This is a genomic window from Brevundimonas sp. NPDC007368 (genome assembly GCF_042869015.1).
Classification (GTDB): Bacteria; Pseudomonadota; Alphaproteobacteria; order Caulobacterales; family Caulobacteraceae; genus Brevundimonas.
Window position 1 is genome coordinate 224149 of sequence record NZ_JBIAFA010000002.1, and the last position, 222778, is coordinate 446926.

Below are 222778 nucleotides of genomic sequence, written 5' to 3' on the forward strand. Positions count from 1 at the left end.
TTGACGATGCGGCCGTTCTCCAGAACCCCGTCGTGGCCGTGGTCGGTGTAGCAGTCGAGGGCGACGTCGGTCATGACGCCGATCTCGGGCGCGGCGTCCTTGATGGCCTTGATGCAGTCGGGGATCAGGCCGTCCGGGTCGCTTGCGGCCGTGCCGACGTTGTCCTTCAGGCTGTCATTCACGTTCGGGAAGAGGGCGATCATGGGGATGCCCAGATCGCGCGCCTCGACCGCGGCCTTGGCGGCTTCCTTCGGCGACAGGCGGAAGACGCCGGGCATGGAGGCGACCGGAACGCGGTCCTCGGCGCCGTCATGGACGATGATCGGCCAGATCAGGTCGGCGGGCGTCAGGGTCGTCTCGGCGACCAGACGGCGCACCCAGGGCTGCGAGCGCAGGCGACGCGGGCGGGCGTAGGGGAAGGCGGCGGGCTGGAACGGCATGGTCATGCAGGGCTCATAGTCCGGTAGGCGGGGCAGGGAAACGACCTTGGAGGTCGCATATCGGACCCAGGGTCGGAAAAAACAGAGTCCAATTCGTCTGAATCGTCTGAAATCGCGGCGTCGAGAGGCAGAGACTAGCGCTTGTCTGCGTCATTGGCGGGCGCAAGATGCGGCGCGGGGCGCTGGCGGGGTGACGTTTCTCAACCGCTTGGATAAAAGCAGCATGAACGCCCCGTCAGAGGGCAGACCACAGTCGGGAGTATTGATCATGGACTTCGCCCTCAACGACGACCAGCGCGCGATTCAGGACGCCGCGCGGGCTTTCGCCGACGCCGAACTGGCGCCGAACTCGGCGAAGTGGGACGAGGACAAGCACTTCCCCGTCGATGTCATGCGTCATGCGGCCGAGATGGGTTTCTGCGGCATCTATACGGGCGAAGAGCACGGCGGAATCGCCCTGGGCCGCGTTGAGGCGGCGGTGATCTTCGAGGAACTGTCGCGCGGCGACGTGGCGACGGCGGCCTTCATCTCGATCCACAACATGGCGACCTGGATGATCGACAAGTTCGGGTCTGACGACCTGCGCTCGCGCTTCGTGCCGTCGCTGACGACGATGGACAAGATCGCCAGCTACTGCCTGACCGAGCCGGGTTCGGGCTCGGACGCGGCGGCGCTGCGGACCACGGCGGTGCGCGACGGCGATCATCTGGTGCTGAACGGGTCCAAGATCTTCATCTCGGGCGCCGGGACGTCGGATGTCTACGTCGTCATGGTCCGCACCGGCGGCGAAGGCGCCAAGGGCGTCAGCGCCGTGGTGGTCGAGGCCGGAACGCCCGGCCTGTCGTTCGGCGCGCAGGAACGCAAGATGGGCTGGAACGCCCAGCCGACGGCCGTGGTCCAGTTCGACGACTGTCGCATTCCGATCGCCAATCTGCTGGGTCAGGAAGGCGCCGGCTTTAAATACGCCATGGCCGGTCTGGACGGCGGGCGTCTGAACATCGCCGCCTGTTCGCTGGGCGGAGCGCGGCTGGCGCTGGAAACGGCCCAGGCCTACGTCGCCACGCGCAAGCAGTTCGGCAAGGCGATTGGCGACTTCCAGGCCCTGCAGTTCCGTCTGGCCGACATGGCGACGGACCTGGAGGCGGCGCGCCTGATGGTGCTGCGCGGGGCCTGGGCCATCGACAACGACCACCCGGAAAAGACCAAGTGGTGCGCCATGGCCAAGCGCCTGGCCACCGACGCCTGCTTCCACATCGCCGACGAGGCGCTGCAGATCCACGGCGGCTACGGCTATCTGAAGGACTATCCGCTGGAACGGATCGTGCGCGACCTGCGCGTCCACCGCATCCTGGAAGGCACGAACGAGATCATGCGGGTGATCATCGCGCGGGAGCTGGCCCGATGAGCGATCAGATGAGCGAAGCTGAAGTCATCACCCGCGTCGAGAACGGCGTCGGCCGCATCACGCTGAACCGGCCCAAGGCGATCCATGCCCTGAACCGGGGCATGTGCGAGGCGATGATCGAGGCGTTGCTGGCCTGGCGCGGCGATGAGGCCGTGAAGTCGGTGCTGATCGACCATGCGGGCGAGCGCGGCTTCTGCGCCGGGGGCGACATCCGCATGATCGCCGAAAGCGGGGCAGGGGATGCGTCGGAGGCCCAGGCCTTCTTCAAGACCGAGTATCAGCTGAACCATCTGATGTTCGAATACCCCAAGCCGATCACGGCCGTCATCGACGGCATCGTCATGGGCGGCGGCGTGGGCATCAGCGAACCGGCCGATGTTCGCATCGCCACCGAGCGCACCACCTACGCCATGCCGGAGACGGGCATCGGCCTGTTCCCCGACGTGGGCGGGGGCTGGTTCCTGCCGCGCCTGCCGGGGCAGACGGGGGTCTGGCTGGCGCTGACGGGTGCGCGGCTGAAGGCGGCCGATACGGTGGCCCTGGGCATCCACACCCATTTCGTCGAGAGCGGGGCGGCGGCGGCCTTGAAGGACGAACTTCTCGCCAATCCGTCTGATCCCAAGGCCGTGGCTGACCGCGTGTCGGGCGAGGCAGGGCCGGCGCCGCTGGACGCGCACCGCGAGGCTATCGACCGGCTGTTCGCATTCGACACGGTCGAGGAGATCTTCGCCGCGCTGGAAGCTGAGGGCTCGGACTGGGCGCTGAAGCAGCTTGAGACGCTGAAGACCAAGTCGCCGCAGTCGCTGAAGGTCAGCCTGCGCCAGATCCGCACCGGCGCGACGCTGGCCTCCTTCGCTGAGAACATGGCGATGGAGTATGCGCTGGGCGGTCGGGTGGTGCGCACTCACGACTTCCAGGAAGGCGTGCGCGCGGTCATCGTCGACAAGGACAACGCCCCGAAGTGGTCGCCCGCTGAGCTTTCGAGAGTCAGCGACGCGACGCTGGACGCCCTGTTCGCGCCTCTGCCCGCCGACGAGGCCTGGTCGCCGCTCTGAAAAGGTCGCTGCGGCGCAACATTTGTTGTTCCTAGACGCCTGTAGGGCTATCTAGGCGGCATGAGTAAGCGCTGGACCCCTGAATCCTGGAGAAACAAGCCCGTCGTGCATATGCCGACGGACTATCCTGACATGGCCGAACTGGCCCGTGTCGAAGACGAGCTGCGGGCCATGCCGCCCCTGGTGTTTGCCGGCGAGGCCCGCAAACTGACCCAGCATCTCGCACAGGTTGAGGCGGGCAACGCCTTCCTGCTTCAGGGCGGCGACTGCGCCGAGAGCTTCAAGGAGTTCTCGACCGACAACATCCGCGACACCTTCCGCCTGATCCTGCAGATGGCGGTGGTCTTGACCTTCGCCGGGCGCAAGCCGGTGGTGAAGGTCGGCCGCATCGCCGGTCAGTTCGCCAAGCCGCGCTCGTCCCCGCTGGAAGAGATCGGCGGCGTCGAGCTGCCCTCCTATCGCGGCGACATCATCAACGGCATGGGCTTCACCGCTGAAGAGCGCGTGCCCGATCCGCAGCGCCTGCTGAAGGCCTACAACCAGTCGGCCTCGACGCTGAACCTGCTGCGCGCCTTCGCCGGCGGCGGCTATGCCGACCTGTACAACATCCACCGCTGGACCCTGGGCTTCGCCGACAACGGCGCGGGCGCGGCCTACCGCGAACTGGCTGACAAGATCACCGAGGCCCTGGCCTTCATGGAAGCGGTCGGCGTCACGCCCGAGACCCATCCTGATCTGTCGCGCGTCGAGGTCTTCACCAGCCACGAGGCCCTGCTGCTGAACGTCGAGAGCGCCCTGACGCGCCTGGAAGGGTCGTCGGGCGAGTGGTTCGACACGTCGGCCCACATGCTGTGGATCGGCGAGCGCACGCGTCAGCTGGACGGCGCGCATATCGAGTTCATGCGCGGCATCTCGAACCCGATCGGCGTCAAGTGCGGCCCGACCATGACGGCGGAAGACATCCTGCCGCTGATCGACGCCCTCAACCCGAACAATATTCCGGGCCGTCTGACCCTGATCGGCCGCTTTGGTCACGACAAGGTCGGCGATCGCCTGCCGGCCCTGATGCGGGCGGTGAAGGCCGAGGGCAAGCGCGTCATCTGGTCGATCGACCCGATGCACGGCAATACGCTGAAGGCCGCCAACGGCTACAAGACCCGGCCGTTCGACCGCGTCATGGGCGAGGTTCGCGCCTTCATTGATGTGGCGGAGGCCGAGGGCGTCCACCCCGGCGGCGTCCACCTGGAGATGACCGGCCAGAACGTCACCGAATGCCTGGGCGGCGCCCTGGCGGTGACCGAGGACGACCTGTCGAGCCGCTATCACACCCACTGCGATCCGCGCCTCAACGCGGATCAGGCGCTGGAGCTGGCCTTCCTGGTCGCCGAGCGCCTCAAGGCCGGGCGTCAGGCCCGCGCCGAGGCCGCGTGACCACTCCGACCGAAGACGAAGGACCGGGCCGCGTCGCCTATCAGGGCGCGCCCGGCGCCTTCAGCCATGAAGCCTGCCTCGACCTGCGCCCGTGGGACGAGGCGGTCGGCTTTGAGACCTTCGGCGGGGCCATCGAGGCCCTGCTGTCGGGCGACTGCCAGTCGGCGCTGATCCCGGTCGAGAACTCGACCATCGGCGTGGTCGAGCCCGCCGCCACCCTCGTGCGCGAGGCGGGACTGACGGTGGTCAGCGAGGCCTGGCGGCCGATCCGGCTGGCTCTGCTGGGCCTGCCGGACGCTCGACTGTCGGACATCAGGACGGCGGAGAGCCATCCGGTCGCCCTGCAACAATGCTCCAAGGCTCTTGGGGAGATGCGGATCACCCCGGTCGAGGTGTTCGACACGGGGGGGGCGGCCGCCGCCGTGGCCGAGGCCGAGGACCTGACCCGCGCCGCCGTGGCGCCTGCCCGTGCCGCCGAGGTTTACGGCCTGACGGTCCTGCGCAACGATCTGCAGGATTTCAGCGACAACCGGACGCGATTTGTCCTGTTCACGGCCCCTCAAGCCTGATCGGCGAAACAGGCTTTCGGATAATTCTGGCGCGAATATCCGGGTTCGAATGTGAAAACATTCGAACCGATTTCGCTCTGAAGGTTGACCGCGCACGAAGTTTGCGTCTTTAAGGTCTGATCGGATCGACCCTGATCCTGAAACCGGACCGGATTCATGTCCTCGCTGCGCGCACAACTGACCCTTGAAACCACCATGCGCGCGGTGGCCGGCTTCTATTTTGGCTACGGCTATTACGGCTTTCGATACGCCGGCTGAGGCGTCGGGCTTCTAACCAACCCTGACAGTCTCGCTGGCGACCGCTTCTCCCGAGCGGCCCCTGCACGCGTCCCTGCCTGATGTTCGGCGGACGCGATCTCCCATCGAAATCCCATGCCGAAAGCCTGATCCCATGCCGCAATCCAACATCCAGCAAGTCTGGCCCGCTGAAACCGCCGACCTGAGCCCCGAGCAGAAGGCGCTGGCCGCCCTGCGGGCCGAGATCGACAGCCTGGACGACCAGATCCTTCAACTGTTTGAGCGCCGTCTGGCCGTCGCCGCCCAGGTCGGCAAGGCCAAGGACGCCCCGACCGGTCCCCACACCAAGCTGCGTCCCGACCGCGAACAGGCCGTTCAGGCCCGCGTCCTGAAGCAGTGCGAACCCGAGAACCGCGAGGCGGTCGAGCACCTGTGGCGCGAGATCGTCGGCTGGGGGCTGGCCCGTCAGGGCCGGCTGCAGGTCCACGTCTGGGCCCCCATCGACCCGTCCAAGGCCGTGGACGGCGCCCGTCTGCGCTTCGGCGCCGCCGCCGACATCAAGCTGGTGCGCGATCCTCAGGCCGCGCTGGCCCACGCCGCCGAAGGTCATGGCGTGTCGGTGCTGTCCATCAACACCGAGGACGCCTGGTGGATGGGTCTGCGTCGCGAATGGTCGATGCTGAGCGTCTTCGACGGCTACGGCGGCGAGACGCCGACCTCGCTGGCCGTGGGTAAGATTGATCCGCCGGCCCTGCCGACGGGCCGCCGCGTGGTGGTGACGGTCGGCGGCGACGCCGGCGACGGCTCGGGCGCGCGGCGCTGGGGCCTGAACACCAACCACGGCTGGACCCTGGCCCTGACCGACGCCGACGTGGCGCCGGGCGACGTCGAAGGCTGCGTCGGCGCCATCGGCTGATGAAGGTGTGAACGGGCGTTAAGCCTGTTCCTCAACCCTGTCTCAAAAGACTGGGTTCAGCATGACGGCATGAACGCTTCCGTCATCCTGCGGTTCGGATCGGTCGGCGCCCTTGCGGCGCTGCTGGCCGGCTGCGGTATGGCGGAGGCTGATCCCCATCGGTTCGAGGGCGTGGCCAAGGACATCGCGGCCATTCCTCTGTCGTCCCGCGACGCCGAACCTCGACGTGAACCGTCGGGGCCGCGCAACGCCGAAGAGGCGGGGCTGAGGCCGTTGAAAGTCGAACTGCTGACCCCGCATCAACTCTGGGACGCCCGCGACGGGCTGACCGCCAAGGCTGCGGCGGTCTTGCCCGCCATGCCGGCTGTCTTCCACGACCCCGAGGCTCCGGCGGACGTGCAGGCCGCACAGCGAGCTGAGGCCCGGCCGTCGCGGCCCGTCGCAGTCGCCGCCTCGGCCGCGCCCGCCGTCCTGATCCAGTTGGGCGCCTACGCCAGTCAGGCTTCGGCCCAGGCGGCGTGGGAGCGGCTGGGGCAGGGGCGCAAGGGCCTGAACCCGGTCTTCGAGCCGGTCGAGGTCAACGGTCGGCGTCTGGTCCGGTTGAAGGTTCGCGCCGGATCGGCTCAGGCCAAGGCGCTTTGTGAGCGCGCGGCGGCGTCCGATCCGTGGTGCGTTCGGGCCGCAGAGGCGGCGTCGTCCACAGGCGCGGCTTAAGGTTTCGTTGACGACTGACGCCCTTGGCCCGATCTAGGGCGTCTTGGATGGGGTTCGCACGATTGAGTCGCACCCATCGAAACATCGGGGTCCAACATGGCGCAGCCTCAGGTCATCGTCATCGGCAATGAAAAGGGCGGGGCCGGCAAGTCCACCCTGGCCATTCACATCGTCACCGGTCTGCTGCACGCGGGCAAGAAGGTCGCCATCATCGATCTGGACCTGCGCCAGCGGTCGATGGAGCGCTTCTTCTCGAACCGCGCCGCCTGGACGGCGGCCAACGGCCATGACCTGCCCCTGCCGATCGTGCCCGACATGGGCGACGGCAAGGCTTTGGCCAAGGCCGATGAGGCCGAGCAACTGGCGCGTTTCGACGCGGCCTATGCCGAGGCGCAGGTTGTCGCCGACATCATCCTGATCGACACGCCCGGCGGCGACACGGCCCTGTCGCGCGCCGCGCATGGCCGCGCCGACCAGATCGTGACGCCGATGAACGACAGCTTCGTCGACTTCGACCTGCTGGGCGAGGTCGATCCGGTGACGCTGGAGCTGAAGAAGCCCTCCATCTATTCCGAGAGCGTCTGGGAGGCGCGCAAGCATCGCGCCATCACCGAGGGGCGTCAGGTGACCATCGACTGGATCGTGGTCACCAACCGTCTGGCCGTGGCCGAGGCGCGCAACCGTCGCCGTCTGGAAGAACGGATGATGAAGCTGGCCAAGCGCGTCGGCTTCCGGGTCGGTCCGGGTCTGCGCGACCGGGTCATCTATCGCGAGTTGTTCCCGTTCGGCCTGACGGTGGCTGACCTGTCGAACGACATCCGCCCCGTGTCGGTGTCGCTGGCTCACGTCGCCGCGCGTCAGGAAATGCGCAATCTGATGCAGGCCATGGGTCTGGACGACGCGGCGGGCGGATCGCTGGCTCCGCTGGACGCGGCGGCGGCCTGATTTCGCCATGGGCCTGATCTGGCTGGGGCTGGCCGCCGTGGCGGTCTGGGCGCTGGTCCGGCTGGGCCGTCAGACCGAGCGCGCGCGGCGCGGCCACTGGCGCATTTCCGCGACCATCCTCAGCACGGCCCTGTTCGGAGGCGCGGTTCTGGCTGCGTCACGCGGGGTCTGGTTGGCGGCGATCGGCATGGCGGGGGCCGGGCTTTGGCTGGCGGTTCAGTCGCGCATTCGCCCCGCGCCGCCGCGCGCGCCTGTGGCTGAACGGCTGTCTGAGGCCGAGGCGCGGGCCATTCTGGGCGTGTCCGCCGAGGCGACGCCGCAAGAGGTTCAGGCCGCCTGGCGCCGCCTGATGGCGCGGGCCCATCCCGACCAAGGCGGGACGGAGGGGCTGGCCGCGCGCGTCAACGCCGCACGCGACCGCCTGTTGAAAAGCCGAACCTGATCCTCCCCTGCGCAGCGGGGGAGGGGGACCATGCGAAGCATGGTGGAGGGGGCGAGCGCCACGCGCTTCGCTTCGAGGTTAGGCTGCGGGTGGTTCGAGAGGCGAGGGCGGTGTCTGGTTCCCCCTCCACCGCCTGCGGCGGTCCCCCTCCCCCGTAAACGGGGGAGGATTGCTAGGTTAAACGTCCAGATCCGCCATGGCGAAGCGGGCGTTGTCCTGGATGAACTGATAGCGGGCCTCGGCCTTGCGGCCCATCAGGCGTTCGACCAGATCCTCGATCTCTTCCTCGCTCTCGGGCAGGGAGACGCGGGCCAGGGTCCGCTTCTTCGGATCCATGGTGGTCTCCTTCAGCTGGGAGGCCATCATCTCGCCCAGGCCCTTGAAGCGCCCGATCTCGACCTTCTTGCCCTTGAAGACGGTGGCCATCAGTTCGTCGCGGTGGGCGTCGTCGCGGGCGTATTCGCTGAGCGGACCCGCCGAAATTCGATAGAGCGGCGGCAGGGCCATGAAGAGGCGGCCCTGACGGATGGTCTCGGGCATGGAGCGATAGAAGAAGGTGATCAGCAGGGCCGCGATGTGGGCGCCGTCGACGTCAGCGTCGGTCATGATGACGATGCGCTCGTAGCGCAGGTCTTCAATGTTGAACCGGCTGCCGGGCTGGACGCCGAGGGCCAGGGCCAGGTCGGACAGTTCGACGTTGGCGCGCAGCTTGTCGGCGGTGGCCGAGGCGACGTTCAGGATCTTGCCGCGCAGGGGCAGGATGGCCTGGGTGGTGCGGTCGCGGGCCTGCTTGGCCGAGCCGCCGGCCGAGTCGCCCTCGACGATGAACAGTTCGGTGCCCTCGGCGGCCTGACGGCTGCAGTCCGACAGCTTGCCGGGCAGGCGCAGCTTGCGGGTGGCGGCGGCGCGCTGGACTTCCTTGTCCTTGCGGCGGCGCAGGCGGTCCTCGGCGCGGTCGATGACGAAGCCGAGCAGGGCGTTGGCCTGCTTGGGGCTTTCGGTCAGCCAGTGGTCGAAGGGGTCGCGCAGCAGTTGCTCGGCCAGCTTCTGACCCTCGGGCGAGGACAGGCGGTCCTTGGTCTGGCCCTGGAATTCCGGGTTGCGGATGAAGATGGAGATCAGGGCGCCGGCGTTGGCGATGACGTCCTCGGCCGTGATCTGGGCCGCGCGCTTCTCGTTGGTCAGCTCGCCATAGGCCTTGAGGCCCTTGACCAGGGCGGCGCGGAAGCCAGCTTCGTGCGTGCCGCCGTCGGGGGTCGAGACGGTGTTGCAGTAGGAGCCGATGAAGCTGTCGGCGTCGCCGAAGCCGATGGGCGACCAGGTGACGGCCCATTCCAGCGCGCCCGCCTCGCCCTTGCGCTCGGCGCGGCCGGCGAAGACGGGGGTGACGGTCTCCAGCTCGCCCACGCGCTCGGCCAGGGCGTCGGCCAGGCCGCCGGGGAAGTGGAGCAGGGCCTGTTCAGGCGTGGCGTCGGTGATGCGGTCCGCCGCGCAGGTCCATTTGATCTCAACGCCGCGGAACAGATAGGCCTTGGCGCGAGCCATACGGAACAGGCGCGCAGGCTTGAAGGCCGCGCCGACGCCGAAGATCTGCTCGTCCGGCTTGAAGCGGATCAGGGTGCCCTTCTTCTTTGACGGGCCTACCTGCTGGATGGGGCCGAGGACGTGGCCGCGGCTGAAGGACTGACGCCATTCGAAGCCGTCGCGCCAGACGGTGACGTCCAGCTGTTCGGCCAGGGCGTTGACCACCGAGACGCCGACGCCGTGCAGGCCGCCCGAGGTCTCATAGGCCTTGCCCGAGAACTTGCCGCCCGAGTGCAGCACGGTCATGACCACTTCCAGCGCGGACTTGCCGGGGTGCTTGGGATGAGGGTCGACGGGGATGCCGCGGCCGTCGTCGCGGACCGACAGGAAGCCGTCGGCGTCCAGATCGACGGTGATCAGCTTGGCGTGTTTGGCGACGGCCTCGTCCATCGCATTGTCGAGGACTTCGGCGAAGAGGTGATGCAGGGCGCGTTCGTCGGTGCCGCCGATGTACATGCCGGGGCGTTTGCGGACAGGCTCCAGCCCCTCCAGCACCTCGATCGAGGAGGCGGAATAGCCGGTGGCGGCCGCTGTCGCCGTACTGGCGTGGCTGGCCAGTTCGACCTTGGGCTCGTGCGCGACGGGGGCCGGCGCGGGCGCTGCGACCGGCGCAGGAGCGGGCGCTTTTTCAGGAACGCTCGGTTGGGTGGGTTCAGCGTCGTCGAGCGTGGAGAAAAGGTCAGCCATCTACGCAGTCTGCGATGATTCGGGGACCGGACAGGTAGGCCCCGCGCCACGCGGGAGCAAGCTTTGCGACCTTTTACACCCGCTATCCACTGATTGGCTGGACGCAAAGGACCGCTGGTCGCAAGCTTGATGAAAACCAGACCTCGGAGCGGATCATGAACGCCAGCCTGATGCGCGCCCGCGGGGCGGGTGAACACGCCAAGGTCGGCTTCGTCGAGTTGTTCTTCGATCTGGTCTTCGTCTTCGCCATCACCCAGGTCAGTCACCTGTTACTGGCGCATCTGACGCCGCTGGGGGCGCTGGAGGCGGCGATCCTGCTGGCGGCAGTGTGGTGGGTGTGGATCGACACCAGCTGGATCACCAACTGGCTGGACCCTGAGGGCGGGCCGGTGCGGCTGATGCTGTTCGGCCTGATGGCGGCGGGCCTGGTCATGTCGACCTCGCTGCCGTTGGCGTTCGGCGACAAGGGGCTGGCCTTCGCCTGCGCCTTCGCGGCCATTCAGGTGGGGCGCAGCCTGTTCACCCTGTGGGCTGTGCGCGGCTCGCCGGTGCAGAAGGCGAATTTCCTGCGAATTTCAGCCTGGTCGCTGCTGGGCGCCATCTTCTGGATCGGCGGCGGGCTGGCGGAGGGACAGACGCGGCTGCTGATCTGGCTGGTCGCCTTGCTGCTGGAGTTCACCGCGCCGGCGGTCGGCTATGTCGTGCCGGGGCTGGGGCGCTCCAACACAACCGAATGGGATGTCGAGGGTGCGCATCTGGCCGAGCGGGTCGGGCTGTTCGTCATTATCTGCCTGGGCGAGTCGATCGTCGTCACCGGGGCGACGTTCGCGGGCCTGACATGGACGGCGCCGGTCGTTGTCGCCTTCGCCTCGGCTCTGGTCACGGCCATCACCATGTGGTGGCTGTTCTTCAACAAGGCCCATGAGGCGGCGGCAGAGACCTTTGTTCACGCCTCAGATCCCGGCGCGATCGCGCGTCGGGTCTATACCTATTGTCCGATTATCGTAGTGGCGGGGATCGTGGTGACGGCGGTCGGCGACGAACTGGCGCTGGCGCACCCGCTGGGGGCCACGACCATGGCGACAACTGCGGTGCTGCTCGGCGGACCGCTGCTGTTCCTGCTGGGGACCAGTCTGTCGATTCTGGCGATCTGGGGCAGGATCGCCTGGCCGCGCGTGGCGGGCATAGGTTTGCTGGCGGCGGCGGCTGGGTTCTCTCCGCTGCTGCAACCCCTGGTTCTGACTTTGGTGTCGACGGTCGTTCTGGTGCTTGCTGCGATCTGGGAGTCTGTCGAGGGCCGCGAAAAGAAGGCTTAGGAAGCTTTCTCTACGAAGCTGTCGATGACCTTTTTCTCGCCTGCCTTGTCGAAGGCGACGACCAGCTTGTTGCCCTCGATCGCGCGAACGGCGCCATAGCCGAACTTCTGATGGAAGACGCGGTCACCGCGCGACCAGTTGGAGCCGGCTTTGGGGACGGCGGTGGCGATCAGGCGGCCGTCGCCCTCGATGATCGCCTTGCGGGCGGGCGTCGAGGCGGAACGCGCCGGCTGGCCGGAGGTGAAGCTCTGGGCGCGCTTCCAGCCGGGGCTGGAGTAACCGCTGCCGAAGGAGGGGGCGTCGTCCCAGCGGCTCTTGGCCTCCTTCATGCCGGTCGAGGCGCCGTAGTAGCCGGTGTCCGACTGGGGTTCGACGTGGGCCAGAGGCAGTTCGTCGACGAAGCGGCTGGGCAGCTGCGAGGTCCAGCGGCCATAGACCAGACGGTTGGCGGCAAAGCTGATGCGCGCGTCGCGCTTGGCGCGGGTGACTCCGACGTAGGCCAGTCGGCGTTCCTCCTCGAGGCCCTTCATGCCCTTCTCGTCGATGCTGCGCTGACTGGGGAAGACGCCTTCCTCCCAGCCAGGCAGGAAGACCAGCGGGAACTCCAGCCCCTTGGCGCCGTGCAGGGTCATGATCTGTACAGCGCCGCTTTCGGATTCAGGCGCGGCCCGGTCGAGGTCCATGACCAGTGAGACATGCTCCAGATAGGCCTGCAGCGTGTCGAACGCCTGCATGGCCTGGGTCAGTTCCTTAAGGTTGTCCAGGCGCGTCTGGCCGCTGGTGCGGTCGGCCTTCTGCATCTCGGTGTAGCCACTCTCGTCCAGCAGGGTTTCCGTCACCTGCCAGTGGGGCGTGCCCATGCTTGCCAGATCGCGCCAGCGGTCGAGGTCGCGCACGAAGTTGGCCAGGGGCGTGCGGGTGCGGGCCTGAAGCTCGTCCGTGGTGATCAGATGGCGGACCGCCTGCATGGCCGAGACGCCGTTCTCGCGCGCGATATGCAGGATCTTCTGAACGCTGGTGTCGCCTATGCCGCGCTTGGGCACGTTGACGATGCGCTCAAAGGCCAGATCGTCGTCCTCGGACTGGATCAGGCGCAGATAGGCGTGGGCGTCGCGGATTTCGGCGCGCTCGAAGAAGCGGGGGCCGCCGATGACCTGATACGGGACGGCCAGCATGACGAAGCGCTCTTCGAAGGCTCGCATCTGGAAGGAGGCGCGGACCAGAACGGCCATGTCCCTGTACTTCATGCCCTGTTTGCGAGCGGTTTCGATCTCGTCGGCGATCAGGCGGGCCTCGGCCTCACCGTCCCAGACGCCGCGCACGCGCACCTTGTCGCCGCTGTCGTCCTCGGTCCACAGGGTCTTTCCCAGACGGTCCTGATTGGTCGAGATCAGGGCCGAGGCGGCCCCCAGAATGTGCCTGGTCGAGCGGTAGTTGCGCTCCAGCTTGACGATCTTGGCGCCGGGAAAGTCGCGCTCGAAGCGCAGGATATTGTCCACCTCGGCCCCGCGCCAGCCGTAGATCGACTGATCGTCGTCGCCGACGCAGCAGACATTGCCGGTCGAGGAGGTCAGCAGCCGCAGCCACAGGTACTGGGCGACGTTGGTGTCCTGATACTCGTCCACCAGGATGTAGCGGAAGCGACGCCGATATTCCTCAGCCAGATCAGCATGCTGCGACAAGATGGTGAGGTTGTGCAGCAGCAGGTCGCCAAAGTCGCAGGCGTTCAGCGTGACCAACCGCTTCTGATAGGCGGCGTAGAGAGCATGGCCCTTGCCGTTGGCGAAGTCCTCGCCCGCCGGCAGCTTCTCGGGCGTCCAGCCGCGGTTCTTCCAGTGGTCGATCAGGTGGGCCAGCGACTTGGGCGTGTGCTTCTTGGTGTCGATGTTGGCGGCTTCGAGCAACTGTTTCAGCAGCCGCTCCTGGTCGTCGGTATCGAGGATGGTGAAGCTCGACTTCAGCCCGACTAGCTCCGAGTGCCGACGCAGGATCTGGGCCGCGACCGAGTGGAAGGTGCCGAGCCAGCGCAGGCCCTCGGCCGAGGGACCGATCAGGTGGGTGATGCGCTCGCGCATCTCGCGCGCAGCCTTGTTGGTGAAGGTGACGACCAGCAGTTCCCATGGCTTGGCCCGGCCCGTCGCCAGGATATGGGCCAGACGGGTGGTCAGGACGCGGGTCTTGCCCGTGCCGGCGCCCGCCAGAACCAGGACCGGCCCCTCGGTCGTTTCGACCGCCAGCCTCTGTTCGGGGTTCAGACCGGACAGATAGTCGGCCGCGCCTTGCGGCGACAGGCCGCGCGCGAGGTCGGAGATGCGGGGAGAAGGCTGGTCGGTCACGAGATAAGCGGCTCACGCAAGGCGGATTCGGAGGAGAACATAAGCAGCACAGCGGCCAAAGTCAGGCCCCGATGGAAAATGGTCTGCGGGAACCGCCAAGCCTGACCGCCGTTCATTCGGCCTTAGCGAAGCGATGAGGAGCCTGCGAATGACGGATCCCAATGTCCCGCCGCCGGAACGCGTCGTGCATCAGACGACGATCAACACCGCGAGCCCTGAACGAAAGGGCGGAGGCGGGCTGCTTGCTTTCATTATCGGGGTGCTGGTCGTGGCTGTCGCAGTGATCGGCTGGTTCCTCTACTCGGGCGGGAACCCGCCCGCCGCGCCGGCGCCAGAGGTCAACCTGGACATCAATGTCCCGGCGCCCAAGCTGCCGGAAGCGCCGCGCCTGCCGGATGTGCCGCGACCGGCCGAGCCGCCGACCGTGACCGCGCCGAGCAGCCCGGAACCGCAGGGGTGACGTGCCCGCCGGCCTAGTCATCCTGAAACGGGCCTATGAAGCCGCCTCGCCTGACGACGGGCGGCGCGTGCTGGTCGATCGCCTGTGGCCGTGCGGCGTCAGCAAGGAGAGGTCGCGCCCAGCACAGCCCTGCGCCAATGGTTCGGCCATGATCCCAAGCGGTGGGACGAGTTCCGGCGGCGCTATCGCGCCGAACTGGACGCCAACGACGAAGCGGTCGCGCAACTGAGGGACGTGATCCGCAAGGGCAGGACCACTCTGGTCTATGGCGCGCGGGACGAGGCGCACAATGACGCCGTGGTGCTGGCGGACTATCTGGCCGGGGTTATTTCAGCCGATAGCTGATGGTGGTGACGACGCGGACCTTCTTGTTCAGCGAGGTCGCTTCGTCGCCGAAACCGTCGCGGGGCAGGATTTCGAACGAGCCTTGACCGGCCGACTTGATTGGACCCAAGGGCGCGCCGGAATCCTTGGCGAACTGGACGGCGCCGGTGCGGGCGGCGGCGGTGGCCTCGGCGATCATGGCGGGGCGCACGTCGTTCAGCTTGGTGAAGATGTAGGACGGCCCCTGGAAGTCCTGCAGCACCACGCCCTGACGCACCAGGTCGTTCAGATTGCGGGTGGTGGTCTGAACGCGGTCCACGTCATTGGTACGCACGATCACCGTCTGGGTCAGGATGAAGCGCGGGCCGCCGGTCTGGCTGGCGTATTCGCGTGAGCGGGTGTCGGCGACGCCCAACTGGCCCAGATCGATCGAGGCCTCGGGATAGCCCTGGGCCTTGAGGAACTGGCGCACGATAGCCAGGTCGCCGTCGATACGAGCCTGGACCTCGGACAGGACATCGCCCGAGGCGGTGAAGCGGATCGGCAGGACGGCCAGATCGGCCTTCACGTCCTTTTCCGCCAAACCGCGCACGGTGACGGAGCGGTCGCCGGCGCGGGCGTTGACCACGCCCTGACCGATCAGGGCGCCGCCGCCGATCAGGCCGATAGCTAGAAGGCCGCCGAAGACGGCGGCGGGGATCAGGCGGCTGTCCGAGGTCATGCGTCTTCTCCGGCGAAACTGCGGTCGCCGCCGGCCCACTGCAAGGCCAGAACCCGGCAGGCCGAGGCGAGGGGGCGACGACCGCGCCAGGCGTCGATACGGATCAACAGGGCGGCGCGGCCCAGATTCAACTCAGCCCCGATGGCGTCCAGCACGGTCCAGAACTCCGGCTCCAGCGCCACCGAGGTGGCGTGGCCGGACAGCAGGACGGATCGCTTGGCGAGGCTGCTCACGGTTAGCGGACGCCGACCATGATGATGTCCACCTTGTTCGGCGCGCCTTGTGTCAGGACGGAATGGCGGGTGTCGGTGGTGAAGCGCAGGGCCCCGGCCGGGTCGCGGATCTCGGCGCGAACGGCATAGGTGTGACGGGCGTCAATCTGGCTGTTCGGCACCGTCAGGGTGACGGCGTAGGGCGGGCCGCGACCATCCAGCGGCTGGCTGGTCTGGGCCAGAACGCGGGCGGGTGCGTCCATCAGGCTGACATCCTCGACCTTGACCGTCAGCACATGGCCGGGCGGCAGCATGATGCGCTCGCGATAGGCGGCGGTGACATCGACCTGGGTGGAGGCGGCCTCGCCGCCCGGCATGCTGGAGCAGGCGGCGACCACAAGGGCAAGCGGGGCGATCAGCGAAAGGAAGCGCATGGCGGGAGTCCTGTGAGGGGGATAGCTTAGCAGAAACGCGCGAGCGTCACATAAGGCTGCAAGACGTGAGGCGCAGCGGTCGCGATCCGATGCTAACGGAGGTTCCGCTTTCGTTTTCATTGAGTCGACTTGAGGCCCCGCCCGTGACCGAGCCCGCGTCCAAGCCCCTGATGTCCCCGGCCGCCCTGGCTCTGGGCGGGATCGGCGTCTGCGCCCTGATCTGGGGCACGACCTGGTACGCCATCACCTTTCAACTCGGCGCGGTCGATCCGGTGGTGTCGGTGGTGCTGCGCTTCGCCATCGCGGCGGCGGTGCTGGCCCTGGTGGTCAAGGCGACGGGCGGGCGGCTGGCCATGACGCGGCCGCAGCATCTGATGGCCATGGGGCAGGGGCTGTTCTCGTTCGCGATCAGCTACGCCTTTGTCTATGCCTCGGAGGAGAGGATCGCCTCGGCCGTGGTGGCGGTGATCTTCGCGGCCCTGGCCTTCCTCAACCTGATCCTGTTCCGGGTGGCCTCCAAGCAGAAGGCGGCGCCGGCGGCCTGGCTGGGGGCCGGCATGGGGGTGATCGGGGTGGCGGTCCTGTCGGGCGGCGAGGTCATGGGCGCGGGCCTGGGCCTGCACGCGGTCGAGGGCGTGACCTTCGCCGTCATCGCCGTGGTGGCTTCGGCCTTCGGCAACTGGTTCGCCTGGAAGGGGCAGCAGGTGGGGGCGCAAGTCCTTCCCGGCACGGCCTGGGCCATGGCCTACGGCACGGGCGCGCTGGCGCTCTATGGCCTGGTGACCGGGGTGTCGTGGTCGGTGTCGTGGAGCCCGGCCTATGTGATCTCGCTGCTGTATCTGTCGCTGTTCGGCTCGGTGATCGCCTTTGGCCTGTATTTCACTATCGCACGGGCGCGCGGCTATGCGCTGGCCAGCTATATCTCGGCCCTGACGCCGCCGATCGCCATGCTGGTGTCGGTGCTGTTCGAGGGGGCCAGGTTCGGCCTGATCGCCTTTGTCGGGCTGGCCCTGGTGCTGGCGGGCCAGTTGTTCCTGATCCGGGCGCCGAAGCGGTCGGCGGCCTAGGCGAAGCGTCATCCCGGAAGCCCATGGGGGCTATCCGGGCCGCATCAAGCGCGGCGTCTGCGGCGGTCCCGGCTCTCCGCTCGCTACGGCCGGGATGATGGGGGGAGAGGGTCTACTCCGGCTCGTCCAGCTTGTGGCCGTCCAGGCGCGCGGCGTCGCGGTCGCGCTCCTTTTGCGTCACCTGGCGTTCGGACTTGGTGCGGCCGAAGGTCAGGCGGTTGGCTTCTGCCGCGCGCTTGGCGTCAGCCTTGTCTCGGGCCTTGCGCGCCTTGTTCAGATTGACGACCTCGCCCATCAGACGTGGCCCTCGGGGCTGTCCTTGGCCCAGGCGCGCTTGAGGGCCGGACGACCGCCGATGCGCTGGGCATAGGCGTCATAGGGTTCTCCCGGCGGCATGGCGCCCCGGAACCACTGCAGCAGGCTGCCGAACAGGATGTCGAGCGCCGAGAAGTCGCCCAAGATGTAGCCGCCGTCCTTGATGGCGGCGCGCCAGCGGTGGTCCAGCGTCGCGTAGCCGGCCTTTCTCAGATCATTCCAGCTATCGGGCGCGCCGGAGGTCAGGACGCTTTCCAGCACATTGTTGTAAAGGCCCAGCCACGACAGATACTCGGCGCGGCGGGGATCATCGGGGCCGGGCGCCATCTTCGCCTCGGGGAAGCGGTCGGTGAGGAAGAGGAAGATCAGCACCGACTCGATCAGCAACTGGCCGTCGACGCTGACGGCGGGCGCCTGCTTCAGCGGGTGGGGGTTGGTCGGATCGGCGTGGCCGTGGCCGCCCTGTCGCTCGATGTCGACGTAGTGGATGTCATAGTCGGCGCCCAATTCCTCCAGCAGCCAGAGCAGGCGCGTGGAGCGGGACTGGGGCGCGTGATGGATGGTCAGCGACATCGTGAACTCCCTTGGACGGCGATTGTGATGAACCCGTTCGTGGCGCGGGCCGTTTCACCCTGACCTCGAACAGCAATGGAGAGCGTCATGATAGACACCTCGATGATCAAGGAACATCTGGAAGTCGTCGGTTCGGACGGCAAGCACGTCGGTCGTGTGGACCATGTGATGGGCGATCAGATCGAGCTGGCCAAGATGGACCTCGGCTCCGGCCTGAAGCACCACATGATCCCGGTCAGCTGGGTCGATCATGTCGATGAGCATGTTCACCTGAACATGACGAAGGACGAGGCCAAGGCGCGCTGGGTCGTGAAGCACTAGGCTTCGCCTTACCGCGAATTCACCCAGGCCCCGCTGTCATAGGCGGGGCCTTTCGCCATATCAGGTACGTTACGCCGTGTGGCGCATGGGGACACGACCTTGATCCGACTGATCCTGAACCTGCTGTGGTTCGTCCTGGGCGGCTTCGCCTCGGGTTTGGCCTGGTTGTTCGGCGGGCTGTTGCTGGCCCTGACGGTGGTCGGCCTGCCGTGGGCGTTTTCGGCATGGCGGATCGCCAGCTATTCCTTCTGGCCGTTCGGGCGAGAAATCGTCTGGCGCGAGCCCAATCCCGCCGATCTGGGGGCGGGCTGCCTCGGCCTGGGGCTGAATGTGATCTGGGTGGTTCTGGCCGGCTGGTACATCGCCCTGGCTCACATCCTCATCGCCGTGCCGCAGTTCGTCAGCCTGATCGGCATCCCGTTCGCGCTGAAGAACGTCGAACTGGCCAAGCTGTCGCTGGCGCCGGTGGGGCGGACGATCAGGGACAAGTAGCCGCGGCTACTGCGTGATCCAGACCTCTTTGACCTTGCAGTCGCGGACACCGATCGTGGCGTGAGCCGTGCCGCCGGGCATCACCTGGGGCAGCGGGTAGAAGGCGATGATAACGTCCCGATACTGAGCGGAAGCCAGCTTTCCGGGCGGGACGAACCACGGATAGCGTTCCTTAATGGCCGCAACAGCGATCTGATCATAATCGCAGGTATCTCGCAGCATCTGCCACGGCGTTTGGTCGTCTTGCGATTGCCACGCCCCCTCGCAACCAGCCAAGCCAATGGCGGCGACAGTTGCGACAAGGACGTGGCGCATGCTCATGATCCTCAGCCCGGCGAGATCATCTTCTCGGGGCGGACGGCTTCGTCGAACTCGGCGTCGGTCAGGTAGCCGCCGCCGACGGTTTCCTGGCGCAGGGTGGTGCCGTTCTTGTGGGCGGTCTTGGCGATCTTGGCGCAGGTGTCGTAGCCCAGCTTGCCGTTCAGGGCGGTGACCAGCATCAGCGAGTTGTTCAGGCCGCGCTCGATGTTGTCCTCGCGCGCTTCGATGCCGACGACGCAGTTGTCGGTGAAGCTGATGGCGGCGTCGGCGACCAGGCGGACCGACTGCAGGAAGTTGTAGGCCATGACCGGGTTGTAGACGTTCAGCTCGAAGTGGCCTTGCGAGCCGGCGAACGACAGGGCGGCGTTGTTGCCGAACACCTGGGCGCAGACCTGGGTCAGGGCTTCGCACTGGGTCGGGTTGACCTTGCCCGGCATGATCGACGAACCCGGCTCGTTTTCCGGCAACGCCAGTTCGCCCAGACCCGAACGCGGGCCGGAGCCCAGGAAGCGGATGTCGTTGGCGATCTTGAACAGCGAGGCAGCGACCGTGTTGATCGCGCCGTGGCTGAAGACCATGGCGTCGTGGGCGGCCAGGGCCTCGAACTTGTTCGGGGCGGTGGTGAAGGGCAGACCGGTGATGGCGGCGATCTGCTCGGCGACCTTTTCAGCGAAGCCGACGGGGGCGTTCAGGCCGGTGCCGACGGCGGTGCCGCCCTGGGCCAGCTCCATCAGCTTGGGCAGGGTCTGCTCGATGCGCTCGATGCCGTTGGCGACCTGTTGCGCATAGCCGCCGAACTCCTGACCCAGGGTCAGGGGCGTGGCGTCCTGGGTATGGGTGCGGCCGATCTTGATGATGTGGGCCCAGGCCTTGGACTTGGCGTCCAGGGCGGCGTGCAGGTGCTTCAGCGCGGGCAGCAGGTCGTTGACCACCTGCTCGGCGCAGGCGACGTGCATGGCCGTCGGATAGGTGTCGTTGGACGACTGGCTCATGTTGACGTGGTCGTTGGGGTGGACCGGCTTCTTGGAGCCCATCTCGCCGCCCAGCATCTCGATGGCGCGGTTCGAGATGACCTCGTTGGCGTTCATGTTCGACTGGGTGCCCGAACCCGTCTGCCAGACGACCAGCGGGAAGTGGTCGTTCAGCTTGCCTTCGATCACTTCATTGGCGGCGGCGATGATGGCGTCGGCCAGCTTGGCGTCCAGCTTGCCCAGATCGCGGTTGGTCTCGGCGGCGGCGCGCTTGACGACGCCCAGGGCGCGGACGACCGGCAGGGGCTGCTTTTCCCAGCCGATCTTGAAGTTGCCGAGCGAGCGCTGGGCCTGTGCGCCCCAATAGCGATCAGCGGCGACCTCGATGGGGCCGAAGGTGTCGGTTTCAATGCGGACGTTGCTCATCGCGGGCTCGTTCTCAGACGTGGCGGGAAGATGCCGGGCGGTGTAGCACGCGGACACGACGGGGCAAGGCGGCCCGACCATTGGCTAAGGGAGCAAGGCGCGCGTGGAAGGCTGGATCGGCACGGGAAAGGTGCGCGGACGCGAGGTCGGCGACACGGTGGAAATCACCATCGACGGCCTGACCACCCAGGCCAAATACTACAAGCCGCTGGCCTATGAGTTCTTCCGCAAGGAATGGAGCGCCCGCCCGGCGTGGGGTGATTATGTCGTCGAGATCACCATGGAGCACGTCGGGGACGCGCCGTGGATGGACCTGGACAACCTGGCCAAGGCCCTGCTGGACGCCATCAAGGGCTATCTGTTCCACGATGACAGCCAGGTCGCGCGCCTGCTGGTCGAGCGCCATGAAGGCGAGCGGGAGCGCATCATGATCCGGGTGTTTCCGAGGCGGTGATCGCGGGACCGCTTTCGACCCATTGCAGCCATTCGAACAGTCGGTTTTCCTGCTATCAAATCCTTGCAGCTTGACGGGTAACGGAAATGGTCTGGCTTGAGCCTTGGGTCTTGATTGAAGACCTCGATTGGGACGCCCAGAAAAAGCGTGATTACTGCATCGCTTGGGAAGGTCAGCTCAAACGAGAGGTAGGACCTCAGCACACGCTTTTCGGCAAGGAAGCGTCGTTAATCGCTAGGCGTTTCGACCGAGATGACGCGCTTTTTCAGCTAGGGGGGCCGGAAGTCGCCGAGGTTCATTTGACTTGGACGCGCGGCATGGAGCCAGATCCAATGTGGCCTAACGCCGCGATTTTCGCCTCTCTTGAGAGCTGGCAGACTGAGAGCATGACGGCTCAGCACCGTGAGTGGAATTTCGAAGAGTAACTAAGGTTCGCTGCCCACCCTTAGCGGACGCGCAATACGTCCGGTTAAGGGCGGTCTCTGACGGCCTACTTCTTCCGGAACTGGTCCAGCGAGACGACCTTGGGGCCGTCGTCGTCGCCCGAGGGGGGCGGGGCGGCGTTCGGATCGCGGGCCGGGGGCGTCAGGGGCGCGATCTCGGCCTCGACGATTTCCGGCTCTTCGAACTGCAACAGGAACTGGACGCTGGGGTCGTAGAAGCGGGTCACGGCCGAATAGGGCATGGCCAGGACCTTGGGCATGCCGCCGAACTTCAGCATCACCGAGAAGCGATCGTGCTGGACCTCAAGGTCCCAATATTGGTGCTGCAGGACGATGGTCATCTCGTCCGGGTATTTGGCCAGGACGTCCGGCGGCACCGAGACGCCCGGCGCGCGAGTCTTGAACGTGATGTAGAAGTGGTGCGCACCGGGAATGCCGGCCGGCTGGGCCGCGCGTTCCAGCGCGGAACGGATCACGCCGCGCAGGGCGTCCTGGGCGAGTTGCTCATAGTGCATCTCGTCGACCGGGGGAGATTGATCCGTCATCAGGGGCCTCGAAACTGGGAACGGGCGACTGTTACCCGCGACAGGCGAGTGACGGAAGATACCGATTGAGGAAAGCGCCGGGATTCTGGCGCCAGGCTCCCGCAATGTCTCTGAGGAAGTGGAGGGCTTCTGTTGCCAGGCGCCCTCCGGGCCCCGCCTGAGGATCTGAACCCCCAGGACTTAAGTGTTCGAAATCAACCGAACCGCATTACGCGGCGAGGCGGACTTCTCCAGCGAAGTTATCGTTCGCAGTTACAATATGGCCCGATACGGTGGGCCAGGACGAGCGAAAGCATCTTCTTTACACGTCCGTCGATGCTAGTCGGCCCCATGCTGCCTCCGCCGATAACGCGGGGAAGAAGTTGGTGGAGCCGCCGGGAATCGCACCCGGGTCCGGTCCGCTTATTACAAGCGCGTTTATCGCCATAGTCCGGGCGAACCCGAACAGCTTCGATATAGGGCCTCTTGCGGCCGTATCCAAGAGGGATGGCGGCGGAGTGTCTGGATTCCCAGTCGAAATGTCGCTGGCCACGTCGATTGACACCGGTAGACATGACCGTGAGCATGGAGCGCGGGAGGATGACGCATGGGTGAGATCACACGCAGACGATTGGGGCTTGGCCTGGGCGTCGGACTGGGCGCAGGTCTGGCGACGACGGCTGTCGCCGCCGGGGAGAAGGCGCGCGAAGAGCCGCTCACTGTGGTCCACTCGAGCTTCATCTATGATCAGGCGCCCTATCCGCAGTGTCATGCCTCGACCATCGTTGAGACCACGGACGGCGTCATGGCGGCGGCCTGGTTCGGCGGCACGCATGAGAAGCACCCTGACGTCTGCATCTGGTTCGCGCGCTTTGAGAACGGCGTCTGGAGCGAGGGCATTCAGGTCGCCGATGGCGTGCAACCGGACGGCTCGCGACATCCGACCTGGAACCCCGTCCTGTTCCAGCCGGCGCAGGGTGATCTGATCCTGTTCTACAAGGTCGGTCCCGACCCGTTCAGCTGGTGGGGCATGGTGATGACCTCGCCGGACGGAGGCCGCACATGGTCGTCGCCGCGTCGTTTGCCTGACGGCGTGCTCGGACCGATCAAGAACAAACCGGTCGTGCTGGCCGATGGAACCTGGTTGTCTCCGTCGAGCACCGAGGCGGGCGAAGGCATGGGCGCCGCGGCCGGCGCGGGCTGGCGGCTGCACTTCGAAATCAGCACGGATCAGGGACGTCGCTGGACCCTGACCGATCCGGTCGCCTCGCCGTTGAACATCGACGCCATACAGCCCAGCATCCTGATCCATCCGGACGGCGCGTTGCAGGCCGTGGCGCGCGCGCGTCAGGGGGCGCTGGCGTCCAGCTGGTCACGCGACGGCGGACGGACGTGGAGCGCCATAGGGGCTGTTGATCTGCCCAATCCCAATTCGGGAACGGACGCCTCGACCCTCAAGGATGGGCGTCATCTGATGATCTACAATCACGCGGGGCACGAGCCGGATCGACCGGGGCGAGGGCCGCGGTATCCGCTGAATGTCGGTCTGTCGACCGACGGCCTGTCATGGCGAAACGTGCTGACGCTGGAGAGCGAGCCCCTGACGCACGGTTACGCCTATCCGGCGGTGGTTCAGGCGTCAGACGGGCTGGTGCATGTCACCTATACGCACGACCGGACCCGCATCCGGCACGTAGTTCTCGACCCGTCGCGACTGGCCTAGGCGCGCGCCCAGTCAGGCGTCTGGTTGCGGAACCAGGTCAGTTGGCGCTTGGCGTAGTTGCGGGTGGCCTGGCGCGTCTGCTCCATGGCCCGTTTCAGGGAGGTCTCGCCGCCTAGGTGGGCCATCAGTTCCCGCACTCCGACCGCCTTCATGGCGGGAAGGTCCGGATCGAGACGACGGTCGGCGAGAGCCTTCACTTCGTCCAGCGCGCCCTGTTCGATCATCTGGGCGACCCTGAGATCGCATGAGGCGTAGAGCCGGTTGCGATCCGGCTCCAGCACCAGGCCCTTCCAGTCGCCGGGCGCCAGCAGGGGTTTGGTGTCGGCCTTCCAGGCGCTTAGCGAACGGCCGGTCGCCTGGGCCACGGCCAGGGCGCGGATCAGACGCTGGCGGTCGCCGGGGGTGATGGCGGCGGCGGATGCGGGATCGACCTCGGCCAGACGGCGGCGGAAGGCCACTTCGCCTTCAGCGTCATAGTCGGCCTGGACCGCGTCGCGCACGACCTCAGGCATGGCGGGAATGTCGGCCAGGCCGCGTGTCAGGGCGTTGAAATAGAGGCCGGTTCCGCCGACCAGCAGGGCCGGGCGCTCCTGCGCCGCCAGTTCCTCCAGCAGCGGCATGACGGCGCGGGTCCAGCGGCCGACCGACCAGGATTCGGCCGCGTCGGCCACGCCGTAAAGGCGGTGCTCGGCGCGAGCCTCGTCCTCAAGCGACGGACGGGCGCTGAGGACGCGCAGGTCGGCATAGAGCTGCTGGCTGTCGGCGTTGATGACGACGGCGCCCGTTTTCTCGGCCATTTCCAGCGCCAGACGCGACTTGCCCGAGGCGGTGGGGCCAGCGATCAGGGTGAGACGGGGCGTTTTGGTCAAAGGAACAGGCTCGCGAACAGGACCGGACGGCGATAGAACGCCGGCGACCGGCCCGGCAAGGGCCAAGGAGCAAAGCCTTGATCGACCGCACCGCCGTAATCGCCGCCCTCGACGCCATTGTGGACCCGAAATCGGGACAGGGGCTGCTCGCCGCCGGTCTGGTTCAGGGACTGACCGTGGCCGAGGATCGCGCGGGTTTCGTCATGGAGGTCCCGGCAGGCGAGACGGCGATCTACGCCCCGGTGCGCGACGCAGCCGAGGCGGCGCTGAAGGCGATGCCGGGCATGGCGCGGGTCTCGGTTGTACTGACCGCCGAGGCGACGCCGGCCGCCGCGCCGCGTCGCACGGCGGGCCTGTCGAAGGCCGCGACCGATCAGGGCCGGGCCAAGGCGCCGGTGCCGACCGAGCGTCCGGCTCATGTGAAGCGTGTCCTGGCGGTGGCCAGCGGCAAGGGCGGGGTCGGCAAGTCGACGGTGGCGGTGAACCTGGCAGCGGCGCTGGCGGCGCGCGGGCTGTCGGTCGGGGTGCTGGACGCCGACGTCTATGGCCCGTCGCTGCCGACCATGCTGGGGCTGTCGGGCCAGCCGGACTATGTGGACGGGGCTATTGTTCCGCACGTTGCGCACGACCTGAAGGCCATGTCGGTCGGCCTGCTGACCAAGGCCGACGACGCCATGATCTGGCGCGGACCGATGGCGTCGCAGGCCATCACCCAGATGCTGACCCAGACGCGCTGGGGCACGGAGGAAGCGCCGCTGGACGTTCTGGTGGTCGACCTGCCGCCCGGCACCAGCGACGTGCAACTGACTCTGATCCAGAAAACGCCGCTGGACGGCGCAGTCATCGTCTCGACCCCGCAGGAGGTGGCGCTGGCCGATGCGCGGCGGGCTCACACCTTGTTCCAGCGCGTCAATGTCCCGACCCTGGGCCTGATCGAGAACATGAGCGGCCCGGTCTTCGGTCAGGGCGGGGCCGAGGCCGAAGCTGAGCGTCTGAACGTGGCCTTCCTCGGCGACCTGCCCCTGGACGCGGCCCTGCGTCAGGCGGGGGACGCCGGGCGGCCGCTGGTTTCGGCTGGACCGGACGGCGAGGTCGCGCAGCGCTTCGCCGCGGTGGCGGCGAAGGTGGCTGAAGGGCTGGGCCTCTAGGCCGGTTCGACCACGACGGCGGTTCCGTAGGCCAGAACCTCGGTCACGCCGGGCATGATCTCGTTGGCGTCGTACCGCATGGCCAGGATGGCGTTGGCGCCCATGTCGCGCGCATGGGCGACCAGTTCGTCATAGGCTTCCTGCCGCGCGGCCTCGGCCAGTTTCACATAGGCGCCGACGCGTCCGCCGATCATCGACTGCACCCCGCCGATGGCGTCGGAAACGACATTGCGCGAGCGCACGGTGACGCCGCGCACCATGCCGATATGGCGGACGATGCGGTGACCGGGCAGGTCGTTGGTGGTCGTGACGAGCATGGTCATGTCTCCGAATTAGCGACGGTCCAGGGTGCGGAAGGTGAAGGCGTGGTCGTCCTTCTCGCCCGCCGGATGAGGTTCCGACAGGGTCTCGACGAAGGCGGCCTCGTCAAAGGCAGGGAAATGAGCGTCGCCCTCGGGCTCGGCCTCGACCTCGGTGATGTAGAGGCGCTGGGCGCGCGGCAGGATCGCTTCGAACAGGGCGGTGCCGCCGATGACGCAGACCTCGTCCACGCCGTCCTCCACGGCGGTTTCGCGCGCGATGGACAGGGCCTCGCTCAAGTTCGAGCAGACCAGGGCGCCCTTGGCCATGCCTTCGGATTCATAGGAGCCGTCCTTGGTCAGCACGATGTTCAGGCGACCGGGCAGAGGTTTGAGCGGCAGGCTTTCCCAGGTCTTGCGGCCCATGATGCAGGGCTTGCCGACGGTGACGGCCTTGAAGCGTTGCAGGTCGGAGCGCAGCCGCCAGGGCAGGTCGCCGTCGCGTCCGATGACGCCGTTGCGGGCGCGGGCGACGACGAGAGCGATCTTTGGGCCGATTGGGGGAACAGACACTGGCGAACTCCGGCAGACGGGGGCGACGCGACGCCGCCCCCTTGATGCCGACTTAGGCCTCTGGCTCGAGCAGTTTCAAGCGGAAGAAAAGCGCGCCGATGATTGCGCCGATGGCCGGAGCGACGAAGAAGACCCAGACCTGGCTCAGGGCCTGGCCGCCGACCAGCAGGGCCGGGCCGAAGCTGCGGGCCGGATTGACCGAGACGCCCGTCACCTGAATGCCGACGATGTGGATGACGGCCAGGGTGATGCCGATGGCGACGCCGGCGAAGGCGCCGTGCCCCTTGGCCCCGGTCACGCCCAGAATGGCGATGATGAAGATGGCGGCGGCGATGATCTCGAAGATCAGGGCGGCGTGCAGGCCGTAGCCGCCGGGCGATCCGGCGTCGAAGCCGTTCTGGCCCAGGCTTGCGAAGCCGGTTTTGGCGATCATGCCGAGGATGGCCGCGCCGATGATGGCCCCGATGAACTGGGCGATCCAGTAGACGATCATGTCCCTGGCGCTCATCCGTCCCGCGACGAAGACGCCCAGACTGACCGCCGGATTGACGTGACAACCCGACACCGGACCGATGCCATAGGCCATGGCGATGATGGCGAAGCCGAAGGCCAGGGCGATGCCCAACTGGCCCACATGGTCGAACCCGCCCAGCACGGCCGCCCCGCACCCGAACAGCACCAGCACCATCGTCCCGACCAGTTCGGCCGCGAACTTCTTCAACATGACAACCCTCCCGTTTCATGCGCCCGCATCGACGCGGATCAGGGAAGGGTGCGCCGAGTCTCTGACGCTCACCATACGGCGATACGGGAGTTTACCATCAGGCGGCTTCTTCGTTTTCTTCGTCCAGTTGGGCCGCTTTTCGGGCAGCGCGCTGGGCTTTTTGCGCTGCCTTCTTAAGACGGTCCCGCGCTTCGTTGGCCTTGTCTCCGTCGACGAGTTCGCGCTTCACGACGTGCAGCCGGACCATTTCCTCTACGGCTTCAGGCTCGATCTTGAGTTCGGGGAAAGCCCGGCGCAGTTCGCGGCGAATTGCCGTCACGACCGGGTCGGACATGGCGGTCTGGGCGACGGTGAAGGCATTGAACAACTGCCCTTGCTGATGGAAAGCGCTGATGGCATCGGCGGCCAAGCCCTCGCGCGCCAGCAGGAACAGCTTCTGCAGATCGTCCTCCGAGCGGGTGGTGATCTCAGGCAGGTTGATACTGACGACCTCATCCCAGCCGATCGGCTGGGCGAACCGTACACGATAGAAGCGCCACTCGACGGCATTGGTCAGGACGATCCACTCGATCCCCTTGTGGGCGCCGTAGTTCACGGCCTGTCGAAGGTGCGCCTCGCTGAGGGTGGAGCCTGCGGATTTGACCTCGATCAGGAACCGTATCGCGCCATCCGTCTGGACCGCGAGATCGCAGAAGGTCCCGCGGATCTGATGCTCGCTGGTCAGTTCAGAATATTTGTCATAGCCGAACACCTCGGCGAGGATGTCCTTCACCAAGGTGACGGTGTCGGCTTCCGACACGTCGCGTGCCCTTTGGGCGACGGCGATTCCTTGGAAGTGCTTGAGACGAGACCGCACGCGGTCCGTGAACTTCTTGGGCAGCTTGGCCATATCTTCCCCCGAAACATACCGACGTTATGTCGGCCATGGATCGGGGTAAAGGTCAAGCTAGGCGGCAGGCTCCAGCCACTTCAGCCATTTGCGCTGCATCGCGGCTTCCAGATCGATGCCGGCGCGGTCGCAGTAGATGAGCAGCATCCCCAGCACGTCCGCCGCCTCGTCGCCGAGGGCGATCGGGTCGGGCGCGCCACGCGCGCGGCCGGTGAGGTTCAGGTGTTCCTTGGTCAGTTCGCCCAGCTCCTCCTGCAGTTTCAGCAGGGCCCAGTCGCGGTCGCGGTCGATGGCGTGCTCGCGGGCATAGATGTCGGAGATGCGGAGGACGTCCGCCTTGAGGTCAGCGATCTTCATGACGGTCAGACCGCGACGGCGGCCTTGATGTGCGGCCAGGACTGGTAGTCGTTCAGCACGAAGTCCGACATCTCGAACCCGAACAGGTCGGTCTTGTCCGCCACCGTCAGCGTCGGCAGGGGCAAGGGGGCGCGGCTCAGTTGAAGCTCGGCCTGCTCGAGATGGTTGAGATACAGGTGGGCGTCGCCGAAGGTGTGGACGAAGTCGCCGGGCTCCAGCCCGACCACCTGGGCCAGCATCATGGTCAGCAGGGCGTAGGAGGCGATGTTGAACGGCACGCCCAGGAAGACGTCGGCGCTGCGCTGGTACAGCTGGCAGCTCAGCCTTCCATCCGCGACGAAGAACTGGAACAGGCAGTGGCAGGGCGGCAGGGCCATGTCGTCCACGTCGGCCGGATTCCAGGCGCTGACGATGTGGCGACGGCTGTTGGGGTTGGTCTTCAGACCGTGAACCAGCTTCTGGATCTGGTCGATGCTCGCGCCGTTCGGGGCGGCCCAGGAGCGCCACTGCTTGCCGTAAACGGGGCCCAGGTCGCCCTCGGCGTCGGCCCATTCGTCCCAGATGCTGACGCCGTTATCCTTGAGCCAGGCGATATTGGTCTCGCCGCGCAGGAACCACAGCAGCTCGATGAAGATCGAGCGCGTGTGCAGCTTCTTCGTCGTCAGCAGAGGGAAGCCCTTGGACAGGTCGAAGCGGATCTGGCGGCCGAAAACGCCCAGGGTGCCGGTGCCGGTGCGGTCGTCGCGGCGGACGCCGTTGTCGAGGATGTCCCGCAGCAGATTGAGATACTGCCATTCGGGATGGTCGGCGGGGACGGCTCCGCTGCGGGCTTCCAGATCGGCGAGGGCGGCGTGAGCGTTCATGGGATGGAAAGATGAGGCCGAATCGGTCGCGGCGTCACCCTCGGACGAATCATTGCCCACAGAAACGCTCTCAGAAATGAAAACGCCCGCCGAACGGATCGGCGGGCGCTTCAGGCTATGACTGTGTCAAGATCAGCGACCGGGCGCGAGGCGCTCGTTCTGGACCCAGCCCAGGTTGTCGTTGTCGTCCATGACCTCCCACCAGACGCCCTCACGGTTACCGGTCGGGTAGAGGCGCAGGCCTGCGGGCAGGGCGCGCACGACCGAGCCGCCGTTGGGGCGCGAGCGAAGCGTGGCGGCCTGCTGAACCGTATAGGTCTGGATCGGCGCTTCCTGGGCCGCCGAACCGCCTTCCAGTCCGCCCATCTGCATGACCATGTCGGTGTAGGCCTGGATGAAGGACTGGGCCACGATGCGGCCGATCTCGGTGTTTTCGTAGCTGCCGCCGCCCAGCGCGCCCGCGCCGAAGCCGCCGGCGCCCAGGCCCCAGCTCATGTCGCGCTTGGAGGCGTAGCCTTCGGTGACCAACTGGGTCTCCGAGGTGCGGACATTGGTCAGCGACAGGACGGTGTTGGCTTCCATGTTGCGCGTGCGAATGCCGCCCACGATGGCGCCGGCGCGACCGCCGAGAGCGGCGCCGGCCAGACCGGCCAGGGCATTGCCGCCCGAGTTGGCGTTCTGGCTGGCGACTTCGCCGACCAGGACGAAGTCGGCGGCGCGGATCTGGCCGCCGCCGACGTTGGAGCCGCGTTGCAGGTCTCCGCCGGACGCCAGTTCACGCTCGCGCTGGGCGACGCTCATGCCCGTGCCGCGGTCCACCAGGGTGAAGCAGCCCGAACGCTGGATCACCACGCGCAGCAGGCTTTGCGGCGGCGACAGCTGAAGCTCGCGCCAGAAGTCCGACTGGCCGTCGGCCAGGGTAACCGAGCCCAGGCTGCGGCTGCAGCGCGGGATCTGGGCCATCTGGGCGTCCTGGGTACGCTGGGCGCCACTGCGGCGGGCCTGGGCTTCTGCGGGCGCGGCGGCGGCCAGAGTGGTGGAAGCCGCGACGGCGACCGCGATGAGGTTGGCGATTTTCACGAGACAGATCCCCCTTCGGATAAGCTGAAGGGGGTCTGCCTAACCCAGCTTTGCAATAAGCCCAAGACGATGGGCCGATTCAGCCCTTGAATCCGTCCCCTGCTAGGAAGTCGGATTCGTCCGCCGTGGTCTCGCGACCAAGGCAGGCGTTGCGGTGCGGGTATCGCCCGAAGCGGGCGATGATGTCGCGGTGGATCACGGCGAACTTGTAGGTGTTGGGCTGATCGGCTTCGTCCAGCAGGGTCAGAAGCGTCTCCTGATCCGCCAGGGATTCGGAGTGCATCAGCGGCATCAGGACGAAGGGGCGCAGGTCATGAGCCACCTGTCGGTCGTCACCGCGCGCGATGGCGGCCTTGGCGAACATCAGGGCCAGGGAATCGGTGGCGAACATATGCGCGGTGTCGCGGAAGGCGTTTCGCGGCAGCTGATCCAGCAGGATGATCAGGGCCAGAGCGCCCTCGGCCGTCTCGGTCCAAGCGTCCAGTTCGCGACGTGCGGCGGCGAAATGGGTTTCGCGACACAGTTCGGTGAAGGCCGCGTCGAAAGCGGCGTCCTTGGCGAACCATTTCTCGGGGCCGGCTTCGATCCAGAAGGCGACGACCTGGGCGGGGGTAAGCAGCGTGTTCATGCTGAAAAGCTTAGCTCGCGCGCGTGCAAATGCACCTGCCCCGCGAGGGGAAAATCATCTGACGATGTAAGGAAAAATGGTCGGAGTGAGAGGATTCGAACCTCCGACCCCTGCGTCCCGAACGCAGTGCTCTACCAGACTGAGCCACACTCCGACATTTTTCTCGGCGCGGGCCAGAGGCCGTCGTTGCGTCGAGGAGGGGGCTTATAGCCACCCGTTTCGGACCTCGCAAGCGGGGAATTTGCGGTTTTTAGAAAGTCGCTGCTCGATGAAAATTCTTTTGTTTTCAGTGTTGCATCCCCGAAAAGCTTGGCGTATCTCACCGCTCCTCGCCGCAACGAACTGCGGCGGCGCACTGGTCCTGCTGGGGAATGGTGTAATGGTAACACTACGGTTTTTGGTACCGTCATTCTAGGTTCGAGTCCTAGTTCCCCAGCCACCGCCCTTTTGGGTTCGAGTATCGACCGGCTCAAGCTTCTCCTTCATCTGTACAGTATAGTGCGCCAGTCGGGCTGGCTGTTCGCCATCGCTGTTGTGTCGCGACGGAAATCACCACGTCAAAAGCAAAAGGCCGCTGGATTGCTCCGGCGGCCTTTGACGTTTCTGGTCGGCGCCAAGGGGGGCGGGCGTGTCCAATGGGCGGTAAAGTGCTGCCGAGGGTGGCGGTGGGCGTGTCGGCGCCTGGAAGCGCAATGCGGATTGGCCAGGTCGCTTCCACTGCGCAAAGCGGAGCGATCGCTGAGCGGCGCCTGATTCATAATGTATGAAAGAAAGGGGGGGGGCGGTGTGCGCCATTCCTTTCGCTGAAAGGAATGGCGCGAGTGACGGGGCTCGAACCCGCGACCTCCGGCGTGACAGGCCGGCACTCTAACCAACTGAGCTACACCCGCGTTTCCCGAACCGAAGCGCTGTGCGCCGCGGCGAGGGGCGTCGTTTAGGCGGGGCCGCCGCGCCCGTCAAGCGGCCCTGCTGTGGATAAGCGAAAATATCGCAAGACCTCCGTTACTTGGCGGCTGCGGCGGCTTGCGGCGGGGCGACGGGACCGGCGATTCCGCCGTCCGCCGGCAGGTGCGAGGCGACGGCGGGCGGGGGCGGTTCATAATGAACGCCCACGCCCGGTCCCAGCGGCAGGTCCAGGGCCACCCAGGCCGCCACCATGACGAGGCCCGCGACCAGGAAGGCCCCGGCGTAGGGCAGCATGGTGGCCATCAGGGAGCCGAGACCGAAGCGCGGGTCCCAGCGCTGGGCGAAGGTCAGGATCAGGGGGAAGTAGCTCATCAGCGGGGTGGCGATGTTGGTGACGCTGTCGCCCATGCGATAGGCGGCGGTCGTCATCTCGGGGCTGATGCCCAGCAGCATGAACATGGGCACGACGATGGGGGCCAGGGCCGACCACTTGGCCGAGGCCGAGCCGATGAAGAGGTCGAAGACGCAGGACACCAGCACCACCACGATCAGCAGCAGGGGCGTGGGCAGGGCCAGTTCGCGCAGGGAGGCGGCGGCGTTGACCGCGAGGATGGGGCCCAGGCCCGACCAGTTGAACATGGCGACGAAGTGAGCGGCGAAGAAGGCCAGGACGATATAGGGAGCCAGCTGGCTGATTCCCTCGCGCATCATGCGCACCAGGTCGTGGTGGCTCTTGATCGAGCCGGAGCCGACGCCAAACGCCGCGCCCGCGCCGAAGAAGGTCAGGGCGAAGAAGGCGACCAGCGAGCGATACAGCGGGTTGAAGCGCTGGGCGGGCTCGGCGTCTGCATCGACGAAGGGCGAGCCGGGCAGGAGGGTGATCAGGGTCCAGGTGGCGATCATGGCCAGAATGGTCAGGCCCGCGAACAGCAGGCCGCGCTTTTCGGCGCTGGACAGGGGCGTCTTTTCTTCCGCCGTGGCGGGCGCGGCCGAGGACGGGATCCAGGGCCCGAGGCGGGGCTCGATGACCCGGTCGGTCAGGAACCAGACAATGGGGGTGAAGACGATGACGACCCCGACGATGAAGAACCAGTTGCCGGCGATGCTGACGGCGTAGGACGGGTCGATCAGGTGGGCGGCGGGTTCGGTGATGCCCAAAATCAGCGCGTCGCTGGCGCCGGGGAAGAGGTTGCCCGCATAGCCGCCCGAGACGGCGGCGAAACCGGCGGCCAGACCGGCTAGCGGGTGACGGCCCGCCGCGGCGAAGATGACGGCGGCCAGAGGAATCACCACGACGTAGGAGGCGTCAGAGGCGTGGTGGGACACCATGCCGGTCACCACCACGATCGGCGTCAGGATGAATCGCGGCGCGTTCAGCAGGGCGCCGCGAATGGCGGTGGAGAACATTCCTGTCCGCTCGGCGACCGAGGCGCCGTAAATAATTGTGATCACGATCCCCAAGGGCGGAAAATCGGCCAGGGTGCGCGGCATGCCGATGAACAGCCGCTCCAGATTGGCCGGCGACAACAGGCTCTCGGCCTGCAGCACGTCGCCGGTCACCGGGTTGACCGCCGACCAGCCCAGACCGGCGCCGACCAGGCTGAGCACGATCAGGCCCAAGATCAGCCAGAGAAAGAGAAATACGGGATCGGGCAGGCGATTGCCGACGCGTTCGATGGTGTTCAGCAAGCGGGCTGCCAGGCTCATGCTGCGACCTTGATTACAGAGGTATGGGAAAGCCTCCATTTACGCGTATCGTTGGTGCGGCTGGCAACGGCGCGGCCTGCGGCAAAACGCGCGCGGCCTTGCGAACCATTCTCAACAAAAAACCTTTGCCGACATGGGTTTGAACCTGTCGATGGTTGGGTCTAAGAAGCCCCGAATCCGCCCCCTCCCTCGGCGGGCGAGGCAGCTCGAATGAACGCATTTCTTCTAGAATACCTCCCGATCGTCGTTTTCCTGGCGATCGCCGCCGTCCTGGGGCTCGGCTTCATGCTGGCCGCCTGGGCTCTGGCGCCGAAAAACCCCGACACTGAAAAGCTGTCGGCCTATGAGTGCGGCTTCAACGCCTTTGACGACGCACGCATGAAGTTCGACGTCCGCTTCTATCTGGTGTCGATCCTCTTCATCATCTTCGACCTTGAAGTGGCCTTCCTGTTCCCGTGGGCGGTGTCGATGTTCGACCTGTCAACCGGCGGCATGGTCTTCGCCTTCTGGTCGATGATGGTCTTCCTCGGCGTCCTGACGGTCGGCTTTATCTACGAATGGAAGAAGGGAGCGCTGGAATGGCAATAATCGCGCCATCGTCGCCTTTGGCGTCGCCCCTGGTCCCCGCCGGCTCGGCCGCGCGCTCGACCGTCGAGGGTTACGATCCCAAGATTCACGACAAGTTCTTCGAGGCGGTGAACACCGAACTCGGCGAGCAGGGCTTCCTGACGACGTCGCTGGACGACGTCATCAACTGGGCCCGCACCGGCTCGCTGATGTGGATGTCGTTCGGCCTGGCCTGCTGCGCCGTGGAAATGATCCACCTGTCGATGCCGCGCTTCGACCTGGAGCGCTTCGGCACCGCGCCGCGCGGTTCGCCGCGCCAGTCGGACCTGATGATCGTCGCCGGCACCCTGACCAACAAGATGGCTCCGGCCCTGCGCAAGGTCTATGACCAGATGCCGGACCCGCGCTACGTCATTTCGATGGGCAGCTGCGCAAACGGCGGCGGTTATTATCACTACAGCTACAGCGTCGTGCGCGGCTGCGACCGCGTGGTGCCGGTGGACGTCTATGTCCCGGGCTGCCCGCCGACCGCCGAGGCCCTGCTGTACGGCATCCTGCAGCTGCAGAAGAAGATCCGCCGCACGGGGACGATCGAGCGATGAGCGAACTGGTGCGCGTCGCGGAGCGCGAATCCGCCCTGACCCCGCTGGGGACCGAAATGGTGGCGGCTCTCGGTGTCGAGGCCGTCGTCGCCTTTGGCGAGCTGACCCTGATCGCCCCGCGCGAGAACATCGTCGCCGTCATGACGGCTCTGCGCGACCAATTCGGCTTCCAGCTGCTGATGGACGCCTGCGGCGCCGACTATCCTGACCGCGCCGAGCGCTTCGAGGTGGTCTATCACCTGCTGTCACTGACCCGCGCCGCGCGGGTGCGCGTCAAGGTCTCGACCGACGAGGTGAAGCCGGTGCCCAGCGTGGTTTCGGTCTATCCGTCGGCGGGCTGGTTCGAGCGCGAAGCCTTCGACATGTACGGCATGATCTTCTCGGATCACCCCGACATGCGCCGCATCCTGACCGACTACGGTTTCCAGGGGCACCCGCTGCGCAAGGACTTCCCGATGACGGGCTATGTCGAGGTCCGCTACGACGAAGAGCAGAAGCGCGTGGTCTATGAGCCGGTGAAGCTGGCCCAGGAATATCGCAACTTCGACTTCCTCTCTCCGTGGGAAGGCGCTGAATATCCGACCGTCCTGCCGGGCGACGAGAAGGCGGGAGCCAAGTAATGGCTGACGGCAACAACACCCCCGCGACGGCCGCCCCCAAGGCGGTCGACCCGTTCGAGGACTATGAAGACGGTCTGACCCCGCACGCGCGGGCGATGGACGACCGCAAGTTCACCATCAACTTCGGCCCGCAACACCCGGCCGCGCACGGCGTGCTGCGTCTGGTGCTGGAGCTGGACGGCGAGCTGGTGACCCGCGTCGACCCGCACATCGGCCTGCTGCACCGCGGGACCGAGAAGCTGATGGAGTCGCGCACCTATCTGCAGAACATCCCCTACCTGGACCGGCTGGACTATGTCTCGCCGATGAACCAGGAGCACGCCTTCTGCCTGGCCATCGAGCGTCTGCTGGAAGTCGACGTGCCGTATCGCGGCCAGCTGATCCGGGTCCTGTACTCGGAAATGGGCCGCATCCTGAACCACCTGCTGAACACGACCATGCAAGCCATGGACGTGGGCGCCCTGACCCCGCCGCTGTGGGGTCACGAAGAGCGCGAGAAGCTGATGGTCTTCTACGAGCGCGCCTGCGGCGCCCGTCTGCACGCCAACTACTTCCGTCCCGGCGGCGTCCATCAGGACCTGACGCCCGAGCTGGTCGACGACATCGGCCGCTGGTGCGCCGAGTTCCCGGCCAAGCTGGCGGATATCGAGAGCCTGGTCACCGAGAACCGCATCTTCAAGCAGCGCAACGTCGACATCGGCGTGGTGTCCAAGGAAGAGGCCCTGGCCTGGGGCTTCTCGGGCGTCATGCTGCGCGGCTCGGACATCGCCTGGGACCTGCGCAAGGCCACGCCCTACGACTGCTACGCCGACCTCGAGTTCGACATCGCCGTCGGCAAGAACGGCGACTGCTGGGACCGCTACCTCTGCCGCGTCGAAGAGATGAAGCAGTCAGTGCGCATCATGGAGCAGTGCATCCACAAGCTGCGCAACTGCCCCGGCGAACCTGTCCTGGCCGAAGATCACAAGATCACCCCGCCGCGTCGCGGTGAGATGAAGCGTTCGATGGAAGCGCTGATCCACCACTTCAAGCTCTACACCGAGGGCTTCAAGACGCCCGAGGGTGAGGTCTATGCGGCCGTCGAAGCGCCCAAGGGCGAGTTCGGCGTCTATCTGGTGTCGGACGGCACCAACAAACCCTACCGCGTCAAGCTGTCGGCCCCTGGGTTCCGCCACCTGCAGGCGATGGACTGGATGAACACTGGCCACATGCTGGCGGACGTGTCGGCCATCCTCGGCTCGCTCGACATGGTGTTCGGAGAAGTGGACCGATGAGCGTTCGTCGCCTCGCCAAGGAACAGCCTGAATCCTTCGCCTTTTCAAAGGACACGCAGGCCAAGGCCGAGTGGTGGATCAAGAAGTACCCTGAGAACCGCCGTCAGTCGGCGGTGATCCCGATCCTGTGGCTGGTCCAGAAACAGGAAGGCTGGGTCTCGGAACCCTCCATCCGCGCCATCGGCGAATTGCTGGGCATGCCTTTCATCCGGGTGCTGGAGGTCGCGACCTTCTACACCATGTTCCAGCTGGAGCCGGTGGGCAAAGCCGCCCTGATCCAGGTCTGCGGCACCACGCCGTGCATGCTGCGCGGCGCCAATGAGCTGATGCGCGTCTGCAAGGAGAAGATCGGGCCCAAGGACGAGCTGTCCGCCGACGGCCGCTTCACCTGGCAGGAAGTCGAGTGCCTGGGCGCCTGCGCCAATGCGCCGATGGCCCAGATCAACGACTACTACTACGAAGACCTGACGCCCGAGACGATGGCCCAGATCATCGACGACTTCGCCGCCGGCAAGTCGCCGAAGCCGGGTTCGCGCGTCGGTCGTCACACCTCCGAGCCCGAAGGCGGCGCCAAGGTTCTGACGGACCCGACGCTGTACGACGGCTCGCGCGCCAAGAAGATCAAGTCGCTGCCGAACTCCAAGCCGGCGGCTGAGAAGGCTCCGGCCTGATGACGCGACCGAACCTGGACACGGATGAGGGCAGGGCGGCTTACCGGGCCGAGCTGCGCCGCATCGGCTGGCCGTTCCGCTGGGGCGGGATGGCGCTGATCGTGGTGGCGGCGGGACTAGTGCTGTTCGCCCGCGAAGGTCGGTTCGGACTTACGGAAGATGCGGTGACGGTCGCCTATGGCGTCCTGGCCGTGGGTTGGGCGCTGGTGATCGGTTCGATCTTTATGCGCACCCGCCACCATAAACGCCGCATGGCGGAAGGACTTTAAGGGCTCATGGTCGGAATCCTCGAAGACAAGGACCGCATCTTCACCAACCTCTATGGTTTCCATGACTGGGGCCTGGAGGGGGCGAAGCAGCGCGGCGCGTGGAACGCCACCAAGGACATGCTGGACCTTGGCCGCGACTGGATCATCAACAACGTCAAGAACTCGGGCCTGCGCGGACGCGGCGGCGCCGGTTTCTCGACCGGCCTGAAGTGGTCCTTCATGCCAAAGGAAGTGAAGGATCGCCCTCACTACCTGGTCATCAACGCCGATGAATCCGAGCCCGCGACCTGTAAGGACCGCGAGATCATGCGTCATGATCCGCAACTGCTGATCGAGGGCGCGCTGATCGCCTCCTTCGCGATGCAGGCCCATGCTTGCTACATCTACCTGCGCGGCGAGTACGTGCTGGAGCGCGAGCGCATGGAGGCCGCCGTCAAGCAGGCCTATGAAGCCAAGCTGATCGGCGACAACAACGTCCACGGCTGGGACTTCCACGTCTATATCCACCACGGCGCCGGCGCCTACATCTGCGGCGAAGAGACCGCCCTGCTGGAAAGCCTGGAAGGCAAGAAGGGCCAGCCGCGCCTGAAACCGCCGTTCCCGGCTGGTGCGGGCCTCTATGGCTGCCCGACGACCGTGAACAACGTGGAATCGATCGCCGTGGTCGGCACCATCCTGCGTCGCGGCGCGGACTGGTTCGCCAGCTTCGGTCGTCCGAACAACACCGGCACCAAGCTGATGTCGCTGTCGGGGCACATCAATACGCCGTGCGTGGTCGAAGAAGCCATGTCGATCCCGCTGCGCCAGTTGATCGAGGATCACGGCGGCGGCGTGCGCGGCGGCTGGGGCAACCTGAAGGCCATCATTCCGGGCGGCGCGTCCTGCCCGGTCATCACGCGCGAACAGGCCGAAACCGTCCTGATGGACTTCGACTCCATGCGTGAAATGCGTTCGTCGCTGGGCACGGCCGGCGTGACCGTCATGGACGAGTCCACCGACATCGTTAAGGCGATCGCCCGCATCAGCTACTTCTTCAAGCATGAGAGCTGCGGCCAGTGCACGCCATGCCGCGAAGGCACCGGCTGGATGTGGCGCGTGCTGGAACGCATGGCCGTGGGCGACGCTGATCCGTCGGAAATCGACCTGCTGCTCGACGTGGCCGGTCAGGTCGAGGGCCACACCATTTGCGCCCTCGGCGACGCTGCGGCCTGGCCTGTTCAAGGCCTGATCCGCCACTTCCGTCACGAGATTGAAGACCGCATCAACACCTACCGCAGCCGCCGCGCGAACTTCGCCGGCCACGCGATCGCGGCGGAGTAAACGTAATGCCTATCGCCAAGGTCAACGGCGTCGAAACCGAGTTCGAACCCGGCATGACGGTTCTGCAGGTCGCAGAGCGCGCCGGTCAGGAGATCCCGCGTTTCTGCTACCACGAGCGTCTGTCCATCGCCGGCAACTGCCGGATGTGCCTGGTTGAAGTGAAGCCCGGACCGCCGAAGCCGCAGGCTTCGTGCGCCCTTCCGGCCATGGACGGCCAGGAGATCTTCACCGACACGCCGATGGTCAAGAAGGCCCGCGAAGGGGTGATGGAGTTCCTGCTCATCAACCACCCGCTGGACTGTCCGATCTGCGACCAGGGCGGTGAATGCGACCTGCAGGACCAGGCTGTCGGCTACGGCCGTGATGGTTCGCGCTATGGCGAGAACAAGCGCGCGGTCGAAGAAAAGAACATGGGCCCGACGGTCAAGACGTTCATGACGCGCTGCATCCAGTGCACGCGTTGCGTTCGCTTCATCACCGAAGTGGCCGGCGTCCCGGACATCGGCATGATCTCGCGCGGCGAAAGCGCCGAGATCACGACCTATCTGGAAAAGAACATCGACAGCGAGCTGTCGGGCAACGTCAACGACCTGTGCCCGGTAGGCGCGCTGACGCACCGTCCCTGGCAGTACCACTATCGTCCGTGGGAGCTGAAGAAGACCGAGACCATCGACGTCATGGACGCCCTGGGCTCGAACATCCGCGCCGACGCGCGCGGCGCCGAGGTCATGCGCGTTCTGCCGCGCGTGAACGAGGGCATCAACGAAGAGTGGCTGTCGGACCGCTCGCGCTACGCCGTTGACGGCCTGCAGGCGCGTCGTCTGGACCGTCCGTGGGTACGTGAGAACGGCAAGCTGCGCGTCGCCTCGTGGGACGAGGCGCTGTCGGCTGTCGCGGCCAAGATCAAGGCGGCTACGGCCGACCGCATCGGCGTCATCGCCGGCGACCTGCAGGACGCCGAGTCGATGAAGGCCGCGCTGGACCTGTTCCGCGCTCTGGGCTCGCCCAACACCGACTGCCGTCAGGACGGCGCCGCGATCGGGCAGGGGGCTCGTGAGGGCTGGCTGTTCAACTCTGGCCTGCAAGGCGTTGAAAACGCTGACGCCATTCTGATCGTGGGCGCCAACCCGCGCGTCGAGGCGCCGCTGCTCAACGCCCGCATTCGCAAGACCTGGCTGAAGGGCGCCGCCGAGATCGGCGTCATCGGCGAACAGGTCGACCTGACCTATGACTACAACTACCTGGGCGCCGGTTCGAAGACCGTCGGCAAGCTGCCCAAGGCCGCTGTCGACTTCCTGACCAAGGCTGAACGCCCGGCGATCATCATCGGCGCGGGCGCCCTGACCGGCGAAACCGGCGCGGCCGTGCTGAACGCCCTGGGCGCGCTGGCCAAGAAGGTCGGCGTGGTCAAGGACGGCTGGAACGGCTTCAACGTCCTGCACACCGCCGCGGCGCGCGTCGGCGGTCTGGACATGGGCTTCGTCCCCGCCGAGGGCGGTCTGGACGTGGCCGGCATGCTGAAGCCGGGCGCGCTGGACGTTCTGTTCCTGCTGGGCGCTGATGAAGTGAACGCCTCGGGCTCGGACGCCTTCCGCGTCTATCTGGGTTCGCACGGCGATCGCGGCGCGCACGGCGCCGACGTCATCCTGCCGGGCGCCGCCTATACCGAGAAGTCGGGCCTCTATGTGAACACCGAGGGCCGGGTGCAGATGGCCGAACGCGTCGTCTTCCCCAAGGGCGAGGCCAAGGAAGACTGGGCCGTCATCCGCGCCCTGTCGGAACGGGTCGGCTGCAAGCTGCCGTTCGACACCCTGGAGCAACTGCGCGCCAAGCTGATGGGCGATCACCCGACCTTCGGCCGCATCGACTATCTGGCTCCGGCGGCTTCGTTCGACGTGGCGGCCCTGGGCGCCAAGGGCGACCTGGGCGACGTCGCCTTCGTCTCGACCATTGTCGACCCCTACCTGACCAACCCGATCGCGCGCGCCAGCGAAACCATGGCCCAACTGTCCGCTGAGCGGACGGCCCCGGTCGTTCTGGCGGCGGAGTAAATCATGGACGCTGCGACCTCCTTCTGGGCCACCCCCATCGGCTGGACCCTCGCCACCATCGGCGGCATCCTGATCGTCACGGTCGGGATCCTGATCTCGCTGGCCTTCCTGCTGCTGGCTGACCGCAAGATCTGGGCCGGTGTCCAACTGCGCAAGGGCCCCAACGTGGTCGGCCCCTTCGGCCTGCTGCAGTCCTTCGCCGACTTCTTCAAGTTCGTGCTCAAGGAAATCGTCGTCCCGTCGGGCTCCGACAAGGTCGTCTTCCTGGCCGCGCCGCTGATCACCTTCATCCTGGCCTTCATCGCCTGGGCGGTGATCCCGTTCGCGCCGGGCTGGGTGATCTCGGACCTGAACGTCGGGGTGCTCTACATCCTCGCGATCAGCTCGCTGGGCGTCTACGGCATCATCATGGGCGGCTGGGCTTCGAACTCGAAGTATCCCTTCCTGGGGTCGCTGCGTTCGGCGGCGCAGATGGTGTCATATGAGGTCTCGATGGGCCTGGTCATCATCAACGTCATCCTGCTGGCCGGGACGATGAACCTGACGCAGATCGTGACCGCGCAGAACGGCTGGATCTGGAACTGGAACATGTTCGGCGGCGGCCTCGACACCCTGCCGACCATCGTGGTCATGCTGCCCATGACCATCGTCTTCTTCATCTCGGCCCTGGCCGAGACCAACCGTCCGCCCTTCGACCTTCCCGAAGCGGAGTCGGAACTGGTGGCCGGTTATCAGGTCGAATACTCCTCGACGCCCTACCTGCTGTTCATGATCGGCGAGTACGCCAACATCGTCTTCATGTGCGCCATGATCAGCCTGCTGTTCTGCGGGGGCTGGAACCCGGGCTTCCCGACCGACTTCCTGGACAGCTGGCCGACCTTCCTGGCCAACCTGTTCTACTTCCTGGTCCTGGCGACCAAGATCGTCTTCTGGTTCTTCATGATCGCCCTGGTGAAGGCCTTCGTGCCTCGCTACCGCTACGACCAGCTGATGCGCCTGGGCTGGAAGATCTTCCTGCCGGCCTCGCTGGTGGCCGTGGTGGTCGTGGCGGCCTGGCGCGTCTTCGCGGTGGGCGCGTGATGGGCGTTCGCGCCACATCACTGCTTGCGCTGGCCTTCGCCGCCGGTCTGTCGGCCTGCACCTTCAAGCCGATTGAGCCGGCTGCGCCTGAAGGCGCGGCGGCTCGGATGGATCGCGTCGAGCGCGAGCGTCGGGACGAGGCGGACAAGCGGGCCTATTGCCAGCGTCTGTCGCGCGACGATCCGCGTTTCGACCGAGACGATTGCAAGCGGCAGGTGGGCGGATGAAACAGGCCGTCGTCATGATCATCGCCCTGGCCGCGCCCTTGCTGGCGTCGGCCTGTGCGCCGTATGAGGCCGATCCGGTCTCGGTCTATCAGTGGGAACGCAAGATGGAGCAGGTGCAGCGGCAGGAAGCCGAACGCCAGCGCGTCTGTGGAACCCTCGACAAGGAAAGCGCGCGCTATCAACGCGAGTGCGCCGGAGTGAAATCGTAATGCTGACCCGTATCGTTCAGGCGGCCAAGGGCGCGATGCTGACCGACGTGTTCGGCGCCGTCGGCTTGTCGCTGAAATACATGGCCAAGCCCAAGGCCACCGTGAACTATCCGTTCGAGCGCAACCCGCAGTCGCCGCGTTTTCGCGGCGAACACGCGCTGCGCCGCTATCCGAACGGTGAAGAGCGGTGCATCGCCTGCAAGCTGTGCGAAGCCATCTGCCCCGCGCAGGCCATCACCATCGAGGCCGAACCGCGCGCCGACGGCAGCCGCCGCACGACGCGCTACGACATCGACATGGTCAAGTGCATCTACTGCGGCCTGTGCCAGGAGGCCTGCCCGGTGGACGCCATCGTTGAGGGACCGAACAGCGAGTTCGCCACCGAGACGCGCGAAGAACTGCTCTATGACAAGGCCCGACTGCTGGACAACGGCGACCGCTGGGAACGGCTGATCGCGAAGAATCTGGAACTCGACGCTCCGTATCGCTAAACCGAGCCGCGATTCCGCCACGGGATCGCTGCGCAAGACTTTGAAGGGGGCTTTGTCCCACCCATGCTGCAAGGCATAGCGTTTTATCTACTGGCGACGGTCGCCGTGGTTTCGGCCCTTCTGGTCGTGACCGCGCGCAATCCCGTGCACTCCGTCCTGTGGCTGATCCTCAGCTTCTTCTCGGCCGCCGGCCTGTTCGTCCTGCTGGGCGCAGAGTTCCTGGCCATGCTGCTGGTGGTCGTCTACGTCGGCGCCGTCGCGGTGCTGTTCCTGTTCGTGGTCATGATGCTGGACGTCGACTTCGTCCGCCTCCGCGAAGGCTACGCCCGCTACCTGCCGCTGGCCGGGGTCGTCGCCGGCGTCTTGCTGGCCGAGATGATCATGGTGTCGATCACCGTGGTGCAGGGCGGGGCGGCCAAGGCCGCGATCGCGCCGGTCGTCGCCGGGCCTGACGCCTCGAACGTCGAGGTGATCGGCCGAGTCCTCTACACGGACTACGTCTACTTCTTCCAGGCTGCGGGCATCGTGCTGCTGATCGCCATGATCGGCGCCATCGTCCTGACCCTGCGTCACCGCCCTGGCGTCCGTCGCCAGGACCTGGCCGCCCAGGCCAACCGCGAACGCGCCAAGGCCGTCGAGGTCAAGTCGGTCGCCACCGGCCAGGGCGTCACCCCCGAGGAGCTTCTGTGATGGACATCTCGCTCCAGCACTATCTGGCGGTCGCCGCCATGCTGTTCACCATCGGCGTGTTCGGCATCTTCGTGAACCGCAAGAACGTCATCATCATCCTGATGTCGGTCGAGCTGATCCTGCTCGCGGTGAACATCAACTTCGTCGCCTTCTCGACCTATCTCAACGATGTGTCGGGTCAGCTGATGGCCATGTTCGTCCTGACCGTCGCCGCGGCTGAAGCCGCCGTCGGCCTGGCGATCCTGGTGACCTTCTTCCGTAACCGCGGCGACATCGCGGTTGACGACGCCTCCGTGATGAAGGGCTGATCGGAACCGTGACTATCCAGACTCTCGTCACTCTCGGCGTCTTCGCCCCTCTTCTGGGGGCGATGATCGCTGGCTTCTTCGGTCGCAGGATCGGGAACATCGCCTCGCAGTCGGTCACGACCGGCTTGCTGTTCTTCTCATGCGCGGTCTCGTGGATCGTGTTCAGCCAGTGGACCTGGGGCGGGCTTGAAGCCTTTACCGTCCACATCGCGCCCTTCATCCATGTCGGCGACTTCCAGTCGAACTGGTCGATCCGCGTGGACGCCATGTCGGCCACCATGCTGATCGTGGTGACGACGGTGTCGTCGCTGGTTCACCTCTATTCCTGGGGCTACATGGCCGAGGACGACAGCCGGCCGCGTTTCTTCGCCTACCTGTCGCTGTTCACCTTCATGATGCTGGCGCTGGTGACGGCCGCCGACTTCCTGCAGATGTTCTTCGGCTGGGAAGGCGTTGGTCTGGCGTCGTATCTGCTGATCGGCTTCTGGTACAAGAAGGACACCGCCTCGGCCGCCGCCATCAAGGCCTTCGTGGTCAACCGCGTCGGCGACTTCGGCTTCCTGCTCGGTATGATGACCGTCTTCTGGATGTTCGGCACGATCGAGTTCGCCAAGCTGTTCCCGCAGATCGCCGGCAAGGTCGGCACGGGCTGGGAATTCCTGGGCTACACCTGGTCCGCCCTGGATCTGGCCGGTCTGCTGCTCTTCATCGGTGCCATGGGCAAGTCGGCCCAGTTCTTCCTGCACACCTGGCTGCCGGACGCCATGGAGGGCCCGACGCCTGTGTCGGCCCTGATCCACGCGGCGACCATGGTCACCGCCGGCGTCTATATGGTCTGCCTGCTGTCGCCGCTCTATGAGCACGCGCCGGTCGCGTCGCTGTTCATCGCCATCATCGGCGGCATCACGGCCATCTTCGCCGCGACCGTCGGCATGATGCAGAACGACATCAAGCGGGTCATCGCCTACTCGACCTGTTCGCAACTGGGCTACATGTTCTTCGCGGCGGGCGTCGGCGCCTATCAGCCGGCCATGTTCCACCTGTTCACGCACGCCTTCTTCAAGGCTCTGCTGTTCCTGGGCGCCGGTTCGGTGATCCACGGCATGCACCACGAGCAGGACATGCGCAGCATGGGCGGCCTGTGGAAGCTGCTGCCCATCACCTACGGCGTGATGATGATCGGCACCATCGCCATCACCGGCTTGGGGATTCCTGGCGTCTGGGGGCTGTCGGGCTTCTATTCCAAGGACTCCATCCTCGAGAGCGCCTATGCGGCGGCGACGACCGGCCACTCGGCTGCGGGTATGTTCGCCTTCGCCATCGGCATCTCGGCGGCTCTGTTGACGGCCTACTATTCGTGGCGCCTGGTCTTCATGACCTTCCACGGCACGGCCAAGTGGAAAGACGACGGCCATCACGCCGCCGACGACCACGCTTCGCATGCCCAGCTGGAGACGCACTCGGAACCGCTGGACGGCGATGATCATGCGCACGACGACCATCACCATGGTCCGCTGTCGCCGCATGAGAGCCCGCTGCCCATGGTCCTGCCGCTGCTGGTGCTGTCGGTTGGCGCCGTCTTCGCGGGCATGATCTTCGCCCCGCACTTCATCGGTCACCATGAGGCCGAGTTCTGGCGCGGCGCCATCTTCGTCGGCAGCGCCAACCACGTCCTGCACGAGAGCCACAACGTCCCGACGTGGGTGAAGTGGGCGCCGCTGATCGTGACCCTGCTGGGCACCTTCGCCGCCTTCTGGATCTACGTCCTCAAGGAAGGCGTCGCCAAGCAGTGGGCCGAGCGCAAGGGCCCGCTGTGGACCTTCCTCTACAACAAGTGGTTCTTCGATGAGCTGTATGACGCCGTCTTCGTGAAGGGCGCCAAGGCCCTCGGCGACTTCTTCTGGAAGATCGGCGACGTGAAGATCATCGACGGTCTCGGCCCCAATGGCGCGGCCTGGGCTTCGCTGAAATCGGGCGGCTGGCTGTCGCGCTTCCAGTCCGGTTTCGTCTACTTCTATGCATTCGTGATGCTGATCGGCGTGGCTGTGTTCCTTGCCTTCGCCATCTTCACGTGGGGAGCCTGAGCCTCGTGCCTCACATTCTGAGCATCGTCACCTTCCTGCCGCTGGTCGGCGCCGGCCTGCTGCTTCTGGCCGGCATGATGAACAAGGGCGGCCAGGACGCCGCGGCTCCGGCCGCGCGCTGGATCGCGCTGGCCACCACGCTGGTGGTGCTGGCGGTTTCCGTTCTGCTGGTGGCCCAGTTCGATCCGTCGAACCCGGCCTATCAGTTCGTTGAAAACTACGCCTGGTTCGCCGGCGCCGGTTATCACCTGGGCGTGGACGGGATCTCGATCCTGTTCGTCCTGCTGACCGCCTTCCTGATGCCGATCTGCATCATCGCCAGCTGGAAGTCGATCGAGACGCGCGTCGTCGAATACATGATCGCCTTCCTGGTGCTGGAGACCCTGGTCATCGGCGTCTTCACGTCGCTGGACCTGTTCCTCTTCTACATCTTCTTCGAAGGCACCCTGGTGCCGATGTTCCTGATCATCGGCATCTGGGGCGGGGCGAACCGGATCTACGCCTCGTACAAGTTCTTCCTCTACACCCTGCTGGGGTCGGTGCTGATGCTGCTGGCCATGCTGTGGATGGCCCATGAGACGGGCACCACCAGCATCCCCGAGCTGAAGACATACGCCTTCGATCCCGCCGTTCAGCCGATCCTGTGGCTGGCCTTCTTCGCCTCGTTCGCGGTCAAGATGCCGATGTGGCCGGTCCACACCTGGCTGCCCGACGCCCACGTTCAGGCGCCCACGGCCGGTTCGGTCATCCTGGCCGGCATCCTGCTGAAGCTCGGCGGTTACGGTTTCATCCTGTTCAACCTGCCGATGTTCCCGCAGGCGTCGCAGATGTTCACGCCCCTGGTCTTCACCCTGTCGGTGATCGCCGTGGTCTACACCTCGCTGGTCGCCTTCCGTCAGACCGACATCAAGAAGCTGATCGCCTATTCGTCGGTCGCCCACATGGGCTTCGTGACCATGGGCATCTTCGCCGGCAACGACACCGGGGTGCAGGGCGCCGTCTTCCAGATGCTGAGCCACGGCCTGATCTCGGGCGCGCTCTTCCTCTGCGTCGGCGTGGTCTATGACCGGATGCACACCCGCGAGATCGCCTTCTACGGCGGCCTGACCGCGCGCATGCCCTGGTACGCCGCCATCTTCCTGATGTTCACCATGGCCAACGTCGGCCTGCCGGGCACCTCGGGCTTCATCGGCGAAGTGCTGACGATGACCGGCGCCTATCAGGTCTCGACCTGGACGGCCCTGATTGCGGCCTCGGGCGTCATCTTCTCGGCGGTCTACGCCCTGACGCTGTTCCGCAACGTTATGTACGGCGAGATCAAGAACCCGGCCCTGCAGACCATCACGGACATCGACAAGCGCGAGCTGCTGATCTTCGTGCCGCTGATCGTCGGCACCATCTGGCTGGGCCTCTATCCCAACGCCGTCCTTGACTACACCGGGCCGACTGTTGAGGCCCTGACGACCGCCTATCGCGCAGCCATCGGCGGGTGAGAGCATAATGACTGATCTGTCTTCCGCCCTTCAACTCGCCGCCCCGGAGCTGACCCTTGCGGTCGGCGGGCTGGTGCTGCTCATGCTCGGCGCCTTCACCGGCGAGAAGTCGACGCGCCTGATCTCGGGCCTGTCGATCCTGCTGCTGGCCGTCGCCTCGGTCCTGGCGGCTGTCGGTCCGCTGGGCACGGCCTTCAACGGCGCCTATGTGGCCGATCCGCTGGCCGTTTACGGCAAGGTCGCCATCTTCCTGTCGGCGGCGGTCGCCATCGTCCTGGGCGACGGCTGGATCCACCGCAACGGCATCGCCAAGTTCGAGTATCCGGTCCTGATCGTGTTGGCCTCGGTCGGCATGTCGATGATGGCTTCGTCGGGCGACCTGATCTCGCTCTACATCGGCATCGAGATGCACTCGCTGGCCCTCTACGTCCTGGCCGCCTATCACCGCGACAACCTGAAGGCCTCGGAAGCGGGCCTGAAGTATTTCGTCCTGGGCGCCCTGTCGTCGGGTCTGCTGCTCTATGGCGCCAGCCTGATCTACGGCTTCGCCGGCTCGATGCGCTTCGTTGACATCGCCGCCTTCGCCACCGCCAACCCGGGCCCGGGCCTGATCTTCGGTCTGGTCTTCCTGATCTGCGGGCTGGCGTTCAAGGTGTCGGCCGCGCCGTTCCACATGTGGACGCCCGACGTCTATGAAGGCGCCCCGACCCCGGTCGTGGCCCTGTTCGCCACGGCGCCCAAGATCGCCGCCATGGTGCTGATCATCCGCGTCCTGGTCGAAGGCTTCGGCGTCGCCCACGGTCAGTGGGCCCAGGTCATCATCCTGATCTCGCTGATCAGCTTCGCCGTCGGTTCGTTCGGCGGTCTGATGCAGAAGGACGTCCAGCGTCTGCTGGCCTATTCCTCGATCATCAACATCGGCTACGCCCTGCTGGGCGTGGCGGCGGGCACCGAAGCCGGCGTCCAGGCCACCCTGATGTTCATGACCCTCTATGTCATCGACCAGTTCGGCTTCTTCGCCGTCCTGCTGTCGCTGAGCCGCAATGGCCGTCCGATCCGCAAGATCGCCGACCTGGCCGGTCTGAAGAAGGATCGTCCGCTGACGGCGGTGGCCCTGACCATCCTGTCGCTGTCGGCTGTCGGCATCCCGCCGATGTCGGGCTTCTGGGGCAAGTTCTTCGTCTTCGGCGCCGCCGCTGACGCGGGCTACTGGATGGCCGGCGCCGCCGGTCTGGTCGCCTCGGTCGTGGCCGGCTTCTACTATCTGCGCATTATCAAGGTGATGTGGTTCGATACGCCGGAGTTCGACGTGACGACCGACAAGTCGCCGCTGGAAGCCAAGTGGATCGCCCTCGCGGCCGCCGCCTTCTGCTTCCCGCTGGTGATCGTCGCCCTGACCTGGCTGGAGCCGCTGACCCGCGCCGCCGCCTCGGGCGTCGGCGTCGGGTAAGGGTCTTTGGCCGCCCCGGTCCTGATCCTCGACGAAACCGACTCCACCAACGCCGAGGCGCGACGACGCGCCGAGGCGGGCGAGGGCGGGCCGCTGTGGATCACGGCCCGGCGGCAGACGGCCGGTCGCGGCCGTCGCGGACGCAGATGGGAGAGCGAGAGCGGCAATCTCGCCTCCACCCTGCTGCTGCTGACGCAAAAATCTCCCGCCGAGGCGGCGCAGCTGACCTTCGCCGCGTCTCTGGCCGTGGCCGACCTGCTGGACCGCTATGTCCCGCCGGCCCTGGTCACGATCAAATGGCCCAATGACGTGTTGCTGGACGGTCGCAAGACCTCCGGCATCCTGATCGAGTCCGGCCCGGCGCCCGCTTTCGGGATGTCGGCCGGGGGCCTGTGGCTGGCGATCGGCATTGGGGTGAACCTGAACCAGACGCCCGGCGACACCGAACGGCCCGCCACCTGCATCGCGGAACACCTGAGCCAGGGCGTCGCCGCCGCGCCGTCCGTTGATGAGGCGGCGAAGGGCCTGGCCGAGACCTTCGGCGTCTGGCTGGATCGCTGGATGACGTTCGGCTTCCAACCCATTCTGGACGCCTGGATCGCGCGGACTCCGGGCCTATATGGACCCTGCACGGCGCGGCTGACCAACGAGACCCTGACCGGCACGGCCGACGGGGTCGAGGCGGACGGATCCTTGCGTCTGAAACTGCCGGACGGATCGCTGCGGATCATCTCCGCCGGCGACGTCTTTTTCGGAGAGACCGCCTGATGCTGCTGGCGATCGAGCAAGGCAACACCAACACCCTTTTCGCCGTTCACGACGGCAATGAGTGGATCGCCCAGTGGCGCACGGCCACTGACGCCATGCGCACGGCCGATGAATACGCTGTCTGGCTGCATCAGCTGTTCGAGATGCGCGGCCAGGGCCTGAACATGAAAGACCTGGACGGCTGCATCATATCCAGCGTGGTGCCGCAGTCGATCTTCAACCTGCGCAATCTGGCGCGGCGCTATATCGCCGTGGAGCCTCTGGTGATCGGGGAGAACGTCAGTCTCGGCATCGAGGTTCGCATCCCCAAGCCCAGCGAGGCGGGGGCTGATCGACTGGTCAACGCCATCGGCGCGCTGCAGGTCTATGAGGGCGATCTGCTGCTGATCGACAGCGGCACGGCCACGACCTTCGATGTGGTGTCGGGCGGCGCCGAGCGAGGGCAGGGGGCCTTCGAGGGCGGACTGATCGCGCCCGGCATCAACCTGTCGCTGCAGGCCCTGCACGAAGCGGCGGCTAAGCTGCCGCGCATCGCCATCCAACGCCCCGATGTCGTCATCGGGCGCGACACCGTCACCTCCATGCAATCGGGCGTCTTCTGGGGCTATATCGCCCTGATCGAGGGCCTGGTGGACCGCATCAAGACCGAGTGGGGCAAGCCCATGACGGTCGTCGGCACCGGCGGCGTCGCCTCGTTGTTCGAGGGCTCCACCCAATCAATCGACCGGTTCGATCCGGACCTGACCATCCGCGGCCTACTCGAAATCTGGCGGCGGAACACCCAACTCTAGGGACGTATGACAAAGAAAACTCAAAACGACGAACTCGTCTTCCTGCCGCTGGGCGGCTCGAACGAGGTCGGCATGAACCTGAACGCCTATGGTTTCGGCCCGGCGCATGACCGCAAGTGGATCATCGTCGACGTCGGCGTGACCTTCGGCGACCCCTCCACGCCCGGCGTGGACGTGATCGTGCCCGATCCGACCTTCCTGGAAGGCGAGAACATCCTGGGCATCGTGCTGACGCACGCTCATGAGGACCACATCGGGGCCCTGGGCTGGCTGTGGCCGCGCATCCAGGCGCCGCTGTACGCCACGCCCTTCACCGCCTATCTGATCCGCGAGAAGTTGCGCGACGCCAACATCCTGGACGATGTCGAGCTGAACGAGATCCCGCTGGGCGGCGACCTGAACCTGGGCCCGTTCGACGTGACCTTCGTCACCATCACCCACTCGATCGCCGAGCCGAACGGCCTGGCCATCAAGACCCCGCTGGGCACGGTCCTGCACACCGGCGACTGGAAGATCGATAACGATCCGGTCGTGGGCGAGCGCACCGACGTGGAGACGATCAAGCGTCTCGGCGACGAAGGCGTGCTGGCCATGGTCTGCGACAGCACCAACGTCTTCGTGGACGGCGTGGCCGGTTCTGAAGGCGACGTGAAGGTGGCGCTGGCCGCCCTGATCAAGGACCTGAAGGGCCGCGTCGCCGTGGGCTGCTTCGCCTCGAACGTGGCGCGCATGGACAGCGTCATCCGCGCCGCCGAGGCCGCTGGTCGTCGCGTGGCCCTGGCCGGTCGCTCGATGCACCGCATCACCGCCGCCGCCAAGTCAGTCGGCATGCTGAGCGACGTCAAACCGTTCCTCAGCGAACAGGAAGCCCGCGTCTGGCCTGAGGACGAAATCCTGTATCTCTGCACCGGCAGCCAAGGCGAGGTCCGCGCCGCCCTCTCGCGCGTGGCCGAGGGCACGCACCCCTTCATCAAGCTGGGCAAGGGCGATCACTGCATCTTCTCGTCGCGGGTCATTCCGGGCAACGAGCTGTCGATCGGTCGACTGCAGGACAAGATGGCCGACCGGGGCGTGCGCCTCTACACCGAGAAGGACCATCCCGGCATTCACGTCTCGGGCCACCCGTGCCGTGACGAGCTGCGCGAGATGTACAGTTGGGCCCGTCCGCAGATCGCGGTGCCGACCCACGGCATGCGCCGTCACCTGATGGAGCACGCCCTTCTGGCCAAGGACATGCAGGTCCCCGAAACCGTGACGCCGCGCAACGGCGACATGGTGCGTCTGGCCCCCGGACCGGCCGGCATCATCGACGAAGTGCCCTCGGGCCGTCTGTTCGTCGACGGCGGCATGCTGGTCGAGGAGGCGGGCGAGGCCCTGCGCGAGCGTCGGCACGCGGCGTCAAACGGCGTCCTGGTCGTCAGCTTCGCCATGGACAAGCGCGGCAAGATCGTCAGCGACATCGACGTGCGCGGCATCGGCCTGCCGGGCGATGCGGACCGTCCTCTGGGCGATATCCTCGACGATCTGGCCGAGCGCGCTGAACGCGCCGTTCGCGGCCTGAAGGGCGAGGCGCTCGATGACGAGCTGGTGGTCGAACAGGCCGTCAGTCGCGCCCTGAAGAAGGCCAGCCAGCAGGTCTGGGATCGTCGCCCCATCGTCGAAACCGTGATCCTGCGTCTGTAATGGCGGACCGGCTCTACCTGCTGAACCCCGACTGGTTCGACGATCAGGGCGGGCCCTGGTACTGCCCGCCCGGCGCCCGGATCGAAGGGGTGCTCGGCCTCTATCCGCGCCTGCGCGAGCAGGTTCAGGTCACGCATCTGGATCACCCCCGTCCTCGCGCCGCCGTGGTGGCCGAGGTGGGGGAGGCCAACCAGAGCTGCCCGCTGCTGGTGCTGGACGGCGAGTTCGACTGGCCCGACGCCCAGGTCAGCGAAGAGACGGGCGCCCGCTTCCTGCAGGACGACGACATCCTGCCCTACTGGGCGGCCCGCTACGGGATTGGCCGCCCGCACCCGTAGAAGTGAACCCTTCTCCCGATGGGAGAAGGTGGCCCGAAGGGCCGGATGAGGGTTGGCGATATCCGTCGGCGTAAGCCGCTGCGGCTGACGCCGACGGACGCCTTCGACCCTCACCCTTTCGCCTGACCAATCGCTACGCTCTTGGAGGCTCAAGCCCTCTCCCAGCGGGAGAGGGAAGGGATCACCCGCCCAGCGTGACCTTGCGATAGTTGTCCTTGTCCAGGTTCCCGATCTCCACCGAGATTTGCGCCGGGCCGGCATAGGGCTTCACCCCCGCCAGCAAGGCCGCCTGCACGGCTTCACCCAGCGCCGTCTTCTGGTCCTGCGTCCGTCCGGTCAGGATGCGCAGGTCGCAGTGGACCATGGCCTGAGCCGGGTCGCCGTCGGCGATGATGAGGTCGTCGCAGCGCACGATGCGGGTCTTGCACGCCTGGGTCGTGGCGCCGACCACGTCCACGCATAGCTGATGGATTTCCAGCGCCAGGGCGCGCCAATCGGTCCCGTCGAAATGGGGGGAGTGTTCCAGGGTGATCTGTGGCATGAGGGCGTCCTTAGTTTCGCGCCTTTCCTTAGCCTGCTGATCACGCGGGCGGAATGCGGCAGGCGCCCGAACCGATGGATGACCGCCCATGCCTCTTGGCCCCTTCACCCTGGTGGCGCTGTATCTGACCTCGTGGTGGATCGTGCTGTTCACGATCCTGCCGCTGGGCTCATCGAAGCAGGTCGAGACGCCGCCGACCGACGGCAGCCAGTGGGGCGCGCCCGCCAATCCGCAGCTGAAGAAGAAGTTCATCACCACGACCTGGGTCTCGGCCATCGTCTGGGCCTTCATCGTCTTCATCGTCTGGACCGGGTGGATGCCGCTGCCGGACTTCTCGCGCGGTCCTGCGCTCTAGCTTTCGCCCCATTCGCCCGGTTAAAACTCGGGCCAGACTGATTTTGCAGAGATTCCCGCCATGCGCCTGTCGCGCTACTTCCTGCCGACCCTGAAAGAAGCCCCCTCCGACGCCCAGATCGTGTCGCACCAGTTGATGCTGCGCGCGGGCATGATCAAACAGGAGGCCGCCGGCATCTACGCTTGGCTGCCGCTGGGCCTGCGGGTGCTGCGCAAGATCGAGAACATCGTCCGCGAGGAGCAGGTCAAGGCCGGCGCCGTCGAGCTGCTGATGCCGACGCTGCAACTGGCCGACCTGTGGCGTGAGTCCGGGCGGTATGACGCCTACGGCCCGGAGATGCTGCGCATCACCGACCGTCATGAGCGCGAGCTGCTGTACGGACCGACCAATGAGGAAATGGTCACGGATATCTTCCGGGCCTACGTGAAGTCATACAAGGCCCTGCCGCTGAACCTCTTCCACATCCAGTGGAAGTTCCGCGACGAGCGCCGTCCGCGCTTCGGCGTCATGCGCGGCCGCGAGTTCCTGATGAAGGACGCCTATTCCTTCGATCTGGACGAGGCCTCGGCCCGCATCGCCTACAAGCGCATGTTCGCCGCCTATCTGAATACCTTCTCGCGCCTGGGCCTGAAGGCCGTGCCGATGCGCGCCGACACCGGCCCCATCGGCGGCGACCTGAGCCACGAGTTCATCGTCCTGGCCGAGACCGGCGAGAGCGAGGTCTTCTGCGACCGCAAGCTGGTCGAGATGGACGCGCCCGGCCACAACCTCAGCGTCGAGCAACTGGAAGGCGTCTTCAACGAGCGCACGGCCCTCTATGCCGCGACCGAGGAAATGCATGACGCGGCCCAGTTCGAGGCCCAGACCGCCGAGGGCGACCGCCTGTCGGCGCGCGGCATCGAGGTCGGCCACATCTTCTACTTCGGCACCAAATACTCGGCCCCGATGAAGGCCAAGGTCGCCGGACCGGACGGTCAGGACACCGAGGTCCACATGGGCAGCTATGGCGTCGGCGTGTCGCGTCTGATGGGCGCCATCATCGAGGCCAGCCACGACGCCGGCGGCATCATCTGGCCGGACTCGGTCGCCCCGTTCGACGTGGTGGTGATCAACCTGCGCGCCAGCGACGAAGCCGTCTCGGCCGCCTGTGAAGAGGCCGTGGCCAAGCTGGAAGCCCTGGGCAAGGACGTCCTCTACGATGACACCGACGAGCGTCCGGGCGGCAAGTTCGCCACCGCCGACCTGATCGGCGTGCCGTGGCAGCTGACCGTCGGGCCCAAGGGCATGGCTGACGGCGTGGTCGAACTGAAGCGCCGCGCCACCGGCGAGAAGCAAACCCTGTCGCTCGACGCCGCCCTGGAGCTGCTGACGCAATGACCGACGCCGCGACGGCCTCCACGCCGCCCGCCGTGAAACCCGCCGGTCCCTTCTCCGCCTGGGAGATCGGACTGGCGCTTCGCTATCTTCGCGCCAAGCGCAAGGAGGGCGGGGTCGCCCTGATCGCCATCATCAGCTTCGTCGGCATCATGCTGGCCGTGGCGGTGCTGATCAGCGTAATGAGCATCATGGCCGGCTTCCGCAGCGAACTGCTGGGCCGGATGCTGTCGTTCAACGGGCATATGTATGTCCAGGGGCCGGTGCTCACTTCGCCCGACCGCGAGGCGACGCTGAAGCGGATTTCTGACGTGCCCGGCGTGGTCTCGGTGTCGCCGCTGACAGAATCCCCCGCCATGTTCCGTGCGGGCGGCCAGATGACGGGCGGCGTCGTGCGCGGCGTGCGGCCTCAGGACCTGGCCTCGACCAAGTTCGTCTATGACAGCCTGAAGCCTGAGGAGATCGCATCCTTCGGCCGAGGCGAATACGGCGGCGACAACATTCTGATCGGCAAGGCTCTGGCCGACCAGATGGGGCTGAGCGTCGGCAGCGCCATTTCCATCTATTCGCCGACCGGCGCTGACAGCGCCTTTGGCAATCTGGGCGGACTGGAAAAGACCTACCGCGTCGGCGGCATCTTCAGCTCAGGCACGGCGGACTACGACCGCGCCTTCATCTTCATGCCGCTGGAACAGGCCCAGCTCTTCTTCGGCAAGGAGGGGGTCTGGGACGTGATCGAGATTAAGGTCGCTGAACCGGATCAGGTCGAGACCCTGCTGACGCCTGTTCAGCAGGCTGCCGGACCTGGCAGCATCGTCACCGACTGGCGGGTCCGTCTGGCCGCCTTCTGGGGCGCGCTGAAGGTCGAGCGCGTCGCCATGAGCATCATTCTGGGCCTGGTCGTGGCCATCGCCGCCATGAACATCATTTCCGGCATCGTCATGCTGGTGAAGAACAAGACCCGCGACATCGCCATCCTGCGTACCGTGGGGGCCAGCCCCTCGTCGATCCTGCGCATATTCTTCGTCTCGGGCGCGGCCATCGGCATCGGCGGCACCATCGCCGGGCTGGTGCTGGGCCTGCTGTTTTGTCTGAACATCGGCGCGATCCAGCACTTCCTTGAAGCCCTGTTGGGGGTCCAGCTGTTCAACGCCGACGTTTATATGCTGGACGCCATTCCGGCCCTGGTCGATCCGTGGGACGTGACCTGGGTGGCGCTCTTCTCCTTCTTTATGAGCTGCCTCGCCAGCCTGCCGCCGTCGTGGAACGCGTCGCGGATCGACCCGGTGGAGGCCCTGCGCTTTGAATAGTCCGCTGAACAAGAAACTGACGCTCAGCCTGCGCGGGATCACCCGCACCTATCCGACCGCTTCCGGCGGCCTCACGGTGCTGAAGGGCGTCGATCTGGACATCATGCCGGGCGAGGTCGTCGGCCTGATCGGGCCGTCGGGCTCGGGCAAATCGAGCTTGCTGCACGCCGCCGGTCTGCTGGAACGCCCGACCAGCGGGCAGGTCGTGATCGACGGCGAGGACGTCGGCGGGCTGGACGAGCGGGCGCGGACACGCCTGCGCCTGTCACGGATCGGTTTCGTCTATCAATTCCACCACCTGCTGCCGGAATTTGATGCGCGGGATAATGTGGCCCTGCCGATGCGCATCGCGGGTCATTCCGAACCCGAGGCGCGTCGCCGGGCCGAGGCCCTGCTGACCAGCCTGGGTCTGGGCGAACGTTTCACACACCAGCCGGCCCAACTGTCGGGCGGCGAGCAACAGCGGGTCGCCATCGCCCGCTCGCTGGCCAACAGCCCGCGTCTGCTGCTGGCTGACGAACCAACCGGCAACCTGGACCCCGCCAACAGCCATGCGGTGTTTGAGGCCCTGCGCGAACTGGCCAAGACCACGGGCGTCGCCGCCCTGATCGCCACCCACAACATGGAGCTGGCCGGTCACATGGACCGCGTCTTCGCCCTGAAGGACGGCCATCTGGAAGAACGCGCCGCCGAGGCCCAGACCTACTAGCCTACCGCGGCGGCACCCCACAGGGCCCGCAGTCGGGCGCTGCGCCCGCAGCCGATGCGGTAGGCTTCGTATCGGGCCGGGTGTCGCTTGGCGAAGTCCTGATGCTCGGGACCGGCGGGCCAGAAGCGCATGGCGGGATAGACCGGGGTGGTGAAGCCCGAGCCCTTGGCGCCCAACGCAGCTTGCGCGGCAGTGCGGGACGCCTGCGCCGTCGCCGTCTGGGCCTCGGTGGCATAGACCGCCGAGACGTAGGAGGGACCCTGATCGCAGACCTGTCCGGTGGCGTCGGTCGGGTCGATGGTGCGCCAGAAGCGGTCGACCAGGGCGCGATAGCTGACCACGGCCGGGTCGAACGTCACCAGCACAGCCTCGCGATAGCCGGTGCCGCCGCGCACGACGCGGTCATAGGTGGGGTTGAGCGACGTGCCGCCGACGAAGCCTGACACCGCCGAGCGCACGCCGGGCAGGCCGTCGAATGCCTTTTCCTCGGTCCAGAAGCAGCCTCCCGCGAAGATCGCCGTCTGAAAGCCGGGCGGGGGCGGCTCCAGCGGCGCGGCGCTGGCGGGCGCTTCGCCCGGTGAACAGGCCGCCGTCAGGATCACGGCGACGAGGGGCAGAAGGCGCGACGACATGGGCGGCTCCTTGAATCTCTGTGTCCTCCAACATGGGAAAGGCGAGGGCGTCTCGCCACGGCGGGGTTTTCATTCGGGCGCTTGCAATGAGAACAAAGGGAGAATATAGAACGTTTCGGGAACAACCGAGCTGGGGATAAACCGATGTCGCGTTGGGTGAGGGATATGCTGTCGCTTGCGTCGTGCGGCGGCTTCGTCTGGATGATCTGGCAGGCGTCTTTCCTGGTGGCGTGATCGCCGCATCGACTCCCTGCATGATCACAGCCCGACCGCATGGCGGTCGGATATGAGAGGTCTCGTCGATCGGGATCAGCGGAGTTTGTGTTGGCGGAAACGACGAATAGTCAGGGCTTTGTCCATCTGCGGGTCCGCAGCGCCTATTCCCTGCTGGAGGGGGCGATCAAGGCCGGCAAGATCGGCAAGATGGCCGCAGACGCAGGGATGCCGGCCGTCGCGGTCGCTGATCGCGCCAACCTGTTCGGCGCGCTTGAGTTCAGCCAGAACACCAAGGACGCGGGCGTCCAGCCCATCGTGGCCTGCGCCCTGCCGGTGCTGGGCATCGGCGGTCAGGTCGCCGAGCGCTGGGCCAAGACGCCGACCGTGGTGCTGCTGGTTCAGAACGAGCAGGGCTGGCTGAACCTGTGCGCCCTGTCGTCCGCTGCCTATCTCGACGCCGGCGAGATGTCCGAGCCGGGTGTGCCCTGGGCGCAGGTTGTGGATAAGTCTGAGGGCCTGATCCTTCTGTCGGGCGGTCCCGACGGCCCGATTGACCCTTTGTTCGTCCAGAACAAGCGCGAAGATGCGATAACTTCCCTTGAGGAGATGAAGCGCGTTTTCGGCGACCGCTTCTATGTCGAGCTGCAACGCCACGGCCTGCCTCACGAGCCGGTCGCCGAGGCGGGATTGGTCGAGTGGGCCTACGCCAACGACGTGCCCCTGGTCGCCACCAACGACGTCTATTACGCCAAGGCGGCCCAGGCGAAGTCGCACGACGCCCTTTTGTGTATCTCCGACGGCGCCTTCACCGGCCAGGAAGACCGGCGCCGCATCACCGGCGAGCACTGGTTCAAGACCGCCGAGGCCATGCGGACCCTGTTCTCGGACCTGCCCGAGGCCTGCGACAACACCATCGACATCGCCCGCCGCTGCGCCTTCCTGGTCCAGACCCGCGCGCCGATCCTGCCGCGCTTCGACACCGGGGCCGGGCGCTCCGAGGCCGACGAACTGGCGCACCAGGCGCGCGAGGGGCTGAAGCTAAGGCTTGAGAAGAACAAGGCCTATGCGCCCGAGGAAGACTACTGGAACCGCCTCGAATGGGAGGTGGGGATCATCCAGCAGATGGGGTTCCCCGGCTACTTCCTGATCGTTTCGGACTTCATCAAGTGGGCCAAGCTGCACGGCATCCCGGTGGGGCCGGGGCGGGGCTCCGGCGCCGGCTCGCTGGTGGCCTGGTCGCTGACCATCACCGATCTGGACCCGCTGCGGTTCGGCCTGCTGTTCGAGCGGTTCCTGAACCCCGAACGGGTTTCCATGCCCGACTTCGACATCGACTTCTGCCAGGAGCGGCGGGAAGAGGTGATCGACTATGTGCAGGACCACTACGGCAAGGACCGGGTGGCCCAGATCATCACCTTCGGCACCCTGCAGGCGCGGGCCGTGCTGCGCGACGTCGGCCGGGTGCTGCAGATGCCGCTGGGGCAGGTGGACCGGCTCTGTAAGATGGTGCCGAACAACCCGGCCAACCCGGTGACCCTGGCCCAGGCCATTGATCTGGAGCCGCGCCTGAAGGAGGCGCGCGACGCCGAACCAGCCGTCAAGACCCTGCTGGAGACTGCGCTGGAACTGGAGGGGCTGTACCGCAACGCCTCGACCCACGCGGCGGGCATCGTCATCGGCGATCGGCCGCTGACCGAGCTGGTGCCGCTCTATCAGGACCCGCGCTCGACCATCCCGGCCAGCCAGTTCAACATGAAGTGGGTCGAGCCGGCCGGTCTGGTGAAGTTCGACTTCCTGGGCCTGAAGACCCTGACGGTGCTGGACCGGGCGCGGGAGTATCTGGAGCGGCGCGGCGCAGCGCCGGAATGGAACCTGCTGCCGCTGGACGATCCCAAGACCTATGAGCTGATGGCCTCGGGCCAGACGGTCGGGGTGTTCCAGCTGGAATCCCAGGGCATGCGCGACACCCTGCGCAAGATGCGCTGCGGATCCATCGAGGAAATCACTGCTCTGATCTCCCTTTACCGGCCGGGGCCGATGGAGATGATCGACACCTATATCGACCGGAAATTCGGCCGGGCCGAGGTGGACTATCTGCACCCCAGCCTGAAGGAGGTTCTGACCGAGACCTACGGCGTCATCATCTACCAGGAACAGGTGATGAAGATCGCCCAGATCCTGGCGGGCTACAGCCTGGGTGAAGCCGACCTTCTGCGCCGCGCCATGGGCAAGAAGAAGAAGGAGGAGATGGATTTCCAGCGCCTCCGCTTCGTCAAGGGCGCGTCCGAGAAGTCCGTGCCGGAGGCCCAGTCGGGCTCCATCTTCGACTTGGTGGCCAAGTTCGCGGGCTACGGCTTCAACAAGTCGCACGCGGCGGCCTATGCCTTGATCTCGTTCCAGACGGGCTGGCTTAAGGCCAATCATCCGGTCGAGTTTTTCGCCGCCTCGATGAGCCTCGACCTGTCGAATACCGATAAGCTGGCGGTCTTCTACCAGGACTGCCGCCGGTTCGAGATCCCGGTTCTGGCGCCAGACATCAACCGGTCCTCCGCCGACTTCGACGTGGCGTGGAAGGACGGGCAGGGCAGCGTGCTTTACGCCCTGGGCGCCATCCGCAACGTGGGTCTGGAGGCGATGAAGCACGTCGTCGAGGTGCGCGATGCAGGCGGGCCGTTCGCCGACATCTTCGACTTCCTGGAGCGGGTCGATCCCAAGGCGGTCAACAAGCGGGCGCTGGAAGGTCTGGCCAAGGCCGGGGCATTCGACAGCCTGAACCCCAATCGCCGCCAGTTGTTCGAACAGGCTGACACCCTGATCGCCTATTGCCAGAGCGTCGCCGCCGAGCGCGCCTCGTCGCAGGTCAGCCTGTTCGGCGCGGATCAGGCGGGGGCCGCGCGGCCACGCCTGAAGAGCGTCGAGCCCTGGGCCGGGCCTGACAAGCTGGATCAGGAGTTGGCGGCGGTCGGCTTCTACCTGTCGGGCCACCCCCTGGAGGATCTGACCCCGGCGCTGAAACGCAAGCGCGTGACCTTCGTGGCCGAGGCGCAGGGCCTGGCCGAGGCGGGGCACGAGGCCTTCCTGATGGCCGGCGTCGTGCGTCGGCGTCAGGAGCGGGCCAGCGCCAAGAGCGGCGAGAAGTTCGCCTTCGTCACCTTCTCGGACCCGACGGGGGAATTCGAATGCCTGTTCCCGCCGGAACAGCTGCGGCGCTGCCGGGACATCCTCGAGGTCGGCGCTTCGGTCCTGGTCAAGGTGCGGGCCAAGTCGGCGGACGGCGAGGTGCGCTTCTTCGGCGACGACGCCAGCCGGATGGAGACCCTGCTGGATGACACCCAGATCGGCTTGCGGGTGGTGCTGTCGGCGCAGTCGGCCGACGCCGAGGCGCTGAAGGCGCGACTGGATCGGGCCCGGGCCCAGGGCAAGGGCGGCGAGGTCTGGCTTCAGGCCACGCTGGGCGGGCGCACCGAGATCGAGATCAAGCTGCCGGGCCGCTACCGACTGGATGCGGCCCTGCGTGGGGCGTTGAAATCGGCGCCGGGCGTGGTGATGCTGGAGGACGCTTGATGAGCGAGGGGCTGGTCATGAAGAATGCGCGCGGGACTTTTGAGGTCGTCATCACCCCGGTCCAGCCGGCGGAGGGCGCCGCCTCGGACGCGCCGGGACGCATGCTTCTGGCCAAGACCTTTCACGGCGACCTGACGGGAACCGCCGCTGGCGAGATGCTGGCGACCATGAGCCCCGAGCGGTCGGGCGCCTATGTCGCCATCGACCGGGTGCACGGCGCAATCGACGGGCGCGAGGGAGCCTTCACTCTGGTGCATCGCGGTCTGATGGATCGAGGCGCGCAGGAACTGCTGATCACCATCGTGCCGGGATCGGGGGCAGGGGAACTGACGGGGATCGCCGGGGTCTTTCACCTGACGATCGTGGACGGCGTCCACAACTACGATCTGGAATACAGTCTGCCGACATCCTGAGGGAGGAGAGCGAACATGGCCGTGCACAAGGGATCCTGCCACTGCGGCGCGGTGGCCTACGAGGTCGAGGTCGGGCTGGAGGGCCTGATCGAGTGCAACTGTTCGCACTGTTACCGAAAGGGCTTTGTCCTGGCCTTCGCGCCGCGAGCTGCATTCCGGCTGACAGCGGGGGAGGAGGCGACGACCTCCTACTTCTTCAACCACCACAAGATCGACCATCGCTTCTGCAGGACCTGCGGAGTTCAGCCCTTCGGTTACGGCGTGGCGCCCGACGGGTCCGAGGTGGCGGCGATCAATGTGCGGACCCTGACGGATGTGGAGCCGTGGGGCTGGACCGCCAAGCGCGTGGATGGGCGCAGCTTCTGACTGATTGGCTTGCCTTTTCCGATCAATCCGCCTAGAGAGCGCGCGCACTTCGCACGTGGGCGTGGCGCGGTCCGGGGAGACATCCCGGTCTGCACCGTTCCGAGGGACCGCCCGGTCCTTTTACTCGCTCACGCTAGGTTTGATCGGAAAAAGGATACAACGATCATGGCTCTGCCTGAATTCTCGATGCGTACGCTGCTGGAAGCCGGCGCTCACTTCGGTCACCAGACGCACCGCTGGAACCCGAAGATGGACCGCTACATCTTCGGCTCGCGCTCGAACATCCACATCATCGACCTGTCGCAGACGATGCCGCTGCTGCACCAGGCCCTGGTCGCCGTTCGCGACGTCGCCGCCAAGGGCGGTCGCGTCCTGTTCGTCGGCACCAAGCGCCAGGCCGCCGGCCCGGTCGCCGAAGCCGCCACGCGCTGCGCCCAGTACTACATGAACAACCGCTGGCTCGGCGGCACGCTGACCAACTGGCGCACCGTCTCGGGTTCGATCGCTCGCCTGCGCGAGCTGGAAACCGTCCTGGCCGCCGGCGGCGAAGGCCGCGTCAAGAAAGAGCTGCTGAACCTGCAGCGCGAGAAGGACAAGCTGGAACTGTCGCTGGGCGGCATCAAGGACATGGGTTCGATCCCGGACATCATGTTCGTGATCGACACCAACAAGGAAGCGATCGCGATCCAGGAAGCCCGCAAGCTGAACATCCCGATCATCGCCATCCTGGACACCAACTCGGACCCGGACGGCATCACCTATCCGGTCCCGGGCAACGACGACGCCGCCCGCGCCATCCAGACCTACTGCGACCTGATCGCCGACGCCGTCCTGGACGGCCTGGCCGCCGGCGCTTCGGCCTCGGGCATCGATCTGGGCGCTGCGGAAGCTCCGGTCGAGCCGATGCTGCGTGAAGCTGCTGCTCCGGCCGCTGCTGAAGCCGCTCCGGCCGGCACGGAAGGTGCTGCAGAAGAACTGCTCGCGACGACTGAAGAAAAGGTCGAGGGCTAAACGTCCTCGAGGTCCGATCGGTGATGGGACCTACGCCAAACTGACATGCGGCCGGGCTATTCAAGCCCGGCCGCTCATTTGAATTTCCAGGAGAAGAACATGGCCGAGATCACTGCCGCCCTCGTGAAGGAGCTTCGCGAGCGTTCGGGCGTCGGCATGATGGACTGCAAGAAGGCGCTGGTTGAGAACAACGGCGACATCGACGCGGCCATCGACTGGCTGCGCGCCAAAGGCCTGTCCAAGGCCGCCAAGAAGGCCGACCGCGTCGCCGCTGAAGGCCTGGTCGCCGTCGCCGTCCGCGCCGAAGGCAAGGGCGAAGTCGCCGCCGCCATCGAGTTCAACGCGGAAACCGACTTCGTCGCCCGCAACGACCTGTTCCAGAACGCCGCCAAGTCGTTCGCCCAACTGGGCCTGCACCACGACGGCGTCGACGCCATCCACGGCGCGACCCTGGAAAACGGCCGCACGGTTCAGGACGAAGTGACCCAGCTGATCGCCACCATCGGCGAGAACATGCAACTGCGCCGCGCCGCTCGTCTGGCCGTCGATGAAGGCGTGGTTTCGACCTACGTCCACAACGCCGTCTCGCCGGGCGTCGGCCGCATCGGCGTGCTGGTGGCCCTGGAAGGCGAAGGCGACCAGGAAGCCCTGCGCGAACTGGGCCGCAAGATCGCCATGCATGTCGCCGCCACGGCGCCGCTGTCGCTGAACACCGACGATCTGGACCCGGCCGCCATCGAGAAGGAACGTGCCGTTCTGATCGAAAAGGCCAAGGAAGAAGGTCGCCCCGACAACATGATCGAGAAGATCGTCGAGGGTCAGATCAACAAGTTCCAGAAGGACGTGGTGCTGTCGAAGCAGCCGTTCGTCATGGACCCCGACGTGACCATCGAACAACTGGTCGCCAACTCGGGCAAGGAACTGGGCTCTTCGAACCTGCGTCTGGCCGGCTTCGTCCGTCTGGCCCTGGGTGAAGGCGTCGAGAAGGTCGAGACCCCTGACTTCGCGGCCGAAGTGGCCTCGATGACCGGCGGCAACTAACACCGAAGTTTCTTCCTGAAAGGGAAGAATTTTCAAAAGGGCGCGTTCGGCTTTGATGGCCGGCGCGCCCTTCGTCTATGATGAGCCGCCGATTCACCTCGTGCGGATGCGTAACCCCTGTATCCACGGACCCATACCCATGCCTGACGCCCCTTCCGACTTCCGATACAAGCGCGTCCTGCTGAAGGTCTCGGGCGAGGTCCTGATGGGGGATCAGTCCTACGGCATCGACATGAAGACGGTGGATGTCGTGGCGGCGGCCGTGGCGCGGGTGGCGCGCGAAGGCGTGGAGATCTGCCTCGTCATCGGCGGCGGCAACATCTTCCGCGGCCTGTCGAAGGCGGCAGAGGGCATGGATCGCGCCAACGCTGACTACATGGGCATGCTGGCCACCATCATGAACGCCCTGGCCATGCAGGGCGCGCTCGAGAAGATCGGCGTCGATACGCGGGTCCAGAGCGCCATTCCCATGGCCGCTATCGCCGAGCCTTACATTCGTCGTCGCGCCATGCGGCACCTGGAAAAGGGACGGGTGGTGATTTTCGCCGCCGGCGTAGGCGCTCCCTTCTTCACGACCGACTCGGGCGCCGCCTTGCGCGCCGCGGAAATGGGCTGCGACGCCCTGCTGAAGGGCACCAGCGTGGACGGCGTCTATACCGCCGATCCCAAGAAGGATCCGAACGCCACGCGCTATGAGACGCTGACCTATCAGGAGGTCCTGGCCAAGGACCTGCGCGTCATGGACGCCTCGGCCATCGCCCTGATGCGCGACAGCGACATTCCGATCGTCGTCTTCTCGATCCGTGAGGAAGACTCGCTGCGCAAGACCCTGCGCGGCGACGGCACCTTCACCGTCATCACCAACAAGGCCGCGTAAGCGGCTCTCGCTCCGAACGACCAGACCAAGGAACCACCATGGCCAAGCCCGACCTCAAGACCTACCGGGACCGGATGGACAAGTCCGTCGCCTCGCTGAAGGAAGACTACGCCGGGCTGCGGACGGGTCGGGCCAATGCGGGCCTTCTCGACCCTGTCCAGGTCGAGGCCTATGGCTCGACGTCGCCGCTGAACGCTGTGGCCGCCATCAGCGTGCCCGAGCCGCGCATGATCTCGGTCAACGTCTGGGACAAGGGCATGGTGGGACCGGTCGAGAAGGCTGTTCGCGCCGCCGGTCTGGGCCTGAACCCGATCGTGGACGGTCAGACCCTGCGCATTCCGGTTCCGCCGCTGACCGAAGAGCGCCGCAAGGATCTGGTCAAGCTGGCCGGCAAGTACGCAGAACAGCAGAAGATCGCCGTGCGCAACGTGCGCCGCGACGCTAATGACGATCTCAAGAAGGCTGAAAAGGCCGCCGAGATCAGCCAGGACGAACAGAAGAAGATGGAAGCCGAGGTCCAGAAGGACACCGACGCGGCCATCAAGCGCATTGACGAGGCCTTGAAGGCCAAGGAAGTCGAGATCATGCAGGTCTGACGCAGCTTCGCGTCGGGAGGGATCTTAACAATGTCGGCCGAGACCGTCGCCACGGCGCCTGAGAAGGGGCCTCGTCACGTCGCCCTGATCATGGACGGCAACGGTCGCTGGGCCGAGCGTCGCGGTTTGCCGCGCGTCATGGGTCACCGCGAGGGGGTCCAGGCGCTGCGTCGCACCATCAAGGCGGCGCCGGATTTCGGCATCCGCTGCCTGACCGTGTTCGGCTTCTCGACCGAAAACTGGAGCCGGCCGGCGGACGAGGTGTCGGACCTGATGGGTCTGGTGCGGGCCTTTGTCGGCAGCGATCTGAAGCGTCTGGACGAGGCGGGCGTGTGCATTCGCGTCCTGGGTCGTCGCAAGGGTCTGCCCAGCGATATCGCCGCCATCGTCGATCGCGCCGAAGCGCAGACGGCGCACAATACGGCCTTCCTGCTGCAGGTGGCTTTCAACTACGGCGGCCGGGCGGACCTCGTCGATGCGGCGCAGCGGCTGGTCGATCAGGCTCGCGCCGGACAGTTTGACGGTGACGTCACCGAGGAGGACCTCGGTGCCGGGCTGTCGACGGCAGGTGCCCCGCCGGTCGATCTGATCGTGCGGACTTCCGGCGAGCAGCGGCTGTCCAACTTCCTGCTGTGGGAAGCCGCCTATGCCGAACTGGTATTCCAGGACATCCTGTGGCCCGACTACGGGGGCGAGGCGCTGGGCGAGGCGGTGTCGGTATTTGGCAATCGCGAGCGTAGATTTGGCGGGCGCGACGCCTCGCCGGACGTGACCGCTGCGAAGACGGCGGCGGGCTGATGGCGTTGAAGATCGGTGACATCGGGCTGAGAGCGGCCTCGGCCGTGGTGCTTGCGCCGGCGGCGGTGCTGGCCACCTGGGCAGGCGGCGGCTGGTTCTGCGCCCTGGTGGTGGCGGCTTGCGGCCTGCTGGCGTTCGAGTGGGCGCGGATGAGCGCGCCGCGCTTCTGGCGTTCGGTCGGCACGGCCGTGGCCCTGGCTTTGATCATCGCCGTGGTCGCGGCGCACATCGGGCAGATGTCACTGGCGCTGGTGTTGCTGGTCTTCGGCGCTCTGGCGGCGGGATTGTTCGCGAGATCGCGCGGCGCCGAGGCGCTGGACGCGGCCTATGGCGTTCTCTACCTCGGCTGGCCGTGCGTCCTGCTGATCTGGCTGCGCGATCTGAACGACGCGCAGGGCCTCTACTGGACCGTTCTGGTCTTCGCCGTGGCTTGGGCCTCGGACATTCTGGCCTATCTGGTGGGCAGCGCCGTAGGCGGGCCCAAGCTGTGGCCGCGCTTTTCGCCCAACAAGACCTGGTCCGGCTTTATCGGCGGCCTGCTGGCTGGGATGATCGCCGGCGCCGCCATGGCGGGCTGGCTGGAAATGGGCCGATTGAACGTCTTCTGGGGCGGCGTCCTGGGTCTGGCGGCAGCTCTGGCCACCATGGCGGGCGATCTGTGGGAATCGGCGCTGAAGCGTCGCTTCGGGGTCAAGGATGCGGGCAACATCATTCCCGGCCACGGCGGCTTGCTGGATCGAGTCGACGGTCTGATGTTCGCGGTCGTGGTCGTGGCGGCTGGACGCGTCATCGTCCTCATGCTGGGGCAGGGCGCATGATCGCCCGCAAGGTCAGCGTCCTGGGCTCGACCGGCTCGGTCGGAACGTCGACGCTGGACCTGATGGCTCAGGCTGAGGCGGCCGGATCCGGTGCGTTTCAGGTCGAGGTGCTGACCGGCGGCAATAATATCGCGCGTCTGGCCGAACAGGCCCGACGTTGGCGACCCAAGCTGGCCGTGACGGCTGATCCTGCCCGTCTGCCGGAACTGCGCGACGCCCTGGCTGGGACCGAAGTCGAGGCCGCTGCTGGCCCTGAAGCCATCGTCGAGGCCGCAATGCGGCCCGTGGATTGGGTCATGGCGTCCATCGTCGGTTCGGCGGGCCTGCGCTCGGCCTGGGCCGCCGCTGGCACCGGCGCGACCCTGGCTTTGGCGAACAAGGAAAGCCTGGTCTGCTGTGGTCCGGCCCTGATCGAGCGGGTCAAGCGCAGCGGCGGCAAGCTGATCCCTGTCGATTCCGAACATTCCGCCATATTCCAGGTCTTTCCGGCCGAGGCGCCCGAGCAGGTGTCGAAACTGGTGCTGACCGCCTCGGGCGGGCCCTTCCGCACCCTGCCGCGCGAAGCCATGGGCCGGATCACGCCGGAGCAGGCAGTGGCCCATCCGAACTGGAGCATGGGCGCCAAGATTTCGGTCGACAGCGCCACCATGGCCAACAAGGGTCTGGAACTGATCGAGGCGGCCTATCTGTTCGCCATGAGCGGCGACCGGATCGACGTCGTGGTTCACCCGGAATCAATCATCCACAGCCTTGTGGAATATGTGGATGGTTCGACCCTGGCCCAGATGGGCCCGCCGGACATGAAGACGCCGATCGCCTGCGCCCTGGCCTGGCCGGACCGCATGGCTTGGCCCGCGCCCAGGCTGGATCTGGCCGCTTTGGGTCGTTTGACCTTCGAGGCGCCCGATATGGCGCGGTTCCCAGCCCTGCGGTTGGCGCGCGAGGCCCTGGCGGCGGGCGGCGTGGCGCCCATCGTCTTCAATGCGGCCAATGAAGTCGCGGCCCTGGCCTTCCTTGACCGTCGGCTGGGCTTTCTCAATATTGCCGCAGTCGTCGCGGACACCTTGGAGCGTGCGACGAACGCGGGGATGGATTCCGGTTCCGACGACGCCTGCGACGCGGCTTTGGCCGTGGACGCGGCGGCCCGACGGATCGCGAACGACATTATCGCTTCGCTCGCGATTGCTGCCTGAGGGCGACGGAGACAGTGACCGGCATGCTAGGAATTATCGGGCAAGCCCTGATCTATGTCGTGCCGTTCCTGCTGGTGCTGACCCTGGTCGTCACTGTTCACGAACTGGGACATTTTCTGACGGCACGCGCCTTCGGCGTGAAGATGGAGCGCTTCTCCATCGGTTTCGGCCGCGCCATCTTCCAGCGCACCGACAAGCACGGCGTTGAATGGCGTCTGGGCTGGCTGCCGCTGGGCGGTTACGTCAAGTTCGCCGGTGATCTTGACGCGACGGGCGTGCCGGACAAGGCCGGGCTGGATGCGCTGAAGACGGCAGTCGTGGCCGAGCATGGTCATGGCGCCGAGAAGGATTACCTGTATTTCAAGCCCTTGTGGCAGCGCGCCCTGGTCGTTGCTGGCGGCCCATTCGCCAATTTCGTGCTGGCCATCTTCATCTTCACCCTGTTGTTCAGCCTGGTGGGCGTCGAACTCCGTCCCGCGCGGGTCGTGCAGGTGCAGCCGGAATCGCCGGCTGCAGCCGCCGGTTTCCTGCCCGGCGACCTGATCACCCGCGTCAACGGCAAGCTGATCGCCGACGGCGGCGAGGTCACGCGCGTGGTGGCCCTGAGCAGCGGCGATCCGGTGGCCTTCACGGTCGAGCGCGCCGGCGCCGAAGTTCAGCTGACCGCCACGCCTGAGCGTCGGGTCGAGAACGACCCCATCGCCGGTCGGGTTTCCATCGGCCGCGTCGGGCTGGGCCTTGGCTCCAGCCGCGATGAGGTGCGCCATGTCCGCTATGGACCGATCGCCGCCATGGGGCAGGGGGTCAAGGAAACGGGCGCTATCCTGAGCACCACCTTCACCTATATCGGCCGGATCTTCAGCGGCCGTGAATCGGGCGATCAGTTCAGCGGCCCCCTGGGCATCGCCAAGGCTTCTGGCGCCCTGACCAACGCCGCGGTGGCCGCCAATCCTGATCCCGTGGCAATGGCGGGAAATCTCCTGCTGACGCTGACCAGCTTCGCCGCCATACTTTCGGTCGGAATCGGCTTTCTAAATCTGATGCCGGTTCCGGTGTTGGATGGGGGGCATCTGATGTTCTACGCCTATGAGGCGGTGGCGCGCAGGCCCGTGGCGGCCAGGGTTCAGGAGGCGGGATATCGTGTCGGTCTTGCTTTGCTGGCCAGTTTAATGTTGTTCGCGACCTGGAACGACCTGCAGAAACTCAATCTCTTCAAATTCCTCGGCGGGCTCGTCTCGTGAGCCGACGCCAGCCCCCGATGGTTCCCCGAATGATTCAGAACGACAGTCGCCTTATGATCCGAACCCGTGGCCGTATCCTTGGACCCAGCGCCCTGGCCCTGGCTGTCGCCGCGGGCCTGGCCGGACCTGCGCTGGCCCAGACGGCGCCCGTCGCCGGAGCGGCGCCCGGGCAGGACCCGCAAGTCGTAGTGACCGCGCCTGCGGAAGAGCGCGGCGTGGTCAACCGCATTCTCGTACGCGGCAACCAGCGCATCGACCAGACGACCGTCCTGTCCTACCTGCCGATCCAGCCGGGCGACACCATCGACGCGGCGACGATCGACGTCGCGGTGCGCACCCTGTCCCGGACGAACCTGTTCGCCAACGTGCAGTTGGGCCTGCAGCCGAACGGCGACCTGATCGTCGAGATCGCGGAAAACCCGATCATCAATCAGGTGACGTTCGAGGGGAACAAGGCGCTCGCGGTCAAGAAGCTGACCGACGAGGTCACGATCAAGCCGCGCGGCATCTACACGCGCGCCCGCGTCCAGGAAGACGTCGGCAAGATCGTCGAACTGTACCGCCTGTCGGGTCGGATCTCGGCCACGGTGACGCCGAAGCTGGTGCAACTGGATCAGAACCGCGTCGATGTGGTGTTCGAGATCGACGAAGGTCCGGAGACGGGCGTCGCCGCGATCACCTTCCTGGGCAATACCGCCTTCTCGGACAGCGACCTGCGTGAGGTCATGGTCACCAAGCAGTCCAGCTGGTGGCGGCTGTTCAGCTCGAACGACAACTACGATCCGAACCGCCTGGATTACGACCGTGAGCAGCTGCGGAAGTTCTATACGAACCGGGGCTATTACGACTTCCGTATCCTGTCGTCGGTGGCGGAGCTGAAGCCTGACAACAGCGCCTTCGGCATGACGCTGACGCTGGACGAGGGCGATCGCTATACCTTCGGCGAGGTCAAGGTCGTCACCGAGAACGATCGTCTGAACGCCGACTTCCTGCAGCGTCTGCTGCCGATCCGCTCGGGCGACCTGTATGAAAGCGACCGCATCGAGAGCGCCGTCGACACCCTGACCTTCGCGGCGGGTTCGGCCGGTTACGCCTTTGTCGAGATCAACCCGACCTATCGCGCCAACCCGGAAACCGACAAGGTCGACGTCACCTTCAACATCAAGGAAGGCCAGCGCGTCTATATCGACCGCATCAACGTGGTGGGGAACACGCGGACCCTGGATTCAGTCATTCGCCGCGAGCTGATGGTCGGCGAAGGGGACGCCTTCAACCGCTCGCTGGTCGAGCGCTCGCGCAACAATCTGCGCGCCCTGGGCTTCTTCAAGGACGTCAAGATCGAGGAGACGCGCGGCAGCGCGCCGGACCGTTCGGTCGTTAACGTCACCGTCGAGGAGCAACCCACCGGCGAACTGTCCGTCGGCGCCGGCTTCAGCTCGGTCGATTCCTTCGTCCTGAACCTGGGCATTACCGAGCGCAACTTCCGTGGTCGTGGTCAGAACTTCGTGGCGCGCGCGGAATGGGGTTCGCTGCGTCAGCAGATCGACTTCCGCTTCACCGAGCCGAAGTTCCTGGGGCGCGACGTGGGGGCGGGCTTCGATCTGTTCCACACGCGATACGATCTGAGCGAGTACTCCTCGTACGACTATCGCTCGACCGGCGGCGGTTTGCGTCTCAGCTATCCGTTGAACGGCTATTCGCGCTTCAGCGTGCGCTACTTCCTGAAGTCCGATGAAGTCATCATTCCGTTCGGCTACTGCAACGGCACCGGGTCGTCGGCGCTCTGCGATCAGGCGGGGTCGTTCCTCAACTCGTCGGCGGGCTACACGCTGATGGTCAACCGGACCAATGATCCGGTTCGCCCGACGCGCGGCTGGTCGGCGTCCCTGCGTCAGGACTTCGCCGGTATCGGCGGCGACGTGAACTACCTGAAGACCGAGGCCGACGCGTCCTGGTACTATGGCATCACGCCGAAATGGGTGGTCAGCCTGCAAGGCTCGACCGGTTACGTTAGCGGCTGGAACGGCGATCCCATCCGGATCAACGATCGCTTCTTCAAGGGCGGCAACACCTTCCGCGGCTTTGAAACCGCCGGCATGGGCGCACGCGACCTGACGACGACCGACGCCTTGGGCGGCAACTTCTACGCCATCGGAACGGTTGAACTGACGGTGCCGAACTATCTGCCCGAAGAATACGGCATCAAGACCTCGCTGTTCGCGGATGTCGGCACTCTGGGCATGCTGGACGACCGTTATCAGGTCGATTCTGTCACAGGCGCCCCCAATCCGAACATCGTGGACGATCTCGCCCTGAGGGCCGCTGCGGGCCTCAGCATCCACTGGCGGTCGCCGATGGGGCCGATCCGCTTCGACCTGTCCAAGGTTCTGTCCAAGGAAGACTACGACAAGACCGAGACCTTCCGCTTCTCCACCTCGACCCAGTTCTAACTGCAGCCTTCCAGACTGCTCAAAGGTTCAAGATGAAACTGTTCGCTATCAGCGCTTTCGCCGTCGCTTCGCTGGCCGCCTCGTCGGCCCTGGCCCAGTCGCAAGGTCCGGCCAACCCCGGCCCGGTGATCCCGGGCGTCTGCGTCTATTTCAACCAGCAGGCCCTGGCCCAGTCGACCGTCGGCCAAGCCGTTCAGGCCCGCATGGAGCAACTGGCGCAGGAAGTGCAGGGTGAGATCGCCCCTTACGCCACGCAGTTGCAAACCGAGTATCAGGCCCTGCAGCAGGGCGCGACCACCATCCCGGCCGACCAACTGAACCAGCGTCGTCAGGCCCTGCAGCAGCGTGCTCAGGAAGCCCAGCAACTGGAGCAGACCCGCGACAACGAACTGCGCTACACCCTGGCCGAACAGCGCAAGAAGATCTCGGAAGCCATCGAGCCGATCCTGGTCGCCGTCTATCAAGAAAAGGGTTGCGGCATCCTGGTTGACCGCGAAAGCGTCTTCATCATGAACCCGGCCATGGACGTGACGCCGCTGGTCATCCAGCGCCTGAACACGGCTCTGCCGACGGTCAGCTTCAACCGTATGCCGGTTCCGGCGCAGCCGCAGTCGTAAGACGGGCCATGCCCGATCCGAGGTTCTTTCAGACCCTGTCGCCCCTGACGGTCGCTGTCCTCGCCGAGCACATCGGCGGGGAGGTGGTCCGGGGCGGCGAAGTCGTCATCTCGGCCGTTGCGCCCCTGTCCACAGCGGACCGGGGCGCGATTGCGTTTCTGGGCGACCGAAAGTTCTCCGCCGCCCTGGCCGAGACCCAGGCCGGCTGCGTGATCGTGCCGGCATCGGCGGTCGAGCTGGCGCCCGCCGGCGCTGCCGTCATCGTCTCGGACGAGGCGCAGGCGAGCTGGGCGCGGGCTTCGGCCGTGCTGCACCGATCGATCCGCCTGGACCGGGCCATCACCGCCGCCGAGGCCGCCGAGGACGACTCCGTGGTGATCGAGCCGGGCGTGGTGCTGGGCGAGGGGGTCCGCATCGGGCGCGGCACGCGTATCGGCGCCAACACCGTCGTCGGGCCGGGCGTCCAGATCGGCCGCGACTGCTTGATCAGCCCGGGCGTGACCATTGGTTTCGCTCTGCTGGGCGACCGGGTGAAGCTGTTGGCCGGCGCGCGGATCGGCGAATCGGGATTCGGCGCCGCAGGGTCGAAGTCCGGCCCGGTGGACATTCCGCAGTTGGGCCGGGTCATCCTGCAGGACGGGGTGACGGTCGGGGCCAACTCCTGCATCGACCGGGGCGCCTATGACGACACCGTCATCGGCGAGAACACCAAGATCGATAATCTGGTCATGATCGGCCACAACTGCGTCATCGGGCGCAATAATCTGATGGCCGCCCACACCGGCATCTCCGGCTCGGTCACGACCGGCGACAACTGCATCTTCGGCGGCCGGGCGGGCGTGGGCGACCACATCGCCATCGGCGAAGGCGCGCGCGTCGCGGCCGGCGGCGGCGTCCTGGCCGATATTCCGCCGGGAGAGATCTGGTCCGGCTATCCCGCCAAGCCGCTGCGCCAGTTCTTGCGCGAGACGGTGTGGCTGTCCAAACAGGCGTCCCAGAAGAAGGGCGCGAAGGAATCGAAAGAATGAGCGAAGACAACAAGATCGATTACGCCGAGGTGATGCGTCGCCTGCCGCACCGCTATCCCTTCCTGCTGGTCGACAAGGCCGAGGACTTCGTGGCGGCGACCTCGATCGTCGGCATCAAGAACGTCACCCACAACGAACCCTTCTTTCCGGGCCACTTCCCGATCGACCCGGTCATGCCGGGCGTCCTGATCGTCGAGGCCATGGCCCAGACCGGCGCCCTGCTGATGTCCAAGTCGCTGGATGTGGCCGTGGCCGACAAGGTCATCATGTTCATGTCGATCGACGGCGTGCGCTTCCGCAAGCCCGCCCGTCCGGGCGACCAGCTGCGCATGGAGGTCAAGGTGATCCGCGCGCGCGGCGACGCCTACAAGTTCCGCGGCGAGACCTTCATCGACGGCAAGCTGGCCGCCGAGGCCGAGTTCATGGCCATGGTCGTCACCGTGGCGGAGCCTGCCCAGTGACCATCCACCCGACCGCCGTCATCGACGCCACGGCCCAGATCGCCGACGGCGTCGTGATCGGCCCCTGGTGCGTCGTCGGCCCGGGTGTGAGCCTGGCCGAGGGCGTCAAGCTGGTCAGCCATGTGGTGGTCCAGCAGGACACCAGCGTCGGCGCGCGGACGGTCATCCATCCCTTCGCCGTCATCGGTGGCGATCCTCAGCACAACGGCTACAAGGGCGAGCCAGTGCGGCTGGAGATCGGCTCCGACAACGTCATCCGGGAGCACGCCACCTTCAACCGCGGCACGCCGCAGGGGACGGGCGTGACGCGCGTCGGCTCGAACGGCCTGTTCATGACGGGCGCCCACGTCGGTCATGACTGCGTGGTCGGCGACAATGTCGTCATGGCCAACAACGCCACCCTGGGCGGTCACGCCCAGGTCGGCGACAAGGTCTTCCTGGGCGGCCTGTGCGCCGTGCACCAGAACGGCCGGGTGGGGCAGGGCGCCATCGTGGGCGGTCTGGCCGCCGTGACGCGCGACGTTATCCCCTATGGCTCGGCCTGGGGCAACCACGCCAGCCTGCACGGCCTCAACCTGATCGGGCTGAAGCGCAAGGGTTACGGCAAGGACGCGGTGCGTCGCCTGCTGGCCGCCTATCGCGACCTGTTCGAGGGCGAGGGCGTCTTCGCCGAGCGTCTGGACCGGGTCGAAACGACCTATGCCGACCTGCCCGAGATCATGGAGATCGTCGCCTTCATCCGCGACGGCGCCAAGCGGCCGCTCTGCCTGCCGGACGCGGAATGACAAGCCCGGAATCTGGGGCGCCCAAGCTGGCCCTGATCGCGGGTTCCGGTGATCTGCCTATCCGTATTGCGACGCGGTGCGAAGCCGAGGGGCGGGCGGTCTTCATCATCCGTCTGGCGGGCTTCGCCGACGAGCATCTGGTGCGCTGGCCGGGGGTAGAGTTCGGCATGGCCGAGATCGGCCGTATCCTTAAGGCGATGAAGGCCGAGGGTTGTGAGGCCGTCTGTTTCGCGGGCTATGTGAACCGGCCTGATTTCAAGACGCTGAAGCCGGATTTCAAAGGGGCGACCCTGCTGCCTGGCATCGTGGCGGCGGCCACCAAGGGCGACGACGCCCTGTTGCGCAAGATCCTCTCGGTGTTCGAGGCCGAGGGATATGCGGTCGAGGGCGCCGACGATATTTTGGGTGGCGAAGCCTTGGCGGCGGGCGCCTTGGGCGCGGTCACGCCGACAGGGGAGCAACTGCAGGACCTGAAGAAGGCGCTGCACGTTGCCGAAAAATCAGGTGAACTGGATATCGGCCAAGGTGCAGTCGTCTGCGACGGTCTGGTTTTGGCGGTCGAGGCGCAGGAGGGTACGGACGAGATGTTGCGCCGCGTCGCGGGTCTGCCCGCCGACCTGCGCGGCGCGCCCGGCGTGCTGAAGGGGGCGCTGGGCAAGGCGCCCAAGCCGATCCAGGACCTGCGGGTGGACATGCCGGTCATCGGGCCGCGCACGGTCGAACTGGCCGCCGCCGCCGGTCTGGCGGGCATTGGCGGTTTCGCTGGACGCCTGATCATCATCGACCATGAAGCCTTGGTCGAGACCGCCGATCGGCTGGGCCTGTTCGTCTGGGGCGTGGAAAGATGAGCCGTCCGCTGAAGATCATGCTGGTGGCGGCCGAGGCCTCGGGCGACGCCCTGGGCGCCGGTCTGGGGCGAGCGCTGAAGACGCGCCTGGGATCGGATGTCAGCTTTGTCGGCGTCGGCGGTCCCAAGATGGCGGCCGAGGGCGTGGCCAGCCCGTTCGACATCGCCGAACTGTCCATCCTGGGCTGGATCGAGGGACTGAAGGCCTATGGTCTGGTCAAGCGCCGGGTGGCCGACACGGTCGCCCTGGCCAAGGCCGAGCAGCCGGACGCCGTCGTCCTGATCGACAGTTGGGGCTTCACCATCCGCGTGGCCAAGGCTCTGCGCGAGGTGCTGCCCGGCGTGCCGCTGATCAAGTATGTCGGACCACAGGTCTGGGCCTCGCGTCCGGGTCGGGCCAAGACCCTGGCCGCCAGCGTCGATCATCTGCTGTCGCTCTACAGCTTTGACGCGCCCTGGTTCGAGCGCGAGGGTCTGCCGACGACGGTCGTGGGGTCACAGGCCCTGCATGTCGACATGGCTGGCGCCGACGGCGCCCGTTTCCGTGCCGCCCGTGGAATCGCCGCCGATGCGCCCCTGCTGCTGGTCCTGCCGGGCAGCCGCCCCAGCGAGATCACCCGCATGACGCCCGTCTTCGAGGCGACGGTGAAGCGCCTGAAGGCGGCGAACCCGTCGCTGGAGATCGCCGTGGTCGCCGCCGGCACGGTCGCCGCCGATGTGGCGGGCCGTGTCGCCGCCTGGCCCTTCCGCGCCCATCTGGCGCCCGAAGCCGACAAGTACGATGCGATGAAAGCGGCCAATGTCGCCCTGGCCACCAGCGGCACGGTCTCCACCGAACTGGCCCTGGCCGGTGCGCCCATGGTCATCGCCTACAAGATCGACGGGCTTTCCTATCTGCTGATGAAGAAGCTGGTGACGGCCAAACACATCACCCTGTTCAACATCGCCGCCGACGAGCGCATCGCGCCCGAGTTCATCCAGAACGACGCCACTCCCGAGAAGTTGACCGAGGCGGTCGGGCGGCTGTTAGCCGACCCGCAGGCGGCGGCTGATCAGGCTGCGCGTCAGACGGCCGCACTGGACCTGATGGGGCGGGGCGGGCCCGACCCGTCGGAACTGGCGGCTGACGCCGTCCTGCGGGTGATTGCGGCTCGAAAGGGCTGAAGGTGCAGACTGTAACGTCGGTGTGTGGTGCCTCAAAGCGCGTCCGCGTTCGACCCGTTGTGGACATTCCCGACGTCCGCGGTTGAGCTCCGCTATCCCCTGATCTAGCCTCCGGCAAAGCGGAGGCGCGCATGAAGGTTCGATCGTTGATTGCGGCGCTAGGATGTGCCCTGGCCGTCAGCGGCTGCGCATCTAGCGGGCAACTCGTCGGCACTGCGGCCGATGGCACGCCGGTCTATGGCAGGAGCTTCACCCCAACCGAACGTGATGGCGCCGTCACTCTGAACTGTGCCGTCGGTGATGATCGAAGGCTAGCGGACTGTCGCATCGTCAGCGAGCGTCCAGAAGGCAAAGGCTTCGGTGCGATCGCGTTGGCCTCTGCTTCCAAGCCAGAAGCCCGCCTGAGAGGAAATTCCCGCGCGGGATCGCGCGTTGAATTCACATTGCGCTTTCGCGAGGATTGAGCGCACGAACCATCCCTCCTAGCGTCCTTCCACGGCCGCTAGGGCGAAAGACCGCTTTCCACCCTGAGCGGACTCCCAAGACGGCCGCTTAGCGCGTCATCCAGGGCTTGTTCGTGCCGGACTTTACCGTGACCGACTTGTCGCGCTGCAGGCCGCCCTTCTGGGGCGGGCCGGAGCGCGCTTTCAGGGCGGCCTGTTTCAGGCGCAGCGCCTTCTGGGCGGGGGTCTCGGCGGCGGGGGCGTCGTCTTTGTGGTCGCTCATGTCGATTCCCTAGCATGGCGGAGCCGTTTCGGCGGCGTGGGGTGAACAAAAAACGCCGGAGCTTTCGCCCCGGCGTTTTTCATTCTTGTTTGGCCGTGGTCAGAAGGTGCAGCCTTCTCGACCCGACACGGCCTTAGCCGCGCTGTTCGATCGACACGTAGTCGCGTTGCGTCGGGCCGGTGTAGAGCTGACGCGGGCGACCGATCTTCTGGGTCGGATCCGACATCATTTCTTGCCACTGCGAGATCCAGCCCACGGTGCGCGCCAGGGCGAACAGGACGGTGAACATGGTGGTCGGGAAGCCCATCGCCGACAGGGTGATGCCCGAATAGAAATCGACGTTCGGGAACAGCTTGCGCGAGGTGAAGTATTCGTCCGACAGGGCGACGCGTTCCAGTTCCTTGGCGACCTGGAACAGCGGATCGTTTTCACGGCCGGTAGCCGCCAGCACTTCATAGGCCGACTGCTGCATGACCTTGGCGCGCGGATCGTAGTTCTTGTACACGCGGTGGCCGAAGCCCATCAGCTTGTACTTGCGGTCCTTAACGCCCTGGATGAACTCAGGAATGCGGTCCGGCGTACCGATTTCCTTGAGCATGTTCAGCGCTTCTTCGTTAGCGCCGCCGTGCGACGGGCCCCACAGGCAGGCGATGCCGGCGGCGATACAGGCGAACGGGTTGGCGCCCGACGAACCGGCCAGACGGACGGTCGAGGTCGAGGCGTTTTGCTCGTGGTCGGCGTGCAGGGTGAAGATGCGGTCCATGGCGCGGACCAGGGCCGGATCGACCACATAATCCTCGGCCGGAACGGCGAAGCACATGCGCAGGAAGTTCTCGGCGTACGACAGGTCGTTGCGCGGCGAGATGAAGGGCTGGCCGATGTGGTACTTGTAGGCGCGGGCGGCGATGGTCGGCATCTTGGCGATCAGGCGGATCGCCGAGATGTCGCGCTGCACCGGATCATGGATGTCCAGGCTGTCGTGATAGAAGGCCGACAGAGCGCCGACAGTGCCGACCATGATCGACATGGGGTGGGCGTCGCGACGGAAGCCTTCGAAGAAGCGGTCGAACTGGGCGTGCAGCATGGTGTGCCGCGTGACGCTCTGCTCGAACTTCTCGTACTGGGCGGCGGTCGGCAGTTCGCCGTGCAGCAGCAGGTGGCAAACTTCAATGAAGTTCGACTTTTCGGCCAGCTGGTCGATGGGATAGCCGCGGTGCAGCAGCACGCCGGCGTCGCCGTCGATGTAGGTCAGAGCCGATTCGCACGAGGCCGTGGAGGTGAAGCCCGGGTCGAAGGTGAAGGCGCCGGTTGCGCCGTACAGCTTGCGGATGTCGATGACGTCCGGTCCGGTCGAGCCCGCGAGGACGGGAAGTTCGACGTTCTTGTCGCCGTAGGTGAAGGTCGCCGTGCCGGCGGGTTTCGCTTGTTCAGTCATCTAGGCCCCTTTTGTTTTCCTTCGACCGGGCGCGGGGAGGCGTCGGCCTGCGTGGTTATGGGTGTTCACTTAGTCTGTTGCAGCGCATCATCCAAGCGCCCCAGACCTTCGTCGCGTCCCAGGGCTGCAAGAATCCGCGCGATGTCGGGCGACACCGAGCCGCCAGTCAAAGCGCCGCGCATGGAAGGCCCTATTTTTCCGAAACCTACGCCTTCTTCCTCAGCGAAGGCCTTAAGTTCGGCTTCGAGGGCGAAAACGTCCCAGCTCTGGAAAAGACGGAGCCGTTCACGGAGTCGTGAAATTCGCTCGCCGCCTTCGCCGCTTAGCAAACCACGGGTTTTCTCATCGAGAGCGAGCGGACGCTGCTTCAGGACGAACTCGGTCTGGGCGACCAGTTCCACGACGGTCTTGGCGCGGTCCTTGACGAAGGGCATGGCGCGCAGCAGGCGGGCCTCGTCGTCGGGCTGCAGGGCGCGGCCCTGGGCCAGGTGGGCGTCCAGGGTCAGCTTGGCCAGACGATCGTCCTCGGCTAGGCGGATCCAATGGGCGTTGACGTGGGCCAGCTTGTCGAAGTCGAGGCGAGCGGGGGCCTTGCCGATGCCCGGCAGGTCGAACCATTCGATCGCCTGTTCGTCGCTGAACAGTTCGTGGTCGCCGTGGGCCCAGCCCAGACGCGCCAGATAGTTGCGCATGGCCTCGGGCAGATAGCCCATCTCGGCGTATTCATGAACCGCCTGGGCGCCGTGGCGCTTGGACAGCTTGGCGCCGTCGGGACCGTGGATCAGCGGGATGTGGGCGAAGGTCGGACGGGTCCAGCCCAGAGCGTCATAGATCAGGCTCTGGCGGGCGGCGTTGTTCAGGTGGTCGTCGCCGCGAATGACGTGGGTCACGCCCATGTCGTGGTCGTCCACCACCACGGCCAGGTTGTAGGTCGGGGCGCCGTCCGAGCGCACGATGACCAGATCGTCCAGCGACGAGGATTCCCAGCGCACGCTGCCTTGCACCGCGTCATCAACCACGACGGCCTGATCCAGCGGGCGGCGGAAGCGGATGGTGGAGGGCTTGGCCAGATCGTCGACGGTCGGTTCACGGTCGCGCCAGGGCGAGACGAAGTCGCGGCCCTCGGCCTTGGCGGCGTCGCGCAGGGCGTTGGTTTCGTCGGCGGTCAGGAAGTCGCGATAGGCATGGCCCGAGGCCAGCAACTGCTCGGCGACCTCGCGGTGGCGGTCGGCGCGGGCGAACTGGAAGACCGGCTCTTCGTCGCCGAACAGCTCCAGCCAGGACAGGCCGTCGAAGATGGCCTTGACGGCGTCGTCGGTCGAACGCTCGCGGTCCGTGTCTTCGACGCGGATCAGGAATTTCCCGCCCCGGCTCTTGGCGTACAGCCAGTTGAATAACGCGGTTCTCGCCCCGCCGATATGCAGGTAGCCTGTGGGCGAGGGGGCGAAGCGGGTGACGACAGTCGAGGAAGGGGAGGTCATTCAGGAAGGGTCCGTTGCGGAGGCCCTTATACGCCCGCGCGCGCCAAAGCGAAGCCTTGCCTTAAGGGTTCTTGACGGGGCGCGCGCCGAGGTCGCGGCGCAGACAGATCGGTGGCGATTGTGGGCGCCGGTCTTCTTTGGCGGCGGGTGTGCGATCTATTTCGCGTTGAAGATTGAGCCGGCGGGATGGCCGCTGATGCTGGCGGCGGTGCTGACAGGCGGGGCCTGGCTGGCAGGGCGGCGGGTGGGGCTGGCGCCGCGCTGGACCCTGCTGCTCTTGATGCTGGCTTGCCTGTGCGGCGGGGCGGCGGTCGCCAAACTCAGGACCGAGGCGGTCAGCGGGCCGATCGCGCCGACCTTGGCCGAACCGGCCATGGTCGAGGCCTGGGTCATGGATGTCGACAGCCCCGGCGAGCGCGGCGCGCGAATCGTCGTGGCGCCGGTGCGGATCAAGGGATTGGCGCCCGAGGCGACGCCGGTTCGGTTGCGGGCGACGGTGCGCGGCGCGCCCCCTGCGCCGGGAACGGCCGTGCGGCTCTACGGCATTATGAATCCGCCGCCCGCGCCGGCCAGCCCGGGAGCCTATGACTTTGGTCGCAACGCCTATTTCCAGGGTATGGGTGGGACGCTGTTCGCGCTGGGCCAGACGCGGCCGACCGCTCTGCCAGAGCCGCCATGGCGAGTGCGGATGGCGATGAAGATCAATGCTGCCCGCTATGCCCTGGCGCAGCGGATCGTGGCGCGGCTGGGCGAGCGGACGGGCGGGATCGCCGCCGCCATGACCACGGGACATGAGACCTGGATCGGGCGCGAGGATCTGGACGCCATGCGCGATTCCGGGCTGGCGCATATCCTGTCGATCTCGGGCTTGCACATGGCCATCGTCGGCGGTTTTGTCTTCTTCGCCGTGCGGCTGGGCGTCGCGCTTTGGCCGTGGCTGGCGCTCAGGGTGTCGGGCAAGAAGGTCGCGGCGGTCGCGGGGCTGATCGCGGTCGGGACCTATCTGGTGGTGTCGGGCGCGCCGCCGCCCGCCGAGCGGGCGGCGATCACGGCATCCATCGCCTTTGTCGCCATCCTGCTGGATCGTCAGGCGGTGACCATGCACGCCCTGGCGGTGGCGGCTTTCACGGTTCTGTTGCTGCAACCCGAGGCCATCGTCACGCCAGGGTTCCAGATGTCGTTTGCGGCGACAGCGGCTCTGGTAGCGCTGTCCGAGGTCTGGCCGCGCCGGATCAAGGAGATCTCCGCGCCCTGGCCCATCGTGGCGGCGCAGAGGCTGGGCAGTTGGCTGCTGATCGCCTGCACCGCCAGTCTGGTGGCGGGCATGGCGACCGGGCCGTTCGCCATGCAGCATTTCAACCGCACCGCCGTCTATGGCCTGGTCGCCAACCTGGGCACGGCGCCGGTCGCGGACTTCATCCTGATGCCCGCGCTGGCGCTGGGCGCGGCGCTGGAGCCGCTGGGGCTGGGCGCGCCCTTCCTGTGGCTGGCGGGCAAGGGCGTCGATCTGATGCTGGCCATCGGCCACTGGACGGCGGGGTTGCCGGGGGCGGTGCGGACCATAGCCAGCGCGCCGGCGGCGGCTCTGCCGGTCGCTTTCCTGGGCATCCTGTTCATCTGCCTGTGGCGCGGGCGGTTGCGCTGGCTGGGCCTGCCGCTGGCGGCGGCGGTGCTGATCTGGCCGCGTCCGGCGGCGCCGGATCTGTGGATCGGCGACGGCGGGACCAATGCGGCCTGGCGGCCGGCCGAGGCGGCGGTCGTGGTGCGGCCCGGCGTCCGCCAGTTCGCGGCCGATCTGTGGTCGCGGCGGCGCGGGTTGGCACTGACGCCGAGACCGGAGGAGGGCTGGGCCTGCAGGCGGTCGTTCTGCGCGCCGGAAGCACCTGAGGCCGGGCCGGTCGCCCTGTGGTGGGGCAAGAAGGCGCCGTCGGTCGAGCAGTTGGACGCGATCTGCCGGTCGGCGTCGGTCGTCAGCAGCCGGGCCGATTTGACATGGTTGCCCGCTTCATGCGCGGACCGGCTGGTGCTGGACGGCGTGGACTACGCGCGCGGGGGCTCGGTCGAGCTGTGGCGCGTCGGCGCGGGCTGGAAGGCGGTCTGGGCGACCGACGTGAGGGGGCGCAGGCCCTGGACCCGTCAGGCCGATCCCGACTTCAGTGATAGCGGCGGATAAGGCCGACCAGCTTGCCCTGAACCGCGACCTGATCCGAGCCGTAGATCTTGGTCTCGTAGTTGCGGTTGGCGGGCTCCAGGGCGATGGAGGCGCCCTTCTTGCGCAGGCGTTTCAGCGTCGCCTGTTCACCCTCGACCAGGGCCACAACGATCTCGCCGGACGAGGCGTCGGCGGTCGATTTGATTATCACCATGTCGCCGTTGAGGATGCCCGCCTCGATCATCGAGTCGCCCTCGATCTCGAGCAGATAGTGCTCGCCTGCGCCCAGCATGGTTTCCGGTACCGGATAGCGGGCGGTCTCATGCTCGATGGCGTCGATGGGGGTGCCCGCCGCGATCTTGCCCATCAGGGCCAGTTCGCGCGTGTCGTTGGCAGGCTCAGCGGCGCGAGGGCGACCGCCGCCCTCGATCACGCCGGGCTTGAAGCCCGCGTGGCCGCGCGGCGCGCCCGCGGTCGCCTGTTCCGGCAGCTTGGTCACTTCCAGCGCGCGGGCGCGGTGGGCCAGGCGGCGGATGAAGCCGCGCTCCTCCAGCGCCGTGATCAGGCGGTGGATGCCCGACTTGGACGCCAGATCCAGCGCCTCCTTCATCTCGTCGAAGGAGGGCGAGACGCCCGTTTCCTGAATCCGTTCATGAATGAACATCAGGAGTTCGTGCTGCTTCTTGGTGAGCATGGGCGCAAGGCTTCCAGAACAAGGCGTGAACCGTTGAGGATGTTCTGTAAGTGTTCTTGCTGAATGTCAACTCGGCCGCGTTGAGGGGGCGCTGCCGCTCAAAGCGGTTTCTCTGGATGTCAGCTAAGGGTGGAAAGCTGCAACACCGACTCATGAGGCCCCCTCATCAGCCTCATTGACGTGTCTGAGACGCCTGCGCCTCTGTCTCTCGCGCCGTCGTCGCTCACGAGCTTCGAACCGCTGGATCCAAAAATATCCTCTCCAGCCGAAGAGCAAGCACCAGGGCGCTCCCCAGATCACACTAATGGCGACCGTGGCTGCTGTAGCTCCGAAAAGCAGCATTGGCACTAACCCCACTGAGACTATGAGGACGAGCCAGTTTCCCACACGGTAAAACTCATGATCGAACTCTCGGTCTAGCCAGCGAACGATCGGGTGATGGTGGGGTGTAGTTTTGGGCACCTACAAACGGGACATTGAAAGTAGTCTATCGTCAAGTTCCGCAATGGGTCGATTACGGTCCTGGGCACCGGAGCCCAGAGCGGACATTGGCCTCCAGGCCGAAAAGCGGTCGCCGTCGATGTCAGCTAAAAATGGGAAGCGGATGTTCCACATTTATATCCGAAAGACAGGAGACCCCGTGATGCCCATGATCAATCCGGTTGGGCGTCATGTGCGAACGCACGCGCCTGTCGCGTTATCAGGCTGTTTGATCGCGGCTTGTACGGGAATGACGGGTCACAGCGCGCCCATTTCGTCAGCGCTAGTCGCTCCGACCAACGAGGAAGTCGTCGCATATGTTCAGACGCATTGGTCCAGCTACTCGGAGCGGACCGCACGCTTTCAGCAGCGTCCAAACGACAACGTGTCCCTCATTGGCGTTCGAGACGTCTCCTGTGGATCATATTACGGCATCCCCGAGTGCCGATTTACAGTGACGGTTAGCATCGATGGCGGATCACCTGTCGATCAGCGCCTGTCGAGCCAGTTTGATAGATACCCAGACGGAAAGCTGTTTGAGACAATCGTGCTTATCCATGAGCGCAGGTGGTAAGAGCTGCACCCCGCCAACGTCCGCGACGGGTCGGAAGCTGACATTTCCTGCTGGGCCGATATCCGACGTTAACTCAGCGACAGCAGGGCCTTCGTCGCCGCTTCCACGTCGTCCTGACGCATCAGGCTTTCGCCGACGAGGATGGCCTGGGCGTGGGCGTCGGCGACGCGCTGAACGTCGTCAGGGGTGAAGATGCCGCTTTCGGCCACCAGCAGGGCTTTCACGGGGCTCAGCATCGACAGGCGCTCGGTGGCGTCGAGGTCGACCTCGAAGGTGCGAAGGCTGCGGTTGTTGATGCCCACCAGATCGCCGCCCAGCTTGCAGGCGCGGGCCATTTCGGCCTCGTCGTGGGTCTCGATCAGGGCGTCCATGCCGAAGCGCTCGGCCTCGGCCAGCAGGTCGGCGGCCAGGGCGTCGTCGACCATGGCCAGGATGATGAGGATGCAGTCGGCGCCCAGGGCGCGGCTCTCGGCCACCTGCCAGGGATCGACCAGAAAGTCCTTGCGCAGGCAGGGCAGGGCGACCGCGTCGCGGGCGGCGGCCAGGAAGGCGTCGTCGCCCTGGAAACTGGGGCCGTCGGTCAGGACGGACAGGCAGGTGGCGCCGCCGCGCTCATAGGCCTTGGCCAGCGCGGGCGGGTCGAAGTCGGCGCGGATCAGGCCCTTGGACGGGCTGGCCTTCTTGATCTCGGCGATCAGGGCGGGGCGGCCGGTTTCTTCGGCGACCCGTTCCAGAGCGGCGCGGAAGCCGCGCGGGGCCGAGGCCTGGGCGGCGAGGACCTCGATGGCGTCCTGAGAGGTCGCGAGCTTGCGGGCGGCCACGTCGTCGCGCTTGTAGGCGGCGATCTTCGCCAGAACGTCGGTCATGCGGCCTCGTCAGGTTGGATAGGGGTGTTGGTGACGCGCACCAGGGTTTCCAGCGCGCGGGCGGCGCGACCGTCGTCGATGACGGCGGCGGCCAGTTCGGCGCCTTCACGCAGGTCGGCGGCGCGATCGGCCACGAGCAGGGCGGCGGCGGCGTTCAGCACGACGATGTCGCGATAGGGACCGCGCGCGCCCGCCAGCAGGGCCGTCAGCGCCGCTGCATTGTGCTCGGCGTCGCCGCCGCGCAGGTCGTCCAGCGTCGCCAGCGGCAGTCCGGCGTCGGCGGGGGTGACGGTGAAGCGGCGGACGGCGCCGTCTTTCCACTCGGCCACCTCGGTCGGGCCGGTCGTGGTCAGTTCGTCCAGACCCTGGCCGTGGACGGTCCAGGCGCGCCGGGCGCCGAGGCGGCCCAGCACCTCGGCCAAAGGCTCCAGCAGGGCGGGATCATAGACGCCCATGACCTGACGGTTCGCGTGCGCAGGATTACAAAGCGGGCCCAGAAGATTGAAAACCGTACGGAAACCGATCTCGGCGCGCACCGGCCCGACGTGGCGCATGGCCCCGTGATAGGTGGGGGCGAACAGGAAGGCGATGCCGGCCTGATGCAGGGCGCGGGCTTGCTGCGGTACGGTGGCGTCGAGGTTGACGCCGAGCGCGGCCAGGACGTCGGAGGAGCCGGATTTGGAGCTGATGGCGCGGTTGCCGTGCTTGGCGACCTTGAGCCCGGCGCCCGCCAGGACGAAGGCGGCGGCTGTCGAGACGTTATAGGTGTGCTGGCCGTCGCCGCCGGTGCCGCAAGTGTCGATCACCTCGTCGAAGGCGTGATCCAACGACAGGGCGGCGTCGCGCATGGCGGTGGCGAAGGCGACGATCTCGTCCACCGTCTCGCCGCGGATGCGCAGGGCCGTGACGGCGGCGGCGACCTGCGACGGGGTCGGTTCGCCGCGCAGGCAGGCCGAGAAGAAGGCGTGGGCTTCATCCGATGTCAGGACACGCCCGTCCACCAGCTTGCCCAGCAGAGGCTTGAAACCATCCATCGGTCTAGACCGTGGCCAGCCGCTTGACGCCCGCCAGGTCAAGGAAGTTGGCGATCATGTCGTGGCCATGCTCGGTGGCGATGGATTCCGGGTGGAACTGGACGCCGTGGATCGGCCGGGTGCGATGGGCCAGACCCATGATCTCGCCGTCGGCGGTCCAGGCGGTGACTTCCAGTTCGGCCGGCAGGGTCTCGCGGCGCACAGCCAGGGAGTGATAACGGGTGGCGGTGAAGGGCGAGGGCAGGCCGGCGAAGACGCTGCGGCCCTCATGCTCGATCGGCGAGGTCTTGCCGTGCATCAGGGTCTTGGCGCGGATGACGTCGCCGCCAAAGGCCTGACCGATGGCCTGATGGCCCAGGCAGACGCCAAAGATGGGCATGTCCAGCGGCGCGGTCGTGATCAGGGGCAGGCAGATGCCGGCCTGATCGGGGGCGCAGGGCCCGGGCGAGAGCAGCACGGCCTCGGGCTTCAGGGCCCAGGCTTCGTCCACCGTCAGGTCGTCGTTGCGGACGACGTGCGTCTGGGCGCCCAACTCCGCGAGGTAGTGGACGAGATTGTAGGTAAAGCTGTCGTAGTTATCGACGACGAGGATCATGGCAGGGTTCTTAAGACGGGAGTGACGACGCGCCAAGCGAAGGCGGACTGAAAGCGGACGTTAAGCTGTCCGCGCGATACAGGAGCATCGCCATCGGAAGAAATCCGTCTTGACCCGCTTAGAAGCCATCCGCGACGCCCAGGCCCTGCTCGATGAGCCGGCCATAGAACAACCCAAGCCGCTGCGCCTGCTGGCGGCGGCCGCCTTCGCCGCGACGGCGGCGGTGCTGCTGGCGGGGACCATGGTCGTCGGCCCCGGCGTGTCGTTCGACCAGGGTTCCACGGTTTCCAATCCTTAGACTGAGCCGTTCGCGCCCTGGCCGCGAGTCGTCGCGGTGAATCGCCACGCGTCCTCGGCCGCCTTCATCGGGGCGCGGGCCTTGGCCAGGGTTTCGGCGTATTCGGCCGCCGGGTCGCTGTCGGCGACGACGCCGGCGCCGGCCTGAACGAAGATCTTGTTGTCCGCGAACATGGCGGTGCGAAGGACGATGCAGATGTCCGCCTCGCCATTGGCCGAGATATAGCCCACGCCGCCGCCATAGCCGACGCCGCGCTTCTCGGTTTCCAGCTCGTCGATGATCTCCATGGCCCGGACCTTGGGTGCGCCGGACAGGGTGCCGGCGGGCAGGGCGGCCAAAAGGGTATCCACCGCGTCCAGCTTGGGATCCGCGGCGCCGCGCACGTTGGAGACGATGTGCATGACCTGGCTGTAGCGCTCGACGACAAAGCTCTCCGTCACCTCGACCGAACCGGGCGATGAGACGCGGCCCACATCGTTGCGGCCCAGATCGAGCAGCATCAGGTGTTCGGCGCGTTCCTTGGGATCGGCCAGAAGTTCGGCTTCAAGCGCCTTGTCCAGTTCGGGCGTGGCGCCGCGCGGGCGGGTGCCGGCAAGGGGGCGAATGGTGACGCGACCATCCTTCAACCGGACCAGGATTTCCGGGCTGGAGCCAGCCAGCTGGAAATCGACGTAGTCGAGGAAGAAGAGATAGGGCGACGGGTTGCCGCGACGCAGGGACCGATAGAAGGCGAACGGGTCCTGGTTCCACGGGGCCGAGAAGCGGTGCGCCAGCACGACCTGGAAGATGTCGCCGGCGGCGATGTAGTCCTTGGCCCTGGCGACCATGGCGTCGAAGCCGGCGGCATCGACGGGCGAGCGGAATTCTGGGGCAGGAACCGGCGCGGCTTCGCGCTGGATCGGCAGGGGGCCGCGAAGGCGATCCTCGAAGTCGTCGAGGCGGGCGAGGGCGGCGCTGAAGGCCGTGTCGGGATCAGCCGCACTGTCGGGGTAAGCGGCGGCGATCAGGACGATCTCATGCTTCACCGAGTCGAAGATGGCGACCAGCGACGGGCGCGCCATGACGGCGTCGGGCAGGTTCAACGGGTCGGGGTTCGCAGGGCCCAGGGGCTCCAGCAGCCGCACCATGTCGTAGCCGAAGACGCCGAACAGGCCGGCGGCCATGGGCGGCAGATCGTCGGGCAGGTCGAACCGGGTGGCGGCGATCAGGGCGCGCAGCGACTCCAGCGCTGGGCGGTCCTCGGGCGTGAACCGGTCGGCCAGAACGGCTTCGCCGCGCGCCATCTCGGCCTGACCGTCGCGGCAGCGCCAGACGACGTCGGGGGCCAGGGTGACGATCGAATAGCGGCCGTTGACCGCGCCGCCTTCGACCGATTCCAGCAGGCTGGCGTAGGGCCGTCCGTGACCGACCTTGAGGAAGGCCGAGACGGGCGTTTCCAGGTCGTCGATCAAGCGGCGAACGACGACCTGGGGGCGGCCTGATTTCAGGCCAGAGACAAACGCGGCGCGTTCAGCTTCGTGTCCAACGCCTGCGCTCATTTCTTGGCGGGCGCGGGGGCTGGAGCCGCCGGAGCGGTTGCGGCAGGGGCTTCGATGCCCAGGGCCGCGACGGCGGCGGCCGGGTCGTTCTTGGCCTTCACGCGCGCGGCAGCCGCGGTGAAGCTCTGTTCGACCATGGCGTTGGCCAGAGTCTGGGTCAGGCGCGGGCGAACCTGCTCGACCAGGGGCGCGGCCAGGGCGGGAACCGCGGCGTGAATGGCGTCGACATGACCGACCACGAAGCTGTTCTGCGACGCCGCGCCGGTGAAGACCTGGCCCTTGCCCTGACCGAACAGGCCGCGCAGGACGCCTTCGCCCAGTTCGGTCTGGCTGGCCTGGCTCTGTTGGACGGCGGTGCGCGTAGCCAGCTGGGCGCCGGCCGAGGCGGCGACCTTGGCGATGTCCTCGCCGGCTCGGATGCGACCGGCCAGCTCCTCAGCCTTGGCCGACAGACGGCGCGCGTTTTCGCGCAGGGTCCATTGCTGGGCCAGAGGGGCGCGAACTTCGGCCAGGGTCGGCAGCGAAGCCGGACGGATGTCGTCAACGCGGACGGCGAAATACTGGCCTTCGCCGGCGTCGATGATGTCGCTCTCGCCGCCCTTGGACAGGGCGTAGGCGGACTCGAAGATCTGACGCGGCGCGTTCAGCGGCTGACCGTCGGGCAGGCGGCCGTCAGCGGTGAAGGGCGGCAGCTGCACCAGACGGGCGCCGACCGATTGGGCGGCGTCGGCCAGGTTCTTGCCTTCCTGGCGGGCCTTTTCGTACTTCTCGACCTTGGCGTAGGTCTCGCCCTTCACGTCTTCGGCGCGCAGCTCCTGAACCAGGGCGTTGCGGACGCTTTCCAGCGTGGCGGGCGCGCCGGCGGTGACGCCGGTCACCTTGGCGACGGTGAAGCCCAGGCGGCCCTGGATCGGGTTGGAGACCTGGTTGGCCGGCAGGGCGAAGACGGCGGCGCCGACGGCGGGGTCGCCCAGGGCGCTCTGCGGCGTGTCGTTATAGGTGCTGACCTCGATCTTGTTGGCGGCGGCGACCTCGGCCGGGGTCTTGCCGGCGCGCAGGTCGGCGGCGACGCGGTCGGCGGCGGCCTTGTTCGGGACGGTCAGCGTCACGAAGGTGCGCTTTTCTGCGTTCGACAGTGCGGCCTTGCGGAACTCGAAACGCTCGCGAATGCGCTCTTCGGTGATCGGCGCTGCCTGGCTGTTGGGGCCGGGATTGAACAGCACGATCGAGATCATGCGGAATTCGGGACGGCGCAGCTGGGCGGCGTTCTCATTGAGGAAGGCGGTCAGTTGTGCGTCGGTCGGCGCGCCAGCGGCCCCGGCCATCGCCTGGGTCACAGTGAACCAGCGCCCATCGCGCGTTTCCAGCGCCTGACCGGCGAGCAGGGCGCCATAGATGCGCGGCACGCGCGCGCCGGCGAAGACGCCCGCACCGAACTGGCTGGCGACATACTGATCGCGCAGGTCCTGCTCCAGCATCTCCGAGGTCATGCCTTGCGCGGCCAGAGCCTGCTCGTAACGGTCCTGATCGAACTGGCCCGAAACCTGGTTGAAGAAGGCCGGGATCCGGCGGATTTCCTTCAGCACCAGTTCCTTGCCGGGGCGGATGCCGGCGTTCCAGGCCCAGGCCAGGAAGCCCATGCGCTGGGTCTGGCTTTCCAGATACTGGGTGTGGATGTTCTCCTTGACCATGTCGTCGAACGATACGGGGCGACCGGCCTGCTCCTGCAAGTTGGCGCGGACGCGCTCGAAGTCGCCGCGGAACTGCTGGGCGCCGACGCTGCGGTCGCCGGCGTCGATGACGTGCTTGGGTCCGAAGCTCGAGAAGACGTCCGACTGGGCGCCCACGATCAGGAAGCTCAGGATAAGCAGGGCGAACAGGCCCGCAGCCCATTTTGATTTGGCGAAGTTGCGGAACAGCGTGATCATCGAGACAGAAACCTGACGAGGGCCGGCGTCAAAGGGGCGCCACGTTGGCGTATAGGGGCAGTCCCTAGGGCGCCGCAAGCGGACGGACCGCAACATCTTGGCTTCCGCGACAACGGCGCCTAAAGAGGCGGCCATGAAACAATCTGTGAAGCTGGTCGCCGGCAACTGGAAAATGAACGGTCTGGGCGCGAGCCTGGGTGAGGCTGAAGCTCTGGCGAAAGCCTTGCAGGAGCAGGCTGCGGCCTGTCGCGTGGCCCTGTGCCCGCCCGCGACGCTGATCGAGCGGATGGGGCGCGTTCTGACTGGTACGTCCGTCGAACTGGGCGGCCAGGACTGCCATGCCGAGGCGGCGGGCGCGTTCACGGGTTCGGTGTCGGCCGACATGCTGGTCGATGCTGGAGCCTCTCTGGTGATTCTCGGTCACTCCGAACGTCGCGCCGGATTTGGCGAGACCGACGCTGATGTCGCCGCCAAGGTGGAAGCCGCGCTGACCGCCGGTCTGGAGCCCATCATCTGCATCGGTGAGACGCTGGCGGAGCGCGAAGCCGGGCAGGCGGTCGAAGTCGTCAGCCGTCAGGTCGCGGGCTCTCTGCCGGTCAGCCTCTCGGGCAAGGCGTTTGCCGTGGCCTATGAGCCGGTGTGGGCCATCGGCACCGGCCTGACGCCGACGCTGGAGCAGATCGAGGAAGTGCACGCCGCAGTGCGCACCGCCATGGTCGCCAGGCTGGGCGAGGGCGGTCGGGTCGCTCCGATCCTGTACGGCGGTTCGGTCAAGCCGTCGAACGCGGCGGAAATTCTGGACGTGGCCGAAGTCGGCGGCGCTCTGGTCGGCGGCGCTTCGCTGAAGGCCGGGGACTTCCTGGGCATCATTCGCGCGGCGTAAGCGTCGCGATTTCTTCGCCCTGTTTCGTTCGGTGTTTGCCCCGGTCCCGCATCGGTGTTAGACGCCGCCGCTTGATCGGCGCATCTGCGCGCCCACATGATTGACACCATGCTCCAGACCATCTTGCTCGTCGCCATGATCCTGATCTCGGTCGCCCTGACGGCCGTGATCCTGCTGCAACGCTCCGAGGGCGGCGCCCTGGGCATGGGCGGAGGCCCGTCGGGCTTCATGACCGCGCGCGGCGCGGGCAACCTGCTGACGCGCGCGACTTCTATCCTGGCCATCGCCTTCTTCGTCTGCGCCATCAGCCTGACCATCGCCGGCAATTTCGCCCGCGGCTCGCGGTCGGTGATCGACGCCGACGCCGTCGGGGCCATCGCCGTGGGCAATGAGCAACAGACGGCTCCGGCTGAACCCGCCGCGCCGACCCCGGCGGCGCCCGCCGCCCCGTCGCTGGACGATCTGGAAGCCAGCCTCCCGGCGGCTTCCGCTCCGGCCCCGGCGCCAGCACCGGCTCAGTAAGCCGCCTACAGATACGAAATCCCCGAAAGCGCGCCGCAGGGCGCGCTTTCTTCTTATGTTCAACAGTTGTTTTGCGTCGGGCCATGCTCCCGCCGCGAATCATGGAGTAAGGTGTCCGCCCATGGCTCGCTATGTGTTCATCACCGGCGGCGTGGTTTCCTCGCTAGGAAAAGGCCTCGCCTCCGCCGCTCTCGGCGCTCTTTTGCAGGCGCGAGGTTACAAGGTCCGCCTGCGCAAGCTGGACCCCTATCTGAACGTCGATCCGGGGACGATGAGCCCCTATCAGCACGGCGAGGTCTTCGTGACCGACGACGGCGCCGAGACCGACCTTGATCTGGGCCACTATGAGCGGTTCACCGGCGTTTCGGCCGCAAAGTCCGACAACGTCACGACCGGCCGCATCTATTCGACCATCCTGGAGAAGGAGCGTCGCGGCGACTATCTGGGCGCGACCGTCCAGGTGATTCCGCACGTCACCGACCAGATCAAGCAGTTCTGCCTCAGCCCGGCCAAGACCGACGACGGCGCGGACGTGGACTTCGTCCTGGTGGAGATCGGCGGCACGGTCGGCGATATCGAGGGCTTGCCCTTCTTCGAGGCGATCCGCCAGCTGGGACAGGACCTGCCGCGTGGTCAGTCCTGCTTCGTCCATCTGACCTTGCTGCCCTTCATCAAGACGGCCGGCGAGATGAAGACCAAGCCGACGCAGCATTCGGTCAAGGAACTGCGCTCCATCGGCATCCAGCCGGACATTCTGCTGTGCCGCTGCGAGCAGCCGATCCCGGCGGAGGAAAAGCGCAAGATCGGTCAGTTCTGCAACGTGCGCGAGAGCGGCGTGATCCAGGCGATGGACTCGGCCGACATCTACGCCGTGCCGCTGGACTATCACCACGAAGGTCTGGACAGCGAAGTCCTGGCCCACTTCGGCATCACCGACGCGCCCCAGCCTGACCTGACCGGCTGGCAGGAGATCGTGCGCCGTCGCCTGCACCCCGATGGCGAAGTCACCATCGCCGTGGTCGGCAAATATACCGTCCTGAAGGACGCCTATAAGTCCCTGATCGAGGCCCTGCACCACGGCGGCGTGGCCAACAACGTCAAGGTCAACATCGACTGGGTCGAGGCCGACACCTTCGAGGGCGATCCGCAAGCCTGCGCCCAGCGGCTGGAAAGCGCCCATGCCATCCTGGTCCCCGGCGGTTTCGGCGAGCGCGGGGCTGAGGGCAAGATCGAGGCGGCCCGCTTCGCCCGTGAACGCAAGATCCCTTACTTCGGCATCTGCTTCGGCATGCAGATGGCGGTGATCGAGGCGGCGCGGAACCTGGCCGGCTTCCCCAAGGCGACTTCGACCGAGTTCGGCCCGGCGGAAGAACCCGTCGTCGGTCTGATGACCGAGTGGACGCAAGGCAACCAGCGCGTCCTGCGTCAGCAAGGCGGCGACCTGGGCGGCACCATGCGTCTGGGCGCCTATGACTCCACCCTTAAGTCGGGCTCAAAGATTGCAGAGATCTATGGCGCGACCGAGATCAGCGAGCGCCACCGTCACCGCTACGAGGTGAACATCAACTATCGCGAAGCGATCGAGGAGAAGGCTGGCTTGGTTTTCGCGGGCCTGTCGCCTGACGGCGTCCTGCCTGAGACGGTCGAGCGCCCGGATCACCCGTGGTTCATCGGCGTTCAGTACCACCCGGAGCTGAAGAGCCGCCCGTTCGCGCCGCATCCGCTGTTCGCCAGCTTCATCGGCGCGGCCGTGGTGCAGAGCCGTCTCGTCTAAGACGAGGTTCACGCACGCTTGTTGCAGCGTTTGTCCAGTATTGTGCCAATATGGGCCGCAATCACTGGGCAGACGCAGATGGCGGGTGAAATTCTCTACTTTCTTCATCGGCACTTCAAGGCCGTGCTGATCCTTGGATTGATCGCGAGCGTCGGCGTGCTGGGCGCTGTCGCGAGCGCCATGCTGCGACTTTTCCATTCGGGCGCTTGATCGCGGCCAGACCGCGGGCCGCACCAGACCTTTTTGCGACGTCTTGAGGGATGAACGCCAATGGTGCGTATTCGTCATTGGGGACGCGAAAGGCTTTGGTCATGGAAGATCTGGGATATTGGCTGGCGCGTGCTTCCACGGCCGAAGGCGCTTCGCTTGATCGCCTGGAAGAGGATGTCTGGAGCCGGGTGAAGGCGATCCAGTCGCAGCGGGCGACCGAGCGGATACGTCTGGCCGCCGTGGCGCTGGCGCTTTTGGTTGGGATCGCCAACGGCGGTCTCGGGGCGAAGTTCGCGCAGACGACCGCGTCCTCCGAGATGTCGGTCTTCACAGCCGCGGCCATGTCGCCGCTGGCGCGAATGGAAGTCGGCTGATGGTGATCGCCTGGAAATCCATCGCCGTGACGGTCGCCCTGGCCGCCGCCGCCAGCGGGATCGGCGCCTGGGCCGGCGCGACCTGGGTTCTCAACAAGCAGACGCCGCCGTCCTTGCATGAGATCGTTCACGAGCATCTGGATCTGTCGCCCGAGCAATATCGGGAGATCGAGGACATCGAAGCCCGGTTTGCTGGCCAACGCGTTGCGCTTGAAGGCCGCGTTCAGGCCGCCAATCGCGAGTTGGCCGAGGCGATCAGGGTCAGCAACGGCGACAGCCGGGTGGTTCAGCCCGCCGTCGATCATTTTCACGACGCCATGGGCGATCTGCAGCAAGCCACCATCGCTCACATTTTCGAAATGCGGTCCGTTATGACTGACGCCCAGGCGCGTCGTTTTGACCGGAGCATGGTCGAGGCGCTGTCCGCAGACGCTCGATAGCCTCCGTGCCGGAACGCGAGGCTCTGCAAGCGCGAGCCGCCAGCGGCGACGTCGCGGCGTTCGACGCGCTCATGCGCGAGACCAAGGCGGGGCTCTATCGGTTCGTGCGCCGGTATATCGGCGACCCCGAGGAGGCCTATGACCTGGTGCAGGAGGCCTATGCAGCGTCCTGGCTGGCCATTGGCCGCTATGACCCCAACCGGTCGTTTGAAGCCTGGCTGAGAACCATCGCCATCAACAAGTGCCGCGACTGGAGCCGCCGCCGTCGCGTTCGCAGGCTGCTTCTCGGCGGTCCTGATATCAACTCATGGGAGGCCCTGGTCGTCGCGGACGGCGAGGCCAGCGTCGAGGATCGCCATGACGCCGCAGCCCGGTCGCGGCGGTTGCAGGCGGCGATCGCGGCCTTGCCGCCCAAGCTGAAAGAGCCGCTGCTGCTGACCGCCATCGAGGAGCGGAGTCAGGCGGAAGCCGCCGAAATACTAGGCCTGTCGGTGAAGGCCGTGGAAATGCGCGTGGCCCGAGCGCGTCAGAAGCTGGCCGCGCATCTGCAGGTCTTGCCTGAATAGAACCCAGCGAAAGGCCTCCGGGAGCGAACTCCCGGAGGCCTCGTCAGCTCTGCATGACGTGAGCGGTGTTACGAGCCGGCGCGTTCCGCGCCGACGAAGGTCATGAAGCGGGCGGTCTGGCCGGCGCCGAAGCGCATGACGTCGTAGCGTTCGGGGGCGTAGCCGGGGGCCTCCATGCCGGGCGAGCCGGTCGGCATTCCAGGCACGCCGAGACCGCGTGCGACGCCCGGCGCCTTCAGGAAGGCGTCGACGGCGGCGGCCGGAACGTGGCCCTCGATCACCTTTCCATCGACGACAGCGGTGTGGCAGCTCCACAGCGATTCCGGCACGCCCAGGCGGACCTTGACCGGGGCCGGGTCGTCGGTCGGGACGACGCGGATGGCGTAGCCGGCCTTGCGCATGTGCTCGACCCAGCCGCCGCAGCAGCCGCAGGAATCGCTCTTGTAGACGGTCATGTCCGAGGCCTGGGCCGGGGTGGGCAGGCCGTTCAGCAGGAAGCCCGCGCCGCCCAGAATGGCGGCGCCGAAGGCGAGGGTTGCGATCTTCATCCTGTTCATGGTCAGACCGCCTCGGCCGGATAGCCGGCCGAGGCAAGGGCCGTCAGCAGGACCTGACGGTCTGCCTCTGTGGTCACCTCGACGCGGCGGGCGTCGATGTCAGCCTTGATGCCGGCGGAAGCGTCCACCGAATGGATGGCCTTTTCGACGGAGGCCACGCAGCCTTCGCAGCGGATCTTGGGGATGGTCAGGACGATCATTGAGAAGCTCCTTCAGAAGCGGCGGCGGGCGAACCCGCCAGGTCGGACAGGATGGGGCAGTCGGGGCGGTCGTCGCCGGCGCAGCAGCGAGACAGGTCGCGAAGGGCGTCGGCCATGGCCTGCATTTCCTTGATGCGGGCATCGAGGTCGGCGACGTGCTTTTCGGCCATGGCCTTCACCTCGCGGCTGGGCCGGTTGTGATCGCGCCATAGCGAGAGCAGGCGGGCGATCTCCTCGACCGAAAAGCCAAGGCTGCGGGCGCGGCGGATGAAGCGCAGGTCGTTCAGATCGCGCTCGTTGAAGTCGCGATAATTGCTCTCGGTCCGCTCAGACGGTCGGATCAGGCCGACGGATTCGTAGTAGCGGATCATCTTGGCCGAGACGCCGGTGGCGAGGGAGGCCTTGCCGATATTCATTGGGCGGCTCCGTGGATGTGGGTTTTGAAGGCGCGCAGGCGCAGGGCGTTCAGCACCACGCTGACGCTGGACAGGGCCATGGCCCCCGCCGCCAGCATGGGCGACAGCATGTAGCCGAAGGCCGGATAGAGGACGCCCGCCGCGACCGGGATCAGCAGGACGTTGTAGCCGAAGGCCCAGGCCAGGTTCTGGCGGATATTGGTCATGGTGGCGCGCGACAGGCCTATGGCGCTGACCGCGCCGCGCAGGTCGCCGCCGGTCAGGACCACGTCGGCGCTTTCGATGGCCACGTCGGCGCCGCCGCCGACCGCCAGCCCGACATCGGCCGAGGCTAGGGCCGGGGCGTCGTTGACTCCGTCGCCGACGAAGGCGACGCGGCGGCCGCCGGCCTTCAGCGCGTTGATGGCGGCGACCTTGCCGTCGGGCATGACCTCGGCGTGGACCTCGTCGATGCCCAGCAGGTGGGCGACGGCCTCGGCCGTGCGGCGATTGTCGCCGGTGATCATGGCCACCTTCAGCCCCAGGCTGTGCATGGCCTGGATGGCGGCGGCGGTAGTCGGCTTGATCGGGTCGGCCACGGCGATGACGGCGGCCAGCTGGCCCTCGATGGCGGCGTAGAGCGGCGTCTTGCCCTCGTCGCCGAGACGGGCGGCGTCCTCGGCGAAGACGGCGACGTCGTGGCCCAGATCGGCCATGTAGCGGTCGGCGCCGACCTCGATGCGGCGGCCGGCGACCACGCCCGCCACGCCCTTGCCGGGCACGGAGGTGAAGTCTTCGGGACGGGCGACGCTGAGGCCGCGCCCGGCGGCGGCCTCGACCATGGCGCGTGCGACAGGATGTTCCGACTGGCCCTCGACAGCGGCGACCAGGGCCAGGACGTCGTCTTCGGCAAAGCCGTCAGCCACGTTCAGGTCGGTGAGTTCCGGGCGGCCCGCGGTTAGCGTGCCGGTTTTGTCGAAGGCGATGACCTTGACTCCTTGCAGGGCCTGCAGGGCCTCGCCCTTGCGGAACAGGACGCCCAGTTCGGCGGCGCGGCCGACGCCCACCATGATGGAGGTCGGGGTGGCCAGACCCATGGCGCAGGGGCAGGCGATGATCAGCACCGACACGGCGGCGACCAGGGCCATGCCCAGCGCCGGATCGGGCGCGAACAGATACCAGACGGCGAAGGTCAGGACGGCCACGCCCATGACGACCGGGACGAACCAGCCGGTGATGCGGTCGACCAAGGCCTGAATGGGTAGCTTGGCGCCCTGGGCCGTTTCGACCATGCGGACGATCTGGGCCAATACGGTCTCGGCGCCGACCTGTTGCGCCTCGAAGCGGAAGGCGCCGGTCGTGTTCAGGGTGCCGCCGACGACCTTGGCGCCTGCGGTCTTTTCGACCGGGATAGGTTCGCCGGTCAGCATGGATTCGTCGAGGTAGGACGAGCCCTCGGTCACCACGCCGTCGACGGGGACGCGCTCGCCGGGGCGCACGACGATGATGTCGCCGGCCTGAACGGTGTCGATCGACACGTCCTGTTCGACGCCGTCGCGCACGATGCGGGCGGTCTTGGCCTGCATCGACATCAGGCGGCGGATGGCCTGGCTGGTCTGACCCTTGGCGCGGGCCTCGATCCAGCGTCCGACCAGGATCAGGGTGACGATGACGGCGGCGGCCTCGAAATAGACGTTGGCCGTGCCGGAAGGCAGCAGGGCGGGGGCGAAGGTGGCCACGGTCGAGAAGGCCCAGGCCGCGCTGGCGCCCAGCACCACCAGAGAGTTCATGTCCGGCGCGCGGCGCAGCAGGGCGGGCACGCCCTTGCGGAAGAAGATCAGGCCCGGAACGAACAGGACGAAGCTGGCCAGGACGAGGCTGATGATCCGCCAGTTCTGCGTGCCTATGGTCTGTTCCAGCCAGTGGTGCATGCCTGGCACGAAGTGCGAGCCCATCTCCAGCACGAACAGGGGCAGGGTGGCGCCGCCCGCGATCAGGACGGCGCGGCCCAGGTTGCGGATCTCGGCGGCGCGGGCGGCCTGCTCACGGTCGGCGGCGTCGAGGCCGGTCTGTTCCGGTTGCTCCAGCACATAGCCAGCCTGCTGCACGGCGGCGGCCAGGTCGCGGAAGGCGACGGCGCCCGAGAGGAAGCGGACGGTGGCGCGCTCGGTCGCCAGGTTGACGCTGGCGCTCAGCACGCCCGGCACCGCGGCCAGGGCTTTCTCCACGCGACCGACGCAGCTGGCGCAGGTCATCTCGCGGACGGGATAGCCGACTTCTTCTTCCATCGGCTCATAGCCGGCGGAGCGGATGGCGGCGGCGACCGCGGCGGGAGACCCGCCGTCCAGCACCACATGGGCGCGCTCGGCGGCCAGGTTGACGCTGGCCTCGGTGACGCCGGGCACGGCGCGGACGGCCTTCTCGACTCGGCCGACACAGCTGGCGCAGGTCATGCCGAGGACCGGCAGATCGAGGACTTTCAGGGAGGCGTCAGACATGGGCGGAGCCTTGTGTCGTTATTCAGCCTGAACCTTCTAAACCTTCCCGTCATGGCAAGGTCAACGGCCCTTTTGCGAGGGGCGGACCTGGGCGGCGCGTAGGGGTTTCGAGAGCCGATTTTCCTTTGGAGCGCCCCATGACCCTGTTTCGCCTTCTGCCTGCTCTGGCCGTCGCCACGGCCCTGATGCTGCCCGGCGTCGCCGCCGCCCATGCGCGTCTGGTCAGCTCGACCCCGGCGGCGGGTTCGACCGTGGCCTCGCCGCGCGTCCTCAGCCTGACCTTCAGCGAGAAGATGGCTCCGGCCTTCTCGACCTTCGAGGTCGTCAACACCGCAGGGGTGAAGACGCCGGTGCGCACCAGCGTCAGCGAGGACGGCAAGACGTTGAGCGCCCCCGTGGCTCGACCTCTGGCGGCGGGCGCCTATGTGATCAACTGGCGGCTGGCCTCCAGCGACGGCCACCGCATGACGGGCTCCGTTCCCTTCACCGTGCGCTGATGATGGAGGCCTGGCTGATGGGGCTGCGCGCGGCCCAGTACGCGGCGGCGGCAGTGGCCCTGGGGGTGCCTGCCTTCATGCTCTACGGCGGCGGGGTCTTCGGGGGGCAGGTGCCCGGCTGGGCGCGCCCGGCCCTGGGGGGAAGCGCGGTCCTGCTGGCGCTGCTGGCGACGGCGGCCCTGGCCCTGCAGACCGGGCTGATGGCCGGGGCGCTGGATCAGGCGCTGAACCCGGAGGCGCTGGGCTTCGTCGTCGGCAGCACGTCGTTGGGCGTCGCCTATGTGGTGCGGATCGGGGCGGGGCTCTTGCTGCTGGTGGCGGTTCTGGCGCTGCGTCCGGGACGGGGTCTGTGGCTGGCGGGTCTGGCCCTCGGTCTGGTCGTCGCGGCCAGCTTCGCCTGGACCGGCCACGGCGCGGCTACCGAGGGGCCGGGTCGCTGGCTGCACCTGACCGCCGACATCCTGCACGCCGTCGCCGCCCTGATCTGGCTGGGCGCCGTCTTGGCCTTCGTGGTTCTGGCGACGCGACGGATCGAGGCGGATTCGGCGGCGCAAGGCGCGCTGGCGACGGCGTTGGGCGGCTTCGCCCAGGTCGGGACGATCTGTGTCGCCGTGCTGCTGGTGACGGGCCTGATCAACAGCCTCTATCTGGTCGGGATCGAGCGCGTCGTCAGCCTGAATGAGACGCCCTATGGCCGTCTGCTGGCGGTCAAGCTGGCGGCGTTCGCGGCCATGCTGGGGCTGGCGGCGCTACATCGGTTCCGCTCGACCCCGGCGCTGGAGCGGGGGCAGGGCGGTCTGGGCGGGCTGAGGCTCAGCCTTGGCGCCGAGCTGTTGCTGGGGGCTCTGATCCTGGCCCTAGTCGGGACGATGGGGATGCTGGCGCCGCCGGCATCCCTCTGATTGCGGCCTAGGCCTTCTGGGCCAGCTTGCGGCGCGTGGCCTGATGCACCGCCCAGTCCCGCGCCAGCTTGATCCACAACAGAATGAAGCCGCTGATCACCATGCTGAGCGTCAGGATGGTGATGATGATCAGGGTCGGATGGTTGAAGTTCTCGCCGTTCTTGAAGTCGAGAATGTGCAGCCGCCAGAAGAAGTCATAGAAGCGCCAGACGCCGGAGCGCCGGGTCACGACCTCGCCCGTCTCGGGCGACAGGTAGAAGCTGGTGTGTTCGAAGTCGTTGAAGTCGACGCGCCACAGCGGCCCCTCGCGGCCCGTCTCGCGCGGGGCCTCGGCGAACAGTTCAGCCTTGGTCGCCTTGGCGTCGCCGCGATAGGCGTCTTGAGCCAGACGCAGGGCCTCGGCGCGGGGGAAGGCAGGGAAGGGCTGTCCATTCAGCGCCGACAGGATGACCGGCTCGCCGTCCTTGGGCGTGAAGACCCAGGCCGGACCGCGCGGCGTGTGGCGCAGTTCGGCCTTATCGATTGGGGCCGACAGAGCGTCCGCCGCCGTCTGGACGGGGACCAGGGCGTCGATGGCGAAGGCAGGATAGTCCGGCTTCTGGAAGCGATGCTCGCTGCGCACAGTCTCGATGGGGATGGCGGTCATCACCAGCCCGCCGCCGACCCAGAACAGCACCTGGATGCCGATCACCAGCGCGACCCATTTGTGGATCTGTGTTGAAAGTCGAAGCAGTTTCATGGCGATGCGCCCCCTCCCGCGTCCCATTTCGTGCTCTGGAGCGCGTCCCTGCATGATCTTACGCGCCGCTCGCGACCATCCCTCGCGGTGAGCGTGGTAGTCTTGGACGCGTCTGTGGCGTCCTGTCGCAAGGGGCGACCGATTGATCCGCGTAATAGCCAGTGAAGCCGCGTCGAAATCGTCAGGCGCGATACGGTACAAGAAGGATGATCCCACCTATGTCGAGCATGGCTCTCGATCGCAGGTCCCTGTTGCGCGGCGCGGCCGCGGGCGGCGGACTGCTTGGTCTTTCGGGGCTGATGCCCGCCTGGGCCCAGACCGGATCGCCTGGCCTGCGCGCCGACCTGCCGACGCTGATGGGGCCGAACATCGACCTGACGGTGGGCCATTCCAGCTTCACCGTCGGCGGTCGCACCGGCCACGCCTTCACCGTCAACGGCCTGCTGCCCGCGCCCCTGTTGCGGATGCGCGAGGGGCAGAACGTGCGCCTGTCGGTGACCAATACGCTGGACGAGGACACCTCGATCCACTGGCATGGCCTGCTGCTGCCGTTCCAGATGGATGGCGTGCCGGGCGTCAGCTTCCCTGGCATCAAGCCGCGCGAGACCTTCGTCTATGAGTTCCCGATCAAGCAGTCGGGCACCTATTGGTATCACAGCCATTCGGGCCTGCAGGAGGCCATGGGCCACTATGGTCCCATCGTCATCGACCCGGCGGGCGTCGATCCGGTCGGCTATGACCGCGAGCACGTGCTGGTCCTGTCGGACTGGAGCTTCCTGCATCCGCACGAGATCCTGGCCAAGCTGAAGAAGAGCCCTGGCTACTTCAACATGCAGAAGACCACGCTGGCGGGCCTGCTGGACGGGTCGGACGGCATGAACCTGGCCGAGCGCCGGATGTGGGCGGGGATGCGGATGGACCCGCGCGACATTCTCGACGTCAACGGCACGACCTATACCTATCTGATCAACGGCCACGGCCCGCAGGAGAACTGGACCGGCCTGTTCCGGCCCGGCGAGCGGGTGCGTCTGCGCGTCATCAACGCCTCGGCCATGTCGATCTTCAACGTCCGCATTCCGGGTCTGGCCATGACCGTGGTTCAGGCCGACGGCGAGCATGTGCGTCCGGTCGAGATCGACGAGTTCCAGATCTCGGTCGCCGAGACCTATGACGTTATCGTCCGCCCGACTGAGGACCGCGCCTACACCATAGTCTCCGAAGCCATCGACCGTTCGGGCATGGGCCGCGCTACCCTGGCCCCGCGTCTGGGCATGACGGCGGACGCTCCGCCGCTGCGCAAGGCGCCGAACCTGACCATGAAGGATATGGGCATGGGCGGCATGGACCATGGCGCGATGGCGGGCATGGACCACTCAGCGCACGGCGCCGCAGCCGGGGCCGCCGCCGCCGCGCCGATGGACCACGGCGCCATGAGCATGCGCGACCCGAACAACGCCCCCGCCGACATGGCCGTCGGCGTTGGCGTGGACGCCATCGCGCCCGCGCCCGCCAACCGTCTGGGCGACCGCCCGCAAGGCCTTCAGGACGTCGATCACCGGGTGCTGGTCTATACCGACCTGCGCTCGTTGACGCCGAACACGGACACCCGGGCGCCGTCGCGGTCAATGGAAATCCATCTGACCGGAAACATGGAACGCTTCATGTGGGGCTTTGACGGGCGCAAGTTCTCGGAGCTGGTCGAGCCGATCCGTTTCGAGCTGAACGAGCGGGTCCGCGTGACCCTGGTCAACGACACCATGATGGCCCACCCGATCCACCTGCACGGCCACTTCTTCGAGCTGGTCAACGGTCACGAGGGGCATCAGCCGCTGAAGCATACGGTCAATGTGGCGCCGGGGGGCAAGGCCACCTTCGACCTGACCGCCAATGCGCCGGGCGACTGGGCTTTCCACTGCCACCTGCTGATGCACATGCACGCGGGGATGTTCAACGTCGTCACGGTTCGTCCGCTGGAAGGAGCCGCCCGATGAGCCGCGCCCTATTCGCCGCCGTCGCGGTTCTGCCCCTGATGCTGGCCGCCGGTTCCGCCGTGGCCCAGAGCCATGGCGGGCATGCCGGTCATGGCGTCCACGGCGCGCCGGCACGCCCTGCGCAAGCTCGCCCTCAGCAGGCCCGCCCGAGGCCCGCGCCCAAGCCGCGCGCCGCTGCGCCTCGGCATGCTGCACCTGCCGCCCCGGTGGCGGCGGACCCGCACGCCGGCCACGACATGAGCGGGATGCCGGCACCGCCGGTCCAGCCGCCCACCGTTGATCCCCATGCGGGTCACGACATGAGCGGCCATGCGGGGCACGGCGCGCAACCGGCAGCGGTCGATCCTCACGCCGGTCACGCCATGAGCCCTGCGGCTGCGGCGGACCCGCACGCTGGCCATGACATGAGCGGGATGCAGAGAGCTCCGGTCCAGACGCCGGCTGTCGATCCGCACGCTGGACACAAGATGGGCGCAGCCCAGGCCGATCCCCACGCCGGACATGACATGTCGGCCATGACCGGCGGTGCGCCTAATATCCCGACCAGCGTGGACGCCGTCGGCGGTCGCATGATCGAGACGCCGCCGCCCGTCGCCGCGCGCGCCGCGCCCGCCCATGCGGCGGACCTGCTGTTCGATCCCGCCGTCATGGCGGCGTCGCGCAAGCAGTTGCTGGTCGAGAACGGCGACGTGCGCACCACCGCCGTCCTGATCGACACGCTCGAGGCTGGATTCGGCGACGGCGAGAAGGGCTACAGCTGGAACGCCCAGGGCTGGACCGGCGGCGACATCAACCGCTTCTGGTGGAAGACCGAGGGCGAGGGCGCCTTCGACGGCAAGCTGCATGACGCCGAGGTTCAGGCCCTCTACAGTCGCGCCGTCGCGCCGTTCTGGGACGTGCAGGCGGGCGTACGGCAGGACTTCCGTCCTGACGGCGACGACACGACCCATCTGACGGTCGGGGTGCAGGGCGTCGCGCCCTACTGGTTCGAGATGAGCGCCGCCGCCTTCCTGTCGACCGAGGGCGATCTGACCGCTCGCGCCGAGGCGGAATATGACCAGCGCATCACCCAGAAGTGGATCCTGCAACCGGCGATCGAGGTCGCCTTCTCGGCCAGCGACATCCCCGAACTGGAGATCGGTTCGGGTCTGACATCGGTCACGGCGGGGCTGCGGCTGCGCTACGAAATCCGCAAGGAGTTCGCCCCCTATGTCGGGGTCCAGTGGAGCCGCTCGTTCGGCGACACCGCCGATTACGCAAGGGCGCGCGGCGACGACGTGGATGCGACGCGCCTCGTGGTCGGGATCAAGGCCTGGTTCTGACGTCATAGGCCTCCGCCGCAAGCGGAGGCCTATCGTTTGGCCTAGTAGACGTCGTGCAGAACGCTGGCGATCAGGCCCGTGGCGACGGCGATCAGCAGGATGTCGTTGTTGGCGTGGACATAGCGATAACCGCGCGGCGCGGGGCGAAGACCGTAATAATAGGGGTCGTCCACATAGTAGCCGCGATAGGCAGACGGCAGGTAGCCGCCCTGGCGCCAGCGATAGCCGTAATAGCGCGGCTCGACCCGGTAATAGCCACGCCCGGGCGCATACCAGTAACCTTGGCGGGCGCCGCGATAGTCGCGGAACTCGGGGCGACCGCGCCACCAGTCGCGGTTGTTGCGGTCCCAACGGTCATAGTGGCGGCTCTGGCGATAGTCGCGACGGTCGTCCCGGCGGTCCTCACGCCACTCGCGACGGTCTTCGCGTCGATCCTCGCGCCACTCGCGGCGATCTTCACGACGGTCGTGGCGGTCCTCGCGGCGCTCCTGGCGCCACTCACGGTGGTCGCGGTTCTGGGCCTGGGCCGCCAGCGGCGCGGCCGTGGTGGTCAGCGCCAGGGCGACGATGGCGGCCTTGGTCAGGCGGTTCATCTGGACGTCTCCTTGGTCTGGGCGCCGAGGGAATGCTGCGGACGACCCGTTGAAACAGGAGGCCAAGGTCGGGCCCGACGCATGAACTCGTCCTGAACGGCTCAGTCAGGTTTGCGCTTCGATTGTTTATGCGAACCCCACGAGCGCGCGCATCCGATCGCCGGGCCAGCGGAGCCGTTAACTCTAATTTCAAACCGCTGGTATTTGAATGGCGTTCGAAAGGCAGGGTCAGAATGACCGACGCCCGGAGGACTGAACATGAACGCGCACGAAACCGCGCCCGAAGCTCTCGAAACCGCGGCCCTGCCGCTGCCGACCGTGGACATGGACGGAGACGCCCTGTTCCGCTTGGGACTGGCCTATTCGGCGGGTCTGGACGGCTGTCCTATTGACCGCGTTTCGGCTCACATGATCTTCAACCTGGCAGCCATGAAGGGCTCGGTCGAGGCGCGCATCTATCGTCGTGAAATGAGCGAGGAGATGGACCACGACGAAATCGCCGAGGCCCAACGCGCCGCGCGCCGGTGGATCGACGCGGGTTCGACCACGCTCGCCGCCTGAAGCTTGTCGCAGCGGACGGCTGGACCGGGCGGCGAGGTCGGGCTATGGACCCGGCCAAGACAAGTCGCCGAAGGATTCCGCCCATGCTCGCTCGCATCTATCGCCCGGCCAAGACCGCGATGCAGTCGGGCAAGGCCAAGACCAATGATTGGCGGCTGGAGTTCGAACCGGCTTCGGCGCGTACTCAGGATCCGCTGACCGGCTGGACCAGCACCACCGACATGAATGGCCAGGTGCGGCTGAACTTCGAGACCAAGGAAGAAGCCGTCGAGTACGCCGAGCGTCACGGCATAGCCTTCCGCCTGCATGAACCGCAGGAAGCGCCGGTGATCATCAAGGCTTATGCCGATAACTTCGCCACCAACCGCAAGCAGTCCTGGACCCACTAGGTCAGGCCTCTCGCTGCGGCCCTGGCCGAGGCGCCCTTAGCTCAACCGGATAGAGCACCCGCCTTCTAAGCGGGATGTTGCAGGTTCGAGTCCTGCAGGGCGCGCCAGGCCTCCAGGCCTTTTTCCAGGTCCGCGATCAGGTCTGCCGGATCCTCCAGGCCAATATGCAGCCGCAGCAGCTGGCCCGGCAGGTCAGGTGCGTGAAGGCGATGGCTCAGTTGCGGTGTCTCATGGGTCACCAGGCTTTCGAAGCCCCCCCAGGAATAGCCCATGCCGAACAGGTTCAGTCCGCTCATCAGGGCGTGAGCACTGGCCTTGTCGCCGCCCTTCATGACAACGCCCATCAGCGCCGCCCCGCCTGAGTAGTCGCGCCGCCAGAGGTCGTGGCTAACCGAGCCGGGCAGGGGCGGGAACAGGACGCGTTCCACCTCTGGCCGGGTTTGAAGCCATTGGGCGACCTGAAGCGCGGACTTCAGCGCCTCATTGTAGCGCAGCGGCAAGGTGCGCAGGCCGCGCAGCGCCAGCCAGGCGTCGTCGGGCGAGACATGCCAGCCCATGTCTTCAATCGTGTGCAGAACTGCGCGCGCAATCCCGGCGTCCTGAATCGCGATTGCGCCCATTAGAAGGTCGGAATGACCCGCGGCGTACTTGGTCACCGCCTGGACGCTGACATCGACGCCGAGGTCCAGCGGTCGCATGGCCAGACCCGCCGCCCAGGTGTTGTCCATCACCGTCAGGACGCCGCGCGCCCGGCAGGCGGCGGCAAGGGCGGGCACATCGACGATCTCGAACGTGAGGGACGAAGGGGATTCGATGAGCAGGACGCGGGTCCGCTCGCTGCACAGGGCGAGGATGTCCGCTGTCGAGGCGTCGGCCAGATGGAACCGGGTTGTAACGCCGCGTGCGGCCAGGTGGCGTGTAAGGAAGCGACGCGTGGGACCATAGACGGCGTCGCTGGTCACCACCTCGTCGCCGGGGCGCAGCAGGGCCAGCAAGGGCACGGTGACGGCGGCGAGGCCTGACGGGACAAGGAAGGCGTCGCCGGCGCCCTCCAGATCGGCCAGGGCTGCGCGCAGTTCACGCGCGGCGCTGGTGCCGTCCAGGCCATAAACCGGGCCAGAGGCCGAATCCTGCATCGAGGCCGGCTCGTCGCTAAGCATTGTGGAAGCGCGCTCAATCGGCGGATTGACCGGCCGTCGGCCCTGACCCCGCCGCGTGGCGGAGGCGATCAGGCGGGTGCGGTCGGAAAGGCGAGGCATGAGGGCTCCGGCGGGTTGCGGTTCTGGGCCTAGAGGGCTCTAAAGAAGGCGGGGGCGCAAGCTGGCGAGGGTGAGGGAATGCGGGCGGCGAGGAACGTGACGGGAATATCGCTGGCGCTGCTGCTGGCGACGGCTGCCTGCGAGCGACGGGCAAAGACCGATCAGACGGAGACGCCGACGACATCGCGACCGACCACGACCACCATGCCTACGGACAAGGCCAGTCCCACGCTGGCCGCGATCAAGCAGCGCGGGCATCTTAACTGCGGCGTCAATCAGGGGCTGGTCGGTTTCGCCTATACGGACAATCGCGGGGCGTGGCGCGGCTTTGACGTCGACTTCTGCCGGGCGACGGCGGCGGCCATCTTCGGCGACCCGGACGCCGTGCGATTTGTGCCGCTGACCGCGGAACTGAGGTTCGACGCCCTGCGGGACGGACGCGTCGACGTCCTGTGGCGCAACACCTCCTGGACGATGAGCCGGGACACCGGCGGCGAGTTGAGCTTTGCCGGGATCAACTATTACGACGGTCAGGGCTTCCTGGTCCGCCGCGCCCTGAACCTGAATAGCGCGTCCGAGCTGAACGGCGCCCGCATCTGCGTCCAGACGGGTTCGACCACGGAGCTGAACGTCGAGGACTATTTCCGCACGCGCGGAATCGAGTTCCGCCCGGTTATGGTGAAGACCGAGGAAGAGGCGCGACAGGCCTATGCGCGCGAGGAATGCGACGCTTTCACCGCAGATATCTCGGCGCTGGCGGCGGCGCGAACGACCCTGGCGAACCCGCAGCAGCACGCGATCTTGCCGGACGTCATTTCCAAGGAGCCGTTGGGGCCGGTCGTACGCCATGGGGACGATCAGTGGACAGCGGTGATCCGCTGGACGCTGAACGCTCTGATGCTGGGCGAGGAGTTGGGGGTGACCAAGGCCAATGTGGCGGCTTTGACCCGAGACAGCCAGGAGCCGCGCGTCCGTCGACTGCTGGGCGAGGAGGGCGAGTTCGGCCCCTCCATCGGCCTGCCGCGGACCTGGGCCCGAGACGCGATCGCCGCGGGCGGCAACTATGGCGAGATCTTTGAACGGAACCTTGGCCAGCAATCGGCGCTGAATCTGGCCAGGGGTCTGAACGCGCAATGGAGCGCGCGGCCCAGCGGCCTGATCTACGCCCTGCCGATTCGCTAGGGCATCGGTCGGCCGACCGAAAGGGGGACGCATGACCGTCAGGACGCGAAAAGGTCTGCCGTTGCATGGGCTGATGCTGATCGGCTTTCTGGTCGGCTTGCTAGGCGGTCTGACGGTCAATCTGACGATTGGTGGCGACGCGCCCTGGGTTCAGTGGCTGACCTCGAACATCACCGGGCCTGCGGGACAGGTCTTCCTGCGCCTGCTGTTCATGCTGGTGCTGCCCCTGCTGTTTTCGGCTCTCGTGATCGGCGTGGCCGAGATGGGAGACCTTAAGACTCTCGGGCGGGCGGGGACCAAGAGCCTGCTGTTCACGATTTTCGTTTCGGCCGTCGCCGTGCTGATCGGTCTGGTCATGGTCAACCTGTTCCGACCCGGCGACGGCGTGGACCCCGTACTGGCGCAGCAACTTCTGGAGCAGGGACGCAGCGGCGCGGCCTCCATCGTCGGCAGCGCGCCGGATTCGGTCCGCGCGGGCGACTTCTTCCTGGATCTGGTGCCGTCCAACGTCTTTACGGCGGCCGCGGAGAACGAGATTCTGCCGGTCATGGTCTTCGCCCTGCTGTTCGGGATCGGGCTGGTCCTGACGAAGGGCCCGGTAACGGAGACCCTGCAGAAGACCATCGAGGGCGTGTTCGAGGTGATGATGAAGCTCATCAACCTGGTCATCCGCCTGGCGCCGGTGGCGATCGCCTGCCTGATGTTCAATCTCGCGGCCCTGTTCGGATGGGATCTTCTGGTGCGGCTGGCCGCCTTCGTCGCCGTCGCGGTGGGGGCGATGGCTATCCATATGTTCGTGGTTTATCCGATCTGCATCGCGACCCTGGGCGGCATGTCGCCGGTCAAATTCTTCCGAGACATTCGTGAGGCGATGGTCGTGTCCTTCTCGACCGCCTCGTCCAACGCCAGCCTGCCGGTGTCGCTGCGTGTCGCCGAACAGAACCTGGGCCTGCCGCGCAAGATCGCGCGCTTTGTCCTGACGGTCGGGGCGACGGCCAATCAGAACGGCACGGCCCTGTTCGAGGGGGTGACCGTGCTGTTTCTCGCCCAGTTCTTCAGCGTCGATCTGAGCCTAGGCCAGCAGGTCATTGTCATGCTGGTCTGCATTCTGGGCGGGGTCGGCACGGCGGGGGTGCCGGCGGGATCTCTGCCGGTCATCGCCATGATCCTGGCGATGGTCGGTGTGCCGCCAGAGGGGATCGGCCTGATCCTGGGCGTGGATCGCTTCCTGGACATGTGCCGGACCACGCTGAACGTGACTGGCGATCTGGTCGTGGCGACCGTGGTGTCGCGCGGCGAGGAGGATACGGACGCGACGGTTCGGGCTGTGGCCTAACGATCAGCCGGTTTCGACGGGGGTGTCGGTGCGAGCGCCCCATTCGGCCCACGATCCGTCATAGAGCCGCGAGGGGCGGCCCAGTTCGGCCAGTCCGAGGGTCAGGATGGCGGCGGTCACGCCCGAGCCGCAACTGGTGATGAGGGGCCGGTCCAGGTCGACGTCGGCATCGTGGAAGGCGGCTTCCAGCGCCGCGCCACGCTTCATTGTCCCGTCGGCGTTCAGCAACTGGCCGAAGGGCAGGTTCAGCGCGCCGGGCATATGGCCGGAGCGGACGCCGTGTCGGGGCTCGGCGGCCTCCCCTCTGAAACGGGGCGCGCCTCGGGCGTCAATCACCTGAATGTCTCCGGTCAAGGCCTGACGGACCTGTTCCAGATCAACCACGCCTTCGCGAGCAAAGTTGGAACGGAACGTCGAAGTCCCGTCGGTCGTGACCGGCCCGCGGCCCAGCGGTCGTCCCTCAGCGCGCCACTTGGGCAGGCCGCCGTCCAGCACGCGGACCTGTCTCGCACCCATGATCCGCAGCGTCCACCAGACCCGTGCCGCCGAGAACAGGCCCTGGGCGTCATAGACGACAATGTCGTCGTTCTCGGACACGCCCAGCGCGCCCATGGCCTCGGCGAAGGCCTGGGGCTTCGGCAGCATGTGGGGGTAGGGGCTGTCGTGATCTGAGACGGCTTCCAGATCGAAGAAGACCGCGCCCGGCAGGCGCTCCTCCTCGAAATCGGCGCGTGCGTCGCGTCCATCCAGCCACCAGCTGGCGTCGATGATCCGCAGGTTCGGCGCGCCGAGGCGATCCGCCAGGTCTTGCGTCGAAATCAGGGGGCTGTCCGAGGGCATAGGCATGGGCTCACCATAACACGACGGCTCAGCCATGTGGTCAGGCCCTGAGTCGCCCTGTAGGTTGCGAAACCAAGGGTCTGACGCCACCTGTCGGACGCAAAGTTGCGGCATGGAGCCGCGACCTGATCGATTCAAACAGCCGAAAGCGCCGCCGTGAACCGTCCCAACGCCGTCATCGAACTGTCCGAAGGCCTCAAGAAGCCCGTCGTGATTGGCGGCGGACGTCGCATCGTCTTCATCGCCGGCCCCTGCCAGATGGAAAGCCGCCAGCACGCGCTGGAAACGGCTCATCAGCTGAAGGAAATCAGCGACCGACTGAACGTCGGCATCATCTACAAAACCAGCTTCGACAAGGCGAACCGCACCAGCGCCACCGCGGCGCGCGGCATCGGCCTGAAGGACTCGTTGCCGATCTTCGCCGAAATCCGCGAAGTCACCGGCCTGCCGACCCTGACCGACGTTCACTCCGAGGCCCAGTGCGAAGGCGTGGCCGAGGCTGTGGACGTGCTGCAGATCCCGGCTTTCCTGTCGCGTCAGACCGATTTGCTGCTGGCTGCCGCGGCGACCGGCAAGGCGATCAACATCAAGAAGGGGCAGTTCCTGGCCCCCTGGGACATGAAGAACGTCATCGCCAAGGTCGTTGGCGCGGGCAACCCAAACGTCATGGCCTGCGAGCGCGGCGCCAGCTTCGGCTACAACACCCTGGTCAGCGATATGCGCTCGCTGCCGATCATGCGTGAGATCGGCTGCCCGATCGTTTTCGACGCGACCCACAGCGTGCAGCAGCCGGGGGGGCAGGGCACGTCCTCGGGCGGCCAACGCGAGTTCGTGCCGGTTCTGGCGCGCGCCGCCGTGGCCGTCGGCGTGGACGCTGTCTTCATGGAGACGCACGAAGACCCGGACAACGCCCCTTCGGACGGCCCGAACATGGTGCCGCTGAGCCAGTTCGAGGCCCTGGCCGCCGAACTGATCGCCTTCGACGACCTGGCCATCAAGCTGGGTCACAAGGGGCCGATGGCTAAGGCGGCGTGAATCCGCTAGTTCGGCGTCATGGCTGAACGTTCCCTTGATCTCGGCGCCCTGCAGTCCCTGCTGGAACGCGTGCATGACTTGAAGGTCGCCTGCGTCGGCGACTTGATGCTGGATCGCTATGTATATGGCGAGGTCAGCCGCATCTCGCCTGAAGCGCCGATCCCCGTCCTGCGCGCGCGCCGCACCGTGGCCATGCCCGGCGGCGTGGGCAATGTGGCGCGCAACGTCGCGGCCTTGGGCGGTCTGGCCCGTCTGGGCGCCGTGGCGGGCGTTGACGCGGCGGGCGCCGAGCTGACCGATCTGATCGCCGCAGAGGACCGGATCGAGAACGCCCTGATCCGGCCCGAGGGCGCCGCCACCGTCGTCAAGACGCGCTTTGTAGCCGGCGGCCAGCAGTTGCTCCGCCTGGACGACGAAGCCGCGCTCCATTCCGGCTATGCTGACAAGGTGGTGTTTCAGGGCGCGGGCGCCATCCTGCTGTCCGACTACGCCAAGGGCGTGGTGGACGACGGCGCCATCCAGGCGGCGCTGTGGGCCGGGGCTGAACACGGCGCGCCGGTCATCGTCGACCCCAAGGGCCGCGACTTCGCCCGCTATGGCGCGGTCGACGTGATCAAGCCGAACGCCAGCGAACTGTCTGGCGCCACCGGCCTGCCGACCGAGACTGACGAACAGGTCGAGGCGGCGCTGGCCGCCCTGCTGGCCTCCACGACCGCCAAGGCCGTCATCGTCACCCGCGCAGGCAAGGGCATGACGCTGGCGCGGCGTGGCGGCGGCGTCACCCACTTCCCCGGTCGGGCGCGCGAGGTGTTCGATGTCTCCGGCGCGGGCGACACCTGTCTGGCCGCGCTGGGCCTCGCGCTGGGCGCAGGCGCGACGCTGGAACAGGCGGTGCAGTTCGCCATCCTCGCGTCCGGTGTCGTCGTGGGCAAGAGCGGCACCGCCGTCGTCACGCCTGCCGAACTGATCGAGGCTGAGATGAGCCAGCACGCGGCCCTGGCCCAGTCCAAGGTCACGCCGCTGGACGAACTGTCGGATCAGGTCGAGGCGTGGAAGCGTCAGGGGTTGAAGGTCGGTTTCACCAACGGCTGTTTCGACATCCTGCACCGGGGCCACGTCGCCTATCTTAATCAGGCGCGCGGCTGGTGCGACCGGCTGGTGGTGGCGCTGAACACTGACGCCTCGGTGCGTCGCCTGAAGGGCGAGGGGCGTCCGGTCAACGACCTGGATAGCCGCGCCGCCGTTATCGGCGGTCTTGCCAGCGTGGATCGGGTGACGGCCTTCGACGACCCGACCCCCATCGCCCTGATCGAGCGGCTGCGGCCTGATGTGCTGATCAAGGGGGCGGACTACACCAAGGACAAGGTCGTCGGCGCCGCAGAGGTCGAGAGTTGGGGCGGGGAAGTCCGCCTGGCCGAATTCGCCGACGGCTATTCCACGACGAAGACGATTGAAAAGATGACTGGAGACAAGGCATGACCCCGCGAATGATCGTCGTCACGGGCGGCGCGGGCTTCATCGGCTCCAACATCGTGGCGCGTCTGTGTGAGAGCGGCGCCTGGGACGTGGTCGTCTGCGACCGGCTGGAGACGGCCGATCTCGCCAAGTGGAAGAACATCGCCAAGCATCCCATCGCCGACCTGTGGGCGCCCGACGAGCTGTTCGAACAGCTGGAGCGCCACGCCGAGCGGATCGAGGCCGTGGTGCACATGGGCGCCATTTCCTCGACGACGGAGCCGGACGCAGACCTGATCCTGCGCACCAACTTCAGCCTGTCGCGTGACATCTGGGACTGGTGCGCGCTTCGCGACGTGCGGATGATCTACGCCTCCTCGGCGGCCACGTATGGCGACGGCGAGATCGGGTTCGAGGATCGCGACGATCCTGAGAGTCTGAATGCGCTGCGTCCTCTAAACGCCTATGGCTATTCAAAATATCTGTTTGACCAATATGCCGTGCGTCAGGCGGACCGGGGCGAGGCGCCGCGCCAGTGGGCGGGGTTGAAGTTCTTCAACGTCTATGGCCCGAACGAGGGTCACAAGGGCGGCATGAAGTCGGTTGTGGCCCAGATCTGGCCCAAGGTGCAGGCCGGTGAGACGGTCAGCCTGTTTAAGTCGCACAACCCCAACTATCCCGACGGCGGCCAACTGCGTGACTTCGTCTATGTCGACGACGTGGTGAACATCATCGACTGGCTGTTGCAGACGCCGGACGTGTCGGGCGTGTTCAACGCCGGTTCGGGCCAGGCCCGGTCGTTCGCCGATCTGGCGCGCGCCACCTTCGCGGCGGCGGGTAAGGAGCCGTCGATCGCCTATATCGATATGCCCGAGGTGATCCGCGACCGGTATCAGTACTTCACCGAGGCCAGCATGGACCGCATCCGCTCGTTCGGCTTCAACGGCCAGTCGACGCCGCTGGAAGAGGGTGTGCGGCGCTACGTCCAGGAATTTCTGTCCAAGCCGGATCCCTATCGATGAAGATGCCCAGCCTGACCTTGCGCCAATGGGTCGGCTATACGGGCTTTGCGCTCGTCTTCATTCTGGTGGCCGCTGTCATGGTCTGGCGCGGCGATATACTCAAGGCGGGGTTGGATCCTCAGGTTCCGTTCCAGACCTATGAGCCGCCGCCCCCGCCTGACTATCGTCAGTCCGCAGCCTGGGCCCTGCTGGACGCCCGGGCTCCGAGCGCGGAAAACGCCGCCATCTTCTTCGTCCATTCGACCACCTACAACGGGGGGGCTGGCTGGAACGGTCCGATCGGCGACCGCAAAGCCGACGCCTATCTGAAGCGGGTTGTGATTCCCAACTATGCCGGTCCCTTCGCCAGAGCCGGCGCCATCAGTGCGCCACGATACCGGCAGGCCAGCCTATACACGCGGTTGACGCTTCGCGAGGATGCCCGTGAAGCGCGCGCCTTCGCCTATGGCGACGTCGAACAGGCGTTCGATCAATGGCTTGCGGAGCATCTGACCGGGCCCATCATCCTGGCAGGGGTCGAGCAGGGGGCTGACCTGATCGCGCGTCTGGTGAAGGAGCGCGTGGCGGTTGACCCGAGTCTGCGCCAGAGGCTGGTCGCGGTCTATCTGATGGACGCCATTGTCGCTGTGAATCAGACGACGCCGATCACCGCCTGTCACGCCCGGGATCAGACGGGGTGCGTCGTGGGTTGGTCGCAGGTCGGCGAGGGCGACGAAGGGGCTGCAAAGCGCAGGCTGCGACGCGCCTTGATCTGGGATGACCGCGGCCAATTGGTTGAATTGGGCGATCGCCCCGCTCTTTGCGTGAACCCGGTATCCGGTAGCGACGACGACGCGGCGGTTCCAGAGCGCCGTCACCTGGGCGCCGCCAACGCCACAGGGCTGGAGTGGGGGCTTCGCCCTGCCTTTATCGACCGTCAGATCGCCACCCAATGCCGCGACGGCCTGTTGCGTCACACGGTGCTGAAATCGGAATCCTTCCGTGAGTTCAGCGGTTGGGCTGACCGTCGCAAGGCGCGACCCTACAACCTGTTTTATGCGGACATTGAAGCGGACGCCCTGGCGCGGCTGGCTGCCTGGAACACCCGGCAGACTTCCTAGTCGGCTCCCGATCGGTCCGCACGCCAGTCGAACAGGGCCTCGAGCACCCGTATGGCCTCGCCGCGCGGACTGGTCAGTTCGGGGTCGCGGCTCAGGATCAGGCGGGCGTCGTCGGAGGCGGCCAGCATCAGCGCTCGGTGCTTGATCGGGTCAGCGAAGCGATAGGCCGGGAAGCCGCTCTGCTTCAGGCCAAGCGGGTCGCCGCCGCCGCGCAGGCGGAAATCTTCTTCGGCGATCTCGAACCCATCCTCGGTGCGACGCAGGGTCTCCAAACGTTCGCGCGCGGTCTCGCCCAGCGCACCGTCCTGACCGCCGTATAGCAGGATGCAGGAACTGGACTTGGCCCCGCGTCCGACGCGGCCGCGAAGTTGGTGCAGTTGGGCCAGGCCGAAGCGGTCGGCGTGTTCGATGACCATGATGGAGGCGTTGGGCACGTCAACACCCACCTCGACGACCGTGGTGGCGACCAGCAGCGGGATGCGGCCCTCGGCGAACTCGGCCATGACGGCTTCGCGCTCGGCGCCCGGCATCTGGCCGTGGGCCAGGCCGACCTCGACCTGCAGGATGCGGCGCAGATCATTGGCGCGTTCCTCGGCGGCGGCCAGATCGATGGCTTCGGATTCAGCCACCAGAGGGCAGATCCAGTAGGCTTGCGCCCCGCTGTCGACCGCCGCCTTCAGCCGTTTGGCCACCTCGCCGATACGGACCAGAGGCAGGACGGCGGTGGCGACGGGCGTGCGGCCCGGGGGCTTCTCCATCAGGCGACTGACTTCCAGTTCGCCGTACTGGGTCAGTTCCAGTGTGCGCGGGATGGGCGTGGCCGACATGGTCAGCAGGTGGACCCCGCCAATAGCCGGATCACCCTTGGCCTGAAGCCGCTGGCGCTCATTGACGCCGAAACGGTGCTGCTCGTCGATGACGGCCAGGGCCAGGCGGTGGAACTGGACCGCGTCCTGGAACAGGGCGTGGGTGCCGATGGCGACCTGGGCCTCGCCGGAGGCCAGAGCCGCCAACCGCTGACGTCGCTCGCTCTGCGTGTCGCGGCCGGTCAGCAGGATGGTCGAGACGCCGGCTTCCTCCAGCATCGGGGCCAGTCGCTGATAGTGCTGGCGGGCCAGGATTTCGGTGGGGGCCATAAGGGCGGATTGGAAGCCGCTGGACGCTGCGTCGGCCAGAGCCAGGGCCGCGACGGCGGTCTTGCCGGAGCCCACGTCGCCTTGCAGCAGCCGCCCCATCTGCTCGCCCGCGGCCAAATCGGCGCGTATTTCTTCAAGAGCGCGGGCCTGGGCCCCGGTCAGGGTGAAGGGCAGGGCGGCCAGCATCCGTCGCGAGGCCTCGCCGGGCTCGATGCGCGCCGCTGGGGTGATCTGTCGCGTGCGGCGACGGCGCGCCAAAGCCAGCTGGTGGGCGAACAGCTCGTCATAGGCCAGGCGCTGACGGGCCGGGGCCTCGGGCGTCAGGTCCAGTTCCGTCGTCGGGGCGTGCAGGGTCTCCAGCGCGGCGCGCCAGCCGGGCCAGCGCCGCGCCGACAGCCAGGCGGCATCCTGCCACTCGGCCAACTCTGGAGCCAACGCCAGCGCGCCCTGCGCCAGCTTGCGCACCACGCGGGAGGTCAGGCCTTGGGTGGCCGGATAGATGGGCTCGGACAGGGGAATCTCGTCCACCTTTTCGAGCGGCAGGATGTAGTCGGGGTGCGCGATCTGAACCTCGTTGTTGAAGCGCTCGACCTTGCCCGTGACCAGCCGCCGCTCGCCGCGCGGGGCCAGGCTTTCGATATGGCGCGGCGATCCGGCGAACCAGATCAGATGAACGAAGCCGGTCTCATCCGACGCCCGCATCTTCAGCGGCGCGCCGATCTTGTGCGGCGGGATCAGCCGGTCGATCAAAACCTCGAAGACGCCGATCTCGCCCTCGACGGCGGCGGCGGCGGTCGTGCGGCGGCGCTGGATGATCCCTGACGGCGACAGGAACAGGACGTCGCGCACCAGCGGACCCGCCAGCTTGTGCACCAGGGGCGCGCTTCTGGGCCCCACGCCCTTCAGGGTGGAGGCATCCGCGAACAGGGGAAAGAGAATCTCGGGCCGCATTAGCCTCAGCATAGCTGGCGAAAACGGAACGGGAACGCTATCTGATCCAACTCTTCACATGAACGGACCGGGCAAGGAACCGCGTGGCCGATATTGATGCACGTCCAGAGGACGCTCGGAAACAACGACTCGGCCGGATTTCCTACCGCGCCTGGCGACGCGGCTTCCGCGAGGCCGACATGGTGCTGGGGCCGTTCACGGACCAGATCGGGCCGACGCTAAGCGACGCCGAACTGGACGAACTGGAGCACCTCCTGAACGAGGAGGACCAGTACCTTTACGCCTGGATCATCGAGAAGGAGCCGACCCCGCCCGAGTTCGACGGGCCGATGCTGGCGCGCATCCGGGCCTTCATGCGCGAACACGTTGCGGCGGAAGTGGCCAAGGGTATCGGTTGATGAGTGAGGCGATGGCGCGGCGTGACGTCGAACTGGGCGGCGCGCCCGAGGGGCTGGATGCGCTGGTCGTCGCCGAGCGGCTGAAGGCCCAGGGCGGCGTCGGCCTGCTGGTGGCGCGAGATTATCAGCGCGCGGGTAATTTCACCCAGACCCTCGGCTTCTTCGCCAAGGATATTGAAGTTCTTGAATATCCGGCGTGGGATTGCCTGCCTTACGACCGTCTGAGCCCCACAGCCTCGGTTGCGGCCCAGCGCATGGCGACCCTGACCCGACTGGCCCAGCGCGATCCGTCGGACGTCAAGCCTGTGCTGGTCGTCGCCACCGTCGCAGCCGTGACCCAGCGCACGCCGCCGCGTCAGGCCGTCACCGGCGCCGGTTTCGAGGCCAAGGTCGGGCGCGATCTGGATACCACAGCACTGGAACGCTACGTCTCGGCCAACGGCTATGTGCGCGCCTCGACTGTGTCGGAGCGTGGTGAATACGCCATTCGCGGCGGCGTCATCGACGTCTTCCCGCCGGGCTTTGATGAGCCGGTGCGTCTGGACCTGTTCGGCAGCGAACTGGAATCCATCCGCGCCTTCGATCCCGAAACCCAGCGCTCGACCAAACAATTGAAGCAGGTCGCCCTGCTGCCGGTGTCGGAGGTGCTGCTGGACGCCGAGAGCATCTCGCGGTTCCGCAGCGGCTATCTGAATCTGTTCGGCGCGCCGGGCGACGAGCCCATGTACGCCGCCGTCAGCGAGGGCGCGCGCCGTCAGGGGCTGGAGCACTGGCTGCCGCTCTTCTACGACCGCCTCGATACCCTGTTCGACTTCCTGCCGGACAGCGCGCCGGTCTTCCTCGACAGTCAGGTCGAGCAGGCCCGCGCCGAGCGCTGGAGTCTGACGAGCGACGCCTATGAGGCGCGCAAGGAGGCCGCCAAGGGCAAGGGAGGCGCAGCCTATCGCGCGCCCGCGCCGCAGAGCCTCTATCTGGACGAAGGCGACTGGAACAGCGCCCTGGCCGGGCGGGCCGTGCGACGCCTTTCGCCGCTGGCGGCGGGATCGGGCGAGGACGCCGGTGGGCGTCTGGGCCGCAGCTTTGCCGCGGAGCGCTCGCAGGACAGCATCAATCTGTTCGCCGCGGTGGCTCAGCACGCGGAGACGCTGAAAGGGCAGGGTAAGCGCGTCCTGTTCGCCTCCTGGACCGAGGGCTCGGCCGAGCGTCTGGCGGCCATGCTGGGCGATCACGGCCTAACCCACGTCCTGCCGGTGCGCGACTGGGACGATGTTCTGGCGGCGCCGAAGGACATCTATCTGCGCGCCGTCCTGCCGGTCGAGCACGGCTTCGTCACCGACGAGGTCGCGGTCATTTCCGAGACCGACATCCTGGGCGACCGCCTGGCGCGGCCCAAGCGCAAGCGGCGGGCCTCCAACTTCCTGGCCGAGGCCTCGGCTCTGACGGCGGGTGATCTGGTCGTTCACCTGGATCACGGCATCGGGCGCTATGAGGGCCTGAAGACGCTGGAGATCCAGGAGGCGCCGCACGACTGCCTGGAACTGCTCTACGCCGGTGACAGCAAACTCTATCTACCGGTTGAAAATATTGATCTTCTGACCCGATACGGCACGGACGCCGACGGGGTTCAACTGGATCGTCTGGGCGGGGCCGGCTGGCAGGGCCGCAAGGCCAAGGCCAAGGAACGCCTGCGCGCCATGGCCGAGGGTCTGATCGCCCTGGCCGCCAAGCGGGCGCTGCGGGTGTCCGACGCCATCGTGCCGCCGTCAGGTCTGTTCGACGAGTTCTGCGCCCGCTTCCCCTACGAGGAGACGGACGATCAGTTGAACGCCATCGGCGACGTGCTGGAAGATCTGGGCAAGGGCACGCCGATGGATCGCCTGATCTGCGGCGACGTCGGCTTCGGCAAGACGGAAGTGGCCCTGCGCGCCGCCTTCGTCGTCGCCATGAGCGGTCAGCAGGTGGCCATCGTCTGCCCGACGACCCTGCTGGCGCGTCAGCACTTCAAGACCTTCAGCGAGCGCTTCGCCGGCTGGCCGATCACGGTGCGTCACCTGTCGCGCATGGTCACGGCCAAGGACGCCAACGAGACGCGCACGGGCCTGAAGGACGGAACCTTCGAGATCGTCGTCGGCACCCATGCAGTGCTGGCCGAACAGGTCGGGTTCAAGGACCTGGGCCTGGTGATTGTTGACGAGGAGCAGCACTTCGGCGTCAAGCACAAGGAGAAGCTTAAGTCCCTGCGGGCCGATGTTCACCTGCTGACCCTGACCGCCACGCCTATTCCGCGCACCCTGCAGATGGCCCTGTCTGGCATCCGCGAGATGTCGATCATCGCCACGCCGCCGGTCGATCGTCTGGCGGTGCGGACCTATGTCACCCCGTGGGACCCGGTGCTGGTGCGCGAGGCCTTGCTGCGCGAGAAGTATCGCGGCGGTCAGGCCTATTACGTCGCGCCGCGCCTGAAGGAACTGCCGGACATCGAGAAGTTCCTGCGCGAGCAGGTGCCCGAGGTGAAGTTCGTCGTCGGCCACGGCCAGATGAGCCCGACACAACTGGAGGAGGTGATGAGCGCCTTCTACGACGGGCAGTACGACGTGCTGGTTTCGACCACTATCGTCGAGAGCGGCATCGACATTCCGACGGCCAACACCCTGATCGTCCATCGCGCCGACATGTTCGGTCTGGCCCAGTTGCACCAGATCCGGGGCCGCATCGGTCGCTCCAAGGCACGGGCCTTCGCCTATCTTACGACCGATCCCAAGCGGCCGCTGAGCCTGTCGGCGGAGCGGCGTCTGCAGGTGCTGCAGTCGCTGGACAACCTAGGCGCCGGCTTCCAACTGGCCAGCCACGACCTGGATCAACGCGGAGGCGGCAATCTGCTGGGCGACGAACAGTCGGGCCATATCCGCGAGGTCGGGGTCGAGCTGTATCAGCAGATGCTGGAGGACGCGGTCGCCGAACTGCGCGAGGCGGGCGAGGGCGTAGCCGACCGCGGCTGGTCGCCGTCGATCAATGTCGGGGCGGCGGTCCTGATTCCAGAAGCTTATGTCCCAGACCTGAACGTTCGTCTCAGCCTCTATCGTCGCCTGTCGGACGCCGAGAAGATGGAGGATCGCGAGGCCATGGCTGCTGAATTGATCGACCGCTTCGGCCCGCTGCCGGACGAGGCGCAGCAGCTTCTGCGGATCGTCGGCATCAAGGCCAACTGCCGCACGGCCTGCATCGAGAAGATCGACATCGGGCCCAAGGGCGCGGTTCTGACCCTGCGCAACAACAGCTTCCCCAATCCGATGGGACTGGTCGGTCTGATCCAGAAGAACCAGGCCTTCTGGAAGATCAGGCCGGATCAGAAGATCGTGGTGAAGGGCGAATGGCCCACGCCCGACGACCGTCTGAAGGTCGCCGAGCGGATCACTGCCGATCTGGCGCGGGTGGCGGGGGCGGCTTAACCCCGCCCCTTCATCTGCCGGATCAGGGCGCCGAACAGGTTGACGTAGTCGTCGGTCCAGGGGCGCACCTCGGTCGGGGCCAGCTTGCGCCAGCGGCCGTCGCCCTTGAAGTCTGCCAGGCCTTCGGCGGTCGGCGAGATGGCCAGGGCCTCGGTCGAGGCCTCGGCCATTTCGGGGGCATTCGGCTGTTCGATGTAGATCTGATGCAGGTCGGCGGCGCCCAGCTGACGAGCGGCGGCGACAGCCGGCATGGTGATTTCAAGGTTGCGGTTTGACAGGTGCAGCACGACCACGCCGTCGGGCTTCAGCAGCTTCAGATAGCCCTGAATAGCCTCGACGGTCAGCAGATGGGTCGGCACGGCGTCCGACGAGAAGGCGTCGATGACCAGCAGGTCGTAGGTGCCCGGAGCCTCCTTGGCCAGGGTCAGGCGCGCGTCGCCCAGAACGGTGCGGATCGGACCGTCAGCGCAATTCGAGATATAGGTGAACCAGGACGGGTCACGCGACACGCGGTCCACCATCGGGTCGATCTCAAAGAAGGTCAGCTCGTCCTCGGCGCGCTTGTAGGCGGCCATGGCGCCTGAGCCTTGGCCCACGACGCCGATCTTGGCCGCCGGGGTACGCTGCTGGATCCGCTGCGCCGCCTGACCCAGGGGTGTCGCGGTGGCGTAATACATGGTGGGGCTGCAGGCGAAGCCGGGCGCGCGGGCCTGGGCGCCGTGCAGGGTAGTGCCGTGCATTAGGACATGGAGGTCCCCGCCCATGCTGTCGTCGCGCGTGACGGCCACCCGCATCACGCCGAAGAAGCTGCGTTCCGTCAGGTTCCAGTCGTAGCCGCGACCGACGTGGTGGGCCGACAGGGTGACGGCGGCGATGATGATGGTGAACAGGATCGCACGGTCGCGGACCAGAAAGGCGCAGATCGCCGCCCCGCCCAGAATGACCTGAACCATCTGCAATCGGGCCTGGTCGCTGAGCAGGGCGCGGAAGTCGGGGTTGTAGCGCATGATCTCAAGGATGATCGGCGGCGCGACGGCGACGCCGATACCGATGAGCAGAAGGAGGATATCGCGGCGCGACAGGGCGCCATCGCCCCACGGTCTCGCTAGACCGACCAGCACCATGACCAGAGGATACTCCCAGACGCCGTTGAAGATGACCGGGGCGAGCAAGGCGTTGAACGCTCCGCCGACCACGCCGCCCAGCGACAGCAGAAGATAGAACTCGGTCAGTCGATCCGGCGCGGGACGTCGCGCGGCCAGCCGCTGATGACACATCAGGGCGGTGAAGAAGAAGGCGGTCAGGTGGGCCAGAAGCAGCAACAGCCACTGACCGGTGTTCATGCCCACCAGACTGACCACGACGGCGCCGAGTGCGGCCTGAAGGACCAGGGTCGTCGGCAGGCTGATCCACGGCCGGGTCTGGAAGGCTATGACGAAGGTCAGCAGGTAGAGGGCCAGGGGCGCGACCCAGAGGAAGGGCGCTGAGGCCACATCCGTCGACAGGTGGGCGGTGACGCCGAGCATCAGGCTGGACGGCGCCGCAGCCAGCAGGACCAGCACGCCCTTCTCGCGCCAGGGAATGGGCGCGCTGACGGCCAGAGGCGCGGGCTCAGGTGCGTCCTGCGCGCGACGGCGCCAGACCACGACCGCCAGGCCGACCACCAGAATGACGAAAAGCCCGTAACCGCCGGTCCAGCCGACTCTTTGGCCAGACAGGGACATCAGCGGTTCGATCACGGCCGGGTAGGCGAGCAGGGCCAGAAAGCTGCCGAGGTTGGAGGCGGCATAGAGGACGTAGGGGTTCTGACCATCGGCGTGGTCGGCGCGCACACGGGCGTACCAGGCCTGAAGGAGCGGCGCCGTGGCTGACAGGATCGCGAACGGCGCGCCGACCGACAAGGCCAGCGTCGCCAGCAGCCAGGCATTCGGAGCCGCAGGATCAGGTTCACCCAACAGGCCGCTGATCTGTAAGGGCAGAAACAGCGCCGCCGCCGCCAGAAGGCCGAGATGAACGACCGCCTGCCATTTCAATGATCGAACGCGCTGCAGCAGATGCGCATAGCCGTATCCGGCCAGCAACGCGGTCTGGAAGAAGACCATGGAGGTGTTCCACACCGATGGCGATCCACCCAGCATCGGCAGGACCAGCTTGGCCACCATCGGCTGGACGATAAAAACGAGAGACGCCGAGGTGAAGATGGCGACGGCGAACAAGACGGGTGTTATCGCTGCGCCCTTGCGGAGGGCCGTCGTCATGGTGGAATCGGTCATTCGCGATCCGCTGGCTGTTGCGGGTCGACTGACCCGCTCCCTGACGGCAGCCTTAGACCGACTCGCAGACGGAGCGCATAGCCATGTTCCCCGATGATATTCAGGCTGCGGCTGGAGCCGTGATCGAAGCCGGGCTTAAGTCCGGGGTCATGGTGGCGACGGCGGAAAGCTGTACCGGCGGTCTGGTGTCGGGCGCGATCACGGCCATCGCGGGGTCGTCGGCCGTGCTGGATTGCGGCTTCGTCACCTATAGCAACGAGGCCAAGGTCGAGCTTCTCGGAGTGGACGGCGAACTTCTGGAGCGTTTCGGCGCCGTGTCGGACCCCGTCGCGCGGGCGATGGCGCAGGGGGCGGTTCAGAGATCGCGGGCCTCGGCGTCGGTGTCCATCACCGGGGTGGCGGGGCCTGGCGGAGGCTCAATCGAAAAGCCCGTCGGACTGGTGCATTTCGCGGCCGTCGGACGCGACGGCGTCGTTGTTCATGACGAACGCTGGTTCGGCGATATCGGGAGGGAGGCGGTGCGACTGGAAAGCGTGCGCGTCGCCCTGGCCATGTTGCTGAGGGCGGTGACCGCGTGACGGGGCTTGTGGTGGATGCGCGCGGGCATCGTTGCCCCGTGCCGAGCTTGCGTTTACGCAGGGCGATGGAGGGGGCGGCGCCGGGCGCGCGGCTGACCTTGCTGGCGACGGACCCGATGGCGCGGATCGACGTACCCTATCTGATGGGGGATCTGGGCGGGAAGGTCTGTGGGGTCGAGGAGCAGGACGGCGTGCTGCGCATCACTGTCGAGACTGGCGGCGTTCCGACAGATTGACGACCGAGCTGTCAGCCTCAACTTCCGGCTCCGGCGTTTTCCACGCGATCTCCAGTTCGGTGGCGAAGGCCCCGCCGTAGAAGATGGCGTTGACGTTCCATGATAGCCAGATCAGCAGCACAACCACCGCACCTACCGAGCCATAGGTGGCGCCGAGCTGGGCGATCTGCTCGACATAGATGGCGCAAAGCCATGAGAAGAAGGTCGACATGACCGTGGCGATCAGACCCCCCATGATCGCCGCCTTCCACGCCACGCGCGCGGCGTGGGACATGGCGTAACGGTAAAGCATGGTCAGGCCGAGCCACAGGCCGAGCGAGGGCCAAAGGCCGTCCAGCGGCAGCACCAGAAGACCGACGGGGTCCTGGGCGTGGGTGTGCTCCATCAGCCGAGATGTCACGACTGCGCCAGACACCACGGTGAACAGGACGAAGGCGGCCAGCGCGACCAGGAAGGCCAGCATGTTGAACTTGAAGAAGCCGTGCGGCTCGGTCTCGTCGTGGATCAGGTTCAAACCCGCCAGCAAGGCCTTGAAACCGCGGTGCGCGGCGTATGCGCCGATGATCAGGGCGAGAGCGCTTTGCGCCGATACAGTGCGGGCCGAGGCGTTCGCCAGGCGGTCGATCTCGTTCAGGAAGATGGAGCGCGCCGCGTGCGGGACGACATCGGCCAGTGCCGCCGCTTGCTCGCTGACCTGACCAATGGAGAGGACAACCTTGTAGAAGCCGATCAGGATGGCGATGGCGGGGAAGACGGCCAGCAGGGCGAAGAAGGATACGCCGCCCGTGTAGAGCATGACGTCGCGCCCCCAACTCCGGGTGAAGGAGCGAACCGCCAGCTTGCCCCAGAAAAGGGGCAGGGCCGTCAATCGGTGTTGTTGGTTCAAGCCTGGACCTCGGCATCCGTCAAAGCGACCGATTAACCTCATTCGGCCAATGGCGAAACCCTCTGTCAGCGCGGTTTAAATTGTAACCTGAGGTCGGCGCCGGCCCCATTGCTAGACAGGGGGAGGCGTCGGTATCATCGCCACGGCTCGGAGCATCGGCGTCGGGGGCGAACCGACCGGGCCTCAAGGAGAGACTTTTGGATTCCGATCCGCGCGTACTGGTTGTCGCTTTCGATGACGACCTGATCGGCCCGCTTTGCGAGGGTCTGGACCAATTGGGATGGCCCACGATGACGGCGCGGACGCTGGACGCCGCCGTTCTGGTATTGAAGGATATGGCGGTCGATGCGGCCGTAATTGACGCGCGCGGAATGGAGGGCGGCGCCGCGCTGGCCCGGCTTCGTGAGGCCGCCGCGCCGCGCTACCTGCCCATCCTCATGATCGATGACGAGTCAGGCCAAGGCGACGCCGATCTTGCCATGTCTTCGGCGCCGCATCCGGCGCAGGCCGCCTTGCGGCTCGATCAGTTGACGCGCGCCGGCATCGCCGAAGAGGAGTTCAAGCTGCGGCAGCAGACATTCGCGGCTCACGGGGTGACCCTGCAGGCGCCCGATCTCGGCGATACGCCCCTGCAAATTCTGACGGCGGGAGCGGCCGACCGTCGCTTCCTAGCCATGTCCAACGCCCTGTCGGCCGCCGGCGCCGAGGTTATCGCCGCGCCGACGCCCTACACCGCTTTCGACTACCTGCATGAGCGGGCGTTTGACGCCGCCGTGCTTTGGGGTGATCAGGATCATGCGCCGGCCTTGTCGATCGCGTCCGGCATGAAGCGGAATACGCGCCTCTATCATATTCCGCTGGTGCTCTATTTGCGTGGTGCGGCCGAGGTCGAACTGGCGGATCTGTTCCGCAGAGGCTTCGCCGATGTGGCCGCGGCTGAAACGCCGGAGGACGAGACGGCCGAGCGGGTTCTGGCTCTGGCTCGCAACCATCGCCGTCGTCAGGCCATCCGGCGCGCCCTCGATTCAGTTCGGGGCTCGGACCTGACGGACGCGGCCACCGGCCTGTTCACGCGCGATTTGTTCGCCTCCCATCTGGCGCGTCTCGCCGAGGGCGCGCGATCACGCAATCGCGCGCTGTCAGTCTGCGTTCTGCGAGTAGCCGAACGTGACCCTGTCGTTCAGGCGCGCGAAGGCGGCTGGCTGGATCGCGCCATGCCCCAGATCGGCGCCATGGTGTCGCGACTTGTGCGCGTAGAGGATACTGCGGCGCGACTGGGACCCGAACTGTTCGCTCTGGTCCTCCCCGCCACGAGCGCGGCCGCTGCACGCATGGCGGCCGAACGAATCTCTGCCGTGATCGCCTGCACCGCTTTCGACGCGGGCAAGGATCGTTCGCCCTTCGTGGTCGAGTTTGAAGTCGGGGTGGCGGAAATGCGCAACGGAGAAACGCCTGCGGCCGTGCTTGAGCGGGCGTCGGCGGATATGTCCAGGAGCTAGGCGGGCAGTTCCACCGAGGCCACGGCCTGGGCGGCGAGGCCTTCGCCGCGACCAGTGAAGCCGAGGCCCTCGCTCGTCGTCGCCTTGACGCTGACCGCGTCGAGCGGAATCTGAAGCAACTCGGCGAGGCGTTCGCGCATGGCCAGGCGATGCGGTTTCACCTTGGGCTGCTCGCAGATCAGGGTCACATCGACATTCACGATCCGGCCGCCGCGCGCGCTCACGCGTTCAGCTGCATAAACCAGGAAGCGGTCCGACGAGGCGCCTTTCCATTGCGGATCGCTGGGCGGAAAATGGTCGCCGATGTCGCCGTCGGCGATAGCACCGAGGATCGCGTCGGTCAGGGCGTGCAGGCCTGCATCGGCGTCGGAATGCCCAATCAGGGTCTGGTCGTGAGGAATTTCGACTCCGCACAGCCAGACCGAGGTTCCCGGCCCCCAGCGATGCACATCATAGCCCTGGCCGATGCGGAAGGTCTTGGGCGACAGGGCCTCGGCCATGGCGAAATCCTCGGGATAGGTCAGTTTCATCAAGCGAGCGTCGCCCTCGACCAGGCGCACCCGGCCGCCGATGCGCTCGACCACGGCGGCTTCGTCCGTGGGGGCGGCGGCATTGGTCCAGGCGGCGTAGGCGTCGCGGATGGTCTTGAGGCGGAAGGCTTGGGGCGTCTGGGCGCGCCAGAGACTTTCGCGCTCGACGCCGCCGACAACCAGGCCGTCCACGCCGCGACGCAGACTGTCGGCCACGGGAAGGGCGGGCAGGGCCCCGTCGGCGTCATTCAGCGCCGCCAGCAGGCGTTTGATCACCTCGGAGGTCAGGAACGGTCGGGCTGCGTCGTGGATCATGACCGGCGTGTCGTCCTTGGCGGCCAGAGCGGTCAGGCCAGCGCAGGCTGATTCTGCCCGCGTGGCGCCGCCGATGACTGCGGTCCATCCTGACAGCCCGTCCAGCGCCTCGTTCAATCGAGATTCGGCGCCTGGCGCGACGACGACGAGAACTGGATCGGCCCCTGCCTTCAACAAGGTCTCAACCGACCAGCGGACCATCGGCTTGGCGCCGACGCTCCGCCATTGCTTGTCTCCGCCGGCTCTCGAGCCGGAACCGGCCGCCACAACGATTGCTGCAAATCCCATGTCCGGCCTTCTAAGCGCCCCAGTTCCGCTTGACGAGAGGGGCAACAGTTGGCGGTAAGGGCCATATGAGCACAGGATTGCAAATCGGAGACGTGCGGATCGCCGGCCGGGTGCTGATGGCCCCCATGACGGGGATCACTGACCTGCCATTCCGCGTGCTCGCCTCCAAGCTCGGCGCGACCTACGTCGCGACTGAAATGGTCGCCTCGGCGGAACTGGCGCGCGGGCGGCCCGACGTGGTGCGACGTGCGGCTGTCGGCGGCGGACTGCCGCTGACGGTGATCCAGTTGGTCGGCGGAGATCCCGCCGCCATGGCTGAGGGCGCGCGCATGGCCGAAAAGGCCGGCGCGGACATCATCGACCTGAATTTCGGCTGCCCGGCCAAGGAAGTGACCGGCGCGGCCTGCGGTTCGGCGCTGATGCGCACCCCCGAACGGGCGGCGGCGATCATGGGGGCCGTTGTCGCGGCCGTCAGTCGCCCGGTCACAGTCAAGATGCGTCTGGGCTGGGACGAGAACAGCCATAACGCGGCCGATCTGGCGCGGCGCGCCGAGGATCTCGGTGTTGCCGCCGTCACGGTGCATGGGCGCACCCGCAAGCAATTCTATACCGGCGCCGCGGACTGGGACGCGGTGGCCGAGGTCAAGCGGTCGGTGGGCATTCCAGTCATCGTCAACGGCGACATCATAACCGCCGAACAGGCGCGAGAGGCCCTCGCTCAGTCCGGCGCCGACGGCCTGATGCTGGGACGAGGGGTCTATGGTCGGCCCTGGCTCGCGGCCCATCTGGAACGCGCGCTGGCGGATGGAGCCCGACTTCAGGAACCTGGTCGTGAAGAGCGTCTGGCCATCGTCATCGAGCACCTGCGGGCTTCAGCGGCATTCTACGGCCTCCCGCTTGGCCTGAAGATGTTCCGCAAGCATCTGGGCTGGTATATCGAACAGGCGCCCTGGCCGGAGGAACCGTTGGAGCGACGCGCCGCCAAGGCGCGCCTCTGTCGGCTGGAGACGCCCGGTGAGGTTGAGAAAGCGCTTTCCCAGCTTTGGTCGGTTGCGGTGGATCAATTCAGCAACTCTAGTGTTGAAAATCGGCCACAGTTGGTTGAAGCTGCAAGGTGATGACGGAGTTGCCTGCCGCGCAGACTGAAGGTCACGACCCCGAGCGTTCGCTCTGGGGGCGTTTGGCTAGCGGTCGCGCCCGGGCCTTGTTCGTCTCTGCCTACGCTGTCGCCTCCTTGATCGCCGCCGCGGCGATTTGGCTGGTTGCCATCGCGCCAGGCGCGACAGCCGGCGGCGATGCACGAACAGCGGCAAGTCAGTTCGTCCTGTTCATCCTGCTGGCCAACCTGGTCTTAATCGGCGGTCTGGCCGCAGTGATCGGCGGGCGGGTGCTGCGTCTGACCAGGAACCGCAACGACCCTGGCTCCCGGCTGCATTTGCGATTTGTCACCCTGTTTTCATTGGTCGCCGTCGTTCCGGCGGTCCTGATCGCGCTGGTGTTCGGTGTCCTGGTCAACCGCGGCGTGGACCAGTGGTTCAGCACCAACGTCCGTTCGGCGGTAGAGAACGGCGCCGAAATCGGCCGGGCCTACGTCGCCGATGTCGGCGCGGGGCTGGAGGTCGATCTTGAGACCATGTCGACGGAATTGGGCGGGGTGCGAAGCCTGTTCGACAACCGCATTCAATTTTCACGCGCTCTGGCCCAGATCGGCGACTTCTTCGGTTATCCGGCTCTCTATATTCTGAGCAGCGACGGAGAGGTGCTGGCCAGCGGCGAGCAGCCCGACGCGCCGCCCTATGTTGCCCCTCCGCAGGAAGCGTTTGAGACTGTGGCGGCCGGCGAAGTGGCGCCGACGACCGTGACTGAAAACCCGGACATGGTGCGAGCGCTGTATCCGCTGCCTGACTATGGTCACGCCTACCTCTATGTCGTCCGGCCCCTGGCGCCGGGTCTGATCCAGCGGATGCGCAATGGCGAGGAATCCATCGCCGCCTATCGCGCCGCCGAGGAAAGTCGGGCGCGGATTCAAGCGGCCTTCGCGCTGAGCTATTTGGAGACCGCCCTGCTGGTTCTGGTCGGCGCGGTCTGGCTGGCCATGTCTGCGGCCAGTTCGATTTCGGCTCCCATCGGCCGTCTGGTGAAGGCGGCGGACCAGGTGGCGGGCGGCGACCTGAGCGCGCGGGTCGACAATACGGGGGCGCCGTCAGACCTGATCGTCCTGTCCGAGGCCTTCAATCGGATGACCGGCGACATCATGACCCAGCAGGCGGCGCTGAAGACCGCCAGCGACGACGCCCAAGGCCGCAGTCGTTTCATCGAGACGGTCTTGTCGGGCGTCAGCGCCGGAGTGATCGGTCTGGACCGCATGGGCCGCATCTCGGCCATCAACGACAGCGCCAGCCAACTTCTGGCCATCGACGAGGCGGATGTGCAGGGGCGATTGCTGGCCGAGGTCGCGCCTGAACTGGCTGAACTTTCCGAACGCGCCGAGGCCCACATTGAAGAGGACATCGACGTCAGCCGCGCCGGTGAAGCCCGTCGTCTGCGCGTCCGTATCGAAGGCGGGCAGGGTGGCGAGATGGTCCTGACCTTCGACGACATCACACGGCTGGTCACGGCTCAGCGCAACGCCGCCTGGCGCGACGTTGCCCGTCGCATCGCCCACGAGATCAAGAATCCCCTGACGCCGATCCAGCTGTCGGCCGAACGTCTGCGTCGCAAATACCGTTCGCAGGTCAGCGACGATGTCGAGGTGTTTGACCGTTGCACCGAGACCATCATCCGACAGGTCGGCGACATCGGCCGCATGGTGGACGAGTTCTCGTCCTTCGCCCGGATGCCGGCCCCGCGCTTCACGCGCGAGAACCCCGCAGAAAAGCTGCGCGAGGCGGTATTCGCTCAGCGTGTGGCGGCGGCGGATATCGTTGTTGAACTGATCGAACCCCTGCCGGACGCCATCTTGCAATGCGACGGGCGCATGGTCGGTCAAGCCCTGGCCAACATCCTCAAGAATGCCGGCGAGGCCGTTTCCGCGCGGCGGATGCGCGATACGGCTCCAACGGAAGCAACCGGCATCATCGCCCGCCTGACGGTCGAGGGCGGGATCGCCACCTTCGTGATCGAGGACGACGGCGTCGGTCTGCCGGCCAAGGATCGTGATCGCCTGACCGAGCCCTATGTTACGACGCGCGAGAAGGGCACGGGCCTGGGCCTGGCCATCGTCAAACGCATCTGTGAAGACCACGGCGGTGAGCTGAAGCTGGCAGACGCCGAGACTTTATCGGGCGCACGCGTGTGCCTGATCTTCCCCCTGACCCAAGACAGCAAGGCTGCCCAACGTGCCCCCGGCACGGCGCGGGCGGCGGAGTAAGAGAGGCGTCATGCGCATTACCGGTGCCGACATTCTGGTCGTGGACGACGAGGCGGACATCCGCGAACTGGTCTCAGGCTTGCTGGAGGACGAGGGCCATTCGGTCCGGACGGCCGCCAACTCTGATGAGGCCCTGGCCGCGATCCGGGCGCGCAAGCCGTCGTTGGCCGTGCTCGATATCTGGATGCAGGGCGGCGGTCTGGACGGGCTGGAGCTGCTGGATGTCGTCAAGGAGCTGGATGAGGACCTGCCGGTCGTCATGATCTCAGGCCACGGCAACATCGAAACCGCCGTCAGCGCCTTGAAGCGCGGCGCCTATGACTTCATCGAAAAGCCGTTCAAATCGGATCGCCTGGTGGTCGTAATCGAGCGCGCGCTGGAAGCCGCCGCTCTGAAGCGTGAGAATCGCCGTCTGCGGGCGCAGACGATGGCGCCCACTGGCCTGATTGGGAAATCGGCGGCGGCGCAACTGCTGCGCGGCACCATCGCCAAGGTGGCGCCGGCCAACAGCCGCGTCCTGATTTCGGGCCCGCCCGGCTCGGGCAAGGAGCTCGTGGCGCGTCAGATCCATGACGGCAGCCCCCGCGCCAAGTCCGAGTTCGTCGCCATCTCGGCCGCCGGCATGACCCCGGAACGGCTGGACGTGGAACTGTTCGGCGAAGAGGGCGGCGACGGCCGTCCGCGCAAGATCGGCGTGTTCGAGCGCGCCCACAACGGCACACTCTATCTGGACGACGTCGGCGACATGCCACGTGAGAGCCAGAGCCGTATCCTGCGCGTGTTGGTCGAGCAGCGGTTCCGTCGTGTCGGCGGGGAGCAGGACGTGCAGGTGGACGTCCGCGTGGTCACCTCGACCGCGCGCGATCTGAAGGTCGAGATCGCCGAGGGTCGGTTCCGCGAGGATCTGTTCCACCGCCTGAACGTCGTGCCGATCCGCGTGCCCCCGCTGTCCGAGCGTCGTGAGGACATCGGCGAGCTGATCGAATATTTCGTCGACAACCTGTCGGCCTCGCAGGGGCTGCCGCATCGCCGGATCGCCGACGATGCGCTTGCCGTGCTTCAGGTCCATCCTTGGCCGGGCAACGTCCGCCAACTGCGCAACAACGTCGAGCGCCTCCTGATCCTGGCGACGGGCGATCCGGACGAGCCGATCACGGCCGACATGCTGCCCCAGGAAGTGGCGTCGTCCGGCGGCGCGTCCTCGCTGGGCGCCGACCGCATCATCGCCTTGCCGCTACGTGAGGCGCGCGAAGTGTTCGAGCGGGACTATCTGGCCGCGCAAATCATGCGTTTCGGCGGAAATATCTCGCGCACTGCCGCCTTCATCGGCATGGAAAGATCCGCACTGCACCGCAAACTGAAGTCGCTGGGCGTTTCGCCCGCTCGCGGCGGCGAAGACGAAGAAGGAGAGGGCGCCTGATGTCCAGGATCGCCTACGTCAACGGAACCTATCAGGCCCACAACGGCGCCACGGTTCACATCGAGGATCGCGGCTTCCAGTTCGCCGACGGCGTCTATGAGGTCTGGTCGGTGTTCGATGGCAAGCTGGCCGACTTCGAAGGTCACATGACGCGGCTGGCCCGCAGCCTGACCGAACTCCGCATCCCGATCCCGATGACCGCCCAAGCCCTGGAACGAGTGCTCAAGGAAACCATCCGGCGCAACCGGGTGCGTAACGGCATCGTCTATATTCAGGTCACCCGTGGGACTTCGCCACGCGATCACGGCTTCCCGAAGGACACACCGCCCAGCGTCATCGTCACGTCCAAGACCATCGATCTGGCCAAGGGCGAAGCCCTGGCCGCCAAGGGCGCGGCGGGCGTGACCATGCCTGATATCCGCTGGGGCCGTTGCGACATCAAGACCGTGGGTCTGCTGCCCAACGTCCTGGCCAAGCAGGCTGCGCGCGAGAAGGGCGCCTATGAGTGCCTGATGGTCGATGACATGGGGCTGGTGACTGAAGGCTCGTCCACCAACGCCTGGATCGTCGACGAGAACGGCAAGCTGCGCACTCGTGACACCCAGGCCAACATCCTGCGCGGCATCACCCGCACGGCCATACTGAAGCTGGCCGAGGCCGAGGGCATTGAGCTGGACGAGCGGCCGTTCAGCGTGGACGAGGCTAAGCGGGCCAAGGAGATTTTCGTCACCGCCGCTAGCTCCTTCGTCATGCCGATCATCTCGCTGGACGGATCGAAGATCGCGGACGGCAAGCCGGGCCCGGTCGCGACCCGTCTGCGCGAGGTCTATCTTGAACAGGCGCGTCGCGAGGCTATTTAGGGCGTTGCCGCGACTGCGAAGGCGCGTTTAAGGTTGTGTGCGGGCCGATGAGTCCGCACCGGCCGCCTTGGCCGGCGAAAAAGAACCAAGAACAGGACCAACCTGCCATGTCGCAAGACAAACGCCAGAACCTTCAGGACACCTTCCTCAACAGCGTTCGCAAGACCAAGACCCCGCTGACCATCTTCCTGGTGAACGGCGTCAAGCTGCAGGGCATTGTGACCTGGTTCGACAACTTCTGTGTGCTGCTGCGTCGCGATGGCCAGTCGCAGCTCGTCTACAAGCACGCCATCTCGACCATCATGCCGTCCGCGCCCGTGCAGATGTACGAGCCCGACGCCGAAGAAGACTGATTGACCTCCAAGCTTATCGACCACGCCGTTCCGCTGATCCGGGCGGTCGTCATCCACCCCGACCGCCGCTCGGACAGCCCGCGACTGGCTTCCGAACGCCTTGAGGAAGCCGCGGGCCTGGCCCGCGCGCTGGACTTGGACGTGCGCGCCGAAGAGATCGTGCGTCTGCGCTCGACCGCGCCCGCGACCCTGTTCGGGTCCGGTAAGGTCGAGGAACTGGCCGCCCTGGTCCGCGCCGCCGACGCCGAGGCCGTCGTCGTCGACGACGACCTGTCCCCTGTGCAGCAGCGCAATCTTGAAAAGGCGTGGGAGGTGAAGGTCATCGACCGCACCGGCCTGATCCTGGAAATCTTCGGACGCCGTGCGCGGACGAAGGAAGGTCGGCTGCAGGTCGAACTGGCGCGGCTGGATTACGAACGCTCGCGCCTGGTCCGTACCTGGACCCACCTCGAGCGCCAGCGCGGCGGCACCGGCTCGACCGGCGGTCCGGGGGAAACCCAGATCGAGCTGGACCGGCGCCTGATCGCCGACCGGATCGTGAGGCTGAAGGCCGAGCTGGAAGAAGTGCGCCGCACGCGCGGTCTGCACCGCAAGGCGCGCAAGAAGGTGCCTTTCCCGTCGGTGGCTCTCGTCGGCTACACCAACGCAGGCAAATCCACCCTGTTTAACCGGCTTACCGGCTCCGAGGTCTTCGCCAAGGACCTGCTGTTCGCCACCCTCGACACCACCCAGCGCACCATTCGGCTGCCGCAGGGGCGGCCGGCCATCATTGCCGATACCGTGGGCTTCATCTCCGACCTGCCGCACGAGCTGGTCGAGAGCTTCCGCGCCACGTTGGAAGAGGTGGGTGAAGCCGACCTGATCCTGCACGTCCGCGACATCGCCTCGCCCGACAGCGACGCCCAGGCCAAGGACGTCGAGGCCGTGCTGGAGCAAATCCCCACGCCGGAGGGCAAGACACGCCGCATCCTCGAGGTCTGGAACAAGATCGACCTGCTGGACGCCGACGTGCGCGAAGCAGTGCTGGGGCAGGCCGAACGTCTGGCGCGCGAGGGCAAGGCGGTCGCCGTCTCGGCCTGGACCGGGGAGGGCATCGACGCTCTACGCGACGCCATCGCGGGCTTGATTGACGATGATCCCGAGACCCGCCTGACGCTGGAGCCGCAGCAGGGCGAGGCCCTGGCCTGGCTCTATGAGAATGGTCGCGTCACCTTCCGCGACACCGACGAGCAGGGGCGGACTCATCTGGTCGTGCGCCTGCACCCGGCGGCGCTCGGGCGGCTGGAACGCCTCTACCCGGACATTATCGACTGAGCCCATGCACCTGATCGAGACCATCCTGTTCCTGTTGCTGGCCGTGGTGCTGTCAGGCTGGGTGGCGCGGATCACGCGGATCGCCCTGCCGTTGGTGCAGATCGGCCTGGGGGCGGCGGTCGTCCTGATCACCGGCGAAGCTGTCGATCTGAAACCGGACATCTTCTTCTTGCTGTTCCTGCCACCCTTGTTGTTCGTGGACGGATGGCGCATCCCGAAGGAGGCGCTGCGTCGGGATCGGGCGGTGATCCTGGAGCTGGCGCTGGGCCTGGTGGTCTTCACCGTGGTGGGGCTGGGCTTTCTGATCCACTGGATGATCCCGGCCATGCCGCTGGCTGTGGCCTTTGCCCTGGCGGCCATCCTGTCGCCGACCGATCCCATCGCCGTTTCGGCGATCGCGGCGCGCGCGCCGATTCCGAAGCGGCTGATGCATATCCTGGAGGGCGAGTCGCTGCTGAACGATGCGACGGGTCTGACCTGCATGCGGATCGCCGTCATTGCGGCCACGACCGGAGCTTTTTCCTTGGCCAGCGCGGTCGGAACCTTCGCCTGGCTGGCGGTGGCGGGCATTGCCGTAGGCGTCGCGGTCACCCTGGCGATCGGCCTGATCAAGGGCTGGATCAGCCGTCGTTGGGGCGAGGACGTCGGCGGTCAAATCCTGATCAGCCTGCTGATGCCTTTCGCCGCCTACCTGGCGGCCGAAGCCGTCCACGCCTCGGGCATTCTGGCGGCGGTCGCCGCCGGCGTGACCATGAGCTTCACCGAGCGACAGGGCTCGGCCATGGCGGCGACCCGGATCCGTCGCGCCGTCGTCTGGGACACGGTGCAGTTCGTCGCCAACGGCCTGATCTTCGTCATCCTGGGCGAGCAGATGCCGTCGATCATGGCGCGCGCGGCCGAGGTCATCCAGTCGACCCAGCACAAGGAAATCTGGTGGCTGGCGGTCTATGTCTTCGCCATCGTGGCGGCGCTGGCGGCCCTGCGCTTCGTCTGGGTGTGGACTTCGCTGAAGCTGACCCTGTTCCGCAAGCGCGGCAAGAACGCCCCCCCCAAGGTCGGCTGGCGCTTGGTGGCGGTTATGTCCCTGGCGGGGGTGCGTGGCGCGATCACCCTGGCGGGCATCCTGACCCTACCCTTCGTGCTGGGCGACGGCTCGCCCATGCCGGCGCGCAATCTGGCGATCTTTCTGGCGGCGGGCGTGATCATTGTCTCCCTCGTCCTTGCGACCGTCGCCCTGCCGCGCCTGCTCAAGGGTGTCGAACTCCCGCCGGAGCCGTCGCACCTGGAAGAAGAAGACCGCTCGCGCGTCGCCGCCGCCTCGGCCGCCATGCGGGCTATCGAGGATACCCAGCACGCCATGGCCGAGGGCAAGAGCAATCCTGATCTCTACGCCGAGACAGCAGCCCGGTTGATGGAAGTCTATCGCTATCGCATCGAGACACGGACCCATGCCGAGGGCGACGATGTGATGCTGACGCGCAGGGCGGACGAGATTGAGCGCCAGCTGCGATTGGCCGGTCTGGCCGCCGAGCGCGCCGAACTGGTGCGGCTGGGCCGGATGCGACTGGTCGACGAAGAGACCGCAAGAAAGCTGATCCGCGAGGTCGACCTGCAGGAACTGCGCTACGTCTGAGGCTTCTCAGCCGCCTTGGCGGCGTCCCAAAGCGCGTCCATCTCTGCCAGGTCGGACTGTTCCGGCGTACGGCCGTCCTTGGCCAGTTCTGCCTCGATGAAGCCGAAACGACGGACGAACTTGGCGTTGGCGGCGCGCAGGGCGTCCTCGGGCTCCAGTTCCAGCTTGCGGGCCAGGTTGGCGACGACGAACAACAGGTCGCCCAGTTCCTCGCGCGCCTTGTCCTTGTCGCCGGCGGCGATCTCGACGCGCAACTCCTCGACCTCTTCGGCCAGCTTGTCGAAGACCTCGTCGGTCGATGGCCAGTCGAAGCCGACGCGGCCTGCCCGCTTGGTCAGCTTGGCGGCGCGAGTGAGGGCGGGCAGGCCGACGGGTACATCGTCCAGAACGCCGTGTTGTTCCTTGGCCTTGCGCTCGGCGGCCTTGATGTCCTCCCACCGCGCCTTCTGGGCCGAGCCGTCGGGCTTGGCGGCCTCCTCGCCGAAGACGTGCGGGTGGCGACGGACCAGCTTGTCGGCCATGGCCTCGGCCACGTCGTCGAAGGCGAAATGTCCGGCTTCCTCGGCCATGCGGGCGTGGAAGACGACCTGGAACAGCAGGTCGCCCAGTTCGACCTTCAACTCCTCCATGTCGGCGCGCTCGATGGCGTCGGCGACCTCGTAGGCCTCCTCGATCGTATAGGGGGCGATGGTCGCGAAGGTCTGCTCGACGTCCCAGGGGCAACCGCCGTTCGGATCGCGCAAGCGAACCATGATCTCTTTCAGGCGGTCGACGGAGTGGGTCATTCAGGCGGTCCCGGCGTCGCGCAGCGCAAGCGCCTCGCGGATTTCATCATGCCGCTGGGGCGTCAGGGGGTAGCCCTTCAACACCCATGCGGTTGCGGCCAATAGCAGGCCGGGCACGGCGATGAACAGGACTTGCAGGATCAGCAGCGAGAACTCGCTGTTGCCCTCGGGCCCGGGTAGTGCCTTGAACCCCACCAGGGGCAGCAGGGCGTAGGGTAGCAGGGCGAAGACGTGGCCCAGCTTGGTCGTCGCCGACAGGATGGAGAACATCAGGCCGGTGCGGTCCACGCCCGTTTCCAGTCGCACCTCGTCGCCGGCGTCGGCCATCATGGCGCGCAGCAGGAACAGACCCGCCGCATAGGGCAGACCAGCGATGAACATGGCGGTCGCCGTCAGGGCGAAGTTGCCGCCGGGAACCAGGGTCGCGCCGACATAGAAGACCGCGAAGATCAGGCTGGCGGCGGCCAAGGCCTTGTCCTTGCCGATCTTGGTCGCCAGCCAGGCCCAGATTGGCGCGCCAACCAGACCGGCCATGAAGTAGATCAGCATGAAGAGCGACGCTTGGGTGTGGTCGTAGCCCTTGATCTGACCGAAGAAGAAGAACAGCAGCGAGCCGGTGATGCCCGGCGCAATGCCCAGAAGCAGGTCGGCGATCAGCAGCTTGCGCACCGTCTTCATCTTGAACAGGGCCAAATAAGCCCCTGGCCCGCCATGCGGCGGCGCGCCGGCGTTGACCGGTTCCGGCACGGCGATCATGGCCAGGCCGATGGTGACGGGCAGGGCGATCAGGATGGCCCAGCCCATGATCCGCACGCCGTCGGCGTAGTTCCCGATGCCCGTCTTAACCACCACGGTCGGCAGGATCAGGATCAGGATGACGCCGATGATGTTGAACACCTGCCACCAGCCATAGACGCGGCTGCGCTGGTCATATTGGGGTGCCAGAACCGCCGCCCAGCCAAGCTGGCTCAGCGTACCGATCGAGAAGCCGAGGTAGAGCACCAGCAGCCAGGCGAACAGATAGGCGGGGCCCGCGCCGGGCTGGACCAGGACGAACATCATCAGCGCCGACAGCATCAGGATCGGCGTCGAGACCGCCATCCACGGGCGATAGCGGCCGAAAGCCGTCTTGGTCTTGTCCATGCCCCAGCCGATGAAGGGGTCGAACAGGATGTCGATCACCCGCACCGCCATGAAGACGGCGGCGACCATGCCCATCTCCATGCCGACATGGGTGGCGTAGAACTCCGGCAGCGTGACGGGCAGGGCCACGCCAAAGGCCGCCAGCGGCAGGCAGGGACCGGAAAAAGCGGCCAGAACGGCGTTGGAACGACGTGGGGCGTCAGCAGCGGAGACAGATGACATCGGGCGTCCGGGATGAGCGGCCTTGAGTCGGCCGCAGCTTCACCATGCCGGTTTTCCGCGAACAGGCGAAGACGGCCTTGCAGTCGAGCGCGACCTGAGGCCTGCTAACGTCATGTCAGTGCGAATTGCGATCCTAGCGGCGGCCTTCTTCGCGGTTCTCGGCGGGGCAGGTGCAGCCAAGGCCGACGCCCAGATCTGCGACCGGCCGACCAATGCATGGGACGGCGCAGCCCAGGCCAACGGGATTTCGCTCTATACCCTGGAATGGTCGCCGTTCGGATCAGCGGAATGGGGCTGGGAAACCTATACGCCCCTGATCCAGCGCGAGATCGGCACGCCGTGCGATCCCGCGTCGCCGGCCTTCGCCGAGGCCTTGGCGGGGTTTCAGGCGCGCTATGGCCTGATGGTGACGGGGCAGTTCGACCAGGCGACCTTTCAGGTGTTCCGCGGCCTGTGGCAGGAGCGCCGCCCCTTCGTCATGGCGCGGGTGAGGGGAGAATGTCCTGAGCCGCCGCCGAATATCATGCTGGCCTATCTTGATCCCGCCGAAGAACACGCACAGCGCATGACCCGGCTGCTGCGCCGCGACGTGCTGGACGCCTATCGCCGCATGGCGGCCGCCGCCCGCGCCGAGGTTCCGGCTATCGCCGCTGATCCGGAGCTGATGCAGATCTTCTCAGGTTTCCGCGATCCGGAAGCGGACGCCGCCCGTTGCGCCGCGCAGGGCAATTGCGATGGCGTGCGCCGCGCCGCCTGTTCGCCACATCGCACGGGAACCGCGATCGACATTCATGTCGGCCATGTCGCCGGCATGGGCGTGGATTCGACCGATCCCATGAGCCGCCGCCACATGGCCCAGGGGCCGGCCTATCGCTGGCTGGTGGCCAACGCCGCCCGTTTCGGTTTCACGCCCTATGTGTTCGAGCCTTGGCATTGGGAATGGACAGGCAATGATACGGCCGCTGGCGGACGGTGAGGCGGCGCTGGCGCGCGAGGTTTTTGGCGCGGCGCTGCGGCTGAACGACATTCGTTTCCTGGGTTCGCCCTGGCCCTTTGATCGGGCCTTCGTGCCGGGGCTTTGGTTCGGGCGCGACTGGATCGTCTGGCCCAAGAAGACGCTGGAGCCCGACCTGTCGCGCGCGCCGCTGCGGACCCAGGCGGTCTTTATCCACGAACTTGTCCATGTATGGCAGGCTCAGAACGGGCTGAACCTGCTGCTGAACAAGCTCAGGGCGGGGGACGGACCTGCCGCCTACGCCTACCCGCTGGACGATCTGTGCGACTGGAGCGGTCTGAACATCGAGCAGCAGGCCATGGTGGTGGAGCACCGCTTCATCCTGTCGCGAGGGGGGCGGGCGCCGGCCAGTCAGGCTTTCTACGACCGCGTCTGCCCCTTGGCCCGGCGCATGGAAATTTGACGATCGGGACTTGCGGCGCTGCAACATCTCGCTAAATCAGGAACTGATGCAGTTGCTTTTGTGTCAGTCAGATTTAGCGGAGCGTTCGATGCCCAAGATTCTCGTCCTTTACCATTCGACCTATGGCCACATCGAGCAGATGGCTGAAGCCGTCGCCGAGGGCGCGCGCCGGGTGGACGGGGCAGTGGCGGACGTCAAGCGCGTTCCCGAAACGGTCCCGACCGAACTGGCTCAGAAGTCGGGCTACAAGCTGGATCAGGCCGCGCCGATCGCCACGGTCGATGACCTAGTCGACTACGACGCCATCATCATCGGCGCGGGCACGCGCTTCGGCACCGCCGCTTCGCAGATGCGCGCCTTCCTGGATCAGACCGGCGGCCTGTGGTTCACTGGCAAGCTGATCGGCAAGGTCGGCGGCGCCTTCACCGCCTCGGCGACCCAGCACGGCGGTCAGGAGACCACCTTCAGCGGCCTGCATAACTTCTTCCTGCACCAGGGCATGGTCGTCGCCGGCTTGCCCTACGGCTTCCAGGGGCAGATGAACATGGACGAGATCACCGGCGGTTCGCCCTACGGCGCCACCACCCTGACCAAGGGCGACGGCTCGCGCATGCCCAGCGACAACGAACTGGACGGCGCCCGTTATCAGGGTCAGCATATCGCTGAGATCGCCAAGAAGCTGCACGGTTAAGATCATGCGCCAGCCCGCTATCTTCTTTGGTCACGGCTCTCCGATGAACGCCCTGGGAGGTCCCTACGCGGACGCCTGGCGCGCGCTGGGAGAGGAGATCGGCAAGCCCAAGGGCGTCGTCATGGTCTCGGCCCACTGGGAGACGCGCGGGCTGGGCGTGACGGCGCAGGAGCGGCCGGAAACCATCCATGATTTCGGAGGCTTTCCGGAGGAACTTCACGCCATGCAGTATCCCGCGCCCGGTTCGCCTTCGCTGGCGGACCGGGTGGCGGAACTGACCGGTGCGCAAAGGACGACGCAATGGGGGCTGGATCACGGGACTTGGTCAGTCCTGGCCCATGTCTGGCCCGAAGCCGACGTGCCGATCGTGCAGCTGTCGCTGGACCGCACCATCGACGCGCGGGGCCACTATGAGTTGGCAAGGAAGCTGCGCCCGCTTCGGGATGAAGGCGTCCTGATCGCCGGCTCCGGCGACTTCGTGCACAATCTGCGGACGTGGAAGCGGGCGGGCGGCGAGCCCTATGACTGGGCGATCGACTTCAACGAGGCGGTCAAGCGCGCCTTCGTTGCGGGCGATCACGACGCCCTGATCGACTGGGTGCATCTGGCTGAACAGGCGCAGTTCAGCGTGCCGACCGACGAGCATTATCTGCCGTTGCTCTATGTGGCCGCCCAGCAGGCGCCGGGCGAGGGTGTGAGCTTCTTTAATGACGTCATCGAGGGCGGTTCGATTTCGATGACCGGCGCCCGGATCGGCTGATCCAGGCGCCGTCTGGGGTCGTCAGCGGCGGCGGCCGCCACGCATCATGCTGTCCAGCGCGATCGGGCCGGGACCAGCGAAGAACAGGTAGAGGAAGACGAAGCAATAAAGCGCGGCCAACTCGCCCCCGTTGTTGATCGGATAGGGGCTCTGCGGCGCATGCACCATCCAGTAGGCCACGGCGGTGAAGCCGGACAGGATGAAGGCGGTCGGGCGCGTGAACAGACCCAGCACGATCAGGACGCCGCCGACCAACTCTATCGGGCCGGACCAGCCGGCGAGCGTGGACAGGCTGGACACGTCGAACGCACCGCCGTTTCCTCCGGGCGGAAAGCCCAGGATCTTCTGCGCGCCATGCTGAAGCAGCAGCAAACCGGCGACGATCCTCAGAACGCTCTGAAAACGCGGGGCCCAACCCGAAATGGACGCTGCACTCGCCATATGTCTTTCCTCCCGATGGCGCACGACCGCCGGTTCCGCAAACCGGATCGACGCAAGGCGCAAAGGCGGAGGTTAGGCGAAGTCGCGGGCTCTGCAAGCCGTCCCGATCAGCCGGCCTTCAACGCATCCTCGACCAGCTTCTGGATGGCGACATAGTCGGTCTTGCCTGTGCCCAGGACCGGAATGACGTCCAGCTTGATGATCTTCTTCGGCACCGCCAGTTCAGGCGCGCCGTTTTCGCGCGCCCACTCCGAAAGGCGCGCGGATTCGGCGCCGGCGTGGTCGGTGACCAGGATCAAACGCTCGCCCTTCTTGCTGTCGGGCACGGAAACCGCCGCGTGGCGATGCTCGGGCCAGACGGCGCCGGCCATATCCTCGACCGCGAGCAGGGAGACCATTTCGCCGCCGACCTTGGCGAAGCGCTTCACCCGGCCGAGGATGGTGATGTAGCCCTCGGGGTCGATGTCGACGATATCGCCGGTGTCGTGCCAACCGTCCGCCAGAGGTTCGATGCCTTCGGGGTCGCTCGGCGAGATATAGCCGGCCATGACGTTGGGGCCGCGCAGATACAGGCGGCCACCGCCTTCGATACCCTCGACCTTGTCCAGGCGGTATTCCATGCCCGGCATGATTTGACCGACCGTGCCGGGGCGGTTGCGGTCGGGATGATTCACGGCGACCACGGGAGCGGCTTCGGTCGCCCCATAGCCTTCCAGCAGGGTCAGGCCGCCGAACTTGGCGTTGAAGGCGGCGCGGGTTTCCTCGCGCACCTTCTCGGCGCCGGCCACGGCGAACTTCAACGTGGCGAAGTCGCCTGGCTCGGCTACGCGGGCGTACTGGTTCAGGAAGGTGTCAGTCGCGAACAGGATCGAGGCCTTCACCTGGGGCAGCAGGTCGGTGATCTGCTTGGCGTGCAGGGGCGAAGGATATTCAAACGCCTTCATCCCTTGCAGCAGCGGCAGGATGACCCCGCCGGTCAGGCCGAAGCAGTGGAAGGTCGGCAGCGGGTTGAACATGACCCACTCGGGCTTCAGGTCGATGTGGGCCGCGACCTGACGGGCGTTGGCGACCAGATTGCGCTGGCTGAGAACCACGCCCTTGGGGGCGCCGAAGCTGCCCGAGGTGAACAGGACCACGCCCGGCGAATCCGGATCGGTCTTCACGCGGAAGCGGCGCGGGGCCATGCCTGCGCTCAGGCCATACAGCTTGTCGGCCAGACCGATGGTCTTGCGCACGTCGTCCAGCCAGATGATCTCGGCGACCTCGCCGAGCGTCTCCATCAGGTCGTCCAGCTTGGCCTGGGTGACGAAGCGCTTGGCCGACAGGATCTTGCTGACGCCCGCCGTCTTCAGCGCCGCCTTCAGATTGGCCTCGCCCGAGGTGAAGTTCAGCATGACCGGCACGCGGCCGAAAGCGTGCAGGCCGAAGAAGGTGACGACCACGCCCGCGCTGGACGGCAGCAGGACGCCGACGCGCTCGCCCGGCTTCGTCATGGCCGCGATCTTGCGTCCCAGCACGAAGGCGGCGCGGATCAGGCCGGTGTAGGTCAGGGGGTGACGATCCTGATCTTCCAGGATCTCCTTGTCGCCATAGCGGGCGCGCGCATCAATCAGCGCGTCGAACAGGGATTCATCATAGACCTTGGGGTCCAGGGCTGCCCGCAGCAAGCACGTCCTCCTTCGGAGAGCTCTCGGCGGCCCTCTCGGTTACAAGAGGCCGGAACCTAGTGACGTAAGGTCGCCTTGAAAAGATGCGTAACGTCGCGTGAACGTCGCATCTCCATCACTGAAACCGTCTGTGGCTTGCCATCGGCGGTCGGAAAGCCGACATACCGCCCTTCTGCACAGGAGCCAGACCGCCGGCTATGGTCACGCTGATCGATACCCTGACGAAGAAGCCTTCCGAGCTGCGTCACCCGGAGAAACAGAACCGCCCGGAATCGGCGGTGCTGAAGAAGCCTGACTGGCTGCGCGTAAAGGCACCCGGTTCGGGCCAATATAATGCGACCAAGGATATCGTTCGCTCCAAGGGGCTGGTGACGGTCTGCGAGGAAGCGGCCTGCCCGAACATCGGCGAGTGCTGGAGCCAGAAGCACGCCACGCTCATGATCATGGGCGACACCTGCACGCGGGCCTGCGCCTTCTGCAACGTCAAGACGGGCCTGCCGCAGCCGCTGGACCCGGAAGAGCCCGCCAAGGTCGGTCTGGCCGTCCAGCAGATGGGCCTGAAACACGTGGTCATCACTTCGGTGGACCGCGACGACATGGCCGACGGCGGCGCCGCCCACTTCGCCGAAGTGGTGCGCCAGATCCGTTTGCAGGCGCCGAACACCACCATCGAAATTCTGACGCCCGACTTCCTGCGCAAGGACGGCGCGGCCGAGGTCATGATCGACGCCACGCCCGACGTCTTCAATCACAACCTCGAGACGGTTCCGCGCCTCTATCTGAAGATCCGCCCCGGCGCCCGCTACTTCCATTCCCTGCGCCTGCTGCAGATGGTCAAGGAGCGCGACCCGAACCAGTTCACCAAGTCCGGCATCATGGTCGGCCTGGGCGAGACCAAGGAAGAGGTCATGCAGGTGATGGACGACATGCGCTCTGCCGGCGTCGACTTCATCACCATCGGCCAGTACCTGCAGCCGACGCGCAAGCACGCCGCCATCGACCGCTTCGTCACGCCGGAAGAGTTCAAGGCCTATGAGGCCATTGCGCGCGCCAAGGGCTTCCTGATGGTGTCGTCGTCGCCGCTGACGCGTTCGTCGCACCACGCAGGCGACGACTTCGCCCGCCTGAAGGCCGCGCGTCAGGCGCAGGCAGGCCGTTCGGCCCGCTAAGCCCTGAATGGCGGTCCATCGCGTAACGCGCATTCTTCCCTATGCGCCCGAAGATCTGGCCAACCTGGTCGCGGGCGTCGAGGCCTATCCGGAGTTCGTGCCGTGGATCACCTCCATGCGCGTCTGGAACAAGCGAGACGAGGCGCTCGGCGTTCGTCTGCTGGACGCCGAGGCTGGCGTGGGGTTCGCCTTCCTGAGCGAGCGGTTCTCGACCTGGGTCCGGCATGACATCCACGCGCCCAAGGTAGAGGTCGGCCTGATCCGCGGGCCGTTCAAGCACCTCAAGAATCGCTGGGAGTTTCACCCGCACCCCGAGGGGACGCGGCTGGAGTTCTTCATCGACTTCGCCTTCAAGTCGCGCATGCTGGACATGATGCTGCAGGCGAACTTCGACCGGGCGGTCGATAAGCTGATCCAGTGTTTCGAGGGCCGCGCCAAGGCCTTGTACGGCAAGAGGTAGAACCATGGCCGCGCCTTTCGACTTCGATGCGACGGTCGTGGGCGCGGGGGCTGTGGGGCTGGCCTGCGGGCGGGCGCTGGCGAAGCGCGGTCTGTCGGTGCTTGTGCTCGAAAAAGAGCCGCACATCGGTCAGGGCGTGTCCTCACGCAATTCCGAGGTCATCCATGGCGGGCTCTATTATCCGACCGGCTCGCTGAAGGCGAAGTTCTGCGTCGAGGGACGGCGCGCCCTCTATGACTTTCTGAGCAGCCACAAGATCGACCACTGGAAGTGCGGCAAGCTGGTCGTGGCGACGGAGGAGGCTGAGGTCGCGCGTATCGAGGCCATCTTCCAGCAGGCGACAACCAATGGCGTCGAGGGGCTGGAGCACCTGACCGGCGCCCAGGCGCGGGCGCTGGAGCCGGAGTTAAACGCTCACGCCGCCATCCTGTCGCCCGAGAGCGGCGTCTTCGCGAGCCACGACTACATGCTGGCCCTGCAAGGCGAGATCGAGGACGCGGGCGGCTCGGTCGTAGTCTCCACGCCGTTCGAGCGAGCCGAGCCCCTGCCGGACGGCGGTTTCAGGATCACGGCGGGCGGCCCGGATTCGGGAGAGGGCGGGGCGGTGCTGACGTCCCGGCTGCTGGTCACCGCGCCCGGCCTGTCGGCCCAGAGCGTGGCGGCAAGCATCGACGGCTATCCGGCTGTCGATATCCCGGCGCGGCATCTGGGCAAGGGCGTCTATTTCCGCCTGACGGGCCCAGCGCCGTTCAACCGCCTGATCTATCCGCCGCCGATCCACGGGGCGTTGGGCACCCATTATCGCAAGGATCTTGGCGGGCAGGGGGTGTTCGGCCCGGACCTGACCTACGTGGAGGCCGAGGACTATTCCGTCGATCCGGCCAAGGCTGAGGCGTTCGCGCTCTATATCCGACGCTTCTGGCCGGGCGTGACGGTCGAGCGCCTGACGCCCGACTACGCCGGCATCCGGCCCAAGATTCACGGACCGGACGAGCCGCAGCCCGATTTCCAACTGCATGGGCGAGAGCATCACGGCATCGACGGCCTGATGGCTCTGTTCGGCATCGAGAGCCCAGGTCTGACCAGTTCGCTGGCGATTGGCGAGACTGTAGCCGAGGCATTGACCAAGGCCTGACGCCCGTCTTCGGCTAGCCGCCTAGTCGAACGCGCACAAGGGGATCGACACCAGGCTGAACGGCAGAACGGGATCACCAGACCCCCGACGGTTCAACTGACTGTTGGCTACAATCAGACGGTCGCTCCGGACGGCGACAGTTGCGGGCCAGGCCAACTCCGTCGGCTTGATACGTTTCGCTTCGACAGTTCTGGACAGGTCATCGGACAGATCCAGGGCCACCACCTCGCCGGCGGACTGACGCACGAGGAACAGCCGCTGGCCGACCAGGGCCAGGCCGTCGCCGCCGTCCAGCGCCGACGTGCCTGAGTCGATAGCCGCCACCTCGCGCGTCTGCGTGTCGATCCGGAACAGCCGCCCCGTCTTCATCAGAACCACGATCAGGTAGCGGCCGTCCGGTGTGGCGACGATGCCGTTCAGATTCGGCTCCTCGCCGTATTCCAGCGCCGTGCCTTCGAACGACAGCCAGGGCTCCAGAGCAGCGTCCGCGAGCGAATCACGCCCACGCGCCACAGCACCGGACGCAAGGTATCTGTGAAGTAGGCAGCGTCCGCCGTCAGGGCGACGTCATTGATCAGCCAGGCGCCGGCAGGCGTGGTGAAGCGGGCCAGTCGCTGGCCGGTGGCTATATCGACGACATGCATCGAGCCGGTTCGCGCTCCGGCGACCCACAGGCGGCCCTGTCCGTCAGCTTTGAGGCCTAGCGCCATTGAGACGGGCTTGGCGATTTGCGAATCACCCATGCCGAGCGGATCGCCAATTCGAACGGCGGCGCCGGTGTCGGGATCGACGCGGAAGACCACGCCCGTGTTGGCGCTGTTGGTGTAGATGGCCCCAGTCGTCGGATCGACCGTGACGCCCTCTGGATAGGCGGCGGCGTCAGGAAGCGGCAGGACCTTCACGCCGGATTGCGTAAACCCGGGCGTGGAAGCCAGCAGGGCGGCTGCAGCAACGCTCGCAGCCAAGGTGGTCGTCCAGAATTTGCGCATGTCGTCCTCCCGTGACATCGGTGTCAGAACCTTGGCGCAGACGGCTTTGGATCGCCACCCTGACATGCTTGGCTGATTGTCGCGGCATGACTTGAAATCGAGAACGTCTTCATGCATAAGCCCGCCCTCGCGTGGCGGCTCTTATCGGGGGGCCGACACTGTATGTTTTCGCGTCTTCACGGCGCACCGACTTAGAGATTGAGACGGACATGGCCGTTCCGAAGCGCAAAGTATCCCCCTCGCGTCGCAACATGCGTCGTGCTCACGACGCCCTGGGCGCCAACTCCTATGTGGAAGACAAGGACACCGGCGAACTGCGCCGTCCGCACCACATCGACCTGAAGACCGGCATGTACAAGGGCCGTCAGGTCATGACCCCGAAGGAAGACTAAGGTCTTCATTTCGGCGCCGGCTTCGACCGGACGATAGAATTTAGCGGCGCGCGATGACATCGCGCGCCGTTTTCGTGCGTTGTACGCGGTGAAGCTGAACCATTGGAGCCTTCCGCATGATCCGCAAAGCCGTCCTCAGTACCGTCGCTGTGTTGGCGCTGACCGCCTGCAATGCACCCGAGGCCGCCAAGACGCCTGAGGTGAAGGCTTCTGACGTCGTCACTCCATCGGCGCCAGCCGACGCGGCCTCCGCTGTCGTGCTGACCCCGCTGGGCTATGGGCCATTGAAGATCGGCATGACCCAGGCCGAGGTGGACGCTGCCTTCGGCCCGCCGCCCGCCAACGCCGCCGAGGCCGCACCGTCGGAATGCCGCTATTATCATCCGCCCCGCGCACCTGAGGGCTTGCTGGTCATGGTTGAGAATGGCGTCCTGACGCGGCTGACAGCCACGAAGGACTCTGCCGTAAAGACCGAGGATGGCGTCGGCGTCGGCGATGACGGCGAGCAAGTGAAGGCCCGTTACGGCGTCACTGCCACCGTTACGCCGCACAAGTATCAGGGCGCGCCGTCGGCCTATGTCACCCTCTGGCCAGGCAAGCCTCAACTGCAGGGCGCCTATGTCACCGATCCGACGGCGCGGGGGCTGGTGTACGAGATTGGTGACGACGGCAAGGTGGCCTTTATCCACGCGGGCGGCCCCAGCATCCAGAACGTCGAAGGCTGCAGCTAAGGCTGAACTCAGGGAAGGCGCGTCGCCCGGTGGCGATTCGGCGACGGCTGGTCTAAACCGACCGTCACACTTTCCCTCTCCTGACAGAGCGCCTGCCTCATGACCGACATCGCCGACATCGTCGCCCGCCAGATCATCGACAGCCGGGGCAACCCGACGGTCGAAGTCGACGTGACCCTGGAAGACGGCAGCTTCGGCCGCGCCGCCGTGCCGTCTGGCGCCTCGACGGGCGCGCACGAAGCCGTCGAGCTGCGTGACGGCGACATGGACATGTGGGGCGGCAAGGGCGTCCAGAAGGCGGTCGACGCCGTCAACGGCGAGATCTTCGACGCCCTGTCCGGCATGGACGCTGAAGACCAGCGCCGGCTGGATGAAGCCCTGATCGAACTGGACGGCACCGAGAACAAGGGTCGTCTGGGCGCCAACGCCATCCTGGGCGTGTCGCTGGCTGCGGCCAAGGCCAGCGCCATCAGCTCGAACCTGCCGCTGCACCGCTACATCGGCGGCGTTTCGGCCCGCATCCTGCCGACCCCGATGATGAACATCATCAACGGCGGCGCCCACGCTGATAACCCGATCGACATTCAGGAATTCATGATCCTGCCGACCGGCGCCGACAGCTTCTCGGACGCCCTGCGCATGGGGGCTGAGATCTTCCACGCTCTGAAGAAGGCGCTGAAGGACGCGGGCCATAACACCAACGTTGGCGACGAGGGCGGCTTCGCGCCGAACCTGGCCTCGGCCGAAGAGGCCCTGGCCTTCATCACCAAGGCGGGTCAGGCGGCCGGCTATCTGGCCGGCGAGGATTTCCATCTGGGCCTCGACGTCGCCTCGACCGAGTTCTTCAAGAACGGCAAGTACAACCTGACGGGCGAGGGCAAGTCCTTCGACGCCGACGGCATGGTCGGCTATCTGGCCGATCTGGTTGAGCGCTTCCCGATCGTCTCGATCGAGGACGGCTGCGCCGAGGACGACTTTGACGGCTGGAAGCTGCTGACGGACCGTCTGGGCGACCGCGTTCAGCTGGTCGGCGATGACTTGTTCGTGACCAACCCGCGCCGTCTGGCTGCGGGCATCGGTGAAGGCCTGGCCAACTCCATCCTGATCAAGGTCAACCAGATCGGCACCCTGTCCGAGACCCTGGACGCCGTCGATATGGCCCACCGCGCCGGCTACACCTCGGTGATGAGCCACCGCTCGGGTGAAACCGAAGACTCCACCATCGCCGACCTGGCCGTCGCCACCAACTGCGGTCAGATCAAGACCGGCTCGCTGGCCCGCTCGGACCGTACGGCCAAATACAACCAACTGCTGCGCATCGAAGAGATGCTGGGCGACCAAGCCGCCTATTTCGGCGACGGCATGCTGCTCAAGTAAGCCTTCTCAGAAAGAAGTACGCGACGCCGTCTCCGACCTCGGAGGCGGCGTTCGCAATTGCGGCCAAGCTACGGTTCGTTAGGCATTTTCGGTCACCATCGGGAAACTGTGTTCACGCTCAGAAGGAGCGTCCGTCGTGCCTGAGCAGATGAAGCCCTATCTTCCGTCCGCCTTCCTGCTGTTCCTGATCGTCTATCTGGGCGTTCAGGCCCTGACCGGGCAGCGCGGCTTGCTGAGCGGCGGCGAGCGGGACGCCCTTCTCGCCAAACGCGAGGCCCAACTGGCCCACCTGACCGAGCAGCGCCGCGATCTGGAAGTTCGCGTGCGTTATTTGCGGACCGAGAGTCTTTCTAAGGACCTGCTGGAAGAGCGGGCGAGGGCGGTGCTCGGCTTTGCCGATCCGCGCGACTACGTAGTTCGCCTGAGCGCGCCCGTCGCGCACAACTCTGACGCGATCCAAACCTCCTGAACTATTGTTACAGCTTGAGCGGCTCGCTTTGCGTTTCGGGAACGAAGGCTGCTAAAGCCCCTTTCCGTAACGATAAGAGTCCCTGAAAGCAGGGGCGCAGCCGGGAGATGCCGGATGGCGAAAGCCGCCGCTCAGAAATCCTCGTCCAGCGCGGACGACACCAAGATTCCGAACACGCCTCAGGCTTCGAAAGAAGACCTGCTGCGCTTCTATCGCGAGATGGTCCTGATCCGCCGCTTCGAGGAGCGCGCGGGCCAGCTTTACGGCATGGGCCTGATCGGCGGCTTCTGCCACCTCTACATCGGCCAGGAAGCCGTGGCGGTGGGTGTCCAGGAGAGCGTCAAGCAAGGCCACGACAAGATCATCACCGGCTACCGCGACCACGGTCATATGCTGGCTGCGGGCATGGACCCGAACGCCGTCATGGCCGAGTTGACCGGTCGTATCGGCGGCTCGTCCAAGGGCAAGGGCGGGTCGATGCACATGTTCGACGTGCCGACCGGCTTCTACGGCGGTCACGGCATCGTCGGCGCCCAGGTGGCGCTGGGTACGGGCCTGGCCTTCGCCGGTAAGTACCGCGGCGACGACTCGGTGGCCTTCGTCTACTTCGGTGACGGCGCCTCGAACCAGGGTCAGGTCTACGAAAGCTTCAACATGGCCCAGCTGTGGAAGCTGCCGGCCATCTACATCATCGAGAACAACCAGTACGCCATGGGCACGAGCATCGAGCGCTCGTCGTCCACGACCGAGCTGTTCATGCGCGGCGCCAGCTTCGGCATCCCAGGCGAGCAGGTCGACGGCATGGACGTCCTGGCCGTGCGTGACGCTACCGCCCGCGCCGTGGCCCGCGCCCGTGCAGGTGAAGGTCCGTACATCCTGGAAGTGAAGACCTACCGCTATCGCGGCCACTCCATGTCGGACCCGGCCAAGTACCGCACCAAGGAAGAGGTCGATGAGGTCAAGAAGACCCGCGACCCGATCGACCATCTGAAGATGCTGCTCGCCGCCGCCAAGGCGACCGAGGAAGAGCTGAAGGCCATCGACAACGAGGTGAAAGCCATCGTCGCCGAAGCCGTGCAGTTCGCACAGGAAAGCCCTGAGCCGGATCCGTCCGAGCTCTATACTGACGTCTACGTGGAGGCCTGATCCGTGACCGACATTCTGATGCCGGCGCTGTCCCCCACGATGGAAGAGGGCACGCTGACCAAATGGCACATCAAGGCGGGCGACACCGTGTCGGCCGGCCAGGTGATCGCTGAGATCGAAACCGACAAGGCCACGATGGAAGTCGAAGCCGTCGATGAAGGCGAAGTGCTGGAAATCCTGGTGCCGGAAGGCTCCGAGAACGTGAAGGTCAACACGCCGATCGCGCGGCTGGCTGGCGAAGACAGCGCCCCCGCGCCCGCAGCCAAGGCTGATGCGGCCCCGGTCGCTCAGGCTGCTCCGGCGGCCGCTGCTGTTTCGGCTGCCCCCAAGACGGAACTGCGCGATCCGGAAATCCCGGCTGACGCCAAGCTGGTCAAGACGACCATCCGCGACGCCCTTCGCGACGCCATGGCCGAAGAAATGCGCCGCGACGACCGCGTCTTCCTGATGGGCGAGGAAGTCGCCCAGTACCAGGGCGCATACAAGGTCAGCCGCGACCTGCTGCAGGAATTCGGCGACCAGCGCGTGATCGACACCCCGATCACCGAGCACGGCTTCGCCGGCCTCGGCGTCGGCGCGGCCATGGCGGGGCTGAAGCCCATCGTCGAGTTCATGACGTGGAACTTCGGCATGCAGGCCATCGACCACGTGATCAACTCGGCCGCCAAGACCCTTTACATGTCGGGCGGTCAGATCCGCGCGGATATCGTCTTCCGCGGTCCCAACGGCGCGGCCAGCCGCGTCGGCGCGCAGCACAGCCAGGACTATTCGGCCTGGTACGCGCAGGTTCCCGGACTGAAGGTCATCGCGCCGTATGACGCCGCTGACGCCAAGGGGCTGCTGAAGGCCGCCATCCGCGATCCGAACCCCATCGTCTTCCTCGAACACGAGATGATGTACGGCATCGAGTTCGACGTGCCGGAAGTCGAGGACTACGTCGTGCCGATCGGCAAGGCCAAGGTTCGCCGTGAAGGCACGGACGTCACCATCACGGCCCACAGCCGCATGGTCGGCTTCGCCCTGCAGGCCGCTGAAAAGCTGGCCGAGGAAGGTATCTCGGCCGAGGTCGTGGACCTGCGCACCCTGCGTCCGCTTGACCACGAGACCATCGTCGAAAGCGTCAAGAAGACCAACCGCCTGGTCTCGGCCGAAGAGGGCTGGGGGCCGATGGGCGTCGGCGCCGAGGTCGTGGCCCGCGTGATCGAACACGCCTTCGACTACCTGGACGCTCCGCCGCTGCGCGTGCACCAGGAAGACGTGCCGCTGCCTTACGCCGCCAATCTGGAAGCCCTGTCACTGCCGGGCGTGGACAAGATTGTCGCCGCCGTGAAGCAGGTGATGGCGTGAGCGAAGCGTCCGAGTTCATGCTGACGACGCCGGAAAGCGTCGCTGCTGATCCGCAGGCTATCGAAATCCTGCGGATGTGGTGGTCGAACAACGAACCGGTCATGTCCGTGAAGCCCGCCTTCGAGGACCCGATCAAGTTCGGCGAGCTGCTGGCCTATGCTGCTCGCCACATGGCGCACGGTTACGCCGTGCGTCACGGCCACAACGAGCGCGAAGCCTACAATCGCATCCTTCAGGGTCTGTCCCAGGTCGTGAAGGCCGACAATGTGCAGACCGTGGCCGAGCCTGTTGCTGCGCCGAAGGGGAATGCCTGATGACTGACATTCTGATGCCCGCCCTGTCGCCCACGATGGAAGAGGGCGTTCTGGCCAAGTGGCACGTCAAGGTCGGGGACGTCGTCTCCGCCGGCGACGTCATCGCCGAGATCGAGACCGACAAGGCCACGATGGAAGTCGAGGCCGTGGATGAAGGCGAAGTCACCGACATCCTGGTCGCCGAAGGCACCGAAGGCGTGAAGGTCAACACGCCGATCGCCCGTCTGAAGGATGAAGGCGGCGCGGTGGCCCCCAAGGCAGCCGCCAAGGCGGAAGAGGCGCCCAAGGCTGCGGCGGTTGCGGCCGAGGCCCCCAAGGCCGCGGCGCCGGCCGCCCCGGCTCCCGCTGCGCCGAAGTCGGACAGCGGCGAGCGTATCTTTGCTTCGCCCCTGGCGCGTCGCATCGCCGCCCAGAACGGCGTCGACCTGAAGTCGATCAAGGGCACCGGCCCGCACGGCCGCATCGTCAAGCGTGACGTTGAAGGCGCTCCGAAGGGCGCGGCTCAGCCCGCAACCTCGACGGCGACCGCCGCCGCGACCTCGGGCATCGCCCCGCGTCAGGTCCAGTCTCTGGCCCAGATGGGCATTCCGGACGGCAGCTACGACCTGATCCCGCTGGACGGCATGAAGAAGGCCGTGGCGCGTCGCATGGTCGACAGCATCCAGAACGTCCCGCACTTCCCGCTGTTCATCGACTGCGAGATCGACCAGCTGATGGCTGTTCGCGCCAAGGTGAACAAGATGCTGGAGCCGCAGGGCATCAAGGTCTCGGTCAATGACTTCGTCATCAAGGCCGCTGCCCTGGCGCTGAAGATGGTGCCGGAGGCGAATGCCTCCTACACCCCTGAAGGCATCGCCATGCACCACAACGCCGACGTCTCGATGGCGGTGGCGATCGACGGCGGTCTGATCACCCCGATCATCAAGAAGGCCGAGACCAAGGGCCTGGCGCAGATCGCGACCGAGTCCAAGGACCTGGCCAAGCGCGCCCGCGAACGCAAGCTGAAGCCCGAAGAGTTCCAGGGCGGCACCTTCTCGGTGTCCAACCTGGGGATGTTCGGCATCAAGCAGTTCACCTCGATCATCAATGAGCCGCAGGGCTGCATCATGAGCGTAGGCGCGGGCGAGCAACGTCCGGTCGTCAAGGACGGCCAGATCGTGCCGGCCACGGTCATGACCGTGACCCTGACCTGCGATCACCGGGTGGTCGACGGCGCGACGGGCGCTCGCTTCCTGCAGGCGTTCAAGCCGCTGATCGAAGATCCCGTGGCGATGCTGGCCTAGGGGGAGGGTGAAGTCATGACCTCGGTTTATGACTTCTCCGCCCGCGCCATCGACGGCACGGATGTGGCGCTGGACCGCTTTCGCGGTCAGGCGCTGCTGATCGTCAACACGGCGTCAAAGTGCGGCTTCACCGGTCAGTATGACGGGCTGGAGAAACTGCACCGCGACTTCGCCGACGCGCCGTTCCAGGTGCTGGGCTTTCCCTGCAACCAGTTCGGCGACCAGGAGCCGGGCAGGGCGGCGGAGATCGCCGCCTTCTGCGCCACCAGTTTTGACGTCACCTTCCCCCTGTTCGACAAGGTGGAGGTCAACGGACCGGACCGGCATCCGCTCTATGCCTGGTTGACCCGGCAGAAGCGCGGCTTCCTGGGCTCACAGAACATCAAGTGGAACTTCACCAAGTTCCTGACCGACCGCGAAGGCCGCGTCGTTGCGCGCTATTCGCCTCAGACTGAACCCGCGGCCATCAAGGCCGACATCGAGAAGTTGATCTGATCATGGCTGCTGAATTCGATCTCGTCGTCATCGGTTCGGGCCCCGGCGGTTACGTCGCGGCGATCCGCGCCAGCCAGCTGGGCCTGAAGGTCGCCATCGTGGAGCGCGAGAATTTGGGCGGCATCTGCCTGAACTGGGGCTGCATCCCGACCAAGGCCCTGCTGAAGTCGGGCGAGAAGTTCGAGAGCCTGAGCCACCTGAAGGAATACGGCCTGTCGGCATCCGGCGCCTCCTTCGACTTCGACGCCATCATCCAGCGCTCGCGCGGGGTCGCGGCGACGATGAACAAGGGCATCGGCTTCCTGATGAAGAAGAACAAGATCGAGGTGATCGAGGGCTCGGCCACGCTCGAGAAAGGCGCTGCGGCTCCCAAGGTCGTCGTCGCTCTGAAGGCCGGCGGCACGCGCGCTATTGAAGCCAAGACCGTCATGCTGGCCGTCGGCGCCCGCGCCCGCGCCCTGCCGCAGATCGGTCTGGAAGCCGACGGCGACAAGATCTGGGCCTATCGCGACGCCCTGGCCCCCAAGAAGCTGCCCAAGACCTTCGTCGTCATCGGCTCGGGCGCCATCGGCATCGAGTTCGCCAGCTTCTATCGCGCCCTGGGCGCCGAAGTGACCGTGGTGGAAGCGGTCGATCGCATCATGCCGGTCGAGGACGAAGAGGTCTCCAAGGCCGCTCAGAAGTCCTTCGAGAAGCGCGGCATCAAGTTCAAGGTCGGCGCCAAGGTGACCAAGGTCTCCAAGGATTCCAAAGGCGTGAAGGTCGATATTGAAGTGAACGGCAAGGCCGAGACCCTTGAGGCCGAGGTCTGCATCTCGGCGGTCGGCATCACCGCCAACACCGACGGCATCGGCCTTGAGGCGCTGGGCGTCGAACTGGACCGCGGCCACATCAAGACGGACAGCCACTGCCAGACCAACGTCAAAGGCCTGTACGCCATCGGCGACTGCGCCGGCGCGCCCTGGCTGGCGCACAAGGCATCGCACGAAGGCATCCACGCCGCCGAACACATCGCCGCATACAAGACGCCGAACGTCCATTCGCCCATCGCCGGCTGCACCTACGCCCAGCCTCAGGTCGCCTCGGTCGGCGTCACCGAGCAGGGCGCGCGCGCCGAGAAGCGCGAGGTCAAGATCGGCCGCTTCCCGTTCCGCGTGAACGGCAAGGCCGTGGCGGCAGGCGAAATCGACGGCTTCGTCAAGGTGATCTTCGACGCCAAGACCGGCGCCCTGATCGGCGCCCACATGATCGGCCACGAAGTCACGGAGATGATCCAGGGCTACGTCACCGCCATCACCATGGAAGCGACCGAGGAAGACATCCACGGCATCGTCTATCCGCACCCGACCATGTCCGAGGCCATGCACGAAGCGGCCCTCGACGCCTACGGACGCGTGCTCCACATCTGATCCGGTTGTTAGAAAATCTGAACTGTGGCTAAGAGGGTCGCCCTCTTCTCCACGGTTCGGAAGTTTCATGATCGTCGCCTCTGACGCCCTCGGCCTGATCGGCAACACGCCCCTGGTACGGCTGAGGCGCGCGTCGGAGCTGACCGGCTGCGAGATCCTCGGCAAGGCCGAGTTCATGAATGTCGGCGGGTCGATCAAGGACCGTGCAGCGCTCAGCATCATCAGGAAAGCGCGGGCGTCGGGCGCGCTCAAGCCTGGCGGCGTCATCGTCGAGGGCACGGCGGGCAATACCGGCATCGGTCTGGCCCTGGTCGGCGCGGCGCTGGGCCATCCCGTCGTCATCGTCATGCCGCGCAGCCAGACGGACGAGAAGAAGCGGGCGGTTCGTCTGCACGGCGCCCGCTTGATTGAAGTCGATCCCGCCCCCTTCGCCAGCCCTAATCACTTCGTGCACTTCTCCCGTCGTCTGGCCGAGGAGCTGAACGAGAGCGAACCGAACGGCGCCTTCTATGCCGACCAGTTCGACAACCTGGCCAATCGCGAAGCCCACTACGAAGGCACGGCGCCGGAAATCTGGAAACAGACGGACGGGAATATCGACGGCTTCATCTGCGCCGTCGGATCGGGCGGGACGCTGGCGGGTTGCGCCGCCTACCTGCGTGAACAGAAGCCCGAAGTCCGCATCGGTCTGGCCGACGTGCCGGGGGCGGCGCTGTTTAGCTGGTTTACCGAGGGCGTGCTGAAGGGTGAAGGCAGTTCGATCACCGAGGGCATCGGCGTCAACCGCATCACCGGCAACCTGGAAGGACTTGTGGTCGATCATCCTTACCGGATCGAGGACGCCGAGTTTCTGCCCATCCTGTTTGATCTGGTGCAGCACGAGGGTCTGTCGCTGGGGCCCTCCAGCGGGGTCAACATCGCCGGGGCTATCCGCATGGCCCGCGACCTGGGGCCGGGCAAGACCATCGTCACCGTCTTGTGCGACTCCGGTCAGCGCTACGCCAGCAAGGTGTATGATCCGGCCTTGCTGACCGCGCGCGGCCTGCCGACGCCAGAGTGGCTGAACCGATGAGTCGCAAGAAGGAGCAGGCCGTCGAGAGCCGCATTCCGCCGCTCAACGCGCTGAAGGCGTTCGAGGCCGCCGCGCGTCGCCTGAACATCACCCGCGCCGCCGAGGAACTGTCGGTCACGCCCGGCGCCATCAGCCAGCAGATCCGCATTCTGGAGGAACACGCGGGCGCGCCCCTGTTCCATCGCGAGGGGCGCCAGATCGCCCTGACCGAACTGGGGGCCGAGCTCTATCCGCTGCTGCACGACGGTTTCGACTATCTGAAGCGGGCGGGGGACCTGTTGTACCGTCCCAACCGACGCCATGCCCTGGCGATCAGCGTGCCGCCGTCCTTCGCTGCCAAGTGGCTCGCGCCCCGTATCGCGCGTTTCTCCGCCGCTCATCCCGAGGTCGAGGTCTGGATGTCGGCCGACATGCGGCTGGCCGACGTCGGCGGCGGACGCGTGGACGTGGCGGTGCGCTATGGTCGGGGCGACTACACTGGCGTTCGGTCGGAGCGCTTGCTGTCCGCCGATGTGACCCCCGTGTGCAGCCCTGCCTTGCTAAGCGGCGCGCATCCGCTGAAACGCCCGGCTGATCTGGCCCATCACACCCTGATCCATCTGCGGCCCGGCGAGATGGAAGAGCCGCGTCCGGACTGGCCCGCCTGGCTGGCGTCCCGCAAGCTGCCCCATATCGACGCCTCGGCCGGTCCGCGATTCGATCAGACCGCCTTGGCGATCGAGGCTGCGGCCCATGGTCAGGGCGTGGCCCTGGCGCCCTACGCCTTTGTCGCCGACGACCTCGCCTCGGGTCGTCTGGCCGCGCCTTTCGCCGACGGCGCCCTTTCGACGGCGCTGGCCTATCATGTGCTGACGCGCCGCAGCGGCGTGTCCGAACCGGCCCGGGCCTTCGTGCGCTGGCTGAAGGATGAAACTCGAACCGCTGAGCAGCAGGTCGACGACCTTTAACCCCTAATGGAAATCGCGCGAGCCGGGCAGGATGCGGACGTCGCGGGGATGGTGATGGGAAGGGTGGCGCGGCGGTTGGGGATGGGCGACGATGTCGGCGCGAGACAATTGGATGTCGGTTTCGTGATCCTCTGACAGACGGGCCAGTTCGGCGGTGCGGTCGATGACGCTGCGGGCCACGACGTGGACGACGCCCTCTGGGCTCTTCTCGACCAGGCCTTCGACCTGCATCAGGCGCGCACTCATGATCTCGCGGCGGAACTGTTCCAGCATGCGCGCCCACAGGACCACATTGGTGATGCCGGTCTCGTCCTCCAGGGTGACGAAGACGGCGTTGCCCTTGCCGGGCCGTTGACGCACCAGGACCACGCCGGCGACCTGCACCCGGGAGCCGCCGCGCTTCGCCTCGGTTTCGGCGCAGGTCAGGATCCGGTCGGCGGCGAAGACGGGGCGCAGGATGGCCATGGGGTGGGCCTTCAAAGACAGGCGCGCGGTCTGGTAGTCGGCGGCGACGTGTTCGCCCAAGGGCATCAGAGGCAGATGGGCGTCGGGCTCCGCGCCCAGTTCGCGGGCGCCGCGCTCGCGCGCCTCGGCCGCGGCGAACAGGGGCAGAGGATCGTCGTCGGGCAGACGCCGCACTGCCCACAGGGCCTCGCGCCGGTCCTGTCCCAGTGAGCGGAAGGCGTCGGCGTCGGCCAGCTTGCGCATGGCGGCGGCGGGCAGCTCGGCGCGGCGGGCCAGGGTCTCGATGTCGGCGAAGGGCGCCTCGGCCCGCGCCGACGACAGGGCATTCGCCCAATCCTCCCTGAAGCCGTCGATCTGGCGGAGGCCCAATCGCAGAGCCAGGGCCTCCTTTGGTCCCTCCAGTGAGTTGTCCCAGCCGCTGTGCGAGACGTCGATAGAACGCACCTCGACGCCGCCGACCTCCTGCGCCTCGCGCACGATCTGGGCGGGGGCGTAGAAGCCCATGGGCTGGCTGTTCAACAGGGCGCAGGCGAAGGCCGCCGAGTGGCGGTGCTTGATCCACGAAGAGACATAGACCAGTCGGGCGAAACTGGCGGCGTGGCTCTCGGGGAAGCCGTAGGAGCCGAAGCCCTTGATCTGCTCGAAGCAGCGCTGGGCGAAGTCTGGATCATAGCCGCGCGCGATCATCCGCCCGACCATGCGGTCTTCATAGGTGTGCAGGGTCCCGTCGCCGCGAAACGTGCCCATGGCCTTGCGCAGGCCGTTGGCCTCGGCGTCGGAGAACCGGGCGGCGACCATGGCGACCTTCATGGCCTGTTCCTGGAACAGGGGAACGCCAAGGGTCCGGTGCAGCACCTGCTTCAACTCGTCGGGCGGACCATAGAGGCGGCCGGGCGGAGGATAGAGAACTTCCTCTTCCCCGTTGCGGCGGCGCAGATAGGGATGGACCATGTCCCCTTGGATCGGACCGGGACGCACGATGGCGACCTGGATCACCAGATCATAGAACTCTCGCGGCCTCAGCCGCGGCAGCATGTTGATCTGGGCGCGGCTTTCGACCTGGAAGACGCCGATGGACTGGCCGCGACACAGCATGTCGTAGACCTCGGGTTCCTCCGGCGGGATGGAGGCGAGGTCGTGCTCGACGCCCGAATGGGCCTTCATCAGGTCGAACGCCTTACGGATGCAGGTCAGCATGCCCAGTGCCAGGACGTCGACCTTCATCAGGCCCAGGGCGTCGATGTCGTCCTTGTCCCATTCGATGAAGGTGCGCTCCGCCATGGCGGCGTTGCCGATGGGCACAGTCTCGTCCAGCCGCCCCTGGGTCAGGACGAAGCCGCCGACGTGCTGGGACAGGTGGCGCGGAAAGCCGAGCAGGCGCGTCGCCATGCGTACGGCGCGATCAACCATCGGATTGGCGGCGTCCAGACCGGCCTGTTCGATCTGGCGTCCGCTGATCTCGGAGCCCCAACTGCCCCACTGGGTCGAGGCCAGGCGGGCGGTGACGTCCTCGGTCAGGCCCAGGACCTTGCCGACCTCGCGGATGGCGCTGCGGGGGCGATAGCGGATGACGGTGGCGGCGATGCCGGCGCGATGGCGGCCATAGCGCTCATAGACATACTGGATGATCTCCTCGCGCCGCTCGTGCTCGAAGTCGACGTCGATGTCGGGCGGTTCGTCGCGGTTGGAGGACAGGAAGCGCTCGAACAACAGGTCGTGGCGGGCCGGATCCACGCTGGTGATCCCCAGGACGTAGCAGACGGCCGAGTTGGCCGCCGATCCGCGCCCCTGGCAAAGAATGCCCTTGTCTTCGGCCGTGCGGACGATGTCGTGGATGGTCAGGAAATAGGGGGCCAGGCTGCGCTCAGCGATGAAGGCCAGTTCTTTCTCAAGCAGGGCCGTGACCTTGGGCGGCGCGACGTCCGGATAGCGGACCAGGGTGCGGCGTCGCACCAGCTCTTCCAGCCAGCTCTGGGGCTCCCATCCTGGCGGCACGGGCTCCTCAGGGTATTCATATTTCAGGTTGCTCAGATCGAAGGTCGCGCGTGACAGGAAGGCGGTCGTCTCGGCCACCGCCTCAGGCGCGTCTTTGAACAGCCTCGCCATTTCATCTTCGGGCTTCAGCCAGCGCTCGGCGTTGGCCTCCAGCCGACGGCCGGCGGTCTCGATTGTCGCGCTTTCGTGGATGCAGGTCAGGACATCCTGCAGGTCGCGGTCTTCAGGCGAGGCGTAGAGGACGTCGTTGAGCGCCAGCAGGGGGACGTGGGCCCGCTCCGCCATGCTCTTCAGTCGGGCCAGCCGGCGCCGGTCGTCGCCGCGCCTGTGCAGGGCGGCGCCCAGCCAGACCGCGCCCGGCGCCGCCTCGGTCATGCGGGCCAGCACCTCTTCCAGCCCCGCCAGCCGGTCCGGCGGGACGAGGATCAGCAGCAGGTCCTCAGGATCGGCCAGCAGGTCGCACAAGCCGATCTCGCATTCGCCCTTCCTGGCCCGGCGATTGCCCAAGGTCAGCAGACGCGTCAGCCGGCCCCAGCCCGCGCGCGTCTCCGGATAGGCGATGACGTCGGGCGTTCCGTCGTTGAAGACCAGTCGCGCTCCGGTCAGAAGGCGGAAGTCCGCCGCACGGCGCTTCACCTCTTCGGACAGGGCCGGATTGTTCAGCGGGTCCTCGATGAAGGCGATCTCGCCGGGACTGCCGCCCTCGCGCACTTTGTCCGGCGGCGCCAAGCCCTCGGCGCGCAGCTCCTTTAGTGCGCTCCAGGCCCGCACCACGCCCGCCACGGTGTTGCGATCGGCCAGCCCCAGTCCGGCGTGGCCGCGCAGGATCGCCGTCAGCACCAGGTCCTTGGGATGCGAGGCGCCGCGCAGGAAGGAGAAGTTGCTGGCCGTCGCCAGCTCGGCATAGGCGCCGCAAGGGTCGAGCCTACTCATGCGAACAGGCCGTGAATGAACCAGCGCGGTTCGGGCGTCTCGCCATAGAGGCCCTGGCGGAACAGCCAGAAGCGACGGCCGTCGCGGTCTTCGACCCGGTAGTAGTCGCGGGTGCGCTGGCCCGGAGCGCGCCACCATTCGCCGCTGATCCGCTCGGGCCCTTCGGCGCGCGTCACCTCATGCAGGACGCGGCGCCAGCGGAACTTCAGCGGATAGCCGTCGGGGACCTCGGCCAGGGTTTCGACCGGCTGGGGCGGGTCGAACATCTGCAGGGGACGCAAGGGCGGATCGTCGGGATCGAGGTCGGGCCAGGTCTCGTCGCCATGACGGGCGGCGGCCGGCACCAGCCGCGCGGCGCGTTCGGGAATGTGCGAGGCGAAGGGCTCGAAGCGCAGCACCGCCTCGGGTCCCAGGCGCGCGGTCAACCGGTCCACCAGACGGCTGAAGGCCTCCTCGCTGGGCGTCTCGCGGTCCAGTCCCTGCTGGGTCGGCGCCAAAGCCTGGGTCCAGGGCACGGACATCCGCATCTGATCGAAGCCGAATCCGGGGTCCAGCGGGGCGGCCAGGGCCGCCATCCGCTCGCGGAAAAGCCGCAGGGTCGCGGGGGCGTCGCGGGTCGGACGGCCGGTGAGGGCGACGATCCGGCGCGTCTCGCCGTCCACCCGGTAGAAGCCGGCCTCGAAGGCGCGGCCGCCCAGACCGGTCTGATCCAGCCTGTCCATGGTCTCGACCAGCAGGTCGGACAGAACCCGCTCCACGTCCTCGGGCGCAGAGATCGGCTCGAAGAAGACGCGGTCGACGACCACGGGCGCGGGCGGACGATGCGGGGTGATGCGCATGTCCTCGTCGCCCAGAACCCGCGCCAACCGGGCGGGAAAGTCGGCGCCGAAACGGGCGGCTAGAGGCGCGCGTGGTCGGTCATCCAGATCGGCCAGCCGCTTCAGGCCGGCGCGGCGCAGGGCCTGTTCTTCCTTCTCTGGCAACTCCAGAGCGGCGACGGGCAGGCGGCGTGCAGCGGCCCGGTCCTCGCCTTCAACGAAAATCCCATCGGGACCGAAGCGCGCCAGCGCCCGCGCGATCTGCGGCGTACCAGCCAAGGCGCTACGGACCTGCAAGCCGATCCGTCCCGCTCGTATCAGCACCGTCTGCATCAGCCCCGCCTCGCCGCCGAACAGGTGGGCGCAGCCGGTCACGTCCAGCATCAGACCGTGTGGGGCATCCTCGGCGATCATGGGAGTGAAGCGTCCGAAATCCTCCAAAACCCGTACCAACAAGGCGGCGTCGGCGTCGGGGCGATGGGCGAGCGAGCGCAGGGCGGGGGTGCGCGCCCGCGCATCGGCCAAGGTCAGGCCCGGCGTCAGTCCCGCCCGCGCCGCCGCCGGATCGACGGCGGCCAGCCGCAGCGCGCCCTTGACCTTCTCGACCAGAACGACGGGCGGCGCTTCAGGCGGCGCGTCTTCCTGGCGCCGCAGTCTGTCGCTGGGCAGCCAGGGGAACCAGACCGCCAGATAGCGGCGCGGGCGGGCGGAAGGTTCGCTGTTCACGATCCCACTCCATGATCCAGGTTCCGGTCGCCCCGCCGCCGCGTCGCCGCAGCAGGGTCGCTGAAAAAGACGGCCGCCCCGGCGCTCCGCCTTCCAGAGGTTGTGAAGCCCAGGATGCGACCGACCAGCGGGTCTCGGCCGCGCTGGGGCAGGGCAGGGCGCCCGCTCGCGCCAGGAACAGGGTCGCGCGGCCCGTCTCGGCCGCCAGAGCCAGTCGGCGGCTGGCCGTCAGGCTGAAGGCCTTGGCATCGCCCCAGGCGCTCAACAGCACGGCGCCCACGGCGGGACTGCGCAGAGCCTCTTCACCCACGGCCAGCAGGGTCTGCACGTCGCGCGTCCGCACCAGCAACAGGTCGCGCGGCGACAGCCCCATCTCATGCAGGCCCGATCCGTGCGGCCGCCCCGCTTCCTGCGCCATCATTTCATGCAGAGCCCAGACGATGGGCCGCCCCGCCGCCGCTCGCAGCGCCATCCCCAACCCAAAGGCGTTGACCGCCACGGCGTCGGCGGACGCGGCGGCGTAAAGGTCGTGCATGACCCCGGCAGCCAGTGGTGCAAAGGCGTCGTCAGGGGCGCAGGGGGGTGCCGCCACGCGACGGCCGCCGGTCCGATCCAGCGCCTCCAGTCTGGTTTTCAGCGCCGTCAGCGTATCTGGCTGCGAACATTTGTTCTTCATTTGTTCTATATGCGCCAGGCGCCCCGGGGGGTGTCAAGCGGAGCCGTCGAACCGTCGTTCACCGATGCGACAACAGCGCGATTGTCGGCGGCGGGGGACGTGTTAGAAAAGCCTGATGGGGTCCAACTCGATAAGGCGAGGAATGCTGGCGGCGCTGATGGCGTCGTTCATCGCCTTGTTCGTGTTCGTTCCTGCCGCTGACGCCATGAGTTGCGGGCCCGAGGGCGAGCCGTCCGGCACCGTCCTGGTGATCGACGACCACGGCAACCAGCCCCATCCAGCCGACGATGCGAACCATCCGGCCTGTTCGCATGGACATTGCCATCACGGCGGCGTCTCGACGCCGGCGCGTCAGGATACGTCGTTCAATGTTGCGCCTCGACGCGAGCTTCTGCTCGCAACCCTGTCTCATCGACTGATTTCGCACCCGCCCGCCGGTCCGGAGCGCCCGCCCAGGGTCTGACGTGATCGCGCGCCTTCGCGCGCCCTTCACGTCAATTTTCTGGGAAACAGGACATGCCATCCCTCTATCGTCGCCTGCCGCGCATCGCGGCGGGCTGCGCCGTGGTCGCCTTGGCGACCGCAACGACCGGCCCTGCCTGGGCCGATCCCGCGCCCGCGTTTGAAATCCTGCTGCAGCGGGTCGGCGCCTCGCCCACAGCCATGGAAGCGGGCGCTCTTCAAGAGGCCGCCGAGGCCCGGGTCAGACAGGCCCGCGTTCGCCCCAACCCCACGCTGGCGCTGGACGTTGAAAACGCCTTTGGCAGCGGGCCTTTCGAAGGCTTCGGCAATGCGGAAACGACGCTGGGCGTCACTCAGGACCTCGAACTCTGGGGGCGACGCGGCGCACGCGTCGATGTGGCCCGCGCCGAGGCCGGAACGCTTGCGCTGCGCCGTGACCTCGCTGTGGTCGACGCCGCCGGTCGTCTAGCCCTGGTCTATGCCGAGGCTGAGGCCGCAGAGCGTCGCTTTCAACTGGCCGAGGAGGCGTTGAGCGTCACCCTGGCCGACGCCCGCGCGGCCTTGACCCTGGTCGAAGAGGGGCGCGAGCCCATGGTTCGCGCCCTCCAGGGCGAGAGCGAAGCCGCCACCGCCCGCGCGAGCCTGGATGAGGCGCAGGCTGAACGGGACGCCGCTTTCGCAAGGCTGACGGCGGTCGCCATGCTGCCGACGCCCGTGACCTCGATCAAGGCCAGCCTTATTGATCAGGCCCCCTCAACTGCCATGTCTGGGGACGCAGCCACGCTCGTCGTCCGTGTGGCCGAGGCCGAGCGCGAGACGGCGGAGCGACAGATCGCGGTCGAGCGTATCCGCGCCCGTCCCGACGTCAGCGCCTCGGTCGGCGTGCGCCGCTATGAGGCCGAGGACGCCACGGCCCTGACCGTGGGGTTTAGCCTGCCTCTGCCGTTGTTCGACCGGAACCGGGGCAATATTGACGCCGCCCTGGCCGATTTCCGGGCCGCCGACGCCCGCCTGCTGAACGCGCGTCAGGAAGCTCAGGCGGATCGAAACGCCGCTAAAGCCCGCCTGAACGCCTCGGCCAGCCGGGTGTCAGCCACCGACGCCGGTGTGACCGCCGCACAGGAAGCCTACCGCCTGTCGCGCATCGGCTTTGACGCCGGCCGCATCTCGCAACTGGAACTGCGCGTCTCGCGCGCCGCCCTGATCTCTGCTCGTAACGCCGCCGTCGACGCCCGCCTGGCGCGGGTCCGGGCGGAAATCGACCTGGCGCGCCTGCAAGGCCGCGCCCCGTTTGGAGCTGTTCAATGAAACGCACCGCTGGACTGAACAAGACCTGGCTGACGGCCGGAGCCGCAGCCGTCGCCCTTCTGGGCGGCGTGGGCTTCTATGTGCTCAACGGCCAACCGAAAGCCGCGCCAGAGGCGACTGAAACCAACCGGGCCGATGAGGAGGTTTCCGAAAGCGCAGGCGAGGGTGTGGTCGAACTGTCGCCCGCCCAGATCGAAGCCGTCGGCATCTCGGTTGTCGCGGTCGGCGGCGGCGGCGGAGGCGAGGTCCGCCTGTCCGGCCGGGTCGAGCCGATGGTGGATGCTCGCGCCGCGGTGGCCGCCGCTGTTGCGGGACGCGTCGAACGGGTGCTGGTCGCGCCGGGGCAGTCGGTTCGCGTCGGTCAGGTTCTGGCGATCCTGGTCAGTGGCGACGCCGCCGCCTTGAAAGCCGACGCCGACGCGGCACAGGCCACGGCGATCGCCGCCCAGCAGGCGCACCGCCGCGAAGAGGACCTGGCCAATCAGGGCGTGGTCGCGCGGCGTGACGCCGAGGTCGCACACGCTCATGCCATGGGCGCCGAGGCCGCCGCCCGCGCCGCGCGCGCCCGGTCCGCAGCGGCGGGATCGCCCGACGCCATGGGCCGTCTCAGCATCGTCAGCCCGATCGCGGGCGTAGTCACCAGCGTTCTGGTCGGACCGGGAGGTTTCGCCGCTCAAGGCGGTGTGGTCGCCGAGATCACCAATCCGGCGCGCGTCGAAATGGTGTTCAGCGCGCCGCCCGCCGTGGCGTCTCATGTCCGCACCGGCAGCAGGATCCGCGTCACGACCCCGTCAGGCGACGTGGATAGCGTCGTGACCGGCGTGGCGACCGGCGGCGGCCTGGAAAGCGGCGCGGCCGTCATTCGAGCCCGACCGACCGTCGACGCCCTGCCGCCCGCCGGCTCGGCGGTCACGGGCGCGGTGGCGACGGGCGAAGCGGTTGGCGGCGTCACCGTGCCGTCCGACGCCGTGCAGACCGTCGGGGGCGCAAGCGTGGTCTTCGTGCGCACCGAGACCGGCTTCCGCGCCGCGCCCGTTCTGGTCGGACGGCAGGCGGCAGGACGCACCGAGATCGTGCGGGGCTTGACCGGCGCCGAGCGCATCGCCGGCGCCAACGCCTTCCTGCTGAAAGCCGAGCTCGCCAAGGGCGAAGCCGAGCACGGCCACTAGAGGGCGACGGATATGTTCAAAGCTATGATTGAGGCGTCTGTCCGCTTTCGCGGGTTCGTCGTCCTGGTCGTGGCGCTCATCGCCGCGCTGGGTCTGTTCGAACTGACCAAGCTGCCGATCGACGCCGTTCCTGACATCACCAACCGACAGGTTCAGATCACGACCGTCGCGCCCGCTCTGGCGCCCGAACAGATCGAAAGACAGGTCACCTATCCGCTGGAAACGGCCATGTCCGGCATTCCCGGCCTGGTCAGCACCCGCTCGCTGTCGCGCAACGGCTTCAGCCAGATCACGGTCGTCTTCACCGACCAGACCGACATCTATTTCGCCCGTCAGCAGGTCGCCGAGCGGATGCGGCAGGCGGCGGACAGTCTGCCTGAAGGCGTCGAGCCTGCCTTGTCGCCCATCACCACGGGTCTGGGCGAGGTGCTGATGTGGACCGTCGACTATGCCCCCTTCGGCCCCAAGACTACGGTCGCCACCGGCAAGCCGGGCTGGCAGGCTGACGGCGCCTATCTGACGCCCGAAGGCGAGCGGCTGACCACCCCGCAACAACGCGCTACCTATCTGCGCACAGTCCAGGACTGGATCATCGCCCCGCAGATGCGCACCGCGCCCGGTCTGGCCGGAATCGACGTGAACGGCGGCTATGTGAAGGAATATGCGGTGCGCCCCGATACTGCTGCCCTGACACGCTATGGCCTCAGCATGTCCGATCTTGTGCAGGCGCTGGATCGCGCCAACACCCAGGCGGGCGCCGGCTACGTTCAACGCGCGGGCGAGGCGCTGGTGGTCCGCACCGACGCCCTGGCCGCGACGGTTGAGGATCTGGCCCAGGCGCCGGTCGTCAATCGCGGCGGTCTAGTGGTTCGTGTCGCCGACGTGGCTGCCGTCGAGATCGGTCAGGCGCCGCGTCTGGGCGGAGCCAGCCGCGACGGCCACGAAGCCGTCCTCGGCACTGCCTTGATGCTGGCCGGTGAGAACAGCCGGACCGTGGCTCAAGCGGCGGCCAAGCAGTTGGAAAAGGTCGGTGCCTCCCTGCCGCCGGGCGTCGTCGCGACTCCGGTTCTGAACCGCAGCGATCTGGTCAACTCGACCATATCGACCGTAGCGCGCAACCTGATCGAGGGCGCCCTGTTCGTCATCCTCGTGCTGTTCCTGCTGCTGGGCAACTTCCGCGCGGCGGCGATCACGGCCCTGATGATCCCGCTCAGCTTCCTGTTCGCCGTCATCGGCATGAACCGGTTCGGCATCAGCGGAAGCCTGATGAGCCTGGGCGCGCTCGACTTCGGCCTGATGGTCGACGGCGGCGTGGTGGTGATCGAGAACACCCTGCTGATGCTGACCCGGAAACGGGCCGAGCTGGGACGGATGCTGACCCGTAGCGAGCGTCTCGGCGTGGCGGTTCAGGCAGCGCGCAAAATGGTCAAGCCAGCCGCCTTTGGCCAACTGATCATCCTGCTGGTCTTCACGCCGTTGCTGATGCTGGAAGGGGTCGAGGGTAAGACCTTCGTGCCGATGGGGGCGACGGTCATGCTGGCCCTGGTCGGCGCCTTCATCTTCTCCTTCACCTTCGTCCCGGCCATGGCCGCCCTGTTCGTGCGCGAGCCCAAGACGGTTCATCTGGGCGCGGACGGTCAGGTCGAGGAACATGAGACGCGGGTTCTGCGCTTCGCTCGACGCTGGATGCAGCCCGCCATCGGCGCGGCGGTGGCCCGCCCCAAGATGGTGCTGATCGCCGCTCTGGCGACGATGGCCGTCGGTGCCGTCTCCTTCATCAGCCTGGGCCGGGAGTTCATTCCGACCTTGGACGAGGGCGACATCGCCATGCAGGCGCTGCGCGTGCCGTCCGCCTCGTTGGAGCAGTCCCTGGCCATGCAGATGGCCCTGGAACGCGCCATCAAGGCCCAGCCCGAGGTCGAGACCGTCTTCTCGCGCACCGGCACCGCGGAGGCGGCGGTCGACCCCATGCCCGCCAACATCTCGGACGCGGTCATCATCCTGAAGGACCGCAAGGACTGGCCCGATCCCAAGCTGTCGAAGGAAGAGCTGATCGCCCGCATCGAACAGGTCGCAAGTAAGCAGATCGGCAACAGCTTCGAGTTCAGCCAGCCGATTGAGCTGCGCTTCAACGAACTGATCTCCGGTGTCCGCACCGACCTTGCCGTCATGGTCTATGGCGACGACTTCGACACGCTTCAAAAGACGGCGGAAGCGGTGGCCGCCAAGCTGCGGGCCACGCCCGGATCGGCCGACGTGCGGGTGGAGCAGGCGTCCGGCCTGCCGACCCTGACCATCAGCGTCGATCGCTTCGCGGCGGCCAACTATGGTATGTCGGCGGCAGATGTCTCAGAGGCGGTTTCCACCGCAGTCGGCGGCGCCGAGGCCGGGCGCATCTTCGAAGGCGACCGTCGCTTTGACGTCGTCGTGCGCCTGCCTGACGACGCGCGAAATGATCCGGCCACCTTGGCCGCCCTGCCTATCGTCTCATCGACCGGCGTCGTCGTGCCCCTGTCCTCGGTGGCGCGCATCCACACCGCCGAGGGTCCGAACCAGATCAGCCGCGAAAACGGCAGTCGGCGCATGGTGGTCCAGGCCAATGTCCGCGGTCGCGATCTGGGCGGCTTCGTCGCCGACGCGCAAAGGTCGGTCGGCGAAGTCGCCCTTCCGGTCGGCTATCGCCTCGACTGGGGCGGTCAGTTCGAGAACCTGAAACGGGCCGAACAGCGCCTGGGCCTGGTCATTCCCATCGTCTTCGTCCTGATCGGCGTCCTGCTGTTCATGGCGCTGGGATCGTTCACCGAGGCGGGCCTGGTCTTCGCCTGCGTGCCGCTGGCTCTGGTCGGCGGGGCCTTGGCCCTGCTGCTCAGGGGGATGCCGTTTTCGGTTTCGGCGTCGGTCGGCTTCATCGCCGTGTCGGGCGTCGCGACCCTGAATGGTCTGGTGCTGATGCAGGCGATCCGCGAGCGGTTGCAGGCGGGCCTCGAGCCCGTCGTAGCGGCTATCGAAGGGGCGTCCAGCCGTCTCAGGGCCGTCTTGACCACGGCTCTGGTGGCCATCGTCGGCTTCATTCCGATGGCGCTGGCCCATGGCGCGGGAGCCGAGGTTCAAAAGCCGCTGGCCACAGTGGTCATCGGCGGCCTGCTGACCGCCACGGCCCTGACCCTTCTGGTCCTGCCGACCTTCGCCGCCCGGACGGCTAAGCGTCGAAGCGACAGGATGGACGACTAGCTCCAGACGACAGAAGCCCCCCTGACCGGCAATCAGAGGGGCTTCTTCCTCGCCTACGCGGTGTCAGCGTCGCGTGGCGGTCTCGATAATGGTGCGCGCCTCAACGATGGCGGCGGCGCTGGTGATTTCGCCATCCTGGATCTTGTGGGCCAAGTCCATCAACGGAGGGCCGGTGACGACGCCGGTCTGGGCCTCTTCCTCGACATAGACGCCGTTGTCGCGGGCGATGGCGGCGTCCCAGGCGTCGCGCACGGCGGCCCAGTAGTCCTGCGTCGCCGCCCAGTAGTCGTCGCCAGCCTTGGGCGAGTAGCTGGTGGACCGGTCGTAAGTGTTGACGACGTCTTCCTGCACGATGGCGATTGGCTCGCCGCCGGCGCGGCCCGACATCTTCATGTTGTCCTGGATGTGCACCCAGCCGTTCGGGGTCAGGGCGTGGCGGTTGGTCCCCAGATAACGGTCATAGACGGGGTTTAGCACCGCGTCGCGACGCGCCAGCGGTCGCCACGTCGGCTCAGAGGTCCAGACCTTCATGCCGTTGGCGTAGGTCCAGCGGCCGACGCCGCCATAGCGGGGCGAGTCGTCCGTCTGCCACACGGTCTGCGACCAGGCGCCAGCTCGCTCTTGAGCTGACACCGCCATCAGAGTCCACCGGTTCGGTCCGGCGTAGGTAAGGACGGCTTCCGGCTGATAGACCCAGTCCTGACGCCAGTGCTTGATGACGATGGCCTGACCCTCATGTTCCATGACCAGGATATGCTGCAGGCTGATGCGGTCGCCCTTGTCATAGACGACGCGCACAATTTCGCTGCCGCCCGACAGCTTGCCTTCCATCAGGTCGTAGTCGGCGTTGAAGCTGACGTTCTCGCGCATGTCGAAGTGGACGCGGTACTGGCCGGCCTGGGCCAGGATCGACTGGCGATCCCGTTCGAACGAGTTGGCGGGCGCGGTGGCGCTCGCGGCGGTCTGGGCCAGTGCGGTCGCGGCGGGCGCAGCCCCCGTCAGGAGGGCGGCGGCGATCAATAGGGCGCGCATGGAGTTTTCCTTGGTGACGTTCGTTCGCATTTTCGGAGCCCGGGTCTCAGTAGCGGACGTTCAGCGAGACGCCGAAGTTGCGGCCCGGTTGGGAGAAGGCGGGCAGGGTGGCCGGGTCGGTCGGGGCCGTGAGCGTGCCGCCGCGCGACAGGCCGCGCACGTCGCTCCACCATGCGTAGGTCTCGTCCAGGGCGTTGAAGACCCCGGCGCGCAGCGTGGCCTTCTCGGTCACGTTCCAGAAGGCCGTCAGGTCGAGTATGGCGAATTCCTCGCCCTGCCAGCAGTTGCCGCCGCCGCAGCCGGCGCGGTCCTTCTTGCCCGACCAGGTGACGGTGGCTGAACCGCCCCAGACGCCCGACGGCGCGGCGTAGTTCAGACCGCCCACGACCTTGACCGGATCGACGCTGGTCAGCTTGCCCTTGGCGCCGTCCGTCTCCTGATCGCCGTCGGCGAACGAGGCGGCGACGATGGCCGAGACGCCGTTGTCCCAACGGATGTCGCCGCGCGCTTCCAGACCCCAGATCGTCACCTCGGTCAGGTTGACGTGCTGGTAGATCAGCGGATCGACGCCCGGCACGCCCGTCCCGCGCACCACCACCTGATTGATAAAGTCGTCGTAGTTTGTGTGGAAGGCCGTGGTCGACAGCGACAGGTTGCCGCCGAACATGTCGAGGTTGCGGAAGCGGAAGCCCGCCTCGACGCTCTCGCTGGTCTCGGGCGATAGGTCCGGGTTGGGGATGGACTCATAGCCGAACACCGGGTTGGCGAAGAAGTTGTTCACCTGCATCGGCGAGGGCGCCTTGAAGCCCTGGGCGTAGTTGGCGAAGACGCTGAAGTGGTCGTCGACCCAGTAGATGGCGCCGATCTTGGGCGACAGATGGCTGTCGCTCTGACCCGCCGACGGGGCCGGGAACAGGGCGTCGGCCTTGGGCGTCAGTTCGTACCAGTCGTAGCGCAGCGCCGGGATGATGCTGAGGCGGCCGCCCAGCAGCTCGATCTCGTCCTGAATGAACAGGCCGGCCAGATCGTATTCGGTCCTGGGGAAGGGGCGGGCGGGGAAGGGCTCGCCCATCGGCGGCACCGTGCCGTCGCGGATGCCTTCCTGAGTGGTGCGCGACCAGTCGCCGCCGACGGTGACGCGGTGCTGGATCGTCTCGCCGCCGAAGGTCCTGGACCCCTGCGCGGCCATGCCCCAGACGCTGTTGTCGAAGGTGACGTCGCGGGTGCGGTCGACCGCAGGCGTACGGTCCTCATAGGTGAACTGACGTGTCGTGGCGTCCTGCCAGTAGGCGGCGACCGAGTCGTCATCCAAGCCGAAGACATCATTGAAACGCCAATCGACGCTGACGCGATCGCGCTGGGTCTCGTCGTGAGCAGTCAGACCGGTGACGGTGGCTGAATAGCTGCTCAGCGCCTCGCCATCCATCTCCTGATCGAAGTGATCATAGGTCAAGCGGACGGTGTGGTTGGCGTTGGCGTCCCAGACCAGCTTGCCCAGGATGGCGTTCGAGGCGAATTCCTGCGGGTTGGGCTGGGTGCGGGTCGAGCCCGTGCCGCCGACCTCGGCCATGTTCTTGGTCTCATGGGCGTCGCGGCGGGTGTAGGCCAGCAGGCCGGACAGGGCGCCGGCGCGGCCCGCCAAGGCCAGACCCTCGGTCCAGCCGTCGTCGGCCGAGTTGTAGCCGACCCGGGCGCGGGCGCCGAAGTTCTCGCCGCTATTGATGAAGTCGGCCGGGTCCTTGGAGGTGAAGCTGACCGCGCCGGCGATGCCGTCCGAGCCATAGAGGGCTGAGGCGGGGCCACGCAGAATTTCGACCGACTTGACCAGGTCCAGGTCGTTATAACCGCCGCGACCGACCGCCTGGGCGCCGAAGGCGAAGCCGTCCGGCACGCGCACGCCGTCCTGAATGATCAGCACGCGGTTGCCGCCCATGCCGCGAATGGTGAAGCCCGAGTTCCCGTCGCGACCGGCTCCCGACAGGGCGGCGGAGAAGCGGGCCGGACTGGTCGGGACGCTGACGCCCGGCTCGAACCGGATCAGGTCCTTGATGTCGGTGACCAGATTATTCTCGATGGTCTCAGCCGTGATGACGCTGACGCTGGCCGGTACATCGTCCACCTGACGCTGGGTGCGGGTCCCGACAACCGTGACAGGCGCGACCGTCACAGCCTTCTGAAGGTCGACGACCTCTTCCGCCATGGCGGGGAAGGCGGCGGCCGTAAGGGCGGTCAGCCCGGCGGAGAACATCAGAAGCGAGCGCATGGTTACAGCCCCGGTTAGAGAGGGCTGCGCAATTACTGCGAACGATTATCAGAATCAACCGCAATAATTCTGCGGAGGAGACTTTGCTCGACGCCCCGGACCGATGCGGTTGAGGGCGACTTGGGCGACCAAGCTGCCACTGATCCCGACCCCGCGATCGCCATGTCCGCGATGCGTAGGCCCGGCTGCGCAGCGTGGCGGCCGTCCCTCGAACGTCACGCACGTAAAGCCACCATCAGGTTCACATCCGCGTAAGCCTTGCTCGGATGCCCACCTGGATCAGGGCGGGACGGCAAGCCGCAGGCAGAAGCTGCGCACCTTCCAGATCATCGTCGATGCCTTGCGGTACTGGGCGGGGTGAAGGCTCGGTCACCGACGGCGATGGCATGTCCGCTCATGGCGCATTTCAGCCGTCTGAAACGGCGAACGATCCGTTCGACCGTAGCGAACGTATTTCGCGAGAATGCCGACAGGATTACGCCATGAACATAGCAATCGCCTACCTTCTGACCCTGGGCGTCTTCGCCGTGATCGACACGGCCTGGCTGGGAAGCATGGGTGACCGGCTTTACCGCCCGCTGATCGGCTCGATGCTGGCAGAGAACTTCAGACTGGCGCCCGCTGTCGCCTTCTACGCCCTCTACGCCGCCGGACTGACGATCTTCGCCGTCCTGCCGGGACTGGCGGACGGCGGGTGGAAGAAGGCGCTGCTCTGGGGCGGGCTGTTCGGCCTGTTCGCCTATGGCACCTATGACCTGACGAATCTGGCCACTTTGAAGACCTGGAGCCTGAAGCTGTCGCTGATTGACATGGCCTGGGGCGTTTGCGTCAGCGCCGGTTCGTCGGCGATGGCGTGCGCGCTCGCCATGCGGCTGCTGCGCGCCGTCTAGCGCTTCGGCGGGCGAATGAAAAAGCGGCTGGTGCGCGCGGCGTAGGCGGCGAAGGCCTCTGGGCGCGACCGGCGCATATGGGCCTCCAGCAAGGGAACGCCCGACACATGGTTCAGAAGCCAGTAGATGTAGGCCGGACCGGTCAGGGCCAGCCAACCCCAAGGCCAGGGGCTGCTGAAACTGATCGCGAATACGGGCCAGGCGCACCACCCCAGCCATTCGAAGAAGTAGTTGGGATGCCTCGACCAGGCCCACAGGCCGGTATCGCAGACTTGTCCCCTGTGGGCGGGGGCGGCTTTGAAGGCGGCGAGTTGTCGATCGGCGACGGCTTCTCCGATCAGGGCTGATACGAACAGCAAGGCGGCCGCGCCGTCCTGCAACGTCAATCCCGGCGTTGGATTGCGCGCCGCCGCCAGCACGCTGAGCGCCAGAAAGGCGGCGGCGCCGGCCTGAAGCATCAGGAAGCCGAACATCTTAGCCTGGAAGCCTTGGCCCCATTCCACACGCAGCCGAGCGTAGCGTGGGTCCTCGGCTTCGCGCGCGGCCCGATGGGCGATGTGAAGACCAAGCCGAAGACCCCACAATCCAATCAGAACGGCCACCAGCCATTGCCGCGCGGATGGGGACGACCCGTCCAGCGGGAACAGGGCCACGCCGACGCCGGCCAGCCCCAAGCCGAAGGACCAGAAGGCGTCAGCCCATCCACCTTGTCCCGTGCGGCGCTGAACCACCCAGGCCGCGCTCATGACGACGGCGAGAAAGAGCGTCGCCGTGCCCCAGAGCGCCAGCAATGGGATCACAGTCGTACGAAAGGCTGCATCAGACGGCCCAGCCAGCCGTCCAAGTGGATCTCGCCGTCCAGGGCGACGACGCAAAGGCAGGGAGTGTCCGACACCACGCGAGGCTGGTGCATGACGTCATCGTCGGCTTCTTCCAGATCGCCGACGTCGAACCGTTCGGTCTCGGTGGCGTAGGCGCCCGAGATGACGCAGGTCAGCTCAACGCCGCCGTGCGTATGACGCGGCGTCTCGCGACCGGGATCGATCTTCAGCAGTATGACCCGGCAGGCGCCGTCGCGCGGCGCGTGGACGTCGCGGACCCGGATGCCCGGACCGATCCAGCGCCAGGGGCCGAGCGCGTAGCGCCGCAGCGGCTCGGGCAGTTCGGGCATGTCGTTCAGCGGCGCTGGAACCCTGACCTCACCGGCGTGGGTCTCGATGAGCGCCATGGCCCTCGAGAGAGCGTCGTCGGACAGTGCGCTCGGTGCGGTCTCCTCCAGAAACTCGCCGCCGACCGCCTGAAGTCGGCGCACCCAGGCGTCGTTGGCCGGGCGCAGGGCCAGGTGGGCGGCGACGACGACAGCCTCGGGCGGACTGAGCGTTCCGGCGGCATAGGCGAGAAGGCGTTCCTCAGAAGGATTGCGACTAGGGTTCATCGGGTGGCTTCCTCGGACGGTTCGAGGATCAGGCGGAGCTTGCTCATGGCGTTGCGGATGCGGGATTTGACCGTGCCCAGAGGCAGGTCGAGCCGCCGGGCGATTTCGGAATGGGGGCTGTCCATGAAGAAGGCGAGGCGCAATACCTCGACCTGATCAGGTTTGAGACGGGACAAGGCGCTTCGGACGCGTTCGGCATCCTGGGAGGCGGACAGGATGTCGTCCGGGCGCTGCACCCCGGCGTCGGAGAGGTCGATCTCCGGAGCGGGGAGAGGGCGCGCGTCGCGACGCAGCATATCGAGCCGGCGGTTGCGAGCGATGGTGAAGATCCATGTCGCGGCCCGAGCTTTGCGGGCGTCGAACAGATCGGCTTTGCGCCAGACCGTCAGCATGGCGTCCTGGGCGAAATCTTCTGCCGCGGCTGCAGTGGCGCCCGACTTGATCAGCCAGGCCTTCAGGCGAGGCGCATAATAGCTGAACAGCTCGGCGAAGGCCTCCCGATCGCGCCGTAAGGCCACCGCCTCGATCAAGCGGTCGTGCGCAAAGGCGTCCGGTGTGGGGCCGTCGGCGGTCATGCCGCGCGAGGTCCTGGCTGAAGGTGTGATTGAGGCGGCCTCGACATGCATGGAACCTAATACGCTTCGGGAAAAAGTCTGGATCATTCGTAATCCGATCGCGACCTGGGTGCGTAATCCGGTCAGTCTGCAAAACCACGGCAGGCGTGTTTTGGAGCCGTCATGCCGCATTCCTTCGATCGCCCGCTGAAGATCGCCGTGGTCGGGTCGGGCGTTGCAGCCTTGTCTTCGGCCTGGCTTCTGTCGCAGCGTCACACGGTGACGCTCTACGAGAAGGCGGATCGCCTCGGAGGCCATTCCAACACCGTGATCGCCGGGACCGCGACCGGAGAGACGGCGGTGGATACGGGCTTCATCTGCTTCAACGACGCCACCTATCCCAATCTGATCGCCCTTTTCGCTCATCTGGAAGTCCCGACCAGCAAGACGGATATGTCCTTCGCCGTGTCGCTGGACGACGGCCGGTTCGAATATGCGGCGCCCGGCCTGTTCGCCCAGCGCCGTAATCTCCTGCGGCCGCGCTTCTGGTCCATGCTAGGCGAGATTTTGCGCTTTTATCGCGAGGCGCCGATCGACCTGGGCGGCTTGACCGATCCCAACCTGACGCTGGGCGAGTATCTAAGGCGCGAGGGCTTCAGCGAGGCTTTCCGCGACGATCACCTGCTGCCGATGGCGGCGGCGATCTGGTCCTCGCCAGCCCATACCCTGATGGACTATCCAGCCGAGGCCTTCATCCGGTTCTGCGGCAACCACGGTCTGCTGAAGCTGGTCGGGCGCCCGTCGTGGCGCACCGTCGAGGGCGGCAGCCGCGTCTATGTCGAGCGTCTGGCGCGCGAGATCGGCGACGTGCGGCTGAATCATGGCGTGACGGCAGTGCGCCGCACGGATCAGGGCGTCATGGTTCACGACAGCCAGGACCGGGTCGAGCGCTTCGATCATGTCGTGATCGGCGCCCATGCCGATCAGGCCCTGGCCATGCTGGCCGAGCCGACCGCGCGGGAAAAGGACTTGCTGGGCGCCTTCCGCTACAGCCGCAACCTGGCCGTGCTGCACACGGACGCCGGCCTGATGCCGCAACGTCGCCGGGCCTGGGCCAGTTGGAACTATATCGGGGCCGAGGAAGGCCTGTGCGTCACCTATTGGATGAACAAGCTTCAGGGCCTGCCGGGCCAGGATTTGTTCGTCACACTGAACCCTCCGCGTCCGCCCAAGCCCGATACGCTGTTGCGCAGCGAACTTTACGAACATCCGGTCTTTAGCCCCGCCGCCATCCAGGCCCAGAAGCAGCTGTGGAGCCTGCAGGGGCAGGGGGGCGTGTGGTTCTGCGGCGCTCACTTCGGCGCAGGCTTCCATGAGGACGGCCTGCAGGCAGGCCTGGCTGTGGCGGAGCAACTGGGCGGCGTTCGGCGCCCTTGGTCGGTCGAGAACGAGAGCGGGCGCATCCATCTGTCGACGGCCGCCGTCTGCGCGATGGAGAAGGCGGCGTGACCCAGGCCTCGGCCCTCTATCGTGGCGAGGTCATGCACCGGCGGCTGCGCCCCAGGGCGCATCGATTGCACTATCGCGTCTTCTGGCTGCTGCTCGATCTGAAGGAGATCGACGAGCTGGACCGGCGGATGCGCTTTTTCTCGCGCAATCGTTTCAATCTGCTGTCCGTCCACGACCGGGACCACGGCGACGGCTCGGGCGCGCCGCTGCGCCCGCAGATCGAGGACTTTCTCGTTCGTGCGGGGATCGACATTGGCGACGGCCCGATTCGCCTTCTGACCATGCCGCGGGTGCTGGGCTACGTCTTCAATCCGATCAGTCTCTACTATTGTCATCACCCCGACGGCCGGCTGGCGGCCATGGTCTATGAGGTGACCAGCACATTCGGCGTGCGACACGCCTACGTCATTCCCGTGCCGCGCGAGGATCAGGCGGCCGGCTTGATCCGACAGGGCGCGGCCAAGGCTCTCTATGTTTCGCCCTTCATGGGCATGGAGATGGACTATGCCTTTCGCGGTCATGCGCCCGGCGCCCATTTGGACCTGACAATCGACGGCGTGGACGCCGAGGGCGTGTTGATCACCGCCGCCATGTCCGCCGAACGTCGCCCGCTGGACGACAAGACTTTGGGGGCGGCCGTCCTAGCCCTGCCTCTGATGACCCTCAAAGTCATGGCCGCAATTCACTGGGAGGCGCTGAAGCTCTGGATCAAGGGCGTGCGTCTGACCCGCCAACCGCCGCCAGCCCGCGATCCTGTGACGATCCAGCACAGGGCGCGTGAAAGCCGTCTGGCGCGTTGACCTCTGTAAACACCGGGCCACGTTCGCCCGCCTCTCTTGCGAAGGGCGCCTGACGTCATGACCACCACCTATTGCGGCGATCAGAACGGTGGGCGGGCCGTGTCTCCGGTCTTGAGCTTGCTTCTGCGGCTTCTGTCCGCCAACTGGACCTGGGGGCGTCTTACCTTGGTCCTGCCCGATGGCCGCCTTCATCAGTTGACCGGTCAGACACCCGGCAAGGCCGCCATCCTCAATATCCGCGATCCTCGCTTCGCCGCACGCGTGCTGAAGAGCGGGGATATAGGCTTTGCAGAGGGCTATATGGCGGGCGAGTGGGACACGCCGGATCTGGCTCTCCTGCTAGAAACCCTGGTCAATAACTACGAACACATCCGGCGTCTGTTCGACGGCAATCCGCTGATGAACCTGCTCCACTGGGTCGGGCATCGGTTGAACCGCAACAGCCGGCGCGGGTCACGACGCAACATCCACGCCCACTACGACCTTGGCAACGCCTTCTACGGATCCTGGCTGGATCCCTCGATGACCTATTCCTCGGCGCGGTTCGAAACGGCGGGGCAGGGGCTTCAGGACGCCCAGCGCGCCAAGTATGCTTCTCTGGCGCGGATGATGGACCTGCGGCCGGGGCATCGCGTGCTGGAGATCGGCTGCGGCTGGGGCGGGTTCGCCGAGTTCGCGGCGCGCGAGATCGGGGCCATGGTCACCGGCGTCACTATCTCGCGCGAACAGCATGATTATGCACGCCGTCGTCTGTTCGAGGCGGGGCTGGCCGAACACGCCGATATCCGCCTGATCGACTATCGCGACGTCGAGGGGCGATTCGACCGCGTCGCCTCGATCGAGATGTTCGAGGCGGTGGGGCGCGAATACTGGCCCACCTACTTCCAGAAGCTGCACGACGTCCTGACGCCCGACGGGCGGGCGGGCCTGCAGATCATCACCATTCAGGACGACCTGTTCGACGAATACGACGCCCGTACGGACTTCATTCAGAAGTATGTCTTTCCCGGAGGCTGCCTGCCGTCCGAAGCGCGGATGGCGCCCGACATCTCCAGCGCGGGTCTGGTCGAGGCGGGGATCGTACGTTTCGGCGGTGACTATGCCGAAACTCTCGCCGAATGGACGCGACGCTTTGAAAGCGCCTGGGGCGAGATTGTCAGGACCGAGGCGAGCTTCGACGAACGATTCCGTCGCCTCTGGCGCTTCTATCTCGCGTATTGCGAGGCCGGATTCCGCTCGGGTCGCACCGATGTGATCCAGATGGCGCTGCAGCGCGCCGGATGACCTCGTCGGCCTGGCGTCATCCAGCAGCGAGCACCTGTGCGCACACCAAAAATGCCGCCGACGCAGGGTTCGCAACATATTCAATCAGTCACAAGTGTTCCGGCTCACGGCTGATGTCCCGAGTATGCCATGGTTGATGGTCGTCTTTTTCGCTTTGCATGGCGAATCCCTAGCCATCAACTCAGGGCTAAAGCCCTAAATTCTGCTCAAAGTTTGTGTCCTCCGGCCTGAGGGCACAAACTTTGAGCAATCGACCGCTTCCTAGCGGCTATTTGTGGAGTCATTTGTCACGCCACGATTTGGATCGCAGACATGCCCTCATCTCTTTCCCCGGACGATCTCCTCAGAAAGCGATTTCACATCGCCCGCTTGATCGTTGACGGACACAACGGTGGGTATCCCTTGTCGCCGTCAGAAGTCCGCGAGGTCGTGGGCATCAGCTACAAAACCCATCAACGTGACATTGCGCGCGCTCGGAGCGCCCAAACATTCGACGAGTGGGCGCCAAAGAAAAGGGGTCCCGCGAAAGGAAATCGAAGGGTGAGCGCAGAGGTTGCCAGTCTTGCGGTTGAAATTGTTTATGAGCGCAGAACGGTCAAACGAAACGTCTGCAAGATGGCGCGCGACCTTTGCCATAGAGCGAGGTCCAACGGGATCGGCCTCACACAACCCACCGCAAAACGGGTCATTGGTGACATCTACGCCCGCGATGATGGGTATCTGCGTGCGCAGGAGATGGGGCGCGAAGGCGAGCGTCTGTTTGAACTCCAGCGAGGGTCTTTCATCGCATCAGAGTCTCTGGAGGTGGTTTTTATAGATCATACGCCGCTGGACGTGAGGCATAGCGTATTCGGCGATCGGCAGCGGGCTTTCCGTCCGACGTTGACGACTGCGAGCGACCTGTATTCGGGAGCTTTGCTGGCCGGATTTGTGTCGCTGTTTCCGCCGTGCCGCACGACTGTGGCGCTCGCTATGGCGCTACTGACTGCCGATAAGTCCGAACTGCTTCGGTCGCATAACTTGCCGGGAGAATGGGAATGTGGCGGCGTTCCGCGGACCATCATGGTCGACGGTGCCAAGGAATTCGCGCGCGATGAGTTCGATTGGATCTGCAAGAGATACGACATCGAGCTCGTAGTCGGAGGCGGTCGGCCGGAGCGACGTTCGCCTCACGAACGGATATTTCGGACGCTGAATAGCGAAGTGCACACTTGGCCAGGCACGACGTTAAGCAACACTGTCGAGCTCAAGAAGCACGGAGGATCGCGCCCCGTCGAACTCGACTTTCAGGATGTTCAGTACCGGCTGCTCATCGCAATAACGGAGTATAATCACGAAACCTACGGTGGGTCGGATTTGGCGCCCATTGTGGCTTGGAGGAGGGCCATAGGAAACGTTTCGGCCACAAGACGCCCAGTCAGAAACAGCCGCCACGTGTTTTTGGATTTTCTTCCATCAGAGGAACGTGCGCTCACGAGAAGGGGGATAGTACGAGCGAGCAACTTCAATGTAGCTGGTCTGGAGCGATTGTTTTGTATGCTAAAATCGACGCGTGATCTCTAATCCGAGGTCGAGAGCGTCGAACTCGGCCTCGCGCCTGTTCGAGAAGCGACGCAGCAAGGCTGCGCGCCATTCCAGCGTCCAGTCCGGGTTCATTGGGCGCTTCGCCGTTAGGACGAGGGCGGAAAGCGTGTCGTTGCGACCCCTGTTGGCTCCCCCGGTGAAGTCGCTGAAGCGCATTTCGCCCTTTATGGCCACCGCGTGGTTCCAAAGCGCCGTCGATAGTTCTCGCGATACGATCAAACTGAAACGGGAGCGTCGCAGCTCCGGAAGATCCGAGCCTTCACGATCGAAGGACGCCGTCAGGTCCGCGCCTCTAAGAGAGAGGTCATAGGCAAGGCTGACTATCGCCAACTCGTAAAGAGGATCGGCGAAGCCGTCGGTGCGGGCCGCCAATCCCACAGTTTCCACCGTCAACGTCCCGGCGCCCAGCGGCCGCGAGGCGTAGGCACACACAGAAACCGACAAGCGGCGCTATACCGATATTTCGCAGACTGCACATGTTCGGAAACTGTTGCAGCCATAAATGGCTGAATTAACACCGAAAATAATGCAGTTTGAGAGAAGCGGCCGTTGCGCTCGGCGACAGCGCTTGTGTTGCAAACCTCAACGCGCTCAGGGCGGCTGCAGAGGCGCGATGGGCACGAAACACTAGACGTAGATAGGTTGTGGATAAACGCTAGAAGCGAAGACGGAGGTCCGCTTCTGACTCAAAGCGGCCCTCCAGAACAGCCGCTTTTGGTCAGGGTGACTGCCCCAAACTGTGGGCTGCTCGCTAGCTAGGCGCTGGCGAACAAGTCCGGCTGGGCCTGCAGGGAGCCTGCAGGCATGGTTCGTACAGGCGGCGCGAGCCGCCACTTCGGTGGAAAGAAGAGTTCAAGCGATGTCGATGAGGGACGGTAGCGAGCCTTTATCCGCGACCGATTGCTTGCAAGCTCGGGCGCGGCCTCTCTGCAGTATTTATCGGTCTCGCAGAAGAGACCCTGACAGTCGATTGCATGCAATGGCCGCCCGAACAGGCCAAGAAATGGCAGATCTAGCCGCTCGAACTCAGCCTCCTGCTGGTCGACCATCAATTTGATCGCTTCGGAGGGCGTGTAATCGCCTAAGTCCTCGAATACTTTGGCTAGGCCGCGCACAGCTCCCGGCCCGGCCTGCGTATAGTCATTCTCACTGAAATCCGTGAGTTCGGAATAGTTGAGATCAACTGCTGTCTGATAGGCCATAAACGGACCCATGAGAGGGTAGCCCTCAAGCGTTCGGACGATGCTCTCGAAGGCGTTCGCGCCGATCAGCCGATCCGCGACGGCGTCCTGCACGAACATCTTCTCAAACAGGGCGGCATGGTTGTGATGTTTCTCGTCGTGCCCAAACGCCTTGTTCGCGCACAAAATGAAGGCTCCTGTGTACAGGCCACCGTCCTCGCGCTTGATCTGATTGAGCGCGGCAACAAATCTGCCGTCCGCCAAGTCTTGGATACGCGGTGGCCCGTCCAAAAGCGTTGTCAATTTCTCCCAAGTACGGATCTTGCTGAAGGTCCTAAAGGCGACGATCTGAAAGGCGCGGTCAGCGGGACTGCCGGCGTCCTCGGCGTAGCAGACGTTCCGGATCATATACTGCGAGACTCGATCAGCCGCACGGTACACGTTGCAGAATTTAAACTCCTGCAGGATGGGATCGTCGGACCAAGGCGCGCATTTGCCCGCGAGACGACGTTCGAACGCAGCCTGCCGTCTAGAGGCGAACCGCCAATACAGCTCGTAAACGCCGCGCCGAGGCTTCGGCTTCTTGCGTGTCTTGATGACTATCATCACGAGGACTGCCGAAGAAATACGCCGGTGCCGTGCAGGTTGAAGAATCGGGGGTCGCCGAGAAGGCGCTTGGCGGCCACGCGTTCGCCCAAGGTGTACAGAAAACGGTCCACACCGGTGAAGTGGTCAAACACTATGGCGCCGCCAGGGACGATCTGATTTTGAACGGCATCGAGCGCTGCGGTCGCCGAAGTATAGTTGTCGGTATCGATGAACGCCAGCACGATATCCCGGTCCGCCAATCGGGATGCAGTTTTGACGATATCGCCGGAGATGATCTCGACGTTTCGTCCCGCGAGATACCGGCGCGCTGCGGCTTCGTCCAGAAAGACGCAGTCTGGGTGGGAATACATGTCCAGAGGACTGCGGGGCGAGGGAAAGCCGTCGAAGGTGTCAAACCCGACGACCGGCCAGTCCTTGCCCAGGCGCTCGGCGAAACGAGAGAGCAGCATGGTTGTCCCACCCCGGAACATTCCGAACTCCACGATCGTCCCGTCGAGGCCCAAGCGCGCGGCGTTCTGAAGGACCTGCCATAGATGGATTAGGCAGTTCGGATATCCGTTCGCGAAGGAGGGCACGAGCGCGTTGGCGGTTTCTTGCTCAAAAGTCGGATCACGGTATCGGAAGTGATCGAACCCTCCAATGAGCAGCCGAACGCTCGCCTCGATGTAGGGTAAAGCCGCCTCGATCAGCGCCTCCTTGCGCTTGTCCGAAGCTACGATCAGGACCTCGGGGCGATCGCGCATCCGAGCGTGCTGAAGCAGAAGATGGCGAAGGTGAGAACAGCGCCGGCGCTCACCAAGCTCGCCGTCAGGACAGCGAGCCCGTCAAGAAGCGGGTTCGGCCGGGGCGGCGGAGGGCGTCTGCCGCGACGCTTGCCGGGCCGGCCTTCCTTCCATCGAACGGTGCGCGCCATGTCAGGCGCCGCTCTCCGGCGCAGGCTGAGTTTCGCGTCGCGCCAGCCAGAGGCGCATTCGAAGGATTTCCGTGTCGCGCGCCCGGATGAGGTCCTGGGCCAGCCCACGAGCGTCCTTGTCGGAGCCGTGCTGCAACTGGATCCGGGCCAGGGCGATCTCGCCCTCATGATGAGCGATCATGGCGCGCATGAAGTCGACGTCGGCGTCGCCGGTCCAGCGAATGTCAGTGGCCTGGTGAAGACGTTCATTGGCCTCCTTGAAAGAGCGGGTCGAGGCCGCGTCTCCCAGGGCGTCGGCATGGCCGGCGTGCTCGTCGATCGGCTGGACGGCCGCAGCCGCCGGACGATCGGGCGGGGATTGACGCGACATCATGCCGAACAGAAAGGCTGCAGCCGCCAGGAAGGCTGCGATGAGGGTGAGCCAGCTAAGGCGTTTCATGGGCTTTATCCCGGATAGGATGCGGGCGCCTGGCGATCGCGGTAGGCGAGCAGGCGCAGGGCGTTGAACACCACTAAGAGGGTGGAGCCTTCGTGCAGGGCGACGGCCGGGCCGATGCCGAGACCGAGGATGGTGGCTGGCACGAGGAAGGCGACCACGCCGAGGCTGACGAACAGGTTCTGGCGGATGACGGTTCGGGTGCGACGGCTCAGGCCGACCGTGAAGGGAAGATTGGACAGATCATCGGCCATGAGGGCCACGTCGGCGGTTTCCAGAGCGACGTCGGAGCCCGCCGCGCCCATGGCCACGCCGACCGTGGCCGTGGCCATGGCGGGGGCGTCGTTGACCCCGTCGCCGACCATGGCGACCTTGGTCTCGGCGCGGAGGCGCTTGATCGCCTCGACCTTGTCGTCCGGCATGAGGTCGCCCCAGGCCTCCGTCAGGCCGACCTGGCCGGCGATGGCTTCGGCCGCCTTCTGGTGGTCGCCCGAGATCATGATCATGCGCCGGACGCCCAGGGCTCTCAGTCTTGTCAGGGCGTCGCGCGCGGCCGCACGCGGCGTGTCCAGCAGGCCGATCACGCCGAGATCGCGTTCGCCCTGGCGCACCACCATCAGGGTGCGGCCCTGGGCGCGGAGGCGATCGACCGCCTCGGTCGCCTGGACGCTCAGAACCGGCACGCCGTCCGATCCGAACATCTCGGGCTTGCCGATCTGGACCGTGACGCCCTCGAGCTCGGCGGCGACGCCCTTGCCGGTCAGGCTCTGCAGGCTTGAAGCGGCAGGGACGGCGGCGCCGTCGAGACGCGCCGCGCCGTCCCGGGCGATGGCTTCAGCCAAGGGGTGATCGCTGAGCCGTTCCACGGCGACCGCCACCGTCAGCAGGGCGCGTTCGTCGGCGCCGTCGACGGGGATGACGTCGGTGATCCGCGGGCGGCCTTCCGTCAGGGTACCGGTCTTGTCGAAGGCGATAGCGTCGACGGCGCCGAGGCTCTCAAGCGGCGCGCCGCCCTTGATCAGGACGCCGGCGCGAGCGGCGCGGGCGACGCCCGACAGGACGGCGCTCGGCGTGGCGATAGCCAGGGCGCAGGGGCTGGCGGCCACCAGGACCGCCATGGCGCGGTAGAAGCTGTCGCGGAAGGGTTCGTCGACCACCACCCAGGCGAAGAGCAGGATGAAGGCCAGGCCCAGGACGAGAGGGACGAAGACGCGCTCGAACCGGTCGGTGAACCTTTGTGTGGGCGACTTCTGGGTCTCCGCCTCGCTGACCATGCGCACGACCTTGGCCAAGGTGGTGTCGCTGGACTTGCGGGTGGTCTCGATCTCGATGGCGCCGGCGCCGTTGATCGTCCCGGCGAAAACGGCGGATGCGGCGAGGATGGAGGCGGGGCGGGCCCGGGCCTCGGCGAGATCATCGACCGGCTGCTTGTCGACCGGCATGCTCTCCCCAGTGACGGGGGCCTGATTGATGCTGGTGGCCCCCTTGATGACGAAGCCGTCGGCGGGCAGGCGTTCATTGGGCCTGACCACCACCACCTGGCCGACTTCAAGCGCCTCGACCGGTATCTCGATCACCTCGCCGTCACGCCGCACCCTGGCGGTGCGCGGGGCGAGTTCCGCCAAGGCCTCGATGGCGCGCTTGGCCCGGCCCATGGCGTAGTGCTCCAGGGCGTGGCCGAGGCTGAAGAGAAAGAGGAGCAGGGCGCCTTCCGCCCAGGCGCCGAGCGCCGCCGCCCCCGCCGCCGCCACCAGCATCAGGGTGTCGATCTCGAAGCGCTTGCGCCTGAGGTTGTCGATCGCTTCGCGCACGGTGAAGAAGCCGCCCAGGCCGTAAGCGCTGAGGAAGAGCGCGAGCGGGATCCAGCCCGGCAGGCCCGACGCCAGTTTTTCCAGGGCGAAGCCGAGGCCCAGGGTGCCGCCGGCGGCAAGGGCGAAGATCAGTTCGGTGTTGGCGCCGAAAATCCCTCCGTGGGCGTGATCATGGTCGGCGTGATCCTCCTTCCCGGGATCGTGGTCGTGGCCGGCGTGGTCGTCTGCGGCGTGTTCAGCCCTGGCCGGGAAGGGCTGGGGGGAGAAGGTCAGGCCGTGGCCGGCGAGCGTCTTGATCAGCTGGTCGCGGGTGATCCGGTTCTGGTCGAACTCGACGCGGACCGCGCCGGCGGCGTCGAGGCCGACCTCAAGGAGGCCGGGCTCCGCCTTGAGGTCGGCCTCGAGCGAACGGGCGTGCCGCGCATGGCGCACGCCTTGGGTCCAGCCGACCAGGTGGCCGAAGCGACGGCTGATCTCGACCCCGGCCTGGAGCGCCTTGCGGCGCACCTCGTCCGGCGACAGGAGTTTGGCGTCGTAGTGCAGGCAGAGCTGGGGCCCGGTCGGGGATTCCGCGACGTGGATCTGGGACAGGCCGGGCGCGCCGGTCAGGCGTTTGACGAGGCGCTCGACGCAGGCGTCCAAGGCGTCGGGCGCTTCGGGGAGAAGGACCGGTATGTCGAGTCTGACGGTGCTAGGCATGCTTGAACTCCTCGGATGCGGAAGAGGGGGCTGAAGGCTAGGGGGCGCGTGACTCGGCCTGGACGTCGCGCTCGTGCGAAGCGAGGCGAACGGCGGCGCCCGCAAGGAAGGCGAGGGCCGCAAGAAGCGCCGCGAGAGAGGTCACAAGACGCTGGCGTTCCATGCTCCGTCTCAGGGCAGTTGGAAGATGACGCTGAACCAGCCGAACTGTTGCAGGCCTTCCAGCAATTCGAACAGGGGCAGGGCGAGAAGAAAGACGAGGCCGTCTCTCAGGGTGCGAAGGAAGAAGGCGGGTCGGACGGTGAGTTCCGCCTCATCGCGCCACAGACGGAGATCCGGAAGGAAACGCGGCGTCCGGAGGCGGTACCGTTCATAGGTCGCGCCAAAGGCGCCGGCGAGGAAGCGCTCCTCCCTTTCGACGACCGCCCGGAAGACCCCCCAGCAGGCCAGGGCGAACACAAGGCCGATGGTCAGGCTGCCCGACATGGCGCCGACGCCGAAGGCGCCGATGAAGCTGAAGACGTAGAGCGGATTGCGACAGAGGGAATAGGGGCCGTTCGAGACGATCTCCTGTTTCTTGCGACCGCCGATGTAGAGGGAGCACCAGGCGCGGCCAAAGATGCAGATCATGATGGCGATAAGGCCGAGGTGTTCGACGGGGTGTTCAAATTCGGGGCGGGCCCTGACCAGGGGCGTCCATGCCAGGAGAGCGAAAAGGCCCGCCAGGATGAAGAGCTTGCGCCATTTCTGGACGCCCTGGATGTCGATCGGGACGGCGGTGCCGTCACGCCCGTGTTGTTCGGGAAGATTCACGAGATTGCTCCTTCAACTGCGACGCTGCGTGCGTCGCGGAGGATGTCCATTCCGCCCTTGAAGGCGATGCCGGCGACGATCAGGCCTACCGCCAGATCCGGCCAGGCCTGATCCATGACCATGACCAGTCCGCCGGCGACGAGGATGCCCCCGTTCGAGGCGAAGTCATTGAAGCTGAAGGTTCGCGCCGCCCGCAGGTTGACGTCGTCGCCGTCTTGACGCCTGAGCAAGGCGAGGCAGATCAGGTTCACGGCCGCCGCGATGACGGCCAGGCCCATCATGGTCCAGCCGACCGGTTCGGTCCCGACGATCCAGCGCCGTCCGACGTCCAGCAGGACGCCGGCGGCGAAGATCAGCAGCATGATCCCCGACAACCGGGCGGCGCGGGTTTTCCAGATCATCGCCCGACCGACGGCCAGGAAGCTGATCAGATAGACCGCGGCGTCGGAGCCGTTGTCGAGCGCGTTGGCGAGGAGGGCGCTGGAGTCGGCGAACAGGCCGCCGACTCCGAGACCCACGAACAGGAGGACGTTGAGCGCCAGCACGACGAGAAGCGTGCGACGTTGAAGCATCTCCTGTTCCTGGGATCCGCCCATCAGTCCTCGATCCCTTCTGCCTTGCGATGACGGACCGCCTTGGCGGCGAAGGTCGGCAGGACCAGCAGCGTCAGGGCCGTGGCCGTCAGAAGGCCGCCGATGACCACGGTGGCCAAGGGTTTCTGGACGTCAGCGCCGGCTCCCGAAGCGATCGCCATGGGAATGAAGCCGACGATGGCCACCAGGGCTGTGGTCAGGACCGCGCGCAGGCGGCTGAAGGCGCCGAAGAGGGCGGCGTCGTGCGGGTTCTGTCCCGTCTGAAGCCGCTCTCGAATGGCCTGCATCAGCACCAGACCGTTCAGGGTCGCGACGCCCGACACGGCGATAAAGCCGACCGCCGCCGAGACCGAGAAGGGCATGCCCCTGAGCAGGAGGGCGAGCGCCCCGCCGACCAGCGCCAGAGGCACGCAGGCGAACACCAGCCCTGCCTCCGCGAAGGATCCCAGGGCCATAAACAGCAGGATGCCGATCAGGACGAAGACCACAGGGATGACTAGGCCCAGCCGCTGTTCGGCCCGCTTCAGGTTCTCGAACTGCCCGCCCCATTTGAGCGAATAGCCGGTCGGAAGCTTGACCTGGGCGCCGACCCTGTCTTGGGCGTCCCCGACGAAGCCGCCCAGATCGCGGCCGCGCACATTGGCCTGGACCACCATGCGGCGGCTGCCGTCGTTGCGACTGATCTGGTTCTGACCCTCGGCCACCTGGATGCGGGCGACCGAGGACAGGGGCACCGTCAGGCCGGTCGAGGTCGTGACCGGCAGGGCGGCGAGGGCGGCGGGATCGTTCCGCTGGGCGTCGTCCAGACGGACCACGACGTCGAAACGGCGGTCGCCCTCGAAGATCTGCCCCGCCTCGGCGCCGCCGACAGCGGCCGAGACCGCTTCCGACACGTCCGCAGCCGCCAGGCCGTAGTTGGCCGCCGCGAAGCGGTCGACGCTGACCGTCAGGGTCGGCAGACCTGACGCCTGCTCCACGCGAACGTCCGCCGCGCCCGGTGTGGCGCGCAGCGCGTTGGCCACTTGGTCGGCCGTCGCCTGGAGCTGGGCGAAGTCGTCGCCATAGACCATGACGGCCAGATCGGTGCGGACCCCCGAGATCAGCTCGTTGAAGCGCAGCTCGATCGGCTGGCTGAACTCGAAGCTGTTGCCCAGCTGGGTCGAGGCGGCCTTTTCGATGCGGGCGATCAACTCCTCCTTCGGCAGTTTCGGATCAGGCCATTCCTTGCGGTTCTTCAGCACGATGACGGCGTCGGAGATGTTCGCCGGCATGGGGTCGACCGCCGCCTCCGCGGTCCCCGTTCGGGAGAACATGGTCTTGACCTCGGGTTGGGCCTTGATGACACGCTCCAGCGCCATCTGCATGGCTAGGGATTGCTCCAGCGAGGCCGAGGGCACGCGCAGGGCCTGCATGGCGATGTCGCCTTCGTCCAGGGTCGGGATGAACTCCCGGCCGAGCGTGGTGAAGGCGACGCCGCCGATCACGAGGGCGCCGACTGCGGCGGCGAGGACCACCTTGGGGCGATCGACGGCCGCACGGATGGCCGGTTCGATCCAGCGGCGCGCGTGGCGCAGCAGGAAGGTTTCATGCTCCAGGGCTTCTCCCTTGTCATCGACATGGACGGTCTTGGGTTCGCGCACGAGCAGGGCCGTCATGGCCGGGACGAAGGTGAAGGAGAAGATGAAGGCGCCGACCAGGGCCAGCATGACCGTGGCGCCCATGGGGATGAAGGTCTTGCCCTCGACCCCTTCCAGCATCAGCAGGGGGGTGAAGACCAGCAGGATGATCAGCTGGCCGAAGGCGGCGGGCTTGACCATCTGGCGCGCGGCGCTGGCGGCGACGCCCAGACGTTCGTGGCGGGTCAGGGCGCGGCCCACATCCGCTCGGCGCTGGCTGAGCATGAGCAGGGTGTTCTCGACCACCACCACGGCGCCGTCGACCAGCAGGCCGAAATCGAGGGCGCCGAGGCTCATCAGGTTTCCGCTGATGCCAAAACGGTTCATGCCGATGACCGCGAACAGGAAGCTGATCGGGATCATCAGGGCCGTGATCGTCGCGGCGCGGATGTTCCCCAGCAGCAGGAACAGCACGACGATGACCAGCAGCGCCCCTTCGGTCAGGTTCTTGGCCACCGTCTTGATGGTGGAGTTGACCAGGGCGCTGCGGTTCAGCACGGGTTCGGCCACGATGTCGGGCGGCAGGCTGGCGCCCACCTCCTGGAGCCGGTCCGCAGCCGACTGGGCCACGGTGCGGCTGTTTTCGCCCGCCAGCATCAGGGCCGTGCCGATGACCGCCTCATGGCCGTCGCGGCTGGCCCCGCCCAGACGCGGCGCCTGGCCGATCTCGACCACGGCCACGTCGGCGACGCGGACGACCAGGCCGTTGCGGTTGACCACGGGGGCCTGGGCCAGATCTTCGATGGTCTGGGCCAGGGCGTCGGTGCGGACGGTCAAGGCTTCGCCCGCCCGTTGCACATAGCCGGCCCCCGCCTGGTTGTTGGCACGGTCCAGGGCCTGGATCAGGTCGTTGAGGCCCAGGCCGTAGCCGGCCAGGCGCGCGGGGTCAGGACGGACAGCGTATTCCTTCACATACCCGCCGTTGACGTCCACGCCCGCCAGGCCCTTGGCCGTGCGCATGCGCGGCGCGATGATCCAGTCCTGCACGGTGCGAAGATAGGTCGCCCTCGCCTGGGGGGTCGCCAGCCGCTCGCCGTCGGGCGTCAGATAGGCCCCGTCGGGCTGCCAGCCGGGCTGGCCGACCCGCGCCTTTTTGGCGTCGAAAGGCTTGAAGTCGACCGTCCACATCAGGACCTCGCCCAGACCCGTAGTGATCGGGGCCAGACCGGGCTCGACGCCCTCGGGCAGGTTTTCGCGGGCTTGGGCCATCCGTTCGGCCACCTGCTGACGGGCGAAATAGATGTCGGTCTGGTCGGTGAAGATGACCGTCACCTGGCTGAAACCGTTGCGGGTCAGGGAGCGGGTTGATTGCAGGCCGGGAATGCCGGCCATGGCCGTTTCCAGCGGATAGGTGACCTGGCGCTCCATCTGTTCAGGGGCCAGGGCCGGGGCCACGGTGTTGATCTGCACCTGGCGGTTGGTGATGTCGGGCACGGCGTCGATCGGCAGCTTGGTGAGCTGGAACAGGCCCCAGGCCGCGACCAGCGTCGTGGCGAGGACGATGAACCAGCGGAAGCGGACGGACGCCTCGATAATGGCTTTGAACATTGTCGCTCCCCCTAGTGGCCGTGCTCGGCTTCGCCCTTGGCCAGTTCGGCCTTGAGCAGGAAGGCGTTGGTCGAGGCGACGCGTTCGGCTCCGGTCAGGCCGCGCAGGATCTCGGTGGAGCCCCCGGCCTGACGGCCCGCGAGGACGGGCTGTGCGCGGAAGCCGTGATCATTCTGGACGAAGACCACGGTGGCGCCGTCGACTGTCTGCACCGCTTCGGACGGCACGGTCAGGGCGTCGCCGGCAGGATTTCCGGTGACCACGGCGCCGGTGACGGGCGAACCCGCCGGCGGCAGGCCGCCGCCGTCCGGACGGGCGCGGATCACGGTCGCGCCGCTATCCTGCAAGCCGGCGTCGGCCGCGACCCCGACCACCAGGGCGTCGAACTCGCCCTGTGGGCCGGTGACGCGCATGTGTGAGCCGACACGGACCTGGGCCGCCAGTTGCGGCGGGGCGTTGAAGACGAGTTCGACGCGGGCCGGATTGGTCACCTCGGCGACCACGCCGCCCTGGGCCACGAAGCCGCCCGGGCCCACCTGGACGTTGGTGACAACGCCCGAGATGGGGCTGACCACGCTCATCCGGCCCGAGGCGTTGGGCGAGCCGGCGGCCGTCGCCCGCGCCCGCGCGGCGCGGGCCATGGCCTCAGCGCTGGCGGCCTGGGCCTGGGAGGCCTCGACCTCCTGACGGGCGACAACGCCCTGGTCGGCCAGGTTGCGGTTGCGCTGGAAGGCCTGGCGGGCCGCCGTCGCCGCCGCCGAGGCGGCGTCGATATCGGCGCGCAGGGCGGCGCCTTCGCCGCTGACGAGGCTGACCAGGGGCTGGCCGGCGCGAACCGCCTGGCCCGGCGCCACCAGCACGCGCTCGACCGTGCCGCCGACCATGGCGCCGACGGCGGCGCGCGCGTCCGTCATGGCCTCGACCCGGCCGGACAGGCGCGTCTCGCCGCCGCCGCCGCGGGACACCGCCACGACGGAGATGCCGGCCGCCTTGAGCTGTTCGGCGCTGAGCTCGACCACGCCTTCCGGGGTCTCGCCTTCGTCGGCGTGGCCCGCTTCGCCCTCGGCCTGGTCCGCGGCCTTCGGCGGAGCGGCTTTTTCCGCCTGCGTCGCCGTCGGCTTCTGCAGGGTCATATAGAGCCCCCCGCCGCCCAGAAGGACCAGGGCGGCGACGCCGCCGATCAACAGGGTCTTGTTGGATGTCTTGAGGCGCATCAGGAGTTTCCTTGGAACGGGGCGCGGCCTTCCAGGCGCGCCAGATCGATTTCGGCGCGGACGCGCGAGAGGCGAGCGTCGACGGCGGCGGAGCGTGCGTTGATCAGGGCGGTGCGGCTGACGCGCAGTTCGAGCTGGGAGATGCGTCCGGCGTCTGCGCCGAGCCGCGACAGGCGGTAGGCTTCTTCGGCCGCCTTCACCCCTGCGTCGGCCGCCGAGACACGGCTGCCTGAGGAGGCGAGGCGGGCCGTCGCGGCCGACCGGTCTGCATTGGCGTCCTGCCGCGCCTGGAGGACGCGGGCCTCGGCGGCGCGGAACTCGGCTCGGGCCGCATCAATATTGCCGCGGTTCCTATTAAACAGGGGCAGGGGTAGGCTGAGGCCGACAGTCAAGGCGGTCTCGTCCTCCAAGCCGTACCGGGTCACGCCGACGCTGGCGGTGACGTCTGGTCGGCCGTTGATGCGCTCGACCTCGATGCGGCGCTCGGCGGCCGTGGCCTCGGACTCCGCGACACGGACCGTCGGGGCGCTGTCGACCGGAGTCGGTTGGACGCTGACTGCGGCGTCGAGCAGGCTGGCCTCGATCGAGGTGGCCGGAGCGGGCAGCATGGCGACAGCAGTCAGTCGGGCTAGGGCGGCCTGGCGTTCGGCCTGGGCTTCGTCCAGGCGGGCCCGGGCGGCGGCGGCTTCGCTCTCGGCCTGGACCCCGCGCAGGAGAGGCTCGCGTCCTTCCTCGACAAGGGCCAGGGCGGCGCGCGCGTCCGCCAGTGCCAGGGAAAGACCTTCCTCGGCCAGTTGGGTCCGGCGCTGGGCGGCTTCGGCCTCGGCGTAGGTCAGGGCCAGTCGGCCGCCAGCGTCAATGAGGGTCAGGTCGCGACGAAGAGCCGCTGATCCTGCTTCGGCCCGGGCGACGTTCACTCGCGCCGGCCTGCGCCCCCACAGTTCGAGATCCTGGCTGAAGGAGAGGCTGAGATCAGCCGCGCCGAAACCAGAGTAGGGACCCGAGCCGCCGACATTCTCGGCGGTGAGGGAAAGATTGGGATTGGGCCGAACGCGGGCCTGTCGAACACGGGCCTCGGCGGCGTCGACCAGGGCGACCGCTTCGGATGCGGCCGGCGTCTGGTCCAGGCGGGCCAGGAGTTCGGCATAGGCGGGCGCAGGCTCGGCCCAGGCCGGCCCGGCCGCAAGGGCGGCGAGCACGACCAGCGCGCAGCCGGCCGCGAGGCGCGGCCGACGACGAATTGTCGGAGACATGTTTGGACTTCCAGAATTGATTCAGAAGGAGGGCGCGCGAAGGCGCAGGCTTCTGATCAGGCTCTGGGAGGGCGCTTGAGGCCGTTGGGGGCGAAGGACACGGTCGTGTCGTCGCCGGGGATCAAGCGCGGGGCAGGCGCATGCGGCGCCGTCACGTCGACTTCGGGGATGGCGTGACGCTCGCTGGCCGTATGGTGGCAATGGCCGTGTGCGCAGGCCCCAGGTTCGGCGCCCTGGCCGTCATGCGTATCGCCGGGATGAGCATCGAGCACCTGCTCGAGAGCGGGGATCTCGGGGGCGCAGGCTGCGGCATCGGTCGCCGGAATCACGGCGAAGACGGCGATGACCAAGGTCAGCGCCGCAAAAATTCTCGCCAATCTGATTATCGACCGAGACATCAGGGCGTAGCTAACGGTGTCAGGCAACCATGGCAATCTGTTATAAGGTTCGCTTTGGAGCCGACTTATCTTGTTCGATACCTACGCATGAACAACCTCAGGCTGGGTAAGGCCCCAGCACAGCCCGTTCCAGTCTTCAACCGCGCTGACATCCAAATCCAGACGGCTTGGCTGTGCCTTAAGCCCTGGTCGGATCATCCGCAGATCATTTCTGGCAGCGGTTATTAACGATGCTAGGACGCCAATCCCTGACAGGCGAGTGCGTCCGCTACCTTATTTACGGAAGTATCAACCTTCTCTTGTTGGTGCAGCTTTGAACGTGATCCGAAGCCCAGCCGCTTTCCATAGAGTAACGACTGTAGCGAATGGTGGACTTCGCTTGCCGGAGAGGAGTCCTATAACTCTCTGTGACGTCAACCCTGCTGCTTTCGCTACATCCCCCAGCAACCCAAACTCCTCTAAGTCCTCGATAAAACACAGCAGTGCGGCGCTTGGACCTTCTGAGGCAAGGGCTGCGTTCATTCGCGCGGCCATGTGAAGCTGAACGTCGTGAACCGGCGTCATTACAGGTTCTTATATGCTTCGGTGTCGATATCCTCATGCCACTCGCTGAAAGCTGCAAAAGGATCACCTCCGCGTGGTTGATGTGCAGGTTGCGAACTGGCGCGTCTAGGAACGCTGTTCTGATCGGCTTTTGAAACCCCTTCAGTCTCGGATGCCGTTGAGGCCCGGCGCCCGGTCGTTGCCTTGCTTCGACCCGCCATCGTTACATCCCTAGGGGAAACGCTCCGCCTATTGGCGATCATGACGACTTTGGTAGCAAACTGCCGTGCGGCCTCGGAGATCGACTCGTTCATGAATTTCCCCGTGCTCGCGGCCTGCGAAGCCAACGCCAGAAATGCAGCATCCAACGCCTGGCTATTGCGAAACGCATCGCCCCCCAAATGGCGCATCAGCGAGTACTGGAATCCTGCAATCTCGAAATACATACCGAATATCCGTCCGCGCCCTGGATCCGTACGCAAATAGCCTAGTGGTAGTTGGGGCGGCGGCATGGGAGGACCTCCGCTGGCGAGGTTACTAACTATGACGTCATGATGCTGGCCAGTGATTTGGCTGAGCGCCTCGATCCGTTCAGCTAGCTCGGGCGATGGCGTGAATTGTATGGCGGCCACATCGATCGGGATGGCCAACCATGTTGGGGATGGTGCGACTAGCTCGACTGCGGCGCGCATCGAGACTAGGTCCGCAACGTACTGGGGCAGCGAGATACCCTCATTACGCGCCATTGCAGACAATTCACCACAGGCCGAATTGGCCACCAGAACCGTCCAGGCTGGGGAGGTGTCGGCTTCAGAATCCGGAGCATCAGTGAGGACCATGGAATGCTACTTAACGTCTGTCGACGTAAAGTCATCATCCATCGACGTTCCCGCTCATGTCAGAGGGGAGAGGAGAGGGGCTTCGCAATATCGTAGCGGCTAACGTGCGCCGCTTGCGTCGCGCCAAGCACCTAAGCCAGGAAGACCTGGGCGCGGCGTCGAACCTCCATCGAACCTATGTGGGCTCTGTCGAGCGATCGGAGCGCAATTTGTCGATCGACAGCATTGGCGCTTTGGCAGACGGCTTGGGCGTCGAAGCCTGGGTTCTGTTGCAGCCCCAATCTGACGATATGGCCGACGGAAGTTGAGCAACTTCGGCAGACGGAACTCCGCCCAACTCGCGTAGCTGCTTGAAGGCTTCGCTATAGACAGGGAAGTGCTCCTGCCATGCGGCGGCTCCCCCGAGGCGACCGATGGCGAGCAATGATGCCCGAAGCCCGGCAATGAGCAACTTGTTCTGATCCTCCAAGTCCCGGACACGGGCCTCGGCGGCGCTCAATCTTGCCGCGGTTACAAGTGGTCCAGACTTGCTTAGCTTTGAGGCGTGAACCCTCACCGCATTCTGCCGACGCCGGGCTTCTTCAACGGCATTCTTCAGCATTGAAGGCCTCGAAAGCGATGACGCAAAGGGGAAGTGACTTTGGGCCTTACGCGACACCGCGTTGAAGGTAATGGTCTCGTCGAGCAGAATCATCTCTTCGAGAATGCGGGCCAGTTCAACCTGCTTTGGATGTGGGGGCTTATTCATTCGGGTGGCAAATAGCGACTGTTAGAGCTAGGGAATACCTTCTCGCCAGGAGCTGCGTCCAACGCCGCATTCACTCCAGCGAGCCGTGATTCCGCATGCTGCATCTGTGTTTGAAAATGAGGGGCGCGGCTCCCAGTTTGCCTCAGCCTATCGATATGCACCTCAAATCGGCGCTTCAACGTCTGCAAGTTGTCCTGTTCCGCTGCCGCATCGGTCCGAACCAAGTGCGAGCAGCTATTGAAGCACTCGAGATGCTTCAAACACGGACTGGCAGCGAAGCTATTAAGGCAAAATCCGTAAGGTGTAATATGCAGAGATCCAGCTTCAGCATTAAGGTATTCAAATGCCGCTTCATCGCCCATGATAGTTTGAAGCTCCAGAAACCGCTTAACGACAGGGCCTTGGATCTTTCTACTGCGTATCAGATCGAACGCCTTGCGCGCTTTCGGGCCTAACATTTCGTCCGCCAGACGTGACTGTCCCGGCTCCATCTCCTCAAGGCGTTCAGATACAGACCGATGGTCATAAGTGTAGCTCTGAGCCACCGAAGTGCGATTGAAGCGCTTTGTAATGATGGTGTCAGCCACGCCCAACTTGAACATTTCAGTGGTCTGAAAATGTCGCAACGAATGAGGGTTTACTGAGAACGATCTAGCCTGCTCGCTCTTGCCGTACTTTTTGAATATGAGGCCCGGATTCTTCCCGCCCAGCTGTAGCTCTAGGTCTGCTTTGTCTGCCCTTTTCACCGAAAAATACCGGTCGATATCGACGATCGCATCGTACTTTTCTTCCGCGATGATCTTTCCAGGGAGCAGAAAAAGGAAAGCGTCGCTACGCAGATCTTTCTCGCCGAACTGCACCACCCTCTCGTCTGGCAATTTCAGTTGAAGATGATCGCGTGCGTAAACTTCCATGTCGCCTGCGCGAATATAAACACCTCGTCCGTCATTCCTCTCCCTCAGAGCGAAACTAAATAGTTCTCCTCGGCTGCGTCGAAGAATCGGCCTTTGCAACGCAGCTTCCATGCGACGGAAATATTCCCGGACCTGCTTGTGTTCTCCGCTCTGGTGAACGTGGTGGTCTTGATGATCGCGCATTTCGTTCAAAATTGCGGGATCATAGTTGGAGCGATATTTTGAGCGCAGGTCTGCTGGGATAGGCTCCTGGGACGTCTGCATAATACCAGACATTCGGCGATAAGCTTCAGCCCACGGGAGAAGATCGTCGTTAGACAGTCCGACAAAAAGCCGTTGTTCGGCGTGTTGGCGCTGCAACATGAGCCTTTGTGGCGCCGTTGCGCGAAGGACGGCTGCTACAGATTCTCGCACAATAGGAGCGAGCAGGCTCGGCACGTGATGCAGAGCTTCGACAAATTCTTGTCCCGGTCCATCCTGATGCTGCTTCTCAGCAAAATGAAGCAAGCCGGTCCCTGGCTCCGGTGGGCCGTATATGCGCGGATGGGGCGGGGAGTCATTCCTGTTTACGAGTGTTTTTTCGGGCAGGAGAACTAACTCTCCAACTCTAAAACCGGTTACAATAAGTACCCTTGCTTGATGGAATCGAATTAAATCTGAAGTGGTGCGCGGAGTTTCGCTAAACACGATCCGAACGAGTTCCGACAAATCTTCCTGTTCAGGAAGTTTATCCTCAAAATGACGAATGCTTAGTTTTGATCTAAGGGAGTCAGGCCTCTTCGTGTCAAGCTGACGCCGCGCCACCTGGACGAGCTTGGCCTCCTGTTCTTGAACGAGCGCCCTATCCGGATAGGCAGAACAATATTGGGCCAGAGGTCGACGTTCGGCTAACTGAAAAGCATCAAACCAGCCCGATATCATCCCCTTTAACAAGCGAGCCCACTGCCCCGAAGTGCTCGCCATGAGCCCAACATTGTAGGCCAAACGCACCTGATCGGAGGTTATTTGCGAGGGCGATGCTGACCCTACGCAGCCAGCAAGAAGGCGGAAGGGGTTGCCCAGGTTAGAGATCCCGTTCCTGGGCTTGTTTCGCTTTACGAAAAGATCGTGCAGCAAAAGCGCCTTGTAGAGTTCGATCCAATCACGTCCCATGACGGCAGGCATAACTCCACCACACAGCGTTTGGAGCGCCGCCGCACCCGACCCGAGAGTTCCGAATGTCGAGAGGAATGCGCGCTCTCCAGCGCCATGCTTCGCCGCAGCGCGCAAGTCCCACCAGCTCTCGCGAGGGATGCGTCCGTCCTCCAGATCGTATGGAACCTCCCAGTCCAGCTGATGATCAATTGCAATCTGCTGCGCACGAAGAATGAAAGAGTCCAGTTCAGACGGCATGTGATGCACCAGCACTCGCCATCCCGACGACCTCTTCTATGGCTTCGAGCGTGACACGGAGCTGCATCATTGCCGGACTAACGCGATCTATAAGTTGTGGTTGGTCAAATGAACGCACGACATCCCGCATTTCAACCAACAGTGTTGCGTGCACTTCAGGATCAGCCACAGGGAGAAACTTGTGACAAGTATAGCAAGCTAGGACTGGGTTCCTCTGGCATGACGATTGCCCTGCTTGGCAGGCGCCGATCCCCGAAATCGGGACGCCGTGAGGCATCCCTGAAATCTGCTGATCAACTGGTCTTGAGAGAAGCTGTGCGGCCGTGATCATATCACCGCGGGCCGCAGCAGCGACGCCTTGATATGTGGGCGAATAGCCCAACGCCATGTTCACCAGTTTGGCCTGGTTCTGAGACGCGGCAAAATACACTTGGGCGGCTGTCGTATCTGTATGCCCAAGAAAATCGCTCAGAGACTCGTGTGAAATTCCAGCGTCGACAAGGCGTTGAGCACTGGTGTGTCGAAGGGTCTGGCTTGAGTAACTGGCCCCTGTGATTTCAAGCAATGCGTCGGCAATCAAAGTGCCGATCCGCTCTGGTGCTAGGCCAAAGAACTTGACTTCACCAGCCGGACGGCAGGCAATCCATCGCCGGAGGATCGGTACCCAACTCTGCTGCATTCGCCGCGTCACCAACCTGCCGACTTTCTGACGCCGCTGCTTCAACAACTCGACACGTATATGCAACGCGTCATCGCTGTGAAAAGTAAAGTCAGACATCTCTAGCGATGCAATTTGAGTGCGCCGAAGGCCGAACTGGAAAGACAGGGCCAAGATGGCCGCAACTCGAATTCGATCTGAACCCGAACTGTCTAGGTTACGAACCGTTTGATCGATAAATTCTACTATCTGGCTTTGCGAAGCAGTGGGAAGAAAGCTCGAGGCGTCTCGAACGCCTTTATATTTATCCAGATCGTGTCCAGGAAGCGCGCGAACAAAATCCAAATCAGCGGGATGCCAGCGTCCAATTTCCCAAGCGCACGCGAAACGTATCGCAGATCTTATCGCAACAGCGTCATGCCTAGATAGTTGATCTCGGAACTGATCGATCCATAGTTTTTGAAAATCGTTAGGGGTCAAAGTCGCAACCGCAAACACTATCGCGTGAAGCTTTCCCTCGTCGTGCATCGCTATATAGCGATGGCCGTAGTTCATTACGGTTGTAACCGAACCTTCAATTAATCTGTCAGCTAAATGCGCCCGGATAAACTGATCGATCCATGGGTGATCAAAGCTCAATCTGAGGTTTCTAATACCTCCATTAATGTGCAGCGACCACTCGCTCAGAGCAGGCTGTTTAAGCGTCACATCTTTGCGGCCGTAACGATCCCTGTACCTGACCAAGGGCGGCATGGCCGGCAAAGCAGGGAGGGGAGGGGGCTGTTGATCGAGCGGAAAAAGTGAATACTGCACCACTAGCTCCACACTCCGCTTCGCAACGCTGCCAGAGTGTCATCGAAACTTTCGTTCCACATCTTCGCGTAGCGCGGCTCGAAGAATGCGCGAGCATAGTGAAATGGCATTTCTGAACCTGGAGCCCACCCCATAAAGGGACGAATCCTGCGCCCTATTTCCTCAAACTCCATCCCGCCCTCCGAAAATCGTTGATACCTGACTACAGCTGCTGTGTGTCGAAGCGAGTGGGGCGAGAGTTGGTCATTAGCTCGCGCGGCCAAGGCATTGCGCGCCTGAGCAGAAAGACTCCGTTTTATCTTCAGGAATATCTCATTGAGAGACTGCTTGGATATCGGAGCCCCTTCCTGCGAAGAGAATAGGTACCCATGCGCCGGGTCACCGCGATAATGAACGATATAGTTGTCAATCGCTGCTGTAAGTGCTCTCGACAGCGGCAGGTCGCGGCTTGCCCAATGGTTCTTCAGTTGCGGTGAACTGGATCGTCGATCTTCGTGCTCTGGCGGGCGAATACTGACCCAAAATACCTGTTCTCCCGTGCGAAAATCGAACTCATTCTGAAGGCTATCGGGTGTAAGAAGAAGCAATTCACTGCGACGCAAGCCAAGCTGGAATAGCATTAGAGCCATGGCATAATTCCGCCACCGATTTGTCTCAGTGCGAAACGGATTTCTCTCGCTGTCGGGGTTCACGATGTCAAACACATCTTCTAGGACAATGGCAGGCAAGGACTTTACTTGGATCGACGCAGTAGCTGCTTTTGGCTGGGCGCGTAGCTGCGAATAGGAGCGCTGAAGACGCTGCAGGTCCTTCGATAGATCTCGAGGATCGGCCCCGTTAATCATACTTAGGACACCGAACACGAAGCGCCTTTGGAGCGCCCAACGCTTCTCCGGCGCCGTTTGAGACTGATGACCTAACAAGGCTGAGGACAGTACGCGTTGGATAGCGTTGAGATCCGCAGCAACAAGCGCTCGATCGAGGTCGACTGGCGGATTCAGGCGTTCAGCATCATGATAGAGTTGGGATATAGCAAAGGCATGTTTTTCGCGCGTCGCGATGGCCTGGTGTGCGTTGAGAAAATCAAGCCATATCGTTGCGGCATACCGAGGTAGCCCGAGCGCATCGGTGCATACTGGACCGCGCAAGGATGCTGGGATCAAACTCATACGCCAAAACACACAACCAACCGTAGCTGTCGTAGCTTCAGCAGGATTAGACGGGAATGATCAAGGGCATACGTGTCGAATGGAGCCCGCCCAAGCCCAAGCTGCTGCGCTGTTTTGAATGGCTGCGCAGCTTGGGCTTGAGCTCATGTTGCAACGGAAATGAACTTGGTCGGCCTTCGCATAATATATCTTAGGCGAAAGCCGACCATGTTCGCACCCGTTGCTGTCAGATGTCAAAGTTCCTCATTCCTGAGACTCCGGCCTAAATCGGCTGTTTGGTTCCTGGTTGGTGAGATTCCCGGTCCCGCATTGACGAGATTCTCCGACTGAAGCCCTACGCAGCGCTCTCCCTGGCCATCTCCAACTCGTGGCTGACAGCGGTAAAAATTAGTTCGTTTGGTGTCACGCGACAATGAAGCGCGGCGTCACGAACTGAAGCAGCAAACCGAACCGGAACATTCACGCTGATATGGACAGCGTCGTTTTCGATTGCGAACAGATGCCGATATCGAGGCATGTGATCGCGGATAAAGGTCTCCACGGCCTCAACGTAGAAGTCTGCCGCCCCTGACCACTAGTCGTCTTCGACGACCGCGAAGTGGAGGCTGTATCGACGATCCATCCAAGGACCATCCGCTCGTAACCGTTCCCAGTGCTTCAGCCTTCGCGAAATCTCCCATGCCCCAATCGCCAAAAACTCTGCACTGGGGAGAGATCGTTCAGAGCTACCTCGATCGTCCTACACAGCCAGCCCGCCTCATCGCGGGAAATGCCACGGGCGGTGCCATGGTTCAGTGATTGCGGCGCCAGCAAACTCAGCCAAGCGGCGGTTTCGGCAGGGCTCAGTGTTTGAACTTCGGCAGGATGGGGCTTCGATGGGAGCTTATCGAGTAGATCCTCGATCTCCCCACCGGGAAGCGGGACGCCGTACCAAGCGACCTGATCAAGTCCGGAGCTAGACAGCTCTTCCACGAAGTGCGCGCAAGCGATTCATACTCAACTATGGCAGAGGTGTTCACGCTCGCAAATGATCCCTAGGCGACGGTCCGCTTTCCACCCTGCCCGGTCGTTTGGCGGGGCCGCTTCCGAGTTGGCGAACTAGGAGGCGTGGAGCGACCGAGACCCGCCAGAAGCGGTCATAGGAGCCAAGGCAAGAAGACGACATTCAGATCGGCTCGCAAGCCACCACATAATCAGCGCCGCATCCCAGACCATTGCGCTCGGCACAAAGCGCGAGCCCTTCATGGCGAACCCTTTGAATGGTCAAGGCCAGGCTCTCGACCAGGCCGCGGTCTCCGACGGCTGCGGCGGTCACCCCGGTCCAGGCGTCAGTCGTCAGAGCCGTGCTCCAGAGGCTCGAATTGACGCCTGTTCCGGCGTCCAGGAAACGCCCCCAGGGCAGATTTCCCTGCAAGGCCTCAACGTGATCGAACAGGCTCATTGCGCCTCCGCCTGGACCGGGCGAAGCGTCTCTCGACGGATCAGTCGCACCTCGAGATCATAGCCCATGGCGTCCGCAAGACGCGCCGCCGCCTTGAGGGTCATGCGCTCTCGGTCTCTAAGCCACAGACAGACCTGCCCGCGCGGGACGCCCAGTCTTCTCGCCAGATCAGACTGGCTGAAGCCGTCAATGCGACGCGTCTCGAAAACCTTTCCGATCATTCGCCAGACCTCGGACTGCACGCGCTCGGCCTGTGTAGCGGCCCCCTCGCCCCTCATTTCCAATCTCCGCTCAAGCTCGCTTGATGAATGTTATAGTATAACATAATAGCGAGTCTCTTCATGAACGGGGAGCGTCATGCACTCAAGATCGATCCTGCTCGCAGCCGCGAGTTTTTCCGCCCTTTCCAGCGCCGCCTGGGCGGACGCCCTGCCCCAGTCAGGCCCTGCCACGACCCGCGTCGATGATGTGATCGTCACGGCCGACGCCCTGGGCCGGTCGAGCAAGGAGGTGGCCTCCAGCGTGGCGGTGCTGCGCGGAGACGAACTGGTCCAGCGTCGGCAATCCACCTTGGGCGAAACCCTGAACGGCCTGCCGGGCGTCAACTCCGACACCTTCGGCGGCGGGGCCAGCCGTCCGGTGATCCGCGGCCAGACGGCGCCGCGCGTAAAAGTGCTGACCGACGGCTCGGCTCTGATGGACGCCTCCGAAGTCTCGCCGGACCACGCGGTGTCAGGCGAGCCCCTGCTGCTGGAAGGCGTCGAGATCCTGCGCGGCCCCTCCGCCCTGCTTTATGGCGGGGGCGCCATCGGCGGCGCGGTCAACCTGATCGACAAGAAGATTCCGACGCGCATTCCCGAGAACGGCGGCGAGGGCGTCGCCGAGTTCCGTCTCGGCACGGCGGACAACGAAGAAGCCGGCGTGGTCGGCCTGACCGCCGGCGACGGGTCTTTCGCCATTCGCGTCGAGGCTGCCGGACGCCGTACCGACGACTACGAGGTTCCCGACTTCAACGAGGCGACTCTGGACGGATCCTTCAACCGCAGCTCAACCGCGACGCTCGGCCTGTCGTGGATCGGTTCGCGCGGCTATCTGGGCGCCGCCTATACGGAGCAGCGCAGCGAATACGGCCTGCCCGGCCACAGCCACGAATACGAGTCCTGCCATCCGCACGGTTCCAGCCTGCACTGCGGCGGTCACGACCACGGCGAAGACGACCATGACCACGATCATGATCACGACCACGATCATGACCACGTCCCCATCGTCGACCTGATCAGCAAGCGCGTCGACATTCGCGGCGAGATCGAGGATCCTTTCGCCGGAGTCGAGCGCATCCGCTTCCGCGGCGGCTTCACCGACTATCGCCACGACGAGATCGACGACGGCGAGATCGCCACCACCTTTACCAACGAGGGTTATGACGCCCGCGTCGAGGTGCAGCACGCCGCCATCGGCGGAGTGCGCGGCGTCATCGGGGGCCAGACCTCGCGCAGCGACTTCGCCGCCGTCGGTGCGGAGTCGTTCATTCCCGAGAGCCGGACCGAGAACCACGCCGTCTTCCTCATGGAAGAGTACGCGACCGGCGACTGGCGTTTCGAAGGCGCCCTGCGTCAGGAATGGCAGGACGCCCGCGCCCTGGGACGGGCCGACACGAGCCACTCGCCCTTCTCGGCCTCAGCCGCCGCAAGCTGGACCTTCACGCCCGGCTATGTCGCCACCCTGTCGGTCGCGCGATCGCAGCGCGCCCCGACCGCCCAGGAGCTCTATGCGCGCGGCGTCCACCTGGCGACCAACACCTATGAGATCGGCACGGCCAGCCTCGACGTCGAGACGGCCAACTCGATCGAGCTGGCGCTGAAGAAGACCGAAGGCGCCACCACCTTCGCCGCCAGCCTCTATCACTACGACTACGACGGCTACATCTTCGCCGACACGCTCGACCAGTTCGAGGACTTCCGCCTGATCCGCTACACTCAGCGCGACGCCCGCTTCACCGGTATCGAAGGCCAGGTCACCCACGACTTCCGTCCCGGCCTGTCGGCCACGGTCTTCGGCGACTATGTCCGGGCCGATCTCAAGGGCGACGGCGGCGACCTGCCGCGCATTCCGGCCGGCCGTCTCGGCGCCCGCGGCGACTTCTATCAGGGCGTCTGGTCCGGCAATCTCGAATACGTCCACGTCTTCGAACAAGACCGCATCGCCGCCTTCGAAACTGCGACCCCCGGCTATGAGATGGTGAACGCCACCCTCGCCTACGACGTCGGTCTGGAAGGCGTCGGGCTGGGTGACATCGACGGCCAGGTCTTCCTGCGCGGGACCAACCTGCTGGACGAAAAAGCGCTGAACCACGCCTCCTTCATCAGCAACCTGGCGCCCTTGCGCGGCCGCAACATCGTTCTCGGCTTCCGCGCACGATTCTGATCCGCGCCGCCTGACGCCCAAACAGGGCGGGGACAGCCTCCCCGCCCTGCAAGGCCCGTTTCCTCCTTCGTAAAGTTCCCGCCCTTGCGTTTCCTCGCCTTCTCCTCCCTGTCCGCTCTCGCGGTCGCCGCCGCCTCCCCAGGCTTCGCAGCGGACGCCGAACAGGACCGTCCCACGGTCATCGCGCCCGTCGTCGTCACCGGCTTCCGCTCGCCGGATACGGCCGAAGCGCTCGCCACCGCCAGCCGCGCCAGTCTCGCCGGTCAGGCGCTGGAACGCGCCCGGGCGCCCAGTCTCGGTGAAACCCTCGCCCGCATTCCCGGCGTGCAGAACAGCAGCTTCGGTCCCTCCGCGGGCAGGCCGGAGATCCGCGGCCAGTCCGGCCCCCGCGTGGCCCTGCTGGTCAACGGCATGGCGTCGCGGGACGCCTCGGCCCTGTCGGGCGACCACGCCTCGCCGATCGAACCCTTCCTTGCCGACCGCATCGACATCCTGAAAGGGCCGGCCGCCATACTACATGGCGGATCGGCCATCGGCGGCGCTGTCGATGTGGTCGACGGCCGCATTCCGCACGCACTGCCGAGCCAGCCCCTGTCGGGCCGGGCGGAGATCAGCGGCGGCTACAACACCGACTTCACCGCCATGGCCCGCCTCGACGGCGGGCGCGGGGCATGGGCCTGGCACGCCGACGCCCTTTACCGCGACCGTCCAGACCTGCGCATTCCGGGCGGCTCCAAGGCCGACGCCTGCCGCAGCTGGTCGGACCTGGTGTCCAATGTCTATGCCCAGACCCTGTGCCAGGTGAAGCTGGCCAATCCCGTCTGGGTCCGCGACCCCGTCAGCGGGCGGTGGGTCGATGGAACCCCGCCGGAGCGCCAGATCATCACCGACCGCAACCCCGGCGCCGAGGGCCGGCTACCGCAGAGCGGCCAGACCACCACGGCCTTCACACTGGGCGGCAGCCGCATCACGTCCGATGGCTATATCGGCGCCAGCGTCCAGCATTACGCCAGCGACTATGGCGTGCCCGGCTTCGCCTACATCACTTCAGCCCACCCCCAGCCGTCGCCGATCGACCTTGAAGTCGAGATGACCCGATACGACGTCCGCGCCGGCTTCTATCCCCGCGTTCTCGGCCTCGAGCGTGTCGATATCCGCCTGATGAGCAGCCAGAGCGACGACCGCGAGGTTATCGACGGCGCCGCCCACACCCGCCTGATCACCGACGCCGACGACATCCGCATCGACATCGCCCACACTCCCTGGCGAGGTTTCTCCGGCGTGCTCGGGCTGCAGGCCAGCAGCCGCGACCTGTCGACAGAAGGCGCCAGGGCCTACCTGCCCAGCGTCTCCACGACAGAGGACGGCCTCTTCTGGGCCGAACAGTTCATCTGGCGCGGTCTGACCCTGAAGGGCGGCCTGCGCCACGACCGCATCGTTTACAACGTGGATGAGGACACCATCCGCGACGGTCGCGGCCTTGGCTCCCTGGCCCGGGATCGCGGCTACTCGACGAACAATGCTTCGGTCACGGCCCGCTACGACCTGCCGTTCGGTCTCTTCGCCGAAGCCCGTTACGACGACGCCGAACGCGCCCCGTCCCTGATCGAGCTCTACGCCAACGGCGACCATTTCGGCATCCTGACCGAAGAACAGGGCGACTCCCGGCTGGACCTGGAGAAGGCCGAAAACATCGAGCTCGGCCTCGGCTTCGACAACGACCGCTACGCCCTCTCGGCCCGCGCCTATCGCACTGACTACGAGAACTACATCTATCTTGGAAACACCGGCGTCTCGCGCACCCTGCCGGTGCGCGAATGGCGTCAGGGCGACACCCGGATCGTGGGGCTCGAGATCGAAGGTTCGGCGCGCTTTGTCGGGACCCGCTGGGGGGACTTCGTTCTGAGCGCCTTTGGCGACATGGTCGAGAGCGCGCCGCGCTTCGCCCTGCCCGACGGATACAGTCCTTTTGCCTCTTCCCCGACCACGCCTGCCTGGGACAGGGAGTATTTTCGCCGGAACCTGGACGGCGACTATCTGCCTCGCATGCCCGTCTCTCGCTACGGCGCCGACGTCGCCTGGTCAGCGGGTCCGTGGCGCGCCTCTCTGGGAGCCGTCCATTATGAAGCCCAGGACAAGACCGCGAAAAACGAGGCCCCATCCCGGGCTTACACTCTCGTGGACGCCCACCTCGCCTATGCCTTCGCGGCTCCCGGCGGCCAGTGGGAAGCCTTCGTCGACGCCTCCAACCTGACCGACGAGGAGGCCCGCTCCCACAACTCTTTCCTGCGTTACCGGGCGCCCCTCGGCGGGCGTGCGGTTCGCGCCGGTCTTCGACTGAACTTCTGATCCCTCCAGGCCGCGACGCCTCCCCGCGTCGCGGCCGCTTCTCCGAAAGGAAAGCCATGACCGCTCGTATCCAGACGTGGGGCGACGCCGCCGCCATCGGTTTGTCGGCGCTTTGCATGATCCACTGCCTGGCCCTGCCCCTCCTCGCCGCCGCCCTGCCCTTCCTGGGTCTGTTTACCGAAACGCCCTGGCTGCACTGGGTGTTCGCCGCCACAGCGGCGCCCATCGCCGCGTGGAACCTGTCTCGCCCCATGACCGACGGTCACCGGAACTGGCGCCTGCTCAGCCTGGGAAGCCTCGGCGTCCTGCTCCTGTTCCTCGCGGCGGCCGAATGGCCCAGCCATGAGTTGGAGAAGCTCGTCACCATAGCTGGCGGCCTGGTGCTTGCGGCCGCCCACGGCCTCAACTGGCGCAAGCGTTCGCACGAACATTAGTCAGCGTTGCGCCAAAATCGGCCGTTCGGCGAAGTCGCCAATGCGCGACTAGCCGACATCGCGACAACGCCTGGAAGCTGATCTTTCGCTGCGGGATGATCTCTTCACCGGAGGCTCCCTCGATTGCCCTGGGCCCACCGATGACATGAGAAGGCGTCGTCCGGTCCAGGCGGCGACAGCGTCGTGACTGCGAGCGCTAGAGCGCCTTGCCAAAGGCGGGCATTACATATGTAATCTTGCTTAGGAGGCGCTGATGAACATCACCGAGGCCGAATTCAAGGTCATGGACGCCCTGTGGCGTCGCGAGCCTCAGTCCGCTGAAGAGCTGATCGCCGCTGTTCGCGGTCAGTCCGACTGGGGCGAGGCCACGGTCAAGACCCTGATCAATCGTCTGCTGAAAAAGGGGGCGATCCGTTCCGAAAGATCCGCGGGGCGGCACCGCTATCACGCGGCCCTGGAAAAGGAATCCTTCGCCCTGGCCGAAAGCGAGAACCTGCTGGATCGGCTGTTCGGCGGTCAGGTCGCGCCACTGGTGGCCCAGTTCGCGCAGAACCGCAGCCTGTCCGCCGAAGACCGGGCGCGGTTGAAGGCGATCATCGCCGAGTTGGACGATGAGTGACGTGCTGGGCCTGCTTCTGGAATTGAACGCGGCCATGGTTCTGGCCGTGATGATCGTCCTGGCGCTCCGTACGCCGGCGCGCCGGGTCTTCGGCCCTCGCGCCGCCTACGGACTGTGGGGCGTCGTGCCGCTGACCCTGGCCGCAGTCTGCCTGCCGCGCATGGCCGTCGACCCGGTCGCGGCGTCCAGCACCTTGTCGCTGATCCCGGCGCCGCTGCTCGTCGGCGTCTGGGGCGCCGGCGTCATCGTCTTCGCCGGACTGATGGCGGCGCAGCAGATGAGGTTCGCCGCGCTTGCGCGTCAGGGCCTGGCCGGCCCAGCCGTAACCGGCGTCATCGTTCCGCGGTTGGTCATGCCCGCCGACAGCGCCGTCCGCTGGAGCCAGGAGGAAAGAGCGCTGATCCTCGCGCATGAACACGCCCATCTCGAGCGTGGAGATCTGAGGGTCAATGCGGCGGTCGCCCTGCTTCAATGTCTGTTCTGGTGCAATCCCTGGGCGCATGTCGCGGCTGGCCGATTCCGCTTTGATCAGGAACTGGCCTGCGACGCCCAGGTGCTGGCGGTGCGACCGGGGCGCCGCCGAGTCTACGCCGAGGCCCTGTTGAAGGCCGGCCAGACAAGAGTCACGCCGCTGGGGTGCGGCTGGAGCGACGCCTCCGGGGTGTTGGAGGCGCGGATCGCCAGTTTCCGCCTGAATCGCCACTCCCCAACGCCCGTCGCCGTCGCCGTCGTCCTTGGTCTCGCCCTAGGGGTCGCGGCGGCGGCGTGGGCGTTGCAGCCGGCCACAGTCGAGAACGCAAGCGACAGCCGCCCCAAGATACTGAACCTGCGGCTGGGGCCGCCCCAAGCTTGACCTCTTGACGATATTACAATTGTAATTCAATCATTCTCCATGGCCCAAATGGAGGATGTCATGCGCCTGCCCATCGCGACCCTGATCGCTGTCCCTGCCACCTTGTTGACCGCCGGCGCCGCCGCGGCCCAAAGCGTCGAGCCCGGCGGACGCGGTCTGAAGTTTCTGGCTGCCTTCAACGACGCCGGACCTGAGACGAAGCTGATCGTAGTGGGCCTTGTCGGGGCGGCCCTGGCGGCCGCGGCCTTGGCGCCGCGCCTGGCCCGTCAAGCTCTGAACCACCCCTCGCCGAGAGGCGTCGGCTTTCTTTCAGGCCTTCGCCTCGGCGGCCCGCTGATCGCCCTGACCTGGATCTTTCATAATCTGTTGAACTGGGCGGTGGCCTCTGCCTGGTTCAATCGCCCGCCTGGCCACCTGCAACTGGCCCAGGGCCTCGCCGAGCTGGCCCTGATCGCAACAGCGGGAAGTCTGGCGGCGACTCTGGCCGTCTTCAGTCTGGAGCATGTGCGCGCATCGGCCGCCCGCCGCGCCAAATGATCCGGCGCCTGCCGCTTGTCGTGGGCCTGATCCTGTTGACGGGCTGCGAAGTCAGCACGGATCGCTGGACCAAGCGGCAGGCCATGGTCGATCCGCCCGAGCTGTGGCGGGCCGAGGTCGTCGACGCCGATGCTCCAGCCGTGCGGATCTGCGTCGACAGCCTGCTCCGCGCGGGCTTTTCCATGCCGATGCCCGAAGCTCATGGCATGGCCTGCGAGCCCTTGGGCGAGCCGATCCAGACCGAAGACGGACGCCTGCAGCGCTGCAGGATCGGCAGCCAAACCCTGCTGGTCGGCACTCGAACCAAGGGATCGGCGAGCAGTTTTGACGTTGAGCTGCGCGTGACCACCCTGGGCCCCGCGCCGGAGGCGTCTTTCGGCCAGACCCGCCGCTACACTAGGCTGGGGCCCTGCCCGGAGGGCTGGAAGGTTGGCGACCAGATCGATCGCTTTGGTCGACGCAGCAACGATGTCTGGACCCCTGCGTGGAGGTGACGGGCGACGCCGCAGTGCAGTCGCGTGTCTGACGATGACTGCAACGCGCCAGGAGCCGAAATCTGCTCACGGCCCGACACCGGACATTCAGACCATTCGTTCTGGTCGGTTATAAATAGAGTTCGTGCCATGGGCGCGTAGGCGCCTCATCGATCAGTCAGCCATTCTCGACGCCGCCGAGCGCGTCGTCGCCCGTGAAGGCGCGGCCAATCTCACCCTGGACGCCGTGGCTAAGGAAGCCGGGATTGGCAAGGCCACCGTCCTCTATGACTTCAAATCCAAACAGGCGCTGATCGAAGCCGTCATCGACCGCGCCTTCGTCGCCGACAACGCGCGACATGAGGCGCTGGAAGCCGAGCTGGCGGGCGACGACGATCTCGCCATTCGCGGCCGTATACGCGGCGCCGCCCGAAGCGTTCCGGCCAGTCGCCTTGAACCTCAGCGCCGCCATGGTGCTGGACGGTAATCTGCGTCGAAAGATGCAGTCCAATCAGGCGGCTGTCATCCAGCGCATTTTGCAGACCTCGACGACGCCACGCGGCGCCCTGCTGGCCTATCTCGCGGTCGAGGGGCTGAAGTTCCTCGAACTGCTCGACTTCCACCGGTTCGACGATGCGGAGCGCAGCCGGATCATCGCCGAGATCGACTGGCTGGCCGAGGCCGATCCCGCCGAAGCCGCCAGGTCGTCCTGAGCCTTTAACTCCCCCCCTCCAGAAGGAACTACGACATGAACGCCCAACCTCCCGTCGTCGCCGATGCGACGGCGACCGATGACGCACGTCCGCACCGCCTCTTCATCACCGGGGCCAACGGCTATGTCGGCCGCAACCTGACCCGCCATTTCCTGCAGAAGGGGGTCGAGGTCGTCGTCCTGGTTCGCTCAGCCCAGGCGGCGGAACGAATGAAGGCTCTCGGCGCCGTCCCCGTAATCGGCGACCTGTTCATGGATGCGCTCACGGAAGAGATGACGGGGTGCGACGCCCTGATCCACGCCGCGCGGCCGACACCGATCATGGCCACGGCGGCGCCGATCAGATGCGGATCAACGCCCAAGGCGCCGAGTCTGTCTTCCGCGCGGCCCGCGCAGCAGGCGTAAGGCGCGCCGTCCATATCAGCACCGAATCCGTACTCAGCGACGGGCGACCGCTGGTCATGGTCGATGAAACCCGTCTCTATCCCCGCCGACCCGCAGGCCCTATTCCAGAAGCAAGATCGCGGCCAAGAAAGCCGTCATGGCCCTGAACGGTCAAGGTCTTGCGGTCATGGCCGTGCGCCCGAGGTTTGTCTGGGGACGTGACGACACCACGGCCCTGCCCGCCCTGGTCGAGGCAGCGCGTTCCGGTCAGACGGCCTGGATCGAGGGCGGCGACTATCTGACCTCAACCACACATATCGACAACCTCTGCCATGGGGTCGATCTGGCACTCCGCCTTGGCCAGGGCGGCGAAGTCTATTTCCTGGCGGATGGATAACCCGTCGCCTTCCGCAGTTTCATCACGGCCTTGCTGAAGAGCCAGAACGCTCCCGTGACGGACAAGACGGCGCCGCGCGCCGTGGTTCACACGGTCGCCGCCCTGGGCGATCTGGTCGGCCTCGTCACTCGAGGGCGCAAACCCATGCCCCTGACCCTGCAGGGGTTCGCCGCCTCGGCGATGGAGGTCACGCTGGACATCGGCAAGGCCCACTGGGTTATGAGCCGGTCGTGTCGATGCAGGCGGGACTACGCATGATGGGCGCTCCGGCCGCCTAGCAACGATAGTCTTCAAACTCTGGGACGTTTCCAGGGCGTCCCTTCTCGATCCAGGTCAGTTTGCCCTCGAGGAAGTGCAGGGCGGCGTCCAACTCGGCACGTCTGCAACGGCCGCTTCTCTCGAATTGCATTATTTTTGGTGTTAACTCAGCCATTTATGGCTGCAACAGTTTCCAAACCTGTGCAGTCTGCGAAAATATATCTTAGCGCTCACAGGTGTTGCCTGAACCCTTGCCTCGGTGCTCACAGGCGCTAGACCCTGACATGATCGAAGCAACCCGCGAAAACGCAAATGACTGAAGATCTTATGGAGCACGACGATGGCGAAGGATTCGATGTCGATGACTGGGCGCGACTGAAGACCTTTACCGGCGCTGTGGCCACCCTCGACGACGTGCAGGCTCACAGGGCGATCTTCGCCTTGGGTGACACGGACGAGTCGTGGGTGATCGAAATGGAGCTGCCCCAGCCGATTATCTGGTGGGAAGATGACGGCGAACAGGCGGCGATTGTCGTTCAGGCCGAAGCCCATGTTGGATCCGACGGCGAAACCATGGAAGTGCTGGGTCTGATCCTGCCGGATGGAAGCACGGCTGTGGCCTTAATGGACGACGTCGACCTGGTGGACGACACCGATCCTACCTGGCGTGACCTGGTCACCAGCGCGGTTGACGGCGCTGACGACTAGCCGGGGAAGAGCCCCTCCCCCAAGCCCCATGGCTTTGGAGGAGGGACAGGGCGTCTAATCCTAGAAGTTCGCCGTCACGCTCAAGGTCACGGTGCGCGGCGCGCCATAGAAGCCGATGACGGAATCCCCGGTAATGGCGCCCGGGAAGTTATAGCCGCCTGCGCGATAGCGTTCGTCGCCCAGGTTCCGGCCTGCCAGGCTGACTCGATAGCGGGCATCCGGTGCGGTCCACAGCAGGGTGGCATCGTACAGCCAGTAAGATCCCTGATCGAGCAGCGGGATCGGCGTCTCGAACATCTGGGTCGCGCCGCGATAGGAGGCCATCGGCGTGAAGACGACCGAGCCGCGATCGCCCAGATCGACGCTGTAGGGCAGCGCGATATTGGCGGTCCAATCCGGCGTGTTCTGGAAGTGGCGCTGGTCGGCCATGTTCTCGCGCTTGCCGGTCAGCGGGTTGAAGGTGACGAACTCATTGAACTTGGCGTCCAGGTAGCCGAGCGTCAGGCGCGGGATAAAGCTGTCGGTGATCCGCGCGCTGGCCTCCAGTTCCCAACCCCAGATCTCGCTGGAACCCGCGTTGTCGACGAAGCTGACGACCGAGGCGGGCGGAATGAAGAATTGTGAGGTGATCTGCTGGTCGGTGTATTCCGACTTGAACAGGGCCGTGGCGAAGTTGATCCGCCGGTCCAGCAGCGAGCCCTTCAGGCCGACCTCGTAGGTGTCGACCAGTTCGGGCTGATAGCCGTTGATCGTCTCGGGATAGAGGGAGGCGTCGCCGCGCATGTCGAAGCCGCCCGACTTGAAGCCGCGACCGTAGGAGGCGTAGCCCGTCAGTTCCGGCGTGAACTTGTAGCTGGCGCTGATCCGGGGCGTGAACTCCGAATAGGTGTCCGAGTTGGTGTAGTCGGTCGAGGGACGGCCCGCAGGGATGGCTGCGCTATTGCCGAAGAACGGGCTCTTGATGCCCAGATAGTTCTGGCGGAGCTGGTCGACGCTCTTCTTGTCCTGGGTCCAGCGGCCGCCGACCGACAGCGACAGTTGGTCCGTCAGGTCGTAGCTGAAGTCGGCGAAGACGGCGAAGCTCTCGGTGTCCACCTTGCCGCCGGTGAAGGTCGTCAGGCCCGCCGGCAGCCCCGGCCCCATGCTGGGATAGAGGCCGATGACGGTGTCGAACGCCCCCTCGGCCGAGGCGTCCATATAGAAGAGGCCCGCCACGCCCTGCCAGCGCTCGCCCTCGAACAGCAGCTGGAATTCCTGGGTGAACTGGCTGTCGGCGTAATAGCCGGGAATGTCGAGGATCGGTTGCGGCAGACCGTCGAAGTCGATGCCGTCGCCCTTGGTGTCGCCGTCGCGCCAGGCCGTGACCGACTTGAAGGTCAGGGCGTCATTGACGTTCCACTCGCCGGTGAAGGACAGACCACGGGTGCGGACATAGCCGTCGTCGCCGATGCCGGCGCGGGTGTCATAGATGCCGTCGGTCATCGGCGCCTTGAGGCGATAGCCGTGCCGGGCGTTGGACTCGTCCTCCGTGATATCGCCCGCCAGACGGAAGAAGAGGTCGTCGGTCGGGGTCCATTCGACGCTGAGGCGGCCCGCCGTGACATCCTTATTGTAGTGTTCGGCGCCAGTGGTCAGGTTCGTGCCGTAGCCGTCGCGGGTGTAGCGGGCAACCGCGCCGCCGATGCGGAGGGTGTCGGTCAGGGGCGCCGAGCCCGAGGCGATCAGATCAACCTGGTTATAGCTGCCGTAGGCGCCTTTGAGCGTTAGTTCCGGATCCTGGCCCAGGCGCTTGGTGACGTATTTGATCGCGCCGCCGATGGTGTTGCGGCCATAGAGGGTGCCTTGCGGTCCGCGCAGAACCTCCAGTCGCTCGATATCGAAAATATCCAGCACCGCACCCTGCGGACGGGCCACATAGACGTCGTCAACATAGAGGCCGACGCCGGGCTCGAAGCCCCACAGGGGGTCCTGCTGGCCGACGCCGCGGATGAAGCTGGTCAGGGTGGAGTTGGTGCCGCGCGCGATCTGTACCGTGGCGTTCGGGGTCTGCTGCTGCAAGGTGGTGATGTCGGCGGCGCCTGTCTGTTCCAGACGCTCGCTGCTGACGGCGGTGACGGCGACCGGCACGTCCTTCAGGCTCTCCTCACGGCGACGGGCGGTGACGACGATGTCATCGACACTGGAGGCTTGCTCCGTCTCCGTCGCCTGCTGGGCAAAGCTCGGCGCCGCGCAAATCGAGGCCGTGATGAAGACGCTGCTCATCAGCGCCAGACGCAACTGTCCTGTCGTTCGCATTCTCGTTTCCTCTCCACGCGCGGTCGTTTGATCGCCGCTGATCTGTGTTGGTCCGACGGTGGTCCGCGAACAGCCTCGCTGTCAACATCATTCATTCTTGCATGAATGAAGTTTCACGCGACGGCTCGACAGTCGAGCGAGCGTTGTTCATTCTCAAATGAACGAGTGCGGCGAAGATCGCGCCTGGAGGAAGAATGATGGATCAGCTCAACCGATCCGCGACGTCGCCCGTCGCGCACACTCCGTCCGGTGATCTGCGCGGCCGTCGCGAGGGCCCGGCCAATGTGTTTCGCGGCGTGCCCTACGCTGCCGCGCCTGTCGGCAAGTTGCGCTGGAAGGCGCCGCAGCCCTTCCCTGCCTGGGACGGTGTACGCGAAGCGGCAGAGTTCGGCCTCTCCGCGCCTCAGGCCGGTCCGGCTGACGTGGCCGACATCGTATCCATCGGCGGCGCGCCGGAACCGATCGGTGAAGACTGCCTGACGCTGAATGTCTGGGCGCCCGCCGAAGCCGTCGCACCCGTGCCGGTCATGGTCTGGCTGCACGGCGGATCGAACCGGATGGGAGCCGGCTCCCTGCCCTTCTATGACGGCGCCGCCTTCGCCCGCGACGGAGTGGTCCTGGTCAGCGTCAACTATCGCCTGGGCCAGCTCGGCTTCTTCGCCCATCCGGCCCTGACGGAGGAAGCAGCGCATGACGAACCGCTGGGCAATCAGGCCCTTCTGGATCAGATCGCCGCTCTGGAATGGGTGCGGGATCATATCAGCGCCTTCGGCGGCGATCCGGCCAGCATCACCCTGTTCGGAGAGTCCGCCGGGGGCCTCGACATCCTGGCCCTGATGACGGCCAAGCGGGCGCGCGGCCTGTTCCACAAGGCGATTGTCCAGTCCGGCGGCGGCTGGCTGCCCGCCACGCCGCTGAAAACCGCGCAGGAACGCGGCGTGGCCGCTGCGACGGCGCTCGGCCTGGCCCTGCCTGACGCCTCTGCCCTGCGCGCTGTCGCGTACGAGCGACTGACGAACGTAGAGGGGGCCTTCGGACCCGTCATCGACGGTCGCCTGCTGGACCGCGACCCGATCAGCGCCTTCGCGCGCGGGGACTTCGCCGATGTGCCGTTGATGATCGGGGTCAACAGCGGCGAGGATTCCCTGCTCAACTACGGCGGCGGCCTGAAACGCTTCGGCCAGTTGATCAAGCCGAACGCGGCGCTGGCCCGCCTCTATCCGCAGGCGAACGGCGACGAAGAGCAACTGATCCGCCTCGGCTTCCGCGACTTCGCCTTCGCTGCCCCGGCGCGCTGGATCGCATCGCGGCCGCGTCGCTCGAAGGCCTGGCTCTACGCCTTTGACTATGTGGAGAAAGCACGGCGTGAAGCCATGCCTCGTGCCGCCCACGCCGCCGAAATTTTCCACGTCTTCGAGACCCTGGATCACCGTCCCGACGGTGCGCCATCCGCAACACCGGCCGACCGCGCGATCAGCGCCGCCATGCACAAGCGATGGGTCGATTTCGCCCGGACCGGCGCGCCGGGCGCCGACTGGCCCGCCTATGTCCCCGCTGACGACGCCTGGATGGTGTTCAACGACACGCCCGGCGGAGAGGTGAAGCGCGGCTGGTGGAGGGCGGCGCTGGACCACCATGGACGCAAGGGCGGACTGCTGATCCTGCTGCTGCGGGCGCGGGATCGCCTGCGAACCCTGTTCTCGGCTAAAGTCGCGCGATGACCGCCACCGTGACCAAGCCGCGCGCCAAGGCGAAAGCCAAAGCCCCGCCCAAGCCCAAGGCCCAGCGCCGTGAGGAGACGACGACCCGCATCCTCGATGTGGCCGAAGCTCTGTTCGCACGCGAGGGCCTACACGGTGTCACCCTGAAGGCCGTCGCCAAGGAGGCGGGCGTTGATACGGCCTTGCTGCACTATTATTTCGACGACAAGAATCGGCTGTTCTCGACCGTCTTCGGCCGTCGCGCAGAGGTGGTGAACAAGCTGCGTCTCGACAGCCTGGACCAGTACGAGGCCGAGCACGGCGACGCCATGACAGTGCGCGGGGCAATCGACGCCTTCCTGCGTCCGCTGTTCGAGCTTTTCGACGATGGCGACAAAGCCTGGCTGAACTACGCGGCCTTGGTCGCTCAGGTGAACAACACTCCGGTCTGGGGCGGCGACACCATGCACCAGCATTTCGACCCGGTGATCGACCGCTTCATCGGCGTTCTGAAGCGCATCGCGCCAGAAACTCCGCCACGCCAGATCTACTGGTTCTATCACCTGCTGTCGGGGTCGCTGACCTTGTCGCTGGCTCAGACCGGCCGTATCGACGTCCTGTCAGGCGGCCTGTGCAAGTCCTCGGAAATGGCCGCAATCTGCGACGCCATGGAAGCCGTCTTCACCGGCGGATTCGAAGCCATCCGCCGCGCTTGAGCCCGATTCACATCGGGAAGCAGCAGTTCCAGCCGTCGAAGGCGACCTCGACATGATCGGGAAGAAGCGCCGACAAGCGATTGTAATCCAGATCGATGTGGAGGTTCGTCAGAACCGCCCGCCCGACATCCGCCCGTGCGATCCAGCCCAGAGCCTTGTCGACATGAGCGTGGGTCGGATGGGGCGAGTAGCGTAGAGCGTCAATGATCCAGAGGTCGGCGCCGCGCACCGCCTCCAGCGCCGCCTCGTCCAGATCAGACACATCGCTGGAATAGGCGACCGGTCCAAGGCGGTAGCCCACCGAGCGGATCGGCCCGTGCGCCTGATCGAAGGTCACGACAGGGATCTGGCCGCCCGCGCCGTCCACACGCCAGGCCTCGCCATGAGGCGGAATGCGCTGCGCCTCAAGTATGGCCGGATAGCCGTGATGGCTCTCGAAAATATAGTCGAAGCGTTTGGCCAGCGCGTGATGGGTCGCCGGGTCCATCCAGGCCTGGATGCGTCGCCGCGCATGGATGGCGAAGACCCGCAGATCATCGATGCCGTGCGTCTGGTCGGCGTGGTCGTGGGTGTAGAGGACTGCATCAACGTGGCGGATCTCGGCGGCCAGGGCCTGTTGCCGCAGGTCGGGAGAGGTGTCGATCAGGACGCTGGTGGTCCCATTCGGGCCATGACGCCGCGCCAGCATGGAACAGCGGGTCCGCCGGTTCCTGGGCTCGCCCGGATCACAGTCGCCCCAGTCGCCATCGCCGCGCGGCACGCCGCCGGACGATCCGCAACCGAGGATGACGATCTCCAGCTCGCCCGCCCCGGTCATTCGGCGGGCCGAGGTATGCGGTCGAACAGGGCGAAGAAGGCGTCGGTTGTGCGCCGGTCGGCTTCTTCGAGCGACCATCCCCGGATCTCGGCCAGCTTCTTTAGCACCAGACCGACATAGGCCGGTTCATTGCGGCGTCCGCGATGCGGGATCGGCGCCAGATAGGGGCAGTCGGTTTCGACGATGATCCGGTCCTCGGGCATCCGGCGAATGACCTCGCGCACGTCCTCCGCCGCCTTGAAGGTAGCGATGCCGGAAACGGAAAACCACGCGCCGAGTTCCGCCGCGGTTTCAGCCAGTTCGATGCCGCTGGTATAGCAGTGCATCAGCAGCTTGAATGGGCCCTTGGCGTGTTCCTCGCGCAGGATCGCGGCCATGACCTCGTCGGCTTCGCGGGTGTGAACCACCAGCGGTAGGCCGGTGCGGCGTGCGGCGTCGATGTGCTGACGGAAGACCGCCGCCTGCTCATCGCGCGGGCTGAGGTCGTAGTGGAAGTCCAGGCCGCACTCGCCGATGCCGATGACACGCGGGCGCTTGGCCAGGGCGACCAGTTCATCGACCGTCAGCTCGACATGGTCCTTGGCCTCATGCGGATGGGCACCGACGGTGCACCAGATGTCGTCGTGGGCCATGGCCAGGGCGTGCGTGGCCTCAAAGGTCGAAAGCTTGTCCGAAATCTCGACCATCAGACGCACCCCGGCCTCGCGGGCGCGGGCGATGACTTCGTCGCGATCATCATCGAACTGAGGAGCGTGCAGGTTGACGTGACTGTCGATGATCATCTCAGAGCCTTGGTGCGGGCGATTTCGGCCAGGGCGCCGGCCAGAACGTCGGCCCGGTCCAGGTTGATGGCCGCCGTGCGGTCCGGCAGCTCGGCCAGACGGGTCCACAGTTCAGCCCAGCGCGCCCCCTGCCCGGCCGGCGCCTCCAGCGCCCGGGTCTTCACCGCCGCGATCAGACGGTCCATCAGCGCCTCGAACCGCGCCTGACCTTCGGCGCCGCGAAACCCGTCGGCGACAGCCAGCTGCTCAGCGCGATCAACGGCATCGCCCAGCACCCAGCTGCGCGCGAGGGCGTCGACTTCTTGCATGGCGCCGGACGACAGGGCCAGAGCCGCGCCCGGCGATCCGCCAGCCATGTCGGCGGCCAGTCGCGCGTCGTCGGGATCGGCGCCCGTGCGGTTGCGCACCAGGCTTTCCAACTGGTCCGGGGTCCAGATCGGGAAGCTGAGGCGGCGGCAACGCGAGCGGATCGTGGCCAGCAGCCGACCCGGTGCATGAGTCACCAGCAGCAAGACGCCCCGCTCAGGCGGCTCCTCAAGAATCTTCAGCAAGGCATTGGCGGCGTTGATATTCAGGTCATCGGCCGCGTCGATGATCGCCACGCGATAGTCGGCCTGGGACGGGCTCTTGGCGAAGAAACCCGGCAGATCGCGCGCTTGATCGACCGAGATGGTCTTCTTCTGCTTGCCGCCCTCGACCAGCCGTTCCATCACCAGCAGATCGGGATGGGACTGCGCCGTAACCAGTTGGCTGACCGGATCATAGGGCGCGGCGCCCAGCGGCCCGCGCGACGGGTCGGGCGCGGCGCCCAGCAGGCGGCGCGCGGCGCGATAGGCGAAGGTCGCCTTACCGCTGCCCTCGACGCCGCACAGCAGCCAGGCGTGATGCAGACGTCCCCGGTTAAGAGCGTCCAGAAAGGCTTCCTCGGCGGCGACGTCCGGGACCAGATCGAACCGGTCGCGTGGATGTTCGCTCACAGCAACCGCTCGGCGACGGCGCTCCGCAGACGTTCTGAAACGGCCTCAAGCTCGCCGGTGGCGTCGATCACGACGCAGCGTTCCGGGTGACGACGCGCCACGCCGAGGAAGCCCTCACGCAGCTTCTGATGGAAGGCCAGTCCCTTGGACTCGAACCGGGTCTCGAACAGGCCGCGCCCAAAGGCGCGCTCCAGCCCGACCTCGACCGGCAGGTCGAACACCAGGGTCAGATCCGGCTGGTCCTCGGCCACGATGGCAGCGTCCAGGGCCTCGATCAGGCTTTCCGGCGCGCCGCCGCCCGCGCCCTGATAGACGCGGCTGGAGTCGGCGAAGCGGTCGCAGACCACCCATTTGCCGGCGTCCAGAGCTGGCCGAATGGTGCGCTCCAGATGATCCGAGCGCGCAGCGTACATCAGCAGGGTCTCGGTGCGTGGCGACCAGCGCTCGGCGTCTCCGGCCACGACAATGTTGCGGATGACCTCGGCGCCCGGCGAACCGCCCGGCTCACGTGTCTGGATGACGTCGATCCCGAGCGAGCGCAGGTGCTCGACCAGCAGGCGCGCCTGCGTGGTCTTGCCGGCCCCCTCGCCGCCTTCGAATGTGATGAACTTACCGCGCTGCACCCGCGCACAATGGCGAGCCCGGCGCGTCAGGCAAGCCTTAACCGCCTGATATCAACAGGGCGTCGCCAAACCCGCGTGCGATGACCGCCTGACGGGCCTGTTCGGCCGCATTGGCGTCCGGCCATGGACCGACGATCACCCGAAACAGCGACCGTCCGTCGCTGCGGATGTCTTGAACGGAGGCTCGCTCGCCCAACCGGTCAGCGATTCGTTTGGCCGCGCGACGATCCGAAAAGGCGCCGGCCTGAACCCAATAGGTCGCTGCCTCGGATACCGCGGGGATTGGCGTAGTCGGCGGACTATAGGGCGTGGGCCGAGCGGCGGGGGTCGTTTCCGCGCGCTGCATCGCCATGCCGCCGCCCGTTCGCGGCGCCCGCCCGACATAGCGCACCCGCACCTCGCCGACGCCTTGCGACAGCAGCCCCAACTCCTCGGCGGCCGCCCGCGACAAATCGATGATCCGACTGTCCACGAACGGCCCGCGATCATTGACGCGCAGGATGACTCTGCGGCCATTGGCGCGATTGGTCACCTCCACCAGGCTTGGCAAAGGCAGGGTCTTATGCGCCGCCGTCAGGGCGTTCATGTCGAACCGCTCGCCGGTCGAGGTTGGGCGGCCGTGATGCTGTGATCCGTACCAGGACGCCTGCCCGACCTCATCATAGTGCGGCTGCTCGGCGGGCCGATACCAGCGACCGCGGATCTGATAGGGCCGCATGGTGCCGGACACGATCGGCGCGGGATCGGTCACGACCGGCGGACGCAGCGGGGCGTCCCGTCCGCCCCCGAAACTGGCGCAAGCGGCCAGTGTGGAAAAGGCGGCGGCGACCACTGCGC

At 66.1% G+C, this 222778-nt stretch carries 219 protein-coding genes, 4 tRNA genes, 1 other RNA gene and 1 pseudogene (2 of these 225 running past the window's edge); 141 read left to right on the forward strand and 84 right to left on the reverse strand.

Features of this window, described 5'->3' with window-relative positions; genetic code table 11:
• Positions 1-446, reverse strand: partial view of a porphobilinogen synthase gene (hemB, locus tag ACFYLW_RS04710; protein WP_312064351.1) — the beginning only. 556 nt of this gene lie to the left of the window's left edge; the window shows 446 of its 1002 coding nt (coding positions 1-446); the start codon lies at positions 444-446; the stop codon falls past the left edge of the window.
• Between the two features lie 262 nt (positions 447-708).
• On the opposite strand from hemB, the gene ACFYLW_RS04715 reads away from it, so the two are divergent.
• The 8 genes from ACFYLW_RS04715 to ACFYLW_RS04750 all read left to right on the forward strand — a co-directional run bounded on the left by ACFYLW_RS04715 (position 709) and on the right by ACFYLW_RS04750 (position 8154).
• Positions 709-1845: an isobutyryl-CoA dehydrogenase gene (locus tag ACFYLW_RS04715; protein WP_312064350.1), complete on the forward strand. Its 1137-nt coding sequence runs from the start codon at positions 709-711 to the stop codon at positions 1843-1845.
• A gap of 8 nt (positions 1846-1853) precedes the next feature.
• A complete protein-coding gene (locus ACFYLW_RS04720) occupies positions 1854-2900 on the forward strand; it encodes an enoyl-CoA hydratase/isomerase family protein (RefSeq protein WP_390182906.1) in 1047 nt (348 codons plus the stop codon).
• Positions 2901-2960: 60 nt separating this feature from the next.
• Positions 2961-4331: a class II 3-deoxy-7-phosphoheptulonate synthase gene (locus ACFYLW_RS04725; protein WP_312064347.1), complete on the forward strand. Its 1371-nt coding sequence runs from the start codon at positions 2961-2963 to the stop codon at positions 4329-4331.
• Entirely contained in the window at positions 4328-4900 is a 573-nt protein-coding gene (locus ACFYLW_RS04730) for a prephenate dehydratase domain-containing protein (protein WP_312064346.1), read from the forward strand. The genes ACFYLW_RS04725 and ACFYLW_RS04730 overlap by 4 nt, the downstream gene beginning before the upstream one ends.
• Positions 4901-5291: 391 nt before the next feature.
• A complete protein-coding gene (locus tag ACFYLW_RS04735) occupies positions 5292-6053 on the forward strand; it encodes a chorismate mutase (RefSeq protein WP_292082609.1) in 762 nt (253 codons plus the stop codon).
• A 69-nt stretch (positions 6054-6122) separates the two neighbouring features.
• Positions 6123-6767, forward strand: coding sequence for an SPOR domain-containing protein (locus tag ACFYLW_RS04740; RefSeq protein ID WP_312064345.1), 645 nt, complete (start codon positions 6123-6125; stop codon positions 6765-6767).
• A gap of 96 nt (positions 6768-6863) precedes the next feature.
• Entirely contained in the window at positions 6864-7712 is an 849-nt protein-coding gene (locus tag ACFYLW_RS04745; RefSeq protein WP_312064343.1) for a division plane positioning ATPase MipZ, read from the forward strand.
• Between the two features lie 7 nt (positions 7713-7719).
• Entirely contained in the window at positions 7720-8154 is a 435-nt protein-coding gene (locus tag ACFYLW_RS04750; RefSeq protein ID WP_312064341.1) for a molecular chaperone DnaJ, read from the forward strand.
• Between the two features lie 177 nt (positions 8155-8331).
• On the opposite strand, the gene parE is transcribed toward ACFYLW_RS04750, so the two are convergent.
• Positions 8332-10425 carry a DNA topoisomerase IV subunit B gene (gene parE / locus ACFYLW_RS04755; protein WP_312064340.1) on the reverse strand — a complete coding sequence of 698 codons (2094 nt, stop codon included), beginning with the start codon at positions 10423-10425 and terminating at the stop codon, positions 8332-8334.
• 155 nt (positions 10426-10580) lie between these two features.
• Here parE and ACFYLW_RS04760 point away from each other — a divergent pair, with 155 nt between their 5' ends.
• Positions 10581-11741: a low temperature requirement protein A gene (locus tag ACFYLW_RS04760; RefSeq protein ID WP_312064339.1), complete on the forward strand. Its 1161-nt coding sequence runs from the start codon at positions 10581-10583 to the stop codon at positions 11739-11741.
• On the opposite strand, the gene ACFYLW_RS04765 is transcribed toward ACFYLW_RS04760, so the two are convergent.
• Complete coding sequence (locus ACFYLW_RS04765; RefSeq protein WP_312064338.1) at positions 11738-14077, reverse strand: UvrD-helicase domain-containing protein; 2340 nt, start codon at positions 14075-14077, stop codon at positions 11738-11740. The two genes, ACFYLW_RS04760 and ACFYLW_RS04765, sit on opposite strands and share 4 nt — an antisense overlap.
• Positions 14078-14225: 148 nt before the next feature.
• Between ACFYLW_RS04765 and ACFYLW_RS04770 the strand changes: the two genes are divergently transcribed.
• Together ACFYLW_RS04770 and ACFYLW_RS04775 are read left to right on the forward strand one after the other, a co-directional pair.
• Entirely contained in the window at positions 14226-14537 is a 312-nt protein-coding gene (locus ACFYLW_RS04770; RefSeq protein WP_312064336.1) for a hypothetical protein, read from the forward strand.
• Positions 14538-14604: 67 nt separating this feature from the next.
• A pseudogene (locus tag ACFYLW_RS04775) lies at positions 14605-14882 on the forward strand (DUF488 domain-containing protein).
• Here ACFYLW_RS04775 and ACFYLW_RS04780 read toward each other — a convergent pair.
• From ACFYLW_RS04780 to ACFYLW_RS04790, 3 genes are read right to left on the reverse strand one after another with little or no spacing between them, the layout of a single operon-like run.
• A complete protein-coding gene (locus ACFYLW_RS04780; protein ID WP_313472390.1) occupies positions 14863-15582 on the reverse strand; it encodes an SIMPL domain-containing protein in 720 nt (239 codons plus the stop codon). The pseudogene ACFYLW_RS04775 and the gene ACFYLW_RS04780 overlap by 20 nt on opposite strands.
• Entirely contained in the window at positions 15579-15815 is a 237-nt protein-coding gene (locus ACFYLW_RS04785) for a ribbon-helix-helix domain-containing protein (protein WP_292082621.1), read from the reverse strand. The genes ACFYLW_RS04780 and ACFYLW_RS04785 overlap by 4 nt, the downstream gene beginning before the upstream one ends.
• 2 nt (positions 15816-15817) lie before the next feature.
• Positions 15818-16228: a YbaY family lipoprotein gene (locus ACFYLW_RS04790; protein WP_312064332.1), complete on the reverse strand. Its 411-nt coding sequence runs from the start codon at positions 16226-16228 to the stop codon at positions 15818-15820.
• Positions 16229-16371: 143 nt separating this feature from the next.
• On the opposite strand from ACFYLW_RS04790, the gene ACFYLW_RS04795 reads away from it, so the two are divergent.
• Complete coding sequence (locus ACFYLW_RS04795) at positions 16372-17295, forward strand: EamA family transporter (protein WP_312064331.1); 924 nt, start codon at positions 16372-16374, stop codon at positions 17293-17295.
• Between the two features lie 112 nt (positions 17296-17407).
• Here ACFYLW_RS04795 and ACFYLW_RS04800 read toward each other — a convergent pair whose 3' ends face one another.
• On the reverse strand, positions 17408-17590 hold the full coding sequence (locus ACFYLW_RS04800; RefSeq protein ID WP_312064329.1) for a DUF4169 family protein: 183 nt from the start codon (positions 17588-17590) through the stop codon (positions 17408-17410).
• A complete protein-coding gene (locus ACFYLW_RS04805) occupies positions 17590-18183 on the reverse strand; it encodes a glutathione S-transferase family protein (protein ID WP_292082625.1) in 594 nt (197 codons plus the stop codon). The genes ACFYLW_RS04800 and ACFYLW_RS04805 overlap by 1 nt, the downstream gene beginning before the upstream one ends.
• An 87-nt stretch (positions 18184-18270) precedes the next feature.
• On the opposite strand from ACFYLW_RS04805, the gene ACFYLW_RS04810 reads away from it, so the two are divergent.
• A complete protein-coding gene (locus ACFYLW_RS04810; RefSeq protein ID WP_292082626.1) occupies positions 18271-18504 on the forward strand; it encodes a DUF2171 domain-containing protein in 234 nt (77 codons plus the stop codon).
• 99 nt (positions 18505-18603) lie between these two features.
• Complete coding sequence (locus tag ACFYLW_RS04815; protein ID WP_312064327.1) at positions 18604-18996, forward strand: YccF domain-containing protein; 393 nt, start codon at positions 18604-18606, stop codon at positions 18994-18996.
• Between the two features lie 6 nt (positions 18997-19002).
• On the opposite strand, the gene ACFYLW_RS04820 is transcribed toward ACFYLW_RS04815, so the two are convergent.
• A complete protein-coding gene (locus ACFYLW_RS04820; protein ID WP_390182908.1) occupies positions 19003-19311 on the reverse strand; it encodes a hypothetical protein in 309 nt (102 codons plus the stop codon).
• 11 nt (positions 19312-19322) lie between these two features.
• Positions 19323-20714 carry a class II fumarate hydratase gene (gene fumC / locus ACFYLW_RS04825; RefSeq protein ID WP_312064326.1) on the reverse strand — a complete coding sequence of 464 codons (1392 nt, stop codon included), beginning with the start codon at positions 20712-20714 and terminating at the stop codon, positions 19323-19325.
• A 103-nt stretch (positions 20715-20817) separates the two neighbouring features.
• On the opposite strand from fumC, the gene ACFYLW_RS04830 reads away from it, so the two are divergent.
• A complete protein-coding gene (locus tag ACFYLW_RS04830) occupies positions 20818-21168 on the forward strand; it encodes a RusA family crossover junction endodeoxyribonuclease (protein ID WP_312064324.1) in 351 nt (116 codons plus the stop codon).
• Between the two features lie 86 nt (positions 21169-21254).
• On the forward strand, positions 21255-21593 hold the full coding sequence (locus tag ACFYLW_RS04835) for a hypothetical protein (protein WP_390182909.1): 339 nt from the start codon (positions 21255-21257) through the stop codon (positions 21591-21593).
• Between the two features lie 65 nt (positions 21594-21658).
• On the opposite strand, the gene ACFYLW_RS04840 is transcribed toward ACFYLW_RS04835, so the two are convergent.
• Together ACFYLW_RS04840 and ssrA are read right to left on the reverse strand one after the other, a co-directional pair.
• On the reverse strand, positions 21659-22156 hold the full coding sequence (locus tag ACFYLW_RS04840; RefSeq protein WP_312064320.1) for a ClpXP protease specificity-enhancing factor SspB: 498 nt from the start codon (positions 22154-22156) through the stop codon (positions 21659-21661).
• Positions 22157-22273: 117 nt separating this feature from the next.
• Positions 22274-22641, reverse strand: a transfer-messenger RNA (tmRNA) gene (gene ssrA / locus ACFYLW_RS04845).
• A 101-nt stretch (positions 22642-22742) separates the two neighbouring features.
• On the opposite strand from ssrA, the gene ACFYLW_RS04850 reads away from it, so the two are divergent.
• Positions 22743-23858 (forward strand): sialidase family protein, encoded by a 1116-nt coding sequence (locus tag ACFYLW_RS04850; protein ID WP_312064318.1) that lies wholly within the window; start codon positions 22743-22745, stop codon positions 23856-23858.
• On the opposite strand, the gene miaA is transcribed toward ACFYLW_RS04850, so the two are convergent.
• Positions 23855-24727, reverse strand: coding sequence for a tRNA (adenosine(37)-N6)-dimethylallyltransferase MiaA (gene miaA / locus ACFYLW_RS04855; RefSeq protein ID WP_313472388.1), 873 nt, complete (start codon positions 24725-24727; stop codon positions 23855-23857). The two genes, ACFYLW_RS04850 and miaA, sit on opposite strands and share 4 nt — an antisense overlap.
• Before the next feature lie 77 nt (positions 24728-24804).
• On the opposite strand from miaA, the gene ACFYLW_RS04860 reads away from it, so the two are divergent.
• Positions 24805-25875 carry an Mrp/NBP35 family ATP-binding protein gene (locus ACFYLW_RS04860; RefSeq protein WP_312064314.1) on the forward strand — a complete coding sequence of 357 codons (1071 nt, stop codon included), beginning with the start codon at positions 24805-24807 and terminating at the stop codon, positions 25873-25875.
• Here ACFYLW_RS04860 and ACFYLW_RS04865 read toward each other — a convergent pair.
• The 9 genes from ACFYLW_RS04865 to ACFYLW_RS04905 form a co-directional block, all read right to left on the reverse strand.
• Entirely contained in the window at positions 25872-26192 is a 321-nt protein-coding gene (locus ACFYLW_RS04865; RefSeq protein WP_312064358.1) for a YbjQ family protein, read from the reverse strand. The two genes, ACFYLW_RS04860 and ACFYLW_RS04865, sit on opposite strands and share 4 nt — an antisense overlap.
• A 15-nt stretch (positions 26193-26207) precedes the next feature.
• Positions 26208-26747 (reverse strand): dihydrofolate reductase, encoded by a 540-nt coding sequence (locus ACFYLW_RS04870; RefSeq protein WP_312064313.1) that lies wholly within the window; start codon positions 26745-26747, stop codon positions 26208-26210.
• A 52-nt stretch (positions 26748-26799) separates the two neighbouring features.
• The gene (locus tag ACFYLW_RS04875) at positions 26800-27471 is read right to left on the reverse strand and encodes an aquaporin (protein ID WP_312064311.1); all 672 of its coding nucleotides are present in this window, start codon (positions 27469-27471) and stop codon (positions 26800-26802) included.
• Positions 27472-27568: 97 nt separating this feature from the next.
• Positions 27569-28360 carry a type I restriction enzyme HsdR N-terminal domain-containing protein gene (locus ACFYLW_RS04880; RefSeq protein ID WP_312064310.1) on the reverse strand — a complete coding sequence of 264 codons (792 nt, stop codon included), beginning with the start codon at positions 28358-28360 and terminating at the stop codon, positions 27569-27571.
• A 57-nt stretch (positions 28361-28417) separates the two neighbouring features.
• Positions 28418-28717, reverse strand: a complete 300-nt coding sequence (locus tag ACFYLW_RS04885; protein WP_312064308.1) for a phosphoribosyl-ATP pyrophosphohydrolase — start codon at positions 28715-28717, stop codon at positions 28418-28420.
• A 5-nt stretch (positions 28718-28722) separates the two neighbouring features.
• Positions 28723-29580 carry a thymidylate synthase gene (locus tag ACFYLW_RS04890; protein WP_312064307.1) on the reverse strand — a complete coding sequence of 286 codons (858 nt, stop codon included), beginning with the start codon at positions 29578-29580 and terminating at the stop codon, positions 28723-28725.
• Between the two features lie 132 nt (positions 29581-29712).
• Complete coding sequence (locus tag ACFYLW_RS04895; protein ID WP_312064306.1) at positions 29713-30660, reverse strand: SH3 domain-containing protein; 948 nt, start codon at positions 30658-30660, stop codon at positions 29713-29715.
• A 79-nt stretch (positions 30661-30739) separates the two neighbouring features.
• Entirely contained in the window at positions 30740-31288 is a 549-nt protein-coding gene (locus ACFYLW_RS04900; RefSeq protein WP_312064304.1) for a DUF924 family protein, read from the reverse strand.
• Positions 31289-31365: 77 nt separating this feature from the next.
• Positions 31366-31442, reverse strand: a tRNA-Pro gene (locus tag ACFYLW_RS04905).
• Between the two features lie 211 nt (positions 31443-31653).
• On the opposite strand from ACFYLW_RS04905, the gene ACFYLW_RS04910 reads away from it, so the two are divergent.
• Positions 31654-31727 (forward strand) — tRNA-Gln (locus ACFYLW_RS04910).
• 374 nt (positions 31728-32101) lie between these two features.
• Here ACFYLW_RS04910 and ACFYLW_RS04915 read toward each other — a convergent pair.
• Positions 32102-32178, reverse strand: a tRNA-Asp gene (locus ACFYLW_RS04915).
• 112 nt (positions 32179-32290) lie between these two features.
• Positions 32291-33901 (reverse strand): AbgT family transporter, encoded by a 1611-nt coding sequence (locus tag ACFYLW_RS04920; protein WP_292082644.1) that lies wholly within the window; start codon positions 33899-33901, stop codon positions 32291-32293.
• Positions 33902-34111: 210 nt separating this feature from the next.
• Between ACFYLW_RS04920 and ACFYLW_RS04925 the strand changes: the two genes are divergently transcribed.
• The 21 genes from ACFYLW_RS04925 to ACFYLW_RS05025 all read left to right on the forward strand — a co-directional run bounded on the left by ACFYLW_RS04925 (position 34112) and on the right by ACFYLW_RS05025 (position 52887).
• Entirely contained in the window at positions 34112-34489 is a 378-nt protein-coding gene (locus ACFYLW_RS04925; protein WP_207821670.1) for an NADH-quinone oxidoreductase subunit A, read from the forward strand.
• A complete protein-coding gene (locus ACFYLW_RS04930; RefSeq protein ID WP_292082645.1) occupies positions 34459-35070 on the forward strand; it encodes an NADH-quinone oxidoreductase subunit B family protein in 612 nt (203 codons plus the stop codon). Before ACFYLW_RS04925 ends, ACFYLW_RS04930 begins: the two co-directional genes overlap by 31 nt.
• A complete protein-coding gene (locus ACFYLW_RS04935; RefSeq protein ID WP_312063429.1) occupies positions 35067-35690 on the forward strand; it encodes an NADH-quinone oxidoreductase subunit C in 624 nt (207 codons plus the stop codon). The genes ACFYLW_RS04930 and ACFYLW_RS04935 overlap by 4 nt, the downstream gene beginning before the upstream one ends.
• Before the next feature lie 95 nt (positions 35691-35785).
• Positions 35786-36964: an NADH-quinone oxidoreductase subunit D gene (locus ACFYLW_RS04940; RefSeq protein WP_292083358.1), complete on the forward strand. Its 1179-nt coding sequence runs from the start codon at positions 35786-35788 to the stop codon at positions 36962-36964.
• The gene (nuoE, locus tag ACFYLW_RS04945) at positions 36961-37635 is read left to right on the forward strand and encodes an NADH-quinone oxidoreductase subunit NuoE (protein WP_312063430.1); all 675 of its coding nucleotides are present in this window, start codon (positions 36961-36963) and stop codon (positions 37633-37635) included. The genes ACFYLW_RS04940 and nuoE overlap by 4 nt, the downstream gene beginning before the upstream one ends.
• On the forward strand, positions 37635-37904 hold the full coding sequence (locus ACFYLW_RS04950) for a hypothetical protein (protein WP_312063431.1): 270 nt from the start codon (positions 37635-37637) through the stop codon (positions 37902-37904). Before nuoE ends, ACFYLW_RS04950 begins: the two co-directional genes overlap by 1 nt.
• 6 nt (positions 37905-37910) lie before the next feature.
• Positions 37911-39224, forward strand: a complete 1314-nt coding sequence (gene nuoF / locus ACFYLW_RS04955) for an NADH-quinone oxidoreductase subunit NuoF (RefSeq protein ID WP_292082648.1) — start codon at positions 37911-37913, stop codon at positions 39222-39224.
• A gap of 5 nt (positions 39225-39229) precedes the next feature.
• The gene (gene nuoG / locus ACFYLW_RS04960) at positions 39230-41275 is read left to right on the forward strand and encodes an NADH-quinone oxidoreductase subunit NuoG (protein WP_312063434.1); all 2046 of its coding nucleotides are present in this window, start codon (positions 39230-39232) and stop codon (positions 41273-41275) included.
• A 3-nt stretch (positions 41276-41278) separates the two neighbouring features.
• Entirely contained in the window at positions 41279-42355 is a 1077-nt protein-coding gene (nuoH, locus tag ACFYLW_RS04965) for an NADH-quinone oxidoreductase subunit NuoH (RefSeq protein WP_312063436.1), read from the forward strand.
• The gene (locus ACFYLW_RS04970; RefSeq protein ID WP_313472387.1) at positions 42355-42582 is read left to right on the forward strand and encodes a hypothetical protein; all 228 of its coding nucleotides are present in this window, start codon (positions 42355-42357) and stop codon (positions 42580-42582) included. The genes nuoH and ACFYLW_RS04970 overlap by 1 nt, the downstream gene beginning before the upstream one ends.
• Entirely contained in the window at positions 42579-42791 is a 213-nt protein-coding gene (locus ACFYLW_RS04975; RefSeq protein ID WP_292082652.1) for a hypothetical protein, read from the forward strand. The genes ACFYLW_RS04970 and ACFYLW_RS04975 overlap by 4 nt, the downstream gene beginning before the upstream one ends.
• Positions 42791-43282 carry an NADH-quinone oxidoreductase subunit NuoI gene (gene nuoI / locus ACFYLW_RS04980; protein WP_003170180.1) on the forward strand — a complete coding sequence of 164 codons (492 nt, stop codon included), beginning with the start codon at positions 42791-42793 and terminating at the stop codon, positions 43280-43282. Before ACFYLW_RS04975 ends, nuoI begins: the two co-directional genes overlap by 1 nt.
• Before the next feature lie 63 nt (positions 43283-43345).
• Positions 43346-43972 carry an NADH-quinone oxidoreductase subunit J gene (locus ACFYLW_RS04985; protein ID WP_292082653.1) on the forward strand — a complete coding sequence of 209 codons (627 nt, stop codon included), beginning with the start codon at positions 43346-43348 and terminating at the stop codon, positions 43970-43972.
• Positions 43972-44280, forward strand: a complete 309-nt coding sequence (nuoK, locus tag ACFYLW_RS04990; protein WP_105563431.1) for an NADH-quinone oxidoreductase subunit NuoK — start codon at positions 43972-43974, stop codon at positions 44278-44280. The genes ACFYLW_RS04985 and nuoK overlap by 1 nt, the downstream gene beginning before the upstream one ends.
• A 14-nt stretch (positions 44281-44294) precedes the next feature.
• The gene (gene nuoL, locus ACFYLW_RS04995; protein ID WP_312063480.1) at positions 44295-46364 is read left to right on the forward strand and encodes an NADH-quinone oxidoreductase subunit L; all 2070 of its coding nucleotides are present in this window, start codon (positions 44295-44297) and stop codon (positions 46362-46364) included.
• Between the two features lie 5 nt (positions 46365-46369).
• Entirely contained in the window at positions 46370-47857 is a 1488-nt protein-coding gene (locus ACFYLW_RS05000) for an NADH-quinone oxidoreductase subunit M (protein WP_312063442.1), read from the forward strand.
• A 7-nt stretch (positions 47858-47864) separates the two neighbouring features.
• The gene (nuoN, locus tag ACFYLW_RS05005) at positions 47865-49307 is read left to right on the forward strand and encodes an NADH-quinone oxidoreductase subunit NuoN (protein WP_312063443.1); all 1443 of its coding nucleotides are present in this window, start codon (positions 47865-47867) and stop codon (positions 49305-49307) included.
• 6 nt (positions 49308-49313) lie between these two features.
• Positions 49314-50075 (forward strand): biotin--[acetyl-CoA-carboxylase] ligase, encoded by a 762-nt coding sequence (locus ACFYLW_RS05010; RefSeq protein WP_312063445.1) that lies wholly within the window; start codon positions 49314-49316, stop codon positions 50073-50075.
• Positions 50072-50866, forward strand: coding sequence for a type III pantothenate kinase (locus tag ACFYLW_RS05015; protein WP_312063481.1), 795 nt, complete (start codon positions 50072-50074; stop codon positions 50864-50866). Before ACFYLW_RS05010 ends, ACFYLW_RS05015 begins: the two co-directional genes overlap by 4 nt.
• Positions 50867-50872: 6 nt before the next feature.
• A complete protein-coding gene (locus tag ACFYLW_RS05020; protein WP_312063446.1) occupies positions 50873-52549 on the forward strand; it encodes a ribonuclease J in 1677 nt (558 codons plus the stop codon).
• A complete protein-coding gene (locus ACFYLW_RS05025; protein ID WP_292082659.1) occupies positions 52549-52887 on the forward strand; it encodes a DUF3088 family protein in 339 nt (112 codons plus the stop codon). The genes ACFYLW_RS05020 and ACFYLW_RS05025 overlap by 1 nt, the downstream gene beginning before the upstream one ends.
• 181 nt (positions 52888-53068) lie before the next feature.
• On the opposite strand, the gene ACFYLW_RS05030 is transcribed toward ACFYLW_RS05025, so the two are convergent.
• Complete coding sequence (locus ACFYLW_RS05030; RefSeq protein ID WP_312063449.1) at positions 53069-53428, reverse strand: isomerase; 360 nt, start codon at positions 53426-53428, stop codon at positions 53069-53071.
• Between the two features lie 88 nt (positions 53429-53516).
• Between ACFYLW_RS05030 and ACFYLW_RS05035 the strand changes: the two genes are divergently transcribed.
• From ACFYLW_RS05035 to ACFYLW_RS05050, 4 genes are read left to right on the forward strand one after another with little or no spacing between them, the layout of a single operon-like run.
• Positions 53517-53783 (forward strand): DUF1467 family protein, encoded by a 267-nt coding sequence (locus ACFYLW_RS05035; RefSeq protein ID WP_178826887.1) that lies wholly within the window; start codon positions 53517-53519, stop codon positions 53781-53783.
• 60 nt (positions 53784-53843) lie between these two features.
• Complete coding sequence (proS, locus tag ACFYLW_RS05040; RefSeq protein ID WP_312063452.1) at positions 53844-55160, forward strand: proline--tRNA ligase; 1317 nt, start codon at positions 53844-53846, stop codon at positions 55158-55160.
• Complete coding sequence (locus ACFYLW_RS05045; RefSeq protein WP_312063453.1) at positions 55157-56467, forward strand: lipoprotein-releasing ABC transporter permease subunit; 1311 nt, start codon at positions 55157-55159, stop codon at positions 56465-56467. Before proS ends, ACFYLW_RS05045 begins: the two co-directional genes overlap by 4 nt.
• Complete coding sequence (locus ACFYLW_RS05050; RefSeq protein WP_312063454.1) at positions 56460-57176, forward strand: ABC transporter ATP-binding protein; 717 nt, start codon at positions 56460-56462, stop codon at positions 57174-57176. Before ACFYLW_RS05045 ends, ACFYLW_RS05050 begins: the two co-directional genes overlap by 8 nt.
• Here the strand turns inward: ACFYLW_RS05050 and msrA are convergent.
• Complete coding sequence (gene msrA / locus ACFYLW_RS05055; RefSeq protein WP_312063455.1) at positions 57173-57808, reverse strand: peptide-methionine (S)-S-oxide reductase MsrA; 636 nt, start codon at positions 57806-57808, stop codon at positions 57173-57175. The genes ACFYLW_RS05050 and msrA overlap by 4 nt on opposite strands.
• A 324-nt stretch (positions 57809-58132) precedes the next feature.
• On the opposite strand from msrA, the gene dnaE reads away from it, so the two are divergent.
• The 19 genes from dnaE to ACFYLW_RS05150 all read left to right on the forward strand — a co-directional run bounded on the left by dnaE (position 58133) and on the right by ACFYLW_RS05150 (position 77758).
• Positions 58133-61588, forward strand: a complete 3456-nt coding sequence (gene dnaE, locus ACFYLW_RS05060) for a DNA polymerase III subunit alpha (RefSeq protein ID WP_312063456.1) — start codon at positions 58133-58135, stop codon at positions 61586-61588.
• Complete coding sequence (locus ACFYLW_RS05065; protein WP_292082667.1) at positions 61588-62001, forward strand: DUF3224 domain-containing protein; 414 nt, start codon at positions 61588-61590, stop codon at positions 61999-62001. Before dnaE ends, ACFYLW_RS05065 begins: the two co-directional genes overlap by 1 nt.
• A 15-nt stretch (positions 62002-62016) precedes the next feature.
• On the forward strand, positions 62017-62367 hold the full coding sequence (locus ACFYLW_RS05070) for a GFA family protein (protein ID WP_292082668.1): 351 nt from the start codon (positions 62017-62019) through the stop codon (positions 62365-62367).
• Between the two features lie 165 nt (positions 62368-62532).
• Complete coding sequence (rpsB, locus tag ACFYLW_RS05075) at positions 62533-63378, forward strand: 30S ribosomal protein S2 (protein ID WP_312063459.1); 846 nt, start codon at positions 62533-62535, stop codon at positions 63376-63378.
• Positions 63379-63477: 99 nt separating this feature from the next.
• On the forward strand, positions 63478-64419 hold the full coding sequence (gene tsf, locus ACFYLW_RS05080; RefSeq protein ID WP_292082670.1) for a translation elongation factor Ts: 942 nt from the start codon (positions 63478-63480) through the stop codon (positions 64417-64419).
• 139 nt (positions 64420-64558) lie between these two features.
• The gene (pyrH, locus tag ACFYLW_RS05085; RefSeq protein ID WP_292082671.1) at positions 64559-65296 is read left to right on the forward strand and encodes a UMP kinase; all 738 of its coding nucleotides are present in this window, start codon (positions 64559-64561) and stop codon (positions 65294-65296) included.
• Between the two features lie 38 nt (positions 65297-65334).
• Positions 65335-65892 carry a ribosome recycling factor gene (gene frr / locus ACFYLW_RS05090; protein WP_292082673.1) on the forward strand — a complete coding sequence of 186 codons (558 nt, stop codon included), beginning with the start codon at positions 65335-65337 and terminating at the stop codon, positions 65890-65892.
• Positions 65893-65922: 30 nt separating this feature from the next.
• A complete protein-coding gene (gene uppS / locus ACFYLW_RS05095) occupies positions 65923-66690 on the forward strand; it encodes a polyprenyl diphosphate synthase (RefSeq protein ID WP_312063461.1) in 768 nt (255 codons plus the stop codon).
• A complete protein-coding gene (locus ACFYLW_RS05100) occupies positions 66690-67508 on the forward strand; it encodes a phosphatidate cytidylyltransferase (RefSeq protein WP_292082675.1) in 819 nt (272 codons plus the stop codon). Before uppS ends, ACFYLW_RS05100 begins: the two co-directional genes overlap by 1 nt.
• The gene (gene dxr, locus ACFYLW_RS05105; RefSeq protein ID WP_312063462.1) at positions 67505-68701 is read left to right on the forward strand and encodes a 1-deoxy-D-xylulose-5-phosphate reductoisomerase; all 1197 of its coding nucleotides are present in this window, start codon (positions 67505-67507) and stop codon (positions 68699-68701) included. The genes ACFYLW_RS05100 and dxr overlap by 4 nt, the downstream gene beginning before the upstream one ends.
• 23 nt (positions 68702-68724) lie before the next feature.
• The gene (locus tag ACFYLW_RS05110) at positions 68725-69942 is read left to right on the forward strand and encodes an RIP metalloprotease (RefSeq protein WP_312063464.1); all 1218 of its coding nucleotides are present in this window, start codon (positions 68725-68727) and stop codon (positions 69940-69942) included.
• A gap of 53 nt (positions 69943-69995) precedes the next feature.
• Positions 69996-72392, forward strand: coding sequence for an outer membrane protein assembly factor BamA (gene bamA / locus ACFYLW_RS05115; RefSeq protein ID WP_312063465.1), 2397 nt, complete (start codon positions 69996-69998; stop codon positions 72390-72392).
• 32 nt (positions 72393-72424) lie between these two features.
• Positions 72425-73009: an OmpH family outer membrane protein gene (locus tag ACFYLW_RS05120; protein ID WP_312063467.1), complete on the forward strand. Its 585-nt coding sequence runs from the start codon at positions 72425-72427 to the stop codon at positions 73007-73009.
• 8 nt (positions 73010-73017) lie between these two features.
• Entirely contained in the window at positions 73018-74037 is a 1020-nt protein-coding gene (lpxD, locus tag ACFYLW_RS05125; protein WP_312063469.1) for a UDP-3-O-(3-hydroxymyristoyl)glucosamine N-acyltransferase, read from the forward strand.
• On the forward strand, positions 74034-74498 hold the full coding sequence (gene fabZ, locus ACFYLW_RS05130) for a 3-hydroxyacyl-ACP dehydratase FabZ (RefSeq protein WP_025977361.1): 465 nt from the start codon (positions 74034-74036) through the stop codon (positions 74496-74498). Before lpxD ends, fabZ begins: the two co-directional genes overlap by 4 nt.
• Complete coding sequence (gene lpxA / locus ACFYLW_RS05135) at positions 74495-75283, forward strand: acyl-ACP--UDP-N-acetylglucosamine O-acyltransferase (RefSeq protein ID WP_313472386.1); 789 nt, start codon at positions 74495-74497, stop codon at positions 75281-75283. Before fabZ ends, lpxA begins: the two co-directional genes overlap by 4 nt.
• Positions 75280-76131, forward strand: a complete 852-nt coding sequence (locus tag ACFYLW_RS05140) for a UDP-2,3-diacylglucosamine diphosphatase LpxI domain-containing protein (RefSeq protein WP_312063472.1) — start codon at positions 75280-75282, stop codon at positions 76129-76131. The genes lpxA and ACFYLW_RS05140 overlap by 4 nt, the downstream gene beginning before the upstream one ends.
• Positions 76128-77294 (forward strand): lipid-A-disaccharide synthase, encoded by a 1167-nt coding sequence (lpxB, locus tag ACFYLW_RS05145; protein WP_312063473.1) that lies wholly within the window; start codon positions 76128-76130, stop codon positions 77292-77294. Before ACFYLW_RS05140 ends, lpxB begins: the two co-directional genes overlap by 4 nt.
• A gap of 131 nt (positions 77295-77425) precedes the next feature.
• Complete coding sequence (locus tag ACFYLW_RS05150) at positions 77426-77758, forward strand: hypothetical protein (RefSeq protein ID WP_312063474.1); 333 nt, start codon at positions 77426-77428, stop codon at positions 77756-77758.
• A gap of 88 nt (positions 77759-77846) precedes the next feature.
• Here ACFYLW_RS05150 and ACFYLW_RS05155 read toward each other — a convergent pair whose 3' ends face one another.
• From ACFYLW_RS05155 to gltX, 3 genes are all read right to left on the reverse strand, one after another.
• Complete coding sequence (locus tag ACFYLW_RS05155; RefSeq protein WP_312063475.1) at positions 77847-78020, reverse strand: hypothetical protein; 174 nt, start codon at positions 78018-78020, stop codon at positions 77847-77849.
• A gap of 133 nt (positions 78021-78153) precedes the next feature.
• A complete protein-coding gene (gene gltA, locus ACFYLW_RS05160) occupies positions 78154-79455 on the reverse strand; it encodes a citrate synthase (RefSeq protein WP_312063476.1) in 1302 nt (433 codons plus the stop codon).
• A 65-nt stretch (positions 79456-79520) separates the two neighbouring features.
• Positions 79521-80936 (reverse strand): glutamate--tRNA ligase, encoded by a 1416-nt coding sequence (gene gltX, locus ACFYLW_RS05165; RefSeq protein ID WP_312063477.1) that lies wholly within the window; start codon positions 80934-80936, stop codon positions 79521-79523.
• A 166-nt stretch (positions 80937-81102) separates the two neighbouring features.
• Here gltX and ACFYLW_RS05170 point away from each other — a divergent pair, with 166 nt between their 5' ends.
• On the forward strand, positions 81103-83109 hold the full coding sequence (locus tag ACFYLW_RS05170) for a ComEC/Rec2 family competence protein (RefSeq protein ID WP_313472385.1): 2007 nt from the start codon (positions 81103-81105) through the stop codon (positions 83107-83109).
• Here the strand turns inward: ACFYLW_RS05170 and lexA are convergent.
• The 4 genes from lexA to ACFYLW_RS05190 form a co-directional block, all read right to left on the reverse strand.
• Complete coding sequence (gene lexA / locus ACFYLW_RS05175) at positions 83090-83782, reverse strand: transcriptional repressor LexA (RefSeq protein ID WP_312065877.1); 693 nt, start codon at positions 83780-83782, stop codon at positions 83090-83092. The two genes, ACFYLW_RS05170 and lexA, sit on opposite strands and share 20 nt — an antisense overlap.
• Positions 83783-84904: 1122 nt before the next feature.
• Positions 84905-85702, reverse strand: a complete 798-nt coding sequence (gene trpC / locus ACFYLW_RS05180) for an indole-3-glycerol phosphate synthase TrpC (protein ID WP_312065875.1) — start codon at positions 85700-85702, stop codon at positions 84905-84907.
• Positions 85699-86736, reverse strand: a complete 1038-nt coding sequence (gene trpD, locus ACFYLW_RS05185; protein WP_312065873.1) for an anthranilate phosphoribosyltransferase — start codon at positions 86734-86736, stop codon at positions 85699-85701. Before trpD ends, trpC begins: the two co-directional genes overlap by 4 nt.
• Positions 86737-86740: 4 nt before the next feature.
• A complete protein-coding gene (locus ACFYLW_RS05190; RefSeq protein ID WP_312065871.1) occupies positions 86741-87331 on the reverse strand; it encodes an aminodeoxychorismate/anthranilate synthase component II in 591 nt (196 codons plus the stop codon).
• Positions 87332-87440: 109 nt separating this feature from the next.
• Here ACFYLW_RS05190 and ACFYLW_RS05195 point away from each other — a divergent pair, with 109 nt between their 5' ends.
• Entirely contained in the window at positions 87441-87629 is a 189-nt protein-coding gene (locus ACFYLW_RS05195) for a hypothetical protein (RefSeq protein WP_312065869.1), read from the forward strand.
• Here the strand turns inward: ACFYLW_RS05195 and trpE are convergent.
• Positions 87626-89167 carry an anthranilate synthase component I gene (trpE, locus tag ACFYLW_RS05200; protein ID WP_312065868.1) on the reverse strand — a complete coding sequence of 514 codons (1542 nt, stop codon included), beginning with the start codon at positions 89165-89167 and terminating at the stop codon, positions 87626-87628. The two genes, ACFYLW_RS05195 and trpE, sit on opposite strands and share 4 nt — an antisense overlap.
• Complete coding sequence (locus ACFYLW_RS05205; protein WP_312065867.1) at positions 89164-91095, reverse strand: peptidylprolyl isomerase; 1932 nt, start codon at positions 91093-91095, stop codon at positions 89164-89166. Before ACFYLW_RS05205 ends, trpE begins: the two co-directional genes overlap by 4 nt.
• Positions 91096-91228: 133 nt before the next feature.
• Between ACFYLW_RS05205 and tpiA the strand changes: the two genes are divergently transcribed.
• From tpiA to ACFYLW_RS05240, 7 genes are all read left to right on the forward strand, one after another.
• Complete coding sequence (tpiA, locus tag ACFYLW_RS05210) at positions 91229-91978, forward strand: triose-phosphate isomerase (RefSeq protein ID WP_312065865.1); 750 nt, start codon at positions 91229-91231, stop codon at positions 91976-91978.
• A gap of 108 nt (positions 91979-92086) precedes the next feature.
• Positions 92087-92500 carry a preprotein translocase subunit SecG gene (gene secG / locus ACFYLW_RS05215; RefSeq protein WP_312065864.1) on the forward strand — a complete coding sequence of 138 codons (414 nt, stop codon included), beginning with the start codon at positions 92087-92089 and terminating at the stop codon, positions 92498-92500.
• A 121-nt stretch (positions 92501-92621) separates the two neighbouring features.
• The gene (locus tag ACFYLW_RS05220; RefSeq protein WP_292082700.1) at positions 92622-94274 is read left to right on the forward strand and encodes a CTP synthase; all 1653 of its coding nucleotides are present in this window, start codon (positions 92622-92624) and stop codon (positions 94272-94274) included.
• A 78-nt stretch (positions 94275-94352) separates the two neighbouring features.
• Positions 94353-94484 carry a hypothetical protein gene (locus ACFYLW_RS05225; protein ID WP_292082702.1) on the forward strand — a complete coding sequence of 44 codons (132 nt, stop codon included), beginning with the start codon at positions 94353-94355 and terminating at the stop codon, positions 94482-94484.
• 101 nt (positions 94485-94585) lie between these two features.
• Positions 94586-94858: a hypothetical protein gene (locus tag ACFYLW_RS05230; protein ID WP_313472383.1), complete on the forward strand. Its 273-nt coding sequence runs from the start codon at positions 94586-94588 to the stop codon at positions 94856-94858.
• Complete coding sequence (locus tag ACFYLW_RS05235; protein ID WP_312065828.1) at positions 94858-95298, forward strand: periplasmic heavy metal sensor; 441 nt, start codon at positions 94858-94860, stop codon at positions 95296-95298. Before ACFYLW_RS05230 ends, ACFYLW_RS05235 begins: the two co-directional genes overlap by 1 nt.
• A 5-nt stretch (positions 95299-95303) precedes the next feature.
• The gene (locus tag ACFYLW_RS05240) at positions 95304-95864 is read left to right on the forward strand and encodes an RNA polymerase sigma factor (protein ID WP_313472382.1); all 561 of its coding nucleotides are present in this window, start codon (positions 95304-95306) and stop codon (positions 95862-95864) included.
• Between the two features lie 68 nt (positions 95865-95932).
• Here the strand turns inward: ACFYLW_RS05240 and ACFYLW_RS05245 are convergent, their stop codons facing one another.
• The 4 genes from ACFYLW_RS05245 to ACFYLW_RS05260 are packed head-to-tail and all read right to left on the reverse strand — an operon-like array spanning position 95933 to position 99514.
• Positions 95933-96421, reverse strand: a complete 489-nt coding sequence (locus ACFYLW_RS05245; RefSeq protein WP_312065825.1) for a DUF411 domain-containing protein — start codon at positions 96419-96421, stop codon at positions 95933-95935.
• Between the two features lie 2 nt (positions 96422-96423).
• Positions 96424-96621, reverse strand: a complete 198-nt coding sequence (locus ACFYLW_RS05250; RefSeq protein ID WP_312065824.1) for a heavy-metal-associated domain-containing protein — start codon at positions 96619-96621, stop codon at positions 96424-96426.
• Positions 96618-97037 (reverse strand): Cu(I)-responsive transcriptional regulator, encoded by a 420-nt coding sequence (gene cueR / locus ACFYLW_RS05255; RefSeq protein ID WP_312065822.1) that lies wholly within the window; start codon positions 97035-97037, stop codon positions 96618-96620. The genes ACFYLW_RS05250 and cueR overlap by 4 nt, the downstream gene beginning before the upstream one ends.
• The gene (locus ACFYLW_RS05260) at positions 97034-99514 is read right to left on the reverse strand and encodes a heavy metal translocating P-type ATPase (protein ID WP_312065820.1); all 2481 of its coding nucleotides are present in this window, start codon (positions 99512-99514) and stop codon (positions 97034-97036) included. Before ACFYLW_RS05260 ends, cueR begins: the two co-directional genes overlap by 4 nt.
• Positions 99515-99651: 137 nt before the next feature.
• On the opposite strand from ACFYLW_RS05260, the gene copC reads away from it, so the two are divergent.
• Together copC and copD are read left to right on the forward strand one after the other, a co-directional pair.
• Positions 99652-100011, forward strand: a complete 360-nt coding sequence (gene copC / locus ACFYLW_RS05265; RefSeq protein ID WP_312065818.1) for a copper homeostasis periplasmic binding protein CopC — start codon at positions 99652-99654, stop codon at positions 100009-100011.
• 17 nt (positions 100012-100028) lie between these two features.
• Positions 100029-100913 (forward strand): copper homeostasis membrane protein CopD, encoded by an 885-nt coding sequence (gene copD / locus ACFYLW_RS05270; RefSeq protein ID WP_312065816.1) that lies wholly within the window; start codon positions 100029-100031, stop codon positions 100911-100913.
• A gap of 7 nt (positions 100914-100920) precedes the next feature.
• Here copD and ACFYLW_RS05275 read toward each other — a convergent pair whose 3' ends face one another.
• The gene (locus ACFYLW_RS05275; protein ID WP_312065814.1) at positions 100921-101652 is read right to left on the reverse strand and encodes a PepSY domain-containing protein; all 732 of its coding nucleotides are present in this window, start codon (positions 101650-101652) and stop codon (positions 100921-100923) included.
• Between the two features lie 218 nt (positions 101653-101870).
• On the opposite strand from ACFYLW_RS05275, the gene ACFYLW_RS05280 reads away from it, so the two are divergent.
• Both ACFYLW_RS05280 and ACFYLW_RS05285 read left to right on the forward strand, forming a co-directional pair.
• Complete coding sequence (locus ACFYLW_RS05280) at positions 101871-103643, forward strand: copper resistance system multicopper oxidase (RefSeq protein WP_390182911.1); 1773 nt, start codon at positions 101871-101873, stop codon at positions 103641-103643.
• Positions 103640-104965 carry a copper resistance protein B gene (locus ACFYLW_RS05285; RefSeq protein ID WP_313472715.1) on the forward strand — a complete coding sequence of 442 codons (1326 nt, stop codon included), beginning with the start codon at positions 103640-103642 and terminating at the stop codon, positions 104963-104965. Before ACFYLW_RS05280 ends, ACFYLW_RS05285 begins: the two co-directional genes overlap by 4 nt.
• 41 nt (positions 104966-105006) lie before the next feature.
• Here ACFYLW_RS05285 and ACFYLW_RS05290 read toward each other — a convergent pair whose 3' ends face one another.
• Positions 105007-105558, reverse strand: coding sequence for an RcnB family protein (locus ACFYLW_RS05290; RefSeq protein WP_292082716.1), 552 nt, complete (start codon positions 105556-105558; stop codon positions 105007-105009).
• Positions 105559-105816: 258 nt separating this feature from the next.
• On the opposite strand from ACFYLW_RS05290, the gene ACFYLW_RS05295 reads away from it, so the two are divergent.
• The 3 genes from ACFYLW_RS05295 (at position 105817) to ACFYLW_RS05305 (ending at position 106615) form a co-directional block, all read left to right on the forward strand.
• Positions 105817-106119, forward strand: coding sequence for a sel1 repeat family protein (locus ACFYLW_RS05295; RefSeq protein WP_312062758.1), 303 nt, complete (start codon positions 105817-105819; stop codon positions 106117-106119).
• Positions 106120-106202: 83 nt separating this feature from the next.
• Positions 106203-106508, forward strand: coding sequence for an ETC complex I subunit (locus ACFYLW_RS05300; protein WP_292082718.1), 306 nt, complete (start codon positions 106203-106205; stop codon positions 106506-106508).
• 30 nt (positions 106509-106538) lie between these two features.
• Positions 106539-106615 (forward strand) — tRNA-Arg (locus tag ACFYLW_RS05305).
• On the opposite strand, the gene metC is transcribed toward ACFYLW_RS05305, so the two are convergent.
• On the reverse strand, positions 106574-107767 hold the full coding sequence (metC, locus tag ACFYLW_RS05310; RefSeq protein ID WP_312062820.1) for a cystathionine beta-lyase: 1194 nt from the start codon (positions 107765-107767) through the stop codon (positions 106574-106576). The two genes, ACFYLW_RS05305 and metC, sit on opposite strands and share 42 nt — an antisense overlap.
• Positions 107768-107863: 96 nt before the next feature.
• Between metC and ACFYLW_RS05315 the strand changes: the two genes are divergently transcribed.
• Positions 107864-108949 carry an amino acid ABC transporter substrate-binding protein gene (locus ACFYLW_RS05315; RefSeq protein WP_292082720.1) on the forward strand — a complete coding sequence of 362 codons (1086 nt, stop codon included), beginning with the start codon at positions 107864-107866 and terminating at the stop codon, positions 108947-108949.
• A gap of 31 nt (positions 108950-108980) precedes the next feature.
• Positions 108981-110285, forward strand: a complete 1305-nt coding sequence (locus ACFYLW_RS05320) for a dicarboxylate/amino acid:cation symporter (protein ID WP_312062761.1) — start codon at positions 108981-108983, stop codon at positions 110283-110285.
• Between the two features lie 3 nt (positions 110286-110288).
• Here the strand turns inward: ACFYLW_RS05320 and sseA are convergent, their stop codons facing one another.
• Positions 110289-111131, reverse strand: coding sequence for a 3-mercaptopyruvate sulfurtransferase (sseA, locus tag ACFYLW_RS05325; RefSeq protein WP_312062763.1), 843 nt, complete (start codon positions 111129-111131; stop codon positions 110289-110291).
• Between the two features lie 150 nt (positions 111132-111281).
• On the opposite strand from sseA, the gene kdsA reads away from it, so the two are divergent.
• Genes kdsA through ACFYLW_RS05345 form a run of 4 tightly spaced genes read left to right on the forward strand, consistent with a single transcriptional unit; the run spans position 111282 to position 115737 of the window.
• Positions 111282-112160, forward strand: a complete 879-nt coding sequence (gene kdsA / locus ACFYLW_RS05330; protein ID WP_292082722.1) for a 3-deoxy-8-phosphooctulonate synthase — start codon at positions 111282-111284, stop codon at positions 112158-112160.
• A gap of 18 nt (positions 112161-112178) precedes the next feature.
• A complete protein-coding gene (rfaE2, locus tag ACFYLW_RS05335; RefSeq protein ID WP_312062766.1) occupies positions 112179-113639 on the forward strand; it encodes a D-glycero-beta-D-manno-heptose 1-phosphate adenylyltransferase in 1461 nt (486 codons plus the stop codon).
• Positions 113636-114637, forward strand: a complete 1002-nt coding sequence (gene rfaD, locus ACFYLW_RS05340) for an ADP-glyceromanno-heptose 6-epimerase (protein ID WP_312062767.1) — start codon at positions 113636-113638, stop codon at positions 114635-114637. The genes rfaE2 and rfaD overlap by 4 nt, the downstream gene beginning before the upstream one ends.
• Before the next feature lie 2 nt (positions 114638-114639).
• Entirely contained in the window at positions 114640-115737 is a 1098-nt protein-coding gene (locus ACFYLW_RS05345; RefSeq protein WP_312062821.1) for a DUF3089 domain-containing protein, read from the forward strand.
• Here ACFYLW_RS05345 and recG read toward each other — a convergent pair.
• The gene (gene recG, locus ACFYLW_RS05350) at positions 115734-117824 is read right to left on the reverse strand and encodes an ATP-dependent DNA helicase RecG (protein WP_312062768.1); all 2091 of its coding nucleotides are present in this window, start codon (positions 117822-117824) and stop codon (positions 115734-115736) included. The genes ACFYLW_RS05345 and recG overlap by 4 nt on opposite strands.
• An 83-nt stretch (positions 117825-117907) precedes the next feature.
• Here recG and ACFYLW_RS05355 point away from each other — a divergent pair, with 83 nt between their 5' ends.
• Positions 117908-118222 carry a succinate dehydrogenase assembly factor 2 gene (locus ACFYLW_RS05355; RefSeq protein WP_292082726.1) on the forward strand — a complete coding sequence of 105 codons (315 nt, stop codon included), beginning with the start codon at positions 117908-117910 and terminating at the stop codon, positions 118220-118222.
• An 11-nt stretch (positions 118223-118233) separates the two neighbouring features.
• Complete coding sequence (gene mfd / locus ACFYLW_RS05360) at positions 118234-121671, forward strand: transcription-repair coupling factor (protein ID WP_312062770.1); 3438 nt, start codon at positions 118234-118236, stop codon at positions 121669-121671.
• On the opposite strand, the gene ACFYLW_RS05365 is transcribed toward mfd, so the two are convergent.
• A complete protein-coding gene (locus tag ACFYLW_RS05365; protein WP_312062771.1) occupies positions 121668-123944 on the reverse strand; it encodes a fused MFS/spermidine synthase in 2277 nt (758 codons plus the stop codon). The genes mfd and ACFYLW_RS05365 overlap by 4 nt on opposite strands.
• Positions 123945-124027: 83 nt before the next feature.
• On the opposite strand from ACFYLW_RS05365, the gene ACFYLW_RS05370 reads away from it, so the two are divergent.
• Both ACFYLW_RS05370 and ACFYLW_RS05375 read left to right on the forward strand, forming a co-directional pair.
• Positions 124028-124522 (forward strand): CinA family protein, encoded by a 495-nt coding sequence (locus tag ACFYLW_RS05370; RefSeq protein ID WP_312062773.1) that lies wholly within the window; start codon positions 124028-124030, stop codon positions 124520-124522.
• 38 nt (positions 124523-124560) lie between these two features.
• On the forward strand, positions 124561-124758 hold the full coding sequence (locus ACFYLW_RS05375; protein WP_390182913.1) for a sulfurtransferase TusA family protein: 198 nt from the start codon (positions 124561-124563) through the stop codon (positions 124756-124758).
• Here ACFYLW_RS05375 and ACFYLW_RS05380 read toward each other — a convergent pair.
• Entirely contained in the window at positions 124724-125554 is an 831-nt protein-coding gene (locus tag ACFYLW_RS05380) for a YihY/virulence factor BrkB family protein (protein ID WP_390182931.1), read from the reverse strand. The genes ACFYLW_RS05375 and ACFYLW_RS05380 overlap by 35 nt on opposite strands.
• A gap of 287 nt (positions 125555-125841) precedes the next feature.
• Between ACFYLW_RS05380 and ACFYLW_RS05385 the strand changes: the two genes are divergently transcribed.
• Entirely contained in the window at positions 125842-127143 is a 1302-nt protein-coding gene (locus ACFYLW_RS05385; RefSeq protein ID WP_312062776.1) for a diguanylate cyclase domain-containing protein, read from the forward strand.
• On the opposite strand, the gene ACFYLW_RS05390 is transcribed toward ACFYLW_RS05385, so the two are convergent.
• A complete protein-coding gene (locus ACFYLW_RS05390) occupies positions 127140-128276 on the reverse strand; it encodes a bifunctional 2-C-methyl-D-erythritol 4-phosphate cytidylyltransferase/2-C-methyl-D-erythritol 2,4-cyclodiphosphate synthase (RefSeq protein ID WP_312062778.1) in 1137 nt (378 codons plus the stop codon). The genes ACFYLW_RS05385 and ACFYLW_RS05390 overlap by 4 nt on opposite strands.
• Before the next feature lie 65 nt (positions 128277-128341).
• On the opposite strand from ACFYLW_RS05390, the gene dusB reads away from it, so the two are divergent.
• The 7 genes from dusB to ACFYLW_RS05425 all read left to right on the forward strand — a co-directional run bounded on the left by dusB (position 128342) and on the right by ACFYLW_RS05425 (position 137226).
• A complete protein-coding gene (dusB, locus tag ACFYLW_RS05395) occupies positions 128342-129394 on the forward strand; it encodes a tRNA dihydrouridine synthase DusB (protein ID WP_312062779.1) in 1053 nt (350 codons plus the stop codon).
• A complete protein-coding gene (locus ACFYLW_RS05400) occupies positions 129394-131646 on the forward strand; it encodes an ATP-binding protein (protein WP_390182915.1) in 2253 nt (750 codons plus the stop codon). Before dusB ends, ACFYLW_RS05400 begins: the two co-directional genes overlap by 1 nt.
• Positions 131647-131656: 10 nt before the next feature.
• Entirely contained in the window at positions 131657-133066 is a 1410-nt protein-coding gene (locus ACFYLW_RS05405) for a sigma-54 dependent transcriptional regulator (RefSeq protein WP_292082738.1), read from the forward strand.
• Positions 133066-133926, forward strand: a complete 861-nt coding sequence (locus ACFYLW_RS05410; protein ID WP_292082739.1) for a D-amino-acid transaminase — start codon at positions 133066-133068, stop codon at positions 133924-133926. Before ACFYLW_RS05405 ends, ACFYLW_RS05410 begins: the two co-directional genes overlap by 1 nt.
• Before the next feature lie 107 nt (positions 133927-134033).
• A complete protein-coding gene (gene hfq, locus ACFYLW_RS05415) occupies positions 134034-134279 on the forward strand; it encodes an RNA chaperone Hfq (protein ID WP_105563529.1) in 246 nt (81 codons plus the stop codon).
• The gene (gene hflX / locus ACFYLW_RS05420) at positions 134280-135593 is read left to right on the forward strand and encodes a GTPase HflX (protein ID WP_312062783.1); all 1314 of its coding nucleotides are present in this window, start codon (positions 134280-134282) and stop codon (positions 135591-135593) included.
• Between the two features lie 4 nt (positions 135594-135597).
• Positions 135598-137226, forward strand: a complete 1629-nt coding sequence (locus ACFYLW_RS05425; RefSeq protein WP_312062785.1) for a Na+/H+ antiporter — start codon at positions 135598-135600, stop codon at positions 137224-137226.
• Here ACFYLW_RS05425 and mazG read toward each other — a convergent pair.
• Together mazG and ACFYLW_RS05435 are read right to left on the reverse strand one after the other, a co-directional pair.
• Positions 137217-138011 carry a nucleoside triphosphate pyrophosphohydrolase gene (gene mazG / locus ACFYLW_RS05430; protein WP_312062787.1) on the reverse strand — a complete coding sequence of 265 codons (795 nt, stop codon included), beginning with the start codon at positions 138009-138011 and terminating at the stop codon, positions 137217-137219. The genes ACFYLW_RS05425 and mazG overlap by 10 nt on opposite strands.
• The gene (locus ACFYLW_RS05435; RefSeq protein ID WP_312062789.1) at positions 138012-139376 is read right to left on the reverse strand and encodes an MFS transporter; all 1365 of its coding nucleotides are present in this window, start codon (positions 139374-139376) and stop codon (positions 138012-138014) included.
• A gap of 112 nt (positions 139377-139488) precedes the next feature.
• Here ACFYLW_RS05435 and ACFYLW_RS05440 point away from each other — a divergent pair, with 112 nt between their 5' ends.
• The 4 genes from ACFYLW_RS05440 to ygiD all read left to right on the forward strand — a co-directional run bounded on the left by ACFYLW_RS05440 (position 139489) and on the right by ygiD (position 142245).
• On the forward strand, positions 139489-140352 hold the full coding sequence (locus ACFYLW_RS05440; protein ID WP_292082746.1) for a D-alanyl-D-alanine carboxypeptidase family protein: 864 nt from the start codon (positions 139489-139491) through the stop codon (positions 140350-140352).
• Entirely contained in the window at positions 140327-140794 is a 468-nt protein-coding gene (locus ACFYLW_RS05445) for a hypothetical protein (protein ID WP_312062792.1), read from the forward strand. Before ACFYLW_RS05440 ends, ACFYLW_RS05445 begins: the two co-directional genes overlap by 26 nt.
• A gap of 88 nt (positions 140795-140882) precedes the next feature.
• Positions 140883-141485, forward strand: coding sequence for an NAD(P)H:quinone oxidoreductase (gene wrbA, locus ACFYLW_RS05450; RefSeq protein WP_312062793.1), 603 nt, complete (start codon positions 140883-140885; stop codon positions 141483-141485).
• 4 nt (positions 141486-141489) lie between these two features.
• The gene (gene ygiD, locus ACFYLW_RS05455; protein ID WP_312062795.1) at positions 141490-142245 is read left to right on the forward strand and encodes a 4,5-DOPA dioxygenase extradiol; all 756 of its coding nucleotides are present in this window, start codon (positions 141490-141492) and stop codon (positions 142243-142245) included.
• 21 nt (positions 142246-142266) lie between these two features.
• Here ygiD and ACFYLW_RS05460 read toward each other — a convergent pair whose 3' ends face one another.
• Both ACFYLW_RS05460 and ACFYLW_RS05465 read right to left on the reverse strand, forming a co-directional pair.
• Positions 142267-142686 carry a DoxX family protein gene (locus tag ACFYLW_RS05460; RefSeq protein WP_312062797.1) on the reverse strand — a complete coding sequence of 140 codons (420 nt, stop codon included), beginning with the start codon at positions 142684-142686 and terminating at the stop codon, positions 142267-142269.
• Between the two features lie 107 nt (positions 142687-142793).
• Positions 142794-144350 carry an AMP-binding protein gene (locus tag ACFYLW_RS05465; protein WP_390182933.1) on the reverse strand — a complete coding sequence of 519 codons (1557 nt, stop codon included), beginning with the start codon at positions 144348-144350 and terminating at the stop codon, positions 142794-142796.
• A 200-nt stretch (positions 144351-144550) separates the two neighbouring features.
• On the opposite strand from ACFYLW_RS05465, the gene lipA reads away from it, so the two are divergent.
• Genes lipA through ACFYLW_RS05480 form a run of 3 tightly spaced genes read left to right on the forward strand, consistent with a single transcriptional unit; the run spans position 144551 to position 147117 of the window.
• Positions 144551-145522: a lipoyl synthase gene (lipA, locus tag ACFYLW_RS05470; RefSeq protein ID WP_312062800.1), complete on the forward strand. Its 972-nt coding sequence runs from the start codon at positions 144551-144553 to the stop codon at positions 145520-145522.
• 7 nt (positions 145523-145529) lie between these two features.
• Entirely contained in the window at positions 145530-145982 is a 453-nt protein-coding gene (locus tag ACFYLW_RS05475) for a type II toxin-antitoxin system RatA family toxin (protein WP_292082753.1), read from the forward strand.
• Between the two features lie 4 nt (positions 145983-145986).
• Positions 145987-147117 (forward strand): NAD(P)/FAD-dependent oxidoreductase, encoded by a 1131-nt coding sequence (locus ACFYLW_RS05480; RefSeq protein ID WP_312062803.1) that lies wholly within the window; start codon positions 145987-145989, stop codon positions 147115-147117.
• Positions 147118-147138: 21 nt separating this feature from the next.
• On the opposite strand, the gene ACFYLW_RS05485 is transcribed toward ACFYLW_RS05480, so the two are convergent.
• Together ACFYLW_RS05485 and ACFYLW_RS05490 are read right to left on the reverse strand one after the other, a co-directional pair.
• The gene (locus tag ACFYLW_RS05485) at positions 147139-147630 is read right to left on the reverse strand and encodes a hypothetical protein (protein WP_312062804.1); all 492 of its coding nucleotides are present in this window, start codon (positions 147628-147630) and stop codon (positions 147139-147141) included.
• The gene (locus ACFYLW_RS05490; protein ID WP_312062805.1) at positions 147534-148223 is read right to left on the reverse strand and encodes a hypothetical protein; all 690 of its coding nucleotides are present in this window, start codon (positions 148221-148223) and stop codon (positions 147534-147536) included. Before ACFYLW_RS05490 ends, ACFYLW_RS05485 begins: the two co-directional genes overlap by 97 nt.
• A gap of 92 nt (positions 148224-148315) precedes the next feature.
• Here ACFYLW_RS05490 and rpmF point away from each other — a divergent pair, with 92 nt between their 5' ends.
• The 12 genes from rpmF (at position 148316) to gcvA (ending at position 159088) form a co-directional block, all read left to right on the forward strand.
• Complete coding sequence (gene rpmF, locus ACFYLW_RS05495) at positions 148316-148498, forward strand: 50S ribosomal protein L32 (RefSeq protein ID WP_292082756.1); 183 nt, start codon at positions 148316-148318, stop codon at positions 148496-148498.
• A 116-nt stretch (positions 148499-148614) separates the two neighbouring features.
• Positions 148615-149229 carry a hypothetical protein gene (locus tag ACFYLW_RS05500; protein ID WP_312062807.1) on the forward strand — a complete coding sequence of 205 codons (615 nt, stop codon included), beginning with the start codon at positions 148615-148617 and terminating at the stop codon, positions 149227-149229.
• A gap of 99 nt (positions 149230-149328) precedes the next feature.
• Positions 149329-150606 carry a phosphopyruvate hydratase gene (eno, locus tag ACFYLW_RS05505; RefSeq protein WP_292082758.1) on the forward strand — a complete coding sequence of 426 codons (1278 nt, stop codon included), beginning with the start codon at positions 149329-149331 and terminating at the stop codon, positions 150604-150606.
• Positions 150607-150754: 148 nt separating this feature from the next.
• A complete protein-coding gene (locus ACFYLW_RS05510; protein ID WP_390182934.1) occupies positions 150755-151075 on the forward strand; it encodes a septum formation initiator family protein in 321 nt (106 codons plus the stop codon).
• 114 nt (positions 151076-151189) lie between these two features.
• Positions 151190-152221 (forward strand): pyruvate dehydrogenase (acetyl-transferring) E1 component subunit alpha, encoded by a 1032-nt coding sequence (pdhA, locus tag ACFYLW_RS05515; protein ID WP_292082760.1) that lies wholly within the window; start codon positions 151190-151192, stop codon positions 152219-152221.
• A 3-nt stretch (positions 152222-152224) separates the two neighbouring features.
• On the forward strand, positions 152225-153568 hold the full coding sequence (locus ACFYLW_RS05520; protein ID WP_292082761.1) for a pyruvate dehydrogenase complex E1 component subunit beta: 1344 nt from the start codon (positions 152225-152227) through the stop codon (positions 153566-153568).
• The gene (locus ACFYLW_RS05525; RefSeq protein WP_312062809.1) at positions 153565-153882 is read left to right on the forward strand and encodes a DUF5076 domain-containing protein; all 318 of its coding nucleotides are present in this window, start codon (positions 153565-153567) and stop codon (positions 153880-153882) included. Before ACFYLW_RS05520 ends, ACFYLW_RS05525 begins: the two co-directional genes overlap by 4 nt.
• On the forward strand, positions 153882-155165 hold the full coding sequence (locus ACFYLW_RS05530; protein WP_292082763.1) for a pyruvate dehydrogenase complex dihydrolipoamide acetyltransferase: 1284 nt from the start codon (positions 153882-153884) through the stop codon (positions 155163-155165). Before ACFYLW_RS05525 ends, ACFYLW_RS05530 begins: the two co-directional genes overlap by 1 nt.
• A 15-nt stretch (positions 155166-155180) precedes the next feature.
• Positions 155181-155660 (forward strand): glutathione peroxidase, encoded by a 480-nt coding sequence (locus tag ACFYLW_RS05535; RefSeq protein WP_312062810.1) that lies wholly within the window; start codon positions 155181-155183, stop codon positions 155658-155660.
• A 2-nt stretch (positions 155661-155662) separates the two neighbouring features.
• A complete protein-coding gene (lpdA, locus tag ACFYLW_RS05540; RefSeq protein WP_312062811.1) occupies positions 155663-157069 on the forward strand; it encodes a dihydrolipoyl dehydrogenase in 1407 nt (468 codons plus the stop codon).
• A gap of 67 nt (positions 157070-157136) precedes the next feature.
• Positions 157137-158141, forward strand: coding sequence for a cysteine synthase A (locus ACFYLW_RS05545; protein WP_312062813.1), 1005 nt, complete (start codon positions 157137-157139; stop codon positions 158139-158141).
• On the forward strand, positions 158138-159088 hold the full coding sequence (gcvA, locus tag ACFYLW_RS05550; protein ID WP_312062815.1) for a transcriptional regulator GcvA: 951 nt from the start codon (positions 158138-158140) through the stop codon (positions 159086-159088). The genes ACFYLW_RS05545 and gcvA overlap by 4 nt, the downstream gene beginning before the upstream one ends.
• 3 nt (positions 159089-159091) lie before the next feature.
• Here the strand turns inward: gcvA and ACFYLW_RS05555 are convergent, their stop codons facing one another.
• Genes ACFYLW_RS05555 through ACFYLW_RS05565 form a run of 3 tightly spaced genes read right to left on the reverse strand, consistent with a single transcriptional unit; the run spans position 159092 to position 164701 of the window.
• On the reverse strand, positions 159092-162481 hold the full coding sequence (locus ACFYLW_RS05555) for an error-prone DNA polymerase (RefSeq protein ID WP_312062817.1): 3390 nt from the start codon (positions 162479-162481) through the stop codon (positions 159092-159094).
• On the reverse strand, positions 162478-164025 hold the full coding sequence (locus tag ACFYLW_RS05560) for a DNA polymerase Y family protein (RefSeq protein WP_313472717.1): 1548 nt from the start codon (positions 164023-164025) through the stop codon (positions 162478-162480). The genes ACFYLW_RS05555 and ACFYLW_RS05560 overlap by 4 nt, the downstream gene beginning before the upstream one ends.
• Positions 163925-164701 (reverse strand): hypothetical protein, encoded by a 777-nt coding sequence (locus ACFYLW_RS05565; protein ID WP_313472718.1) that lies wholly within the window; start codon positions 164699-164701, stop codon positions 163925-163927. Before ACFYLW_RS05565 ends, ACFYLW_RS05560 begins: the two co-directional genes overlap by 101 nt.
• Positions 164702-164843: 142 nt before the next feature.
• On the opposite strand from ACFYLW_RS05565, the gene ACFYLW_RS05570 reads away from it, so the two are divergent.
• The 4 genes from ACFYLW_RS05570 to ACFYLW_RS05585 are packed head-to-tail and all read left to right on the forward strand — an operon-like array spanning position 164844 to position 170871.
• Positions 164844-165164: a hypothetical protein gene (locus ACFYLW_RS05570; RefSeq protein ID WP_313472719.1), complete on the forward strand. Its 321-nt coding sequence runs from the start codon at positions 164844-164846 to the stop codon at positions 165162-165164.
• A gap of 53 nt (positions 165165-165217) precedes the next feature.
• Positions 165218-166471 carry a TolC family protein gene (locus tag ACFYLW_RS05575; protein ID WP_313472720.1) on the forward strand — a complete coding sequence of 418 codons (1254 nt, stop codon included), beginning with the start codon at positions 165218-165220 and terminating at the stop codon, positions 166469-166471.
• Positions 166468-167640: an efflux RND transporter periplasmic adaptor subunit gene (locus ACFYLW_RS05580; RefSeq protein WP_313472721.1), complete on the forward strand. Its 1173-nt coding sequence runs from the start codon at positions 166468-166470 to the stop codon at positions 167638-167640. The genes ACFYLW_RS05575 and ACFYLW_RS05580 overlap by 4 nt, the downstream gene beginning before the upstream one ends.
• A gap of 12 nt (positions 167641-167652) precedes the next feature.
• A complete protein-coding gene (locus ACFYLW_RS05585; RefSeq protein ID WP_312065540.1) occupies positions 167653-170871 on the forward strand; it encodes a CusA/CzcA family heavy metal efflux RND transporter in 3219 nt (1072 codons plus the stop codon).
• Between the two features lie 63 nt (positions 170872-170934).
• On the opposite strand, the gene ACFYLW_RS05590 is transcribed toward ACFYLW_RS05585, so the two are convergent.
• Together ACFYLW_RS05590 and ACFYLW_RS05595 are read right to left on the reverse strand one after the other, a co-directional pair.
• On the reverse strand, positions 170935-171903 hold the full coding sequence (locus ACFYLW_RS05590; protein ID WP_312065538.1) for a DUF6607 family protein: 969 nt from the start codon (positions 171901-171903) through the stop codon (positions 170935-170937).
• A gap of 46 nt (positions 171904-171949) precedes the next feature.
• Positions 171950-174166, reverse strand: coding sequence for a TonB-dependent hemoglobin/transferrin/lactoferrin family receptor (locus ACFYLW_RS05595; protein WP_390182917.1), 2217 nt, complete (start codon positions 174164-174166; stop codon positions 171950-171952).
• Positions 174167-174648: 482 nt separating this feature from the next.
• Between ACFYLW_RS05595 and ACFYLW_RS05600 the strand changes: the two genes are divergently transcribed.
• Positions 174649-175056 carry a DUF2177 family protein gene (locus ACFYLW_RS05600; protein ID WP_312065534.1) on the forward strand — a complete coding sequence of 136 codons (408 nt, stop codon included), beginning with the start codon at positions 174649-174651 and terminating at the stop codon, positions 175054-175056.
• On the opposite strand, the gene ACFYLW_RS05605 is transcribed toward ACFYLW_RS05600, so the two are convergent.
• The 3 genes from ACFYLW_RS05605 to ACFYLW_RS05615 are packed head-to-tail and all read right to left on the reverse strand — an operon-like array spanning position 175053 to position 177066.
• The gene (locus ACFYLW_RS05605; RefSeq protein ID WP_312065532.1) at positions 175053-175856 is read right to left on the reverse strand and encodes a DUF1295 domain-containing protein; all 804 of its coding nucleotides are present in this window, start codon (positions 175854-175856) and stop codon (positions 175053-175055) included. The genes ACFYLW_RS05600 and ACFYLW_RS05605 overlap by 4 nt on opposite strands.
• On the reverse strand, positions 175853-176491 hold the full coding sequence (locus ACFYLW_RS05610) for a ChrR family anti-sigma-E factor (protein ID WP_390182919.1): 639 nt from the start codon (positions 176489-176491) through the stop codon (positions 175853-175855). Before ACFYLW_RS05610 ends, ACFYLW_RS05605 begins: the two co-directional genes overlap by 4 nt.
• A complete protein-coding gene (locus ACFYLW_RS05615; protein ID WP_312065528.1) occupies positions 176488-177066 on the reverse strand; it encodes a sigma-70 family RNA polymerase sigma factor in 579 nt (192 codons plus the stop codon). Before ACFYLW_RS05615 ends, ACFYLW_RS05610 begins: the two co-directional genes overlap by 4 nt.
• Before the next feature lie 162 nt (positions 177067-177228).
• Here ACFYLW_RS05615 and ACFYLW_RS05620 point away from each other — a divergent pair, with 162 nt between their 5' ends.
• The 4 genes from ACFYLW_RS05620 to ACFYLW_RS05635 all read left to right on the forward strand — a co-directional run bounded on the left by ACFYLW_RS05620 (position 177229) and on the right by ACFYLW_RS05635 (position 182201).
• Complete coding sequence (locus tag ACFYLW_RS05620) at positions 177229-178554, forward strand: FAD-dependent oxidoreductase (protein ID WP_312065526.1); 1326 nt, start codon at positions 177229-177231, stop codon at positions 178552-178554.
• Positions 178551-179354, forward strand: coding sequence for a DUF1365 family protein (locus ACFYLW_RS05625; RefSeq protein ID WP_312065524.1), 804 nt, complete (start codon positions 178551-178553; stop codon positions 179352-179354). The genes ACFYLW_RS05620 and ACFYLW_RS05625 overlap by 4 nt, the downstream gene beginning before the upstream one ends.
• Positions 179355-179411: 57 nt before the next feature.
• Positions 179412-180638 (forward strand): cyclopropane-fatty-acyl-phospholipid synthase family protein, encoded by a 1227-nt coding sequence (locus tag ACFYLW_RS05630; RefSeq protein WP_312065522.1) that lies wholly within the window; start codon positions 179412-179414, stop codon positions 180636-180638.
• Between the two features lie 312 nt (positions 180639-180950).
• Positions 180951-182201, forward strand: a complete 1251-nt coding sequence (locus tag ACFYLW_RS05635; protein WP_313472723.1) for a hypothetical protein — start codon at positions 180951-180953, stop codon at positions 182199-182201.
• On the opposite strand, the gene ACFYLW_RS05640 is transcribed toward ACFYLW_RS05635, so the two are convergent.
• The 12 genes from ACFYLW_RS05640 to ACFYLW_RS05695 form a co-directional block, all read right to left on the reverse strand.
• The gene (locus ACFYLW_RS05640) at positions 182178-182594 is read right to left on the reverse strand and encodes a hypothetical protein (protein WP_313472724.1); all 417 of its coding nucleotides are present in this window, start codon (positions 182592-182594) and stop codon (positions 182178-182180) included. The genes ACFYLW_RS05635 and ACFYLW_RS05640 overlap by 24 nt on opposite strands.
• Positions 182595-182977: 383 nt before the next feature.
• Complete coding sequence (locus ACFYLW_RS05645) at positions 182978-184009, reverse strand: nucleotide kinase domain-containing protein (protein WP_025977035.1); 1032 nt, start codon at positions 184007-184009, stop codon at positions 182978-182980.
• Entirely contained in the window at positions 184009-184755 is a 747-nt protein-coding gene (locus ACFYLW_RS05650; RefSeq protein WP_313472725.1) for a class I SAM-dependent methyltransferase, read from the reverse strand. The genes ACFYLW_RS05645 and ACFYLW_RS05650 overlap by 1 nt, the downstream gene beginning before the upstream one ends.
• A gap of 171 nt (positions 184756-184926) precedes the next feature.
• Positions 184927-185364, reverse strand: coding sequence for a DUF305 domain-containing protein (locus tag ACFYLW_RS05655; protein ID WP_025977022.1), 438 nt, complete (start codon positions 185362-185364; stop codon positions 184927-184929).
• Positions 185365-185369: 5 nt separating this feature from the next.
• Positions 185370-187871, reverse strand: a complete 2502-nt coding sequence (locus ACFYLW_RS05660; RefSeq protein WP_390182921.1) for a heavy metal translocating P-type ATPase — start codon at positions 187869-187871, stop codon at positions 185370-185372.
• A gap of 171 nt (positions 187872-188042) precedes the next feature.
• Positions 188043-188684, reverse strand: a complete 642-nt coding sequence (locus ACFYLW_RS05665) for an isoprenylcysteine carboxylmethyltransferase family protein (protein WP_025977020.1) — start codon at positions 188682-188684, stop codon at positions 188043-188045.
• Positions 188681-189256, reverse strand: coding sequence for a cation transporter (locus ACFYLW_RS05670; RefSeq protein WP_234288684.1), 576 nt, complete (start codon positions 189254-189256; stop codon positions 188681-188683). The genes ACFYLW_RS05665 and ACFYLW_RS05670 overlap by 4 nt, the downstream gene beginning before the upstream one ends.
• A gap of 23 nt (positions 189257-189279) precedes the next feature.
• On the reverse strand, positions 189280-192501 hold the full coding sequence (locus tag ACFYLW_RS05675) for an efflux RND transporter permease subunit (RefSeq protein WP_025977018.1): 3222 nt from the start codon (positions 192499-192501) through the stop codon (positions 189280-189282).
• Between the two features lie 11 nt (positions 192502-192512).
• On the reverse strand, positions 192513-193715 hold the full coding sequence (locus ACFYLW_RS05680) for an efflux RND transporter periplasmic adaptor subunit (RefSeq protein WP_025977017.1): 1203 nt from the start codon (positions 193713-193715) through the stop codon (positions 192513-192515).
• On the reverse strand, positions 193715-194968 hold the full coding sequence (locus tag ACFYLW_RS05685; protein ID WP_025977016.1) for a TolC family protein: 1254 nt from the start codon (positions 194966-194968) through the stop codon (positions 193715-193717). Before ACFYLW_RS05685 ends, ACFYLW_RS05680 begins: the two co-directional genes overlap by 1 nt.
• Positions 194969-195024: 56 nt before the next feature.
• Positions 195025-195318 (reverse strand): hypothetical protein, encoded by a 294-nt coding sequence (locus ACFYLW_RS05690; protein ID WP_145915901.1) that lies wholly within the window; start codon positions 195316-195318, stop codon positions 195025-195027.
• Between the two features lie 611 nt (positions 195319-195929).
• The gene (locus ACFYLW_RS05695) at positions 195930-196748 is read right to left on the reverse strand and encodes a hypothetical protein (protein ID WP_145915902.1); all 819 of its coding nucleotides are present in this window, start codon (positions 196746-196748) and stop codon (positions 195930-195932) included.
• A 56-nt stretch (positions 196749-196804) separates the two neighbouring features.
• Between ACFYLW_RS05695 and ACFYLW_RS05700 the strand changes: the two genes are divergently transcribed.
• Complete coding sequence (locus tag ACFYLW_RS05700; RefSeq protein WP_025977014.1) at positions 196805-197056, forward strand: helix-turn-helix domain-containing protein; 252 nt, start codon at positions 196805-196807, stop codon at positions 197054-197056.
• A gap of 436 nt (positions 197057-197492) precedes the next feature.
• Here the strand turns inward: ACFYLW_RS05700 and ACFYLW_RS05705 are convergent, their stop codons facing one another.
• The 5 genes from ACFYLW_RS05705 to ACFYLW_RS05725 form a co-directional block, all read right to left on the reverse strand.
• The gene (locus ACFYLW_RS05705) at positions 197493-199817 is read right to left on the reverse strand and encodes a hypothetical protein (RefSeq protein ID WP_253121520.1); all 2325 of its coding nucleotides are present in this window, start codon (positions 199815-199817) and stop codon (positions 197493-197495) included.
• Positions 199792-201273 carry a site-specific integrase gene (locus ACFYLW_RS05710; RefSeq protein WP_145915904.1) on the reverse strand — a complete coding sequence of 494 codons (1482 nt, stop codon included), beginning with the start codon at positions 201271-201273 and terminating at the stop codon, positions 199792-199794. Before ACFYLW_RS05710 ends, ACFYLW_RS05705 begins: the two co-directional genes overlap by 26 nt.
• A 2-nt stretch (positions 201274-201275) precedes the next feature.
• Entirely contained in the window at positions 201276-202436 is a 1161-nt protein-coding gene (locus ACFYLW_RS05715) for a site-specific integrase (protein ID WP_167349643.1), read from the reverse strand.
• A gap of 1171 nt (positions 202437-203607) precedes the next feature.
• Positions 203608-203883: a hypothetical protein gene (locus ACFYLW_RS05720; RefSeq protein ID WP_312064921.1), complete on the reverse strand. Its 276-nt coding sequence runs from the start codon at positions 203881-203883 to the stop codon at positions 203608-203610.
• On the reverse strand, positions 203880-204161 hold the full coding sequence (locus ACFYLW_RS05725) for a helix-turn-helix transcriptional regulator (RefSeq protein WP_312064920.1): 282 nt from the start codon (positions 204159-204161) through the stop codon (positions 203880-203882). The genes ACFYLW_RS05720 and ACFYLW_RS05725 overlap by 4 nt, the downstream gene beginning before the upstream one ends.
• 79 nt (positions 204162-204240) lie before the next feature.
• Here ACFYLW_RS05725 and ACFYLW_RS05730 point away from each other — a divergent pair, with 79 nt between their 5' ends.
• The 13 genes from ACFYLW_RS05730 (at position 204241) to ACFYLW_RS05790 (ending at position 214031) form a co-directional block, all read left to right on the forward strand.
• Positions 204241-206307 (forward strand): TonB-dependent receptor domain-containing protein, encoded by a 2067-nt coding sequence (locus ACFYLW_RS05730; RefSeq protein WP_390182922.1) that lies wholly within the window; start codon positions 204241-204243, stop codon positions 206305-206307.
• A gap of 84 nt (positions 206308-206391) precedes the next feature.
• Positions 206392-208656 carry a TonB-dependent receptor domain-containing protein gene (locus ACFYLW_RS05735; protein ID WP_312064917.1) on the forward strand — a complete coding sequence of 755 codons (2265 nt, stop codon included), beginning with the start codon at positions 206392-206394 and terminating at the stop codon, positions 208654-208656.
• Positions 208657-208712: 56 nt separating this feature from the next.
• Positions 208713-209090 (forward strand): MerC family mercury resistance protein, encoded by a 378-nt coding sequence (locus ACFYLW_RS05740; RefSeq protein ID WP_312064915.1) that lies wholly within the window; start codon positions 208713-208715, stop codon positions 209088-209090.
• A 253-nt stretch (positions 209091-209343) separates the two neighbouring features.
• The gene (locus ACFYLW_RS05745) at positions 209344-209709 is read left to right on the forward strand and encodes a BlaI/MecI/CopY family transcriptional regulator (protein ID WP_312064913.1); all 366 of its coding nucleotides are present in this window, start codon (positions 209344-209346) and stop codon (positions 209707-209709) included.
• Positions 209702-210562 carry a M56 family metallopeptidase gene (locus ACFYLW_RS05750; protein WP_312064911.1) on the forward strand — a complete coding sequence of 287 codons (861 nt, stop codon included), beginning with the start codon at positions 209702-209704 and terminating at the stop codon, positions 210560-210562. The genes ACFYLW_RS05745 and ACFYLW_RS05750 overlap by 8 nt, the downstream gene beginning before the upstream one ends.
• 60 nt (positions 210563-210622) lie before the next feature.
• Positions 210623-211099 carry a hypothetical protein gene (locus ACFYLW_RS05755; RefSeq protein WP_312064910.1) on the forward strand — a complete coding sequence of 159 codons (477 nt, stop codon included), beginning with the start codon at positions 210623-210625 and terminating at the stop codon, positions 211097-211099.
• Positions 211096-211593 carry a hypothetical protein gene (locus tag ACFYLW_RS05760; protein WP_312064909.1) on the forward strand — a complete coding sequence of 166 codons (498 nt, stop codon included), beginning with the start codon at positions 211096-211098 and terminating at the stop codon, positions 211591-211593. Before ACFYLW_RS05755 ends, ACFYLW_RS05760 begins: the two co-directional genes overlap by 4 nt.
• A gap of 124 nt (positions 211594-211717) precedes the next feature.
• Positions 211718-212059 (forward strand): TetR family transcriptional regulator, encoded by a 342-nt coding sequence (locus tag ACFYLW_RS05765; RefSeq protein ID WP_390182923.1) that lies wholly within the window; start codon positions 211718-211720, stop codon positions 212057-212059.
• Complete coding sequence (locus ACFYLW_RS05770; RefSeq protein WP_312064907.1) at positions 212025-212285, forward strand: hypothetical protein; 261 nt, start codon at positions 212025-212027, stop codon at positions 212283-212285. The genes ACFYLW_RS05765 and ACFYLW_RS05770 overlap by 35 nt, the downstream gene beginning before the upstream one ends.
• 35 nt (positions 212286-212320) lie before the next feature.
• Positions 212321-212689: an NAD(P)H-binding protein gene (locus ACFYLW_RS05775; protein WP_312064905.1), complete on the forward strand. Its 369-nt coding sequence runs from the start codon at positions 212321-212323 to the stop codon at positions 212687-212689.
• A gap of 136 nt (positions 212690-212825) precedes the next feature.
• Positions 212826-213065 (forward strand): hypothetical protein, encoded by a 240-nt coding sequence (locus tag ACFYLW_RS05780; protein ID WP_312064903.1) that lies wholly within the window; start codon positions 212826-212828, stop codon positions 213063-213065.
• A 54-nt stretch (positions 213066-213119) separates the two neighbouring features.
• Entirely contained in the window at positions 213120-213323 is a 204-nt protein-coding gene (locus ACFYLW_RS05785; RefSeq protein ID WP_312064901.1) for a hypothetical protein, read from the forward strand.
• A gap of 312 nt (positions 213324-213635) precedes the next feature.
• On the forward strand, positions 213636-214031 hold the full coding sequence (locus ACFYLW_RS05790) for a hypothetical protein (protein WP_292082781.1): 396 nt from the start codon (positions 213636-213638) through the stop codon (positions 214029-214031).
• Positions 214032-214091: 60 nt separating this feature from the next.
• Here the strand turns inward: ACFYLW_RS05790 and ACFYLW_RS05795 are convergent, their stop codons facing one another.
• Positions 214092-216326: a TonB-dependent receptor gene (locus tag ACFYLW_RS05795; protein ID WP_312064899.1), complete on the reverse strand. Its 2235-nt coding sequence runs from the start codon at positions 216324-216326 to the stop codon at positions 214092-214094.
• 194 nt (positions 216327-216520) lie between these two features.
• On the opposite strand from ACFYLW_RS05795, the gene ACFYLW_RS05800 reads away from it, so the two are divergent.
• Together ACFYLW_RS05800 and ACFYLW_RS05805 are read left to right on the forward strand one after the other, a co-directional pair.
• A complete protein-coding gene (locus ACFYLW_RS05800; protein ID WP_312064898.1) occupies positions 216521-218047 on the forward strand; it encodes a carboxylesterase family protein in 1527 nt (508 codons plus the stop codon).
• The gene (locus ACFYLW_RS05805) at positions 218044-218742 is read left to right on the forward strand and encodes a TetR/AcrR family transcriptional regulator (RefSeq protein WP_312064896.1); all 699 of its coding nucleotides are present in this window, start codon (positions 218044-218046) and stop codon (positions 218740-218742) included. Before ACFYLW_RS05800 ends, ACFYLW_RS05805 begins: the two co-directional genes overlap by 4 nt.
• Positions 218743-218749: 7 nt before the next feature.
• Here ACFYLW_RS05805 and ACFYLW_RS05810 read toward each other — a convergent pair whose 3' ends face one another.
• The 5 genes in view from ACFYLW_RS05810 to ACFYLW_RS05830 are tightly spaced (at most 37 nt apart) and all read right to left on the reverse strand, a layout consistent with a single transcriptional unit that may run on beyond the window.
• Positions 218750-219559, reverse strand: a complete 810-nt coding sequence (locus tag ACFYLW_RS05810; RefSeq protein WP_312064894.1) for an MBL fold metallo-hydrolase — start codon at positions 219557-219559, stop codon at positions 218750-218752.
• Positions 219556-220341 carry a TatD family hydrolase gene (locus tag ACFYLW_RS05815; protein ID WP_292082787.1) on the reverse strand — a complete coding sequence of 262 codons (786 nt, stop codon included), beginning with the start codon at positions 220339-220341 and terminating at the stop codon, positions 219556-219558. The genes ACFYLW_RS05810 and ACFYLW_RS05815 overlap by 4 nt, the downstream gene beginning before the upstream one ends.
• Positions 220338-221318 carry a DNA polymerase III subunit delta' gene (locus ACFYLW_RS05820; protein WP_313472740.1) on the reverse strand — a complete coding sequence of 327 codons (981 nt, stop codon included), beginning with the start codon at positions 221316-221318 and terminating at the stop codon, positions 220338-220340. Before ACFYLW_RS05820 ends, ACFYLW_RS05815 begins: the two co-directional genes overlap by 4 nt.
• Positions 221315-221941: a dTMP kinase gene (tmk, locus tag ACFYLW_RS05825; protein ID WP_292082789.1), complete on the reverse strand. Its 627-nt coding sequence runs from the start codon at positions 221939-221941 to the stop codon at positions 221315-221317. Before tmk ends, ACFYLW_RS05820 begins: the two co-directional genes overlap by 4 nt.
• A gap of 37 nt (positions 221942-221978) precedes the next feature.
• Positions 221979-222778, reverse strand: the 3' portion of a protein-coding gene (locus ACFYLW_RS05830; protein ID WP_292082790.1) for a septal ring lytic transglycosylase RlpA family protein. 22 nt of this gene lie beyond the right edge of the window; 800 of the gene's 822 nt are visible here — the last part of the coding sequence; the start codon falls outside the window, past its right edge; it ends in the stop codon at positions 221979-221981.

What these genes read in the sequence shown, in the direction of transcription:
- ACFYLW_RS05475 (WP_292082753.1), top strand. Translation starts at nt 145,530, where the DNA reads ATGGCGGTCCATCGCGTAACGCGCATTCTTCCCTATGCGCCCGAAGAT.
- ACFYLW_RS05225 (WP_292082702.1), top strand. Translation starts at nt 94,353, where the DNA reads ATGGCGGGTGAAATTCTCTACTTTCTTCATCGGCACTTCAAGGCCGTG.
- ACFYLW_RS04800 (WP_312064329.1), bottom strand. Translation starts at nt 17,590, where the DNA reads ATGGGCGAGGTCGTCAATCTGAACAAGGCGCGCAAGGCCCGAGACAAG.
- rpmF (WP_292082756.1), top strand. Translation starts at nt 148,316, where the DNA reads ATGGCCGTTCCGAAGCGCAAAGTATCCCCCTCGCGTCGCAACATGCGT.
- ACFYLW_RS05740 (WP_312064915.1), top strand. Translation starts at nt 208,713, where the DNA reads ATGACCGCTCGTATCCAGACGTGGGGCGACGCCGCCGCCATCGGTTTG.
- nuoE (WP_312063430.1), top strand. Translation starts at nt 36,961, where the DNA reads ATGAGCGTTCGTCGCCTCGCCAAGGAACAGCCTGAATCCTTCGCCTTT.
- ACFYLW_RS05460 (WP_312062797.1), bottom strand. Translation starts at nt 142,686, where the DNA reads ATGGCGAGTGCAGCGTCCATTTCGGGTTGGGCCCCGCGTTTTCAGAGC.
- ACFYLW_RS04970 (WP_313472387.1), top strand. Translation starts at nt 42,355, where the DNA reads ATGGGCGTTCGCGCCACATCACTGCTTGCGCTGGCCTTCGCCGCCGGT.
- ACFYLW_RS05020 (WP_312063446.1), top strand. Translation starts at nt 50,873, where the DNA reads ATGACAAAGAAAACTCAAAACGACGAACTCGTCTTCCTGCCGCTGGGC.
- ACFYLW_RS05595 (WP_390182917.1), bottom strand. Translation starts at nt 174,166, where the DNA reads ATGCGCTCGCTTCTGATGTTCTCCGCCGGGCTGACCGCCCTTACGGCC.
- dxr (WP_312063462.1), top strand. Translation starts at nt 67,505, where the DNA reads ATGATCGCCCGCAAGGTCAGCGTCCTGGGCTCGACCGGCTCGGTCGGA.
- ACFYLW_RS05410 (WP_292082739.1), top strand. Translation starts at nt 133,066, where the DNA reads ATGTCCAGGATCGCCTACGTCAACGGAACCTATCAGGCCCACAACGGC.
- ACFYLW_RS05275 (WP_312065814.1), bottom strand. Translation starts at nt 101,652, where the DNA reads ATGAAACTGCTTCGACTTTCAACACAGATCCACAAATGGGTCGCGCTG.
- ACFYLW_RS04725 (WP_312064347.1), top strand. Translation starts at nt 2,961, where the DNA reads ATGAGTAAGCGCTGGACCCCTGAATCCTGGAGAAACAAGCCCGTCGTG.
- nuoK (WP_105563431.1), top strand. Translation starts at nt 43,972, where the DNA reads ATGGACATCTCGCTCCAGCACTATCTGGCGGTCGCCGCCATGCTGTTC.
- ACFYLW_RS05345 (WP_312062821.1), top strand. Translation starts at nt 114,640, where the DNA reads ATGCCCAGCCTGACCTTGCGCCAATGGGTCGGCTATACGGGCTTTGCG.
- ACFYLW_RS05435 (WP_312062789.1), bottom strand. Translation starts at nt 139,376, where the DNA reads ATGTCATCTGTCTCCGCTGCTGACGCCCCACGTCGTTCCAACGCCGTT.
- ACFYLW_RS05380 (WP_390182931.1), bottom strand. Translation starts at nt 125,554, where the DNA reads ATGCTCTACACGGGCGGCGTATCCTTCTTCGCCCTGCTGGCCGTCTTC.
- ACFYLW_RS04890 (WP_312064307.1), bottom strand. Translation starts at nt 29,580, where the DNA reads ATGAACGCTCACGCCGCCCTCGCCGATCTGGAAGCCCGCAGCGGAGCC.
- ACFYLW_RS05065 (WP_292082667.1), top strand. Translation starts at nt 61,588, where the DNA reads ATGAGCGAGGGGCTGGTCATGAAGAATGCGCGCGGGACTTTTGAGGTC.
- recG (WP_312062768.1), bottom strand. Translation starts at nt 117,824, where the DNA reads ATGCGGCCCGAGATTCTCTTTCCCCTGTTCGCGGATGCCTCCACCCTG.
- ACFYLW_RS05480 (WP_312062803.1), top strand. Translation starts at nt 145,987, where the DNA reads ATGGCCGCGCCTTTCGACTTCGATGCGACGGTCGTGGGCGCGGGGGCT.
- ACFYLW_RS05585 (WP_312065540.1), top strand. Translation starts at nt 167,653, where the DNA reads ATGTTCAAAGCTATGATTGAGGCGTCTGTCCGCTTTCGCGGGTTCGTC.
- ACFYLW_RS04920 (WP_292082644.1), bottom strand. Translation starts at nt 33,901, where the DNA reads ATGAGCCTGGCAGCCCGCTTGCTGAACACCATCGAACGCGTCGGCAAT.
- ACFYLW_RS04780 (WP_313472390.1), bottom strand. Translation starts at nt 15,582, where the DNA reads ATGACCTCGGACAGCCGCCTGATCCCCGCCGCCGTCTTCGGCGGCCTT.
- ACFYLW_RS05815 (WP_292082787.1), bottom strand. Translation starts at nt 220,341, where the DNA reads ATGATCATCGACAGTCACGTCAACCTGCACGCTCCTCAGTTCGATGAT.
- ACFYLW_RS04790 (WP_312064332.1), bottom strand. Translation starts at nt 16,228, where the DNA reads ATGCGCTTCCTTTCGCTGATCGCCCCGCTTGCCCTTGTGGTCGCCGCC.
- ACFYLW_RS05220 (WP_292082700.1), top strand. Translation starts at nt 92,622, where the DNA reads ATGGCTCGCTATGTGTTCATCACCGGCGGCGTGGTTTCCTCGCTAGGA.
- ACFYLW_RS04735 (WP_292082609.1), top strand. Translation starts at nt 5,292, where the DNA reads ATGCCGCAATCCAACATCCAGCAAGTCTGGCCCGCTGAAACCGCCGAC.
- ACFYLW_RS05755 (WP_312064910.1), top strand. Translation starts at nt 210,623, where the DNA reads ATGCGCCTGCCCATCGCGACCCTGATCGCTGTCCCTGCCACCTTGTTG.
- ACFYLW_RS04875 (WP_312064311.1), bottom strand. Translation starts at nt 27,471, where the DNA reads ATGTTGAAGAAGTTCGCGGCCGAACTGGTCGGGACGATGGTGCTGGTG.
- ACFYLW_RS05490 (WP_312062805.1), bottom strand. Translation starts at nt 148,223, where the DNA reads ATGCATGAAGACGTTCTCGATTTCAAGTCATGCCGCGACAATCAGCCA.
- ACFYLW_RS05235 (WP_312065828.1), top strand. Translation starts at nt 94,858, where the DNA reads ATGGTGATCGCCTGGAAATCCATCGCCGTGACGGTCGCCCTGGCCGCC.
- ACFYLW_RS05140 (WP_312063472.1), top strand. Translation starts at nt 75,280, where the DNA reads ATGACAAGCCCGGAATCTGGGGCGCCCAAGCTGGCCCTGATCGCGGGT.
- ACFYLW_RS05580 (WP_313472721.1), top strand. Translation starts at nt 166,468, where the DNA reads ATGAAACGCACCGCTGGACTGAACAAGACCTGGCTGACGGCCGGAGCC.
- ACFYLW_RS05440 (WP_292082746.1), top strand. Translation starts at nt 139,489, where the DNA reads ATGTCAGTGCGAATTGCGATCCTAGCGGCGGCCTTCTTCGCGGTTCTC.
- nuoG (WP_312063434.1), top strand. Translation starts at nt 39,230, where the DNA reads ATGCCTATCGCCAAGGTCAACGGCGTCGAAACCGAGTTCGAACCCGGC.
- ACFYLW_RS05070 (WP_292082668.1), top strand. Translation starts at nt 62,017, where the DNA reads ATGGCCGTGCACAAGGGATCCTGCCACTGCGGCGCGGTGGCCTACGAG.
- copD (WP_312065816.1), top strand. Translation starts at nt 100,029, where the DNA reads ATGGGGCTGCGCGCGGCCCAGTACGCGGCGGCGGCAGTGGCCCTGGGG.
- lpxD (WP_312063469.1), top strand. Translation starts at nt 73,018, where the DNA reads ATGCCCGATCCGAGGTTCTTTCAGACCCTGTCGCCCCTGACGGTCGCT.
- ACFYLW_RS04720 (WP_390182906.1), top strand. Translation starts at nt 1,854, where the DNA reads ATGAGCGAAGCTGAAGTCATCACCCGCGTCGAGAACGGCGTCGGCCGC.
- ACFYLW_RS05565 (WP_313472718.1), bottom strand. Translation starts at nt 164,701, where the DNA reads ATGAAGAACAAATGTTCGCAGCCAGATACGCTGACGGCGCTGAAAACC.
- ACFYLW_RS05030 (WP_312063449.1), bottom strand. Translation starts at nt 53,428, where the DNA reads ATGCCACAGATCACCCTGGAACACTCCCCCCATTTCGACGGGACCGAT.
- trpE (WP_312065868.1), bottom strand. Translation starts at nt 89,167, where the DNA reads ATGAGCGCAGGCGTTGGACACGAAGCTGAACGCGCCGCGTTTGTCTCT.
- msrA (WP_312063455.1), bottom strand. Translation starts at nt 57,808, where the DNA reads ATGTCGTCGCGCCTTCTGCCCCTCGTCGCCGTGATCCTGACGGCGGCC.
- ACFYLW_RS05155 (WP_312063475.1), bottom strand. Translation starts at nt 78,020, where the DNA reads ATGAGCGACCACAAAGACGACGCCCCCGCCGCCGAGACCCCCGCCCAG.
- tpiA (WP_312065865.1), top strand. Translation starts at nt 91,229, where the DNA reads ATGAAACAATCTGTGAAGCTGGTCGCCGGCAACTGGAAAATGAACGGT.
- ACFYLW_RS05260 (WP_312065820.1), bottom strand. Translation starts at nt 99,514, where the DNA reads ATGTCTGACGCCTCCCTGAAAGTCCTCGATCTGCCGGTCCTCGGCATG.
- metC (WP_312062820.1), bottom strand. Translation starts at nt 107,767, where the DNA reads ATGCCTCGCCTTTCCGACCGCACCCGCCTGATCGCCTCCGCCACGCGG.
- ACFYLW_RS05025 (WP_292082659.1), top strand. Translation starts at nt 52,549, where the DNA reads ATGGCGGACCGGCTCTACCTGCTGAACCCCGACTGGTTCGACGATCAG.
- ACFYLW_RS05300 (WP_292082718.1), top strand. Translation starts at nt 106,203, where the DNA reads ATGCTCGCTCGCATCTATCGCCCGGCCAAGACCGCGATGCAGTCGGGC.
- ACFYLW_RS05695 (WP_145915902.1), bottom strand. Translation starts at nt 196,748, where the DNA reads ATGGTCCTCACTGATGCTCCGGATTCTGAAGCCGACACCTCCCCAGCC.
- ACFYLW_RS05685 (WP_025977016.1), bottom strand. Translation starts at nt 194,968, where the DNA reads ATGTCTCCGACAATTCGTCGTCGGCCGCGCCTCGCGGCCGGCTGCGCG.
- secG (WP_312065864.1), top strand. Translation starts at nt 92,087, where the DNA reads ATGCTCCAGACCATCTTGCTCGTCGCCATGATCCTGATCTCGGTCGCC.
- wrbA (WP_312062793.1), top strand. Translation starts at nt 140,883, where the DNA reads ATGCCCAAGATTCTCGTCCTTTACCATTCGACCTATGGCCACATCGAG.
- ACFYLW_RS05635 (WP_313472723.1), top strand. Translation starts at nt 180,951, where the DNA reads ATGCCCTCATCTCTTTCCCCGGACGATCTCCTCAGAAAGCGATTTCAC.
- ACFYLW_RS04835 (WP_390182909.1), top strand. Translation starts at nt 21,255, where the DNA reads ATGGTCTGGCTTGAGCCTTGGGTCTTGATTGAAGACCTCGATTGGGAC.
- rfaE2 (WP_312062766.1), top strand. Translation starts at nt 112,179, where the DNA reads ATGGCTGAACGTTCCCTTGATCTCGGCGCCCTGCAGTCCCTGCTGGAA.
- sseA (WP_312062763.1), bottom strand. Translation starts at nt 111,131, where the DNA reads ATGCCTATGCCCTCGGACAGCCCCCTGATTTCGACGCAAGACCTGGCG.
- ACFYLW_RS04840 (WP_312064320.1), bottom strand. Translation starts at nt 22,156, where the DNA reads ATGACGGATCAATCTCCCCCGGTCGACGAGATGCACTATGAGCAACTC.
- ACFYLW_RS05425 (WP_312062785.1), top strand. Translation starts at nt 135,598, where the DNA reads ATGCACCTGATCGAGACCATCCTGTTCCTGTTGCTGGCCGTGGTGCTG.
- ACFYLW_RS05370 (WP_312062773.1), top strand. Translation starts at nt 124,028, where the DNA reads ATGTTCCCCGATGATATTCAGGCTGCGGCTGGAGCCGTGATCGAAGCC.
- nuoN (WP_312063443.1), top strand. Translation starts at nt 47,865, where the DNA reads ATGACTGATCTGTCTTCCGCCCTTCAACTCGCCGCCCCGGAGCTGACC.
- ACFYLW_RS05760 (WP_312064909.1), top strand. Translation starts at nt 211,096, where the DNA reads ATGATCCGGCGCCTGCCGCTTGTCGTGGGCCTGATCCTGTTGACGGGC.
- ACFYLW_RS05150 (WP_312063474.1), top strand. Translation starts at nt 77,426, where the DNA reads ATGAAGGTTCGATCGTTGATTGCGGCGCTAGGATGTGCCCTGGCCGTC.
- ACFYLW_RS04985 (WP_292082653.1), top strand. Translation starts at nt 43,346, where the DNA reads ATGCTGCAAGGCATAGCGTTTTATCTACTGGCGACGGTCGCCGTGGTT.
- fumC (WP_312064326.1), bottom strand. Translation starts at nt 20,714, where the DNA reads ATGAGCAACGTCCGCATTGAAACCGACACCTTCGGCCCCATCGAGGTC.
- ACFYLW_RS04865 (WP_312064358.1), bottom strand. Translation starts at nt 26,192, where the DNA reads ATGCTCGTCACGACCACCAACGACCTGCCCGGTCACCGCATCGTCCGC.
- ACFYLW_RS05795 (WP_312064899.1), bottom strand. Translation starts at nt 216,326, where the DNA reads ATGCGAACGACAGGACAGTTGCGTCTGGCGCTGATGAGCAGCGTCTTC.
- ACFYLW_RS05810 (WP_312064894.1), bottom strand. Translation starts at nt 219,559, where the DNA reads ATGACCGGGGCGGGCGAGCTGGAGATCGTCATCCTCGGTTGCGGATCG.
- ACFYLW_RS05250 (WP_312065824.1), bottom strand. Translation starts at nt 96,621, where the DNA reads ATGATCGTCCTGACCATCCCCAAGATCCGCTGCGAAGGCTGCGTGGCC.
- frr (WP_292082673.1), top strand. Translation starts at nt 65,335, where the DNA reads ATGGCCAAGCCCGACCTCAAGACCTACCGGGACCGGATGGACAAGTCC.
- ACFYLW_RS04850 (WP_312064318.1), top strand. Translation starts at nt 22,743, where the DNA reads ATGGGTGAGATCACACGCAGACGATTGGGGCTTGGCCTGGGCGTCGGA.
- ACFYLW_RS05655 (WP_025977022.1), bottom strand. Translation starts at nt 185,364, where the DNA reads ATGAAACGCCTTAGCTGGCTCACCCTCATCGCAGCCTTCCTGGCGGCT.
- ACFYLW_RS05290 (WP_292082716.1), bottom strand. Translation starts at nt 105,558, where the DNA reads ATGAACCGCCTGACCAAGGCCGCCATCGTCGCCCTGGCGCTGACCACC.
- ACFYLW_RS05790 (WP_292082781.1), top strand. Translation starts at nt 213,636, where the DNA reads ATGACTGAAGATCTTATGGAGCACGACGATGGCGAAGGATTCGATGTC.
- ACFYLW_RS05035 (WP_178826887.1), top strand. Translation starts at nt 53,517, where the DNA reads ATGCCTCTTGGCCCCTTCACCCTGGTGGCGCTGTATCTGACCTCGTGG.
- ACFYLW_RS04820 (WP_390182908.1), bottom strand. Translation starts at nt 19,311, where the DNA reads ATGCGCCACGTCCTTGTCGCAACTGTCGCCGCCATTGGCTTGGCTGGT.
- rfaD (WP_312062767.1), top strand. Translation starts at nt 113,636, where the DNA reads ATGACCCCGCGAATGATCGTCGTCACGGGCGGCGCGGGCTTCATCGGC.
- ACFYLW_RS05800 (WP_312064898.1), top strand. Translation starts at nt 216,521, where the DNA reads ATGATGGATCAGCTCAACCGATCCGCGACGTCGCCCGTCGCGCACACT.
- ACFYLW_RS04750 (WP_312064341.1), top strand. Translation starts at nt 7,720, where the DNA reads ATGGGCCTGATCTGGCTGGGGCTGGCCGCCGTGGCGGTCTGGGCGCTG.
- ACFYLW_RS05120 (WP_312063467.1), top strand. Translation starts at nt 72,425, where the DNA reads ATGAAACTGTTCGCTATCAGCGCTTTCGCCGTCGCTTCGCTGGCCGCC.
- ACFYLW_RS05390 (WP_312062778.1), bottom strand. Translation starts at nt 128,276, where the DNA reads ATGGGATTTGCAGCAATCGTTGTGGCGGCCGGTTCCGGCTCGAGAGCC.
- ACFYLW_RS05775 (WP_312064905.1), top strand. Translation starts at nt 212,321, where the DNA reads ATGAACGCCCAACCTCCCGTCGTCGCCGATGCGACGGCGACCGATGAC.
- ACFYLW_RS04935 (WP_312063429.1), top strand. Translation starts at nt 35,067, where the DNA reads ATGAGCGAACTGGTGCGCGTCGCGGAGCGCGAATCCGCCCTGACCCCG.
- ACFYLW_RS05500 (WP_312062807.1), top strand. Translation starts at nt 148,615, where the DNA reads ATGATCCGCAAAGCCGTCCTCAGTACCGTCGCTGTGTTGGCGCTGACC.
- gcvA (WP_312062815.1), top strand. Translation starts at nt 158,138, where the DNA reads ATGAGTCGCAAGAAGGAGCAGGCCGTCGAGAGCCGCATTCCGCCGCTC.
- ACFYLW_RS04760 (WP_312064339.1), top strand. Translation starts at nt 10,581, where the DNA reads ATGAACGCCAGCCTGATGCGCGCCCGCGGGGCGGGTGAACACGCCAAG.
- tsf (WP_292082670.1), top strand. Translation starts at nt 63,478, where the DNA reads ATGGCCGAGATCACTGCCGCCCTCGTGAAGGAGCTTCGCGAGCGTTCG.
- ACFYLW_RS05725 (WP_312064920.1), bottom strand. Translation starts at nt 204,161, where the DNA reads ATGAGGGGCGAGGGGGCCGCTACACAGGCCGAGCGCGTGCAGTCCGAG.
- ACFYLW_RS05510 (WP_390182934.1), top strand. Translation starts at nt 150,755, where the DNA reads ATGAAGCCCTATCTTCCGTCCGCCTTCCTGCTGTTCCTGATCGTCTAT.
- ACFYLW_RS04900 (WP_312064304.1), bottom strand. Translation starts at nt 31,288, where the DNA reads ATGAACACGCTGCTTACCCCCGCCCAGGTCGTCGCCTTCTGGATCGAA.
- ACFYLW_RS05100 (WP_292082675.1), top strand. Translation starts at nt 66,690, where the DNA reads ATGGCGTTGAAGATCGGTGACATCGGGCTGAGAGCGGCCTCGGCCGTG.
- gltA (WP_312063476.1), bottom strand. Translation starts at nt 79,455, where the DNA reads ATGACTGAACAAGCGAAACCCGCCGGCACGGCGACCTTCACCTACGGC.
- ACFYLW_RS05400 (WP_390182915.1), top strand. Translation starts at nt 129,394, where the DNA reads ATGACGGAGTTGCCTGCCGCGCAGACTGAAGGTCACGACCCCGAGCGT.
- ACFYLW_RS05630 (WP_312065522.1), top strand. Translation starts at nt 179,412, where the DNA reads ATGACCACCACCTATTGCGGCGATCAGAACGGTGGGCGGGCCGTGTCT.
- dusB (WP_312062779.1), top strand. Translation starts at nt 128,342, where the DNA reads ATGAGCACAGGATTGCAAATCGGAGACGTGCGGATCGCCGGCCGGGTG.
- nuoH (WP_312063436.1), top strand. Translation starts at nt 41,279, where the DNA reads ATGGACGCTGCGACCTCCTTCTGGGCCACCCCCATCGGCTGGACCCTC.
- ACFYLW_RS04740 (WP_312064345.1), top strand. Translation starts at nt 6,123, where the DNA reads ATGAACGCTTCCGTCATCCTGCGGTTCGGATCGGTCGGCGCCCTTGCG.
- eno (WP_292082758.1), top strand. Translation starts at nt 149,329, where the DNA reads ATGACCGACATCGCCGACATCGTCGCCCGCCAGATCATCGACAGCCGG.
- lexA (WP_312065877.1), bottom strand. Translation starts at nt 83,782, where the DNA reads ATGCTCACCAAGAAGCAGCACGAACTCCTGATGTTCATTCATGAACGG.
- trpD (WP_312065873.1), bottom strand. Translation starts at nt 86,736, where the DNA reads ATGGATGGTTTCAAGCCTCTGCTGGGCAAGCTGGTGGACGGGCGTGTC.
- ACFYLW_RS05245 (WP_312065825.1), bottom strand. Translation starts at nt 96,421, where the DNA reads ATGAACAGGATGAAGATCGCAACCCTCGCCTTCGGCGCCGCCATTCTG.
- ACFYLW_RS05615 (WP_312065528.1), bottom strand. Translation starts at nt 177,066, where the DNA reads ATGACCGCCGACGGCCCCACACCGGACGCCTTTGCGCACGACCGCTTG.
- ACFYLW_RS05600 (WP_312065534.1), top strand. Translation starts at nt 174,649, where the DNA reads ATGAACATAGCAATCGCCTACCTTCTGACCCTGGGCGTCTTCGCCGTG.
- ACFYLW_RS04805 (WP_292082625.1), bottom strand. Translation starts at nt 18,183, where the DNA reads ATGTCGCTGACCATCCATCACGCGCCCCAGTCCCGCTCCACGCGCCTG.
- ACFYLW_RS05680 (WP_025977017.1), bottom strand. Translation starts at nt 193,715, where the DNA reads ATGCGCCTCAAGACATCCAACAAGACCCTGTTGATCGGCGGCGTCGCC.
- ACFYLW_RS05620 (WP_312065526.1), top strand. Translation starts at nt 177,229, where the DNA reads ATGCCGCATTCCTTCGATCGCCCGCTGAAGATCGCCGTGGTCGGGTCG.
- ACFYLW_RS04925 (WP_207821670.1), top strand. Translation starts at nt 34,112, where the DNA reads ATGAACGCATTTCTTCTAGAATACCTCCCGATCGTCGTTTTCCTGGCG.
- lpdA (WP_312062811.1), top strand. Translation starts at nt 155,663, where the DNA reads ATGGCTGCTGAATTCGATCTCGTCGTCATCGGTTCGGGCCCCGGCGGT.
- trpC (WP_312065875.1), bottom strand. Translation starts at nt 85,702, where the DNA reads ATGACCGACGTTCTGGCGAAGATCGCCGCCTACAAGCGCGACGACGTG.
- bamA (WP_312063465.1), top strand. Translation starts at nt 69,996, where the DNA reads ATGATCCGAACCCGTGGCCGTATCCTTGGACCCAGCGCCCTGGCCCTG.
- ACFYLW_RS04940 (WP_292083358.1), top strand. Translation starts at nt 35,786, where the DNA reads ATGGACGACCGCAAGTTCACCATCAACTTCGGCCCGCAACACCCGGCC.
- ACFYLW_RS05805 (WP_312064896.1), top strand. Translation starts at nt 218,044, where the DNA reads ATGACCGCCACCGTGACCAAGCCGCGCGCCAAGGCGAAAGCCAAAGCC.
- ACFYLW_RS05670 (WP_234288684.1), bottom strand. Translation starts at nt 189,256, where the DNA reads ATGCTTCAACGTCGCACGCTTCTCGTCGTGCTGGCGCTCAACGTCCTC.
- hfq (WP_105563529.1), top strand. Translation starts at nt 134,034, where the DNA reads ATGTCGCAAGACAAACGCCAGAACCTTCAGGACACCTTCCTCAACAGC.
- pdhA (WP_292082760.1), top strand. Translation starts at nt 151,190, where the DNA reads ATGGCGAAAGCCGCCGCTCAGAAATCCTCGTCCAGCGCGGACGACACC.
- ACFYLW_RS05730 (WP_390182922.1), top strand. Translation starts at nt 204,241, where the DNA reads ATGCACTCAAGATCGATCCTGCTCGCAGCCGCGAGTTTTTCCGCCCTT.
- ACFYLW_RS05205 (WP_312065867.1), bottom strand. Translation starts at nt 91,095, where the DNA reads ATGATCACGCTGTTCCGCAACTTCGCCAAATCAAAATGGGCTGCGGGC.
- ACFYLW_RS05295 (WP_312062758.1), top strand. Translation starts at nt 105,817, where the DNA reads ATGAACGCGCACGAAACCGCGCCCGAAGCTCTCGAAACCGCGGCCCTG.
- ACFYLW_RS05700 (WP_025977014.1), top strand. Translation starts at nt 196,805, where the DNA reads ATGTCAGAGGGGAGAGGAGAGGGGCTTCGCAATATCGTAGCGGCTAAC.
- nuoI (WP_003170180.1), top strand. Translation starts at nt 42,791, where the DNA reads ATGCTGACCCGTATCGTTCAGGCGGCCAAGGGCGCGATGCTGACCGAC.
- ACFYLW_RS05555 (WP_312062817.1), bottom strand. Translation starts at nt 162,481, where the DNA reads ATGAGTAGGCTCGACCCTTGCGGCGCCTATGCCGAGCTGGCGACGGCC.
- ACFYLW_RS05530 (WP_292082763.1), top strand. Translation starts at nt 153,882, where the DNA reads ATGACTGACATTCTGATGCCCGCCCTGTCGCCCACGATGGAAGAGGGC.
- parE (WP_312064340.1), bottom strand. Translation starts at nt 10,425, where the DNA reads ATGGCTGACCTTTTCTCCACGCTCGACGACGCTGAACCCACCCAACCG.
- ACFYLW_RS05610 (WP_390182919.1), bottom strand. Translation starts at nt 176,491, where the DNA reads ATGAACCCTAGTCGCAATCCTTCTGAGGAACGCCTTCTCGCCTATGCC.
- ACFYLW_RS04715 (WP_312064350.1), top strand. Translation starts at nt 709, where the DNA reads ATGGACTTCGCCCTCAACGACGACCAGCGCGCGATTCAGGACGCCGCG.
- ACFYLW_RS05230 (WP_313472383.1), top strand. Translation starts at nt 94,586, where the DNA reads ATGGAAGATCTGGGATATTGGCTGGCGCGTGCTTCCACGGCCGAAGGC.
- ACFYLW_RS05365 (WP_312062771.1), bottom strand. Translation starts at nt 123,944, where the DNA reads ATGACCGATTCCACCATGACGACGGCCCTCCGCAAGGGCGCAGCGATA.
- fabZ (WP_025977361.1), top strand. Translation starts at nt 74,034, where the DNA reads ATGAGCGAAGACAACAAGATCGATTACGCCGAGGTGATGCGTCGCCTG.
- ACFYLW_RS04930 (WP_292082645.1), top strand. Translation starts at nt 34,459, where the DNA reads ATGGAAGAAGGGAGCGCTGGAATGGCAATAATCGCGCCATCGTCGCCT.
- ACFYLW_RS04810 (WP_292082626.1), top strand. Translation starts at nt 18,271, where the DNA reads ATGATAGACACCTCGATGATCAAGGAACATCTGGAAGTCGTCGGTTCG.
- cueR (WP_312065822.1), bottom strand. Translation starts at nt 97,037, where the DNA reads ATGAATATCGGCAAGGCCTCCCTCGCCACCGGCGTCTCGGCCAAGATG.
- ACFYLW_RS04885 (WP_312064308.1), bottom strand. Translation starts at nt 28,717, where the DNA reads ATGAAGATCGCTGACCTCAAGGCGGACGTCCTCCGCATCTCCGACATC.
- copC (WP_312065818.1), top strand. Translation starts at nt 99,652, where the DNA reads ATGACCCTGTTTCGCCTTCTGCCTGCTCTGGCCGTCGCCACGGCCCTG.
- ACFYLW_RS05590 (WP_312065538.1), bottom strand. Translation starts at nt 171,903, where the DNA reads ATGCGCGCCCTATTGATCGCCGCCGCCCTCCTGACGGGGGCTGCGCCC.
- mazG (WP_312062787.1), bottom strand. Translation starts at nt 138,011, where the DNA reads ATGACCCACTCCGTCGACCGCCTGAAAGAGATCATGGTTCGCTTGCGC.
- ACFYLW_RS05720 (WP_312064921.1), bottom strand. Translation starts at nt 203,883, where the DNA reads ATGAGCCTGTTCGATCACGTTGAGGCCTTGCAGGGAAATCTGCCCTGG.
- gltX (WP_312063477.1), bottom strand. Translation starts at nt 80,936, where the DNA reads ATGACCTCCCCTTCCTCGACTGTCGTCACCCGCTTCGCCCCCTCGCCC.
- ACFYLW_RS04745 (WP_312064343.1), top strand. Translation starts at nt 6,864, where the DNA reads ATGGCGCAGCCTCAGGTCATCGTCATCGGCAATGAAAAGGGCGGGGCC.
- ACFYLW_RS05750 (WP_312064911.1), top strand. Translation starts at nt 209,702, where the DNA reads ATGAGTGACGTGCTGGGCCTGCTTCTGGAATTGAACGCGGCCATGGTT.
- nuoF (WP_292082648.1), top strand. Translation starts at nt 37,911, where the DNA reads ATGGTCGGAATCCTCGAAGACAAGGACCGCATCTTCACCAACCTCTAT.
- ACFYLW_RS05645 (WP_025977035.1), bottom strand. Translation starts at nt 184,009, where the DNA reads ATGATAGTCATCAAGACACGCAAGAAGCCGAAGCCTCGGCGCGGCGTT.
- ACFYLW_RS05445 (WP_312062792.1), top strand. Translation starts at nt 140,327, where the DNA reads ATGATACGGCCGCTGGCGGACGGTGAGGCGGCGCTGGCGCGCGAGGTT.
- ACFYLW_RS05675 (WP_025977018.1), bottom strand. Translation starts at nt 192,501, where the DNA reads ATGTTCAAAGCCATTATCGAGGCGTCCGTCCGCTTCCGCTGGTTCATC.
- ACFYLW_RS05570 (WP_313472719.1), top strand. Translation starts at nt 164,844, where the DNA reads ATGCTGGCGGCGCTGATGGCGTCGTTCATCGCCTTGTTCGTGTTCGTT.
- ACFYLW_RS05660 (WP_390182921.1), bottom strand. Translation starts at nt 187,871, where the DNA reads ATGCCTAGCACCGTCAGACTCGACATACCGGTCCTTCTCCCCGAAGCG.
- ACFYLW_RS05110 (WP_312063464.1), top strand. Translation starts at nt 68,725, where the DNA reads ATGCTAGGAATTATCGGGCAAGCCCTGATCTATGTCGTGCCGTTCCTG.
- ACFYLW_RS05780 (WP_312064903.1), top strand. Translation starts at nt 212,826, where the DNA reads ATGGCCCTGAACGGTCAAGGTCTTGCGGTCATGGCCGTGCGCCCGAGG.
- ACFYLW_RS05045 (WP_312063453.1), top strand. Translation starts at nt 55,157, where the DNA reads ATGACCGACGCCGCGACGGCCTCCACGCCGCCCGCCGTGAAACCCGCC.
- proS (WP_312063452.1), top strand. Translation starts at nt 53,844, where the DNA reads ATGCGCCTGTCGCGCTACTTCCTGCCGACCCTGAAAGAAGCCCCCTCC.
- ACFYLW_RS05285 (WP_313472715.1), top strand. Translation starts at nt 103,640, where the DNA reads ATGAGCCGCGCCCTATTCGCCGCCGTCGCGGTTCTGCCCCTGATGCTG.
- ACFYLW_RS05745 (WP_312064913.1), top strand. Translation starts at nt 209,344, where the DNA reads ATGAACATCACCGAGGCCGAATTCAAGGTCATGGACGCCCTGTGGCGT.
- ACFYLW_RS05535 (WP_312062810.1), top strand. Translation starts at nt 155,181, where the DNA reads ATGACCTCGGTTTATGACTTCTCCGCCCGCGCCATCGACGGCACGGAT.
- rpsB (WP_312063459.1), top strand. Translation starts at nt 62,533, where the DNA reads ATGGCTCTGCCTGAATTCTCGATGCGTACGCTGCTGGAAGCCGGCGCT.
- pyrH (WP_292082671.1), top strand. Translation starts at nt 64,559, where the DNA reads ATGCCTGACGCCCCTTCCGACTTCCGATACAAGCGCGTCCTGCTGAAG.
- ACFYLW_RS04975 (WP_292082652.1), top strand. Translation starts at nt 42,579, where the DNA reads ATGAAACAGGCCGTCGTCATGATCATCGCCCTGGCCGCGCCCTTGCTG.
- ACFYLW_RS04950 (WP_312063431.1), top strand. Translation starts at nt 37,635, where the DNA reads ATGACGCGACCGAACCTGGACACGGATGAGGGCAGGGCGGCTTACCGG.
- ACFYLW_RS05405 (WP_292082738.1), top strand. Translation starts at nt 131,657, where the DNA reads ATGCGCATTACCGGTGCCGACATTCTGGTCGTGGACGACGAGGCGGAC.
- ACFYLW_RS04880 (WP_312064310.1), bottom strand. Translation starts at nt 28,360, where the DNA reads ATGGCCAAGCTGCCCAAGAAGTTCACGGACCGCGTGCGGTCTCGTCTC.
- ACFYLW_RS05320 (WP_312062761.1), top strand. Translation starts at nt 108,981, where the DNA reads ATGACCGTCAGGACGCGAAAAGGTCTGCCGTTGCATGGGCTGATGCTG.
- ACFYLW_RS04770 (WP_312064336.1), top strand. Translation starts at nt 14,226, where the DNA reads ATGACGGATCCCAATGTCCCGCCGCCGGAACGCGTCGTGCATCAGACG.
- lipA (WP_312062800.1), top strand. Translation starts at nt 144,551, where the DNA reads ATGGTCACGCTGATCGATACCCTGACGAAGAAGCCTTCCGAGCTGCGT.
- ACFYLW_RS05650 (WP_313472725.1), bottom strand. Translation starts at nt 184,755, where the DNA reads ATGCGCGATCGCCCCGAGGTCCTGATCGTAGCTTCGGACAAGCGCAAG.
- mfd (WP_312062770.1), top strand. Translation starts at nt 118,234, where the DNA reads ATGGCGCGGCGTGACGTCGAACTGGGCGGCGCGCCCGAGGGGCTGGAT.
- ACFYLW_RS05190 (WP_312065871.1), bottom strand. Translation starts at nt 87,331, where the DNA reads ATGATCCTCGTCGTCGATAACTACGACAGCTTTACCTACAATCTCGTC.
- ygiD (WP_312062795.1), top strand. Translation starts at nt 141,490, where the DNA reads ATGCGCCAGCCCGCTATCTTCTTTGGTCACGGCTCTCCGATGAACGCC.
- ACFYLW_RS05280 (WP_390182911.1), top strand. Translation starts at nt 101,871, where the DNA reads ATGTCGAGCATGGCTCTCGATCGCAGGTCCCTGTTGCGCGGCGCGGCC.
- ACFYLW_RS05575 (WP_313472720.1), top strand. Translation starts at nt 165,218, where the DNA reads ATGCCATCCCTCTATCGTCGCCTGCCGCGCATCGCGGCGGGCTGCGCC.
- ACFYLW_RS05545 (WP_312062813.1), top strand. Translation starts at nt 157,137, where the DNA reads ATGATCGTCGCCTCTGACGCCCTCGGCCTGATCGGCAACACGCCCCTG.
- lpxB (WP_312063473.1), top strand. Translation starts at nt 76,128, where the DNA reads ATGAGCCGTCCGCTGAAGATCATGCTGGTGGCGGCCGAGGCCTCGGGC.
- uppS (WP_312063461.1), top strand. Translation starts at nt 65,923, where the DNA reads ATGTCGGCCGAGACCGTCGCCACGGCGCCTGAGAAGGGGCCTCGTCAC.